Consider the following 230,686-nt stretch of genomic DNA (forward strand, 5'->3'; position numbering starts at 1 on the left):
ATTTTTTATGTATTGATTACAATATACTTATTTTGAGGCTTTCCGAATTCAATTATAAATCGGTTACATTGCATTAGGAATACTTTTATTCAAAATTTATTCGAAAAAGGTTGAATTTAATTTATTATAAAAATTCATATAATTCTAATATTATTCAATTTGTTTTTTTAGTAAAACATCTGGTGGTTAAAAATGGGTAAGAGGAGTAGTATGTGGATTTAAGTTTGAGGTGCAAATAAATGATGAAATACTGCAATAAACAGTGAACTGCAATTAAATCTTATTGAATCGCAAATAAAATAATAAATTACCCATACTGGTAATGGTATTTTGACTTAAAATCTGAGCAGTTAAATACCTTTCAAATGGAAAATAAGCAAATATGCTCTCATTGTTACTTAATCCAATTAGAAATTACTTTTTTTCTCTAAAAAAGAGCGATTTATAAACTAAAAGAGGGCACATATATGTCAATTAAAACGACATATATGCACCCCCCATAAAGTATAAATTATTTTTTCACAAATCCATTTAGGCTCTTATTTGTGTGCCAACGCCTTGTCTGACTTTCTTTTCAATCATTAAATAACGTGATAATCCAAATGTTACGATTAAAGAAACTATAACAGGAATTGAACCCATCCATGTAATAGAACGGATGGACAATTGACTGACTGCAAGCCCTCCAATTGCTGCACCAAATGCGAAGCCTAATTGCATCATTGACTGATTTAATCCTAATAAAACATCGGAAGATTTTGGAGAAATTGTTGCTAAGTTAAATTGTTGTGTCGCACCAGATGACCAACCAGAAAATGACCATAATGTAAGGATAATAATCACTGTATTAATTGAACTAGAGATGAGAGATAATAATAAGATCGATAAAATATTAAGTACTAATCCACGTTTTAAAGTAAGCGAAATTCCCCACTTGTCTGCACTGAATCCTCCGAATTTAGATCCAATTAGACTCGCTATTCCAAGTATTAATAAAGCAAAACTTAAAACGTGATCGCTCATCTTTGTAGTTTGAATAAGATACGGTGATAAATAAGTAAATATGATTCCATACCCGCTCATTAAGAAAAAAGTAATAGATAAAGCTAATGCAATTTTTGGTTGTTTAATTAATGCGATTTGCTGCAATAATGGAATCGGTTGATCACCATGGGTTTGTGGAATTGTTTTAACGATAATTGCTAAAGCGATTAACACCAATATGGCAACTCCAAGAAAAACGAATCTCCAATCATAGGCAGCTGCTATAAATCTTCCAATCGGGACCCCTATAATCAATGAAGCAGTAAATCCCATGACAACAGTGGCAATTGAACTTGCCTTTTTATCTGCTGGAGCAATCTTTGCAGCCAAGCTAAGTACCGTAACAACAGTAACGCCTGCACTTAACGCCATTATAATTCGTGCAACCATAAACAAACCGTAACCAGGTGCAATTACTGCTAATAAATTACCTAAAATAAATACGCTTAAAGAAAATAGAAGTAACTTTCGGCGTTCCATTTTAGCTAATACGGCCATTAAAATCGGTGTACCGATCGCATAGATCAATGAATACACCGTAATTAGTTGCCCTGCAGCTTCAATCGAAATCCCTAATTCATCGGCCATTTTGTCTAAGATTCCAGAAATAACATATTGTGAAGTACCAACTAAAAAACTAATCATTGCTAAAATATAAATTTTCCCTTTATTCGTCATAAATTAATTCCTCTCACATAATTTTATATTTCTACAAATACCGAAATATTAATCTTTAGAAAAGGAAGCTACTTTATTAGCTTCCTTTCACTATTTGTTCAAAATCAAGTCTTAGATTAGAACGTTTAAATGTTTTTTAACGTCATATTCTTCAATTGCTTCACCATTTTTCAAACGATGTATAAGATCTGGATTCGAAATTAGAGGACGCCCGAACGCAGCAACATCAATTGTTCCTTCAACGATCGCTTTTTCTGCCATTTCAGGATTTAACGTTCCTACCCCAACAATAATGCCATCCCAGTACTTTCTTACAAGCTGATGCATCGTTTTACCATCTGCAAGTATACGATCAAACTGCATAATTGAAGGGTGCAATAAAGTTGCGCCAACTTCTTTGAATGCTTCAATAAATGTACGAATTGCGTAATCTGGATCCTCCCACATATAGCCCGGAATATCAGCTTTATGAGCAGAAAATCGAATCATCGTTCTTTCAGTACCAATTGCTTCGATTACTGCTTTTATTACTTCCTTCATGAAAGTTAATCGTTGTGGAAGATCACCACCGTATTGATCTGTACGATGATTTGTAACATCTGAATTAAATTGATCAATTAAATAACCATGTGCAGCATGAATTTCAACTCCATCAAAACCAGCTTCAATCGCATTTTTAGCTGCTTGAGCATATTGATTGATTGCTTCTCTAATATCCTGAATAGTCATTTCTTCAGGCATATCATACGGCTTACGAAAACGAGAAACTAATCCTTCTGCAGGAATCGCTGAAGGTGCTTGAGGTGGCATATTCCCAGCAAGCTCGTGATGAGATAATCGTCCTACATGCCATATTTGAGAAATCATTGTGCCCCCCTCTTTATGTACGGCATCAGTTACTTTTTTCCAAGCTTTAATTTGATCCTCAGAATAAATACCTGGAATACCTGGGTAACCTTTTCCACGTGCACTAATGACTGTTCCTTCAGAAATAATCAAACCTACGCCATCTGCAGCTCGTTTACGATAATATTCCACTATATCTTCTCCAACTACACCTGTTTGATCATCTGCAAAACTTCTTGTTAATGGAGCCATTGCAGTACGACTACGTAAATTCCAAGCACCTATTTTTACTGGCTCAAAAAGTTTACTTTCTAAACCCTTTTCTAATTTTCCCCAACTAGTTTCTTCGTTGCTTACTAAACTCATATTCAATTCCCCCTTTTATTATTCGGTATTTATATAAATACTGAAATATAAAGTAAAAATTTACCGCTTTATTTTTAAAGTAAAGCGGGTGCATATTTTTCCAAAACTTCTCGTTGTAAACTATAGTATCTGAAGGTTCCTTCTTTGCGAACTGTTAGCAAGCCGCAATCAAGTAATGGTTTTAAATGATGTGTCAATGTAGAATTGGCCGATACCTTTATTTGATTTTTCATTTCTAAACAAGCTAATTCAGATTGCTTAGCAAGTACTTTAACAATTTGTAAACGGGTGGATTCTCCTAATGCCTTATAAACCTTTACTGCAATATCATCGTTCACCACTTTAACCTCCTCTCAAAGACCAGCGCTTATTTCAGTATTTCTAGAAATATTGTATTTTAACTAATTTATGTTGTCAAGAGACATGATTCATAAATTCAAGAAAAAAATTTGGCTAATTGCAGAGCAATGAATTGTTAATATTTTTGCAAAAAAAACAAAAACCCACAAGGAATTAATTACCTTGTAAGTTTTTGCACTAAAATACTTGATGAGATCAACCCGTTAGTCTAAATGAGTAGATTAAATAAAGTTGGGTTATTGTTTATTTCCATAAATTGAATTTCATGACAATTCATTCGTTCAATCAATGCATTATAATCGGATTTATTGGCCAATTCAATCCCCACTAGTGCTGGCCCATTGTCCTTATTGTTTTTCTTTGTGTATTCAAATCTCGTTATGTCATCATTTGGTCCTAATACTTTATCAAGAAATTCACGTAATGCGCCAGATCGTTGTGGGAAGTTGATGATGAAATAATGTTTTAGACCTTCATGAATTAAAGATCTTTCTTTTATTTCTTGAAGTCGGTCTATATCATTATTTCCACCAGATACGATACAAACGACATTCTTACCTTTTATTTCATCTTTAAATAATTCTAAAGCTGATACAGACATAGCTCCTGCGGGCTCTGCAATTATTGCATTTTTATTATAAAGCTCTAAAATAGTTGTACAAATCTCGCCTTCTGGAATAGCGACAACTTGGTCAAGCACATCTCTACAGATTTCATATGTTAAATAACCTACTTGGCCAACCGCTGCTCCATCAACAAATTTCTCAATAAAAGGTAAGGTTACAACTCTACCATTTGCAATCGATTCGGCCATTGAGGCAGCACCCATCGGCTCTACTCCGATCACCTTAGTTGTAGGACTAATTCCTTTTATGTATGTTCCAACTCCAGAGCTTAATCCACCCCCGCCGATTGCTACGAATAGATAATCTACTGGACGGTCAATTTCATTTAATATTTCAACTGCTACTGTGCCCTGCCCTGCAATTACATCAGGATCATCAAATGGATGAATAAACGTCATTTGATTTTCATTGCAATAAGCTTGCGCATTTTGATGAGCAATATCAAAGGTGTCACCAATTAAGATAACTTCAACAAATGGTCCACCAAAAAATTTCACCTGAGATACTTTTTGATTCGGTGTTGTTGATGGCATAAATATTTTCGCATACACCTGCAATTGATTACATGTATACGCTACGCCTTGAGCATGATTGCCTGCACTTGCACAAACAACCCCTTTTTGTCTATCTTCATAAGACAAGTTGCTAATTTTGTAATATGCTCCTCTAAGCTTAAATGAGCGGATTATTTGTAAATCCTCTCGCTTTAAAAATACGTTACAATCATATTTTTCACTAAGCATTGTACTAATCTGCAAAGGTGTTTTATTCGTAACTTCTTTTAACGTATTATAGGCAACTAAAATATCCTCAATCTTAACAGTACTTTTTACTTTCTCCATATAACTACCTACCCTTTGCATTTTTTTATATAAATTCCATTATAGTAAAAGTTAACTAATTAATAAACAGAAAATTCAATTTTCTAATGAAAGTTTTATGTCATTTTACTTGATTGAAATAAAATATGCCTAAAATTGTAACTTCCAATCTAATTGGCAGTAATACACTAGTTATCATTTTCAGTAGGATATGCTATCATTTTCATATTAAATAAATAGATATTAGGTGATTTATAAAATGGAAAATCAATCTTTATTATTAATCGATGGCTTTAACTTATTAAGTAGAGGTTATTTTGCAACTTCTTATGGTAGAAGTGATGAACAACTTTCAAAGACGAAAGATGGCGTATATATAAATGCATTAAGAGTATTTATTCCAAAGCTTTTTAACTTAATTAAAGAGCATGACATTACCCACCTCGCAATTACTTGGGATGTTAAACGTGAAGAAACTGATCGTCGAAATAAATATGATTTTTATAAAGCTACTCGTGGAGAACTACCAACGCCACTTATCGAACAATTTTTCACTTTAAAAACAGCATTAGAAGAAATCGGCATTGCTCAACTAGAAATGGCACCGTATGAAGCAGATGATTTAATGGGAACTTTATCAAATAATTGGTCTAATTCAGTTAAAAATAAATGCTATATTTATAGTAATGATCGAGACTTATTACAATTAATAAACGAGCATACATCTCAAATCATTGCTCAAAAAACTGGTGAAATTGTATACTCCCTAGAGCACTTCAGTAATGATTATGGGATCCATCCGAAACAATGGGTTGATGTAAAAGCTTTATTAGGTGATTCTAGTGATAATATACCTGGTTGCCCTGGAGTAGGGGAAAAATCGGCTATTCCATTAATTCAACTTTATAACTCAGTTGAAGAATTGTACGAAAATATGGAAAATCTTGATTCTAAATTTAATCGCTACAAAAAGAAATTAGAAGCTGGGAAGGACTCTACTTTTATTAGTAAAGAGCTCTCTGCAATAACAATTGATATACCCCATTTTGCTGAATATACATTTGAAGATTTAAAAATTAATATTGATGAAGATAAATTATCACTTAAGCTCGAGGAATTAGAAATTCGTGTGAAGAGATAAAAGTCAGTAAATATGCTGGTCGGGAAATCCTTGTTATCAAAGAATAAACATTAACTTCAAAAAATAAAATATGCCTTGAAAATTTTTAAATAAAAGAACACTACAGTTTTTGAATAACTAAGTAGTGTTCTTTTTTATTTGACTCTGTTAAATTTAAATGTTGAATTTTGAACTAAAAAAATGTTGTCTAATTAAATAACATTAGGAACTCTAATATGACAAGCTAATCCCTATAATTGCCCCTAATGCCGCTAACAATTTGGATAAAAAATAATCCATTTTGCCTTAAAATACTAAATATCTTGAATAACTCATAGTCATTTCTCCAGATATAGGCAATAATAATAGTTCAAATATTTACTAAGAATATCAATAGATAGCTATGTGACTTATTAGTGTAATTAGAAGTAAAGCCGTTTTAATACACCTTTCCTCAAAGATTTTCTAACAAAGTTGCTTAAATTGCACTTAAATATTTCTTTTTGGTTTATTCATTAAAAAAATTTAACAAATTCTGTATTGTAGAATAACGACATAAATGTTTAAATTATACTAGTCATTTTTATCTTAAATATTCTGAATCAAATTAAAGTCCATACAAAAATCTCAAAAGGAGCTCTTACTAAGCAAATGGAAGAAACGCGTAAAAAAATCAGAAAAACAAAAAGAAAGCCTCTTAAAATATTGCTTGTGATCGTTCTAATTCTTATAGCATTTATTGGATATAAGGGAATAAAAACATACTATAAATTACAGAATGCTACTCAGGGTGAAGCTATTCACTCAAGTATGCGTAAACAAGAAATAAAGAATACCCAACCGTTTTCCATTTTATTTCTTGGAATTGAAAACTACGCAACAAAGGGTGCAGGTGGTAGAACTGATACCATCATTTTAGCAACTGTTAATCCCAAAGATAAAACAATACAAAAAATGAGCATTCCTCGTGATACGTACGTGGAAATTCCAGATCAAAATAGAAAATCTAAAATTAATGGTGCATATAACAGTGGTCTTCAATCAACTGTAAATACAGTAGAAAACTTTTTACATGTCCCAATTGACTATTATGTTACTGTAGACTTTGGTGGTTTTAAAAATATTGTTGATGAGATTGGTGGAATTGATGTTGATGTTCCATTTGATTTTTGGCAATATACTGATACTAAACCACGTTATAAGGTTTACTTTAAAAAAGGAAAACAACATCTAAATGGTACAGAAGCTTTAGCCTATGCTCGAATGAGAAAGCGCGATCCACGTGGTGACTTTGGACGTGAAGAACGTCAACAACAAGCTATGCTAGCAATTATCGATAAATTAAAGTCTCCCGAAACATTATTTAAAATAGATAATTATGCAAGTGTATTTAGTAAAAATGTCAAAACAAATATGAGCTTATCTCAAGGATTATATTTATTTAATGATATGAAGGGTGCTAATCCTACTAAAAACATCACAACATTAAAATTGGACGGAAAAGATGATTATATAAACAAGATTTACTATTATATGCCTGATCAAACTAGCGTAAATAATATAACAAGTAGTTTGAGAAATCATCTTGAGCTTGATAAATTACCATCTAATTCAATTGAATCAAAATAAGTGCATGTATCATTAATTTTAAAAAAAGAGATAAATGAGTAAGCATACTCATTTATCTCTTTTCTTTTTTATATCCATTTAGATTTCAATACCTTTAACTTCTAGAGGCTTAACTATGTGAGTTTTTAGAATACCTAAATGTTTAGGTATTTTATTACTTTATTGTAATAACTGTCTATTGGATTTGCTGTTTCGACAATAAGATAATCATGTGTAGGTCTTCTTGAATTGTTAACCCATTCATGAAATGCTTCTTCATTTTTAACTTCATGTATTTGACTGATCATTCGCTCTCGCTTTTTCAATCTATCATTAATTTCATTAAAATTATTGAGATAACACTCAACATATTTGTATTTTGCATTATGTTTTTTTGTAAGTAAGGTCCCCTTTTCTACCATTTCTATATAGAAACAAGGGCTATCAAAAATAACATTTTGTCCTAAAGAAAGATAAAAATCGATTAACGACCATTCGATGTCATATGATATTTTACCGACTTCCTTTGGATCTACAGTAGGTCCCAATGATTCTAATAATGGGGATTTTACAATATCATGATCTATAACAATCGCACCTGTATTTTTTGCTATCATTCTAGATAATGTTGACTTACCTGAACCTGGGAAACCTGCCATTTGAAGAAAAAACATGAAATTCATTCCTTTCATACTACTATCATTTAATGAATCTCTCATTCATTCGACAAAAAAGAACAACTTCCTGCTTATTGAACGAATCTGCCATTTTGTTGAATAAAAATAGAGCCGATCACAGCTCCAAAATGTTATTGAACTCACGAATTGCGTTTGTTGTATAAGGTTATTGTATTAAATACCAAAAAGTTAAATATTAATTATCGTGGATTCTTTTTAATCCAGTCTTGAACTATTTCCATTTCCATCACTTCGGACTTCCTACCACCATATCTTATCGATTCATAAATTGTTACAATCTCATTCGAACAATTTATACGTTTAAACCACTCCTGAATAGTTTCGTTATTTTTTCTTCTTTGAATAGTAGTCAAATTTTGTTCACAGTTAATTAATTCAAGCCGTAGAGGATCACTTACCCTAGTTTTTTGGGCAAGTTTTGTTCATGTATGAAAATCGTTTCAATTTCTGTTGTATTTGAACTTGGTTCTATTAAGATATTGTTACTATTGATTTGCTTTTTTTGCCTTATTTTGGCAAACCTTTTATAGCCAAATACGATAACTAAAAAGAAAATAACCCCTAGTATTATAATCTCCATTGAACCTATACTGGACTTTTCATTATTTCAGCCTTTTGTCCTACCTCCTAAAAAAATTTTAAAAGAATGACTCTTTGTATATTTGGAATAATACATTTGTATTTGTATAGTTAGTCAAAAAGGAGGGAACCAAATGGATAATAAAAAATTAGCCGATCATGAATCATTGGATTTACATGAAGTTATTAATTTCAAAACCCTTTGCTTAGCGAAATCAAAACTAATGCAAGGATTGGTATTTGATGATGATTTGAGAGCATTAATGCAAAAAGATGTTGAACAATCCATACAAGCGTTAGGAGAATTACAGGCAATTTATCAACGTGCGCCTTTTGAAGCTCCTGTTCCTCAAAACCGCCCAACACCAATAATAAATTAAAAGGAGGCAAATTCATTGAATAATGACTATTTAGACCCAATAAACTCGCTACATGTACCTGAGCTAGCAGATACCACATTTGCGATGGATTTTCTTCTTCGTGCTAAAGAAGGTGTTCGCAATATTGCGGTCGCATTAACAGAGTCAGCATCACCTGATGTTAGAACGCTCTTACGAAGCCATTTAATGCAAGGGATTGCTATGCATCAAGAAATTACAGATCTAATGATTAGTAAAAAATGGTTCCATCCATACGAACTAAGTGAACAATATCAATTAGACCAACTCTCTGCCAACAATACATTAATGATTGGCAAAATGCATCTATTTCCTGCTGATAACAATAGAAAAGGCTTGTTTGACCGAACACCTGATGAACATTAACACTGGAGGACTGTAACCAATGAAGGCAGTAACTTATCAAGGTATTAAAAATGTAGAAGTGAAAGAAGTTCCAGATCCGAAGATTGAAAAACCAGATGACATGATTATAAAAGTAACAAGTACAGCTATTTGTGGGTCTGATCTTCACCTAATTCATGGCATGATTCCTAACCTACAGGAAAACTATATTATTGGCCATGAACCAATGGGAATCGTAGAAGAAGTAGGTCCAGGTGTGACTAAGCTAAAAAAGGGAGATCGAGTAATTATCCCCTTTAATATAGCATGCGGTGAATGCCATTACTGTAAAACAAATTTAGAAAGCCAATGTGATAATTCTAATGATAATGGTGATATGGGTGCCTATTTCGGATATTCTGGTACGACTGGTGGCTATCCAGGTGGGCAAGCCGAGTATTTAAGAGTGCCATTTGCAAACTTTACCCATTTCAAAATTCCGGAGACTTGTGAAGAACCAGATGAAAAGTTAGCAGTTATTGCCGATGCGATGACTACTGGTTTTTGGAGTGTTGACAATGCAGGCGTAAAGGGTGGAGATACAGTTATTGTTCTTGGCTGTGGTCCAGTTGGTCTTTTTGCTCAAAAATTTTGTTGGCTAAAAGGAGCAAAGCGTGTCATTGCCGTAGATTATGTAGACTATCGCTTGCAACACGCAAAACGTACCAACAAAGTTGAAATTGTAAATTTCGAACACTTTGAAAATGTGGGAATGCATTTGAAAGAAATAACAAAGGGCGGCGCTGATGTAGTCATTGATGCAGTTGGAATGGACGGTAAAATGACTGATTTAGAGTTCCTGGCAAGCGGATTGAAACTTCATGGTGGAGCATTCGGTGCGTTTATCACGGCTACACAAGCAGTTCGTAAAGGCGGGACAATTCAAGTTACTGGTGTTTACGGTGGGAAATATAATGGATTCCCATTTGGAGATATTATCAACCGAAACGTCAATATTCGATCCGGACAAGCACCTGTGATTCATTATATGCCATATATGTTTGAATTAGTGTCGACCGGGAAAATTGACCCAGGTGATGTCGTAAGTCATGTACTGCCACTTAGTGAAGCAAAGCGTGGCTATGAGATTTTTGACACAAAAATGGATAATTGTATAAAAGTCCTGTTGAAACCTTGAAGAAGGAGGTATAAAAAATGAACTACGCCTTACATGAAATTCTTGAGGTCCATGAGATAGCTGCATTTAAGACCACTTGTTTAACTAAATCCAAAACGATGAAAGCGTTAGTCACAGATCAGCTATTAAAAGATATTATGCAGCAAGACATTGACCTATCTACGAGACAATTACAAGAATATGCTACTATCCTTTCCAACGCTAAGCAGTAAATTAGGAGATGAATAAACATGAATCCAATCATTGAAACTTTAACTGGCATGGACGCAATAACGGATCAAGTGGTTGCAATGGATCTACTCATTTCAGCTAAAAGTGGTATTAGAAATTATGCCATGGCAGTTACAGAGGCAGGAACACCGGAAATTAAAGAAATTCTCACTCGCCATTTAGAAGAAGCTCTTAATATGCATGAACAAATATCCACGTATATGGCAGAAAAAGGATGGTACCATGCATGGGATACAAACGAACAGATCAGCTTGGATTTAAATAATATCAATACAGCATTGAACTTACCGACATTATAAAAAGTTTCCAGGAACAGTTTAACACTTACCAAATAAACTGTTCCTATTTTTCATTTTGTGTTTATTTGGCAGAAGTAAATACAGTTAATACCTCATGTTTACTCGTGCTTGTTTTACAAATTAATTCACTATTTTTATTATGAAAATGTCGGAGCAGGGAATTCATCAATTTTGATACGTAGTAAACTATATGGTTTTTGTCGTAAGTCTTCTCCATAATGAAATCTAGCCTGTCGATGTAACTGGTTTACAATGAAATACAAATATTGATCCGGACCTATTGAAAAAGTATCTGGCCACAAAATTCTCGGATCATGTGCGATAGTTTCCATTATTCCATTTGGAAATATCTTACGAATACAGTTGTTTTCATAATCTCCAGCATAAACAGTTCCCTTTGCATCTGTGATCATTCCATCAGATGCACCTTTTTCCCCCCAATACTTCACATGATAAGATACATCCATGTCCGGTATCGTTCTGTCTCTCAGGGTTTCTGTTGAAATCGAGAACAAGTGACGACTGGTTAGAGGTGCAAAAAATAATAAATTTCCATCGGGAGAAATGGCAAGACTATCAGACGCCAGTCTAAATGGAGAAGTTGAACCGTCTTTGTTTCGATTCATTAAAATTTGACCTTCTACTTTCGGTAAAAAATAAGGATCGGGCGATGTTGAATTTGCCCCATTTAATCGTCTAAACGCGTCTCCATTTGATAAATCTACGACGATAATAGCTCCTGGTCCTCTTGAAGATGAATCCGTTATATAGGCATAACCTGCTTTTCCAACACGAAAATCAAAGCGGACATCATTCAGATAAGTTGTAGGCAGTACAACCTCTTCTGTAAAGGTATATACTTTACTAATTGTATTAGTTTCTAAATCTACAGCGACTAATTTTGCCCCTCCTTTAATTGGTTCAGAAAAATTGGGCGCCGCTGTATCTAATATCCAAAGTGTTCCCCTTCCATCAGCAACTACACTTTGGACACTGATAAAAGTCATTGTGATATTCTCGGGGTTAACCAAATTGGTTTGTAAATTAGGATACGGCTGCAATCTATCCTCAACAATTTCCCCCACCGTAAATTTAACATCGTCTCCCCATTTTGGAAAGCAAATGAAAATACGACCGGTTTCTGAAACAGTAACACCTGTAGGCATAGCACCATAAAATGCATAAACTAGTTCTAAATTACCGAAATATTTTTCACTAGGTAACATAGGTTTCATAATATCCTCCTCAAGCATTCAAACGGGATATCTCCAATATATTATTTATATTTTTTCTAGTGCATGTTTCTTAATAAGCTTTTTTTCTCCACAGTCCCAAATTTTTACTTAAGGATAAGTTTTTTCTGGTAAAAAGAAAGAACGCTCTTCAATTGGTATTATTACACTCATATCACATTTTAAAAATCGACTATTCAGCCGATCGTGCTGTTCAAATAAAGCACTGCGTTAGTTAAATTAGATTACCCCCTTTACAAAATTCCTTTTGTCCAACCATACGTTGGAAGAACAGTGAAACGATCAATAAATGAAAACCGATCATAGTAATGAACTTATCTTCAAATTTCGTCGGGAGCATTACTATTACAGATATAGACCAAATATTAGACCAGATATAAATCCTAAGAAACTGCTATTCATTGGTAATAAATATCCTTTCTCTAACTAACACATCAATTGATATGATTCTTTTAAAAGAACTAAAAACTCTTGATTTAGCTCTTCTACATTATGGAATCTAAAATTATTGTGAAATCGATTTTTGGAAACTTGTTCAATTTTAGTAATCTTTTCGTGTTCAATTTGATGGTTTGTTACTAAATTAAAATCTAACCATTTCTTTTTTGGATGAACTCCCCCAAAGGAAGATTTATTCGAAAGATGAATAGAAGTCTTTTTAAACTCAATATCAAATGAACCTATTTCTTTCAATAAATCGAGGATCTTTGAATATATTTCATAAACATTAGATGCCTTATTTAAAAATAATTCCTCTTCTGACATATTGTCATCTCCTTATTTCTTCTTATAATAGACACAATAGAGGTATTGGACTAAAATTCAATACCTTTTTGAATGCCAATTATATTGCTATTTTCCTATCAAAAACAAATCTAAAACGCTTGATAATTAAAATGTTTTTTTACTTTTTCTACTTCAAAACTGAACTACTTAGATATTAGTCGATTATCATGTACTTTTGTTCAACTAAAGCATGCGTAGTTGAATAAGGAATGAATGTTTAAATTCCAACTTTCTATAAAAACATCTCAAAAATAAAGTAAGAATACTTCGATTAATATTACTAATATGTACACTAAAATAACTAAGAATATTTCTTTTTTAGCTATTTCTTTGGCTAGTTTATATCTCTTTAAAAAATATACACCTAAAAAAGTTGTTATCAATCCAATGCTAGAAGATTGATGTCAAAAGTAATATGAAAAAAAGCATGTTAGGATTATCCCACATACAATAAAGAACACACCTAAAATTTTCATAGTTTTAATGCTTTTCATCATTTGTTCCCTCTTATCCTTAAATCTTACAATGGGTCTATACAACAAAAGAATGCATTAGTTGAATAAGAAAATCAACAACCTTTTATAACTGAGTCTTTCTTTTAAATAGTTTTTAGATGAACTTGAACAAAGTTTTTAATCTCCTACTATTTACAACTAATATAAATAGAATTATCACAGGAATAAATTTTCCTAACCAATCCAAGTTTGGAAATAAAGTTTTTACACCCCAGTCCAATCCTTTTAAGCACAATTTATAGATAATACCGAAAATAACGAAATAAAATACATATTTAACTTTAGGCATAAAATACACCCATCGTACAGAAAAGTGCAAGAGCTAAACCTAAAAGAAATAACAGTATTCTTTTAATTAAAGTAGGTGGAAATTCAAAACTAATATCAAATATTAGTTCAACAAGGTTAGAAGAACCACCAAAAGAAAAATCGTCAATATTCTTTTTCTTACCAAAAACAGAAAACCACATTACCAAAATTCCGATAATTACAAAAATTCCAAAAAGTACTTTTAACCCCCATTTTGTATCCCCTAAAGTTGTTTTTACTTGATTTTAAATTATCTAGTAATGATTTAATAGTTCTATTTTTTACCAATTCAAAAAGGGAAGTTTTCTTATTCAACTAATCTGCTATTTATTTGAATAAGAAGCTCAACAATCTTGCCACAAACGTTCACAATCAAACTCGTTATTCTTAAACTTCAAAAGATAAATATCAGGATTGCTTAATTTTTTCCAATTCTCAAAACCAAATTCTTCGTTAAACTGTTTTAAAATTAATGACATCAAATTTCCATGGGTTACAACGATTGTAGATTTTTTTTCACTTTTGATGATTTCATCTATTACGCTTATTGCACGATTAGTAGCTTCTTGGCTTGATTCGCCACCATCGAATTTCAATTCCATATCTTCAAATGTAGCTTCTAATTTATCAAGCCAGTCCGGTAAATCAATCGAGCTTAACATACGTTCAGATAGTCGATCATCAAGAACAATGTCAATTTTCTTTTCATTACTTGTCGGTTCAATTGATTGAATTGCACGTAAAAAAGGGCTTGAAATAATTTGGTCAATTTTAATCTTTGAGTAAAAATCAGCCAGATGATTAGCCTGATGTAATCCACGCTTAGTTAGATTCGCCTCATATGGCTGTCCTACAGCTTCACAATGTCGAATTATATAAATCTCTTTTTCCATTTTTTCTGCTCCTATTTTCTATTATTCTATTAAATTAACAAATTTTCTCTCTATTTTCTTATATTATCATTAACCATCCTATTTTTGATAATTGAATATTCTGTTTTCCGACCATTTCTTTTAAACCTAAATGTATATTATTGATGACAATCTGAATTGAATGTATTATTTTAATGACAACAATCTTCCAGAGGATAATTATTATGGGAAATATCATTTTCATGGTAAATAGAGGAGTTTTTAAGAAATGAAAGAGTATTTTACAATTGGTGAAGTTTCAAAATTATTCCAAGTCAAAATTGCGACTCTAAGGTATTATGATCAGATTGGGCTCTTACGTCCAGAATTTATCGATGAAAAGACCAACTATAGATATTATTCAACACAGCAGTTTGAAAGATTAAATTCAATAAAATATTTGAGGGCTCTAGATTTACCAATAAACGAAATTATAGATTTTTTTAATTATCGGGAAATCGATGCTCTTGTTGACAAGTTAAAAAAACAAAAAGATGAAGTTGCCAAAAAAAAGAAAGAATTGGAGATTATTGAAACAAAAATATCACGCCGCCTATTGCAAATTGAAGATGCTGTTAGTGCACCTTTAGATCAGATTTCGGAAATAACTCTTCCCGAAATGCATGTAGCATATTTACGCCATGACTACGTTATAGGAGATGATATTGAATTACCTATTACTGAATTAAGGAACAGTTTTGGAATAAAGGAGGAAATTTTTTTAGGGAAAATTGGCATCTCGATCTCAGTTTCAAATTTGAATAATAATGTTTTTGATAAATATTCTAGTATTTTCATGATACTAGAAGATGGTGATCAGATACCTCCAACTTCCATTGTTATTCCATCAAGAGACTATCTGAAAGTTCGATTTAAAGGTACACATATTGATGCATTTGATTATTATAAACTATTGTTGACCTATATGAAAAAGCACAATTATGAACTGTTAGACGACTCCTTTGAAATTACACTTATTGATTATGGCCTCACCAACGATAAAGAAAAGTATGTCACAGAAATTTTATTACCTTACAAGTAAACATAATCATAAAAACTCACTTGACCCTCTAGTTACTAGAGGGTTTATTTTTTATTAATATACTATTAGTAAAAGGAGAAATGGAATTATGTTTGGCACGATTTTTAACACATTGATGATTATAGCCGGGAGTGTGATTGGAAGTATCTTTAAAAAAGGAATAAAAGAAGAATATCATGAAATCCTTATGCAGGCGATGGGATTAGTAGCTTTGGGCTTAGGGATCAACTCACTAGTACAACATTTACCTTCCAGCAAATATCCAGTGCTTTTTATTGTAAGTTTAGCCATAGGTGGATTAATTGGGCAAAAACTTAAGTTGGAAACAAGATTTAATAGTTTAGTTAATAAATATTCTAAAGGTAATTTGGCTGAAGGATTATCAACCGCTATTTTATTATTTTGTATTGGAACATTATCGATTTTAGGACCAGTAGAAGCAGCGTTAAAAGGAGACTATACATACCTCCTTGCAAATGGTACGTTAGATGGCATTACTTCGATTGTTTTAGCATCCACATTTGGGATTGGAATAATATTTGCTGGAGTTGCTTTATTTACATGGCAAGGTTCCATCTATTTAATTGCAATACTAATGAAAAATTCCTTAAGCAATGATCTTCTAAATGAAGTGACGATTGTAGGAGGTATATTAATTATAGCGTCAGGCCTAAGTATATTGGGGATTAAGAAATGTAATACTTTAAATCTTCTACCATCATTATTCATTCCTCCTGTTGTATTTTTATTTATGCACTTATTCCATTTATAATGTTTGAGAAATTAGTTATGTAGATTAGGGAACCTCACGAAAAGGAGGTTCCCCTAATTACATATTAAAGTAATCCTATACCCCCAAAAATTGGAGTTTAATTAAACTCCAATTACTCTTTATATATTAATCTGTTTATAATACTCAAAAACTGTAGTTAAAATTTTATTTATCCAGCTTTTTAATGATCCAACCACAAATGATAATAAATGCACACAGCCCTATAATCTTAAGTAAAATATTTAGATCAACTGAGATAATTTTTGTAACGGATAATTATCTGTTTATTCGAACTCTTTACCAAACTGACAAATTCTCTTTAATCAAGTAAGCTTTTATTTTATTCTTTTTGCAAGTGGATGATTGTCACTGAATTGTATTAAGTCCCATAAATTTCCGTATAAGTCCTTAAATACTGCAACTGTTCCATAATCTTGTTCTTTCGGTTCTCTTACAAACTCAATTCCTTTTGAAATCATTTCATCGTAATCTCTCCAGAAATTATCCGTTCCTAAAAATAGAAAAACTCTCCCACCAGCTTGATTACCAATAAATGGCTCTTGTTCTTGTTTCGATGCCTTTGCAAGTAGTATAGTCGTTCCAGATGAACCAGGAGGACTTACAACTACCCATCTCTTATCCTGTTCAGCTTGATATGTATCTTCAATTAAATTAAAGTGAAGTTTCTTCGTATAAAACTCTATAGCTTCATCATAATCCTTTACGACTAATGCTATATGAACGATTGACTGGATCATCTTCTTATCTCCTAACATGTTTTCTATTAAAAGTACTATTAATTGATCTATATTTCAATCTAATCATATTCCTTTTTCAATCAATCTGCTATTTTTAGCATAATAAAAAGACTGCCGAAACAGCCTTCGTATTACTCATTTAATTTAGAAGCAAAAATTGGAATGATGATGATTGTAATGAATATTAATGCCAAAACGATTAATGAATTTTTCCATCTAAAATCATTTTCCCCATCATTTTTATGTTGATTTAAAAATTGATCATATATTTTCGATGAAACAAATTTTCCTGGATCCAGTACTTCTCCTGTTTGTTCATCCAATAAATACGTATCATAATTCGCTGTTTTAAAGAAACGATCTCTTACTGTATCGTATTTTACAGCAATTGCGACTACATTTTCGTTTGCATTTTTTTCCTTATTAGTTAAACTAAATTCTTTTTGATCGACAATCTTCGTTGATTTCTTAACATAATAATGAACTTCCTTACGATTATTTTTATCTATTTGATCTAAATAGCGCGATGATGCATTTGAGGTTGATACGTTAGATAAAAACAACAAAAAGAAACAGACGATGCAAAATGCAATTCTTTTCATTTATATCCCCCACTTCTATTCAAATCTACTAAATTATATTCACTAGATTTTTAAATAGTCCTAGAGAGTATTTCTCATCTGCCTCATTAATCTGGAGTTGTTAATTTTTTTGCCGTAGAAACCTTTTTATTACACTTCTATTCTGAGATTATCTTCTATGAAATTTAAAAATCTACGATTCCACATTTTTTCATAAAAATCAATTGTCTCTTTTGCAGACATAAATGGATTATTTAATGTAGAGGTTGCTCCGTTTACCATAAAGTTTTCGTAACCTAATCCATGTGCAAATTTAATTGTAGCATCCATACAGTATTCAGTTTGAGCACCGCAAAATTCTATTCTATGTACTGCTAATTGATCTAAAAGATTTTTTAAGTTCGTTTTAAAAAAAGAATTTGCATGTATTTTATTAATTAAATGATCTTGTTCTCGAACATCTAGGTTAGCATGAATCGCCCAAAGTTCTTCTCCAACTACCAATTCTTCATCACAATGTTGAACAAAAATAATCGGTTTACTTAATTCTCTATATAATGAGATTCTTTTATTTACTTTACTAATTAAATTTTGCAGTTCGAATAAATGCTCACCACTGTAACATACACCATTTTGCAAATCGATAACGATTAATACATCCGCACAAGTATCAATTGTTTTCACCTCATTTATATAGTTTTAATAATTTTCGCAGGGTTACCGGCCACTACAGTATTAGAAGGAACGTCTTTCGTAACTACAGAACCTGCAGCGATAATTGAACGATCTCCAATCGAAATACCAGGTAAAATTGTACAACTTCCACCAATCCACACATCGTCCCCAATATGAATCGGAATCGCATATCCGCTCTTATTTCTATCCTTTGGTTCAATCGAATGACCAGCTGTATAGATCCCTACATTCGGACCAATCATACAGTTATTTCCTATTGTCACTTCTGCCATATCTAAGATTGTACAATTATAACCTGCATAGAAATGATCCCCTACATGTATGTTATAACCTAAATCACAATGAAAATTATGCTCAATACTTGGATTTACCCCTACTGACCCAAACAGCTCTTTCAATATTTCTTCTTTTCTTTCGAACGATTCCACGTCTATATTATTAAACTCTCGAACAAGTTTATGGGCTCGTATATTTTTCATTTTTAATCCTTCTGTGCCACGTTGATAATAAATTTTCTCTTTGGCTTCCATTTTTAGACTCCTAACTTATATGTAGTTTATATTATAAATCACTTCGATCTAAATTTTGCTAAACCTTCTTTCTTAACCATACTCTTTTGGTAAAATCTTATTTTGCTTTTAATTTCAAGATATCAGCCATCCTTAAATAATCTATTTTTATATCCAATCAAAATAAATCACGAACAATTTATGTACTTAAGTCAATATCATCCCAATCTACAGAGGGATTAATAACCCATTCTAAAACTTTCCTTCTCTCTATGACTAAACCCTCATTAAATGAATTTAATATTTTTCCTTTTAGTCGTGAATCAACTACGAACCAATGTGTTCTATAATATAAATCTGCCATATTATAAATTTCTGTTTCAGGTTTTAGCTTTAACGATTTCTCTAAATAAGTAAAATTTTGATTCTTTTTGATATCTGGAACCATATTTATTAAGTTATCACCAACAGATTCTAAGAACTTAAATTCATTGTTGATCCCTAAAACCCATACAAGCATCCAAAGACTTTCAACATACCAATTTAAATGAAGTTTCTCAACTTTAGTCAAGTATTCTTCATTTTTGTTTAAAATACTTTTTTCCCAATCTGATACGTATTCATAGAGACCTTGTTCTTTAATCCAATCTCCAATATCTTTCGTTGGAGCCTCGAATGCAATATAAATCATCCCTGACATGATTGTTGCTCTGTATATCATTTCACTACTATTTCTTATTCCGAAATATTCAAGGAGCGGTAAATCTTTGTAAATTTCACCTCCGAATTTTTTAATTTTAGCTTCCGAAATCTCTTTAATTTTTTTAAAGTCTAGACAAATTTGATCTGACATTTTACCTCCAATAAGTTTCCACCAGTAATCTTTTAATTAAATTATACATCCTCAAAAAAGTATCGTTAATTCTTTATTCTGCTAAAAGACAAAAAATTATCTATTCTAACAAAACAAACCTCTAATGCTATCCAATGCACTAGAGGTTTGTTAATTAAGTATTAAACAGTAACTAATTCTTTTTCTTTATTTCCGATTTTTTTAACGATATCACGCGCGATCCATACGCCACATGCGCTTGCTTGAGCTAAACCGCGAGTAACTCCTGCTCCATCTCCACCTAGATATAATCCAGAGATTTCGCTTTCAAAGTGTTCATTTAGCTTTGGTCGAGCTGAATAGAATTTTGCTTCTACACCATAGAAAAGTGTATGTTCTGCAGCGATACCTGGAGTCACATGGTTTAAAGCTTCTACCATTTCAATTAAACTTTTCATTGTATTGTATGGTAAAACTAATCCTAAGTCACCTGGTACTGCTTCTTTTAAAGTTGGTTCTAAAAAGCCTTCTTTAATGCGTTTTTCAGTTGAACGACGACCTCTTAAAAGATCTCCGTATTTTTGCACGATTACTCCACCGTGTGAAAGCATGTTTGCAAGGCGTGAAACCTCATGTGCATATTCATTTGGTTTGTCAAAAGGTTCTGCGAATTGATGCGATACTAATAAGGCAAAGTTTGTATTTGGACTTCCTAATTTAGGATCTTTATAAGCATGTCCATTAGCAGTCATAATTCCTGAATGATTTTCAACTACTACGTGCCCAGATGGATTACTACAGAATGTTCTGACTTTTGTACCCACGCTAGTATTAAATACGAATTTCCCTTCGTATAAATGCTTATTAATTTCTTCCATTACTACGTTTGAAGTCTCAACACGAACACCAATATCAACTTGATTCGTTGACATTTTTAAACGACGTTTTTTCATAACATCAGTTAACCATTTTGAGCCATCACGACCAGGTACAATTACAACTTTCTCAGCATGTAATTCTTCACCTTTTTTTAATTTAATTCCTTTTATAATATGAGTACCTTCAACCTTTTCAGTTATTAAGTCCTCTACTTCAGTTTTATACTTCATATCTATTTTTGTTTTTAAATACTCATAAATGCTTTTTAGAATTTCTAAATTTTGTTCCGTTCCTAAGTGACGAACTTGTGCACGTAATAATTTAAGTCCAGCTGCGTATCCACGACGTTCAATATCTCTAACTTCTTCTGTTAAAGGATCAGTAATTGATTCAGTTGCACCATGTTCTAAATTAATTTCATCAACGTATTTGATTAATTCAACTACTTGTGAATCTGATAAGTAATCTGTCATCCATCCACCAAATTCGCTTGTAATATTAAATTTCCCATCTGAATATGCTCCAGCACCACCAAAACCATTTGTAATTGAGCAAGCTGGTAAGCAACCTGAAAAATCTTTTTTACCTGCAGCAGGCGGACATTTTTCAATTTTCTTTTGTAAAATTGGGCAATGTCTTGCGAATATATCATGTCCTTTATCAACAAGTAGTACTTTAGCATTAGGCATTTTTAAAGTTAATTCATAACAAGTAAAGATTCCAGCAGGTCCTGCTCCAACAACGATAACATCATACATCTATATATACCTCCAAATAAGGTTTAAATTATTTCATTTGATCAACCTAAACTAGAATACCATCAATATGATTGCGTTTCAAGTAAAAACACGAACATTTTTTGTGCTTTTTTAAAAAAATATTCGTTTATTACCAAAGTGAAACCTTTACATTAGAAATAAACATCTGTCAATTAGATTTTTTATTCAATATCAGACAATTCAAACTTAGATATTAATTAAATTGACATTCATCCTAATTTAACGAAAAGTTAATTATTGAAACACCAAAATCCCCTATTAGATAGAAACACAATCACACCAACTTGAATAGTTATATAAATAACAGTTTTTCTATATTGGAGTTGGAAAAGATGCTAGAAGAAAATTTGAAGGAAAAGGAAGGTCAAGATCAAAATAAGAAAATTAATATAGAACATGACAGTTTATCAGCAAGTCTTGAAAGACAAATTGTTGCCGCATCGTGGGTTAAGGCAGTTGCACAATTATACGAAACGATTACATTATCAAAATTATATTCCATCGACAAAGATCCAATCTTTCAAGGGAAAAGAGATATCATATCGGGAATGTGGATTGGTACTGCCGGTCAATTATCCGTAGCTTTTTTCGTTTCTAAGCAATTGTTCACTTCAGAAAAAATAGATTTACTTGAGTTACAAAGAAGAATTGTTCTTTCTGATTCAGTTCAAATAGTTGGGAACGCATTGGCACTTATTGGTGCAGCTGAGGTAATTCAAGAGGAAATTGGTGATGGGGAAATATTCCTTTCTTAGTCTTCTACACTAAATAAAAAAGTAAGCAAAATCAAAAAATATAAAATAAATTAATCCCACAAGGAAATATGCTTCCATTGTGGGATTTATGCTTTTCTCGAATTGAACGGACATTCTACCGTTTGCATCTAATTATTGTTCGTTTTTCAATTCTATTCGGCCAAACCCAATTTTATTTATTCAATTTCCCTATTCCTTTCACTATACTCTTGCACCTGCTTTTAATGCTTTTTGGAAGCTTGCAATCAAGTCTTCTATATCTTCTAAACCAACGGATACCCTTATTAATGTATCTTTAACCCCTAATCGTTCACGAACATCGAGCGGTATTGCAGCATGGGACATCTTTACAGGATATGAAACAATCGTCTCAACTCCACCAAGTGAAACTGCAACTGCAACGTTTTCGACTGATTGAAGGAAACTTGTCGTTTGTTCAATCGTTTTTAGTGTAAATGAAAGGACTGCTCCTCCTCCAGTAGCCTGCTCAAAATGAACATCGTGACCAGGATGATCTTTTAGTCCTGGGTAATAAACATCCTCAACTTCTTCTTGTTCTAAAAGCCAGTTTGCTAATTTTGATGCAGTTTGTTCATATGCATCCATACGAACTTTTAGGGTCTTTAATCCTCTTAATGTTAGCCAACAGTCTTGTGGACCTAAAATAGCTCCGAATGAATTTTGGATTGTGTATAAATCACTTGCAAGTTCTTCTGAATTTACGACCGCTAATCCTCCAATTACATCGCTATGACCTGCAATAAACTTTGTTGCACTATGAACGACAATATCAGCTCCTAAGTCTAATGGTCTTTGTAAATATGGTGATAAAAAACTATTATCTACAATGACAAGGATGTCATTTTCTTTTGCTATTTTAATAGCACTACTTAAATCAGTAATTTTCAAAAGAGGATTAGACGGTGTTTCTAAATAAAGTCCTTTTGTATTTGGCTTTATTCCGGCTTTAATCTCTTCTAAATTAGATGCGTCGACGAAAGTAAAATCGATTCCGAAACGATTTAAAACTTTTGTTGCTATTCTAAATGTTCCCCCATAAACATCTTCACAAATGACAATATGATCTCCTGCTGAAAACAAAGATAATACAGATGAGATTGCGGCCATTCCTGATGAAAACGCAAAGCCACGTACACCATTTTCTAATTTTGCAATTGTATTTTCTAACGCTTCTCTTGTTGGATTTCCACTTCTCGCATAGTCGTACTTCCCAAAATTCTCTATATCAAATTGATGAAACGTTGATGTCTGATAAATTGGTATACTTAATGCACCTGTTGCCTGATCAATTTCATTTCCGTTATGAATTAGTTTCGTTCCAAATTGCATGCTCATCACCCCAATGCATTTTCTAAGTCATTTAATAAATCATCAATATGTTCAATTCCCACTGATAAACGTAATGTATGGTCATCTAGACCAAGCTTTCTTTTAAATTCCTCTGGCATCTCTGAATGAGTTTGTGTATGTGGATACGTAATTAACGATTCGACTCCACCTAAACTTTCTGCGAATGTAATGACTTTTACGCTTCCTAAAACCTGTTCTACTAAACTTAAATCCTTCACTTTAAATGAAATCATTGCACCAAATCCAGTTGCCTGTTCTTTAATAATTGAATACCCTTTATGCGTTGGTAATCCTACATAATATACTTCAGTAACATTTGGATGATTTTCTAAAAACTTCGCAAGTACAATCGCATTTTTTTGACTGTATTCCATGCGTAAATGCAATGTTTTAATTCCTCTTAAGATTAACCAAGAGTCAAATGGAGCTAATGTTGCACCTGTTGATTTTTGATAATAGCGAATTCGTTCATTTGTATATTCTGAATTCGTTACGACGAAGCCAGCTAGTGTATCATTATGGCCACCTAAATACTTTGTTCCACTATGAACAACTACATCTGCCCCTAATTCAATTGGTCTAAAGAAATAAGGAGTTAAAAATGTATTATCGACAATTACAATAATATCTCGTTTTTTTGCAATCTCTACTACTCTTTTTAAATCAGTTACTTTCATCATTGGATTTGAAGGTGTCTCAATAAAAATTCCTTTTGTGTTCGGTTTAAGTGCATCAAGAATATGTTCAATTTCAGTCGTATCAACAAAATTATGCTCAAGTCCATATGGCGAATAAATTTCTTCGAATAAGCGATATGTACCACCATATAAATCATCTGAAACAATTAGGTGATCACCCTTTTTAAATAAGCTTAATACTGCAGTAACTGCTGCATTTCCTGTTGCGAATGCAACGCCATAATTTGCACTTTCTAATTTTGCAACAGTATTTTCGACTTCTTCTCGTGTTGGATTTTGTAATCTTGCATAATCATATCCAGTTGACTGATGTAGACCTGCATGCTTAAATGTAGCTGATTGATAAATTGGATAACTAATTGCACCAGTTAATGGATCATACCCTTTGCTACCATGAACAGCTACCGTTTCAATCGATTTTTTATTCGTGTTTAAAGCCTCTTTTGTGTTAGTCATTATAAATCCCCCATTTTAGTCAAATAAAAAAACCACTTCCTAAAAAATAAGAAGTGGTTATGTCTGAAAATAAACATATCGCTCTTATCTTCCAGGTTTTTCACCTGCAGGATTTAGCACTTTCTAGTATTTACTAGAGTTGCCGGGTTTCGTCGGGCCAGTCCCTCCACCGCTCTTGATAAGATTATTAAATTATATTGTTAGTATATTAAAAACTCTGATAATTATCAATCGTTTTTTTTGAATTATTTAATAATTAACTCTTACTTCCATTCTTCAGGTAATAAACTTTGATAAAGTGAACTCTTATATCGATCATCAATTAGTAATAAAGTCCCTTCATCTGATTCAGAACGGATAACTCTTCCACCCGCTTGCATTACTTTATTCATACCTGGAAAGACATATGCATAATAATACCCATTTTTTCCAACCGAATTAAAATGCTCCTTTAAAATATTTCTTTCTAAACAAATCTGTGGCAATCCTACACCCACTACTACGACACCGTTTAAGCGATCCCCCTTTAAATCGATCCCTTCAGAGAATATTCCACCTAATACAGCAAACCCAACCAAAGTTTCCTCATTTAGACTATCAAACTGTAAAAGGAACTCCTCTCGTTCAATTTCAGACATACCATTTTCTTGAACGATTGTCTTTATGTTAGGGTTTTTCTCTTTAAATAAATCAACACTTTGAATTAAATATTGATATGACGGATAAAAAACTAAATAATTACCTTTTCTTTTCGTAATTTCTTTATAGACAGAATCAATTAATCTTTCTAAATTTCTTTCACGATCTTGGTATCGAGTTGAAAGAGGATCAATTGTTACTTCCAGTTGTTCTCTATGAAAAGGAGAATCGATTGAAATTGTATAATCTCGACTTTGATCACCAAGCATATCTTGAAAATATTGTATTGGCGTTAAAGTAGCCGAAAAATAAATTGTAGAGCGAAATCTTTTTATGACGTCATTCACTACTTTAGAAGGATCAAGGCAAAATAACTTTAAATGTACTTCACTTTTATATAGTTCATAGTAGCATACATAATTTTCATCAAAAAACTCCGCAATTTTGACGAAGTTAAGTGACTCAAAATATGTATCAAGTAGAATTTGTTTATTTTCGTCCTCTTCCATTTCCTGTAATTTTATTTCTACGATTTCATTGAATGTATGTAGAAGTTCTAGTAAATCACCATCTATTTCCTTTGAAACTGGGGTTACAACGTCCTTCCATTTTTTTCTTAATTCAATAAATCGCTTATTTATTTCATTTATTATGTCATAAAGTTCATCTTTTAAATTTTTATATCTATTTTTCAACTCTAAAAATTTAGATTTGAATAGACTCGCAGAATACATTTCTCTTGCACGATCAACAAGATTATGAGCTTCATCAATTAATAAAACCGAACTTCGTTTATGTTCATCAAATAATCGTTTTAACGAAACTCTAGGATCAAAAATATAATTTACATCGCAAATAATCGCATCGGAAGAATTTAATAAATCTAAAGAGTATTCAAATGGACATACTGTATGTTTGCGGGCATATTCTTCTATTTTCTCCCTAGTTAACGATTTTTCCGATGAAAGAATATCAAGAACAGCATCATTTATTCGGTCATAATAACCATTAGCAAATTCACAATAATCCTTTTGACACATCGTCTCTTCTTTAAAACAGATTTTATCTTTTGCTGTAATCGTCGTACACTTTATACAAAGTCCTTCATCTGTCATTAGCTTAAATGCTTCTTCAGCAACAGTCCTAGTAATCGTCTTAGAAGTTAAGTAAAACATTCGATTTATACTATTCTCACCAATACTTTTAACTGTCGGAAAAATAGTCGAAACCGTTTTGCCAATTCCGGTTGGGGCTACCGCAAATAAATTATTACCTTCTTGAATTGTTTGATATACCGCACCTGCTAACTTTCTTTGACCTTTTCTAAAAGAAGGAAAGGGAAAATTTAATTCTTTTATTGTCTGATTCCTTGTTTCAATATGATCGTATTTCCATTTTGCAAAAGGATAATAAATTTCCAGCATTTTGTATAAGTAATTTGTTAATTCATCTTTTGTAAATAAGAGGTCGAAGCTTATTTTTTGCTCGGTTAAAATATTAATATATGTAAGTCTAAGTGTAATTTTTTCAAGTTGTAATTCTTCACAAATAAAATATCCATAAACTTTTGCTTGAGCCCAATGAACAGGATATGAATTTTCATTTATTTCATTTAAATCCTTCATTGTTGATTTAATTTCTTCTATTATATATTGACCATCATTAAATAATAATCCATCACAACGGCCTTCTATCTGAAACACCAACTGATCCAATGTAATGTTGCCGGATATAGATCGTTCTTTTACATCCTGTTCACCATATTCTCTTTGGATTTTTTGGTGTGCCTTTGTTCCTTCAATTAATGAAACCGAACTTTTATATGTTACATTGATACTTCCCGCTGTATGAGCATACTCAACTAGCGTTCGAACTGATACCTTTATACAATTCTCCAAGTGAGTACCCTCCTTTTTTTACATTTTATCATAATTCTTCTTTCTTGATTAAGAATGAACGGTAACAATAAAAAAGTTCAAGTTAAACTAACTTGAACTTTTAGAGATCAGGATGCACTATTCAACTAGCAATATAAAACTTGAATATTATATTTTCTGTAAAATTGTAATAATCTCTCCACGTCATCCTTTATTGCTTCTAGTGGCACTACAATGGCTTGCATACTTGTAAAGTAAATATAAAAGTAATTCTTCGTGCCTTTTATTTCAACTATATCATCCCACTTTATTTCATGAACACTTGATTGTGTAATTTCTTTGATCCCATTCTCATCTACTTTTAGAGAATGTTCCCCGAAAATTGATTGATCGTTCTTTTCAGTTAAATGCTTAATCATTTTGTTTTTTGATGAACGGTAGAAATACTTTGGAAAATAAATGAACCAAGCAATGGCTGCTAACGAAAAGGCAAGTAAATAACCAAATAGTGGTTGTTTGAAAAGAAAGGAAATTAAAAATGGTATTACTAAATAGATTAAACTCACAGCAATTCGTTGATTTATTAACGACTTTTGAACAGTTTTTGAGTGTTTTAAATGATGTAAATTAAATTCAATATAATCATCCAAATTAATTTCATAACTAAGTTTCATACTTAACCTCCATTTTCACAAAAATATTAATTCACTATTATTTTAACATTAGAAAAAATTAGAAAATGAAGATATTTTATCTACTTATATTAAGTTGACTTTTCAAGATTCATAGAATTAATTCTTATATTAAGAATTCGTAATAATTCATTTCCAAAGTTCTAATTTAAAATTTTCGGCATAAAAATGGTTGTCCTAACTGTAAATCACAAAAATTGTGACAAATAAGCTCGGCTGCAAATAAGTCATAGAGAGTCGCAATTAAATGTAGAAATCTTGCAATTAAACAGTGGACTGCAAATAAAATCTGAGTATCGCAATTAAAATTGGCGAAACGGCAATTAAAACCCTAAGAATCGCAATTTAATTTAAAAAGTACCCATACCAGTTAAGGTATTATCCCCTAAAAAAACATACAAAAGCAGATCATTTCAAATGAAAAACTTGCAATATGGCTTGTATCTAATAAAAACTTGATAAGAGCCTGCAGAAATATTTAATAAAGTTCAATTAGATCAATTGCAAACGAAAAAAAGCCGTTTAGATACCCCCATCCTTAGCACAAGTACATTTTTCAATAAAAAAAGGACTGCTCATTCGTCAGTTAACCTAACTTTTGAGGCAGCCCCAATCTAAATAACACAGATCAATTATGCTCCATCATTAATGAAGCTATATTGCGCCATGTATAGCTTATAATAATGTCCTTTTAAAGCTAATAATTCTTCATGTGTACCGCTTTCCTCGACATTTCCGTTTCCAATTACCATAATTTTGTCGCAGTCACGAATTGTCGATAATCGGTGGGCAATAACAAATGAAGTACGACCTTCTAATAGCTTTTCAATACCATTTTGGACAAGCTTCTCAGTATGAGTATCGATATTCGAAGTAGCTTCATCTAAAATCAAAATTCTAGGATCAGCTAGTAGAGCTCGAGCAAACGAGATTAATTGTCTTTGACCTAATGAAAGTCTTGAGCCCCTCTCGTTTACATCTGTATTATACCCATCCTCCATTTTAATGATAAAGTCATGAGCATGAACTGCTTTAGCTGCGGCAATTACTTCTTCATCTGTAGCATTTAATTTACCGTATCGAATATTTTCCATAATCGATGTTGAGAATAGGAAAGTATCTTGTAGCATAATTCCCATTTGACTTCTAAAAGATTCTAAATCTACTTTTTTAATATCATTTCCATCAACTAAAATTTCACCTTTTAAAGGATCATAGAATCTGCTTAAAAGTGAAACAATCGTCGTTTTCCCTGCACCTGTTGCACCTACTAATGCAATTTTTTCACCTGGATTTATTGTGAAATTTATATTTTTTAATACTGTAGAGTTTTCATCATAACCAAAAGTTACATTTCTAAATTGAACTTCACCATTGATTCGTCCAATTGGTGGTGCATTTTCTTCACTAATAATTTCTGGATCAATATCCATAATGTCAAAAATACGATCAGCTGCCGAGAAGTTTGATATTAATGTATTATAGAAGTTTGATAAGTTCATAATTGGACGCCAGAACATCCCAATATACATTGAAAATGCGATTAATGTTCCAACTTCAATTTCTTGACTAGTTACAAGCTTATATCCAACATAAAATACAATTACAGTACCAACACCCCAAGAAAGCTCAACTAATGGCCAAAAGAAGTCATTCATTTTTACTGCTTTCATGAATGATCCCATTAATTCAGATACCTTTTCTTTGAAATCTTTTTCTTTATCTTTTTCTTTCGCAAAGGATTGAACTACTTTTATTCCTGAAAAATCTTCATGTATAAACGCGATTAAATTTGAACGTTTCTTTCGGTAATCATCCCATCTTTTACGTGCACGTGTTTCAATATAAAACATTGCAGCTGCTAAAAATGGAAGAATTGATACTGATGCGATTGCAAGTTTAACATTTAAGATAAACATTACAACTGTAACGCAAACTAAGCTTAGTAATTCCGGAATTAATGTTTGAATACTTTGGTTGAATAAATTTTGGAGAGCACTAATATCCCCCATTACACGAGCTAAAATTTTTCCTACTGGACGATTATCAAAAAACGTAAATGATAGTTTTTGAATATGTGTGTAAAGCTCATGACGAATATTTACTAAAATATTATTCGTAACGGAGCTAATCATCGTCCAACGTGTTTTTGAAGCAATCATTGCTAAGAAATTTAGTGCTAATAATACAGCTCCAATTATGATGAGCCCTTTTACATCGTGATTCTTAATATTTGTATCAATCGCTACCTTTAATAAATATGGGTTTAATATCCCAATTACCATTACAAATAACATTAAACAAATAACGGTAAATGTTTTTAATTTATAAGGTTTTAAATAAGTCCCGAGCCTAAGAATAAGCTCCGTTTTACTCCTATTTAGTTGGTCTTCATCACGATTAATCGTATTTTGTGCCATTAGACCACCCCGCTTTCTACTGTTTCAAAATCTTTGAATTGTTCTTCGTAGACTTCAAAGTACCTACCCTTTTTATCTAGTAATTGTTTATGATTTCCTTTTTCAACTATTTCTCCATTTTCAACAAATAGTATGACATCGGCATTTTTTACTGCTGAAATACGGTGTGCAATGATAAATGTTGTACTATGTGAGAAACGTTTATTTAAATTGTGTAATAATTCATACTCCGTTTCCATATCTAATGCAGAAGTTGCATCATCTAAAATTAAGATTGGAGCATTTCTTAATAATGCGCGGGCAATTGATATACGTTGTTTTTGGCCACCAGATAAACCAATTCCTCGTTCACCAATTTCCGTGTTGAATCCTTCTTCTAGCTCTTCAATAAAGTCTAGACAACATGCAATACGGCAAGCCTCACGGATTTCATCCATAGTAGCATCTGGGTTTCCTAGTTTTACATTATTTTCAATCGTATCTGAGAAAAGGAATGTATCCTGAGAAACTAGAGACATATTTTTACGTAAAGATGTTAAATTAAAATCTTTAACATTAACGCCATCTACTAGTACTTCTCCCTCAGCCACATCGTATGAGCGACCAATTAAATGAAGAATTGAGGATTTTCCGGCACCCGTCGTTCCCATAATGGCTACTTTACTACCGCTTGGAATATATAGATTAATATCTTTTAAGACAATTTCATCATTGTATTTAAAGCTTACATTTTTATATTCCACTGAACCGTCAACAAGATTAGGTGTATATGCTCCTTCTTTGTTTTCAATTTGAGTTTTACGATCTAAAATTTCAAAAATCTTCTTCGCAGAAGCTTGGTTTTTAGAAAGTACATCTGTTAACCAGCCTAACATTCTCATCGGCCAAATTAAGTTCCAAATATATCCACTAAATGCAACTAGTTCACCGAGTGTCATATTATTTTTTAAAACGAAATATCCACCGATAATAATCATTGCTACAAGCGCAATATTTGTTAAAAATTCAATATTAGGAAAATATTTACGCATTGTTTTAGCTTGAGCCATATTTAAATCATAATATCCACGATTCATTTTCAAAAATTTCAACGTCTCATGCTTTTCCCTAGCAAATGCTTTAACTAATCTTACACCCGCAATATTTTGTTGAGCTGTTGTATTGATTTCAGCTGTATGGTCACTTATTTTTCCGTAACCTTTATTAAGTAAGCGATTTAAACGCGTCCCCATATATCCAATTGGGATCATAATTGCTAAACAGATTAATGCCAACTTCCAATTAATTACAAATAAGATAACTGTACTAAGAGTAAAATAAATAATATTTTCAACAAATAATCTTAGTCCAAACGCAATTGTTTGCCAGATGTTTTCCACATCTTCGTTAATTCTCGAAAGTAATTCACCCGTGTTCATCGAGTCAAAATACTTAAACTCAAAACTTTGAATATGCTTGAACATATCATTTTTAATATCCTCATGTACCTTTGAACTTACTAAGTCATATAAATATTCTTTTACATATCCAAAAATTGATTTAATGATTGTGACACCTATAATACCGCAAATAACTGGAACTACGACTGATGCTTTTCCTTTCGTAATACCGTCATCGATTAAAATCATTTGTAAATAAGGAATTAAATGATCCACACCTATTACTAAAACCATTGAAATTGAACCAATAATAAATGAAAGCTTATGTCTAAAGACATATTTTAAAATTCGAGACAAAATTATACCTCCCTTGTATCAATTAACCTAACTCTACGCAACCCTCCACTTTTTTTGACAACAAAAAGACCATGGGAATATTTTCCATACCCCATGGCCATAAAGAAACGTTTCGCCCAAAAACAAACATAAAAGAATCGTTTATTTTTGGCACAAAAAAGCCATGGGTAATATAAACCCATGGCTAGATCGTCAATTGAAATCTAAGTTTCAACGTGGTCCGTCCTGCGTAGAGATAGGGTTCATAATCATTATGAAATTTTGTGATGCTTTTGAGTTTAATTTTCTTTCAATCATCATGTTAACCTACCTCCTTCTTATTTGATATTCTTATCATATACGAGTGTACAATAAAATGTCAAACTATTTTTAATAAATTAAATTATTTAACTTTATAAACAATTGCTTCATACGGTCTTAAGTTGCTATTCACACCTGTTAAACTTGAATCTTTATAATTACTTAAAAGTATACTTACTTCATCATAGTGCTCACTATGACTAAATTTTGATTCCTCATTTGTAAAGTTAGCTACAATTAATAATTTCTCATCATTATACTGTCTTATATAAGCAAATACTTTTTCATCCTTTTCAGCAAGCATTTCAAAAGAACCATAAACAATAGCAGGATTTTCTTTTCGCAATTGGATTAACTGGCGATAATGATGAAAAATTGAATCTGGATCGTTTATCGATTGTTCAACATTTATTTTAGTAAAATTTGGATTTACTGTTAACCAAGGGTTTCCTTTTGTAAAACCTCCATACTTTTCTGCATTCCATTGCATTGGAGTACGTGCATTGTCTCTACCTTTTGTATAAATCGACTCCATTATTTCTTCATGCTTATATCCTTTTGAAATACGGTCATTATACATATTTTTCGTTTCAATATCGTCATATTCATCAATGCTTTCAAATCGAATATTTGTCATCCCAATTTCTTCACCTTGATAAATATAAGGTGTACCTTGCATTAAATGAAGGATTGTAGCAAGCATTTTCGCACTTTCAATACGGTATTCCTGATCATTACCCCATCTAGAAACAATTCGTGGTAAATCATGATTGTTCCAGAACAAGCTATTCCAAGCCTTTCCATCGAGCTGAGTTTGCCACTTATTAAAAACTTCTTTTAGATCCAACAAATTTAATGGCTTTAAATCCCATTTTTCTTTACCTTCTTGTTGATCAAGACCGATATGCTCAAATTGAAAGATCATACTTAATTCATTTCGAGCAGGATCTGAATAAAGCTTTGCAATTTCTGGAGTTGCCCCCCAAGTTTCACCAACAGTTAGTACATCATGATTACCAAAAGTCATTTTATTCATCTCTTGTAAGTATTCATGTAGCTTTGGACCATTTGCTGTAATCTCTTGATCAGGAATCTTTCCAATTAAATCAATTACATCCATTCGGAACCCACCAATTCCTTTATCAAGCCAAAAGTTCATCATATTATATACTTCTTCGTGGACTTTTGGATTCTCCCAGTTTAAATCTGGCTGCCTTTTACTAAATAAATGCAAGAAGTATTGTCCAGTTTGTATATCATATTCCCAAGCACTGCCACTGAATACAGAAGGAATGTCATTTGGTTCACTTCCATTTACAGGATCTCTCCAAACATAATAGTCTCTAAATGGGTTATCTTTGCTCTTTCGAGATTCTATAAACCACGGATGCTCATCAGATGTATGGTTCACAACTAAATCCATTACAATTTTAATCCCTCGATTATTCGCTTCAGAAATTAATTTATCCATATCATTCATCGTACCAAACTCTTCCATGATGTCACAATAATCACTAATATCGTAACCATTATCATCATTAGGAGATTTATATACAGGACTTAACCAAATAACATCTATTCCTAAAAGCTTTAAATAATCAAGCTTTTCGATTATACCTTTTAAATCACCGATTCCATCAGCGTTACTATCCATAAAACTTCTAGGATATATTTGATAAACTACACTATTATGCCACCATTTTTTCTCCATTTGAATTGCCTCCTAGATTATGTATAAACCTTAAAAACTAAAAAATTTAATTGTGATTTCTTCTAAATAAAATAATATGGTATGTGAAATTTCAAACCATCCAAAGCCTTTTGCTAAAATCGTGCAATCGTGTGCATATTTTAGGCAGTAAAAGTGTCCTGGTTTTTTCTTCATATACCCTGTTTAACCGCTTACATTTTCTATTTTAACAAGATTGTTCATTAATGCAAACATTTACATTTTTCTATATTAATAATGTTTAAAAGTTAATCTAGCTTTAATCCAATATCAGACTTTGACTTAATTAAAATAAAACTATTTTTTCCTATTTTTATTAGATAGGACAAGCAATCCTTTCATAATATATAAAGCTATGTATTTTCTAAATATTGTTGGGGGGAGAAAGTTGTTAAAGCGCTGTTTTATTTTTTTCATAGTACTTCTATTATTTTTGAGCACTTCTTTTATTCAGTCTATCGCCGCAGAAACAAAACCTGTTTCACAATTTATCATTATTAATAAGTCGATTAATAGATTAGCTTTTTATGAGAATGGTAAATTGGTAAAAGTTTTTAAAGTTGCAACCGGTAAGAGCCAGGATTTAACTCCTGAAGGCAAGTTTAAAATCGTCGTTAAAATTGTTAATCGACCTTATTATAAAGAGAATATTCCTGGTGGTGATCCGAGGAATCCACTTGGTAATAGGTGGCTCGGTTTAAATGCTAGAGGGACATGGGGTACAACCTATGCAATCCACGGTAATAATAATCCAAGTTCTATTGGAACTTATGCTAGTCATGGTTGTGTACGAATGTATGATGAAGAAGTAGAATGGTTATTTGATCGTGTACAGAAAAATACGACTGTTTTAATCACTTCATCAAACATGTCATTTCAAGACATCGCAGTTTCAAATCATTTATTTGATGATGATTCAGGAACGGTTGTTGTAACAAAACCAACGGATATTCCTACTAGTTTACAACTTGGAAGTGTAGGATCAGAGGTTGAATGGCTGCAGGATACATTAACAAAATTAGGCTACTCTACAAATGGGGTCGATGGCTACTTTGCTGAAGCCACAGATCAAGCAGTAAGAGCATTTCAACAAGATAATGGATTAACTAGTGATGGAGTTGTTGGTGCTGGTACAAAAAAATTATTATTAGACAAACTCCAAGAAAATAAACGTGAGTCAGTCTCGGCTTATTTTTATACATTTACATTAAAGAAAAATGTAAAAACGAATGGTGAAGACCGATTTGATAGTCAATTAAATGGGGTTCAAAAATTAAATTATTAAACGATTAGAAGGTGTCCAGAAGTCTAACTTTTTAATGGAACCCTTGTTTTTTTATAATGGAAATATGATATGAAATAAATCTTAGCTACAAATAAGGAGTTCATTTATGCAAATAAAGGATGAAATATCGCAAATAAATATAAAAATCACCTATACCAGTTAAGGTATTATGACCTAATACTTGTACAATAGCAGATCCTTTCTAATGGAAAACTAGCAAATATGCTCGCTCTTAGAATAAAAATTTACTATTTTTATATGATAAAGAGCCATTTTATCAACTAAAAATAAAATCACCTTTGAAATACAACGTACAAAAAGGGGTGTCCCATGAGACAGCCCCTTTTACTTTTTACTTAGTTAAATATAAGTACAATAATTTCATCGTATTTTCCATTGCATTATAATGCGTTCTTTCCATACCATGAGATGCATGTACCCCTGGTCCAATTAGCGCTCCACGAATATCTTGTCCCCCGCGTAAAGCAGCAACTGTATCTGAACCGTACATCGGATAGATATCTACTGCATAGCTAAGCTCATTTTCTTTTGCTAAGTTGACTAAATCAGTTGTCATATTGTAATCATATGGTCCACCAGAGTCTTTTGCACATATTGAGACATCGTATTCAGTACAGCTTAAATCATCTCCAATACAACCCATGTCTACTGAAATTAATTCAGTAATATCAGATGGGATATAAGAAGAGCCATGTCCAACTTCTTCATACGTTGAAATAAATAATTTTGTTGTATATGTAGGTACAATTTTTTCCCTTTTAAATAATTCAAGTAAACCAATTAAACATGCCACACTTGCTTTATCATCAATAAATCTTGATTTTATAAATCCGCTTTCAGTAATTGTCGTTTTCGGGTCGAAGAATATAAAGTCTCCTGGGCTAATTCCAAGATTTAATACATCTTCTTTTGACTTAACGCATTCATCAATTCGAACTTCCATGTTTTCTGGGTCGCGTTTTTTTGTTTTACTGTCTTCGAAAACATGAATTGATGGACTTGTAGATAAAAATGTTCCTGTATAAATTTTTCCTTCACGCGTTCTAATTTGGCAATATTCACTATCAAGTGTTGGTACGATTGGTCCACCAATAATTGTAAATTTTAAAGTACCTTTGCTAGTAATTGATCGGACCATTGCCCCTAATGTATCAACATGTGCTGATAATCCGATGACTTGCTCATTGCTTTTACCAGGAATTGTGATCACGCCACAACCTTTATTAGTTGTTTCAAATTCATACCCTAAACTATTTGTCCAAGACTGAATTAATTCCATAATTTCAAAGCAAAAACCACTTGGGCTATTAAACTCTAGTAATTGTTTAGCGGTTTGTAGCACATATTCTTTGTCAATTTTAATATTCATAGATTTTCCCCTTCAATTTTGAAATTTTCATGCAATTCTCAACGTATTTATCATACAGTTATTTGTGTTTGTTATCAATAATACATAATCCTGCTTTAACATGTTTGGCGTATTGCACTTTGATTATTCTCATATAGATGATGTATATCGTATTTTAAATGAGGTGAAAATGTGTATTTTTTCAAACCGATTACTGAAGAGGTCCGATTGTTTCAACTAAAATTCACTAAACAAAATAAAACCAAGAAATTTATATTAGCCTCTATTTTTGCTTGTATTGCTGCACTTTTTCAAGCTGCAGGTGGCCTATTACCAGGTATTGGATTATTTATAAGTCCAATCGCCACTGCACCTATTCTATTATGTTCCATGTTTTCCATTACAGATGGAATTAAGGCCTATTTTCTAACTATCATGTTGTTATTCATCTTACAGCCAACTGAACTTATTGTCTTTCCTTTTACAACAGGATTATTGGGATTTGGTATAGGCTTGGCTTTTCACTTTTTTAAAAAGAGATTATCAATCATTGCAACTGGAGCGACACTTTTAATGTTAGGTATTATGAGTCTATTATTTCTTTTCCACTTTCCGGTCTTAGGTCCGGGATTTTCTGATTCTTTTTCAATCTATACCGTTCTAATTATTTTTTTATTTTCATTTCTTTATTGCTGGTTATGGGTTGAAATTACTTTAATTATTTTTAAAAGATTGGCTCCGTTGAATTAACAACTATCTAATTAGACAAATTGGCAAGTTGTTAAACTAAACTGGCATTTGGTTCAAACTAATTACATAAGAAAACGTTAAAAATCCCTTCAGCTAAAATTGAAGGGATTCATTTTATTTTTGATTCGGCTTAAGCTGCTGCCTGTAGGTCAAACACCACAAATGGCTCTACCCTTATTTTTTATCTTTCTAATCTATGTACTCGATATCATTATTTTGACACCATGCGATCGCTAAGTCTTTATAGCGTCTGTCGCGATAGCTATACCAATCCATTTCAATATTAAATTCTATAACTGCATCTTTAAATCTTCTAAATGCGCCTTTTCCTTCGATTGTTATAAGTAATATTTTTTGTATTTTCACATCTTTAACGTTTAAACAAAAGTCTTTAACCATTTTAAATTCATCAATTTCATATCTTGAAGGTAATTCCTTATAGTCCTCATAATTTTCCACAATTTCATTTGCGATTTCTAAATTTTCTATCTGCCAATCTTGTAAATCATCCATAGTTTTTTCATCTTCCGCATCTATAAGATCGTCTTCAGAAACCGAAAAAACTTCACCTGTTCTTATCTTAACAAATGAACGATAACCTTCAAATTGCATTTCCATTTCTTCAATGATATCTTTTATCTTTACTTTATTTGTCATGTAGAATCCCCTCTCTATTTTAGATTAGACAAATTAGTTGTATTACCCAAATAATTATACTTGTTAGTTCTATATATGAATGCCCTTTCCTTCTAAAAAACACTCTAAAATAAAAAATTGGAGCTTTAAAAAGCTCCATTCAGATTATCATAGGTTGATCAGTTTATTCAATTGTACATCTTTTAAATATGTTGTTATTTATATACTACATAAGTATTAGCTAATTTATCATGTAATGCTGTTTTCCTATTTGAAAAAGCAATCATTATATAGCCAATTAATAAAATGAAAGCGGATACAACTTGAGCTAACCAACGACTAATTGCATCAAATACGGATAACTTACTACCATCTTTATTGATTACTTTAATGCCAACTGTGACCTTTCCGATCGTACCTTGCAATTTTGTAGCTGGCAAAAGCATCAAGTAAATAATACCGATGAGATCAATGAGTAGGTTGTATGTAATATTTGTGTTTGCAAAGAAATTAAGAAGCAACGGACTTAAAATGAAACCTAATAAAATAATGATACAATAATCAATTATATATGCGCATAATCTAATCCAAAATCCTGCATATTTAAATTCCAACATTGACTCCCCCTAAAACGTTACTAGTTTACTATGAAATCTGTTTTTACTATTAAAATAATTATACCTGTCTAGACATATTCTGTAACTTGGGGTAATTTGCCTTTTTTTCAATGAAATTTTAACATTTCTATGCAACTTAACTGACTGTTTGTTGTAGTAAAAAAATGGAAACAGCACCTTTTAGTTAGGTAGTGCTGTTCCCATTTTTTCTTTCATTTATAAATTAAGAGCAATGTTACGAAAGTTCATAACTAAAAAACCTTTGAATATATTGTTGTTATGTCGTTTAAATTTATTTAGATTAGGAGTGATTAAGTAATTATGAAGCAGAATATGCGTGTCCTTATTTCGGGTGCAAGCATTGCAGGGCCAGCACTTGCTTACTGGCTTCATCGCTTTGGTTTCGAGGTGACTGTAGTCGAAAGAGCTCCAACGTTACGCAAAGGGGGATTTGCTGTCGATATCCGTGGCGCAGCAATTTCTGTTCTTGATCGAATGGGTATTCTTGATCAAGTTCGTGCACTAGATACTCATTTGACTGGAGTTTACTTCGTGAATGACAAAGGTAAAATTAAAGGTAAAATTAGTGAAGCAAGTATGGGTAATCAGCACGGGATGGATATCGAAATTATGCGTGAGAATCTTAGTAATATTTTGTTCGATCTGACCAAGGATAAAGTTACATATATTTGGGACGATTCAATTTCATCTATTCATGAATCTATATCAGGGGTAGAAGTTCAATATACTTACGGGAAACCAGATACATTCGATCTAGTAATAGGGGCTGATGGTATCCATTCCAACGTGCGTACGTTAAAATTTGGTGACGAAGATCAATTTAAACGTACTCTCGGTTGTTATATCTCAATTTTTGAATTTGAGAATTATCTTAATCTCAACCACTCTCAAATTCTTTATACGGTTCCAGGGAAAACCGTTGGAATGTATAGCGCAAATGACAACAAGGAAGCAAAGGGCATGTTATTGTTCCAATCCGAGCCACTGAATTACGACCGTTACAATACGGAAGAACAAAAAAATCTAATCAAAAATGCTTTCGAGGAACTAGAGGGTTGGGAAACACCAAACTTGCTTCAAAAATTGATTACATCTACAGACTTTTATTTTGATGAAATTTGTCAGATTCACATGCCGACATGGTCAAATGGTCGGATTACTTTAGTAGGTGATGCTGCTTATTGTCCATCCCCTCTTTCAGGTCAAGGTACTAGCCTGGCTCTTGTCGGCGCATATGTACTTGCAGGAGAACTAAAAGCTAATAATGGTGATTACAAAAAAGCCTTCATTTCCTATGAAAAAGAGATGAGAAATTTTGTTGAAAAAAATCAAAAAATAGGGCTTTTATCTGCTGGAGGTATGATCGAAAAATCAAACTTCAAAATTTTATTACGCAATGCCATGTTACGTATTCCCATCTTAATGAATGGAATGTTTAAAATGATTACGAGAATGATTGCAAAAGCTGCCAACGAAATAGAACTGAAAGATTATTAAACTATTTTATTAATATAAATCATGAGTTAGTAAGTTCAATAAAATAACAACGCTCAGAATATATTCTGAGCGTTGCTACGTTTAATTAATATCAAAACTGCCCTTATTTAATTAATTAAATTCTGCTTCTAATACATACTTTACTATTTCAGCTTGGAATTGAAATTCTTTTGATTCACCTAAAACAAGTTCTGTTCGTTTACTAATTTTTAATACGTTTGTTTAATCAAAAATATATTCTTCATTTTTCATTTTTAAAAACCATTTCCCATCAACACTAATATATTTATAGTGCCTTGGAATTTTTTGTAAATCTGATGAATTTTTCGTGACAACTTCAATGTCATAATATCTTTTTCGAATTAGTGTAAAGTTCCCATTATCGGCATCGTTATATCTGCTAACCATCTTAACTTTTTTTACTTTTCCTTTAACACCTGTTTCTTTTTCAAATAATTCAATAGACTTTTTTGACAACTGACTTGTCGTTTCTTTTGTAAAGTAGCTTCGAGTTTCATATGATTTATATGTATTTTGAATGACTATAAACACTAAAATTAGTGCGATTATTGTTGTAATTAAGGCAGTTACTGATACTACATAAGTCACTCTAAAATATTTCTGAAGCAAATAAAAATATCCATAATAAGGTAAAAATACAATTCCTATAGGTATTCCTACGTAGAAAATTGATAAAAATAAAGTTTGATAGAACAAATCAACAACCTTTAAAGGATCTGTAAGAAATATCAAGAGAACGCTTAATAAAAAAGGGATGCTATAAAGAACAAAAAACCTCTTTGTAAGATAATCTGGAATCGAAAATCTAGATGATATTTGCATTAATATTCCTCCGAAAAAGCATATGTAATCTAAAAAAACTGCTTAATTTTAATATAACGAAATATCTTCCTTAATTTTAAATTTAAGTATTCCCTCTTCATCAACAGATTTTATGGTAATTAAAAGATTACCTGAATAGCCACCTTCAAAATACCCAATAACTGATTTTGTATGTAATTTACCTTTATTGTCTTTATAATGAAGATTCATTGAGCTCTCTCCAACATTCTTAGATGGATTTACTTTTAATTTATAGTACTTATTTGAAGCAATTTTAGGTATCTTTATATCAGATTTTAGATTATTATAGGTCAAATATATTCCTGTTATATTTCTATTTGTTTGATTTTTTATTTTAATATCAAATCCACTATGAAAAAGAAAATAACCTTTTATCCCTACAATCCCAGTTATTAAAATCGCTATTACAATTAAGATTTTTTTCATGTTTCCCCCTAATGATTAAAATTAGAAATTTTCGCCATTTCTATTTCATTAAATTATAACATTCTTTATTCAACTCTCCTGCCTTTTATTGCATAAAAAGAACCCTTTAATCATGTTTCGATTAACCGGAAGCAAGCTTTCTTTCAATCTGGTGAACCTTTAAAAATCTATGACTATATTAATTCTTTTTCAATAAATCATAGAATAAATAATATTAAAGTTCTAAAAATAATTTTACAAAAGATTAATTAGATGAGGGGGGAAATTTTGAAAATAGTAAAAAGAACAACTTTAATAGTAGTTTGCATTTTAGGATCCATTATTTTACTTTTTGCCTCTTCTTTTGCATTTTTAAATCTTGTTAAAATCAACGTTAATAAACCGACTTCACCGCTGTCAGCTGGAATAAGGGGTGTGAATTGGGCGGATGAGCGCGACAATTTTGTTGATGGAGTCATTTATGTAAGTGGACTGACCAAAAATGATACATACGATTCTGCCAAAGTAGTAGGCCGGCAAATTATTGGGCAGATGTTCGATAAAACTGGTGCTAACACAGTCAGACTTCCTATTAATGAAGCTACTGTCGCAAATTATTGGGGTACTTATACCGGGGCCATTGATGCGGCGTTAGAGAGAGGTAAAGTGATTTTTTGCTATTGGCCACCGAAAAATGGAAAACCTGAAGATCTCAAAAAATTTTATAGCATGTGGAGTACTGTTATCAAAAAATACGGAAATAACCCAAACATTTATTTTGAACCGATTAATGAGCCCTACGGCTATAATACTAAAGATTTACGTAATCTCTATAATGATTGGCTAACAAGTTTCAATGTTCCGAAGAAAAATGTAATTCTTGATGGAATTGGTTTGGCCGCACTTTATATTAATCCATTAGGAGATGACAAACGACTTGACGGTACAATGCTTGCCGTACACTGCTATGCGTTTTATGCGGGATATGTACATATTAATTTCCTCACAGAAACTGGATGGTCAAATATTTTAACAATCGAAATTGGAAAATACTCCGATCGTGCCATCATTACCGAATGGGGAGCACCAATGAAAAGCGGCTTGGATTATTCGCTAAAAAAGAGCAAGAATGAAATTAACTACGTACGTGCAATGAGCAAAAAAACTAATACGATCGGTGCGGGAAGCGTTTATTGGCCAGGATTACGGGATGGGGATTCTTATAGTTTGATGGAGAAAAAAGTCACTAACAAACAAATCACTATTAAGATAACAAATCCATCCGGCCTTAAAAAATTGCAAGAATCTTGGGGTATGCCTGATAACTAATTTGAAGAAGACCTCTCATCGCTTGTTGAGAGGTCATTTTCAGTTGATCTCATTTTCAATTAAAATTTCTTTTAATGAAGATATATTATAATCGTCTGCTTAAATAATATAAAAATTCTTTGTAGTTTCTCATAGATGAAATTGATACCAGAAACATATTCAAAAGACTTCTATTTTTCGCTTTTCTAAAAACAAGAAAAAAATTTTTTAAGACAATTCCTACTTGAAAACCTTGCTATTTCAACGTTTTTTCAACTGGGACACTTCACGTCCACAGGGTGGGTAAAGTCCCTGGAGAAATGGTGAAAAGAACGTGGTATAGTGGGTTTAGGAGGTGTTTCTAATGCAAATTTTAATCTGTAAAGAATGCGAAGAAACTATTGAGTACGCGGAGTATAAAAAAGTTGTGAAAATCTATTCAACTTGCGAAAACTGCAAAAACGAAGCAGCAACTTCAACTGCAAAATAACATATAGCAAATACAACACGCCAATTTCATTATCAAGACCATACCTAAAAAATACTTAATTTTTAAAGGTTTAACAAAATATCAGTTAATATAAAATGATAAAAGGATCTTACAAGAAGATCCTTTTTTATCTTTATTCGGTCAAACTTTCACATACTATATTCTGATGGTCAATAGTTAGAATTCTTAAATGCATTTAAAATAGGAAGTTCGGGTGGATTAAGTTCTGATGGAAGGTCATCAAAACTAAAAAAGCATAGCTCTAGAACTTCGCTTTCTTCTTTCTCTAATTGACCTGTATATTCAGTACATATATAAGTCGTAATTACATTATATACCTCATCTCCATGAGGATATTTATAATAAAATTCTTTTCCAGAAAAAATGTTAAAAAACTCAAGGTTTAATGCTGTTAAACCAGTTTCTTCTTTCAATTCTCGTTTAGCCACTTCTTCTAGGTTCTCTCCCAACTCTAATGATCCACCAGGTAATCCCCAAGTCTTATTATCTTTTCTTAATTGTAATAATACTTTCTTTTGTGAATCTAGTAGGATAACATTTGCGCCAGCCATTAAAATAGGTCGGCTTCCTACAATTTTTCTTAAGTCCATAATATAGCCCATTGATTTTCTCCCCAATATACGATGATTATGTTTTATTCAACTGTATCAAACAATTCTATTTTATTCCACTTATCTGATAATTACTTAGAAGAAAATAGCTATATGCTAAGAATACTAACTTTGGCAAACAATCTTTTTTGTTTAAGCAAAGACTTTATTCCTTTGAAATAAAACAATAATTATCACCTAAAAAAACAACCACTGGAGTGTATACTTTCCTCCGTGGTTGTTAATAACCTCATAAAAGCAAACCGATTAAAAGTCACGGTACAATTTCAAAAATTGTTCCCATGTTTAAATCAGTCACTTTCATAGATCCATAAACTCCTAAATACATTTTTGTTTGATTTAAATTCGTACCCAAACCTACATAATAGGCAGATTGAGATCCAAAGTCATATTCTGTTTGAATCTCACTGAAATCACTTTGTTTACCATCCGGTCTTACTTTCGTATAAGCTAAAACTCCTTTAGGCTGTCCTTGTGATCCCTTTCTTAGCATATCTGTAAACAAAACGCTCCCAGTTAAACTAGGTATATCATTCCCCAAATATGCCTGGACACCTGTAAGTGCAGTCCCTGAAAATTTATCGGGTCGTGGATCTTTATGAAAATAGCTAGTTAAAGGTTGTAAACGGCTCGCTGAAAGTGTTACTGATTCATTGTAATAAGCTATTGTTTTCTCTTCTATGTCGGAATTTTCAGTGCAGGGTCTTATTGTCGAAGTAGGAAATGCACCTTCCCAACCTCGCCAGCCGAAGTTAATAAATCCTTCCAAGTCAAGTTCAGAATTATTGATCGAACTTTGGACTAACTGGGAAACTGGTAATGGTTTATAATAACCAAATGCAAAAAGCGATTCGACCAAGTCTTGCCCGACATTTCCAATATATTTAATATATTGATTATAAAATCTTTGATATGAAATACCCGCTATATTGCGAACCCCTTTAGCCATTACCGTGAGCGTTTCCTGAATCGATGTTGGAAGTTCATTAAAACGTGTGACAATAGGGGAATCGTTGATGAATGTATCTTTTCCTACATCAATTTCAATTATTTTACCCGCGATTTCCAAATTGTCTTGACTTAGGTTAAATGGATCATAGCCTGATCCACCATCTCCAGTAGTTAAAATAAGTTTTCCTGTTTCAGGTGAAAAGTTTAAAGTATTAAGACCATTATGATTCATGAATGGTCTTTTAATATTAAGTAAAGTCCGTCGTTTTTGAGGCTGACCATTTGATTGGAGAACCCATTCTTCAACTGTATTAATATGTTCGTATTGAGTTTCCCTATTAATCCATTTCAAGTTCAATGTTTTTGGATCACACGGGTTTGGATTAAATGGTTTAGAAAGCGCACCTGGACCCCCGGAACCAGCAACTGAATAATAAAGATAAAACAATCCATTATGATAAAAATTAGGATGAAATGCTAGCCCAAGCAATCCGCGTTCATCATAGCCACCAGGCTCACCTAATTTTAATACACGAGGGCGTATATCTAAAAATGTCCTGACCTCTCCATTTCCTATGTAAAAGATTTCTCCTACTTGTGTTGCAATAAATAGTCTTTCAACTGAATCACCGGGAAGAATAGTTGTTTTCATAACGGTTGGTAAATTAATCTTACTAACAACGGGACGTAAATTGACTTTTAACAACGATCAATACACCTCCTTCATATTATTTTCTTCTATAAAATTATGATGGGAATAGCTCTATTAGTACCGAAATTCTTTTCTAATAGTACGTTGAAAGACTAATAGAATGATAGTTTCTTTTAGTCTTTATTGTTAAAATAAAGGGCATATACTTGTACATATTTATCACCAATTCGTCTTTTTAATAGAAAGGAAGAAATAACTTGATCACTGCAATATTTATTTTTTTATTAGCCGGTTTAGCTGAAATTGGAGGAGGATACCTTATTTGGTTATGGCTAAGAGAAGGACACTCTGCTTATTTAGGATTAATCGGAGGCATTATTTTGGCAATTTATGGTGTCATTGCAACGTTCCAAATTTTCCCATCATTTGGTAGAGTTTATGCTGCCTATGGAGGTGTATTTATCGTTCTTTCAATTTTATGGGGCTGGGGTGTTGATAAAAAATCACCTGATTTATATGATTGGATTGGTGCAGCAATCTGTTTAATTGGTGTGTCTGTTATTTTATGGGCGCCTCGTAATTAATACCCTTTCGTAATGATATGAAACAGCAAATCGGCTATTTAGCCGATTTTTTATTTAACATTTTGAAGGATAGTACTATAAGGAATTGAACTCTTTAACTAGGAGAATTAATGCTTATTTTATTAAGGAGGGAAAAATTAGTTGTTACAAATGGGCGATATTATTACATTTGAACGAACTTTTACGGTAGAAGACGTTGAATTGTTTACGAAGGTTTCTGGTGATGCAAAGCGCACACCATATCACGCCTGATGAACAAGGAAGACTAGTCATTCAGGGATTATTGACTGCAACTTTACCTACTAAAATAGGTGGAGATCACAACGTACTAGCACGAACTGTAAATTTCCAATTTTTAAGACCAGTTTACTCAGGAGATGCATAAGACTTAGACCCCATGTCTCTTTAGCTAACTCCACAAGGGCCAAAGTCTCCGATTCCGAACATCCTACAGTTGACACGTTTGGCATAAATCAATATCACTCTATTAATTATGATATAAGGACTGTAATGCCAAATGTTCTAAATCTTTTTTTACATATATATCATATTGAGTATTCTCATTAAATCTCCTACCACTAAAATTCATCGGTACTTTCGTCTTATACTCAATTCCATTCTTCTTCAATTTACCAATAATCATAAAATAGTTTTGATAGCCATGCGTAGTATAGATTAACTTCCACTTTCGATTTAAATATAATTGAATGAAACTATACAGTATGATCAGGATAATGACATAGATTACTAGATATAACATATTTAGTCCCTCCAATTTATACTTTTTATTAAATATATTAAATTGCTACTAGTTTTTATGTATGGATTTAAGAAAATTATTATTTTAATGTATTCTTTCTTTGAAAATCAAAACACTCCAGTAAATCAATACTGGAGTGTAAAAGTTTTAAAAGAATCCTAGTTTGCTCGGAGAATAACTAACTAGCAGATTCTTTGTATTTTGATAGTGGTCCAACATCATTTTATGTGTTTCACGACCTACTCCTGAATTTTTATACCCACCAAAAGCTGCATGTGCAGGATATGCGTGATAGCAGTTTACCCAAACTCGACCTGCTTCGATGTTGCGTCCGAATCGATAAGCAGTATCCATATCACGAGTCCAAACACCCGCTCCTAATCCATATAATGTATCATTAGCGATTTCCAATGCCTCTTCTTTTGTTTTAAATGTAGTAACCGAAACAACAGGACCAAAAATTTCTTCCTGGAATACTCTCATTTTATTGTTCCCTTTGAAAATTGTAGGATTTACATAAAAACCATCTTTCAATTCTCCATCAAGAACATTACGACTACCACCAACTAAAACTTCGGCACCTTCATTCTTTCCAATTTCAAAATAAGATAAAATCTTATTCAATTGCTCGTGCGAAGCTTGAGAACCGATCATTGTTTGAGGATCCAATGGGTTCCCTTGTTTAATCGCTTTAACACGTTTTACCGCTCGATCCATAAATTCCTCATAGATTGATTCATGAATAAGTGCTCTTGAAGGACATGTACAAACTTCTCCCTGATTTAAAGCAAACATCGTAAAGCCTTCAAGTGCTTTATCGAAAAACTCTTCATTGTCTACTACATCTTCAAAGAATATATTAGGAGATTTACCACCTAATTCTAATGTTACAGGAATTAAATTCTTTGAAGCATATTCCATAATTAGTCGCCCAGTTGAAGTTTCACCAGTAAATGCAATTTTCGCAATTCGATCACTTGAAGCTAATGGTTTACCTGCTTCAAGTCCAAATCCGTTTACAACGTTAACAACCCCAGGTGGCAATAAATCTTGAATTAGTTCCATTAAAACTAATACAGAAGTTGGAGTTTGCTCAGCCGGTTTTAGAACAACACAATTCCCTGCAGCAAGGGCTGGAGCAAGCTTCCAAACAGCCATTAAAATTGGGAAGTTCCATGGAATAATTTGTCCGACAACACCTAATGGCTCTTTATAATGATAGGCAACTGTATCACCATCAAGTTCACCGAGTGATCCTTCTTGCGATCTGATACAGCCGGCAAAATAACGGAAATGGTCAATTGCTAAAGGAATATCTGCAGCTAAAGTTTCACGAACAGGTTTACCATTCTCCCAAGTTTCAGCGACAGCAAGATATTCTTTATTTGCTTCCATACGATCAGCAATCTTATGTAAAATATTTGCCCTCTCAGTTACTGACATTCTTCCCCATTTACCTTTTGCACCGTGTGCTGCATCAAGTGCTTTTTCGATGTCTTCTGAAGTCGATCTTGCCACCTCACAAAAGACTTGTCCAGTTACTGGCGATACATTTCCAAAATACTGTTCCCTTACTGGTCTTACCCATTCGCCACCAATAAAATTGTCATAACGATTTTTAAACGTAATTAATGAACCAGACTTTCCAGGTGTTGCAAATACCATAATGATTCCCCCTTAATAGCTTGTCTCATTATAAACTTATGAAAGCGCGTTAATAACTATGACAAATAATAGATATTTTGTTTAATAGAAATTTTTTGATTCAAAACTCATTATTAGGTAGAATGATAGAAGTGAAAAAAATCTGTTAGAAAATGAGGGGTAACTGTGCGTAAAAACTTCGTAGATATTTTATATCTCCTTGTTGGTTCAGCTATATTTGCAGTCGGTGTTAACTTCTTTGCAATACCGAATAAATTAGCTGAGGGTGGCTTTACCGGCATTACGATGATTACTTATTATCTATTTAACTGGTCACCTGATGTCGTATATTTTGTTTTAAATGCTTCATTGTTAATAATTGGATATAAATATTTAAAGAAACAACTAATAATATATACAGTTATTTCCATTGTAGCCATTTCTTTTTTCTTACGTATGACAGACGGTTATGGCGTACCAACAAGCGAAACTTTACTAGGTACTATTTTTGCTGGTGTTTTAATTGGACTAGGGTTAGGAATTGTCTTTCGTGCGGGTGGTACAACAGGAGGTTCCACGGTTCTAGCTCAAATGGTTCATCAATCCTTCGGGTGGAGTATTAGTAAATCTTTACTATTATTTGATCTAATTGTTGTTTTAGGTGGTTATTTTGTAATCGGCTTTGAGAAAACATTATATACTGTAATTTCTATTTATATCGGTATTAAAGTTTTGGATTTTATTATGGAAGGATTAAATCCTAAAAAAGCGATTACGATTATTTCCGATCAGGCGAATGAAATTGCACAAATCGTATCAAATGAAATGAATCGAGGAGTAACGATTTATCCTGCAAAAGGCCACTTCTCTGGCCTACGAAAAGAGTCCTTATACATTATTCTTAATAATAAAGAACTATTTGAACTTAAAAAAATAATTCACACAATTGATCCAAAAGCATTCGTCGTTATACATGATGTAAATGATGTACTAAAAGCAGGGTAAATAGTTTAGTACAACTCGGATCTATAATAAAAAACAAATCACCATAAGTAATCCAACTTAAGTGATTTGTTTTTTATTTTTAAGCGCTCAGCCTTTCTTTTCCCTTCTCTCAGTCAATAACCTCTCATTTATTCCATCAAGTTCTTTTTGTAGCTTGACGATTTTTGAAATTTGAGCTTTCTTTTCTTCATCCGTATCTTTTTCCTCTGCATTCATTGCAGCTATTTCTAGTTGTAATTTAATTCGTTCATTTAATAAAGTTTGCTGATCGTTTGAGATGTTCTGTCTTCCGTTCCATTCTGCAAAAGATCCTTTGAATTCATAAAGATTTCCATTTTCAATATGAATTACGCGATTTGAGACCTTTTTTAGTAAATAAGGATCATGTGACACTACAACGACTGCTCCAGGATATGCAGCTAATGCTTCCTCAATTCTTTCTCGCGTGTGAATATCTAAATAGTTTGTTGGCTCATCAAGCACTAGTAGGTTTGAATCAGAAAAGTATAATTTTACGAAAGCAACTCTACATTTCTCTCCCATGCTTAGTTGAGCAATATTTTTGTAAACATCCTCTCTTCTAAAAAGGAAACATGCTAAAATTGTTCTTGCTTCAGTTTCAGTCATATTTGGAAGAGATAAAATTTCATTTAAAATTGTTGAATCCTCATTTAACGCTTCAAGCTCTTGCATAAAATACCCTATTTTTAATTGAGGATTCTGTTTTACAGATCCACTATTAGGAATCATTAATCCTGTTAATAATTTTAAAAATGTAGATTTTCCAGAACCATTTTTTCCGATTACAGCTAATCGATCATCTCGATTTAAACTAAAATCAACTTGATTAAATAACGCTTTTTCATCATATGAAAAATCAACTTTTTCAAATGTAATCATTTGTTTTGCTGAAAATGAATCATTTTCAAAGCTCGCTGAAATTGTTTTAACTTCTTTTGGTTTATCTACTTTTCTTTTCTCTAATCGATCTAAATCCTTTTCTTTTGATTTAAATCTTAATGCGTTTTTTGCTGCTTGTTTCTTTGCAAAAGGATCACGTTCACTAGCTGCATTATGCGAGCTTGTAAACCATTGTTTATATTGATTAATTGTTTCAATGAGCTTTTTCTTTTCCGCTTCTTGTTTATTATATTGTGCTTGCTGCGTTTTTTGCTCATGTTCTTTTTGTATTTTATATGTTGAATAACCACCATTATACTTAAAAGTACCATCTTCCGTTAATTCAACAGTAACTGTCGCAACATCATCAATGAATTGTCGTTCATGAGAAATAAAAAGTACACTACCTTTAAAATTTTGTAACCATTCCGTTAACCATTGGATTGACTCAGTGTCTAAATGATTTGTTGGTTCATCTAAAATTAATAGCTTTGGTTGCTTCATCATTATCTTGGCTAATTTAACTTTTGTTTTTTGTCCACCACTTAAATGACTGAATGGGATATTCCATAACTCTTGCGGTAATTGAAATTTCTTCAAAACTTGATCTATTTTCGTTTCCCAATCATAACCATCTAATTCTAAATATTTACTTAAACTCTCGTTATATTTAGCTAGATTCTGTTCATTAGACAGATCAAGTACATACTTTTCTAAATTCTTTTTGATGAAATATCGCTCTTGATCAAATGACTCGATCACTTCCCTTGCTGAAAAGTTTTCTAGATTCTCTTCATCGGTTAAAAGCCATCCAATTTCATCTTTTGAATAGTGAATTTGCAGCATTCCTTTTTTCAATGGAATATTACCTAAAATGGCATTAATAAATGTGGATTTTCCAACTCCATTTTCACCAATTAACGCTACCCTTTCACGTTCTTTAATGTCCAAGTTTCCATTTTTAAAAATTGTTTTTCCATTTAACTCTATTTCTATATTCGATGTTTTTATAATAAACATATACTTCACTCCATCCGATTTTAAAATATCACTCTGCGTAAAAATACAATCTTTAACGAGAGAAAATAAAAAACACACAAGCAGTATCTGCCTGTGTGTAAATTGGATGTAATTTAATAAGCCATGTATATATATAAATATATACGTTAGATTATATTTCAAATGAAATATAATAATAAATAAACCATGTATTAAAAACAATGGATTAATTTAATATTAGTATAGGCTCATAAATAGACATAGTTATCCAATTTCTCTGATTTCAGGCAGAGTACTTTTTTGCTATAAAATTCGTTAGCTTAAAAAGTTATCGGATATTGTACATAGTGTCTAAATTTGATGCCTCCTTAAAAATATTAATTTAATCTTAGCTTACTTTTAGTATGTTTTCAATGCTTTCTTTTTATTCTTTCCAAATTAATGCAAATTCCTTACTTAATTTCTTTCTTAATTGGCGACTTTCTAAACGTTTAAATGCTAATTGCTGTAATTTAATTTCTTCATCAGTTTCTGGTATTGCCTCTACTACTTTATGTGGTTTACCATCTTTAAGTGCAACAAATGTAACAAAACATGTTGCAGCAACTCTTTTTTCACCTGAAAGTAGATCTTCGGCAGTAGCTCGAACAAATACTTCCATTGAGCTTGAGCCTGTTAAGATCACGAACGATTCATAATATATGCAGTCACTTTCTCGAACTGGACATAGGAACTCTACTGAATCCATCGATGCGGTTACACATTCCATTCTCGAATGCTTTGTAGCTGAAATGGAGGCAATTAAGTCCATTGCGGCAAGCATTTTTCCTCCGAATAATGTACCATGGTTATTTAAGTCAGTTGGAAATATTCTACTACTATCAAATACTCTAGATTCTTTTACGTATCTACCACTCATCGATTTCACCCTATCATTAAATAATTGAATAATATTTTTCTCGAACTTTTTTCGCAGATTTTACCATATTTGATAAGGCATCTATTACCTCAGCTTCATTTCGTGTCTTTAAACCACAGTCTGGATTAACCCAAAATCTATTTGCTTCACACACTTTTAAAGAACTTAAAATATTCTCTTCCATTTCCTCAACCGATGGAACCCTTGGACTATGAATATCATACACGCCTAAACCAATTCCAAATGGATAAGGAGATTCAGATAAATAAGTAGAAAATTCTTGATGACTTCTTGCATGTTCAATTGAAATAACATCTGCATCTAATTCAATAATTGTGTCCATAATATCGCTAAAATTGCTATAACACATATGTGTATGTATTTGCGTTTCATTTCGGACGCTTGAAGTAGCTAAACGAAATGCTCTCGTTACCCAATTTAAATATTGATCCCAATCCTTTTGCTTCAAAGGTAAACCTTCTCGAATTGCAGGTTCATCAACTTGAATAATTGAAATACCAGCAGCTTCTAGTGCTTTTACTTCTTTACGTAAAGCTAATGCAATTTCATTTGCTATTTCCTCTCTTGTACGATCCTCACGAACAAACGACCAATTTAATATTGTAACAGGACCTGTTAACATCCCTTTGACAGGTTTAGTTGTTATACTTTGTGCATACTCAGTTTCATTTACAGTAATTGGCTTTGTAAATTCGACTTTACTAAAAATAATTGGCGGTTTTACACAGCGCGATCCATAAGATTGAACCCATGCTTTTTTCGTGAAGGCAAATCCCTCTAGTTTCTCACCAAAATATTCAACCATATCCGTACGCTCATACTCGCCATGTACTAATACATCCATATCAATATTTTCTTGAATTTCAATCCATTCATTAATTTTCAATTTAATTTGATTCATATATTCCGATTCATCGATATTTCCTTTTCGCCATTGCTGTCTTACTTGTTTAATTTCCTTCGTTTGAGGAAAACTTCCAATAGTAGTCGTTGGTAAAATCGGTAAATTCATTACTTTATTTTGTAAAGGATATCTTAAATGAAATGGTACTGGTCTTCTAAAATCTTCTTCGTTAATGGATTCCAATTCATTACGAGTTGATTGATTTTTTTCACTAAGCTGTTTTAAATTTTCTAAACAATTACTTGCATATTTAACATCATTATCAAACATGCTCGCTTTGTTAATTAATAAACTTTTTAATATAACTAACTCTTCCAATTTTTCATCGGCAAACGCTAATGCATCAAATAATGTTTCATTTAATAAATTCTCTTCAGTTTTTGTAACTGGTACGTGAAGCAAACTACAAGACGGTTGAATCCACCAATCTTTTGGACTTATTTCTTCTTTGAGAGAATTCAAAAACTTAATGCAATCATTTAAATCATTTCTCCAAATATTACGCCCATTAACTATTCCTACACCTAGTACTTTGTCATTTGGAAATCCGTGCTCGAGTATTGACTGTAAATTTCCATCTTTACCGTGTACAAAATCAAGTCCAATGCCATCTACAGGGAATGAAATTAGTTCTTCATATTGTTCAACTGCTTCAAAGTAAGTTTGTAGCATTATTGATAATGAAGGGACAGCTTTTGCGATTTGAGCATAAACTTCTTTCATAAAACGAATATCTCCGCTTGATTCTTCTAACACAAAACATGGTTCATCAATTTGTACCCACTCAACACCTTCATTCTCAAGCTCTTTAAGCATTTGAATATATAGGCTTACTAGATTATTAATTATGTTTCGTTTTTCTTCTTCTTGGTAACCTTTTGCTAACTGTACAAATGTATAGATTCCTAGAATGACAGGTTTCGTTTTTATACCAAGCTCAAGTAATGCCTCTTTGTATGCTTCTAACGGCTTATTGTATAGTAATCTAGATTGCTTGTCCTTTTGATATTCAGGTACGATATAGTGATAGTTTGTATTAAACCACTTCGTCATTTCACAAGCTACAATGTTTTTACTACCCCTTGCTAATGCAAAATATGTCTCTAGACTAGGTTTTTCATTTATTTCACCAAATCGACTAGGAATCCAACCAAACATAGTAGCAATATCTAACACATGATCATAAAACGTAAAATCATTTACAGGGACTAGCTCCACACCTAAATCGTGCTGTTTCTTTATTGAGCTTATTCTCAATGATTTCATTTCTTTTTCAAATTCTTCTTCATTAATTTTCTTTTGCCAAAAGCTCTCTAACGTTTTTTTCCATTCACGATTTTCACCAATTCTCGGATATCCTAAATTACTTATTTGTACCATTTTTTCTCTCTCCTTTTATCTAAAATAAAAAAGCATTTTTATCTCATAAGAGACAAAAATGCCTTTAAGTTGGAAAACATAAATAATTAGAATACGTTAACTTAAGCTTTCTTTCCATAAGGCACCTCCCTATCTCTCGTAGGTCAAACAGCGTCGTTAGAATAGGCAGGTCTCCTGACTTAAGAATCTTTGTAAATAAAAGCCTTCCCTAAATTAATAAGTGGCATCTTCTTATTTACTCCTCTATTACAGTGGCGGGACCGTGTTGGAATTAAACCAAACTTCCCTTTTAAGTAAATGATTTCAAACTATGATCTTCATTTACACCTATTCCCTACTATTTAGTTTTCATCATTTTGTCATAAAATGCAAAAATAGTCAAAATATTTATTTTTTATTTTCCGTATAAATTTTAAAAAAATTTTTATTTTAGGTTAAATAGATACTGCTGATTCATTATACAGACAATAAATAAAAAAATGCACTCGCATGATAATCTCATCCAGCTTAATTACTGGTTGATTTTATAATACGAACGCATTGATTGTTAAAAAAATTTATTTTTTTATTGTATAACTATAGTACCTCTTATTATCAAACTAAGTGATTGATCAGTTAGCTACCTTTTCATCTGTTTGAGCATCTAATGGTACACGTTTTCCGATACCGAAAGCATAAAAACAGATGACAAGGATTGCCAAGAAAATAATTCCCACAATAAGTGATATACGCGTGTCATCATTAAACCACATACCGATTAGGACCAAAACTAAATAAGCTAATGTTAAGTAGTTAGTAAATGGTGCAAAAGGCATTTTAAAAGGATGATTCTTAATTTCATCTCCCTTTACTTTTCTGAAACGAATATGACTAATTAGAATGACAAACCACGGGATCATCCCAGGAAGTACGCTTGCACTGTATACATACACGAATAAGTTTTTTGGTGCAATAAAATTTAAAATAACGCCGATTACTAAACCAATTAGTACACCAATCGTACCGAATAAAGGCACTCCGTTATTTGAGACTTTTGTAAAATATTTTGGAGCTTGTCCATTTACACCTAATGTATAAAGCATGCGTCCTGCGCTATAAATACCACTGTTACAACCAGACATTGCAGCAGTGATTACTACAAAGTTAATAATTCCAGCAGCTGCTGTAATACCAACTTTTGCAAAAGTTACAACAAACGGGCTACCAATCGAATTTAGTTGGTCCCAAGGGAAAACTGTTACTATTACAAAAATAGCACCAATATAGAAGATTAAAATACGCCAAATAAGACTTTGAATCGCTTCTTTTAATGTCTTTTTCGGATTTTCTGCTTCTCCAGCTGTAATACCAATTAATTCAACGCCTTGATAAGCTCCAACAACTAGTGAAAGTGCAAAGAAGAAACCTGACCAACCACCTGTAAAGAAGCCGCCATTTTTCCAAAGGTTAGATATTCCAATCGCATTTCCTCCGTTTCCTAAACCGAAGAAAATTAGACCAAACCCTGCAACAATCATCAATAAAATTGTAACGACTTTAATCATTGCAAACCAAAATTCAAATTCACCAAATGATTTAACGGAAATTAAATTTGCTGCACCAAGAATCACAATTGCAATAATTCCTGGTATCCAAGCAGGTAGGTCTGGAAACCAATACTTCATATATGCCCCAACTGCAATAATTTCTGACATTCCAACAATAACCCACTGGAACCAGTTACTCCATGCAGTCATATACCCTGCTAAAGGGTGGATATATTTGTGGCCAAATGTCGCAAATGAACCTGTACTTGGCTCTAGGTAAAGCATTTCCCCCATTGCACGCATAATGAAGAAGATAAAAATCCCCGAAATTGCATAAGCAAGCATTACTGATGGGCCTGTCCAATGAATTGTACTCGTTGAACCCATAAATAATCCTACACCGATTGTACCGCCTAATGCAATCATCTGAATATGGCGCGCTTTCAATCCTTTTTTCAATTCCTTTTGTGCCATTCTATTTCCTCCCCTTCCTGATGAAACAAGTGTCACTTTTTGAATCAATCTTAAAAACTTCTCCCCTAAAACCATTACTAACTTATTAAGAATTTTTACAGTTAAAAAGCTTCTTTATTTTCCTATAATTAACTGATCTTTCGAATTGAACTTGGAATATTTTTCTTATTTTTCTTGCGTAAAATACTAATAAAATAACCAATAAAACCACCAACAATAGCTGGCACAATCCAACCTAAACCTAAACTATACAAAGGGAGGTACTTAGTGAAAAAATGATGAATTACTTCAATTTGTATTCCAGCTGAGTTTAACCCATCAAATAGACTCACAATAAAAGTTAAGATCAAACTGCCTTGATACACTTCTGACCTACCTTGGAATGTATAGTGTAAGAATGTTAAGAAAATTAAGGATATAGCGATAGGATATAGTGTCATTAATACAGGAATTGAAACTTTAATTAGCTGTGTTAAACCTATATTTGCTATAAGAGTACTAAACACAGTCAGAATGATCGCAATTTTTTTGTAAGAAATGACTGGAAACATTTCATGAAAAAAAGTAGAACAAGCAGTGATCAGTCCAACACTCGTAGTCAAACATGCCACTGTAATCATTAAACCTAATAATATTGCTCCATAGGAACCAAAATAATAGTCTGAAACTTTCGCTAAAACTTCAGCACCATTATCTAATCGACCAAGTTTCTCAACACTTGAAGCGCCCATATAAGTAAGAGCAGTATAGATTATTGCTAAAAGTGAAGCAGCTATTGCTGTTGACTTTCCACAAACGATCATAAGCTGTTTTTTAGTCGTAACTCCTTTTCCTTTAATTGCGTTTACAATAATAATTCCAAAAACAAAAGCTACAAGAGCATCCATTGTTAAATAGCCTTCTTGGAAACCTTTAAAAAACACGTTTGTTGTGTATCCTTTAAAAGGCTCTTGAAATTTTCCAATTGGATGAACAATAGCGATAACAACAAGCAATCCGATAAACGTTAATTTAATAGGAGTTAGAAATTTTCCTACTACATCAATAATCTTTGTAGGATTAAGTGATAACAAGCATGTAACTGTGAAAAATAAGATTGTAAATATGATTAATGCACCAGGATTTGCATCATTTGATAAAAAAGGTTTAACGCCAATTTCAAACGATACATTCCCTGATCTAGGGATAGCAAAAAAAGGACCAATTGCTAGATAGAGAACCGTAGTAAATACAATACCAAACAACGGATGTACCCGTCTAGCTAAAGATTGTAAATTTTTTTCACCTGAAAAAACAAAAGCTGTAACGCCTAACAATGGTAATCCAACTCCAGTAACTAAAAAACCTGCATTGGCTATCCATAAGTTTTTTCCGGCTAACTGTCCAAGTATGGGTGGAAAAATTAGATTTCCTGCTCCAAAAAACAGTGCAAATAACATAAAACCTAAAATGATTATAAAAGTATTAGGTACTCTTGGTGACATAAACAACAACTCCGATTATTAATTTGTATAAAGTTCCCAATTGGACTAATTTTCAGACCAAACAATCTTACCTCACATTTTCATCAAATTCAATAAAATTATATTATAATAAGATATTCTTTCTGCGTATGATTATATTTTGTCACAATTTTTTCAAATCTATAAACCTAATTCAATGGATTCTCTATAGATTTGTTGCTTATAGGACAGTTAAGTTTGGATTTCGTCACAAAAAAGCACCCCAGTCGATAAACTGGAGTGTTTTTTTATCCTGTTCTATTTCCTACATTTTTAAGTTATCAATGGTTATTTCAAGTTCCACTTTCACTGTGTCCTTGTAGGAAGAACTGTATTTTACTAGTTATTGAATATAATCATAAATATTCTTCACTAATAATAAACAGGTCACTGCTATAAATAGCGCACGTACATAACCACTTCCTTTTTTTATTGCAAATTTCGACCCACAAATCGCACCAGCAATTTGTGCAATTCCCATTATTATTCCATAGGTGTAGTTTACTTGACCTAAAAACATAAACATTAACAATCCAGCAATATTGCTACTAAAGTTTAAAAATTTTGCATTGCCTGCAGACTTTAAAAAATCAAACCCAATCATCAAAAAAGCAAAAATTAAAAATGATCCAGTTCCAGGTCCAATGAACCCATCATAGAAGCCAATTGCAAAGATCGTAACTAAAAAAATAATGAATTGATAAATGGATAATTTTTTTTGTGTTGAATTACTTCCCCATTCTTTCTTGAAAATAGTAAAAATTGCTACTGCTCCGAGCATAATTAACATCAATGGCTTAAGCATTTCAGGGTTTAGCAAATGTACAGTGTATGCACCCAATAATGAGCCAATAAATGAGAGTGGAAAAAATTTAAGAACTGATTTTAATTCGATTTTACCTGAACGATAAAACATTAATGTACTTGTTAGAGAGCCAATTGTCGCTGCTAATTTATTGGTAGCTACTGCAGCAGCAGGATTAAGCCCCGTGAATAATAATGCAGGTAGTGTAATCAACCCACCACCCCCAACAACAGAATCAATAAATGAAGCTAAAAATCCAAAACAAATTAAAATAATTAATAAAGATGAGTCTAGATGCATTTCTATCAACCTTCCTATGTAGTCACTACTGAAATAGTAACTAACAAATTGCTATCTGTAAATAGTTATTGTAAATTTATTACATAAACAAAAATAGGAGTGAAAAAAAATGGAAGATCTAGTGCAACAGTTCAAAAAATTAGGTTTTAACGAATATGAAGCTAAATCTTATGTATCACTCGTTAAACAAGGTCCTGTTACAGCCTACCAAGTTAGCAAGGACTCAGGTATACCAAGAGCACGTATTTATGATGTGCTAGGTAATCTAGTTGAAAAGGGAATTGTCTTGAAAGAGGAAATAAATGACGCGGCTCGGTATTCACCTCTGCCCGTTGATATCTTTTTACAGAAGGCCCAATCGGAGTGGCAATCAACTTATTCTGTAGTAAGTGACTCTTTAAAAGATTTAGAATCATTTGGTGAAAAAGTGGACAACCGGGTAATTACTTTAAAAGATTATAAAACGATTATTAACTATTGTGAGACGCTAATAAAAAAAGCAGAAAAACGGATTGTAATTTCAATGTGGGACGAAATGTATGAGGTTTTGAAAAAAGAACTGGTCCATGCGACTGAAAAAGCAACTATTCAAGGAATTACGCTACACGTCGAAAATCCTATTGGAAATCTAGAAAGTCATCGCATTACGCCATTTACAGAGACCAAGTCTACAGATCATTGGTTTATTTTGTCGATTGATTCTAAAGAGATGATTTATGGACCATCAATTGAGGAGCGTAGTGTTGCTTTTTATACAAATGATCCAGTTCATATTTACTTATTAGAAGATTATATATGGCACGATGTACTAGTGAATAGACTTGTTCGACGTAGCCAAGACAATTTAGAGAAATGGATTACAACTGAGCGAAAAGCTTTTTTCATGGAATGATAATACGCAAACACGGAGTACAAAAAACTTGTGTTTCAGACTGATTGCAAGCGCTTGTCTTTTGAGGCGCGAAGTCTGGTGAGGAGCGGAGTTACCCTAGACGGTAATGAGCACGCTCAACAGGCGAAGCAACGAAGAAAGCGAGCGTTTGACAACAGTCTGAAAGCATAAGTATTTTAATGTACTTATGCTTTCTTTCCAGTCTATGGGATGGTATTCACAATTTTAGTGATTTTAATGAGCTAGGCTGTTATCTGGCATTTTCTTAAGTTTTCTTAAGTAAGGAATCATTAAAATAGCCCCCATAACGAATGTAATCCCCTCAGTAAGTGTTAAAGACCAAATTATGCCATTTAATCCATAAAAATGATGTAAGATGATGACAACTGGAATGAAAAGCACACCTTGTGTAATTGACATGATCCCTGTAGCAAGCCCTTCACCAGACGCTTGGAAGATACTAGTGAATAAACCTGTGAATCCGTTAAAAACAGATGAAATAAGTTGAGCTGTTAAGATTAGTGCTCCTATACTAAGCACGGCTGAATCGCTTGTAAATAAACCGAGTACTTGAATTTTAAATATATATACAATTCCACCAAATACAATTGAGATTCCGCCAATCCATAGAGTTAACTCTTTTAATGTTTCAGTTAGACGCGGTTTATTTTTCCCACCAAAATTATAAGCAATTAAAGAAATGGCTCCTATAAATAAGCCCATCGTAATAAACTCTGGAAGTTGTGCAATCCTTACAGCGATCCCGAAGCTTGCTACAACATGCTCGCCGTATTCAATTGCATAATTATTTAATAGTAGAGTTGTAACAATCATAAATGACATTTTAAATAACTCTGGAACACCGACTTTATAGATTTCTAATTGATCGGTCATCGATACTTTCCAATGCTTTAAGAAACCTTTTAAAGTTTCACTTTTTCTCTCTAAAAACCAAATGTAATATATGCTTGCGGCGATATTTGCTAAAACCATTGAAAGGGCAGCCCCCATTACATGAAGGTTTAAAACTAAAATGAATAACACATCAAATATGATGCTAAAAATTACACTAATAAACATTCCATACATCGATTCTTTTGCAGCACCCTCAGAACGCACAATTTGTTCTAATGCAAAGTTCAAAATAAATGCAAAGCCACCAATAAAAAGGGTGATCGTATATTGCTTAGTATAAAGCAATGTTGAAGCATCTGCTCCTAACAAATGAACAATTGGATTAACAAATAATAAGGCAATTACTGCAATAATCACTCCACATATAATACTCATATAAAAAGCATAGCCTGCTACTGATTTCCCTTTATGAAGATTCCCTTCACCTAAGAGACGAGTAACAAAAGTTCCTGCACCAACCCCAAATACATTCCCAATCGCCATTAGCACTGTAAAGATTGGTAAACCTAATGTAATGGCGCTTAACATCGCAGTATCATGTACTAAACCGATAAAAAATACATTTATTAAGTTATAGATTGTACCAGCAGAAATCCCAATCATCATTGGAATACATAAACGAGCTAACGCTTTTCGTATCGGTGCTTCTTTTAAATAATAAATATTAGATTGATCTACTTCAAATCCTTCCATTATATTCCATCCTCCCGAATCTTATCTTTTTTATTTTGGTTTTTGATCATAATTTTTGTTTATATATAATTAGAATTCTAACTTTTAGGTTTCTAACCATTTACCGATACGACCTTAATGGCCGTAGTCACTCAAAGGTTTGATTCAATTTTTTTCAATAGGCGTAAAAATTCATTTTTTTCTTCTTCAGTTAATGACTCTGTTAAACGTGATTCCATTTCCAAAAACATATCATCAATCTGATTAACGATTTCTCTACCTTTTTCTAATACGAAAATTTGTTTCTGGCGTTCGTTATCAGCTTGGATTTTTCTTCCAATATATCCATTCTTTTCAAGCCCTTGAAGCATGCTTGTTATACTTGCACCTCTTCTATTAAATGCATCTGCTAAATCCTTTTGAATTATACCTCGATCCTGATGCTCAGCGATATAACTGATCATCCTACCTTGTTGTGGATTTACTTCAAGTTCTTTCGTACGATACGACAATTGATCCCGTACCTTATGCATAATGGTACTAAGAAGTCTCGTATAAGGTGTATCAATCAAATCGTTCACCTCCGAATAATTAGAATTCTAACTGTCTGAAACTAATATAACTCCGTGGGCGTTCTATGTCAATTAAAAAGATAGAATTCTAACAATTAGATTGTAAACTTTACAATCTTTTTTTAACCCCATTAAAAGATTTGATCATGTCATTTGTCAGATGTTTTAGCTAGTCCAAATTTATTAATAATAGAAAGAACTAATACAATTTGCAAGCTCTAAATTAAGGCTATTTAACCAAAACATCAATATGAACTAAGACTTAAACATATAATCTTGTAGAACTATAACTTTCTATTAGTAATAGGTTATTATTACCCAATAGATTACCTAGTTGAAATTGTCATGTTCTTCCAAGAAGGTCGGTTGGTTCTCGAAAACTGGCAAAACGATAATTAAATAAAGAGCAGTAATCCACTTCTATAATACATGAGGATTCTAAGTATTATAGTGAGGATACTGCCCTTTATGATTAATTAACCAACAGTGGGTGAAAAGTAAGACACCCCCGCTGGTTTTTTCCATTATACGAATAAACTTAGTAAAAGAATGAAGACCAATCCGCAAACGGAAATAATAGATTCTAATAATGTCCAAGTTAAGAAAGTTTCTTTCATACTTAACCCAAAATATTCTTTAAACATCCAGAAACCTGCGTCATTAACGTGTGATGCGATTAAACTACCAGCTCCAGTTGCTAGAACGACTAAAGCTAAGTTAGCGTCAGAATGACCTAACATTGGAATAACTAAACCAGAAGTGGTTAAAGCTGCAACAGTAGCAGAACCTAGGGAAATTCGTAGGATCGCTGCAATAATCCAAGCAAGTAATATCGGTGACATTGAAGTTCCTTTGAATAACTCAGCTACATAATCACCAACACCGCCATCAATTAACACTTGTTTGAAGGCACCGCCTCCTCCGATGATTAAGAGCATCATTCCAATATGTGTAATTGCAGTTGTACAAGAATTCATAACTTCTTTAATTGGTATTTTTCTAGCTAATCCCATTGTATAAATCGCAACTAATAATGAAATCACCATTGCAGTACCAGCATTACCAATAAAGCGGATCGCTACAAGTAGGCTATTATCAGCAAATCCAATTGTTTTTTGTAGTAAATTAACAATTGTTGCAAATGACATTAAAATAACAGGAAGTAAAGCTGTAAATACACTGATTCCAAAACCAGGAGTTTCTTCAAGGTTAAATGTTTTTTGTTCACCTAAAGATGCAATATTACCCGTTTTTGTGAAGGATTCAGGTACTAGTTTTTTAGCAAGCTTTGTAAATAAAGGACCTGCGATAAAAACAGTTGGTAAAGCAATAATAAATCCGTAAAGTAATACTTCTCCAATATTTGCATGGTATTCACCAGCGATTACAGTCGGACCTGGATGCGGTGGTAAGAAACCATGTGTAACAGATAAAGCAGCCGCCATTGGAATACCTAAATATAAAATAGAAACTTTTAATTGTTTTGATATAGCAAATACAATCGGGATCAATAATACTAATCCTACTTCGAAGAATAAAGCGACACCGATAATGAATGAAGCAGCAACTACTGCCCATTGAATGTTCTTTTCACCGAATTTGTTTACAAGAGTCATCGCAATACGTTGAGCGCCACCAGAATCTGCGATCAATTTACCAAGCATTGCACCAAGTCCGAAGATTAATGCTAAATGACCAAGTGTTCCGCCTAATCCAGCTTCAATGGTTGTGCCAATATTATCTGGTTTCATTCCAAGTGCTAAAGCAACTCCAAATGAAACAATAATTAATGAAAGGAAAGTATTTAATTTAAACTTCATGATTAAAACAAGTAATGCTACTATTCCGATTGCTACTATAACTAGTGGCATGGAAATCCCCCCCGAAATTCTATTTATTTTTGTTAATTAATCCTCTTTGATAATTAGCAATCCGTTTATAATCTTTTTCTAACACTCTCGATAAGCTAATAAAGATTGGCAATAATTCTCGATATTCTTTTACTGCATCTTCATTAGGAGTATGTTTGTGCGTATTACCGACCATTTCAGATACTACTTCAAAGGATTCTATTTTTCCTGTTGCATAAAGACCTAAAATACAAGCACCAAGACAAGAACTTTCATAGCTTTCTGGTACAACTACATCTAAATCAAAAATATCGGACATCATCTGACGCCATACATTTGATCTTGCAAACCCACCAGTTGCTTGGATTTTGGATACTGGTCCATCCATACATTCAATTAAAGCTAAAAATACTGTGTATAAGTTGTATATAACGCCTTCAAGTGCAGAGCGAATCATATGCTCCTTCTTATGTGCCATCGTTAAGCCGAAGAAGGATCCTCGAACATCAGGGTTCCATAATGGTGCACGTTCACCTGCTAAATAAGGATGGAATAACAAGCCATCTGCCCCAGGTTTTACCCCTTCGGCAATCTTTGTTAAAACTTCATATGGATCAATACCTAATCTTTTTGCAGTTTCAACCTCCGAAGCCGCAAATTCATCACGAATCCAGCGAAAAATCATACCGCCATTGTTCACTGGTCCACCGATGACCCAATGTTTTTCCGTTAATGCGTAACAAAATATTCGTCCTTTTTCATCAGTTTGTGGTTTGTCAATAATGGTTCTAATTGCACCACTTGTCCCGATTGTTACTGCAATTTCTCCTTTTCGAATGGCATTCACACCAAGATTGGAAAGTACTCCATCACTTGCACCAATTACAAAAGGAGTTTTTGGATCAATTCCCATTTGTCTAGCTAAATCAAGATTACAGTTTGTAAAAATCTCCGTAGTAGGTACTAGTCTAGATAGTTGATCAGTTGTAATCCCTGCAATTTGTAAAGCTTCCTCATCCCAATCTAATGCTTTAAGATTCATCATACCCATGGCTGAAGCAAGTGAATGATCGACAACATATTGGTCAAAGAATTTTTTAAATATATATTCTTTAATTCCAATATATTTTTTCGCTTTTTGAGCGATTTCTGGTCGTTCATTTACAATCCATGTAATCTTACTTAAAGGAGACATTGGATGAATAGGAGTTCCTGTTCGTTTATATATTTCGTGACCATTTAATTCATCTTTAATTTTATGAGTCCAAGCCTCACTTCGATTATCTGCCCATGTAATACAAGGCGTTAATGGTTGATCATTTTCATCCATGACAATTAAACTATGCATTGCACTACTAAAAGAAATAAATAATATCTCTTTTTGAGGATGTTGTTTCATTATTTTAGATATTGCTTGTACTAAAGCTGTAAAGATCTCTTCTGGGTCTTGTTCAGCTGTAGAAATATCAGGTGTATAGAGTGGGTATCCGATATTCTCTTGTTGGATGACTTCACCTGTTTCAGTAAATAAAACGGCTTTTGTGCTTGTGGTACCGATGTCTAACCCTAACATATAGTTTGTCATTATTCTTGTTCTACTCCTTTTGAAAACATTTGTTGAGATCTCCAAAGATCTTCTACTTTTCCTTGAACATCATCAAAGTTTTGATGTAAAGATTGAATCATAAGATCTCTATTCTTCGTACTAATTGCATCAATATATAATTGGTGATTTTCGACTATTCGTTCAAAGTCTTCGTAATTTTCCTTAAACCGTACTCTCATTGATAAAAGTATAAACGCTTCCATTACTGGTTTAGCATTATTCCAGATCATCAAAATGTATGAATGATCAATCGCTCGAATAATCGTTTCATGGAATAATACATCTTGAAATGAAAATTCATCGGCATCTTGATATTTAATTGCAATTTTCATCATTTCAAGAATTTTACTCAGTTCCAGAACCAATTCTTTCGTGTCCAATTTTACCAACCGTTCAAATACAAATGTTTCGATCAGTAATCGCACATCATATATTTCTTCTATTTCTTTATCAGTTAATCCAATAACAACAGCACCCATTCTTTCTAAACGAATCAGATTTTCAGATGCTAGTGTTTTTAATGCCTCTCTAATAGGAGAACGACTTACATTAAAATCGGTAGCCAATTTATTTTCTGATAACTTGGTACCGCTTTCAATTAGTCCAGAAATTATCTGCATCCTTAATTCATATGTTACACGATCACCAGCTGAAGCTTTTGAAAGCCATTTTTCCGGATAAAGATATTGCTTTAATTCTGACATTAGTTCACCTTCATTTCCATACGAGTATACTTGTATACAAGTATTATAAAAACATAATTAAAAAAATGCAAGCGCTTTTACTTCAAATCACTCTACTTTGTAATAGATTTTGAATAACATGAACAATTTATTACAACAAGTTTGTTTAATACTTCGCTCCCCTAATAAAAAATTTCTAGTAATTTTTTGGGACTAATCACAAGATAGGATTCCTATAACATCAAAATATTTATAACCCAAAAGCGTATCTAGTCCTTTTAAAGGTAAAAATAAAAAAGAACATGAAAATAGAAACCTCATGTTCTTTTTATAATATTTTTATTATTTTTCGTACCAGTAGGAACATTTGATTCATTTACTAGTAATAAGTTTATAAAAAACTGTAAAAGCAGTCGGTCGCTAAATTCTTACACCTCCATTGTGTTGATTCTATTTGAGATTATGTTCATGACGAAAACACATAGCAATACAAGTATTATTGTAAAAATTATGATTGGACGATCTGAAGATATAAAGCCTGCCACTATGTTACTAAGCAATGAGCAAAGCAAGACTGAGGATATAATCGTAGTTGTTATAGACTTCTTTATAAAGCCGATTGCCATGGAAATGATACCAACACTTACTGCAGAAATAGACATATAAAATGTGAGTTTAAGTCCCCTTTTTATTAGTTCAAAAGTTATGTTTCCTTCAACCAATTGATGAATAGATTCACTAATACTGAAAATTATGTATATACATATACTCGTTACGATCATTGCAGTTGCTACAAAAAGTGAAACGAATGTGATCTTCGCAAAAAAAACTTTGCTTCTACTATTTGGATATGAGAAGAGTAGTATTGTCCGTTTACCTGAATATTCTTCAATTACAATTTTTGAAAACATTGCAGATGATAACAAGCTAAAGGCAAACATACATACTGTACTAAATAATGGAATGATTCTTTCATATCCTGCAAACATTTTCATGTCCGGGTCTGTTGGTTCAATCTTTGGCGCAAAAGCGAATAGATAGATTATTCCTAACATACAGATTCCAATGATAAAGGCAGAATAAATATAGGAACGAATATTTACTTTTTTTAATTCAAGTTTCATTAAATTAAACATTTTGTTTCATCCCTCCTTTGACAATATTAACAAAATATTCTTCTAATCCATCAGCTATTTCATTTTTGTTAGTAGACAACTCTATTTCTTTAATAACACTTCCATCTGCGATAATTCCTACCACATCTGAGATCTGTTCAATTTCACTTAATATATGGCTAGAAACAATGATTGTTATACCATATTCTTTTACAAGATATAGAAAAAGCTCCCTAATTTCACGTATCCCAACCGGATCTAGCCCATTGATTGGTTCATCTAAAATTAAAAGTTTTGGGCGATGGATAATAGCTCTTGCTATCCCTAATCGCTGACGCATACCTAAAGAAAATTGAGAAACAGGTTGATTACCTATTTCATTTAACCCAACTATTTCTAATGTTTTTTTTATATCAATATCTTGAATCCCCATATAGGAAAGATGAATTTCTAAATTTTCTGTGGCGGATAAATGTTCATAGAAAATTGGAGTCTCTATAATGCTTCCTACGTTCCTTAATATGTATTTTTTATTCTCGTGAATATCCTTACCAAAAATTTTAATGTGTCCGGCAGTTGGGTGAAGTAACCCTATAAGCATTTTTAAAATTGTAGTTTTTCCAGCTCCATTTACACCCAATAGTCCGTAAACTCTTCCTTTTGGAACGGCCATATTACAATATCTAATAACCTCTTTTTTATTAAAGGTCTTTACTAGCCTCGAAATTTTTACAGCGTATTCATAATCCATATCTATATCTCCCCTTTTTACATACATATATATGTATGTATTTATATAAAAGTAAACTGCCAAATGGCAGTCACCTTAGATATTTATTAACGTTTTATGAACCATTACAAGGGTATCAATTATTTGGTCATCAATTACTGGAAGTCCAATACTATTAAATAAAGCTTGTAAGTGTTTTGCTTTTAATAGATATTCTTCAGTGTCTACTGAAAAGATAATAGGACTTAACCATATATTGGTCAACAACATAAAAGTTTCAGCTGTCTGCTTAGGATATTGGACAGAAATAGACCCATCTATCACCCCTTCTTCGATGAAGGCAAGAATATCAGGAGCCCCCGAATTGACACACTCAATTAATTGCTTGGCAATCATTTTAGGATTGTTTAGGATCTTTGGTATCGTTTTAATGGCTTCTAATTGACCAATATTTTCAAATGACAATAAAAATGCCATTCTCAACTTTTCCAGTCCATTTAAACCAGTAATATTTTTAGCTTCTATAAATGGGTCGTTTTCAGTTGCAAGACGATTGAGAACAGCTTCGATGATATCCTCTTTTGATTTAAAATGATGGTAAAATGCCCCTCGAGTTAAATCACCAATTTCATCTACAATATCCTGAATAGTAGTTTGTTCCCATCCCTTTTCTAAAAATAACTTAGTTGCTGTATCCAAAATTTTTTTTTCTGTTATTTCTGGATATTTATTTCTAGGCAAAATGATATTCTCCTTACATACATTTATATGTATGTATAATACATTTTTTGTATGTAATTGTAAAGTATTACCAAAATCAAATTTAATCGTCCAATTACTCCAATTGCATAGTAACAACGTCATACATAAAACATTATTCAGACATTAGCAAATCTAATTTTTCTTATGCAACCAAATATATGTATGATTTATTTGAAGTTAGTAGCTTATATTTTCATAGATTGATTTTCATTTAGTATTCTCTAGTTCGTTTTTTTTTTACAGAAAAAGGTTGAATTTAAAATCACTCTTAATTTCTCTCATTAACAAAAAAGACAGCCTCCAATATTTGGAGACTGTCGTTTTACTACTTTAAAACCCATTTATATCGCGAATTAAATTATACGCATCTGGTGTCCCAATACCTGAAGCCATATCATAGCCAGATGTAGCCGGATAGTACAAGTTTGTTCCAGACGTAACATCATGATAAGCTGCATATTTTTGAGTTGTATTAAAAACTTGGTAAAGAGTTGGATTTGCTTGACCAAGGTTTCCCTTACCATTTGCTGATGCAAATTGATTATTGAGTGCAGCGATTCCAGCCCATAATGGTGCGGCAGCTGATGTTCCACCGACTACATGCCATGCTCCTCCAGTATAGATTGAATATCCGGTGTTAGGGTCGGCAGCTGCTGATACATCAGGAACCTCCCTTTTACCATTCGAATAACTGTTTTGGACTCCAGGACCTGACTGGAATGACGGCATAGCATAAACTTTAGATAATCCTCCTCCGTCACCTGATTTGTTTGTTTTGTTACTCCAAACGGATTCTGAACTGTAAGAAGTACCGCTTAAATTCAGGTGAGTTCCACCAACACCAGTCACATACGGGTCATTTGCAGGACTATCGACTTCTAAAGTTCTACCTCCTGAATCGTAGGCACCATTGTCTCCAGAGGCAGCAAAAATACTTTGTCCTTGGGCTGCAAATTGTTGGAATATGGTATGTAAGCTATTCATAGTCGCACTTGCTTCATGCTGCTCACCGATCCCCCAGCTAACAGAAATTGATTTTGCCTTATTATCAGAGGCAATTTTTTGATAAGTATCAATTAAGCCTTGGGCGCTATTTGGCCCTTCGTATACAACCACCTGTGCTTTTGGCGCAATTGCATTGATTACCTCAATATCAAGTTCAACTTCGATTGCACCTTGACCGGCAGCACCACTATAACCATCAATATATACATTTGTTGGTGCAGGGCTTCCTAGGCCATAGTAATTGTTATAGGTACTAATGTTCGTTGCTTTATATCCGTCCAACTCCATGACTGCTACAGTTTGGCCAGTTCCAGTATATCCAGCAGTTGACAGTGGGTTGATATCGTAAGCACCTTTTAATTCAGCCGGTGTATAACCGCCAGCTGGACCACTCCCCACTTTCGGTGTCACTGCTTTATTCTGCCCTGAGACTTGCATAGATGAACTACTAATTTTCGAATGTGTATAATGTGCTTCATTATTCAGACCTTCAACATTCGTAATCACCCCAGAAAATTCAGCGGGAATGGAAGGAGCTTGATCATTGGCATAATAGGTTTGGCCATTTGAATCTTTATAGTTATTTATGGTTACACCAAAAGTATCCTCCATTTGACCAATGGTGCCACTGACGGTAATAAAGGCGTTATTGGAAGAAACATTTTCTACTTTAAAGCCTTGACTTGTCAAATAGCTTTTAACTTTAGCAACAGTTGTATCAGTTGGGCCATATTGATTTTTAAATTCGTCGGGAGTTAAGTATTTCTTGTAGTTGTTTGAGTCAGGGTTTTTTAAGCTGGCAATATAATTATCCAGTTGATCGTTGTTTCTTAGCTGAAGGGCAATAGTTATCGAAGCTTTGGAGTTGCGGTTTTTGTGACCAATGGAAGTGCCATGATTTGCAGCGGTTGGAGTTGCCTGAATAAGTTGTACATGTTTGGAAGCTGCGGCAAAAGTTGGGCCTCCTGGGAAATACAACGATAATGTTAACAATGAAGCAACAGTCGGTACTATTAATTTTCGGTTTCTTTTTTTCATCCTTACACCTCTCCTTAGTTCCTAAATAAGATTTTACCAACAATCTAGAAATCAAAAGACGCTCCTGAGGCTACCCGACTACCAAGATTTTAAATTTTCCAGTCATTTCTTTTGGCGATCGGCTTTGGGTTATGTATCACCTTCTTTCAATACTACAACTTTCCATTTAGCATATATTTTGCTATGTAAATGCTTATGATTTGAGTTTGACGTAAAAATTAGAATCTCCTGCATTATACATTTTTTTTAATTGAATTCTAAAGAATCTTAAAGAATCTTAAAGTAACTAAACTCCCAGATCGTTGAAGAACAAAGAAGAGTTATTTTAGCAACTCTTTTAAACTTTTCTTATCAATTTGTTTTTTATCTCCTCAGCCTCTATCCTAAATTCTCGGAGATACTTTCTTCAAAAAGCGTATTGTTGTTTCTCAAACTTTTGCATTTTTACATACTCATGAATTCTTCTAACCCAAATTTTCCACTTTATTTCTCACACATGAATTTCATTATGAGTAAGAAATATTTTTCGAATAATCCTAAATAGTTTTAAGTTACCATTCTTTAGAATAGAATTAATTTAAAGATAGCCTCATCTGTTTTTTCGTACTGTTCTCCCAATATGTTTCATTAGTTCGTTTTGAAGAAACTAAACGATAGAAGGTGATCTATTTTATGAGTCATTTCTTATTAAGTAGACTTGGCAACTGGAAAATACAAATTCATTGCCATCCTGGTATTAGAACAGTTGGGAATGAGCGGGAAGTGCTTTTACTCGATGAAGAACATGAAAAAATTGCACATTTTTCAATTGATACGAAAGGAGCCTTTTTAATACTCCAAATCCCATGGGGTGGTTATGTAAAAATTAAAGAAGGTTACCAAACAATCGTTGTACATATTCCGTTTGAAGAAGAAACAGAAGAATAGTTGAATGTAAGCTTTATAAATAATTGCATAAATCAATAAGAAAAAAGAGTGTGCCATTTAGCACACTCTTTTCCTATTATTTACGTAATGTTAAAAATTCTAATTGTCTTAATCTTACTGTGAAGAATGTGATCGGATCAAAGTAAATACTTGGATTTGATTTCATATCTTCTATTGTTTGATTATAGTTAGCAATTGCTACTCTTGTTTCATCAACTAGTTCATGGATTTGCTCAAATGGAGCATGTAAGAACATTGATAAATCTCTTGGTAAAGTTTTTTCAAACATTTCAAATTGTAGGAAAAACTTCGTTGATAATTCTGATGTTACATCATCATAGTTAACATTATCAACATACTTTTGATATTGAGCAACAAGCTTTGATTTATTTTGTGGCAGTAAACCTAATAAGATTCCTGAGCTCTTTAAGATGAATTGAGATGGTGAAGAATTTAATAAAATATTCATGTCATCTAACTGAGTCATACTAGTCATGCGATCAGCATCACGGCGCCAGTCATCTAATACTTTAAAATCACACTCGAGATTTAAATATTCATTTCCAATGTATTCATTTAAAGAATCACTCATTTCAGTTAAATAGCTTTGAGTACCTTCTAATAAAATACCTGATTCTTTAATCCAGTTTTGAAGAGCTTCATTTAGTTTTGGTAAAGTATTCTCTCTTACATACTCACCAATTCGAAGATTCATCTCTTCGTTTATCGTTTCAAGAATTGTACCAAAATCACTATCTTCTTTGATTAACTCTTTACATTCTTTTAGTAGACCAGGAATACTTAGCTTCAGGTCATATTTTAATTCGTCTTTTAATTCACGATACGAGCTTTTAATTGTATTTAAATGCTCCATTTCTTTATCTTTTAAAGAATGTAATAGACCATTTAATTTGTCATCAAGAACTTCATTCCATTCAACATTAGCACGTAGTTCGTTTTCTTTCTCAACTCGTTTTTCTAATAGGAAATTAATTAATTTGCGAATAGCTAATAATAATTTCTCTGTTTGTTTAGAATTAGCATCAGTTGATAGAACATTATTCTCTATAAATAATTCTAAATCTTTAAATTGATCTTGATTACTATAAATTGAAGAATATGGTAATACTTTAGCGCTAGGGAAATCTACACGAACTTTCGCTTGGATTTCAGCACGAACTCGATCAATTTCTTCTTTACTATAAATTGAATCCATCTTATTTAAAATAAAGTGAATCGGTAGAGTTGGTAATTCCTTTTGAATTTTAACTAGTAAAGAGCGTTCGTTTTCTGTATATGGTGCAGTAGCATTTAAAACATAAACAAGACGATCTGCAAGTTTTACAGATTGTAATAATGCTTTTGTATTAACCTGGTTTCCATCAATTCCAGGAGTATCAATGATTGATAAGCGGTGCTTTTCTAAAAATGAATTTGGTAATTTATAGTATACTAATTCATCACCTTTTAGCAGATTATTTTCAACTGTTGTTAAATCATAAAAATCTGCAAATTCAGGAAGCTTTGTATTTCCTTCCTTCGAAAATACGATAATATTTGATTCATTATCTTGTTCAAATAATACTGGCATTGAAGTAGAAGAACCCATCATTTTCTCACCTAAAAGTGAGTTAACAAATGAAGATTTACCGTTACCAGATGTACCTGCAACAAGCATTGTTGTATTTTCAAATTGAGTTATTTTACTTGTCCACCATTCAAAACGGTCACCAACTTCTATTTCATTTAAAACAGACCATTGTAAGATGTTTTCAAATAATTCTTTGCCAATTTCAAAGCAATCAGGCGTATTCATTAACTGTTCAAATGCTCTTTCTGCATCAGCAACAATTTGATAATCGATACGGCCTGGGAATAAACGATCCCATGCAAGTGTTGCAGTTGTTGCTAAAACTGCACCCCTAATATCCGTAATACGTAACCAATTTGTTAAGAAGCTTGGCATCATTTCTTCAAGCTGAGCTACAAAATAGTCACCTTCAACTAATTCTTCGTAAGTCATTGAATAGATCGATGGCAAACGATTCCACTTCACACCTGTCTCAACGTTAATTTGGAATAACATATCATTGAATGTTTGTAACCAATTTACATAAACTGATTGTTCTCTGTAACTATTCCAAAGTGCTTCAACCATTAATTCAAAGTGCTCAAGATCAACTTTAGCCAATGAAAGTAACGGTTGCACAAAATAACTTGGTGCCATTTCTTTTGTTACACCATTTATAATGTATTCTCTTAATACAACAAACCATTTTAAATCTTCTGTACGAATTGATTCATCTGAAGCTAGAGCTACAGCACTATTCCAATCGTGATGTTTTTCATAAAAATTACGTGCAATTCTTGTTACATTTGGATAATCAGGATTATATTTAACTGCTTCTTTAATAATACGGTCTGCTTCCTCGTATTTCGAAACATCGATATAAAGTGAGAATAAATTTAAGAATATTTCAGATGTTAAAGTACTACTATCTGTTTTAACTTCTTTATATAGCTTTTCTGCTGTTTCAAATGCACCAATTTCATAATGAGAATCAGCAATGTTTTTCTTTGCCCAATCACTTAACTGATTTCCGACTTTTTCCCATTTGAAAACTGCAGATTCAAAATCTTTATTCTCAAAATAAACTTCACCTTGTGCAAATCGGATAGATGAAAGATCCATATCATCATTTTGTTCGTTGTAAAGGTCAGCTAAAACTGCAATCGGATGGATATTGTTTTCATTTTCATTTAAATACGATTTATAAAATTGTTTTTTTATAAATTCTTGTTTCACTTTCTCTTTAACTGTCATGTAATCACCTACTATGTATAATAAAATCAAATTAAGTCCAAAAATATGCCAAAAGGAATATGTTAAATTTATACAGCATTATTATTTTACCAAATTAGAGTAACCGAAATTGTGACAATTCTATGTCATTTTCAAAAGATTTTTGTTATATTTGTTACGTTACATACAAAACATAGGTAAAAGAATATTTATTTGGAGGCATTATGCTAACTTACGAAGAAAAACTAACAATCATTGAATCATTTCCAGAATTAACTAAAAAGCCAGTCTCACTTGGGCGTACAAATTTTCAATATGAAGAAAGTTTAAAAGAAAAAATGAATGTTGTTTATCATTTACATCCTAATGGGAACGGCTTTGTATACGCTGAAGGTATTAAGGGATACAAAACAAACGAAAAAGGTATGGTAAATATAAGAGAATTTACTGAAGACGAACTTCGCACAATCCTAACTAAGTCAATCGAAAGCCTATCAATCGAGCCGATTTTTGAAGAAGAAGATGAAGAAGTAGAAGAAATCTGGGTTAATGCTAACGGACAAATTCTTAAACTTGTTTCAGAAATGGACATGTGGAATGTTTACGCAGGAGAAAATCTTGATGGTACATTCAATAGCTACGGTGAAGCTTGTGAATATTTAGATGAAGAAGGTTTTGATGTTCAAGACTGAGAATAATTAGAATAAATTAGAGCTTGGGGAAATCCAAGCTCTTTTTTATTTGGTTATATTAGTGTAATTCCGTTTGTGATTTACTGCCTTTTTTAGAGCGATAGACGTTCCCTTTTGTGTTGTCACCACTAGATGGTGCTTGTCCATGAAGTTCTGGTGCATTTTGGTTTTTGCTTCCTTTACTGCCATTTTTACTAGTCATACTTCTTCCTCCTCATAACATTAATCATGAATAGATTCCCATTTTAAATAAGAGATTATTCAAGGAATTTAAGCACATAATAATAAAAAAGGAGGGTTAAACATGGCAAAAGGACATACAAACAAAGGTCCACAGAAAAGTTCTGTAGATCAATTTGGACATTCAGAGGAATCTGCATATTCGAAGAGTAAAAAAATGGAAGAGTTTCATAAGAAAAATACAGAAAAAGAAAGTTAATAGAACTTTTAATTCTTTTAAATGTACTTGCTAATTTTCCTTCAACAAGTCATTATAAAAGTATGATAAAATTGGAGGAAATTAAATTTATGAGCGAAAATAACAATGAACCAAAAAAAGTTAGTCTTCAGGAACTTATGAAACAAAAGTTGGCTAGCAAAAAACAGCAAAATTCTAATCAAAATAATGGAGTAAATGCTGTTAAAGATATGACGAAAAAGAATCAAATTTCTAAAAAGCCGAACAATCAACGCAAACGTATGGGTGTGTAGTTAGAAAAAACGACTGAGGTAATCAGTCGTTTTTGATTTCGCATTTTTATATGTCTTCTAAAAGATTTTGATTGCTATTATTTTCACCAAAGGTTAAAACTTCCTCTACTGGCTGATAAGATTCACCGTAAAAATGTGTATCCTTATATGTATGGATCATATTATATGTTTTTTTCATCGCTTTAAAAATCATTTCTTCACCCTCATTATTTGGAGACCAGTACAAAATCTCCATAGGGTTTATTTCTTGAGTTGCTAGTGAGCGTCTGCTATATCCAATCGACTGAGCATGCTCAAAACCTTCTCTTTTATAAAATCGAAGCCGTTTTTCAGTGTCTGTATCTTCATAATTAACTGGTTCAACCTCTAAAATAATCGGTTTGCCTTTTTTCTTTAGCTTATCAAGTAGTTTATACCCTAACCCCTGCCCACGGGCATCTTTTGAAACGAACAAGTAATCGATAAATACAAAATCATCAAGTTCCGCATACATTAAAACATGATGCGGACCTTCATCTTTATGGTAAATATCTGGCCGCTCTTTCAATAATGTTTCCATATGTTCCCTTGATTTCATTTCTTCAACTGGAAAATACTGATTTAGTTTTTCATACCAATGCATTGATATTCTCCTTTTCTTACATGCAGTTTATAGCATCACGCTAGACAAGTCATTATCTTAATGACCGCCCACTAACTCTACTTTCTCTTCATTTAACAAAGTAGTTATTAATATTTTTACCAAATAATTAGTAAATCCTTTCAAATGAAGTATTTGAAGTATTAATACTTTTCATGCAAGAAAAAAAGTTCATTGAACTGAAATTAACATTATTTCTTTAAAGAAACCCCATCTTCGGCTAACATACCATAAACGATGTGATCTACATAATGATCATACAACCATTCAGCATTCCTGATCCGACCTTCTTGAAGGAATCCTAATTTCTCAGGTATAGCACGGCTTTTTGTGTTTTCAACAGCTGCACGAATCTCGACCCGATTTAGCAATAGAGCTGTTAATGCATGATTAACAAATGCATGACATGCTTTTGTCATTATGCCTGATCCTTCAAACCCTTTTCCTAACCAATAACCGATACTTGTCGACCTATTTGACCAATCAATTTTATGAAATCCGATTACGCCAACAAGTTTTTCATTTGACCAAATACCAGCTTGAAATCCATTGTTTTCAGCAAATTGTTTCATTGTCGATTTTATAAAATTCTCTGTATCCTCAAGTTTTTTATTATATGCTATTAATGGTAACCACTCTTTTAAATGTTCCATTGAATTGATTGTTAATTTGTATAACTCTTCTGCATCTTGTAGAGTTAATAGCTTTAATTGCAAGTTTTCTTCAATTTTATAACTAAACATAATCATTTCTCCTATTAAATATAGTTTTATTCAACTTAATTGCCGACTTCTTTTTCATGAAATAAATCTCGGTCAATATATGAATTAACCTTTTCATTCGGCAAATCATGCGGAACCCTTATAAAGCGGGAAAATAGTTCAGTACCTGTTTCAAGTTTTTTAACAGATAAATTAAAGCAATCGATCAATTTTATGAACTTCCATTCTACTGTTTGATCATATTGATTTAAGTAATCTACTTCATTTTTTATTGCTTCTTTTTTACCAATTACATAAGCTTCTTCCTGAGAAGGTGCTTTTATAAGAAAAATGCTTTCCTCAAATGTCTTATGACCGTCACTGTCGTAATCTTCATCGATTTTTTCTGGTGAAGGATTTCCAGATATTTCACATGCAAATAACACTTTTACTGAAAACCATTCCCATTCATTTGAACTTTTTTTTCGTAATCTTTTTTTCATTTTTCCGCTCCTAATTTATTTCTATTGAAATAACAAGATAATCGATTAAGTAACTCCGTGTGTTTTTAAACAAAAAAAGACAGCTTTGAGCTGCCTCAGGTAGATTATATCAACGATGTGATGGCCACGATCCTTGCATTTTTCTATTTTGAATAATTTGTCCGGTATGGTAAGCGTCATGTAGTAATAGATCCATTAGTTTAACTTCAAAAGAATCTCTCATCAGTTCCTCATCTGTCATATTACTCACTAGCTGTCTTAAACTAACAGAGGACTTTTCCAAGCGTTCAACTACTTTCTTCCATTCGTTTTCTTCATTCGATTGTTCAGTAAGAAAGAAGGTTTGGTCGCCGTCTAGATTTTGTGTCCACTCTCTACCTTCTAGATTTGCTACAAGCCTCTCTTTGTAATATAGAAGATGATTAACATTTTCCCAAATTGATTTAGTTGCTTCTCCCATTGGTCTCCAACCAGCTTGTTCAACTGTAATTCCTTCAATAGCATCTTTTAGTGGCGCAAACCAACTTTCCTGATCATATGTTTTGTCTAATACGTTCAAAAACATTTCTTTTCGATTCAAAAAATCCCCACCTTTTTTAACCCTAATAATTTTAGAAATTACCCTGTTAAGTTTCCTCACAACTATTAAATTGTTATTAAAAAAGCAGGACTAAATTTGAATTAAATTATAACGTTCGTTTCATATTGAGGTCACCACTGTTTATTTATTCAACAAATGTCCATTTTTACCTTTTCTTTTTTTATTTTCTTATAACATTTGGAACTTTGGAATTAAACTTGTAGAAGTTAGCTGAAAATATCTATTTAAAAACCAAAAAGAGCCACAAGTATGACTCTCTTAGTAGTATTTAATATGAAGTTACAAATTGAATGACAAATAAAACTAAAAACACACCAGAAAGTACACTAACTTTTTGAAACTTTGTTCTTTTTTCAAACCAGTCCCATCTTTGTTTCTTGTTATCAACAAGTCCAAAATGAAACATCAAATAATCGATAGTACTCATTAATAAAGCCCCTAATACCAACCAAATAATATTCGACATTCGAATTCTCCTTTTATATAAACTATATTCAAAAAAGATTTCATATTTTTCTTAATTATATATCAACGGTTGATATTTGTAATTTGGGGGAATTTCACTATATTGAGGATTAAATGAGTATGTAAAAACGGGAAAACATGAAATTTGATTACTCATAAAGAGCTCATGAGTTAGTTAAATGGCAAATTGATACAAATTACTTACTCTTAAAGGGCTCATGAGTTAGCAAAAAAGGGAAAATATGAAAATAACTTACTCATAGCAGTCTCATGAGTAAGTTATTTTACAAATTGGTGTATATTACTTACTCATAATGAGGTAATGAGTTAGTTAAATAGTAAACAGATGGTAAATTACTTACTCATATAAGGCCTGACAAATCAGTTTCCCCTTTTTAAATCTGTAATACCAATTAATCGTCAGCTAAATTTTTTACTATTTGAAAAATAAACATCATATCCTCTTCCAACATCTTTTACACTATGAGAATCTGATCCATACATTAACTCTATATTTAAGGACTTCGCAATTTCAACGACATGGTTTGGTGGATAGGTTTCACCACAATACTCTTTAAATAATCCTGCAGTATTATAGTCTAAGATATAATTTTTTTCTTTTACTAGCTTTAATAGTTCAATTTGTTTATTTAGTATTTTTTCCGTATCCTCGCATTTCAAAAATTGCTTAAATTTATTGCATAAAGTCATATGTCCTATTCGTTTTGGTTTAAATGGACCAAAATCATCAATGATTGATTGTTTTACTACATCGTAATAAGCAAGTTGAAACTCTTTTGCACTACCATAGTAATTTACTAAACCAGAAAGAGTATCTTCAGCTTTATAATCTATACAATGCCATCCATTTATTCCTTCCAAGTAATGAACTGACAAAAGTCCTGTGTCACAATATTTACCGTATTCTTTTAAGAAGTCTTTAAACCATACTGATTCACTCGGTAAATAATCGTATTCAAATCCAATTTTTATACGAATTCGATCCTTGTACTGATCTCTTACTTTATACATTTCTTTAATATATTCGTCTACCTCATTTTCAGACATCGCAAGTGATGCAACTGCTTCATTTGGCTTTAAGCAGTTTTGAAATGATGATGGTACTGGTGTGTGCTCAGTGATATGGTATTCATCAAACCCAAGTTCAATCGCTTTTTCGATCATTAATTGTACGTCATCGCCACTTCCATGCGGACAATATTGTGTATGAGTGTGCCCATCAATTTTCAAGATTTTACTTTCTCCTTCCTATTTATTAAGCAATTGTTTATTTCTTCAAGTTTTATTCCTTTTTCCACCATTAAGACAATTGTGTGATAGACAAGATCACTAATTTCATAAATTAATTCTTCAGTTCCTTCATTTTTAGCTCCAATAATTACTTCGCTTGTCTCTTCCCCTACTTTTTTCAATATCTTATCTATCCCCTGATTAAATAAATATGTAGTATAAGATCCTTCAATTGGATTCTTTTTTCGATCTTGTATCGTTTCATAGAGATTCGGTAAATAACTAAATGATTTATTCTGAACAATATTCTTTTCTTGTTTTAAAGTTAATTTTTCGGAAAAACAACTGTAGCTTCCTGTGTGGCAAGCTACACCTACTTGTTCAACCTGAAGTAAAACTGAATCTTGGTCACAATCATAAGAAATTGATTTGACATATTGAAGATTCCCTGATGTTTCCCCTTTTTTCCAGATTGACCTACGACTTCTACTAAAAAATGTTGCAAATCCAGTATCGATTGTGAGTTTAATTGATTCATTATTCATATATGCCAACATTAATACTTCTTTCGAATCAATATCTTGCACAATTGCTGGTACTAAACCTTGTTCATTAAAGCGAATTTTTTCAATATCAAAAAACATGTTTTCTCCTCCTATAGTCGAACTGGAATATTTTTTTCATTTAAATAGTCTTTTAATTCACTAATTTTGATCTCTCCAAAATGGAATACTGATGCAGCTAAAACCCCATCGACGTTTGCATATTCAATCGCATCATAAAAATGTTCTACTTTGCCAGCCCCACCAGATGCGATAACAGGTACATTAACTGCATTTGTAATTTTTTGCAGCAACCTGATATCAAATCCCCTTTTCATGCCATCTTCATCAATACTATTTAAGACAATTTCACCCGCTCCAAGTTCCACACCTTTTTTAGCCCATTCAATCGCATCCCATTCAGTCTCTTTCCGACCACCATTTATAAACACTTTATAATTGCCATCTTTATTTAACTTTGCATCAATTGAAAGCACAACACATTGCGATCCAAAACGTTCAGATGCTTCTTTAATTAAATTCGGATTTAAAATTGCGGCAGAATTGATCGATACTTTATCGGCACCATTTCTTAATAGTTTTGTAAAATCATCAATCGAACGCACTCCACCACCAACACTGAAAGGAATACGCAATTCCTTCGCTACTTCTGAAACAAATTTCAATGATATATCTCTTTCTTCATTTGAAGCCGTAATATCATAAAATACTAGCTCGTCAGCACCATTCTCACTATAATATTTTCCTAGTTTTATAGGTGAGTCAACATCTTGAATACTTGAAAACTGTTTTCCTTTCACGACTCGTCCATTACGAACATCTAAGCACGGTATAATTCTTCTTGCAAGCATTTAAGTGCCTCCTCAACTGTAAATTTTCCTTCATATAATGCTTTACCAGAAATCGCACCATAAATCTTTAACTTTCGAAGTGACATCAGGTCATTGATCGAGCTCACTCCACCTGAAGCGATAATATTTAAATTTGTTTCGTCGGCTAATCTTTTATATGCTTCTAGATTAGGTCCACTTAACATGCCGTCCTTAGAAATATCAGTGTATACAACTGTTTTCACTCCGAGTTGCTCTAGCTGTTTACAAAATTCAAAGCTATCTTGATTTGTCGACTCTTCCCATCCATTTATGGCTACAAGACTGTTTTTTGCATCTACTCCTACAATGACTCGATCACCGTATTTTAAAACAGCTTGTTCTAAAAGTTGTCTATTATTAATTGCCGCTGTACCTATAATAACTTTTTCAACACCTAATTCTAACCAGAATGAAATCGAATCAAGTGTTCTTATTCCTCCACCTAACTGAATGTTTAAATTCGTTTTTTGAATGATTTCTTTTATTATAGAAGCATTTTTCCGTTCTCCAGTTCTTGCTCCATCCAAATCAACAATATGTAATACTTTTGCACCTGCTTTTTCAAAATCTAACGCAACTTCAAGTGGTGAACTCTTATAAATTACTTTCTTATTAAAATCTCCTTGCTCAAGGCGAACACAATTACCGTCCTTTAAATCAATTGCTGGATATAGAATCATATAAACACATCTCCTTAAATGCTTTTAATAAATTTAGACCTGTTTCTGCACTTTTTTCAGGATGAAATTGCATTCCGTAAATATTATCGGATTTAATTATTGCTGGGATCTTAACTCCATATTCGGAATAAGCTAAAAGTTCATCATTTGTTGAACTAATATAAAATGAGTGTACAAAATAGACATACTCACCTTCATTTACATATTTTAATAATGATTCTTGTTTAGTAAAATTCAATTTGTTCCAGCCCATATGTGGCACTTTTACAATGTCAGGTATACGTTTTACCTTACCTTTAATTAACCCAAGCCCCTTTGCCCCAAAGTTTTCTTCACTAAATTCATATAGTAATTGCATTCCTAGGCAAATCCCTAAAATAGGTGTACCGCTTTTTGCCTTAGACTTTATACAATCTACTAAATTAAGTCGATTTAATTCGTTCATCGCTGCTTCATATGCCCCAACACCTGGTAGAATAATAGTAGAAGCTTGCTCAATCAATTCAATTTCATTCGTAATGACTACAGGAAAATCAATTTCTTCACATGCTCTTTTTAATGAATCTAAATTACCTACACCATAATCAATAATAATATTCACTTATAACATTCCTTTCGTGGAAGGTAATTTAGTCGAAGTTATTTCAACTGCTTGTTTTACTGCTCTACCAAATGCTTTAAATAAAGCTTCAATTTTGTGATGATCATTTTCTCCATATAAAACTTCCATATGACAATTCATTCTAGCTTCAGAGCTTAATGATTTAAAAAATTCTTTGAAATTTTGTGTATCAATATTCCCAATTCGTTCTCTTACCGTTCGATCAATATAAACAAGATATGGTCTCCCACTAAAATCGACGACAACTCTTGCTAACGTTTCATCCATTGGAATATAGAAAGAACCGTAACGATTAATGCCAATTTTTTCGTCTAACGCTATTAATAGCGCTTTTCCTAACGCGATACCAACATCTTCTGTAGTGTGATGATCATCTACTTCAAGATCACCTTCACAAAATACTTCTAAGTTTATTTCGCTATGGAATGAAAATAACGTTAACATATGATCTAAAAAACCAATGCCAGTTTGAATCGTACTTTCTCCATCGCCATCTAAATTTAATTTCAAACGAATATTTGTTTCATTTGTTTGTCTTGTTATCATTGCAGTTCTCACTTGGAATCCTCCTCAAATCGAATACTAATTGCTTTACCGTGACCAAATAGTCCTTCTTCTTCTGCGATTACTTCAATATGTTTTCTAGCTTCACTTAAGGCAGCCTTATTGTAATAAACAACAGATGTTTTCTTTTGAAAATCATTTACATTTAAGGGTGAGGTAAATCTTGCAGTTCCACTAGTCGGTAATGTATGATTTGTTCCGGCAAAGTAATCACCCACAGGCTCTGGAGTATAGTCTCCTAAAAAAATAGCACCAGCATTTTTAACTTTATGAACGATCGACTCTGGATTCTTTATCATTAACTCAAGATGTTCAGGTGCTAGCTTATTAACAAGCTCTATTCCTTCCTCGATCGTTTTAACGACGATAATGGCTCCATAATTTTCGAAAGAGCTTTTAATAATTTCTTTTCTTGGTTGTTCTTCTAATAAGTTTGGTATTTCTTGCTGTATTTTTTGTGCAAACTCTTCTGAATTCGTAATAACAATACTTGATGCCATTTCATCATGCTCTGCCTGTGCCATTAAGTCAGCAGTAATAAATCTTGGATTGGCTGTTTCATCTGCTAATATGACAACTTCAGTTGGACCTGCAACCATATCAATTCCAACTATTCCTGAAACACTTTTCTTAGCAAGCGCCACATAAATATTGCCAGGACCAACTATTTTATCTACTTTTTCAATTGATTCAGTACCATAAGCCAGTGCCCCAATTGCTTGCGCTCCACCAATTTTTAATACTTTTGTAACACCAGCTAATTTCGCAGCTACTAAAATTGATGCCTTAATTTTCCCTTCTTTATTTGGTGGCGTTACAATGACAATTTCATTCACTCCTGCTATTTTTGCAGGAATCACATTCATTAAAACTGTTGATGGGTATGCTGCTTTTCCACCTGGGATATACACACCAACTCTTTCAATCGGATTAATTAATTGTTGAACATATGAATTTTTATCATTTATTTTATAACCATCTTGCAGTTGCTTTTCATGATATGCCTCTATATTTTTCTTAGCTTCAATCAATGCATTTACTAAACTTTTATCAGTCTGTTCTAGAGCTTCATTAAACTCATCTTCACTTACTTCGAAGCTATTTAGCTTGACCTCATCATAAATTAAAGAGTACCTGCGAATTGCTTCATCTCCATTTTCTTTCACATTTAATAAAATTTTTTCTACGCTTTTTGTGATCTCAACAGTGGGTAAATTCGTTCGGTTTATAATACTTTCAAGTTTCTCGCTTTTATGATTAATCGATAAAATTTCCAGCATATATGTTCCTACCCTTCTTTATTTTTTCTATAAATTCAGTAATACGGAAATAGTTAAATCGATAACTAACCCGATTTGAAATCACTCTAGCACTGATTGCAATCATTTCTTCTAAGATGACTAATCCATTGGCTTTTAAAGTACTTCCTGTTTCTACTAAATCAACAATAATGTCTGACATTCCTACAATTGGTGCCAATTCAACAGAACCGTTTAAATAAATCAGTTCAATATTTTGCCTAAACTGGAAATACTTCGAAGTAATATTTGGATATTTTGTCGCAACTCTTAACGTTTCATCACCTCGATCAATTAACGTTCCTGGAAAACCCGCTGCTGCAAAAATGCATTTTCCAAGTTCTAAATCCATCAACTCATATACATCTTTCTCTTGTTCTAGCAGAATGTCTTTTCCTACAAAACCAAGATCGCAAACTCCTCGTTCAACATATGTAGCGACATCCACAGGTTTCACTACTAAATATTTAATTTTATGAACTTCATCTTCAAAAATTAGTTTTCTTGTTTTAGAATCAATTACTTTTCGGTAACCAGACTGACTTAATATTTTAATAACCTCTTCTTCAAGTCTTCCTTTTGCAACTGCAACTGTTAGCCAATTCACTTTACATCCCTCATTTGACATGTTATCCAAGCATTTGTATCAATCGAAAATCCGATTGCATCTATACTGTTTTCCGAATCTTCAGACACCAAAAGATAGCGTCCTCCACTTAAAACCTCTTTATTTAACTGATCATAATACCCTTTAAAAACGATTCCGTCATAATAATCAAATTCATTTACGATCGATAAATCGAGAAGAATATTAGGACTAATTTCTTGAAATTTGATTACCTTCTCAACAGCATTTTCCATTTCATTATTTAATACTAGGCTTCTAAGTAATGAATGAAGTTTTTCTCCTTTACCTTGTAAACTAAATAACTGTTCAAAAACATTTCTAGCTTGAAACGGTAAATTAATTGACTGAATAAATCGTTCTAATTCATCTATGTTTTTTAAATAAATTAGCTTTTTCAATTTATTTTTTTGCGATTCGGTTAAATTACATTCTTTAAATAATCCTTCGATAAACCCCGTATGCCCGATTTCTAAAATAAAAGGAACTTTGCTTAGCAAATCAATTGCCATAATAACTACTTCTATTTCAGATGCTTCAGTAATTTGCCCTAAATTTTCAATACCAAATTGATTTATTTCTTCAAGCTCTACTCCATTATTTCGATAGATTGTTGATTGATAAAATACTTTACATTTCTCTTCCTTAAGCGCGATCGGATAAATTTCTTTCATCAATGCACTTGTTAAATCGGGTCTTAACAATAAAATTTGCTGTAACCGTGTTAAAACAACAACTAAGTCTTCTCTAGCTAATCTTGGGTTTCGACTTGAAAATGAATCATACTCTTCGAATAGCTGAGGATGAAACGGGATATATCCTCGCTCTAATGCATAATCTTCCATTTTCCTTTTATATCGATAATTGACTAATGACTGCTTTAATTTTCCATCCATTGAACATTCCCCCTTCTAGAAAAAACAAAAAGGCCATACAGGTTAAATGCCTGTATGGCCTTCTGGCACGACACAAGCACCTTTTTCGTAACACGAAGAGGGCTTGCATCTACGGTCAATTTTTGTCCATAGATTCAAACCCTGGGTGGATGATGATGTTGTAGCCCATTATTCGTGCGTGCGAAAAACATGTTCATGTCTCCTTTTTCGTTTTATTTTTATTCATCTTAATGAATTTGATATAAGTTGTCAATCCCTTTTGAAAAATAAAAATTTTGAAAGGGTTTACATTAGGATTTTTTAATTTTTTGAAACTATTAAACTAAAATGAGATTTATTCTAATAACAAGCGTCTCTGATCTAGTAAACTATCGAGTTAAAACTTTACTTAGTAAAAAGATAATAAATAACATAAAACCAACTAAAAAAACCGTGAATTATTGCCCAGAGAACTGATTTATGAATACTCCAAGATATTGTAATGGCTAAAGCAGAACCGAAAGTAATAACACTTTTTGAACCAACTGGAACATTATGTCTTTTTTCTGACCTTTCTTTCATAGCTCAAACCCCATTTCACTGAACCATTATTTTCTTTTGTTAATATTTATTCTTCAGTGAAAAGTTTATTCTCTTCAGGTATTAATATTCTCTAATTGCTTAGCCATCCGTTCTTATTATCAGCGTATCTGCTTTTTCAGGTTGATTTTCGTAAATAGTTACTTTAAATATCAAAAGAAAAGATTTCGTTAAATCCTTTTTTTCCTTCAAAAGTTATTTTTATGGCTCTTGTTTTTGGCATACGTTGAATCCAATTTAATTCTAAAAATCTTTCAAGAAGCGCATTTCCCAATGCTCCACCAATGTGGTAACGTCTTTCACTCCAATCTAAACATTTATGTGTAAATGATCGACGCTTCTTCTTAATTTTTTCAAGATCAATTTGAAAATCAGTAAAGAATCTCTCACCTTTTTCCGTAACAATAAATCCTTGGCTTTCTTCATTTATAACGCCCAAGTTAATTAAAGAATCAGTTAATAGCACCCCAAACTTACCAGCAGGATGATCGTAACACGTTCTTGCAAAACGAATTGCTGTATTTTCTGAAGCTTGTTTTAAAGACCTAATTTCAATTGGAGGGGCTATTGATAATAATGTCTCCAATATATGAGCAACTTCCTGATTTCGAATACCGTAGTAACGATGTCTCCCTTGTTTTTCTACGCTAACTAATTTCGCATCGACTAATTTTGCTAAATGAAAACTAGCCGTTTGTGGCTTTATTCCAGCCATATATGCCAGTTCGCTAGCAGGATGAAATCTACCATCTAAAAGGACAGTTAATATTGCTGCACGTGAAGTTTCACTTACAAGTGTAGCAACCACTGCTACATTAGGATTTGCATTCATTTTTATTCTCCTCCCGTTATGTAATCCATATTTCGATGATAATTGAACTATTTATATTCTACAATAAATTTTGAAATACATAATTATTAGGAGGAAAAAAATGAATCATTTTACAAATACAAAGTTGATTAGACCCAAAATTCTATACTATGGAACACCTGTGATTTTGCTAAATACAATGAATGAGGATGGAACAGTCAATATTAGTCCTATGTCTTCTTCATGGGCTTTAGGAGATTGCATAATATTAGGAATTGGACTTGGAGGAAAAGCTATTGAAAATTTACAGCGACATCCTGAATGTGTAATCAATGTACCTAACCCTTTATTATGGGAGAATGTTGAATTTTTAGCCCCTTATACGGGAAAAAATCCCGTTCCTGACGCTAAGAAAGATATAGGATTTACATATGAAAAAGAAAAATACAATATCAGTAAATTAACTGCTACAGAGTCACAAACCGTAAAACCTACACGAATAACGGAATGCCCAATTCAAATCGAGGCAATTGTAAAACACATTCGTATCCCTGAACATTCACCTGAATTTGCAATTGTTGAGACACAAGTTTTACATGTACATGCTCATAATGAAATCATCATTGAAGAAAATCATATTGATCCAGATAAATGGAGTCCACTAATATATAATTTCCGTCATTATTTCGGTCTCGGAAATAAGTTAGGTAAAACTTTTCGTTCGGAAATATAGTAAAGAATTAAATAAAAAAGTCAGATTCCAAATTGTTAGGAATCTGACTTCATTCTTAATATTTTAAAAGGAAATAAAAAATTTTAATTCCTATTCTTTAACAAGTGCATGTTTTAGTTGAAAAAGAAATTTCATTTTTATGTAAACATCATTTTTTCTGAACTTTAATTAATCCATCTTTTTCTATGAAATCATTCCACTCTTCCCGTAATAACCCCATACGAATCGAGTCAAAATATGTTCCATCATAGAAACGACATTTTCTTAATCGTGCTTCCATCGTCATTCCTAATTTTTCTCCAACTTTAATCATACGATGATTTCCAGACCATGTTGTGTACCCTACACGCACAAGAGGCAATGTATTAAATAAATGATTAATCCAAAGTTTTAAAGCTCTAGTACCAAAACCCCCACTCCAATATTTTGGATCATAAATACCAATTCCCATCTCAAGCCAATTAGATGGTTTATGTTCCCAATAGTAACTAACTATTCCAATGACATTTCCATCTACCTCAATAATCCATTTATCCTCTTGGTTTACAATAGTATTCTTATTTTTTAAATAGTCTTCAAAAGTAACAGCTTTGTGTTCAAAATATGGTGCATCCCATTTCTTCCACTCTGGTGAACTTTCTTTATACGTTAATGTCCAAAGTGAAAATAAATCCTCTTCATTAATAGGTCTAATTCGTAGTGTCAAATCGTTATACAACCAAACTCCTCCACCTCTCATATTGATTTAAAAAAATATATTAGTAATCTTGAATTAACATATGTTTGGGTTGGTTAAGCATAAAGTTCAATTAACACAAAAGGATCTCTTATTTTAAACGTTCGTGTAATTTTTTTATTTCTTCGGTTTGTGCAATGACATTATTATTCAATTTTCTAACTGCATCAAATACTAAAAAAATACCAATAAAAATTACAAATCCAATCAGAGAACTCATCATAATATTTTATTCCTTCTTTCTATTAAATTATTTATCTATATCTTGAACCTTTAATTTCTTATAAAGCCAACTATCTTTAAATTATTATTATTCATTTCATTTCTTATATTTTTTTTAGTTGAATTAGTTAAAGAATACTGTAAGCTTACACTCTGTATACAATGCTGTCAGGTCTTGTACAACTTAAGCATGTATCAGTTCATTCTTATTCTAGTTTACTCTCTATCTCATTTAGTTTTTTATGGATTTTAACAAGTAAAATAAGTATATGTATAGGAATTCCAATCGCAAGGCCCACTAATGGTGCAAAAGGACCAACAAAAAAGATTGATACAAGTATTGCAGTTATATAAATAAATACAATTACTGTTGTCATATAAACACACCTTTTTCATTAATTACACCATAAATTTCCATTAATTTTTAACAGCTGCGTTTAGTTTTGCGTATTTGATTTCTTCATTTGACTCATGGTTTAGCTCGCTCGTAATGGTGATGTATCAGTTACTTATCCAGGCTTGTTTCTAGCAATTTTCTTTTAAATCTTACTTTTCTTATCAACAAAATGGCAGGATAGTAGAATTAGAATATGGGATTTTATGGTAAAATATTTATATTACTAGATATAAAGGGGAATACATATGAAGAAATTAGTATTAGTATTATCAATCACTGCAATTTTAGCTGGTGGTTGTTCAAATGAAGAAAAGAAAGATGTAGTTGTTAAGAAACCACAAGTTTCAAATAAACAGAACGATGTTAGCCCTACACAACTAAAACCTAGTGAAAATGGGGCTCCTATAAAAATGAAAGAAATTGGAGATGGTCATAACATCGTCTATGAAAAATTTGAAGTAAGTTCAACCAAAGATGGTTGGGTATATTTCAGAGCAATTAACCTCAAAAATTCTATGTTACGTCTTACAGATGAGCAAATTAAATCATTTGGAATCAAAAATTTCAAAGCTGGAGATACTTATCAAATTGGTTGGTGGGCAAAAGATTGGAATGCTCAATCTTTTAACAACATAAAAATGTTTAAACAAATTTAACACGCAATAAAACGAATTTGTATTAAGAACATACTTGATTTCTTATTCAACAATCGCATTGCATAAGTTAAACTACAAAAAGAGGAAGATCCTATGATTTTCCTCTTTTTGTATAAATTATTTTTGATGAAAAACAAATGTTTCTTTAAAATGTCTAGTTTGATTTCCTTTTATTGTTTTTTCCCAAGTAATGTCCACTTTAAATACTTTAGCTTTTACCGATATAGGAAAGTTTGCATGGTGATAGGAACTACCATCAATATCTCCTTCATTAGTAAATAACTCTTAATAAGTTTGGTAAATCATTTTTGTTATGTTATACCACAAGATTTTAAATTATATTTAGTTCGAATAGGAGATTATTTATTAAATCGGTAATTATATGAAGGATTATTATACTGTTTCCTATTTCAACTAACGCATTGCTTTAGTTGAAGAAGGACTTGCTGTAAAAATATGGAACTTATTTAGAGAGAATAAAAAGATTGGAGTAAATCATGCTTTCAAGTAAATATTATTTAACAAATTTTTTATTGAGTATTTCGTTTGTACTTGCTTTTTTAGTGACAGCGTTTATTTTGAATGATACTTTAAGAAGTTCTCATTTTGCTGGCGCTTTTGGAGGAGGAGTCGCACTTTTTCTTTATGGTATATTTAGAAAGAATACCTCTACTAAGAAATAGGTATTTACGTAAAAGTACCAACTTATTATGCAACTTGCGCAATAAATTAGTTTAACAAAAAAGTGCTGAGTGATCAGTACTTTTTTATATTTCGAAGGATCGTTCAATAAGGCTTTTCACAAATTTACCATTATATGGATTATAATAGTTATAAATAATATTAGGAGGCGGAATTATTGAAAAAACCTTTAGGTATTTCAGTGATTAGCTATTTTTATATTTTTGGTGCCATAGTTCTAATAATTAGTTCCGTTTTTTATAATACATCTACTGACTCGATTGGCATAGCTGAAAGGTTTGGAGTTTCAAATGTATCTGAACCATTATTTAGAGTGATAGTAGCTTTTATAACTTTGATGATGATATTTGGTTATATTAGGCTAAAAAAATGGGGATTTTGGTTTATGATTTCGTATTCTTTACTTTTCGGAAGTATAAGTTTGAATTTATCCATACAACATAATCAACAACCTTACATTGGAAAATGATTTTTACCTTTTTCATTTTGTTCTACACAATTTCTGTGAAAAAATCATTTTTTGCAAAAAAATATCACTAATATGAAAAATGGTTCGAACTTAGCAAGATGTAATATTAGGTAACTAACTGATGCGTTAGTTCAATATCATGTGTTATTTAGTAGTTCTTTTTCTTATGTATTTTACGAAATAAAAGGACCTTTCACTTGGTCCTTTTGTTAAGAAATAATGATTTTAATTATTTTTGTTTAAATACAAATGTTTGCTTATATTTTCTTGCTGGGTACTTTTCCCCCGTTGTCATTTTTTCATAAGGTTGTTCTCTCCATGTAATAACTACCTCGATATTTTTAGCATTGGAAGATACTGGCATGTTTTGATGATGTAAATCTTGTTTTAGGGGAGATACTCCACTAGTAAATAACCAATACATAGTGCTTGTATTTGGTTCATCCCTGTAAACTTCAATTTGTGGGTCATAAACTTTCTCTCCAATGTTTTTTATGTCTAAACTATAAACGTTGAATACGTCTTTTTTTTGCTTTACGTCATTAATATCTGGCTTATCAAAGGTAACCTTCCAGTGGTCAGAGTTTCTTGCTGTGGGAAGTTGATTTAACGATAAAGCACATGCGGAATTAGAACTAAAAATTGTTAGAGTTATTGTAGCGAAAATCATTAAAAAAGCGTTTTTCAATATAATTCCCTCCTATAATTAACATGTATAGTTAATATTTGATAAAAATACAGAAAAATACATTTGTTTAATTATGTAACTATCGCATTGCGATTCTTCAATAGAAGATCGCTTTTTCTTATTCAACAAAATGACAGGATAGTTCTATAAGGATTAATTTAATATCTTCGGTAGTGGCTAGTGAAGGAATTATCATTTATGTATCAAAATTAACATATTATGGGAAAAGACAAGTGAAAATGGAGGGGATTTAATATGACGAACCCAGCATTAAAAATGTACAACTACCACGTATGGGCAAATGGAGTTATAATTGATCGTTTAAAAGAACTTCCAAAGGAAATTTATCATAAGGAAATTCAGAGTGGTTTTTCTTCGGTATCAAAGGTGTTGTCTCACATTTATCTCACAGATTATGCATGGTTTGACATTCTCTCAGGTAAAAGTATGAATGAAGCAATGGCGTTCACGAATCAATTAAGAGAACAGGTGGAAACGAAAGGTATTGAGGAAATGCAAATAATATTTCTAGACTTATCAGAACGAAACAAAGCATTTTTGAACAGTCAAGAAGATAATGAAAAGTTGATCGTGGTGGATAACCCATATGCTGGGTTGCTTGAAACATCTACATCTGAATCGGTACTTCACGTTGTCACTCACGGATCATATCACCGTGGCAATATAGCTACCATGTTGCGGCAAATGGGGCACACCTCCGTTATGCAGGATTTTGGACTTTACCTATATTCAAAATAGAACAGAGTAACTCAAGCCAATCCACTTAAAAGGAACAGAACTTCAACTAACGCAGTGCATTAGTTGAAGATCAAGAGCAGCCAAAGACTGTTCTTTTTTATTAAAGTAAATGGCAGTTTTGTGCAATAAGATACTGTATAATTAAATTCATAATAGGTGGTGGAATTATGAATTTAAAAGAAAAATTGAGTTTATTACTTAAAGAAACTGTTTTTGATTTAGTAAATAAAGATTTTGTAAAAATTAGTTCCAAACTAATCAAAGAACTTGCAATCGAGGACATTAAAGAAGAACTAAATTATTGGGGGACACTTACAATTCCACCTGATTTAGCTTACAAGAATATTAACTATATAGAGTACAATTATGGCGAAGGTTATGCAATGGAATTTGATCTTTGGATAGATAATGAGGAAAGTGACTTAACATTGTCATGTGAAGCAATAATCGACCAATCAGATAACGTTTTATCATTTTCAATCACAAATTTACACGTTTTATAATTCAATAGTATAGCAATGAATATCCAATTTCTTCTTAAAAGCAGAGGAGAACATAATAATGAGAAAGATGACATTGAAACTAACAATTGAAAATAAAGAATATATTATTGAAGAAGATCAAAGGTATATTTTTGAATTCAAGTCAGGTTATGAACTAAATGATTCTGAAAATCCATATTGCAAATGTTTAGTAATTGATCTTTCACTTGCTCTTATAGATGATGATGGAAGTATTCGTTTCTATGTTTTAGATGAAGAATCAGGTGAAGATTATCTAATTGCACAAGAAGAACTTTTATCGATAATTAATATTTTAATTAGTTGTTGTTATGCAACTAACGCACACAATAGTTGAATAACCTTTAAGCTGCTTCGGTAGCTTTTTACTATTCAAGTAAATGGCAGGATAGTAGCATAAGAGAATATGACAAAATGAAAGAAATACTATTAAAAATTTAAGCTATATTGATTGGTTAGCAATCAGTCGTGCCTATTATGTTTGTAGAAATTGATGGATACTTTACACAAGCATTACTTTCAGGATTATTGAACTAATTAGCAGTTGGATTAAGAAATGTTATAATTTTATTAAAGGGTCAACTGACGAGGTAAAAAAACTGAAAAATTTAGTGGTATTAAGAAATTTATTGATTAATGCAAGTGACTACCAATGGAACGTCTCTCTATTTTTACCAAATGGAGAGAATTGGGGTTTGAATTCTTCTTGTTATTTAATTGATCTAGATGAATTGGATGACAATGAAGATATACCTAAATTTGCTGTTCAAAATAATTATTGTTATGTTTTAAATATGGCGGATATTCAGGATATTGTAGACAATGTAAAGCAGCAAAGAGCAGAATGTTCCGAATTAGATTTATTTGAGGCATTTCAATACTATTTTAAATATGATGCTTTTATCTCTTTTAATTAAATTTAAGAGTTGTTCAACAAACACATGCCTTATTTGAAGGGCTTATCATAGTGTTCCTTTGGATTAGCTATTTTGTTTTTAATAAAATATTCAGCCTCATCTTTAATAATTTCTATGTAATTATGCTTCTTAAATGGTTTTGTTTGTTTTAGAATTCTTCTAATCCCTCCTTTTACCACAATTCTCTCATTTTGAACATCTACAATAACAGTCATGTATATCTTTTCATTATATTTTACTTCTCCTGTAACTTGACCTTTTTCCAAGTTAACTGTATATTCAGGTACAATTTTCAATGGTGAAAATGATGTCCAACCTGCATTTTTAGGCTGAATTCCAAACAACCTATATAACATATCCCAATAAAATTCTTTAAGTTTATTCATAAATGCTCCAATACTGTTTTGGTGTATTTTAAAATCACATTCTGCCTAATAAGTGTATAAGCGAATTTTACGATAATATTTTCATTATACACTCTAAATCCCGCTAAGTGAGTATCCAAATGTTTTAAAAATTTCTGTTAGAGATTACTGGTTTATCCAAAATAACTACTGCTCTATTGAGTGGAGTATGAATATGTGATGACAAGTTTTTTGTCGCCGAATCTGAAATTTATGAGAATAATAAACTCATTTATCAATTTTAAAAAAACTTCAAATAAAAAAACATAGGGAGAATTTAGTCTTCCTATGTCTTCATTCACATTATTTATCTGTTTTTTTTTGCTTATTTTTCAAATACTCCGCACGCATTTTTTCAAGTTGCTGCTTTTTATCAAATTTGGCAGGCGTCTGTTTTTCATGAAACTTTGCAACAGCTTGCTGACCTTTCGTATCCAATTGATATTTTCCCACTTTGTTCACCTACTTTTGTTGTCTTTAAAGAGAATCTATTCAATAAATATAATATACCTTATTACTGAAGTAAACCTTAGTGTATAAATTCATCTCTATACTGATCAATCGATTGCTTTTTAAGGTCATCCCAAATTGGTGTTGAAATATTCGCTTCCTTTTGTAACTGATCGAATGTTCTATAAATGGCTTCAATCTCACTAAAGGATCCTTCAATCATATTATTCATTGGAAGTTTATGAAATATTTTCAATCCATGGTATGCAATATTTCGATATCTACGTACCAATTTCACTTGAAAAGCTGGATCAATTTTGTATCCCAATTTTTCTAACACCATAAAGCCCTCATCCATTGCAGAAATCATCTGTAGTAATGCATTCTTATCATTTGCTATTTTTTTAAAGTCAAAGTTATTTAGATAATGGATTGAGTTCATCGCAACAATTGGTATGAGGTGACTTTTAAGCCAGCCATCAATATGATCATGATATGTTAATTTATACTTTGCTTCTTTAAAAGCTTTCTCTAAAGTTGCTTTAAAAGGTATGTCACCTTCCAAACTACCGATTACCATTTGCCCCCCACCACGAATCGAAATGATACGCCCACTTTCTTCACGTTTCCCTCCACTAAGTTGAAAACCAAAGGCTATATTCTTTTTGACGTTGCTATTTTCATTTAGGAATCTTTGCATATTTGCCGAATCAGCATTATTCCCAACAAGCACGATGTTTTTACTTATATTTTGTGCTAATACCGGTAGGACAGAAGGAAATTGATTATATTTCATTACGACAAATATAAGATCGTAGTAGTCGTCTTGTTCAAGTTTATCAATAATGTTAACTGAATCAACGGTATTTTTTCGTTGGAAATAATGACGAATAACAAGTCCATCTTGTTTCAATTGTTCATATCTTTTACTTCTAGCTAAAACAGTTACATCATTCCCTCCTTTTACTAAAGAGTGAGCAAGATAACTTCCCAAAACACCAGCACCAAAAATTAATACTTTCATCATAGTACTCCTATTCTATCGAATCTTAATCGCTAAAGATTTACGGAAATAATACTGGACATTTGTTTTTTATTGAACAAACGTCTAATATCTAGAAGTTTAGCAACAGACGATCGCTGTATCAATGGTTAATCAAGCTGATTTTGTTTAATAATGAACAAATTAAATCTATTTGTTCAACAAAAGTTTAATAAAGTACATTTGTTTCTTTTTAGACAGTTGTTCATTATAATTAATCTACTAAAGCAATTCTTATATGAAATGATAAATGAAGGAGTATTTTATGGATAAGAGAATCAGAAAATCTAAAAAAGCGATTGAGGATGCACTAATTAGTTTAATGGCGGAGAATGATTTTGAAAGTATCACCATTAATTCAATTGCAGAAAAAGCGGACGTCAATAGAGGGACAATTTATTTGCATTACAAAGACAAATTCGATTTATTAGAGCAATGTATAGAAAGAGAGATAAAAGAATTATTAATATCTTGTTTGCCTGAAGGCTCCGGAAGTTTTCCATCTAAAACACCTTTACTAAGGACGTTTATCTATTTAGAGAAAAACTCTTTCTTTTACCATACTTTGTTAACGAATACTGGGGTTCCCACATTCAGAAATCAATTATTAAGTGTAATGAAAGATGGAATGAGAGATCAATTGAATTTAAATGAATTGAATCAAAATATGAACAAAGAGTTCCTTATTCAGTTTTGGTCTTCTGCAACAATTGGGGTGATTGAATGGTGGATCACTCAATCAATGCCAATTACCGCAGAAGAAATCACGGAACAATTATGGATTTTACTAGAACGAAATCAAATTTTACCAAATATTGAATAATGCCAGACTCTATTCTGATTTCGCTAAATACAATTCGTAATTTATTTGCTTTTATTCGTTATATGTAGGAAAAGAAATCACATTTTTAAAGTGTCTACATACTGTTTAGCTTCTAATAATGAAAGTCCTAAAACAGTTCGAACTTCTCTAATTGCTTGAATTTCTTTTCCTTCATTTATGAGTTTACGCAATTCATTATTAATTGGATGATGTTCGGGTACTTCTATTACCGTAGCAATCTGATCTAAAGTAATCTTTATATTTTTCATTCGATTCTCTAATTTATTAAGTTTATCAATAACCGTTGTAATCAGAACAAAAACAATGATTAACAATAATCCAAGAAACGTATATTCCACCTTATTCACCTACCAATTTATATTAGTTAGCATTATTGAATATCATTAAATATCTTTTCAAAGAGTTCTAATGGAATAGTGAACTTAGTTGTTTTTTCATTCCTCCAATAAGTAATAATTTCTACTAGATTCCCTTTCTTCTCAACTTCCAGTAAAGCATTCTCCCCTTTATCTCTTACAGAAACAAAACGATTACCATTTTTCTTTTCTTTTTGCTTATATTCGAAATTAACATTTAGTTGGTTCATATTTACCTCCGCTCCTTTTTAAATACATATTGAACAAATTAATATTACCATATATTGGAATTCGCGTGTTTCTTACTGAACAATATACAAAATTAAACTATTTGACATGGAGTAAACACCACCTATTAAAGTTACTATATCGAATAGGAGGTGATTTGTTTGAACCGATATCGAATTTCAGAAGTTGCAGAACTGACTAATTTATCGATGGATACTCTTCGCTATTATGAAAAAATAGGAATGGCACCTACTCCAATTAAAAATAACCGGGGTTATAAAGAATATACTGATTCTGAAGTACAATATATAAAATTTATAACTTATTTAAAACGAACTGAAATGCCTCTCTCAAATATTAAAGAATATATTGATTTTTATAATCAAAAAAACTTCGATGAATGCTATCAATTACTTAAAAATCATGCTTCGAATATAGAGGAACAAATAGAAGAAAGAAAAAAAATACTTGAAACTATAAGATATAAACTAAAAAATTTTAAGGATTTAGCTGGTGGTGGAAAATAGGTTTTAATATAAGTAATACATGGAGATGGAGGACAAAAAATGAATAGTAATAACGATAAATTATCAATACAAGAACCCATACAATCTGGATATGGTGCTAGAACAACTGCGTCTGAAGTAATTGGAGATCTAAATTTACAGGGGAAAATTGCAATTGTGACTGGCGGTTATTCTGGACTTGGTCTTGAAACGACACGTGTATTATCTGAAGCTGGTGTAACTGTAATTGTTCCAGCTCGAACACAAGAAAAAGCAATGAAATCTTTAAAAAAATGAAATGGGATCGAAATAGAAACATTAGACCTCTCTAATCACAAATCAATTGAAAAATTTGCAAAACGTTTTCTTGATTCTAATCGACCACTAGATCTATTAATTAATTGTACTGGAATTATGGCCGTACCGTTAGTAAGTAATGATTTAGGTTATGAATCACAGTTTGTTACTAATCATCTTGGACATTTTCATTTAGTTTCTCTCTTGTGGTCGGCACTAGTCAAAGCAAACGGTGCAAGAGTTGTTCCACTTTCTTCAAGAGGCCATCGAATAAGTGATATTGATTTTTCGGATATAAACTTTGCGAATCGTAAATATGACAAATAGCAAGATACGGCCAATCAAAGACTGCTAACGCACTTTTTTCTTTAGAATTAGATAATAGAGGAAAATCATATGGTATTAGATCCTTTTCAGTACATCCTGGGACAATTGTGACCGATTTATCTAGGAATTTAACTGATAAAGAAATGCAGTCAATGGGTGCTCTAGACACATCAGGTAAAAGAGTCTTTAATGAATATAATGATGAATGGAAAACCATTGAAGAAGGCGCAGCTACCATCGTTTGGTGTGCTACAAGTAAACAGTTAATCGGGTTAGGCGGTCTTTATTGCGAAAATGTTGATATAGCAAAAGCTGTCTCTGGAAAAGAAATAGGGCCCGGTATTCGTCCTTGGGCGAGAGATGTAGAAAATGCTAAGTATCTATGGGAAATCAGTGAAAAATTACTAGGTATAAAATTCCCTAGTTAATACTGTGTTTAAAAAAATGAATTGTTCCCAATAAAGTGAACACATAAAAAGAGAATTCTTTAAATGACTCTGGAACTCAACCGGAGTCATTTTTTAATGCCTATTGCGGACGATGACATATTTTGATTTTAATCTGTTCAATTCCATCAGGTCACAAATATTATTTTATAATCATGAACAATTACTACTAAGTTCTTATGTAACCAAAATGTGCCTATAGAACATACAAGTTACTATCGCACTTTAAAGTACGTTCTTTTTTTCTTTATAAATTTATTCCATAATAACAACTGTAGAGAATAGATTCCTTAGAGGTCATCTTTAATCATCTAATTTCTATTCTCTAACTAAAATTTAACTTAACTTCATATTTTACATGAAGATTAATATATATAGGAGGATTTATATGAAAGAGAATAACTTATTTCAAGGAAAATTAGGTTTTGGAACTGCCCCACTCGGAAATATGTTCCGTAACATCCCTGATGAGGAAGCATACGCAACTGTTGTAGCAGCTTGGGATAATGGCATTCGCTACTTTGATACAGCGCCACTATATGGTGCAGGTCTAGCTGAAATCCGCCTTGGAGAAGTATTATCAAGATACAATCGTGATGATTATGTTTTAAGTACAAAAGTGGGACGTTTAATTTTAGATGAACTAGAAGACGTTTCTGCACGAGACTTAGGTGAAAAAGGTGGAGTTTTTGAATTTGGACGTAAGAATAAGCTTGTGAACGATTATAGTGCTGACGCAACTTTACGTTCAATCGAACAAAGTTTAAATCGTTTGAAAACAGATCGTTTAGACATTGTCTATGTTCATGATATTGCACAAGACTTTTATGGTGACGATTGGATTGCACAGTTTGAAATTGCTCGCACTGGAGCTTTCCGCGTACTTTCTCAATTACGAGATGAAGGTGTTATTAAATCTTGGGGACTTGGTGTTAATAAAGTAGAACCAATCGAAATCGCATTAGAATTAGGTGAATACAAACCCGATGTTAGTTTATTAGCTGGTCGTTATACACTTTTGGATCACGATCGTGCGCTTCAACGATTAATGCCTGAAGCTGCTAAACAAAATGTTGATATTATCGTTGGTGGACCATATAGCTCAGGTATTCTAGCTGGTGGAACTCACTTCGAGTATCAAAAAGCATCACCTGAAATTATCTCGAAAGTTGAGAAAATCAAAGGAATTGCAAATCGACATGGTATCAGTGTGAAAGCTGCAGCTCTTCAATTCTCATTAGCAAATCCAGCAGTTGCAACAGTCATTCCAGGTGCAAGTAAACCAGAGCGAATTGCCGAAGACCAAGCAGCATTAAATGAAGTAATTCCAGCTACATTCTGGCATGAAATGAGAGAACAAAAACTAGTATCAGAAAATGCACCACTACCAATCGACATTAAATAATAACTATATGATAGGAGCGATATAAAATGGCTAACACAATCGTTACAATGGAAATTCCAGCAAATTCTGAAAAAGTATGGCAATTAATTGGCGGTTTCAATTCGCTACCAGATTGGTTACCATATATCCCAAGTAGTGAATTATTAGAAGGTGGACGTGTTCGTAGTTTGGCAAATCCGGATGGCGATGCAATTGTTGAACGCCTTGAAGCATTCAATGATAAAGAGCGTTTTTATACGTACTCAATAATGAAAGCACCATTCCCAGTTACAAACTATCAATCGACAATACGTGTTCAAGAGCATTCAGATCGAAATAAATCAATTGTTGAGTGGTCTGGTAGTTTTACTCCTGTGGATGTAACTGATGAGGAAGTAATCAATCTATTCCATGGGATTTATAAAGATGGATTGGAAGCATTAAGACAAGCATTTCAAGTTTTAACTGTATAATAACTAAATTATTAAATATAGGAATAGAGGATAAGTTAATATTTATCCTCTATTTCTTCGTTTAAGTAGCTGTTTATAAAATGGGAAAGGAGATTTTACTTTCTCACATCACCTATTTTATAAAAAAGAAAAATCCGCTCCATTTTTTGTAGCGGATTTTTCGTGTGATTATATTAGCTATATAGTAGGGTATTGGGCCCCATCTTTGACGATTTACTTATTCATTAGATTGTAGAAGTATTTTTCGTTAATGCTGGCTTCAAATGTAAGATTAATCCTTCATTTTCAGCAGCAGTTCCGATTGTAATTCTGATTCCATTAGGGAAAGAACGGATAATGTATCCTTTTGATTCTAAATCCTTAAAGATTTCCTGGCTGTTTTCAAGTGGCACAAATATAAAGTTTGCTTGAGATGGATAGTATTCGATACCATAACTGTTGAAAAACTCTTCGTATTGATCCATGCCTTTTTTATTTTGTTCAACACAGTTTTTAATAAAGACTTGGTCTTCAAGTGCTGCTATTGCTGCTACTTGAGATAGCATTGAAGTGTTGAATGGAAGTCTAGCAATATTTAATTCTTGAATTAATTTGCTATTTGCGATACCATAGCCGATTCGGAATGATGCTAGGCCGTATGCTTTTGAAAAAGTTCTTAAAACGATTAGATTTTCAAATTTATTTAGTAATGAGATTGTATCAGGGAAATCTGATGCTGATACATATTCAACATAAGCTTCGTCAACAACTACAAAAGTAGTGCTTGGTACTTTTTCTAAAAACTCGACTAATTTGCGGCTTCCAATATATGTACCTGTTGGGTTATTTGGATTACAAATCCAAACAATTTTAGTATTCGCATCTACTTGTGCAAGCATAGAATCTAAATCGTGTACACCTTTAACTAAAGGAACTGGTCTTACTTCAGCACCTTCTATAACTGCGTGATGAGCATATTGTGAAAAAGTTTGAGATGCTTGTACAATATTATGTTCTTTCGTTAGCAACGCTCGACTAATCATTTGAATAACTTCGTCAGCACCACTTCCGAATATTAATTGATCTGGCTGTATATTTAAGAAATTCGCTAGTTTCTTACTAATTTCTTCTGTCGCACCATCTGGATAAATCGCAAACTTACTTACTACATTACGTAGTTCTTCAAAAACTTTAGGAGAACATCCGAATGGGTTTTCATTTGATGCAAGTTTTACTACTTTGTCTAGACCATATTCACGCATGACTACTTCACTTGGCTTTCCTGGTGTGTATGCTTGAAGAGTCAAAATTTGTGGTTTCACGTACATGCTTATTTCTCCTTTTATTCAAAGTTTTGTATAATGTTGTCAGTTTATCATATTATTAAGCTGTTAATCTAGTCCTATTTTCAAGAATATTTCAAATTATCTAGTTCCATATTGCCTGCGTTATTTTGAAAATAGCTTGTTTCAAATTCAAATAAAAAGTAGAATCATAAGACTCTACTTTTCAAGCCAACTACCCATATAAGCCGGATCTTCATATTGATGTGCTTCTTTTACTACGTAAAGTGGTCTGAATGTATCAATCATAACTGCTAGTTCTAATGTTTCTTTCTTTCCAATACTACCTTCAGTTTTACCTGGATGTGGTCCATGTGGAATACCTGATGGATGTAATGTAATAGACTCTTGTTCGATTCCTTTTCTACTCATAAAGTTTCCTTCTACATAGTAAAGGACTTCATCACTGTTTACATTACTGTGAACATAAGGTGCCGGAATTGCTTCAGGATGATAATCATACATCCTTGGAACAAATGAACACACTACAAAATTATGTCCTTCGAATGTTTGATGTACTGGTGGTGGCTGATGAATTCTTCCTGTAATCGGTTCGAAATCTTCAATATTAAATGCCCATGGATATAAATACCCATCCCATCCTACTACATCAAATGGATGATGAGTTAAGACATGTTTATAAAGGTTTCCTCTTGCTCTAGTTAAAACAGTAAATTCACCTTTTTCATCATATGTCTCTAACGTTTCTGGTCCTCTAAAATCACGTTCGCAAAATGGGCTATGCTCAAGCATTTGGCCATATTCATTTCGATAACGTCTTGGAGTTGTTAATTGGCTATTAGACTCAACAATTAAAAACTTCGTATCATCATTTGGAACTACTTTGTAAATTGTTCCAATAGGGATCATGATATAATCGCCTTTACTGTACGTGATTGTTCCGAACATTGTTTGGATTTCACCTGAACCGTAATGGACAAAGAACATTTCATCTCCTTCACCATTTCGATAAAAATGTTTGCTTTCCTCTGTTACGTTTGCAACTGCAATTAATAGATCAGAGTTACCTAAAACGTATACTCTTCCTTCTAAAGCATCGCCTGTACGCTCTAAATTGTTTGTACGAATATGGCGGTGTTGTAATGATGTCTGTTCTTCAAATTCGATTTGAAGTGATTTATAAAATGATGTTTCACTAACTGAAGTAGGCATATGGTTATGATATAAAATAGATTGAGTGCCTGAAAATCCTTTTGTACCCATTACCTGCTCTCGGTATAATGACCCATCTTCTTTTCGAAATTGAATATGTCTTTTCTTTGGAATCTTACCTAGACTACGATAATACACACGCTTCCCCTCACTTTCTTACAGTATTTCGTAATGTACCTAAACCAGTAATGCTTAACTCAACAACATCTCCATCTTCTAACCAGCGATGTTTTTCTTCACCAAGTTCTAAGATACAACCTGTTCCAACCGTTCCGGAGCCAATTACATCACCTGGGAATAGCGTTACATTTTTTGATGCATGAGAAATTAATTCTGGAACGGAATAATAAATTGTAGAAAAATTGCCACTAGAAATGATTTTGCCATTAACTGCAGCTGTCATCTTCAAATCATAGCTTTTACCTGTTCTGAATTTCTCAATTTCATCTTTTGTTACAATACAAGGTCCTAGAGAAGTAGCAAAATCCTTACCTTTTGATGGACCTAAGCCAACTTTTACTTCATGTGCTTGAATATCTCTAGCACTCCAGTCATTCAAAATTGTATATCCAAGAATATAATCATCGGCTTCTTCAACAGGGATATCTTTACCTTCTTTACCGATAATACAAGCGATTTCTAATTCAAAATCCATCTTTTTGCAATTAGTTGGAATGCTTACATAATCTTCAGGTCCAATAACCGCTCGATGATTCGTAAAATAGAAAACTGGTACGTCATACCACTCAGGTATCATCTCTAGACCTCTTCTGCCGCGAGCAGTTTTTACATGCTCCTCAAAGGCATAAAAATCACGGATACTTTGTGGTCTTGGTAATGGTGCTCGCAATTGAACAGAAGAAAGTGGAATACCTTCTCCTGATATTTCTGCTATTTCATTTTTATATAAATCATAGTTTTCTAGAATCGTTAGTAAATCTGCTGGAATTCGGCCATTACTAGCTTTATTAAGGTCGATTACTTGATCTTCAACTAATAAACCTGCACGCTCATTACCATCATATTGAAAAGTTATAAATTTCATACCTTCACCTTTTTCTTTCAATTGCAAAAGTATCAGAAATAGCACGTGTGTAAGAATGTCCAGCAAGGCGGCCAACTGGATTTAGCTTTTCAGTATTGATTTTGCCATCTGCATATAATTCATCATTTATATGAACATTAACGACTTTACCAATTACTAAACTTCCAGCACCTTTGTTCTCACCAAAATGTAGTAGCTCATGAAGCTCACATTCTAGTCCTACTAAACTTTCTTTTACTCGAGGAACTTGTACAGTTGTCCCATCGACTTTTGTAAGGCCAACTTGTTCAAATTCATCTACTCCATACGGAAAATCTGCAGCAGCATTATTAACTTGTTCGCAAATTTCTTCACTTACAATATTAATAATGAATCGTTTCGTCAGTTCAATATTTTTTAATGTGTCTTTTTTCTCGCCGTCTGTACCTCTAATCATAGGTGCAAAGCACACTAACATCGGGTCAGCACAAATCGCTGTAAAGAAACTAAAAGGTGCAACATTCGCTACACCTTCTAAGTTTACAGTTGAAACAAATGCAATCGGACGAGGCAACACTGAACCAATTAACAGCTTATAAGCATCTTGCCATGGTAAAGTATCCGGTCTAATTTCCATTGTTACAACTCCTTATAGATTTCCTCGAAGTTCTTGCTCACGCTCGATTGATTCGAATAATGCTTTAAAGTTACCATCACCGAATCCTCTAGCACCTTTACGTTGAATAATTTCAATAAATAAAGTTGGTCGGTCAACGATTGGACGAGTAAAGATTTGTAATAAATACCCTTCATCATCACGGTCAACTAATATCTTTAATTCTCTTAATTTCTCAATATCTTCATCAATTTTTCCAACGCGCTCTGTTAACATATCATAATACGTATCTGGTGTTTTTAAGAATTCTACACCTAGAGCTCTAAGCTTAGTAACTGTATCAACGATATCTTCAGTTAATAAAGCAATATGTTGTACGCCTGGTCCATTGTTATAGTCTAAGTACTCTTGAATTTGTGATTTCTTTTTACCTTCAGCTGGTTCATTAATTGGAAATTTAATTCTGCTACCATTTGTCATAACTTTTGACATTAATGCAGAATACTCAGTGCTAATATCGTCATCGTCAAAATGGATCATTGATTGGAATCCCATTACGTTTTCATAATAAGAAACCCATTCTTCCATTCTTTCAACGTTACCAACTACATGGTCTAATGCGATTAAACCTGTTTCATTTACTGGAATTGTGAAAGCACGATCTTTATATCCTGGTAAGAAAGGACCATTGTAGTCGCCTTTTTCGATTAATGTGTGAATTGTATCTCCATAAGTTCCGATTACAGCTTTTTTAACTGTACCATATTCATCACTAACTTCAGTTGGAGGTAAAATTTTAATCGCTCCACGGCTTACTGCACCTTGATACGCTGCTTCGATATCATCAACTAATAAAGCGATATCTTTAACACCATCGCCATGTTTTTTAATAAACTCAGCAATTTTAGTATCTTCTTTTAAAGATCCAGTAATAACTAGACGAATTGTACCATTTTTTAATACGTAAGAAACTTTATCACGTACTTTTGTTTCTAAACCAGAGTATGCTACTGGTGTAAATCCAAAAGTGTTTGCGAAGAAATAAGCTGTTTGTTTCGCGTTCCCTACATATAGTTCTAAATGATGAACATCTGATACTGGAAAAACATCATAGTTAGTATTTGTTTGTTTTAATTCATCTTGTTTCATTTTAATTTCCCCCTATAAATTACGATTTTTGTAAAGAAAAGAAAAAACTATGTAAGAGCGTTAAGTAAACGCTTACAAAACAAATAACCGCATAAAAAAAATTCTTAACAAGGATGACAATTCGCCAAGAATACCATTTAGAAATATATGGGAAATTCCCTAACGAACACACAACCTTTACTACTATATAAATGTAATGATCGTTTTATGAGCCGATTTTACATTTATATAGTAGTCTTTAAAATAAATATTTCTACACTTCTTTTTAAATTCCTTCAAAAAATTTTCAATTAAATAAATTTTTTGTCGTTTCTTAATTTTTTAACTTTTAGGATTAATTCGTATTACTTTTCTTTATATGATTTCCGCCCCATGCACATAAAAGATCCAAAATTGGTTTCATTGATTTACCGTATTCATTTAATTCGTATTCCACTTTAGGCGGAATTTGATCATAAGCAATACGATTAATTAGTCCATCCGCTTCTAACTCTCTTAATTGCTGTGTTAACATTTTTTGAGTTATTTTAGGCATCAGTTTTCTAAGCTCATTCGTTCTTTTTTTACCTGTTTCTAAATGGCAAAGAATAATACACTTCCACTTACCACCTATTACCTCAATCGCTGCTTCAATCGGCATATTATATTCTTTCATATATCCTCCATCATTGCTAATTACTATTTAATTAAAATTAAGATAATTTTAGTCAATTTTTTTAGTACAAATGAAAACTACAAAATCACCATATTTTGTGCATATTATAACTATTGTCCTATCAATGATTTTGCAGTCAACAGTAAAGGTTCATAAAATATAGCATACAAATAAATTATAGTTCAAATATTTATCAGTTATAAAAAAACAAACTTAGTCCTATAGACTTAGATTTTCCAAATAGTTTTATAGGCACTTTTTAGTACGTACTTTATTTTAGGATCGTAATCATTCATAATTACAATCATAATTTATTCAAAAAGGAGTGGAAACAATATGTTTATCATTCATGGTAGTTCTAGGGAAAACGGAAATACAGAGCAGCTAACAAATCTCATTACAAAAGATGTTGCCAAAACGGAAGTGCAATTACGTCATAAAAATATTAAGGCGATTAACGACCAAAGACACGAGCCCAATGGCTTCCAACCAATTGATGATGATTACGAAGAAATTATTAAAGAAATGCTACAGCATGATACGATTATTTTTTCAACACCTTTATATTGGTATGGTATGAGTGGTTACATGAAAAACTTTATTGATCGTTGGTCTCAAAGTCTTCGTAATAAAGATCTCCAATTCGCTGAAAAAATGAAAAACAAAAAAATGTATGTCGTAATTGTTGGTGGCGATCAGCCAAAAATTAAAGCACTACCATTAATTTTACAATTTAAACATATATTCGAATTTGTTGGAGCAACACTTGAAGGATATATTATTGGAACAGGAAATTCACCTGGAGCAATAGTAGAAGATCAATTAGCCATTCAACAAGCTGAATTGCTAAATACAACACTAAAAAATAAGTAAGTACAACTAGAAGGAGCAAGACCTTGATTCCATTTTTACAACATAACCCAACTAAATTATGGTTTGGGAAAAATCAAATTGAACAATTATCAAATGAAGTACAAGATTATAACCGTATCCTGATTGTTTATGGTGGCGGCAGTATTAAAAAAAATGGCGTATATGATGACGTTATGAACCAATTAAGTAGTAAAACGATTTTTGAACTTTCTGGAGTTGAACCAAATCCGAGACTAACAACGGTGAATAAAGGTATTCAAATCTGTAGAGATGAAAAAATTGATTTTATTTTAGCTGTAGGCGGCGGTAGTGTAATCGACTGTGTTAAAGCTATTGCAATTGGCGTTCCATATGAAGGAGATGTGTGGGATGTTATTACTAGAAAATCTCAACCAACAAGTGCAACTCCTTTTGGTACTGTTTTAACTTTAGCTGCAACTGGTTCAGAAATGAACTGCACATCAGTTATATCAAATATGGATGTAAATGAAAAAAGAGGATGGAGTAATCCACTCGTTTTTCCTAAATTTTCAATATTAGATCCTTCTTATACATTCTCGGTTCCAATCGATCAAACAATCTATGGAATTGTCGACATTATGTCACATGCATTAGAGCAATATTTCCACCGTGTTAGCAATACACCTATGATTGATCGCTTTATCGAAAGTTTATTAATTACTGTAATCGAAGCTGGAGGAAAGCTTGTTAAGGATTTAGAAAACTATGATTTACGTGAAACAATTATGTACGCTGGAACGACAGCCTTTAATGATACATTATTAAATGGTACAGATGGCGGCGACTGGGCATCACATCAAATTGAACACGCAGTATCTGCCATTTACGATATTCCACACGGCGGTGGATTAGCAATCCTATTCCCTAACTGGTTAAGCCACTGCTTAGACTATGATCCAAGCAGAATTAAAATGCTAGCAACAAATGTTTTTGGAATTTCAGAAGAAGGAAAAACAACAAAGCAAGTTGCAGAAGAAGGAATCCAAGCACTAAGAAGTTTTTGGAACTCAATCGGTGCACCAAACCGATTAGCAGATTACCAAATTGACGACTCACGTTTAGACGAATTAGTAGAAAAATCCTTCGTAAAACCAGTAGTTGGTGGTTACAAAATTTTAGATAAGGAAAGTGCTAGAGATATTTTAGTACGCTCTCTTTAATGAGGAAAAGAACCTTGCATAAAGCGAGGTTCTTTTCTTATGTTGTTGATTTAATAATATTATCATTTTTTTTAAAAAATCAGCCTTTTTATATTATTTAAAGGTTGTTTGTGGCCTTATTTGCAGTTAGATCATTTTATTTGCGAATTCATCAATTTTATTTGCAGTTTCACTTATTATATTTGCTGATTTACTAATTTTAATTGCAGATTTAAATTTAACTGCTATTAACCTTAAAATACTAGCACCTTTTCTAATCAAAAACAAAAAAAGAACCCACTAAAAGGTTCTCAACTAAAATTGCATTTCTACCCAATTAAGTTCATTAATATGGTGATCTACAACGTTACAACACATATTCGGGTTAATCGTATCGACATGTGAGATTGTAATAGAAGACATTGAAACAGAATATTTAACGGTTTCGATAATGCTCATATTATTCATATAGCCATATCCGATCCCAGCAACTAAAGCATCTCCCGCTCCTGTTACATTCACAACAGAAACTCCATCTGCTTGGATAATTCCTTCTTCTACTCCATCATTATAATAAATTCCTTCTGCATCTAAACTAATGAAAACATTTGTTACGCCTAATTCTCTAAAATATCTGCCAGCTTTTCGTACATCTTCAACAGAAGTAATTTCAAATCCACATAATACTTCAGCTTCATGGCGATTTGGTTTAATCGTATGAAAATATTGAATATAATCTCTTATTTTTGAAGCTTTTGAAGCAGAAACTGGATCTAAAATAAATTTTGTATCCATATGGAAATTTGTTAATAAATAAGCCAAAATACTTGGATTATCCGCGTCAACTACCATATATTCAGCATTTCGAATAACTTCTGCTTTGGAGTCAATAAACTCCATTGTAAAATTGTTTGTGATATCTAAATCTACTACTGCAGAGACCATTTCTCCGCTTTCATTTAAAATAGCTAAATAGGTTGGGGTAGATTCACCTTTAATAATTAATGTATCTTCCATATCTATGTTCAAGTTTTTTGCGTGATTTAACATGTTGATTCCATTGATATCATCACCGATGACTGAAATAAACTTTGTGTTTATGTTAATCTTTGCCATATTTTCTGCAATATTACGGCAAACACCACCAAACGATACTTTTACACTGCCTGGATTTGAATCATATGGACGATAATTTTTTTTCGTAAATCCGATAATATCACATATAGAAACACCAAATACTAATATATATGGATTAGAAGGAATTGTCATTTTGTCAGTCCTTTCACTTTAAACTGAAAGAAAAATAAATTGTTTCGATTCACTAATTATACCAGTATAATATATTCTTAATAAAGTATTTTTTTTAACTTATTTTCATAATTAATTTCTTTTTTATTATTGACTAAAAATATTTTTAAGTATAATATTTATTCTTACGTTTAAAAAAATATTTTTTACGTGGTTCGAAAACCTCCCACGAAAAAAAACTAAGGAGAAACAAAATGAAGTTAAAGACAATTACTGTTAATGGAGTATTTGCTGCACTATATATTGCAGTAACGTACTTTATTCAACCGTTCGGGTTTACGAACGTACAGTTTCGTGTATCCGAAATATTTAATCACTTAGTCGTTTTTAATAAAAAGTACATATATGGAGTAGTTTTAGGAGTTATACTAGCTAATTTTTTCTTTTCTCCAATAATGGCATATGATTTAGTCTTTGGTGTTGGCCAATCGATTATTTCTTTATTAATTACAATTGCTACATCAAAATTTATAAAAGGTATTATTCCGAGAATGATTGTTAACACTGTTGTCTTTACGATTACTATGTTCTTAATCGCAATCGAATTAAAGCTAGCATTTCATTTACCTTTCCCAATGACTTATTTAACTACAGCCATTGGTGAATTTGTAGTGATGGTTGTTGGTATACCGATTATGTACTATTTAAATAAACGAGTTAAATTCGAACATCTTATTTAAGTAAAAAAGAGTTGTTTCCCTAATTGGATACAACTCTTTTTATTATGTATTATTTGTCTTCTCTTAATAAATAATCATTACCATCTTGATCGTAGAAATTAAACATTGAACCGTATGGCATTTTCATCAAATCATCAACTTTTACGCCGTTTTGTTTTATTTTTTCATAAGCTGCTTCAATATCCGTTGTACTAAAAAGTACAGATGGATGAGCTATTTTATCTGGTTTAAATTGTTCCATAGAAGATTTAGAGTAAAGAACTAAAGTAGTAAATTCGCTTTCGCTTGGACCTACTTCAATCCATTTCGCATCTGGTCCCATTGGCATTTCTATTTTTAAAACAAACCCCATTTTATTAATCCAAAAATCTTTTGCTTGCTCTTGATTTTCTACATAAACAGTAACTTTACCGATTTTATTAATCATGTAAAAATCTCCTCTACTGGTTAATTTTACTACCTATTTATTTTAGCAAACACAATTTTATAAAACAAACCGATTAAGTACTAGTTAATATAATTTTATTGTATATGACTTTTTTCCTGTAGAAGCATTTTTATGAAACAATCCCATATACTTTTTTTTAAACAGTACAATGTAAGGAGGAAGTAATCTTGCCTAATAACGTAATTTGGAACGATGTTGATGAATATTTCATAGAAAAACTAATTCCGAATGATTCTATTTTAGAAAATGTATTACTTGCAAATTATCATGCCGGTCTACCTAGTATAGATGTGTCTCCTACTCAAGGTAAATTACTTTATCTATTAGCAAAAATTAAAGGCGCTAAAAACATTTTAGAAATCGGTACTTTAGGTGGATATAGTAGTATTTGGTTAGCTCGTGCACTTCCCGAAGATGGAAAATTAACAACCTTAGAAATTAGCCATGAGCACGCAAAAGTAGCCGAAAAAAATATCATAGAAGCAAAATTGCAAAATAAAGTGGAAATAATAATCGGAAAAGCATTAGATACACTACCATTTCTAAAAGAATCAAATTCAATTTTTGATTTCATATTTATTGATGCCGATAAACCAAATAATCCCCACTATTTAAATTGGGCATTAAAATTAGCAACCTCTGGGGCATTAATAATTGTAGATAATGTTGTTAGAAACGGTGAAGTGATTTATCAAACAAATCAAGATGAAAGTGTCAAAGGTGTACGAAAATTAATGGATCTATTAGCTTCTGACCCACGTATTGACTCAACTGCAATTCAGACAGTTGGATTAAAAGGATTTGATGGTTTTGTGATTGGAGTTGTTAAGTAGCATTTTATAAGAGGGTGCTCAAAAGTTTACTTTTTTGTAGAGACAGTTGGGGCTATTTAGATCTAGTGTAGGGTGCTAAACAAGCAAAAAAAGAAGTATGAACAAATGTAGTAACCGTCCATACTTCTTTACTATTTAAACGGAATAATCTCAATATACGATTGTATTCTTCACCAGAGATTTTACCCATTTAATATTCCCCTTTAATTCATTATTTCTTTACAACAGGAATCCACATTTCTCCAAAGACTAAGCCGTTTCGATTTCCCATAATAACCGCTGCATTTGGCCCACCAACATATGCAAAATCCCTTACTTCTGGTAATACTTGACCAAAGGCGATGCCAGCAAGGTTATTACACAATTCATCAGCTGTATTCCCTTCTCCTTCTACAACTAGGTATACTCCTTTAGGGAATTGGATATCTCTAGATTCCTCAGGTACTGTTGCTTCTGTCATGACTCCAGCATAATGCATCATCTTGTTATTCACAGCTTCGTTTACAGAAAAAATATAGTCATTTGTAGCAATGGCTTTTAAAGCCTTCAATCTACCATCTTCTTTAATCGCACCCCAGAAGTTTTCCTTTTCTTTGTTGATCCCTGCATAATCTTTATAATCGCTTTTAAGTTCAATACCAATACCTAAAACTCTAAAACTGTCTTTTTCTTCTAATTTATAACTTGTCATATTCAAAACCTTCCTTTTTTTAAATTTATCAAGCGATTTATTTCATCAGCTGATAAGTTTATAATAAACTTAAATCATGTCAAAAAATGATACTGTTTAGGAGATACCGATGAAAAAAGTTGAACGTATTAATATCATCATGCGATATATAAACAATCGAGCAAAATTCACAATTTCAGAAATCATGCGAGAATTTAACATCTCCCGTTCAACTGCTCTAAGAGATGTCAAAGAAATTGAAGCGATGGGTATGCCTCTTGTCGCTGAAGTTGGAAGAGATGGGGGTTATTTTGTAATGAACAACTCTGTCCTTCCAACTGTTCGCTTTACAGATAATGAGATAAAAGCTCTATTTATTGCATTTATGGCCACAAGAAATAAACAACTCCCTTATCTAAAAAGTCGTCAATCTTTAACAGAAAAATTACTTGGTCTCATCACAGAAAACCAACAAGATGAACTTGTTCATTTAAATCAAATATTGCTTTTTGAAGGGACTAATCCAAAAAATCCCGACTTACTTGATCTATCAGATTTACCTCATCCAATGTTAGAAAAACTCATCCAAATCCTTCTATTGGATACTTGTTTATTGATTACCATCAAAGAAGAGTCTGAATTAATTTCTTATCCGATTTATCTTTTGCATCTATATCATGAAAAAGGCTTTTGGCTAATTGAAGGCTTTGACTTATTGGATGAAAAGAAAAAGATTTTCCCTGTCGACAATCTCATCGATGTCATACCACACCATACAAAAAAAAGATTAAGTAAAAAAAGAATTTTAGAAATACTAAGTAAGCAAGAAGAAGAAATTAATCTTATATTTGAACTTGGCCCGATGGCGATTGCTCAGTTTAAAAAGTACCATCCTTTAAAAGTCTCAATTTCTTATACAAATCCTTACCAATCCACAGCCATTCTAAGAACTTATATTAATGTTAAAAATTCTGGAGAATTAACCGAGTTTACAAATTGGCTACTTTATTTAGGTGAAGATATTAAGATAAGGAAAATTCCAGAAGAAGTCTTAGAAAGTTTACAAAAAAGAATAGACTTATTCCGCCCATAAGTAGTAGGCAACATTATTAAGAATACCCTTTTTTAAACTTTTGTATCAAATAATCAACTAAATACAATTAAAATCTGAAAATCACAAATAAATATAGCAAAACCCCAATTAAAATCTGATAACCGCAAATAAAATTAGTAAGACTGCAATTAAATCTCGAAGAATCGCATAAAGTAAAACATTACCCATACCAGTTAAGGTATTACGAACCGAAACTGGCTACTTACAATTGGAACATTTGCAAATAAGCTCTTCTTACTAAATCGAATAAAAAACAGATAAAAATCTGCTAAGTTTTATAAAAAGAATCGACTTCAAATAGATGGTGCAGCAAAAAATACCTCCCGCATATAAAAAAGTGCTGTTGTCCCATATTCAGTTAACCTGATTTATGGGACAACAGCACTTTAAAAATATAATATTACATAACGCGCTTAAACATTTTCTCAAGTTCATATGAACTAAAATGAATCACGATTGGACGTCCATGGGGGCATGTAAATGGATTGCTTGATTTTCTCAACGATTCTAATAGATTAAAAATTTCATCGTTTGTTATATATTGATTTGCTTTTATTGACGCTTTACAGCTCATCATGATGGCTTTTTCTTCACGCAGTTTTTTGATATTAATTGTTCCGCGTTTTAATAGTTCTTGAATCATTTCATCGATTAATGTATCCTCTTGCCCTTCTGGAAACCAATTTGGATGTTCACGAATGACATAACTATTCGATCCGAACTTCTCGATAAAAAGTCCAACTTCTTGGAGTTCATCATGGTATTGGTCTAATAAAATAGCTTGCTCTGGTGAAACATCAAATGTGATTGGAATTAATAAAGTTTGTAGTTCTGATGCAACTTCCCCTATTTTTTCCTTAAAATATTCATAGTAAACACGTTCCTGTGCGGCATGTTGATCAATTAAATATAAGCCTTTTTCATTTTGAGCAATTATATATGTTCCGTGCATTTGCCCGATTGGATATAAAGGAGGTAATTGGTCTATATTTTGCTCATCATATACATCTTCGTTAACAATAACTGTTTCTTCTTTATTTGATTGGTCGTCTTCATTTACAATATTTGAATACCTTACATCTTTATTCGATTCATGCTTTTCAAAATAAAGACTCTCATAATCGGTTGGGGTTGATGAATCAATTTGAGTAATTGAATCGAATTCAGTTGAATTTTCTACATTGACCGTTTCATTAGTTTCATCTGAATAATTCGAATTAGTATTATAACGGTCTTGAAGCGAGAACGGTAATTTCTTTTCTACGTCTTCTTTTATAGAAGAATGTTCAAACGAAAATGTAGATTGTTCACTAAATACTTTTTCCTTTGGTACTGTTGACTTTATCTCTGGAATAAGGGAACGGCCTCTAAAAACTTTTTTTATACTTTCAGTAATTAATGTAAATAATTGATCCTCTTTACTAAAACGAACTTCTTGTTTTGTTGGATGTACATTTACATCGACTAATTGAGGGTCCATTTTAATAAATAACGAAACGATTGGAAAACGGCCAATTGGTAGCAAAGTATGATAGCCTTCACTAATTGATTTATTTACGCCATAGTGTTTTACATATCTTCCATTTACATATAGTGATATATAGTTTCTAGTTGCTCGTGTATATTCTGGCATAGATAAATAGCCTTCAATTTGAAAATCTAATGACTCACCTTTAAAATGAACCATGTTTTTTGCAATTTGTAGACCGTATAATGAAGCAAGAATTTGTCTTGCGTCGCCATTTCCATTACTACGGAACATTAATTTATCATTATGTTTCAAATCAAAAGCGATTTGTGGATTTGCTAATGCTAATCGATAGACAACGTCCGTTACATTACTTAATTCTGTTTGAACCGTTCTCATATATTTTAATCTAGCTGGTGTATTAAAAAATAAATTTGAAACTTCAATACTTGTCCCTTTTGATTTAGCAATTTCTTTTTGAGATTGCAAAACGCCACCTTTTAAAATTGTTTCAATTCCAGGTCCGTCTTCGGTTGATGTTTTTACTGTAACATAACTAACAGATGCAATACTCGGTAATGCTTCACCTCGGAAGCCTAATGTACGTATTCGAAACAAGTCATTTTCATCTTTTATTTTACTAGTTGCATGTCGCTCGAATGCAAGGATACTATCTTCCTTTGTCATCCCTTCGCCATTATCACTTACAAAAATTCGTGAGAGTCCACCGTCGTTAATTTCAACTGTAATACGTGTACTAACTGCATCAATTGCATTCTCAAGTAATTCCTTAACTACTGATGCAGGACGTTCTACAACTTCACCTGCGGCTATCTGATTGGCTAAAATTTCATCTAACTTCTGTATCTTTGACATAAGTGAACCTCCTCTCTAGATAAATGAACCTTACATTAAAAAAAGGTATAGTACATTATGCAGTTATCATAATTTTAACTATTAACAAAAAGAAAGGCCAATTGGCCCTCTTTTATTTTTTAACTTGCTTTTGTAGTTCATATAATAAATTAAATGCTTCCATTGGATTTAGCTCTAATATATTGATACCTTTTAATTGATCAATCACTGGGTGGTTTTTAATCACTTCTTTAACCTTTGGTTGATTATCGTCAAATAAGCTTAATTGAGATCCAATATCTTCTTTGTCAGCTGTTTGATCAATTTCTTTTTTAGTTTCTTGTTTATTTATCATAACTTGTTCTTTGTTTATGATTTCTTCTTTAACAAAAGAATGATTATTTGATTCTAAATCATTTAATAGTTCCTTTGCTCGAGTGATCACATCTTTTGGTAGATTTGCTAATTCGGCAACGTGGATACCGTAGCTTTGATCCGCTGCACCTTCAAAGATTTTATGAAGGAATAATACTTTTCCATCTTGCTCTTTTGCTGCTACGTGAATATTTTTTAAAAACTTAAGTTGATTAGCTAATACCGTCAATTCATGATAGTGAGTAGAAAAAAGCGTTTTTGCTCCGATATGATCATGTATATATTCGATCATCGATTGTGCTAAAGCCATTCCATCATATGTTGATGTTCCTCTACCAATTTCATCAAATAAGATTAAACTTTTATCTGTTGCATTCGTGATTGCATAATTAGCTTCTAACATTTCGACCATAAATGTACTCTGTCCAGAAATTAAATCATCTGCAGCACCAATTCTAGTAAATATTTGATCAAAAATAGGTAATTTCGCATATTCAGCAGGTACATAGCATCCAATTTGAGCCAATATACTTATTAACGCAACTTGTTTCATATACGTACTTTTACCAGCCATATTAGGTCCTGTAATTAAAAATTGATGAGTATCAACATCAAAATTTGTATCATTCGGAATATATTCTGAACCTAGAAGTACCTTTTCAACTACTGGATGTCTTCCATTCTTCACGATATATTCTCTTTCGTCGGTGAATGCTGGTCTAATATATCCATTTTTTTCACTTACTACAGAAAAACTTTGTAAAACGTCAATTTGACTAATTACTTGTCCTAATGTTTGAAGTCTAGTTAAATATTGTTTTACTTGCTCTCGTATTGAAATAAATAACTCATATTCCAAACCAATCATTTTTTCTTCAGCTTCAAGAATCATCGTTTCTTTTTCTTTTAGCTCTTCAGTAATAAAGCGTTCTGCATTCGCTAGCGTTTGTTTACGTTCGTAACGACCTTCTGGTATTTGACTAATATTTGATCTAGTTACCTCGATATAGTAGCCGAAGATTCGATTGTATCCAATTTTTAAAGACTTAATCCCCGTAATTTCTCTTTCTCTTTGCTCTAATTCCATTAGCCAACTTTTACCGTTCTTACTAACGAATCGATATTCATCTAATGTTTTATGAAAGCCATCTTTAATAATGTTTCCTTCTTTAATTGATAAAGGTGCATCTTCAATAATTGCATTCTCTAAAAGCATTTGAAGCTCTTCACATGGATCGATCTGATTAATTAGCTCATCGATCGTTTCATGACTAATTGATTTTAAAGCATGAATAATTGAAGGTACTGTTTGAAGTGAACGTTTTAATTGTAATAAGTCTCTTGCATTTACATTACCAAATGAGACTTTACCAGCTAATCGCTCTAAATCATATACATCTTTTAATAATTCTTTCAGGTCTTCACGAATAAAATAGTTTTCCATTAGCAATTCCACAATCGTCAAACGATGCTCGATTTGTTTAGTACTTACTAGTGGACGTTGAATCCATTTTTTTAGTAATCTTCCACCCATCGCTGTTTTCGTTTCATCTAATAACCAATTCAAAGAACCTTGTTTGTTTTTTGAACGTTGTGTTTCAACTAATTCAAGATTTCTCATCGAATACATGTCCATGTTTAAAAAATCATGTTGATGAATGACTATTATTTCTTGAAGATGAGAAAGTGTTCGTTTTTGTGTTCTCGATAAATAATTTAATAATCTTGCAGCAGTAGCTTTTAAACTAGTTTGATCAATTGACTTTACAACATTTGTAAACTCCTCTGATAAACGATCGTTCTCTTCAAATGAAACGGTAATTGAAAAGCTTTTTTCAAGTGTTTGAATCGCTTTAGAAGAAAAATCTTCATTTACGACTACTTCTTTCGTACCAGTTGCTGCAATTTTTAAAACTGCTTCTTCAATTGATCCACTAAGTAATAAAGCATTGCCCTCACCAGTCGTCAAATCAATCCAAGCTAAAGCATATGAACTTGGTGTTACTTCTGATAATGTTGAGATATAATGATTTTGCTTTTCATCAATCGATCTACCTTCCATTTGCGTCCCTGGAGTAATCAACTGAACAACTTCTCTTCGAACTACTCCTTTTGCAACAGTTGGATCTTCGACTTGTTCACAAATAGCTACTTTATATCCTTTTTCAACTAATTGTTCTATATATCCAGCAGCAGAATGGAATGGTACTCCGCACATCGGAATTCGTTCTTCAGTTCCTCCTGCTCGTCCGGTTAAAGTAATTTCTAAAACTTGAGATGCCTTAATTGCATCTTCAAAAAACATTTCATAAAAATCACCAAGTCTAAAAAACAAAAATGCATCTTGGTAATTTTTCTTTATATTTAAATATTGCTCAATCATTGGCGTATATGTTGCCATACTATCCTCTCCATCAAAAAACATTCTTCGCATATTATATCACATTTTGCGAAAAGGCTTAGAAAGTTCGAAAGTTAAGAAAAAGAAAACTTTCGGTTGATTTCTGATTTGAAATGCAAAATCTTTATAAAATAAAAAAGCTAGGAAGTATCACCTTCCTAGCCTAGCTTACTCTTCTTCGCCCTCTAAAACAAAATCTGGATCTAAATCTTCAAACTCATCATCTACATCAAAGAAATCGTCATCGTCGTGTACACCATGTGGTGCAACAAGTACTACTATTTTCGTTTCACCTACAACTTCAACTAAAACTTCTTTCTCTACAGTTACAATAAATCGATTTCCATTTGGAGAAATAATTGCATCTAAACAATTTGGATGTTTTAATGATCTAGCAATCACTTCACAATCTTCGCCAGTAAAGTTTTCATCTCTGTGTCTCAACTTTACTACTTCAGTATACTTAACAGACTCTGGAACTACTTCTGTTTTCGTATTGTCACCATAGGAGTACCAAATATTAATATCATATTTACCAGATACTTCTACTCCATCTTTACATTTTTTTGCATCATATACATGGTTTATAACCCAGCAGCCTAAAATACTTGATGGAGTATGATTTGGTGTGATTGTATGTGTGACTTTGTTATATTTCTTGCCTCTTCCTACGACTGCCTTCGTTATAATCTCTCTATGTTCGCGTTCAGACATAGGTGTGACCCTCCTCGTTCCATTTTCATTTCATTCTATGCGTGACATATGCGGAATGTGTTAATGACATGAAAATTCTTTTATACAAGTTAAAAAAACATGTGATGATAAATTGTATGACGACAGCCTAATAAAGTTGACTCTAAATTGAAGAATTTAAAAAATAAACATGAAAAATATGATATTTAGGCTATTTAGTAATTACTTTATTAGCTATACATAAAAAAAAGACTCAGGCAGCAAAATTAATTGCTTCCTTGAGTCTTTTTTTATTAATGGCTGCAGCTATCTGTTTTGCAAGCATCAGGTCCATGTGCTACTTTTGAACCTGTCTCACCGCTTAATAAGTTACCACCTGTTGATTTAATGATTTCGTCTGTCACACCATTTGAGATCGTGTGAGCGATTAATTGAAGTAAATCATTAACTTCTACTTGAGAAGATTGGAATTCTTGTACAACTGGAATTGTTTCTAGTTTTACGTTTAATTCATCAAGCTCTTGTTCAACCTTTTTAAGTGCTTCTTTCTTACCCCAGTGCTCTAAATTAACAGCTTGTTTTTGTAATGACTTAATTTCTTCAATATAAGTTCTTACAGTTTCACTCTCATTAATTTGCGCTTCAGCACGTTTAAAAAAGTCTACTTCTTCTGTTTCAGAAATCATTACTGCTAATTCTTTTGCACGTTCAACGATATCAGTTTTTGTATATTTTCCCATTATAGCACCTCTACAGTTTCTTCTACTAATTCTCCATCTAATGACCATGTTTTAGCTTTTGTAACTTTAACTTTTACAATTTGACCAACGATTGATTTAGGACCTCTAAAGTTTACAAGTTTATTATAGGGAGTATACCCAGCAAGTACATCAGGGTTTTTCTTACTTTCTCCTTCTACTAATACATCAAGTATTTGACCTTCAAAACGTTTATTAAATTCAGCAGCTTTTTCATTTACAACATTGTTAAGACGTTGTAATCTTTCTTTTTTCACACTCTCTGATACATTATCTACCATTTTTGCAGCTGGTGTACCTTCACGTGGTGAATAAATGAATGTAAATGCTAAATCAAAACCAACTTCTTCATATAATGTCATCGTTTCTTCGAATTGCTCATCCGTTTCATTTGGGAAACCAACAATAATATCTGTAGTAAATGAAATTTGTGGCATTGCTGTTTTTAATTTTCTTACAAGTTCTAAGTATTGTTCACGATCATATTTACGTGACATTAGTTTTAGAACTTCAGAGCTACCAGATTGAACTGGTAAATGAATATGTGGCATTAAGTTGCCACCTTTTGCTAAAACTTCTATTAAATGATCATCAAAATCACGTGGATGACTTGTTGTAAAGCGAACACGTGGGATGCCAATTTTACGGATTTCATCCATTAAATGACCTAAACCATATTTACCATCATCTAAGTCTTTACCATAAGCATTAACATTTTGACCTAATAATGTAACTTCTTTATAGCCTAGTCTAGCTAATTCACGTACTTCATTGATGATATCCTCTGGTTGACGACTACGTTCTTTACCACGAGTGTAAGGAACAATACAGTACGTACAGAATTTATCACAGCCATACATAATATTAACCCAAGCTTTAATTTCGCCACGACGCACTTTTGGAAGGTTCTCGATTACATCCCCTTCTTTTGACCATACTTCAATAACCATTTCTTTACTAAACATCGCTTCTTGAATAATAAATGGTAATCTATGAATATTGTGTGTACCAAATACCATATCAATAAATGAATGTTTTTGTAAGATTCGATTAACAACTGCTTCTTCTTGAGACATACAACCACAAATACCGATTAATAGATCTGGTCTTTGAAGTTTTAACGGTTTTAAGTGACCAATTTCACCAAACACTTTATTTTCAGCATTTTCTCGAATTGCACATGTGTTTAATAGAATAATATCAGCATCTTCAACTGATGTAGCGATTTCATAACCCATCGTCGTTAAAATACCTGCCATAACTTCAGTGTCATGCTCATTCATTTGACAGCCATAAGTACGGATTAAGAATTTCTTACCTACACCTGAATTTCTCATTTCTTCAGGAATTTCGAAACCACGATCATACGTAACTTCTTCTTTACCTCGACGCTTCGCATCCGCTAAAGATGGAGCTTGGTAAACTTTTTCAAAATATTTACTGTAATCTTTATCATTTTTATCTTTTGTATTATTTATATTAGTGCCTTGAAGGCGTTGTTGTTCGTTCATGAAACAATCTCCTTTCTTCTCGAGCGTCTACACATTACTTAAGTATATAACGTTATTCTACAATATACAATGTGACTTACGCAAAAAAGAAAGCTGATAATACTAGTATATTTGAATAATTTTATTCATTATTTAAAAAACAATTCTTTAAATAATAAAGCGCTTTAATTATTAATAGAAGAATATTGATTTCCAATATAAGGTACTCACACTTGGAACGTGACCCGTGACCCGTGACCCTCGTGTTTTAATAGTACTTTTTTGCAACATAAAAAGAGAATCCATCAAAGGATTCTCTTAAATTAAAAATTCTCAGTATGATATGGGTCCTCAGCTTACATAAAAAAATAAAAATATAAATAACTTAAAAAACAACCTGTCCAGGAAACAATCGTAAAATTCATGACAATGATATTTTCTGACCAACCATATTTAATTCCATAGTGAAAATGTATAGGGGCCATAAGAAATAGCCTTTTTCTAGTTTTTTTAAAGTAAAAAACTTGAAAAATAACGGAAAACTGTTCAGCTAAATAAATAAAAAACAACATAGGAATCAAGATTTCTACTTTTTCTATTATCGCTAAAAAAGATAAAGAACCACCAATTGCCATTGAACCGGTATCGCCCATAAATGCTTTAGCTGGATATAAGTTATAAATTAAAAAACCAGCTAAACTAGCGATCATTATTAAACTAAAAATTTTCACTTCAATATGATCTGAAATCAGAAAAAAGAAAAAGAAGGTAGGGATTGATACCATACCAAGGAGTCCGTCCATCCCGTCAGTAAAATTAATAGCATTAGCTGACCCTACAATAAATAAAGTGATTAGAGCCAAATATACCCATAATGGTAAAAAAATACTTATAGAATCCGAAATACGAAAGGCTGTGTCTAATTTAAAATAATTAATTAATACTATAAGTAAAAAAATAGTAAAAGAAAATTGAAAAACTAGTTTTGTTCTAGCTGATATTCCCCCTGGATCCTGTTTTGATGCTTTCCAAAAGTCATCAAGAAAACCAACAACACTGAATAAAATAAAAGTTCCAACTAAAAAAAGCATTAGTGGACTAGAATAATTAAGGAAAGCTACTAAAATACCAATCAGAAATATACTTCCTAGCATTAAAGGAGTGCCCTTTTTATTATGGTGCTCAGCTGGTAATTCCGCTCTTATAGGCTGTGTCAACTTCAATCTTCTTAACGTAGCAATTAAAAAGGGTGAAAGAATACTTACCAATATAAAAGTTAATAAAGCAGGTACGAGTGAGAATAACAAGATTTTTCTCCCTTCAATTATTTTTAATTAAGAAATTCGATACTATCAAACGATTTCCTTTATTTCCCTACTTTTTAAATTTAAGAAATTATTTATGTTTTACTCTTTAATTAAAAAAGGAGTGTAACCCAAATAGGAACCCTACATTTTTTATTGTGGGAAATATTCTTAGAGAATCGTTAAGTATGTTGGCAAAACTGCAATTAAAAATCCAGAATCGCAATTAAAAATCGCAAAACTGCAAATAAATTTGATAGAACTGCAATTAAACTTAAAAATTACCTATACCCGTTAAGGTATAATGTCCTAATAATTTAAATCTTTTAAATTAAAAACAAATAAAATTGCTCTTATGTTTACTAAACCGAATAAAAATTTGTTACTTTTCTATTAAAAAGAACAATTAAATCAATACAAATGAAAACTTAAGTTGAAATACCTTTCACTTCTTATATCGCCATAGTTGAGAACGTTATAAAATGTGAAACCTCATTTTTTTCTCCTTAATTTTACTATTTTAATATATCACTGATTTTAATTTTCCAAATCATATGATCATATCCTTTTTCCCAATAATCATTTAATAAATAATCAGGTTCCCCAAATTTCTTTTTCCAGATTTTTTGGGCATTAGTATAGCCACTATCTAAACAAAACTCTTTTATCCCTTTATTCTTTAAAGTAACGTACATTTTATTTAATAATAAATTTCCTATTCCATTTTTTTGATAGTCTGGATGTACAAATACAGTGCCGATCTCAAGTAGCCCTTTTAATGCATGGTTTGTACAATTTAATATAAGATCACTAGCTGGACCGAATTCAATCGAACCAATAATCATTTCGTTATCTAGAGCAATCAAAAAAAATCGTTCCTCACCATTACTTTCAAGATCATTTTCTAAATATTTTCCTTTTGTTTCGATTTCATCATTCATACTTTCAACCTGATTGCTAATACCTTCTTTTGAAAAAGTGTCAGTAATTACTATTTTAAAAAATTGATTTAACTCTTTAATGTCCTCTTTTTTCGGTCTTCTTATTTTAATATTCATCATCAAAAACACTCCTAACTACAAATTACTTCAACATAAATTGGGAGTATCCTTCATAATAAATATATTTAAGATATAAAATAAAAAAACTCCTCAAAAATGAGGAGTTTTTTATTATTACATGAATTCAGCAACTAATTTGTCGAATTGTGCTTTTTCTAATTGTAGTTCTGATTCAACTAATGGTTCTTCACTGTATCCAGAGATTAATTGCTGGTATGATTTTTGATCTTTGTTTTGGTAAATAAGACCAGTTACTAAACCTTTATTTTGCATTAATGTTTGCATAGCCATTTCTTTGTTTGATGGATCATATCCTTCAACATCAGAAAGTTTAACAAGATTTTCTTTAAACCAGTCATATGTGTTTACTTTATTGTAAGTTACACATGGGCTGAATACGTTAATTAAAGAGAAACCTTTGTGGTTAATACCTTGCTCAATTAATGAAGTTAATTCTTTTAAATCACTTGAGAAACTTTGTGCTACGAATGTTCCACCAGCTGTTAATGCCATTTCCATTACTGAAAGTGCAGATTCAACAGAACCGTGTGGCGTACTCTTAGTTTTGAATCCTACATCACTACGCGGTGATGTTTGACCTTTTGTAAGACCATAGATTTGGTTATCCATTACGATATACGTAACGTCGATGTTACGACGAATTGCATGGATTGTATGACCTAAACCGATAGCGAATCCATCACCGTCACCACCAGAAGCGATAACAGTTAGATCACGGTTAGCCATTTTTACACCTTGTGCAATTGGAAGTGAACGACCATGGATACCATGTAAACCGTATGAGTTAATATATCCAGAAATACGACCAGAACATCCAATACCAGAAATTACTGCAAGGTTATCAGGTTCTAAACCAACATTTGCTGCTGCACGTTGAATAGATGCTTGTACAGAGAAGTCTCCACATCCTGGGCACCAGTTTGGTTTGATATTATTACGAAATTCTTTAAATGTTGCCATTTAGAACAACTCCTTCCTTGCAAGTATTGTAAATTTCTTTTGGTAAGAAAGGATTTCCATCATATTTTAGTAAGCTTGAAATCTTTTCTGCATGACCACAGTTCATTTTAATAATGCTTGCTAATTGACCAGTAGCATTATTTTCAACAACGATTACACGTTTAGCTTTTTTAAGCTCAGGCATTAATTCGTTTGTTGGGAATGGGTGAATTAGACGGATATGAGCATGGTTAACTTTGATACCATCTTGCTCTAAACGAACCATTGCTTCTTCAATCGCACCACGAGTTGAGTTGAAACCAACTAGTAATACATCAGCATCGTCGTGTTTAGAGTTCACTAACACTGGGTTAGGGAATTTTAGGTTATTTAACTTACGCATACGTTTATCCATTTGTTGATTACGGTTAATTGGTGATTCTGATGGTTTACCCATTTCATCATGCTCAACACCAGTTACGTGGTGAATTCCACCTTTCATACCTGGTACTACACGAGGAGAAACTCCATCTTCAGTCACTTCATAACGTTTGAAGTACTCTTTGTTTTCAGATACTGGTAATTCTTGTTTGTAATCAAACTTACCACGGCGAATTTGAACTTTATCGAATTGAAGTGGCTCAACAGTTTGTTTACCTAAAGAAAGTTGTAAGTCAGTAATTACGATAACAGGTACTTGGAATTCTTCAGCTACGTTAAACGCTTCCACCATATCGTAGAATCCTTCTTCTACTGTACTTGGAGCGATTACTACTTTCGGAATTTCACCATGAGTTCCGTAGATCATAGCCATTAAGTCTGACTGCTCTTGTTTAGTTGGAAGACCAGTACTTGGACCACCACGTTGAGTATCAACGATTACTAAAGGAACTTCAGTCATACCAGAAAGACCGATTGCTTCCATCATTAATGAAAGACCAGGACCTGCAGATGATGTTAATGTACGAACACCAGCATAGTTAGCACCGATTGCCATTGTACATGCAGCAATTTCGTCTTCAGTTTGAATAACTGCTCCACCATACTGAGGTAATTTTTTAATTAAATATTCCATAATTTCAGATGCTGGCGTAATTGGATACGCTGCCATAAAACGAGAACCACCAGCTAATGCACCCATTGCGATTGCATCGTTACCGATTAAGAACATACGTTTTTTACCATCAGCTTCTGATAATTGCATTTTATTTACATTCACGCCAAGCATTTCTCTCATTTCTTCTGCTCCACGTGCGATTGCTTCTATGTTTTTCTCAACAATTTGTTGACCTTTTTTACCAAAAATTTCATCTACAACTTCTCTGAAAACTTCAATAGATAGACCTAAAATTGCACTTGAAGCTCCAACTGCAACCATGTTTTTCATTAATGAAGTACCTAGTTCAGTAGCTAATTCTGTAAATGGAATTGAATAAAGTGTTACGTCAGTTGAATCTGGAATTGTCGGATTAAATTTAGCATCAGCGATTACAATACCGCCTTTGCGTAATTCATAAAAGTTTACATCGATTGTTTCTTGGTCAAATGCTACTAAAATATCTAAGTCATCTGAAATTGCACGAACTTCAGTTGTACTTACACGAATTTTATTATTAGTGTGACCACCTTTAATACGAGAAGAGAAATGACGATATCCGTATAAGTAGTAACCTAAACGGTTTAACGCAATTGCAAAAATCTCACCTGTACTTTCGATACCTTCACCCTGTTGTCCTCCAACTTTCCACGAAAGTTGTTCAATCATTTCCTACACCCCTTTGAATGCCCTCATTCAGTAATAAATTAAATTATAAATGGATAATTTTTTTGCATATCATTCATTTTATTATAAAAGAATGAAAGCGATTTAAAACATATCTTTTGATATGAGTTAATTCGCTTTCAACTATAGACCTATTAACCAAAAAAATCAATGATTTTGAAAGAAATTATTCCTTTAATTTTTATATTTTTATTATTCTGAACAAGTAACGTGTTATTTGTAATGGATATATGATGAATAATTCTCATACATAAAGCCTTTAACCTGCTGTTCTGTATAGTGTTTAAGCAATTCATTTATTAAATTTTGATAAAGTCCTACGTGATGTAAATTTGTTGGATGAGTATCTATTCCATCAAAATCTGATCCCATCGCGATAAAATTTTCTCCACCTAAAGAGCACATATAATCGATATGTCTAAGAATATCAGAAATCGTTGCAACACCTTCATCGACTAAAAAAGTAGGATAGAAATTAATCCCTACGATGGCTCCTCTATTAAACATTGCCTTTAGTTGTTCATCATTTAAATTTCTAGGATGTTTACAAATCGCTTTAGCATTTGAATGAGTCGCAGTTGGATATTTTGCTTGTTCAAATGCATCCCAAAACGCAGCTTCAGTACAATGAGAAAGATCACACCACATATTATGCTCATTTAAGTAATGAACTACACTTCTTCCAAAATTAGTTAAACCCCCATTTCTTTCTTCAAGAATTCCATCTGCAGCTTCATTTGCATAATTCCATACTAAACCGACACTACGTACGCCTAGACGATGTAATATCTTTAGACGATTAATATCACCTAAAAGTGCGTCACACCCCTCTAGCGTCAAAATAGCACCCATTTCGTGATTTTTCAATCCAACTTCATCTTCTTTTGTTCGAATAACTTTAATATTATTATTTTCTGTTGCTACTTTTTCATAAAAAAGAGTGACACATTGAAGTGCAGCATCAAATTTGATTAGTTTATGTACATTTTCTGGAATATAAATAGCATAACATTGTATTTTACTATTCCCTTGTTTTAATCGATTAACTGAAACTTGTAGTGAATCATCATTTTCAAAATTGATCGATGGCTTTTCTAGTAATTTCATCAATACATCACAATGAGCATCAAAAACTTTCATAAATTAACACCCTTCCATTTTTTCGATTATTGAAACTAGTGTATCATATTAATAAATTCAATAATAAAAGGAATATTTATACACAAAAAAACTCGTCGACTGACGAGCTTTAAGTCGGAGCTAAAGTGTTAGCTCCACTTTTTAATTACAAATTTGCGTAATCTTACTCGGTATTACTTAATCTTTCTTTAATTAAAAATAAAACAACCTGTCGCTTTTGGCTAACAGGTTGTTATTATTAACGAGGCTCTACGATTAATTTAATCGCTGTACGCTCTTCCCCATCGATTTGAATATCTGTAAATGCAGGGATACAAATAAGGTCTACACCACTTGGTGCAACGAATCCTCTTGCAATTGCAACTGCTTTTACAGCTTGGTTTAACGCGCCAGCACCAATTGCTTGAATTTCTGCTGAACCACGCTCTCTCAATACACCTGCAAGTGCTCCTGCTACAGAATTAGGGTTTGACTTTGCTGAAACTTTTAATATTTCCATTCCTGATCCTCCTTGTACTTACAAAGCTATTATTGTGTACAATAAAAACTATTCTCGATAACAAGAAGTTATTCCTGCAAATATTTAAAAGTTTTTTAAAAATTTTCACAATTCTTTTAATTAATCTTATAGCTCTTGATGATCATCATTTATTTGTATTCTTTTTATCGATTTTGCTAGACCACTTTGTTTGTCTAATTCGATGATTACACCACTTAGCTGACCTCTACCTTCATCTACTTCGAATCTCACTGGTAAGTTCGTTAAGAATTTTTTAATAACTGCTTCTTTTGTAACGCCTAGAATCCCATCATATGGACCAGTCATTCCAACATCCGTAATAAACGCTGTACCAGCAGGTAAAACTCGCTCATCAGCCGTTTGAACATGTGTATGTGTACCAACAACCGCTGTTGCTCTTCCATCCAAATACCAGCCCATAGCAATTTTTTCACTTGTTGCTTCAGCATGAAAATCAACAAAAATGATGTTTGTTCGTTTTTTAGCAATTTTTATTAGCTCATCAGCTTTTTTAAAAGGACAATCAAGTGGTGGTAAAAATGTTCTACCTTGTAAATTTATAACAGCTATTTCAACATCATTAAAATTTAAAAATACTAATCCATTACCAGGTGTACCTTCAGGGAAATTAGCTGGTCTAACTAAGTATTTTGCTTGATCAATAAATTCAAAAATATCCTTTTTATCCCATGCATGGTTACCAAGTGTTACTGCTTGAGCACCTAATTCTAAAAATTCTCGGTAAATTTTTTCCGTTATTCCTTTACCATGCGCTGCATTTTCACCATTTATGATTGTTACTGAAGGATTGTATTTCCTTTTTAAAGCTTGAATATTTGCCTTTACCATTGCCCTACCATTTGAACCAACTACATCACCTATAAACATTATTCTCATTTCGTTACATCCTTCCAACTTGCCACTGTAAATAAACAGTACTGATTTTACTTTTAGATTACCCAAAAATACGAAAAGCCCCATTACTAGCACAATCTGAATCTTTCATCTATGCCATTCAACTAAGATTCATTTCAGATTTGTATTAGTTGGAGCTATTTTTAAAAATACTTTATTTTGTTACAAAAAAGAAAATAAAGTGGCATATACCACTTTATTTTGCATACTCGACAGCTCGAGTTTCACGAATAACCGTAACTTTTATATGACCTGGATAATCCAGTTCATCTTCAATACGTTTTCTAATATCTCTCGCTAATCTATGAGCTTGTAAATCATCAATTGTATCTGGTTTTACCATAATGCGTACTTCACGACCTGCTTGAATAGCGAATGATTTTTCTACACCTTCGTATGATTCAGAAATCTCTTCAAGTTTTTCTAAACGACGGATATAGTTTTCTAATGTTTCGCTACGTGCTCCTGGTCTAGCAGCAGATAATGCATCTGCAGCAGCTACAAGAACCGCAATAATCGAAGTTGGCGCAGCATCTCCATGATGAGATGCAATACTATTGATAACTACTGGATGTTCTTTATATTTCGTTGCTAATTCGACACCGATTTCAACGTGACTACCTTCTACCTCATGGTCAATTGCTTTACCAATATCGTGAAGTAAACCTGCACGTTTTGCAAGTTTTGTATCCTCACCAAGTTCAGCAGCCATAAGTCCAGCTAGGTTCGCTACTTCCATCGAATGCTTTAACACATTTTGACCATAACTAGTTCTAAATTTCAGACGACCTAATATTTTAATTAAGTCAGGGTGAATTCCATGAACACCAACTTCAAAAGTAGTTTGTTCACCGACTTCTCGTATGTACTCATCTACTTCTCGTCTTGATTTTTCAACCATTTCTTCAATTCGTGCAGGATGGATTCGACCATCTTGTACTAATTTATCTAGTGCAATTCGTGCAGTTTCACGACGAATTGGATCAAAACCTGATAATATTACAGCTTCAGGCGTATCATCAATAATTAAATCTATACCAGTTAACGTTTCTAAAGTACGTATATTTCGTCCTTCACGGCCAATAATACGACCTTTCATTTCATCATTTGGAAGATTTACAACTGATACAGTTGTTTCAGCAACATGATCTGCAGCACATCGCTGGATTGCTAATGATAAAATATCTTTTGCTTTCTTATCTGCTTCTTCTTTTGCTCGAGCTTCTGTTTCTTTTACTAGTATTGCTGTTTCATGGGATAATTCATTTTCGACTTTAGTAAGTATTAATTGTCTTGCTTCTTCACGATTTAAGCTAGAAATTCTTTCTAACTCTTCTTGTTGAGCAGCAATTAATGCTTCTATCTTGCTTTCCATTTCTTCTATCTGCTGTTGTTTTAAAACAAGAGATTCCTCTTTTCTTTCAAGAACAGACTCACGTTTTGAAAGTCCATCATCTTTACGATCTAAGTTCTCTTCTTTTTGCATCAAACGATTTTCTGACTTTTGTAGTTCACTACGACGGTCTCGAATTTCGTTCTCTGCATCTGTACGAATATTGAAAATTTCGTCCTTTGCTTCCAATAAAGCTTCTTTTTTAATTGTTTCTGAATCACGTTTTGCATCTTCAATAATTTGATTTGCATGATTAGTTGCGCCATTTATTTTAGCTTCTGCAATGGACTTACGGACAAAAAATCCGACAGCATAACCGACTCCGAATGTGGCAAGCAATGCGAAGATGATCAAAATTATAGTATTTGCACCCATGATTTCACCTCCTCTTGCTATTTAGTTAGTTTCATTTTTGTCGGCTGTTATATTGTATAAATAATTGCATCAACATACAGCACACTTCAATTCAATTTTTTACAAAATAGTAATATTTTTTTAGAATATACACTTAAATATTAAATCTCTTACCAAATGATGTCAAGCCTTGTAAATCGCTTACTTACTTGATTTATCAATATTTATTACATTTTTACTAGATTTCATACATGAGAATCTAAATTTTATTCATTAAATTTTTTATTAAGTTCTAATTAGTAAGTGAATTGATAGAATTTTTCATATATAAAGTACTGCTTATAAATATAAAAGAAAATAAATATTGTCTGTTTTTTTATAAGGCCAGACCATAAAAATATGCCTAATTCCAATGCAGAACACCTTACTTACCATGTGTGAATTAATTTCCATCTTCATAGTCGCTCCTTATGGTCACACTACGCATTGACTATAGGACAGTTAATCCTTCCGTTTGAATAGCTATTTCATATTCGTGAAATTATTATCTATATTTCAATTAAAAACTTTTACTTCTCAATAAATACTGCTTTTTAGATAATCAAAGAAATTAATAATATAAAAAAATGCAGGCACTTTTAATAAGCGCCCGCATTTTGTGCTGTTTTAAACTAACTTATGATTACTCATTTATCATTTAATAAAGAGAATTGTTCTTCGTCATCTGTTTCAGTTATAGTAACAGGGTTATCTAAACCGTGGTGAAGACGGATCGATTCTTTAATCGTATCACGAATTTCTTTATTTTCTTTTAAGAATTGCTTAGCATTTTCACGTCCTTGTCCAAGACGCTCTTCATTGTAAGAATACCATGCTCCACTCTTAAGAACGATATCTAGATCAGATCCAATATCAAGAATTTCGCCTTCTTTAGAAATACCTTCTCCGTACATAATGTCAACTTCTGCTTGTCTAAATGGTGGTGCTACTTTATTTTTAACAACTTTAATCTTTGTTTTGTTACCTACAATATCATTACCTTGTTTTAATTGCTCAGCACGACGTACCTCTAAACGAATTGTAGAGTAGAATTTTAACGCACGTCCACCTGGAGTTGTTTCAGGATTACCGAACATAACCCCAACTTTTTCACGAATTTGGTTAATGAAGAATGCAATCGTTTTTGACTTGTTAATTGCACCTGAAAGTTTACGTAATGCTTGTGACATTAATCGAGCTTGTAGACCTACGTGAGCATCACCCATCTCACCTTCAATTTCCGCCTTTGGAACTAATGCAGCTACTGAGTCAATTACGATAATATCAATTGCACCACTACGTACTAATGCTTCAGCGATTTCAAGTGCTTGTTCACCTGTATCTGGTTGAGATAATAATAACTCATCAATATTTACACCTAATTTTTGAGCATAAACCGGATCTAATGCATGCTCAGCATCTATAAACGCCGCTTGTCCTCCATTTGCTTGAACTTCAGCGATTGCATGTAATGCTACAGTTGTTTTACCTGAACTTTCAGGACCGTATACTTCGATAATTCTTCCTCTCGGATATCCACCTACACCTAACGCTACATCTAGTGCTAACGATCCACTAGAAATAGTTGAAATTTGGCGGTCAGTTTGTTCCCCAAGTTTCATAATTGAACCTTTACCGAATTGTTTTTCGATTTGTTTTAAAGCCATATCTAATGCAGCTTGACGATCACTCATTTAAATTCCTCCTTCAGGACTCATTTATCTCTTAACTATATAATAACTGTTTTTTGTTCGTTTGCCAACAAAAAAATAGAACGTTTATTCGATATTTTTCGTATTTAAACTTATTTTTTTAAGAATAGAAACGCTTGTTTCGTATTTTTCGGTCTATAAAACTAGATTTTTATTAATATCGTAACTATAAAATTAAAAAACTCGGCTATATTAACCGAGCTTTTTTATTATAAAATATTCTATTTCATTTTATAAGTCTTGACTTTCAAAACTTGAATTAATTAATTTTATCAACATGTTCGCGCCATTTTTAACACTTGATAGCCTTATTTGTTCTCTAGTGCCACTAAATTGAAACTCTTTTACAATTGAATCAGAATCACCAATTTTAATACCGATAAATACTTTTCCTACCGGCACATCTTCTAATGTAGCCGGTCCTGCTTCACCAGTAAAACTAATTGAAATATTACTTCCTGTTAATCTTTGAATATTTTCAACTAGCGATTTTGCACACTCTGCACTGACTGCACCATTTTTATTAAGAATATCTGACGGCACATTTAAAAGGTTTTGTTTCATTTCATTAGAATAACAAACAACACTACCTTTAAAAATGGACGAGTTCCCAGGAATATCCGTCATTCTTTTACTGAATAGACCTCCAGTTAAACTTTCAGCAGCAGAAATGGTCAGTTTAAAATCTTTTAACTTTCTTGATAAAACTGTAAATAAGTTTTCATTATTTGTACCATATATAAACTGCCCAACACGCTCACGTATTTTTTCTTCAGCTTGTCCAATTAGTTTAACTGCCTCTTGCTCATTACTAGCACTTGCAGTAACTCGAAGCATTACTTCTCCCTCACTCGCTAAAGGAGCAATTGTTGGATTTGATTGATTTTCAAGTAAATCAAGAATTTCAGTTTCTAAAATTGATTCACCGATACCAAAAAACTTAAGCTCTTTCGAAATAATCGTACTTGCTTCCTTTCCTTTTAAAAAATAAGGAATAAGTTCTTTCTCAACCATCGGAATCATTTCTTTCGGTGGTCCTGGTAATAATACAAATTGTTTTTCTTTCGCTTCATAAACCATTCCAGGTGCCATACCGTTTTTATTCAATAAAACATGTGCATTATTAATGACTAATGCTTGTTTTTTATTATTCTCAGTCATTGGTCGATTTACTTTAATAAAATATTGTTCAATATATTCTAGTGATTGATCATGGTAAACAAGTGACTCTTGAACATATTCAGAGACAACTTCTTTCGTTAAATCATCTTTTGTTGGTCCAAGTCCACCAGTTAAGATGATTAAATCACTTCTTGATGAAGCAATTTCTAATGCACTTTTAAGTCGATCGGAATTGTCTCCTACAACTGTTTGGAAATGATGGTGATATCCTAATGCAGATAAATGTTTAGCTAAAAATTGAGCATTCGTATTTGCAATTTGGCCTAAAAGTAGCTCAGTACCTACTGCGATGATTTCAGCACGCTTCATATCATTTCCCCCTATATTATTAATTACATTGATTTAAGTAGAACATCTCTATTTTTATAAAAATAATCCCAACCAGAATATACTGTAAAGAATAATGCGACCCAAAGTGATACATCCGCAATCGAAAATGGTAAGAAATTCAATGGGAAGTCATGTAAGAAATATGCTGAAATCGCAACTATTTGAGCCCAAGTCTTAATTTTACCTAGCATTGCAGCAGCATGTACTTCTCCAGAACCAGCTAAAATCATTCGTAAACCGGTTACAGCAAACTCCCTACTTATAATGACAATCGTAATCCACGCAGGAACATAATGAAAATCAGTTAAGATAATTAACGCTGAAGAAACAAGTAATTTATCAGCAAGTGGATCTAGAAACTTACCAAAATTAGTAACTAAATTATATTTTCTTGCGTAATATCCATCAATAAAATCAGTAACAGAGGCAATAATAAAAATTGCAGCTCCTACTAAATGATTAACTGGTATCGAATCACCCATTAATGTAACATTTCCCCATCCAAAATCGATTAAAACGGCAATCATAAATAATGGAATTAGACAAACCCTTGACACTGTGATTTTATTTGGTAAATTCATGGTAAAACCCTCCAAAACTTTCTAAAAATGAAGCATTTATAATAAATGAATAAAAGCCATCTTAAAGATGACTATTGATTCATTTTTAAATTTTTAATCGTAATCTTTTGGTGAACAGCATTTGTTGGACTAACTGGATATTTAAATACCTCATCGTTAATTCGTAGCTCAACATTATTAGAAGCACCAATATTTACTGTTACTTCATTTTCTTGTGTTAAGTCGTAGTTCTGAGTTTGTCCTTGTTTTAAAATTCCGCTATAGAACATTTTTCCATCAGCATTTTTTAAATCCACATAACTTTCACCATTTGCAACTACTTCTAATTTAAATACATCAGTACCAGATAAAGAAATAGTAGTTCGTTTACCTGCTGCAGAGTCAACAGTAATTTTTTGTGCTGGCGGTTGCTCAGTCACATCATTTTTCGGTTTCTCTGTTTTTTTCGTATTATTAGTTTTAGCCTGATCTAACGCATTATTTTTTGGTTTTTCAATTTCAGAATTAGAGTTAGTTTGAGATTGATTCGTATCCGCAGATTTTCCATCATTTTTTGATGGGAACATCATATAAATAGCAATGCAGATTCCAAGGATCAGAATCGCTACTAGTATCCTTGGTAAATAATCCATTATTCTTGATGACTTAACATTGTTTAATGGTTCTTTAAGCTTCGATGCTCTACTAGGGATTTCTTCATGCTTTACTTCTTCTACTGTATTTACCACAGTTGATTCCTCTACCGCTGGCTTTTCAGTTAGAAATCCAGATACGTCAACACCAATTGTTTCTGCATATTGTCTAATAAAAGCACGAACATAAAATTGCCCTGGCAATATTTCATAATTACCTTCTTCAATTGCTTCAAGATAACGTTTCTGAATCTTCGTTAACTCTTGTACATCGTCAATTGATAAGCCTTTCGCTTCTCTTGCTTCTCTTAAATATTTTCCTAATTCTGTCACAAGTTACACCCCAACTTACTTTAAAAATCAAACATTGAGAACGAGTTGTGTCCATTTTTATCCATTTGGTCTACAAGTTCATATTTAATTTCTTCATTTTCATCATTTCTTAATTCAATTATGTAATCAAAATCTTCTAAAGAGTATTCAGTTTGCTGTACAAATACATCAGGATGCTCCACTACTTTCACAGAAGACATTGCCATAATTTCGCGAACCAATTGCCAATGCTGCTCATTTGCTCTTCTATGAGAAAGAATGCCATCAATAATAAATACATTATCTGAATTATATTCGTCTTCTATTAATTGACTTCTTAATGTTTGTTTAATTAATGTTGATGAAACAAATAACCAGCGTTTATTTGCACATACACTTGCTGCTACAACTGATTCAGTTTTACCAACACGAGGCATCCCTCTAATTCCGATTAGCTTATGGCCTGGCATTTTAAATAACTCTGCCATAAAATCAACAAGCATACCTAAATCATCGCGGACAAAACGAAAAGTCTTTTTATCATCTACATCACGTTGAATATAGGTACCATGTCTTACAGCTAAACGATCTCTTAGAGTTGGCTTTCTAAGTTTAATTATTGTTATATTGTCCATAGTATTTAAAATTGATTCAAATCTAGTAATTTGATCATCATTATCGCAACCAAGTAACATGCCGCGTCTCATTGTGTCGACACCATTGATTGTTAAAATATTAATCCCTAGCATACCGATTAGTGATGCAATATCTCCAAGTAGTCCAGGGCGATTCTTATGTATTTCATACTCAAAATACCATTCGATTAACTCCATACCTATACCCCCTATTTGTTAACTACTTAACTCTACATTTAATAATAAACGATTTCGCCATAATATAAAAGGTAAAATATGTGAAATAAATAACTTTCGACGTGAAATTTTACTATGAAGTATGCCAACCGCCGTTTACTCCAAGAATTTGGCCAGTTATATAAGAAGATTGTTCGGAAATTAGGTAATTTACAGTATTCGCAATTTCATTTGGAAGAGCTAAACGATTCATTGGAATTTCATTTGCAATTTCTTTTAAATCTTCTTCACTAAAGGAATTTAACATATTCGTTTTTACGGCACCTGGAGCAACAGCATTAACTTTTATTCCACTTGGCCCTAACTCTTTAGCTAATGCCATTACATAGGCATTTTGAGCACCTTTTGTAGTTGAATATAATACCTCACATGATGCACCAATTTGTCCCCATATAGACGAAATAACGACGATACTGCCAGATTTTTTAGCCACCATGTTAGGAAGAAAATGATTGACTACTTTGATCAAACTTTTAATATGTAATTGAGTCATTCGATCAATCTCTTCATCACTTACATCGTTAATCAAACCAAAGATAGAAAAACCAGATGCATATACAATTGAATCTATTTTATCAATTATTTGTGATGTTAAAATTTCAACTCCATTTTCAACTGATAAGTCCGCTTGTACGAATTGGCAATTTACCTCAATCTCATTAGCCAATTCGATCAGTTCATTAAGTGGCTCTTTCTTACTATTATAGTGAACAACTAAATCATATTTTTCATTGATTAATTTTTTCGAAATTGCTAAGCCAATGTCACCACTAGCTCCAATTACTAGAATTCTTTTTCTCATTTATTATATTCTCCATTTATTCGTGGTTTTAATGCAGGTTTAAAGAGTATTAAGAAATATAAAGGTAAAAAGATGCGAGGAAAACTCTTAAAAATTCAATATTACACTTAGTTTCTGTATGAACCCTTAAATATTTTCTTTAAATTTCAAAAAGCATCCTAAAAAGGATGCTTTTAATTTATTCAATGAGGAAGAACAAAAAATTCACTCATATAGTCTTCATTTATTAGATGACTAGCACTTTCTTTTAGATCCTCTACAGAAATAGATTGTAACACAGATACGATGTCAAATAAATGCATATCTAAGAACGCGTATCGTGTAAATTGATTAGCAATATATTCTGGTGAATTTAATGAGCGTAAAAATCCGCCGATTTTCTTTTTAACTACGCGATCGACAATTTCTTTTTCCCACTGATGATTTTTTGAGTCTAATAGTACTTCTTTTATTTTTTCAGAAAGTTTTTCAGGTGAAGTAGAATCTCCTCCGATGATTGCAAAAGCAAAACCATTTTCTGCAGAGTAATCATATGAGAATGTATCATCGATTAAACCATCTTCATACATTTGTTGATACGTATTTGAGGCTTTGCCAAATAAATAATCAAGTAATACGGATATTGATAATTCATGCTTTAGTAATTCGCTACCACCTTTAGGTGCAGAGAAATCCTTTACCCCAACGAGTACTTTCGATGATTGGACATTCATATGTAACACTTTTTTCTTTTCTGCAGATTCAGGCGTTTCTTCAGGGAAAAATCTCTTTATTTCATTTGCATCTTTAAAAGTTTTTTTACTTTGGTTATCTCTAATTAAATTCATTGTTTGATCAGGGTCTACTGGACCTACAACAAAAAACAACATATTACTTGGGTGATAAAAAGTTTCATAACAAGTATAAAGTAATTCTTTTGTAATTTTTGAAATTGATTCAACCGTACCAGCAATATCTGTTCTAACAGGATGTTTACCATATAAATTTGCAATCATCCCAAAATATTGTCTCCAATCAGGGTTATCTTCGTACATTTTAATTTCTTGACCAATGATCCCTTTTTCTTTTTCAACACTTTGATCAGAAAAATATGGATCCTGAACAAAGTCAATTAGAGTCATTAAATTTTGTTCTACATTATTCGTTGCTGAAAATAAATAAGCAGTTCGTGTAAAACTTGTAAACGCATTAGAAGAAGCTCCTTGTTTACTAAAAACCTGGAATACATCTCCATCTTTCTTTTCAAATAATTTGTGCTCTAAAAAATGAGCAATCCCATCTGGTACAACTAATTTTTCATCTTTTCCTAAAGGAATAAATTCAGAATCAATCGAACCGTATTTAGTTGTAAAGGTCGCATATGTTTTGTTGTAGCCTTGTTTAGGAAGAATATATACTTTTAATCCGTTTTCAAGCTCCTCGAAATAAAGCGTTTCATTCAATTGTTCAAAATACTTTTTTTCCATTATGCTCCCTCCTGACCTTTTAAGAAATAAGTTGTGTGAAGTTTTATTTTATTAGCTACAGATACAATTTCATCTTTTGTAACTTTTTCGATTTCAGGAAACCAATCCTCGATTGGACGTTCATTTCCCGCAGCTTGGTCATTGAATAATGTTTCAATGATTCCATAAGCTGTGTCCATACTTTCTAATAGACTGTTTTTGATCACTAATTTTGTTTGATCAATTTCCTCTTCAGTGAAATTTCCCTTTTTCATCTCTTCAAGTTGTTCAGCAATGATTGTTGTTGCTTTTTCATAATTTTCACTTGCTATACCAGACATGACCATTAAAATTGATTTATGACTTTCAAAACGAGAAGCAGCATAGTATGCTAAGCTATTTTTTTCTCGAACATTGATAAATAATTTTGAATGTGAAAATCCACCATAAAGTCCATTAAACACTTGAAGGGCAAAATAATCTGGGTCTTTAATCGAAATATCAGTAGTATAACCGATGTGTAACTTAGCCTGATTTAATTTTTGCTCTTCAATAACTTCATTTGGAGTATCAGTCGGCGTTGCTTTTGCCGTCTCAACTCTAAGTTTTTCACTAGTTGTATTTCTAAAGTTTTCTTCCACTAATTGTTTACATTGGTCAAAAGCGACATCACCAACTATATAAAGATCAATTAAATCCTCCTGCAGGGCTTTTTCATAATATTTATATAATGATTCAGCCGTGATTGAGTTAACATCTTCTGTTCTCCCATTTGCAAGTAATGCATAAGGTTCACCCTTAAACATTTCTTCCACTAGTCGTTGATTTGCATATTTCAATTTATCATCATTAATGGACTGAATTCGTTGTACTTGAGTTCTTTTTTGAGTTTCAACATGCTTAGCTGAAAATACCCCATTTTCTAAAAATGGATTTTGCCAAATAGAAGCAATAAGCGAAAGCGCTTTATTTAATAATGAACCTTGATTTGAAAGGTATTTTTCATTTGCAATGTCAATTGTAAATGACATAACATGATAATCACCTTTTTTTGATACGTCTACAAAGAAGGTCGCCCCATATAAATCTTCTAATTTTCTTCTAATTTCACCATTAGTAGGAAGATCTTTTGTTCCACTTTGCAATACATAAGGTAAAATTCCTCGATAAGATACTGTATCTTCTTCAAGTTTTCCACGTACTTTTAATGTAATCGAATTTGTTTTAAATTTTTCAGTTGTTACCACATGTAGTTTAATACCGTTAATATCACTATTTTTGTACTGTAACAAATTCAAATTGAACCCTCCTTAGACAAATACTATTTACTCATATTTATTTCCAATATCTTCATTGTATCTCTAATTTTACCAAAAATAAAACCTACTGCTTAGTTTACCCAAAATAATTATTTCAAATAAAAAGAACTTCGGATTTTATAAAGGAAGCTTCATCCTACTGCTGCAAAAGGAACAGTCATTTAAATATCAAGATTTTTCTTAATAAAGTAAGCTGTGCGAGGTTGATTTCCGTAATCTGTTCTTCTAAAATAAGTACTTCGTTGATTTCCACTCCAGGATGCTCCCTTTCCGTGGGGAGAGAGGTGAGCCTCCTCGGCGCGCCTGCGAGGTCTCACCCTTCCCTCTTTTCCCACAGGAGTCTCGCACCTTACGTTCCAATCATTTACAAAAAATAAATGTAAAATCTTTAAAAAATAATCTTTAATATCTTTTTTTTATTGATTTAAATAATAACGATTAATAGACCGATTTATCATTTATTCTAAAAAGTATCCAATTTATCAGAATCTTATATGGATGTGTTGTATATATATTTATCAATTTTGAAAAAAACGAATTATAATTTAACTTTCTTAAAAACAATATTATTCGTAATTAATTGACAACACATTTTTAAAAGAATAAAAAAAAAGCCTCCTAATTAAATAGGAAGCTTCAAAAACAATTATTTATCGTTTACCTTTTTCATATGCAACACCAACTGATTTTGGTGCTTGAGATGTTTTTGAGAATATAACTAATGCAATTAAAGTTACTACGTATGGGAATAACTTTAGTGCTAATGGTGGTATATGAGCTAAACTTGGAATAACTTGCGATACGTTGGCAATTGTTGTAGCTACACCAAAGAATAATGTCGCAGCTAAAATTCCAAGTGGTTTCCACTGTCCAAAAATTAATGCTGCAATTGCTAAGAAACCAAGACCTGCAACACTTCCTGTAAATTCGCCTGAGTAAGTTACTAAAATAATTGCTCCACCTAATCCAGAAAATGCCCCAGAAATAATAACGCCAAGATAACGAATACGGTATACATTAATACCTGCTGCATCAGCTGCTTGTGGGTATTCACCACATGCACGTAGACGTAAGCCTAAACGAGTTTTATAAAGTACAAATGTACTAACGAGTAAAATGGCAATTACTAACCATGTTGTAGTATACGTGTTTTTAAAGAATAAATCCCCAAGTATCGGAATGTTCTTTAAGACTGGGATATCAGTACGTGTAATACCGTTAATACTGATGTTTCCTGATCCAGTAATATTTCTTGCTAAGAAGATTGTTAAAGCACCTGCAATCATATTAATTGCGATACCACTTATTACTTGATCTGCGTGTAAATTTATACTTGCAAACGCATGTAGTAAAGAAAATAAAGCACCTGCAAGAACTGCAACAAGAATTCCTACCCAGATTACCCAAACTTCACCTTGATGATTTACTTGAAGTTTTGAAATAGTTAAGGCACTAGCGAAACCACCGACAACCATTAAACCTTCTAAACCAATATTTACGACACCGCTTCGCTCAGAAAATAAACCACCTAATGCTACGATTAATAATGGAATCGTATAGGCAATTGCATATGGGAAAATTTGTATAATTAAATCCATGCCTTATTTCACCTTCTCTCCTACATTGCTGTTTTTGTATTTGCGTGATTTGGATACTCGATCGATAACTTTTTTAATTAAAATACTAGTTGCAGAGAAATAGATAATGATTGCAATGATAACATCAGCAATATCTGGTGGAATTGAAGTCATTGCACTCATAAAGCCTTTACCAGAATATAATAGTCCAAAGAAAATAGCTGAGAAAAATACGCCAATTGGTGTATTCATTCCTAAAAGTGCCACGGCAATTCCGTCGAATCCTTCAGTAGGTAAAACCCCAATTTGAATTAGTGATGCATTACCAGCGAATTGAACAACACCCGCTAGTCCAGCAAGTCCACCTGAAATCATCATTGATAAAATAACATTTCTATTTACTGAAATACCCGCGTATTCAGCAGCACTACGGTTGTAACCTACAGCCTTTAATTCATAACCTAATACTGTACGATTAATAATGAATGAAACAACGATTACCATAATAACTGCGATAAATAAACCGAAGTTAATATATGAACCACCAAATAAATTTGATAAAAATGGCATTTTTAATGTTGCAGCATCTGCAAGCATTTTTGACTCTGTTTCAGTGCTACCTTTAAAATATTGTGGTACTAAATAATAAACTGTCCAGTATGCAATCCAGTTCATCATGATCGTAGAAACTACTTCGTGAACATTAAACCTAGCTTTTAGTAGACCTGGAATAAATGCCCAAGCTGCTCCTGCAATAAAAGCAACAATTACCATAAACGGAACTAAGATCAACGTTGGTAAATCTACTGTTAAACCAACTGCTGAAGCACAAAACCCTGCAAAAAGCATTTGGCCAGCTGCACCGATATTAAATAAACCTGTTCTGAATGCAAACGCAACAGAAAGTCCTGTTAAAATTAACGGAGTAGCAGTAGCAAGTGTATTACCAATACGCTCCGGATCTTTTAATCCACCTTGGAATAAATAATTAAACCCTTCAATCGGATCATTACCTGTTACAAAAATTAATAATGCTCCAGCTAGTAAACCTAATACTACGGCAATTAAAGAAATAATTCCTCCCTTTTTCATGCCCCTTCACCTCTCCTTATACCAGCCATCATTAATCCTAATTCATCTTCATTTGTGTCTTTGGCATTAACGATATCAATGATTTCACCTGCATTTACGATTGCAATGCGGTCAGATAAATTAAGAACTTCGTCTAGTTCTAACGAGATTAGTAGAACAGCTTTTCCACTATCTCTTTGCTCTATTAATCTCTTATGAATATACTCAATCGAACCAACGTCTAATCCACGTGTTGGCTGACATGCAATTAATAACTCAGGCTTAAGTTCGATTTCGCGACCGATGATTGCTTTTTGCTGGTTTCCTCCAGACATTGATTCAACGACTGTTTTCGCGCCTTCACCAGAGCGAACATCGAATTCTTCAATGATTTTCTTTGCATGTTTGGCAATCGCAGCTTTATCTAAAACACCATATTTGGAGAAAGGTTCTTGATTATAAATTTCTAGAACAACGTTTTCTTCAATTGTATATTCAAGTACAAGTCCTCTTTTTTGACGATCCTCTGGAATATGAGCAATACCGCTTTTAATTCGCTCACGGATACTGTGTTTTGTAATATCTTGATTTTTTAATAAAATAGAACCTTCTTCAATCGGTCTTAAACCTGTAATTGCTTCAACAAGTTCAGATTGTCCATTCCCTTCAACTCCGGCAATCCCAACGATTTCACCTGCTCGAACTTGAAGAGTAGCATTTTTTAAACCTAAAACTTTTTTATTATTTTTGACACTTAAATTATTTACATCTAGTACAACTTCGCCAGGTTTTGATTCTACTTTATCTACCTTGAAAGACACCTGACGTCCGACCATCATAGATGCCATTTCAGATTCAGAAGTTTGTTTTACATCAACAGTACCGATGTATTTTCCGTGACGAATGACTGTACATTGATCTGCAACAGCTTTAATTTCTTTTAACTTATGTGTAATGATAATGATTGACTTGCCTTCATTAATCAAGTTTTTAATAATCTTCATTAAATCTTGTATCTCTTGTGGAGTAAGTACTGCTGTTGGCTCATCTAGGATTAGTACTTCAGCATTACGATATAAAGTTTTTAAAATTTCGACTCTTTGTTGCATCCCTACTGTAATATCTTCAATCTTTGCATAAGGATCTACGTTTAAACCGTAAGTTTTAGAAAGCTCTTCAATACGTTTTGCTGCAGTCTTGATATCTACTACTAGACCTTTTTTAGGTTCAAGACCTAGAATAATATTTTCTGTGACTGTAAAATTTGAAACTAATTTAAAATGTTGGTGAACCATTCCGATTCCTAATTCATTTGCAACATTGGGATTTGAAATTTTAACTTCTTTACCTTTTACTTTTATAATTCCTTTTTCAGGTGTGTACATTCCAAAAAGGACGGACATTAAAGTTGATTTCCCTGCTCCGTTTTCACCTAATAAAGCATGAACTTCCCCTTTTTTTAATCGTAGTGTAATATTGTCATTCGCTATAATGCCAGGAAACTCTTTTGTTATATTTAGCATCTCCACTACATATTCCATAATTTTCCTCCTTGTATATTACGAAGTCATTTATTTTTAAAGTTTTACTTGATTTCGAAATATTTTTCTATATTTTTTATTTAGGGAGGGGTTTACTCTCTCACCCGATAGTCATGCCCTAATCAATTGGAAGCATTACCAATATAAGTGCTTACAATTGATTAAAGCATGAAAAGTCAAAATTATTTATAGGGTAGAAGAAGCATATAAAAGGGTCTCCTTTCCTATGCTTCTTCTATCATTTATTCATTAGAAATTTAATTACTTAATTAAATTTCCTCTTTCACTTGCTACTACAATTTCACCAGACTTAATTTTGTTAAATACATCTTGAACTTTTGTTAAAGTTTCAGAACTTAAGTTTGGATTTTCTTTTGGTAAACCAATACCATCATTTTTTGCATCGTAAGTTAAAGTTTGTCCACCAGGGAATTTTTTATCTTTTTCAGCTTTTACCATATCAGATGCTGCTTTAGCTACACCTTTCATAGCTGAAGTTAAGATTACTGATTTGTTATCTTTATAAACACCATCAGAGTACTGATCTACGTCAACACCAACAACCCATGCTACTTTACCACTAGCTACTCTGTTTTTAGCTTCAGTAATAGCACCTTGTCCTACTCCACCTGCTGCAGAGAAAATTGCTTTAACTCCACGGTCATACATTTGAGCTGCAATTTGCTGACCTGCTGCTTTGTCTGTAAAGCTTCCAGAATATACTACGTTATTAGCTTTTAAAGAAATGCTTGTTCCAAGGTTTTCGTTTGCATACTTAATACCTTGTTGGAATCCCCAGTTGTATTTTTGAACTGCTGGAATTTCCATACCACCGATAAATCCAACATCACCAGTTTTTAATTGAACTGCTGTAGCAATACCAGCTAGGTAACCAGCTTCATGTTCAGAGAAGAAAATTGAAACAGTGTTTTTCTTTACATCTGGCGTATAATCTTTAGCAGAGTGTGGTGTACCATCGATAATTACAAATTTGTCATCTTTATATTTATCTTGCGCTTTATAAATTGCTGTTTCAAATTTAAAACCTGGAGTAACGATAAATTTAAAGTCCGCATCATTTAAGTTACCAATTTCTTTTAAATAATCAGCTTCAGTTTCGCCAGCAGGTTTTAAGTATTTTGTATCATTCTTAAGATTGAAACCTAATTCTTTAGCTCCTGCTTGGATCCCTTCCCAAGTACCTTGGTTAAATGACTTATCATCAATTGTACCTGAGTCAGTTACCATACCTACTTTAAATGCACCTTTTGCGTCATTTGTATCTCCACCTTTACCACAAGCACCTAACATTGTACCTGCTGCTAAGGCCATTGAAAGAACAAGACCAGCTTTTTTCATCTTCATAAAAATTTTGCCCCCTTAAATTTTTATTTACTTTTGTACTAGCTTGGTATATAATCGTTAACTTAACGATCCACCTCCCTAATAATTTAATGAAATTTCAGTAAACAATATTTGAAAAACCAGCCAAAACTTATTTTTCGTAAATATTAATTTGGCTATACAATTTTAATTTCTTTTTCTTAAAACATTAAAACTGAACTGATCCGCTCTGAAGTAATTATAAGAATGTAATACTGCTCGGTTTAAATCGTCAAAATGTAACTGTTCGATTAATAATAATGAAACATCTGGTTCACACTGTAATAAAGGAGAAACTTTATCGTGGTAACCTATTGGTTCAATTCTTGCACTTGAATATTCGATATTACGTCCAGTTTCTTTTTTGATGAAAGTAAAGAACGAATGATCTTCATATGATGGAACCTGTTTAAAATAATTAGTTGGTAATTTATCAATGCAATAAACTACAGGTTCACCATTTGCTGTTCGAATTCTTTCAACAACGTGCATACGATCATCTTCTGTGATTGTAAAGCTTTTTAAATCTTCTTTCGTAGGAACTAATAGTTTAGAAGATAGGAAGATTGTACCAGGTTCTTTACCTGCATCAATAATCATTTCTGAGACACTACTTAATTGTTCAATGCCTGTCCTAAAAATTGGTTTCGGTTTTACAAATGTGCCGACCCCGTGTCTTCTAACTAAGATATTTTCTTCTTCTAAAACTCTTAATGCTTCTCTTAATGTTGCTCTTGATACTCCAAATATTTTAGATAACTCATACTCTGATGGTAACTTATGATGTGGCAGGTAAATACCGTTCTCAATATCTTGTTTGATTCGATCCATCACTTGGAGATAAAGTAATCTGGTGTCTGTTTTAATCTTCATTTCCCATCCCCCAAACTTCGGATTTCAGACATCAGTTGTTAGACATCTGTCGTATAATCCTTCTTTACTATACTGTTATTTTTTACTCATTTCAACACTTTTTTGAAAACGCTTTATTTTTTATTACGTTAATGAATCATTTGTTCATATTTAACATAAAAAAACTCTTATAATCTACAGTTCCACTTAGTGAAAAAGCTAGATTATAAGAGTTTTTGATTTCGTAAATATAAACCATTTCTCCATAATAATGCTTTTTCCCCATAGTATTGCAAATATTGGTTGCAATGTAGAAACTTCCGACCCATCATGTCGATATTATATGAGGACTATCAATTTATCTGAAGAAATAATATCATTCTATGTCTAAAAATGTCAATAATGTTTCGACAATTTTTTCTTTTTTGTTAAGACAAGGCTTGCTCATCTTCCACTGGTTTACTAATTAATACTTCCCTAGGTTTACTACCTTCATACGGACCAACTATACCATTATCTTCCATAGCATCAATTAATCTTGCAGCTCTTGTATAACCAATTCTAAATCTTCTTTGTAGTAGTGATACCGAGGCTGATTGCATATTTGATACTAACTCAACAGCTTCATTATAAAGATCATCATTCACTTCAGATTTCCCATCTTTTTCCTCTTTTACCATCATTTCTTCTTGGTATTGAGCCTTTTGTTGAGAGATTGAAAACTCGACTACTCGTTCAACTTCATCATCAGATAAAAATGCTCCTTGTACTCGAATTGGTTTAGATGCACCAATTGGTTGATATAACATATCTCCTCTTCCTAATAGTTTTTCTGCTCCACCAGTATCAAGTATTGTACGAGAATCTGTTTGAGAAGATACACTAAAAGCAATTCGAGAAGGTATATTTGCTTTAATGACACCCGTGATAACGTCAACAGACGGTCTTTGTGTAGCAATAATTAAATGGATACCCGCTGCACGTGCCATTTGAGCTAATCTAGTGATTGAATCTTCCACATCACTCGAAGCTACCATCATTAAGTCTGCTAACTCATCAACAATCACGACGATAAATGGTAATAAAGGTTGTTTTGAATCAGTCATCGTATTATTTTGTTTAGTTAATTCGTTATAACCTTCGATATTTCTAGTACCTGAATGAGAAAAAAGCTCATATCTTCTTTCCATTTCACTAACAACTTTTCGTAACGCTTGTGAAGCCTTTTTAGGATTTGTTACAACAGGAGTTAGCAAATGTGGAATACCATTATAAACATTCAATTCAACCATCTTCGGATCGATTAACATTAACTTTACTTCAGATGGTTTTGCATTCATTAGGATACTAACAATGATTCCATTTATACATACACTTTTCCCACTACCTGTAGCCCCAGCTACTAGTAAATGCGGCATTTTATTAAGCTCTGCAAATACAGCATCACCGGCAATATCTTTTCCTAACGATACAGCTAATGGATTTTGTAATTTCGGATTTTTTGCTTCGAGAACTTCTCTAAGTAATACAGTCGTTATATTCGTATTAGGTACTTCAATACCAACCGCAGATTTACCTGGAATTGGAGCTTCAATTCGAATGTCTTTGGCTGCAAGTGCAAGTGCTAAATCATCACTAAGATTTACAATACGACTAACTTTTACCCCTGCTTCAGGGTAAACTTCATATTTTGTTACCGCAGGTCCATGATGTACTTTTGTTACTGTAGCCTTTACACCGAAACTTTGAAATGTTCTTTCAAGCTTGTCCGCATTTTCCTTAAGCTTAGACTCATTTTCACGTTTTTTAGCACCCTTTGGATAGGCTAATAAATCCATTGATGGCAATACGTAATCTACCTTATCATCAATTCCTACTTCTGCAACTGGCAATTCGATTGACTGATCGTCTTCCTCTGCAAAATGAGCCTGGATTTGATTTGAATTATTTGCAATTATCAATTCTGGTTCCTTAGGTGCCTGATATGTAGGAGAATATTCGATTTGAATTTCTTTTTTCGGCTCGATGTTCTCATTTTCATATGAATTTTTAACTTGATAATTTAAGCTATTACCATTTGACACTTCTTCATCATGATCATTGTCTTCATATGAATCTTTCCTTGCTTTTCTCTTTTGTTTAGCCTCAGCTCGTCTACTAGTAGTTTTTTGTTCACGACCACGTTTCCAGAAATTTGTAAAATCCTTCCATGTATCTGAAATTAAATTTCTTACTTTTGGCATTATATATTGATACAAATAACCGCCAAGTGGCTTACCAGTAATAAATAAAACTCCCGCGACTATTGCAATGATTCCGAATAGAATTGCACCGGTTCGATCAAATAAGAAATATAAAACTGCAAAAAGTATCGCTCCAATCATACCTCCACCAAGATCCACCGTACTAATTTTACCCTTGGCTTCAATTAAGAATAAATCTAGCGTACTTTTTATGACAGATTGATCAGGAAATTGATTATTTTTTGCTAATAAATCAAATAGAGTAACATGACTAAACATCAATATACTAAAGAAGATTAACAATCCACCAATCGTAATACTCGAAACAAATGGAGGTCTTTTTCGATAAATTATGCTATATGCAGATAAACCGATTATAAAAAGAAAGCTAAGCATGTACCATTCCCCAAAGAAGAATCTCAAGAATAATACAAAAGCTTTACCTACAATACCAAGTTTTAAAATTGTTACGATTGATAGGGCTAAAAATATTAATCCACTAATTTCATACCATATTGAACCATTGCCACTTACTGATTTTCGAGCTTTTGATTTTTGCTGCTTCTGCTTTGCCATGTAATTCACCCCCATCAAAATTTGCAGATTCGCCAAAGAAAGCAGCCTTTTGGCTGCTTCCTTAAATTGAATTTATTATAACATATCAGAACATATGTTTACCATGTATTGTTAATAATTACCTCAAGTTGGAAGAACTAAAATTCTTTGACCAGGTGAATATTGCATAAAATGCTGCGGATCGGTACTGACAATTCTTTTAATTTCAAAAGCTGTACCCCCAACACTATCAACCAACATTGGAACACCATTGTATTCCATAAACTGCTGTGATGTGTATTCTTGTTGATCAACAGGAAAAATCGATTCAATTGGCATAATTGTATAAAGAATCAAAATTCATTCTCCCCTTTATTTGACTTTTCTTTCCGTTCGTCAATTAATTCCTGCAATTTACTTAATGCTTGCCCAATGCCACCTACATCATCAATTAGTCCATATTTTACTGCATCTCCACCAACTACATTTGAGCCAATATCTCTTGTTAAATTACCTTTTGTAAACATTAATTCCTTGAAACGTTCTTCTGTAATATTTGAATGCTTTGTAACAAAACGAGTTACTCTTTCTTGCATTTTATCAAGATATTCAAACGTTTGAGGTACACCAATTACTAAACCAGTTAGACGAATTGGATGGATCGTCATTGTTGCCGTTTCAGCAATAAATGAAAAGTCAGTACTTACTGCTATCGGTACTCCGATACTATGTCCACCGCCTAAAACGATTGATACAGTAGGTTTCGTTAATGTTGCAATCATTTCTGAGATCGCAAGACCAGCTTCCACATCTCCACCGACAGTATTTAGAACAATTAATAATCCTTCAATCTTAGGATTTTGTTCAATTGCAACTAATTGCGGGATTAAATGTTCATATTTAGTTGTCTTATTTTGAGGTGGTAATGCTACATGCCCTTCAATTTGCCCAATTATCGTTAGACAATGAATTTTTGAATCATTGCTTGCTGGAACATTTGTTTGTCCTAGCTGTTGAATTTTTTCAACAATGCTCATATCCTTTTGATCATTTGGCTTTGGAGGTGCTTCTTCGTTTGGAATAGGTGTTTCATTATTTGAATTTGTCAAAATGGTTCCCCCTATCATTTTTCATACAAGTTAGTATGTGAAAATAATAAGGAAATCATACCCATCTCAGAATAAGAAGTAACTCACAATTTAAAACTATACTTCCATTAGTATTGGAAGAATCATTGGTCTTCTTTTTGTTTCTTCATATAAGTAAGCGCTTAATCCATCTCTAATTGAATTTTTTAATAGTGTCCATTCAATTTGATCGTTCTGCAACATTTTTTCTGTTATGTCTTTTACAATTTCAGTTGATCTAGTTATTAATTTTTCAGATTCACGAACATACACAAAGCCACGAGTTATAATTTCTGGGCCGGATATGATTGCTTTCTTTTGCTTGTTAAATGTTACCACAACAATTAGTATTCCATCTTGAGACAGTAGCTTACGATCACGTAATACGATATTTCCAACATCACCTACACCAATTCCGTCAATTAAAACGTTGCCAACATCGACTTTTTCAGTACGAGAAGCTTGACCATCTTTAAACGAAACGATGTCCCCTTTTTCAACAATAAAAATATCTTCTTTTGCCATTCCGACTTCTTCCGCAATATGTGAATGTGCTTTTTGCATTCGATATTCACCATGAACTGGTATGAAATATTTTGGCTTCATTAATTCAAGCATTAATTTTAATTCTTCTTCATAGCCATGACCAGATACGTGTACCTTTTTATAGCCATAAATAACATTTGCGCCAGCTCTAAATAATAGATTAACAGAAGATGCAACTAACATTTCATTTCCTGGAATAGCTGTTGCTGACATTAGTACAGTATCACCTTTTCGGATTGAAACTTGTTTATGCGTACCTTTAGCAATTTTTGAAAGGGCTGCCATCGGTTCTCCTTGTGTACCTGTAGTTAGGATGACAATATCTCTTTCTTTATAATTATCTGTATCCACAACTGAAATCATTAAATCATCGGGAATCGATAAATAATCTAATTCCTTCGCTATTTCAATCGATTTCATCATACTGCTTCCGACTACTGCTAATTTTCTACCAGCCGCTACACTTGCATTAATAACCTGTTGGATGCGATATATATTTGAAGAAAAGCAAGTTACTAAAACTCTTCCTTTTGCATTCATAATTTCTTTTTTAATTTCTTCCGATACTTTCTTCTCAGATCCCGAAAACCCTTGTCTTTCTGCGTTTGTGCTATCAGAAAGCAAACATAAAACACCTTTATCACCAATTAGTGCTAGTTTACCTAAATCAGCACCTGGATAAGGACTTTTCGATTGATCAAATTTGAAGTCTCCAGTAAAAACGACCGCACCTTGTGGTGTATTTACACAAAATCCAAATGAATCTGGAATACTATGGGTAGTCCTAAAAAAACTAATTGAACTATTTTCAAATGTTAATAAAGTGGTTTCGTCATATAGTTCAAATTGCTCAAGGTTTTTAATGCCCTTTTCACTTAATTTTTCTCTAATAAATAAATAAGCTAATTTATTCGTGTAAAACTTTACTTGTGGAAGTTTATTCATAATATATGGAATCGCACCAATATGATCTTCATGTCCATGTGTTATAAAAACACCTACTACTTTATGTGCGTTTTTCTCTAAATAACTTACATCAGGTATGACATGATCTATTCCGTACATTTCTTGGTCAGGAAATTTTAAACCTGCATCTAACACGTAAATCAATTCACCAACTTCGACTATATACATGTTTTTTCCGATTTCACCTACCCCACCAAGGGCAAAAACTTTTACTTGTTCTTTCATTTCCTTCACCACAACCTGTTCCTCCTAGTTAATTCTTTAAATTTACAGACCGTTCAAAATCTTACAAACATTATATCCTAGTCGGAACAGGTAAAACAAGATACATTCTTCCTTAAATAGGAAAATCGGATTACTTTGGGTATGTATTTTTAATCATTTTTAACGCTCATACGACTATAGCTAACGATGAAGATAAAAATGATTGTTTCCACCTCAGCATTCCTTGTTATGTATAGGAGCAAGGAAATATGAATTAAGCGATAAAAATATAGGGCACCTTTTGACAGCTCTTTATGATAAGAAAATTGCAATGTCAGTTCCTTTTAGACGAGTTTTTCAAAAAGTGTCTCATTTTAACAGTTAAATTCTTTTTTTGTAGTGATTGATTGGTCAATTATTTCTTATTACAGGAATATGAATATTTTAGAAAAGGAGGATCTAGATGAATTTTAATGACAGAGAGCCTTCAAAAATGAATCTTTCTAAATTTGTAGACGAACTACCCATTCCACCAATTTTAAAACCACGTTGGAAAGATCATTTCTATACTTATTATGAAGTAACGATGACGGAGTTTAAGCAATCGCTCCATAGTGAGTTAAATGACTCGACTGTTTGGGGGTATGAAGGAAGTTATCCTGGACCTACAATTAAAGTAGAAAAAGGTGAAACCGTGTTTATTAAATGGATCAATGATCTCCCTGATAAACACTTATTTCCGATCGACTATACTGTTCATGGTGCAAATAAAGATGTCCCTCAAGTCAGAACGGTAGTGCATGTACATGGTGCTTGTGTTGAGCCTGAAAGCGATGGCTATCCTGAAGCTTGGTTTACAAAAGATTATAAACAAGTTGGACGTTATTTTAGTAAGCAAGTATATCGATATGATAATTGTGATTGCGCTTCTACTCTTTGGTACCATGATCATGCACTTGGCATTACAAGGCTTAATATTTATGCTGGTTTAGCAGGATTCTATCTCATTAGTGATCAAAAGGAAAGTTCATTAAATTTACCGAATGGGCAATATGATATCCCGCTATTGATACAAGATAAAAGTTTTAATCATGATGGTTCACTTTATTATCCAAAACAACCAGATCAGCCAATCAAAGAACTACAAACGTCTATAATCCCTGAATTTGTTGGTGATACAGTCATTGTGAATGGTAAAGTACATCCTTATTTACAAGTGGAACCAAGAAAATATCGATTTAGGTTATTAAACGGTTCTAACACACGCTTTTTTCGAATTACGCTTGATTCTGGTCAACTTATGTATCAAATCGCAACAGAGCGTGGATTCATGCAATATCCGATTGGAATAAATGAGATTATGTTATCACCTGCAGAACGAGCAGAAGTAATTATCGATTTTACTAATCTTGAAGGTAAGAAGATTACTATGAAGAATGATGCTCCCACCCCATTTCCCTCTGGTATTCCTGTTGATGAAAATACGGGAACTGTGATGCAATTTAAAGTTAATTTGCCATTATCCAACGTGGATACGAGTATGATACCAGCTTATATGGTGCCCGTTCCAAAAATAAATGAACTGTCTGCTTCAATGAAGCGATACTTAACCTTAGATCATAAGATTGATCAATTTGGACGAGAAATTATGTTATTAGATAACAAACATTGGGATGCTCCCATTTCAGAAAATCCGAAATTAGGAACGATCGAAATATGGTATTTAATTAACTTAACGCCAGATTCTCATCCTATACATCTTCACTTAATTGATTTCCAAATCTTAGATCGAAGAAACTTTGATGTAGAAAAGTATAAAAAAGAAAGGATCATTCATTACACAGATCCACCGACTCCACCTGAACCACAAGAAAATGGATGGAAGGACACTGTTCAAGCTAATCCAAACCAAGTAACTAGAATAATCATGAGGTTTGGGCCATTCACCGGATTATATGTTTGGCACTGTCATATGTTGGAACACGAGGACTATGAAATGATGAGACCATTTTTAGTGATTCAATAGTAGCATTCGGATTTTTTGTGGTTGATTCCATCCATTAATAAAAAACCACTTACGCCATCCAAAATTGGACTGTACGTAAGTGGTTTTGTTATTAATTATTTTGTAATGCTTCGTCTAATTTATTTATTAAAATACTTAAAGTTGTACGTTCAGCTTCTGAAAGTGGTACAAGCGGTAAACGAACTCCACCAACATCTAAACCTTTCATTTGTAAAGCTGTTTTAATTGGACTTGGACTTGGCGCCATGAAGAATCCGTCAAATAATGGTAATAGTTTACGGTGTAAGAATTGCGCTTTCGCCATATCTCCTGTGAAGAAGCTTTCAGCTAATTGCTGCATTTCATTTCCTAACACGTGTGAAGCAACTGAAACCGTTCCCTTTGAACCAATTGCAAATGCAGGAAGCGTTAGGCCGTCGTCACCACAATATAATTCAAAATCTTCAGGAGTACGGTCAATAATTTCTGTCATTATGCCTAAGTTACCAGTTGCATCTTTAATTGCAACAACATTTTGAATTCCTGCTAATCTTACAACTGTATCTACAGTAAGGCTGGCAATTGTTCTGCCTGGTACATTATATAACATAACAGGTAGTTCAGTACTTTCAGCCGCTGCTTTAAAGTGTTGATATAGTCCTTCTTGGTTTGGTTTATTGTAATAAGGTACAACAACCATAATTGCATCTACTCCTAAAGCAGATACCTTTTTCGTTAATTCAACTGTTTCACGAGTATTATTACTTCCAGTACCCGCGATTACAGGTACTCTTCCTTCTGCAGCTGTAACAACATGACTAATTAATGCTAATTTTTCTTCAGAAGTTAATGTTGGAGATTCTCCAGTTGTTCCACAAACTACGATTGAATCCGTTCCATTCTCAATTAAGTAGTTCACAAGTTTTGTTGTTTTTGCAAAATCAATATTTCCTTTTGAGTCAAAAGGTGTTACCATCGCTGTTGAAATTTTACCAAATCTACTCATTGTTCCACTCCGATCAAATATTAATCCATTTTAACTGAACTAAGTTCAAATGCATCATGAAGTGCAGTAACCGCTTCGACCATATCTTCATTTTTGACAAGCACCCAAATAGTTGTGTGACTGTCAGCTGATTGTAAAATTTGAATACCTTTTTCAGCTAGTGCAGTTACAATTTTTGAAGTTACGCCAGGTACTCCGGCAATTGCAGCACCAACTATTGATACTTTTGCACATCCAGTTGTGTATGAAGGCTCATAGCCAATTCCTTTTAATACCTCAATCGCTTTTGAAGCAACTTCATCACTTACAGTGTATACTACACCATTAGGTGAGATATTAATAAAGTCTACGCTTATTCCTTTATTTGCCATTGCTTTAAATACTTGAGAATGTAAATCAAAAGTATGTTCCTTAGATGTTACTCTAATTTGTGTAACATTCGGTACATGTGCGATCCCTGTAATTAAACGATCATGAATATTGTCACCAATAATTCGTTGTGTAGGATTAGATGTTACTAGTGTACCTAAACTATTTGAATAAGTTGAACGAATTCGAATAGGTACTTTTCCTTGCATCGCGATTTCTACAGCCCTAGGATGAATTACTTTCGCTCCTTGATATGCCATATTACAAATTTCTGCATAAGTAACTACTGATAAAGGTCTTGCTTCTTTTACGATCCTTGGATCTGCTGTCATTACGCCTTCAACGTCAGTGAAGATTTCGATTGTTTCTGCGCTAACAGCAACCCCAAGTGCAGAAGCTGAAGTATCACTTCCACCTCTACCTAATGTCGTGATATCACCATTAGATGTTGATCCTTGGAATCCTGCGACAACTACAACATCATAGTTTTCTAGCTCTTTAATTAGTCGGCTACATTTCATATCAAGAATTTTTGCATTTCCAAATTCATCATTTGTTCGGAAACCTGCTGATGCACCTGTCATTGCCATTGCATGAATACCGTTTTCATTCAATAAATTTGAAAAAACAATTGAAGAAATTGTTTCACCACATGACATTAATAAATCAAGTTCTCTTTGTGTAACCTTACTTTTTTTTGCGCCAACTAAATTTAAAAGTGTATCTGTTGCATATGGTTCACCTTTTCGTCCCATAGCAGATACTACTACTACTAATTTATAGCCTTTTTCTAATGCTTCTTTTATATGCTTAAGTGCGTGCTTTCTACCATTTTCGTCACGTACTGAAGTCCCTCCAAATTTTTGGACTAATATTTTCATTCTTGCACCTCTCTAGCAGTTTTCACTAAATGATGCTTAACTCAATTAATCTTTCAGCAATTTGCACTGAATTCCAAGCAGCACCTTTTAATAGATTATCTGAAACGATCCATAAATGGAATCCAAAAGGATTATCTAGGTCTTTACGGATACGTCCTACAAATACTTCATTACGTCCAATACTGTAAAATGGCATTGGATATAGTTGTTGGTCTGGATCATCTTGTAAAACGATTCCAGGTGCATCACTTAAAAGTGATTTAAGTTCAGCTACCGATACTTCTTTATCAACTTCAATATAAACTGATTCTGAGTGACCAGAAATTACAGGAAGTCTTACACAAGTTGCACTAATTTGTAATTCAGGTAAATGCATGATTTTTTTAGTTTCATTGATCATTTTCATTTCTTCATAAGTATATCCATTCTCAGTAAATACATCGATTTGTGGAATTGCGTTAAAAGCAATTTGATAATGTTTCTCACCACTTTTTACCGGTAATACTGATGGAGTTGCTTCTTCACCATTTAAGAATGCTTGCGCTTGTTCCTTTAAGGCTTCAATTGCTGTTACTCCAGCACCAGAAACGGCTTGGTAAGTTGAAACTACAACTTTATTTAAACCAATTGATTGACGAATTGGTTCTAGGGCAACAACCATTTGGATTGTTGAACAGTTAGGATTTGCAATAATACCTTTATGATTAAATAAATCTTTGTCATTTACTTCAGGTACAACTAAAGGTACATCTTCAGCCATTCTAAATGCACTAGTGTTATCTACTACTACTGCCCCTCTTTTAACTGCTTCAGGAGCAAGTTCTTTTGATACTGAGCCACCAGCACTAAATAAAGCAATATCTACACCTTCAAAAGCTTCAGGAGTAGCTTCTTGAACGATTACTTCTTCACCTTTATATGTTAATTTTGTTCCTGCAGAACGTTTTGAAGATAAATATTTAATTTCTTTTATTGGAAAATTTCTTTTCTCTAATGTTGCAATCATTTGTTGTCCAACTGCTCCAGTTGCACCTACTACAGCTACTACATAACTTTGTTTATTCCCCACTTTTTTTGCACCATCCCTGTTTTCACTTTTATTAAATAGTTTACGTCAAATGAAGTTTATATTCAAAGGTTTTCGCTTGAATAATTCTTTTCATAGTAACGAGTATGTATCCTAATGACACATACTCAATTTTCTTCATTCTAACATAGAAAAAATAATTCAGTCCTATTTTTTCTAAAATATTTATTGTAGATCGCGATATTTTTCAACTAAAACAGGTTGAAGTTGTTTGCCTTCAATAGAAGATTTCACCGTATCTAGTAATGAATCCATTCTTGCCACTAATGAATTCGGTTTTTTTATTGGATCATCTTGACCAAAGGGAATAAAATAGATATGTTTTGTACTCATTAAACGCATTAAATTATGACTTAGAGGATAATACCGATCTAAATGGAATATCTTTGATTTGGGACACATAATTATTGACTTTAAAAGGAGTCGATTAAAGGATTTAATAGGGGATTGAAACAAAAAATTAAGCTTTGGAAAATAATTTGTAATATCTCACCCTAATGATTGTAATGAACGCTATATTTAGCGTAAGCAGTATCAAGTTGTTTTTTAATGCAAGTATGATAAAAGGTTTGTTTATAATCAGTAAATAACACCTTTAAAAACCGATCTCTAATTGATTTAATCGTCAAATTATGAAAACGCAAATAGGTTTCTGTCCAAAACACCATATTCTTTGAAAAAGTTTCATCGTCGATTTCAAAAAATTTCCGTACAGCTCGAATGCCAATATTTCCCATCAAAACAGTTACATCCTCCACGTCAACATTTGCATCTAGTTCAAAAATAATAATCTCATATTCGTTTCTAGTTCTATTATTTTTATCTTTAAGTGAATAGCCTATTAATTCACCATTTGTAAGATTAAAAGCAACTACACCTTTAGCATAATCTAAAGCCCAGTTATTATAAGCTAGTTCTAAGACATCTTTTATTCTTACATTTAATATTAATTGATCAGCTAGTTTACGTTCGATCAATTTTTCCATTGTAAAAAATTGTTTTTTTAAATGATATTCGATAATAACCAACATCCCTCTCCATGATGAATATTTAGAATCACTATCACTATAATTACGAGCGTTATGCAAAAAAAATGACAGATTTATGAATAATCTGTCTCAGAATTTTTCTGAAATACATGATTCAACTTGATTATGGTCCTTATTATATCTGCAGATAAATTAATTGCATATTTAGTTTTTTACCGTTATAAAAGTACAAAAAATTGTTAACCTAAGCAATTTAGACACTTGGTATAATAGCTAATTCTTCATTGATCAAGATAATAAATAAAAAAGCACCCTTTTTTTAGGTGCTTTCTAAATTCATCTTACTGATCATTTTTCTTATACAATTCTTCTTTAACAATCTTCCAGCCAATCGTATGAATTTCTTCAATAATTTTCTTTCTAGTTTCTTCTGTAACATCATTTGGCGCAATTATATTTACTTTTGTTTTTCCAAATTGATAGGTAGCAGTAAATTCTGTTTGTTTACTCAGTATCACCACCCCCATAATTCATTGTATGTTTAGTTTTATTACGGACTAACCAACCTTTTGTTGTTTATTGATTCAAAAATTAATTAATTCCTTAATTAGACATATATATAGTCTATGAGGTGATTAAATGGAACGAGTTGCATTGTACTTACGTAAAAGTCGAGCAGATTTAGATGCAGAGGCTAGAGGTGAAGGTGAGACCTTATCAAAGCATAAAGAGCAGCTTTTAAAATTCGCTAAGGAAAATGATTTAAAGATCATTTGTATCCGACAGGAAATTGCATCTGGTGAATCACTTGTTTACCGGCCAGAAATGTTAAAGCTTTTACAAGAAGTTGAAGAATTTAAATATGATGGTGTGTTAGTAATGGATATGGATCGTCTTGGACGCGGTAATATGAAGGAACAGGGTATTATTTTAGAGACGTTTAAATCATCTAGAACAAAAATTATTACACCAAGAAAGACCTATGACCTTCATGATGAGTTTGATGAGGAATACAGTGAATTTGAGGCATTTATGGCGCGAAAAGAATTAAAAATAATTACTCGTAGGCTTCAACGGGGCCGGATTTTATCAGTCCAAAGAGGAAATTATTTAGGAACCTTTGCACCTTATGGATATGAGATTTATGAAACGAAGGAATTCCGTTCATTACGTATTAATAGCAATCAAGCAAAGGTAGTAAAAAGTATTTTTGAATGGTATACGAAGGATTTGATTGGTGCAAATGAAATAGCTAACCGTTTAAATCAAATGAATATCCCTTCCTATACTGGAAAAAAGTGGAGTTACCATACCATTTTGGAGATGATAAAAAATCCTATTTATATTGGAAAGGTCACTTGGAATAAAAAATCAAGTAAGGGTATTAGAAAACCAAAATCTGACTGGTTAATTGTTGATGGAAAACATGAAGCAATCATTGATCTTGAAATATACAATGTGGCACAAGATATTTTAAGTAGTCGGTACCATGCTCCTTATAATAGTAAATTAAGTAATCAGCTAGCTGGAATAATTTTTTGCAGTAAATGCGGATCAAAATTACAGCAGCGTTATCCAAAAGGCAAACCTAGACAAATTGTGTGTACAAATAACCGCTGTAATACCCGCTCTTCCTATACCCATTTAATTGAAGAGAAACTCTTACAAGGGTTAGAAATTTGGTTAAAAGAGTACAAAATAAGTTTTACCAATCAAACCGTCGAGGAAGATTTTGAAGTAATTAATTTAAAAAAGCAAGCACTTAAACAAATCGAAAATGATTTAAGTGAATTAGCAAAACAAAAAAATAATTTATTTAATTTACTAGAACGTGGTGTTTATGATGAATCGATTTACAATGAACGTTCTGAAATCCTCTCTAATCAACTAAAAGAACTTTCAAATAGTAAGACATTAATTTTGGATGAACTGGCTAAATACCACAATAGAGAGTTGCTAAACGAACAATTTATTCCAACCTTTGAAAAAGTTTTGGATTTATATTACAAAACAACTGATATAGAACTCAAAAATCGACTGCTTAAATCGGTTTTATTTAAAGTTGAGTATCAAAAAGAACCACATCAAAAACTAGATGATTTTACACTTATACTTTACCCGAAGCTCCCCAGGTGAACTTGTTAACTGATTTGGTATTACCATCTAAGTCACATTAAATTAGTTCCATTTAAACCTAAAGCATCGTTTGTAGAAATACCTAAAACAACAGGTTTTCCATTTCTCAAAGTAGCCTTAGCTGCCATTAAAACAGGGCTATCAGTTTGAGCATTAGCAAACTTACTCATTGAATTTCCTGTTAACGGTGCAATTACCATACAATCTAATTGTACTTTTGGACCAAATGGTTCTGCTCCTACAATTGAATCAACTGTTTTACGCCCTGTAATTTCTTCTATTTTTTCGATCCAGTCTTCTCCTACACCAAATCGTGTTGTTGTGCTTTTCACAGTAAAAGTAACAACAGGGTATACGTCAGCTCCATCATCCACTAACTTTTGAATTTGAGGTACTACCTCTTCATAAGTACAATGTGATCCTGTAATACCAAATCCAATTTTCTTACCTTTCAACGTCATTTTGGTTGCTCCTTCCTTTTGTCTAATTCTACTTTTAATAGCTGTGTTAGTACGTTTCCAATTATTTGACCTGCTGTTTTAGGAGCAACGATTCCTGGTAAACCTGGTGCTAATAATGCCTTAATACCTCTTTTTTCAGCATAACGGAAATCTGTTCCACCAGGTTTAGATGCTAAATCAATGATTAGTGCATGTGGTTGTAATCTTGAAATGACACTTGCTGTAACGATTTGAACAGGAACAGTATTAATAACAACATCGACATCTTTTAATGCCTCTTCAATGTTCTTAAATTCAAAAGCTTCTAAGCCCATTTCAACAATTCTAGCAATATGTTCGGATTTACGAGCCCCTACTTTTACTTTTGCACCCAAACTATGAAAAGTCCTCGCAACACTCATTCCTGTACGACCTAAACCTAATACGGCTACTTTCGAATTATGAATTGTGTATTCCGTATGTTGAATGACCATCATGATCGTACCTTCAACTGTCGGAATACTATTATAAATAGCTACATCGTCTCGTTCAAATAATTTTACTAACTTTCGATTTGAAGCTGTAACAATACTATCTAAGTAAGAGTTACTTATTCCAGAATAAATCGTACAATGCGAAGGAGTACTGTCTAAAATTTCTTTTGTCAGCACGACTTTCTCATTTGAAAAAATTGTATCGACAACTCCTTCATTATTCGTACCTGGTACAGGTAAAAGGATTGCATCTAGATCTTTAAAATCAGCATCCGCAATTAATTCTTTTGATGCACTGGTAAAGCCACTATCTAATTGTTCAAAGCCTATTAATGTTACCTTTGCGTCTAACTCTGTTAACTTCCGAATAACTTCCAGCTGTCTGGCGTCCCCACCAATAACAGCAATATGCAAGCCAGTTAACATGCAGCATTCACCTTCTTTACTTCACTATGGTAAATGGAAATTAATCTCTGTAAGCAGGACTACCGCCTAACATCTTTCTCCTAAATATCTTATGAATCTTCCATTGCATTGGTGAAGATTCTTTCTAAAATTAAGGTGCAGTAATGAAAAACTATTAAAATCTTAGTAATAAAAATTTTTCTTCTTAATACTAAAGATACCATTTCTATTCTCGATCACTTGAAAAATAAAAAAGAGCATCCAATACAGGATCCTCTAATTTTTCAACTTAATGTTTAATATTTGTTGGAATTACTCCGTCAGGACTTACTAATGAAATTGCATAATCATCTGTAAATACAAACCTCGCAATATCATTTACTTTATCAATTGTTACACCATCAATTAGTTGAATTACTTCATCTAAAGTACGGTGGTTACCTAGCATTAATTCATTTTTACCATTACGGCTCATTCTGCTATTTGTGCTTTCTAAGCCTAACATTAAATTACCTTTTAATTGCTCTTTACAATTATTTAATTCTTTTTCTGTTATTCCATCTGCATTTAATACTTTTAATGTTTCTTGGATTGTTTCAAACAATTGATTTAATTGGCTTTTTCCAGTTCCTGCATAAATTGCAACTGTACCGCTATCTTGATATGCAGAGTGATAAGAGAAAACTGAATATGCAAGACCTCTTTGTTCACGAACATCTTGGAATAATCGACTACTCATACTGCCACCAAGTATATTATTTAAAGCAATTAATGGATATAAATCGCTATGTCCAAGTTCAAGACCTCTATAGCCAACACAAAGATGTGCTTGCTCTGTTTCTTTTTTGCGAGCAATTTCACCATAATGTAATGTAGGGATTCCAAAGTTTATATCTTTCTTTTTACCCTCATAGTTTCCAAATAAATCTTCAACACGTTTAATAAAAGATTCATCTATATTACCCGCAATTGAAATAACTACTTGATCAGGAGTGTAAAAATCCTTCATGTACTGACGTAAAGTATCGCCGTTAAAAGATTTTAATGTTTCTTCTGTACCTAAAATCGGATAACCTAATGGATGATTTTCATACATAACTTTACCTAATAAATCATGCACTAAATCATCTGGTGTATCGTCATACATTTTGATTTCTTCAAGTACTACATTTTTTTCTTTTTCTAATTCACCTTCATCAAAAGTAGAATTAAAAAACATATCTCCTAATACTTCTAACGCGTAATCAGCATGAGTATCTAACACTTTAGCGTAATAACAAGTATATTCTTTTGATGTAAATGCATTTACTTGTCCACCAATTGAATCGAAACTTTCAGCGATTTCTTTCGCATTGCGTGTTTTAGTGCCTTTAAAGAACATATGCTCAAGAAAATGTGAAACACCATTCAGTTCTGCCGTTTCATTGCATGAACCTGTTTTAATCCAGACTCCAAGTGCAACTGAACGAACAGTTGAAATATGTTCAATTACTACTCTGACTCCATTTTTGCAAGTATGTCGTACAATCATGTAATGCCTCCTATGTATACACCATCTATTTACACTTTTGTAATAAGATTGAAAAATTTAACTATATTTTACAATCATCTTAACAAAGCTGAAAGTAATTGTCATTTGTTTTCAACTTTTTTAATTGTATCGTACCGTTTTTCATCTAATAAAGTTGAAATATTTACAACTTTTCTACCTGATGCCTCTATTTTTGTGATAAGTTCATCAAGTGCCTCAGCTGTCGGTTTCGTTGGATGCATAAGAACGATTGTACCATTGTCTACTTTTTTCATTACACGATTAATAATGACTTCTCTTGGGGGTTTCTGCCAATCAATCGTATCTGCTGTCCACATAATTGTTTTCATACCTAAACTTGAAGCGATTTTAACTACTTCATCACGATAACTACCGCTTGGAGGGGCAAACCATACAACTTTTTGATCAGTTGTAGCTAGTATAACTGAATTTGTTTCGGTTATTTCATTTCTTATTTGCTGACTACCTAATCTTGCCATATCGGGATGTGTATAAGAATGATTCCCAACTTCTTGGTCTGCAGCAGTGATTAGTTGAGCGACAGTTGGATTATTTTTTACCCATCTACCCTCAAGAAAGAATGTTGCTTTTGCATTATGCTTCTTTAAAACTTCTAACATTTTTGGAATAAATTCATTCCCCCATGCAACATTTATTGTAAATGCTACCATTGGTTTTTCAGGATTCCCTTTATACACTGGTGATGGTGGTAAATCACTTAAATGAACTTTTGGAGAAACTTCTTTAAATACTAGTTTATTCTGATCAAACTTACCTTTTGTCTTCATTTTCTTATATGACGCATTAATATCAACTGCTAAACCGTTATAGCCGGGTATTGCTTTCCAAACCGAGTCGACATAAGCATCTTTTGGAGGTATCTCGAAAGTTGGCGCTTTTGTTTTGATTTCTTCATATAATCCATTTGTTTTTGTTGTTACAAATGACGATTTTGAAGATAAGTTCCTCACGTATTGATTCGTATATTGATTTCTAACGACTAAAATTGCTAGAAACAATGCTATAACGATTGCTAAGACTTTAAACCGACTTTTACTCATTTCCTGACACCCTCCTACTAGAAGGAATATGATATTTTTTAATAATATAGAACAAGCTTCTACAACTTATGTACGAAAAAATTAGCAATAACTAATTGATCTGGTCATTTCTAGTTCTACTTTCCTTATTGTAACCAAAAATTTTTTACACACACATTAAATTCTGGAAAATTAAAAGAGTGGGATTTAGAAGAGGAGTGGAAGTAAAATAAATAAAAAAACAGGTTCATTTTTATATGAACCTGTTTTTTTATTTATTAAGGAAGAGCGAACGCCTTCCGCTTTTCGTGATGTCTAGTTCCGCAAGCTAGCTCTTCGGTAATATTCCATTCAGAGCTGGACGAGCTTGCTCCACATTTATTGTTGCTCAGCTTTTTCTTTTTGTTCTTTTAATACAGCTTTGCGAGATAGGTTTACTCGTCCTTGCTTGTCGATTTCAGTTACTTTTACTAGGATTTCGTCTCCAAGTGAAACCACGTCTTCAACTTTTGCGATGCGTTCTTCTGCAAGTTCAGAAATATGGACTAATCCATCTTTACCTGCAAAGATTTCAACGAATGCGCCGAATTTTTCTATTCGTTTTACTTTACCCATGTATAATTGACCTACTTCTACTTCACGAACAAGGTCTTCGATAATTTGTTTTGCACGTTCATTCATAGGTTGATCTACAGATGAAATAAATACTGTTCCATCTTGTTCGATGTCAATTTTTACGCCAGTTTCTTCAATAATTTTATTGATTTGTTTTCCACCTGGTCCAATAACATCTTTAATTTTATCTGGGTTAATTGTCATCATTAAGATTTTTGGAGCAAACTCAGATAATGCTGTTCTTGGTTCGCTAATTGTAGCTAGCATTGAATCAAGAATTTGCATACGACCGATTTTTGCTTGTTCTAATGCTTCTTTTAAGATTTGTTCTGATAAACCATCAATTTTAATGTCCATTTGAAGTGCAGTTACACCTTTAGCTGTTCCCGCAACTTTAAAGTCCATATCACCTAAGTGATCTTCCATACCTTGAATGTCTGTAAGAACTGAATAATGTTCACCAGATTTAATTAATCCCATTGCAATACCTGCAACTGGTGCTTTAATTGGTACACCAGCATCCATCATTGCTAGAGTACTTGCACAAATACTTGCTTGTGAAGTAGAACCATTTGATTCAAGTACTTCTGATACAAGGCGGATTGTGTATGGGAAATCTTTTTGATCTGGAATACTTGGCTCAAGTGCTCTTTCACCTAATGCTCCATGTCCAATTTCACGGCGACCTGGTCCACGAATTGGTCCTGTTTCACCAACACTAAATTGTGGGAAATTATAATGGTGCATAAAACGTTTTGATTCTTCTATGCCTAATCCATCAAGAATTTGCACGTCACCTAGTGCACCTAGTGTACAAATGCTTAGTGCTTGAGTTTGTCCACGTGTGAATAATCCAGAACCATGAGTACGTGGTAATAAACCAACTTGTGATGATAATGGACGGATTTCATCTAATTTTCTTCCATCAGGACGAACTTTTTCAACTGTGATTAAACGACGCACTTCTTCTTTTACTAGCATTGAAAGGATTTCTTTAACTTGTCCAATAATCTCTTCGTCTGCTTCATTTTCTTCAAACTGAAGTACAACACGTTCTTTTACTTCATTGATCGCAGCTTCACGAGCATGTTTTTCATGAACTTGAATAGCTGCATTTAATTCTGTTTCACAAATATCGCGAATTTGTTTTTCTAATTCAGCATCAAGTTCATGAAGCTTAATTTCCATTTTTTCTTTCCCAATTTGTGCTACTATTTCTTCTTGGAACGCGATTAATTTTTTAATTTCTTCATGTCCAAACATAATTGCTTCAAGCATTACTTCTTCTGGCACTTCATTAGCTCCAGCTTCAACCATGTTAATTGCATCTTTCGTTCCAGCAACTGTTAAATGAATGTCACTGTTTTCAGCTTGCTCAACAGTTGGATTTATAACAAATTCGCCATTAATACGACCAACTACAACTCCAGCAATTGGGCCGTTAAAAGGAATGTCAGATACACATAGAGCTAGAGAACTACCAAACATAGCAGCCATTTCTGATGAACAATCTTGATCAACGCTCATTACCATGCTGATTACCTGTACTTCATTACGGAATCCATCTGCAAATAATGGTCGAATTGGGCGGTCAATTAGTCGACTCGCTAATATTGCTTTTTCACTTGGTCTACCTTCACGTTTAATAAATCCACCAGGAATTTTACCTACTGCATATAAACGCTCTTCGTAGTTTACTGTTAATGGGAAAAAGCTAACTTTTTTAGGTTCCTTTGATGCAGTTGCTGTTGCTAATACGACAGTATCTTCGTATCTTACTAAAACTGCTCCATTTGCTTGCTTTGCTAATTGTCCTACTTCAACAGTAAGAGTTTTACCAGCAAGCTCCGTGGAAAAAACGTGCTTTTGTTGTTCCATATGGTATAAATACCCCTCTCTAATTTACAATTCAAAGTCTAAACTAATTATGTAAAAAAATCGTATATTCTCTATTATCTCCTATGTTTAGTAAAGAAATCAACTAACGAGAAAAAGAGAATAAATATTTATAAATTTAAAATACAATTCATCAGTAATTTTAAATCGATATGTATAAGAAAAAGCGGGAAGAATCCCGCTTTTTCTTAAAGTATCAAATTAATACTCGAAATTAACGACGTAAACCTAATTTGTTAATTAATTCACGGTAACGAGTAATGTCTTTGTTACGTAAGTAGTTAAGTAAGTTACGACGCTTACCAACCATTTTTAATAAACCACGACGAGAGTGGTGATCTTTTTTGTGAGTACGTAAGTGCCCATTTAAAGAGTTAATGTTTTCAGTTAAAACTGCGATTTGAACTTCTGGAGAACCAGTATCGTTCGCATGAGTTTTGTAAGTGCTGATAATTTCGTTTTTACGTTCTTGAGTTAATGCCATGTTTTTTCACCTCATAATAATATTATTGAACACCTATCACCTAGCAGTCGTCGGTGAATCGATTTGCCAAGCAACGGTTTTTCAAGTACTTTACTAATATTACATTGTTTTATTTATAAAAGCAAGTATTCTAAATTAGTTATTCTCTGAAATAATTTTTTACAGTTTCACGATCTTTTTGTAATTGATCGATTAGTTCATTTATACCATTAAACTTCTTTTCATCACGTATTCTAGCATACCAAAAAATTTCAACTTCTTTTCCGTAAATATCTTCATTAAAATCAAAAATATTTACTTCAATTGTTTGTTTTTGGAACTCATGATAAAAAGTTGGTTTGTATCCAATATTACACATACCTTCATATAATTCACCATTAACAATACATTTTACAGCATAAACACCTACTGAAGGTAATGCATACGGAATGGAAACAGAAATATTAGCTGTTGGGAATCCAATTGTTCGACCACGTTTGTCACCATCTACAACGATCCCTTTAATTTGATACTGTCTGCCAAGTAAGTGGGTTGCTTCTTCCATTTCACCAGCTTTTATCGCTTCTCTAATTCGTGTTGAACTTACTTTCTCATTGTCTAAAACGAATTTTGAAATGGTTGATTGTGTAAATTCACCTCTAGAATGGAATGGTAATGATTCCATATTCCCTTTACCATATTTTCCAAATGAAAAATCAAATCCAGCTACAACATGTTTTGCATTTAAAGAAATAATGTATTGATCGACAAATTCTTGTGGTAGTAGGGAAGCAAATTCCTCTGAAAATTCAACAACAAATAATTGGTCTACACAAAGTTTCTCCATCCACTTCACTTTTAGCTCCAAAGGTGTTAAATAGGAAATCGCATCATCACGATTTCCAAGAATTGCAGATGGATGTGGATCGAATGTCATCACTGATAATAATAATCCTTTTTCATCCGCAATTTCTTTGGCAGCTTTTATGACTTGTTGATGACCTTTATGTACTCCATCAAAAAAGCCAAGTGCTAAGACCGTTTCTTTACAATCTTCTTTTTTTATTGAATGAGGATGGGTGATTTTTATTATTTTTGTCATATATATCACCTTTTCTATAATCAAGTCTCTTTTCCCATTATAGAACAATGAATAAAATTTATATAGTTTTTTCTATTGGTTATGAAATACTCTTGTCGGTTTAATTACATTATTATTTTTAGGGTTTGGAGTGTACATTGCAATAATTCTATTATTTTCGTTGTAAACTGCAATATATTCCCCTTCTTTACAGTTCATCGTATTAGGAAAAAATCCACCATTAAATACTCTTACTTCTTCTTCAGTAGTCACAGTTAGACGTGGATACTCATTAAGAGCTTGCTCCATCGATAACATTACACGATCTAAAGTAAAATCATTAGCATTTTCTTCTAATTCAGCAAAAGTAACGCAATCATCAATCGTAAATGCTCCTGCTTTTGTTCTAGTTAAATAAGACATGTGAGCAGGGAATCCTAAAATTTCACCTATTTGAACAGCTAAAGTTCTTATATATGTACCTTTACTACAGAAAACTTCAAATTTAAAAGAAATTGTATCTCCTTCAAATACTTCTCGATCATCAAGTAAAATAATTTCAAATATTGTAACGGTTCTAGTTGGACGTTCAACTTCAATTCCAGCTCTAGCGTATTCATATAGCTTTTTGCCATTTACTTTTACAGCAGAGTACATAGGAGGAGTTTGACTTATATCTCCTGTTAATTGATTTAATACATTTAAAATTTCTTCACGAGTAATAACTCGATCAACCTTCTTTTGATCAATAATTTCACCATGAGCATCCTCAGTTGTTGTAGAAAACCCTAAAGTAATTTCACCAATATATTTTTTCCGATCATCGGTTAAATATGGTATTAGCTTTGTAGCTTCACCTACACATATTGGCAAGACGCCCGTTACTTCTGGATCAAGGGTTCCTGTATGACCGACTTTTTTTGTCTTTAAAATCTTTCTTATTTTAAAGACACAATCATGAGAGGTAAGACCCGCTGGTTTATTCAGTGCAATTACACCATTCATCTTATCACCTATTGTTTATTTTTTAGCATGATGAAAAATGGATAGACGAATCACTCGCCTATCCATTCATTATCAGTTATTCTCTTTATTAATTTGAGTTAGCAATGTCTCAATTCGATTACCATAATCGACTGATTCATCAAATTCAAAAATTAATTCTGGCGTCTTACGTAAACGAATACGTTGACCAATTTCAGAACGAATAAATCCTTTTGCTTTCGCTAATCCAATTAATGTATTTTGACGTTGTTCATCGTCACCTAATACTGAAATATAGACTTTAGCTTGTTGAAGGTCACCTGTTACTTGAACATCAGTAACTGTTACGAAGCCGATTCTTGGATCTTTAATTTTTCTACCGATAATCTCACCAAGTTCTTTCTTCATTTGTTCCCCAACACGATGTGCTCTTACTTTCATACTTTCACCTCAATCTTACAAAGCAAAACAATTCGTGCTTTCATACGATTAGTTTAACTAATTGTATAAATAATTATTTATTATGCTGAACTTATTCAATTGTGATAAGTCCATTATTTATTTCCAATTATAATATCATCTTTTAAAAGAAAATATTGTAATGTCTAGTTCCAGCGACTTGCCCCTCGAGGTCATAAGCCCAATAGCAGTAAAGGTTAAAAACCAACCTTATCTGGTCCTTGGCTTACGCTTGTCGGGGCTGAGCAAACGCCTTCCACTTTTCGTTGTGTCTAGTTCCAAAAGCTAGCTCTTCGGTAATATTCCAACTACCTTCGAAGTGGACAAACCACCACTTCTTCAAGTTGTCGGAGATATTCCCTTCAGAGCTGGGCAAGCTTTTTCCACTTTTCGTTGTGTCTAGTTCCAAAAGCTAGCTCTTCGGTAATATTCCAACTACTTTCGAAGTGGACAAACCACCACTTCTTCAAGTTGTCGGAGATATTCCCTTCAGAGCTGGGCAAGCTTTTTCCACTTTTCGTTACTACTTACGTTTAATTTCTTCCATTACGTAAGCTTCGATTACGTCGCCTTCTTTAATATCATTGTATTTCTCGATCGTGATACCACATTCGTAGTTTGTCGCTACTTCTTTAACGTCATCTTTGAAACGTTTTAGTGTGTCTAATTGACCTTCGAATACAACGATACCATCACGAATTAAACGTACACCGCTGTCACGAGTGATTTTCCCATCAGTTACATAACATCCAGCAATTGTACCAACTTTTGATACTTTGAATACTTGACGAACTTCTGCTTGACCGATTACTTTTTCTTCAAACTCTGGGTCTAACATACCTTTCATCGCAGATTCAATTTCCTCAATTGCTTTGTAAATAATGCGGTGTAATCGAATATCTACATTTTCTAAGTCTGCAGTACGTTTTGCATTTACATCAGGACGTACGTTGAAACCAATAATAATCGCATTAGATGCAGAAGCTAAAATTACATCAGATTCAGTAATTGCACCAGCGCCTGTGTGGATGATTTTAACTTTTACGCCTTCTACTTCAATTTTTTGTAATGAAGCAGCCATCGCCTCAACAGAACCTTGAACGTCAGCTTTAACAATTAGATTGATTTCTTTTACATTACCTTCTTGAATTTGAGCAAATAAATCTTCAAGAGATAATTTAGAGCTTTCACTACGTTGTTGAAGAACTGCTTGTGAAGCACGTGCTTCACCAACTTGACGCGCACGTTTCTCGTCAGCAAATACCATAAAACGGTCACCTGCTTGAGGAACTTCATTTAAACCAGTAATTTCAACTGGCATTGATGGACCAGCCTCTTTAATTCGACGACCTAAGTCATTTACCATCGCACGTACACGACCAAATGAAGTACCAACTACAATTGGGTCTCCAACTTTTAATGTACCATTTTGAACTAATAAAGTTGCAACTGCACCTTTACCTTTGTCTAATTCAGCTTCAATTACAGTACCTAGTGCTTTGCGAGTAGGATTTGCTTTATATTCTTCTACTTCACTAACTAAAAGAATCATTTCAAGTAACTGATCAACACCGTTACCGTTTAATGCTGAAATAGGAACAAAGATTGTGTCTCCACCCCATGCTTCAGAAACAATACCGTGTTCAGTTAATTCCTGCATTACGCGATCTGGGTTTGCAGATTCTTTATCCATTTTATTCACAGCAATAATAATAGGTACTTCTGCTGCTTTTGCGTGATTGATCGCTTCAACTGTTTGTGGCATAACACCGTCATCAGCTGCTACAACGATAATCGTAATATCAGTAACTTGTGCTCCACGTGCACGCATTGTTGTAAATGCTGCGTGACCAGGCGTATCTAAGAACGTAATTTTCTTTCCTTCGATTTCTACTTGGTAAGCACCAATATGCTGAGTGATTCCACCTGCTTCTCCAGCAGTTACCTTTGATTTACGAATATAGTCAAGTAAAGTTGTTTTACCATGGTCAACGTGACCCATAATCGTTACAACTGGTGGACGTTCTTGTAGAGTAGCTTCATCATCAGCTTCATCAATAAAGTTTTCGAAGTCATTTTCATCAACAATAACTTCCTCTTCAACTTCAACTCCGTAATCACTAGCTAGTAATTCGATCGTATCTTTATCAAGGTCTTGGTTAATTGTCGCCATAATGCCTAGCATAAATAATTTTTTAATTAATTCTGATGGTTCTTTACCTAATTTTTTTGCAAGCTCAGATACTTTTAAAGAACCTGAGAAGATAATTTTATTTGAGGTGTTCTCGGTTGAGTTATTTTTATGATTCATATTTTGATTGCCTTTCTTTATCCCTGTCGTTTGTCGATCTTCATTTTGACTGCTTTGCTTTTGGCTATCAGTCTTTTTCTTTTTATTACTGTTCTTTTTTGATTTTTCTTTCGTATCTTCTAATTGATAGTCTACTTCAAAATCAAGCTCTTCACTAGCTTCTACATTAAATGCAGGAATTACCTTAAAAGAAGATTTGGACACAGCTTTTTGGGGTTGTTTTATCTCTACAGACTTTGGTTGAAAACTTTTATTTAATTTTTCAACAATATCCTCTGCAATTGTGGCCATATGATTCTTTACTTCGATTTTTAAATCCTTGAGTCTTTCAATAATTTCCTTACTTGAAACATTTTGCTTTTTAGCATACTCATAAATTCTAATTTTCGTCATACGTTCACCCCCAGATTAGTCCATTAATTTAATAATGTCTGAAGTTTTGTTGCAAATCCTTGATCAGTAATTGCAACGACCACTCGAGCGTCTTTCCCAATAGCGTGCCCTAATTCAAAGCGATTTTCAACATAACAAAGTGGAGTATTGTAAAAAGTTGTCTTGTCTTTTATTTTCTTCGCAGTTAAATCGGAAGCATCCTTTGACAAAATAACTAGTTTTGCTCTTTTTTGTTGGACTTCTTTTACAACTAACTCTTCGCCTGAAACCACTTTACGAGCTCTAGCTGCAAGTCCTAATAAAGACAATCCTTTGTTTGTCATGCTTTTTCCTTTTCAATATACGCTAAAAGTTCTTCATATAAACTAGCATCAATTTTAGCGTTTAATTGCTGTTCTAAAGTATTTTTTTGCTGCGCTTGTTTTACAACTTCAACAGATTTTGTTAAGTAAGCTCCACGACCTGATTTTTTTCCACTTGGATCAATGGATACTTCTCCTTCTTTAGAACGAACAATTCTGATTAATTCTTTTTTTGGTTTCATTTCTTGTGTTACAACACACTTACGTAAAGGAATTTTTCGATTCATGAGTTTACTCACTCCTCATTAAAGTCGTCAGCGTAAGCATCGAAATCATCATTAGATACAGTTACTTCTTGCGCTGGTGATGTATAGTCAATACCAATTTTATCTGCATCTGACTGTGATTTAATATCAATTTTCCAACCAGTTAAACGCGCAGCTAATCTAGCATTTTGACCTCTTTTTCCAATTGCAAGAGATAATTGGTGATCTGGTACTACAACTGTAGTTGCTTTTTCTTCTTCATTTACTAAAACTCTAATAACTTGAGATGGACTTAATGCATTTGCAACAAATTCAACTGGATCTGATGACCAACGTACAATATCAATTTTTTCACCTTTTAATTCATTAACAATTGATTGCACACGTTGACCTTTTTGACCTACACAAGCACCTACTGGATCTAAATCAGGGTTGCTTGTATATACTGAAATCTTAGAACGGTCACCCGCTTCACGCGCTACTGAACGAATTTCTACAACACCATCATAAATTTCAGGTACTTCTGTTTCAAATAAACGCTTTAATAATCCAGGGTGAGTACGTGATACAAAAATTTGTGGACCTTTTGAAGTTTTTTCAACTTTTGTAACAAATACTTTAATGCGATCATGGATTCTGTATTTCTCAGTTGGAATTTGTTCAGTTACAGGAAGTACTGCTTCAATTTTACCTAAGTTAACATAAATTGCGCGTGAATCGATACGTTGAACTGTACCTGTCATCATATCTTCTTGGCGGTCAATATATTCTGAGTAAATTACACCGCGTTCTGCTTCACGTACTCTTTGTGTTACTACTTGCTTAGCAGTAGTTGCAGCAACTCGTCCAAAATCTTTAGGAGTTACTTCTAATTCAATGATATCTCCTACCATAAAATTTGGATTATGTTGTTGTGCTTCTTCAACTGTAATTTCTAAACGTGTATCAAACACATTGCTAACTATTTCTTTTCTTGCAAAAACACGAATTGAACCATTATGTAGGTTAAAATCAACTCGAACATTTTGTGCTTGATTAAAATTACGTTTATATGCTGAAATTAAAGCTGCTTCAATCGCTTCAATTACGACATCTTTACTAATTCCTTTTTCTCTTTCAATTATTTCTAATGCTGTTAATAACTCCGAACTCATTAAAAGTACCCCCTACTTAGAAAAACGTAACAGCAAGTCTAGCACTTGCGATTTTTGGTGTTGGAATTGTAATCATTTTTTTTCTTGTTTTAATTGTTAACTCTAACTGAACTTCCTCTGACGTGTAGGAAATTAATTTCCCTTCAAATTTCTTTTCGTCAAGGATTGGTTCGTAAGTTTTAATGAAAACTTGTTTTCCAATTGCTTTTATAAAATCTTGTTCTTTCTTTAAAGGACGCTCAGCACCTGGTGATGAAACATCTAAAAAATATAGGTTTTCAATTGGATCTTTTTCATCTAAGACTTCACTTAGTTTTTCACTTACTGCAGCACATTGCTCCAAATCAATTCCAGACTCACTATCTATAAATACTCGAAGGAACCAGTCTTTTCCTTCTTTTACGTATTCTACATCAACTAACTCTAATCCTAGTTGTTCAATTATTGGTTGTGCTAATTCTGATACAACCTCTGTGACCTTCTTACTCAAGAAGTATCCTCCTTCCAAACATTACAAGATGAAAATTCCCTGCTATTTAGCAGGGAAATTATCTTTAGTATTTCCAATTTACGCAATTATTGTAACTTAAAATTCAAGTTTCAAACTACGCAAGAGATGAATTGGGTCATAAGGGTAATAAGAAAGAGCAGGTTGCCCCTGCTCTTCAAGAAAAATCCCGTGCTAAATTACATCTGTCTCTACTATACCATAATTCCCAAGTTTTGCAAACTGTTAAAAGCCATCGAAAAGTGATAATTGGTTTTGATCAGGTAAGTTTTGTAAACAGCCTTGTTTATCTAAATACTCTAATACTGTTTTTGAAATTTTACTTCTTTGTTGTAGGTCTTCTTTCGAAAGGAATTCTCCGTCTTCTCTAGATGCAACAATATTTTTAGCCGCATTCGTTCCTAATCCAGGAATCGAATTAAATGGTGGGATTAATTTGTTACCATTTACTAAAAATTCATCTGCACTTGATCGATATAAATCCATTTTTTCAAATGAAAAACCTCTTTCACACATTTCCAATGCTAACTCTAGGACAGTCATTAAACTTCGCTCTTTTACTGATGCATCTAATCCTTTTATCGCAATTTCTTCAATTTTAGCTTTAATCGTACTCGGACCAGCAATCATAGCTTCAATATCGAAATCTTCAGCTCTTACTGTAAAATATGCAGCATAATAAAGAATTGGATGGTGAACTTTGAAATATGCAATTCGTACTGCCATCAAAACATATGCAGCAGCGTGGGCTTTTGGGAACATGTACTTAATTTTTTTACATGAATCAATATACCAAGCAGGTACTTTATTATTTCTCATTTCTTCTTCCCACTCTGCTGGTACGCCCTTACCTTTACGAACAGATTCCATTATTTTAAATGCTAATGAAGGCTCTAATCCTTGATATATTAAATAAACCATGATGTCATCACGACAACCAATTACTTCAGGAAGTGTACAAGTTCCACTGTTAATTAATTCAGAAGCATTTCCTAGCCATACATCTGTACCATGTGATAAACCAGAAATTTGAACTAGTTCTGAAAATGTAGATGGCTTCGTATCTTCTAACATTTGACGAACGAATTTTGTTCCGAATTCAGGAATTCCATAAGTACCTGTCTTACAACCTATTTGTTCCTCAGATACACCTAAAGGTTCTGGTCCGGCAAATATTTTCATAACTTCAGGGTCATCAGTTGGAATCGTTTTTGGATCGATTCCACTTAAGTCTTGAAGCATACGGATAACGGTAGGATCATCGTGTCCAAGTATATCTAGTTTTAATAAATTATCATGGATTGAATGGAAATCAAAATGTGTCGTTTTCCATTCAGACTTAACATCATCAGCCGGGAATTGAATTGGTGAAAAATCATAAATGTCCATATAATCTGGAACTACTATAATTCCACCTGGATGTTGTCCAGTTGTTCTTTTAACACCCGTACATCCCATAGCTAATCGATCATATTCAGCACCACGTAAATTTAGATTATGATCATTTGCATACCCTCTTACGTAACCGTATGCTGTCTTATCAGCTACAGTACCAATTGTACCAGCACGATAGACATAGTCCTCACCAAAAAGTACTTTTGTATAATTGTGAGCAGTTGGTTGATATTCACCGCTGAAATTCAAATCGATATCGGGAACCTTATCACCTTTAAATCCAAGGAAGGTTTCAAAAGGAATATCATGACCATCTTTTTTAAATGCAGTACCACATTCTGGACAATCTTTGTTCGGTAAATCGAATCCAGAACCTACAGATCCATCATTGAAAAACTCTGAGTGTTTACAATTAGGACAGACGTAATGTGGTGGAAGTGGATTTACTTCCGTTATTTCCGTCATGGTCGCTACTAATGATGAACCTACAGATCCCCTTGAACCTACTAGATATCCATCATCTAATGATTTTTTAACCAGTTTATGCGAAATCAAGTAAATTACGGCAAAACCATGCCCAATAATACTTTTTAACTCTTTTTCAAGACGGGCTTCTACAATTTCAGGTAATTGTTCTCCGTAAATAGATCTAGCCATTTCATAGCTCATGTCACGAACTTCATCTTCAGCGCCTTCAATTTTTGGAGTATATAGGTCATCCTTAATTGGTTTAATATCTTCAATTAAACTAGCAATTTTTTGAGTATTTGTAACGACTATTTCTTTTGCTTTTTCTTCTCCTAAAAATGCGAATGAAGATAGCATCTCATTTGTTGTTCTAAAATGAACATCTGGTAATCGATGACGATTTAATGGATTTGCTCCACCTTGAGAACCAACTAATATTTTTCGATAAATTTGATCTTCTTTTTGTAAGTGATGAACGTTACCAGTTCCAACTACAATTTTTTCTACCTTTTCAGCCATTTTTACAAGCTTTGAAATGACTTCTCTTAAATGTTGTTCATTTCGAACAATTTCTAATTCCACTAAATGTAAAAGTGTCTCTGGCGGCAATACTTCGATATAATCGTAAAACTCCATTAGCTTTTCTGCTTCTTCAGGAGATTTTTGAACACTTGCTTCAAAAACTTCACCTTTATCACATGCAGATCCAACTAATATTCCTTCGCGATGTTTCACTAATAATGATCTAGGAACCCTTGCAACTCGATGATGATAATGGATATGAGAATAAGAAACAATTTTAAATAAGTTTTTTAATCCCGTTTCATTCGTAGCTAATAGTGTTGCATGTGATGGTCTTGCTCGTTTATAAGCATCACCTTTCCCCATGTTATTATTTAGCTCATCATGATAATACATATCCTGCTCTGCAGCATCTTTTAGCATTTTTAGGAGTAAGAAGCCAGTGGCCTCAGCATCGTAAATCGCTCTATGATGTTGTGTTAAGTTAATATCGAATTTTTTACAAAGTGTATTTAATCGAAAGTTTTTAAAATCTGGATACAAAGTTCTAGCTAACTCAAGCGTATCAATTACACCGTTATTTGTAATACCAATTTCATATTTTTTAAAGCCCATTTGAATAAAGCCCATATCAAAAGAGGCATTATGAGCTACTAGTATATCGTCACCCATCCACTCTTTAAACTCACGAAGTACCACATCAATATTTGGGGCATCTCTTACCATTTCGTCAGTAATTCCCGTCAATTCAATCGTAGTTGCAGATAGTGGATGATGTGGATTTGCAAATCGTTCAAATCGGTCAATGATTTCACCGTTATGGATCTTTACAGCTGCTAACTCGATGATTGTGTCATAAACTGCAGAAAGACCTGTTGTCTCTACGTCAAATACAACATAAGTTGCTTCTTCTAAAGAGACATGAGATGGATTATATGCTGTTGGTACACCATCGTTTACTAGATTTATTTCAACACCGTATAGTATTTTAACACCATGTTTTTTCCCTGCTCCAAATGCCTCTGGGAAGGATTGAACAACTGCATGATCCGTTATTGCAATTGCTTCATGTCCAAACTTACCTGCTTGTTTAACTAAATCACCTGCTGAAACGACTGAATCCATTTGGCTCATATGTGTATGAGCATGTAACTCAATTCTACGCTCTCCTTCTGGAGCTTCGTCCTTGCGTTCATCTGGAGTAATTTCATTTATATCATTTGCAATCATGACTAAATCACGTACAAATGTATCGTTTTGTACTGATCCTCTAACTTTTACCCACATACCCTTTTTAATTCTATTTAACATAGGGATATCTTCTTTATCTCTAGAGAACATTTTGACAAGTATAGAGCTCGTGTAATCAGTTATTTTAAAGGTAATTAAGACACGGCCGCTCTTAAGTTCACGAATTTCAGAATCGAATACAAATCCTTGAAGAACGACTCGTTTTTCTTCTTCAATGATAGACGAGATCGTATTAATTTCAGTTTCCTTAATATAATATCCAACAACAAGAGGCCCCTGAGGCTCATCACCTTCAGCTTCTTCAGCAGCCTCTTTCTTTTCTAATTCAACAAGTACTTCCATCGCTCGCTTGCGATCTTCTTCAGCTTTTTTCTCAAGAAACTCAGTTTTTTCTTCAACATTATCTTTAATCGTATTCTCAAAAAACAACTTAGGAAAACCTACTTTTTGATATAAATCTTGCAGCTGAGGAACATATCGATTTGTAAAGGCATTTTCTTCAATTAGACTATTTAAATTGATCATTACTTTATTATTTTCAACTGAAGGTAGTGCAGATTCAACATGTTGTAATATAGGTGATTTCGATTCAACAGATTGAATCATAAATGACCAATAATCAATTACTTTTTGTTCATCTATTTTTGGATTTTCTGTATTAATAACGACTGAAACATCTGCTATATGTTTAAAAGTTCTTAATAAACTTGTTACAAATACTTGAAACGTTGCAAAAGGTAAAACATTTTCTATTTTAAAAGTAAACTGCCACTTTTTTTCGCTTTTACTTACTTCAAGATTTACGATTTCCCCGTTTTTAAAATACAGGTCTCGCATATCTTCGGGAAATTGAAGCTGATCTAATAATAGCTGAAACCGCTCCTGACGAGTTTGTCCCATTTTTTCACCAACCTTTTTATGTGTAAAAAAATCGAAAGTACCTCTAAAAAAATAAGAGGTACTTTTTATTTGTGTGCGATTCCCTTAAGGTGTCGCTTCCACTTTTATTTTATTTTAACATATTTATTTCATTCACAAGGTTAGAAATTTCTACTTCTTTACTAACTTGTCCATCTCTTGTTTTAAGTTCTACAATTCCTTCTGCAGCTTTTTTACCAACAACTACACGAACAGGAATTCCGAAAAGATCAGCGTCTGCAAATTTTACACCTACACGTTCATTTCGGTCATCTAATAATACATCTTGTCCAATCTCTTTTAACGTTTTGTAAATATCGTCTGCTAAAGTTACTTGCTCTTCATTCTTTGTATTTACAGTAATAACATGTACATCAAAAGGAGCTAGATTTTTTGGCCATACAATACCTTTTTCATCATTATATTGCTCTACAATTGCAGCTAATGTACGAGATACACCGATTCCATAGCATCCCATAATGATTGGATTTGATTTACCATTTTCATCAAGGAATGTTGCATTCATAGACTCAGAATATTTTGTACCTAATTTGAAAACATGACCTACTTCAATACCTTTTGCAAAAGAAATAGTTCCTTTACCGTCTGGAGATATGTCACCTTCTTGAATAAATCGTAAGTCTAGGAAATCTTTAACATTATAGTCTCTATTTACAGTTACGTTAATGTAGTGATAGCCTTCTTCATTTGCTCCACAGCAACCATTTACAATACCTTTAATTGCATTATCAGCTAATACTAATAAATCAGATTTTACTCCAATTGGACCTAATGATCCGATTTCACAGTTCATTAGTTCTTTTACTTCTTCTTTAGAAGCAAGCTCTACTGAATGTGCACCTAAATAATTCTTTAATTTAATATCGTTAATTTCATGGTCACCACGAGCAAGCACTAATACGAAACTTTCATCTGCTTTGAAAATAATTGATTTAATGCTTTTTTCAATCGGTAAGTTTAAGAATTCAATTACTTCATCGATTGTTTTTTGATTTGGCGTTTCTACTTTTTGAACCTCTTCTAATTTCTCATCAGATGGTTCGTAATTCGTTACAACTGGGGCCATTTCAATATTTGCTGCATAGCTAGATTCATTTGAAAATGCGATTGTATCTTCACCAATGTCAGATAACACCATGAATTCATGCGTATCTTTTCCACCCATCGCTCCTGAATCAGCAACAACCGCTCTGAAATTTAACCCACAACGAGTAAATACGTTGCTATAGGCCGTAAATAAACGATCATATACTTCATCCAAGCTTTCTTGTGATGCATGGAAAGAATATGCATCTTTCATTAAAAATTCACGCCCGCGAAGTAGTCCAAATCGAGGACGTTTTTCATCACGGAATTTTGATTGTACTTGATAAAGTGTAATCGGTAATTTTTTATATGATTTTAATTCATCGCGAATAATAGAAGTTACAACTTCTTCATGTGTTGCTCCTAATGCAAATCCTCTACCATGTCGATCTCGTAAACGCATTAGTTCTGGACCAAAATTATCCCAACGACCTGATTCTTCCCATAATTCTTGCGCTTGCATTGATGGCATTAACATTTCCATCGCACCGGCATTATTCATTTCTTCTCGAACGATATTTGCTACTTTTTGAAGAACTTTATTTCCTAAAGGTAAGAAACTATATATACCAGATGCATTTTGTCTAATAAAACCTGCTCTTAATAATAATTGATGGCTTTTTATATCTGCATCTGATGGTACTTCACGAAGAGTTGGACTATATACGATACTTTGTTTCAAAAGGGTTCACCTCATATTTTTCTTTTATTCTTATATTCTTTTTAATAATATTTTGTAAAGTAGTTTTCGTAGTTGACTTAAAAGTCACATGTAACAATACACGATTCTAAAAAAAGAGCTTTGTAAGATAAGAATCCGCTCCCACTTAAAACGGGCTAATTGACAAATAATATGTCACTAAGCCCGTTTTATAAGCAAGTAAGTCGCGGATTCTTAAACAAAATTCATGAAATTACACGATTAAATTAAACAGAGCTTCTTATAAGAAAAATCTTTTAATATCGTTCCAAGTTACGATTATCATTAATAACATTAAAAGCGCAAAACCAATAAAGTGAACGACACCTTCTTTTTGGCGATCAATAGGTCGACCTCTTAATGCTTCTATTGCAAAAAATGTTAGTCTTCCTCCATCAAGAGCTGGTAATGGTAATAAATTCATAATACCAAGGTTGATACTTAAAAATGCTGCCCATTTCATTAAGTAGAAAATACCTGATTGTGCAGCCTGATCAGTTACTTGATAAATACCAACTGGACCAGAAAGATTATTGATTGAGAATTGACCAGATACTAAATGACCAACTGCTAATACAATTTCTTTTGTCCATCCAATTGTTTCAGTTATGCCATATTTAACTGAAGAAAAAACATTTTTTTCAACAGGGGCATAAACACCAATTAATCCATTAACTTTATGATCGATTGTTTCTGATTTTGGAGTGATTGGAATCGAAATAACTTTGCTATCTCTTTTCACTTTAAATAATAATTCTTTACTTGGGCTTTCTCTAACAATTTTAACTACTTCTGCCCATTTTGAAACATCTTTATTATCAATTGATAAAACAATGTCACCTTCTTTTAGACCAGCAGTTTGTGCTGGACCTTTTGGAAGTAATTCACCAATTTTAGCATCATTTACTGGAGTTCCTTGAAGTAATCCCAATAAGATAAAAATCACTAAAGCTAGAATAAAATTCATCATTGGGCCTGCAAAAATAGCAATCGCTCTTTTTCCTACGGATTTACTATTAAATTGTCGGTTATACGGAGCAATCTGGTGTCCTTGTCCTTCACTATAAATGAACGCTTTTTCATTCACATTGAATTTTGAAACGCCTTCAGTTCCTTCTTCGGTACCAATGATTTCTAACTTATGCTCTAAATCTATTGAATCAACTTCAACAAAACGAAGATCTTGGAAACGGTCAAACTGATCAACTGCAATTTTCGTAACTTCTCCGATTGCATTAAATTGTAAACCGATATGTGATCCAGGCTTTACTTGTACCATTTCTGGATCTTCTCCGGCATAACGAACATAACCACCAAGCGGCAATAATCTTATTGTGTATGTAGTTTCATTTCGAAAAAATGAGAAAACCTTTGGTCCAAATCCAATCGCAAATTCTCTACATAATATACCAGCACGTTTTGCAAAATATAGATGTCCTAGTTCATGAAAAAATACAAGTGCGCCAAAAATGACAACAAACGCTATAACTGTATTCATGTAATTACCACCCTTACTTTATTAGTGATGAAACGAATTGTCTTGTTTGTTCATCAATGTTACGAATTTCTTCTAATGAAGGTTTACTTAATACATTGTGTTTTTCAAGAGCGTTTTCTATTAAATTCTCAATTTGTAAGAATGATATTTTATTCTGTAAAAAAGCAGCTACCGCTTCCTCATTTGCTGCATTTAATACAGTTGGTAAACTACCGCCAACTTTTCCTGCTTGATAAGCATAATCCAAACATTTAAACCTGTTAAAATCCATCTCTTGGAAATGAAGTGTCCCAAATTTAATTAAATCTAATGGCTTATGATTATTAATTGGTTTTCTTGAAGGATAGTTTAGTGCATAGGCGATTGGTACTCTCATATCAGGTGTTCCTAATTGTGCCATTACACTTCCGTCATCGAATTCAATCATAGAGTGAATAACACTTTCTCTATGAAGTACTACATCAATTTTTTCATATGGCATATTAAAAAGCCAATGTGCTTCAATCACTTCTAATCCTTTATTCATCATTGTAGCAGAATCAATTGTAATCTTTGCACCCATTGACCAATTTGGATGGTTTAGGGCATCTTCAATTGTAACATCTTTTAATTGATCCCTTGTTTTATCTCTGAAACTACCACCTGAAGCTGTGATGACTAATTTATGTATTTCACTAGGATTTTCACCATTTAAACATTGATAGATTGCTGAATGCTCACTATCTACTGGTAAAATTGAGACACCATATTTTTCTGCTTCAGCCATTACAATATGACCTGCTGTTACTAATGTCTCTTTATTCGCCAATGCGATTGTTTTACCATTTTGGATTGCTTTCATAGTTGGAACTAAACCTACACTTCCAACAACAGCGTTTACAAGTATTGTACTGTCTTCATGGACTGCAACTTCGATAAGACCTTCTTCACCATATAAAACTTTGGTTTTCGAAGGGATCCCTAAGCTCTTCAGTTTTTCAGCTTCTTCTTTACCTGCAACTGAAACTAGTTTTGGTTTAAATTCTAAAATAATCTTATATAATTCATCAATATTTCTTCCAGCTGAACACGCGACTAATTCAAAATCATTTGATTGATTTCTAATAATATCGAGTGTTTGTATACCGATTGAACCAGTTGCCCCGAGTAAGCTGATTTTCTTCATTTTCATATGTCTCCTTAAATACAAAAACTAATACTATAACGCAAATAGTAAATAGACTATTGGCAATGTGAAAATGATACTATCAAATCTGTCTAAAATCCCACCATGACCAGGTAATAAATTTCCTGAGTCTTTAACGCCGTAGTACCTTTTATATGCAGATTGTACGAGATCACCTAATTGACCAAAAATCGAAACAAGAACAGCTACTAGTACTAAATATAGTATTGAATGATTTAAAGTTAACATAATCGATAAAATTACTGCAACTACTACACCACAAATAATTCCACCGATCGAACCTTCAATCGTTTTATTGGGACTAATATCAGGCCAAAGTTTTGTTTTACCTGTGGCTTTCCCGATAAAATATGCACCCGAATCAGTTGCCCATATTACGAATAATGGGAAGAAGAAGTATGAAATGCCCATATTTCTCATCTCGTACATATAATGAAATCCGTAACCTACATATAAACTACTTAGCACTACAAAAGAAGCATCTTCAAAAGTAAATGTATTCTTTGTAATTACCGTATATGATAAAAGTAATAGGATTAGTACAATTGAAATTTCAGTTTTACCGATTTCTATAGGAAAAAGGTTATTTGATAAAGCAGTTGGTGTAATTGCTACCCATGTTAAGATTAATCCAAGTACAGTTTGTGCACTAAATAAATTAAACTTTTTCATTCTAATCAATTCAAAATAACCGATTGTGCCAAGTGCAAATACAAGTAACCCGAATGGCCATTTACCAAATATTACTAATCCTAAAAATAATGCTCCAGCTATAACTCCTGTTATAATACGCTGTTTCAAGTTCGTTCACCGCTTTCTTAAATACCACCATATCTTCTTGCTCGATTTTGATATTCTTTTATAGCATCAATTAAACTTTCTTCGGTAAAATCGGGCCATAATACATCTGTAAAATATAGTTCTGAATAAGCAATTTGCCAAAGCATAAAATTACTAATCCTTAATTCACCACTTGTTCTAATTAACAAATCTGGATCTTTAAAATCACTAGTCATTAAATAACGATTGAACAAGTCTTCATTAATTTCTTCTTTATTTATTTTATTATCCAATACATCCGAAGAAATCTTTTTAACAGCAGAAATAATTTCGTCTCTAGATCCATAATTTAGAGCAAAATTTAATACCATACCCGTATTATTTTTTGTTTCCTCTACTGCTCTTAATACTGCTTCTGTTGTATAGCTTGGTAATTGCTCTTTATTTCCAGTTAACCTTACCTGCACATTTTCTTCGATTAATTCAGGTAAAAATGTCCCTAGAAATTCTTGTGGTAACTTCATTAAGAATTCTACTTCAGTTTTAGGTCTTTTCCAATTCTCAGTTGAAAAAGCATATAACGTTAAAGTCTTTACACCTAATTTACTAGCAGTTCTTGCTATTTTTCGAACTACTTTCATTCCCTCATAGTGTCCTTTAACCCTTGGTAGATTCCTCTTTTGTGCCCATCTACCATTACCATCCATTATTATTGCAACATGCTCAGGAATTACTCCGTCGACCCCATTTAATTGCGAACTTGGAGGTACATTTTTCTCTTCTTTTTTTCTTTTAAAAAAAGAAATTAATTTAAACATCTTTAATCCTCCGTTTAAGTATATCTAATTAAAGCATTGAGTAAAAAAACCCCCTTAAACAGAGGGTCTTTTTACTCAAAGCGCTTAGTTTATTTAATTATAATGCAATAATGAAATTATGTAATAGCATAATGTGAAAAATTCATTATTTTTCTAAGCGCTAGTAAGATATACCTTGCAATGCAGTATTAAACTTCCATTATCTCTTTTTCTTTTTCTTTTGTGATTCCATCGATTTTTTCGATATGTGAATCAGTTTGTTTTTGAATGTCTTCTACAAGACCACGTAATTCATCTTCAGTAATTTCGCCATTTTTTTCTGATTTTTTAAGATCATCATTTGCATCACGGCGGATGTTACGTACTGCTACTTTAGCATCTTCAGCAGATTTTTTAACTACTTTTACTAAATCGCGACGACGCTCTTCTGTTAATGGTGGGAAACTAATTCTGATTACAGTTCCATCATTTGAAGGATTTAAGCCTAAGTCAGCTTTTTGAATCGCTTTATCCATATCATTAATTACTGTTTTATCGTAAGGTGTAATTAATAATAATCTTGCTTCTGGTACTGAAATATTTGCCATTTGGTTGATTGGCGTTGGAGCACCATAATATTCAACTAAAACTCTATCTAAGATAGCTGGGTTCGCACGACCAGCACGTACTGTTGCTAATTCCCTAGAGAAAGCAGAAACAGCTTTTGTCATTTTTTCTTTTGCTAAAGAAATGATTTGATTAGACATTTTTATTTCCCCCTTACTATTGTTCCAATATTTTCGCCTAGTACGGCACGTTTAATATTTCCTTCTTCCATAATTGAGAATACAATTAATGGAATATCATTGTCCATACATAAAGAAGATGCCGTTGAATCCATTACACCTAAACCTTCTTTTAATACGTCTAAATATGTAAGAGTTTCGTATTTTACAGCAGTTTTATCTATAGATGGGTCAGCTGAATATACTCCGTCTACATTATTTTTTGCCATTAAAATAACATCTGCTTCAATTTCAGCAGCACGTAATGCAGCAGTAGTATCAGTTGAGAAATAAGGATTTCCTGTACCAGCAGCAAAAATTACAACACGTTTTTTCTCTAAATGACGAATTGCTTTACGACGGATATATGGTTCTGCAACTTGACGCATTTCAATTGATGATTGTACACGAGATTGTACACCAAGTGTTTCAAGACTATCTTGAAGTGCTAATGAGTTCATTACAGTACCTAACATGCCCATGTAGTCTGCTGTAGCTCGGTCCATACCCATTTCGCTACCTGTTTTACCACGCCAAATGTTACCAGCACCTACTACTACTGCTACTTCAACATCAAGTTCTGCAATTTCTTTAACTTGCTCTGCAATTGATTTAATAACTGAAGGATTAATTCCAAATCCTTGTCCGCCAGCTAGTGCTTCACCACTAAGTTTTAATACTACGCGATTATATTTTGCTTTACTCATAATACCCTCCATTTACGTACATCTATGTATTTACGTTTCTTTAAAAAATAGGGAACACATAGTGTCCCCTATTTTCATTCAAAGTAACTAAATTAGTTACCTTTTACTTGATTCATTACTTCTTCAGCAAAGTTATCTTCACGTTTTTCTAAGCCTTCTCCAACTTCATAACGAACGAATGATTTAACAGTTCCGTTAGCAGCTTTTACGAATTGACCTACTTTAACGTCTGGGTTTTTAACGAAAGATTGATCTAATAAGCAGATTTCTTCGAAGTATTTACCAATACGTCCTTCTACCATTTTAGCAACGATGTTTTCAGGTTTACCTTCATTTAATGCTTGTTGAGTTAAAATTCCACGCTCATGCTCAACTTCTTCTTGAGAAACAGCATCACGAGAGATATATTTAGGGTTGATTGCAGCGATATGCATAGATACGTCTTTAGCAACATCTTCTTTAGTTGTTCCTTCTACAACTGAAAGAACACCGATACGACCGCCACTGTGTAAGTAAGCACCAAATGCGTCAGCATCTGTTTTAGAAACTAATTCAAAACGACGTAATGAGATTTTTTCTCCGATTTTAGCAATTGCATGGTTGATGTAAGTTTCAACAGTTTCACCAGTTTCCATTGTTTGTGCTAAAGCTTCTTCAACAGTTGCAGGTTTGTTAGCAACGATGTGTTTTGCAAGAACAGATCCTAATTCTTTGAAACCTTCGTTTTTAGCAACGAAATCAGTTTCAGAGTTTACTTCGATTAGTACTGCATCGTTTCCAGCTACTTCAACGAAAGTTAAACCTTCAGCAGCGATACGGTCACCTTTTTTAGCAGCTTTAGCGATACCTTTTTCACGAAGGTAGTCGATTGCTTTGTCCATGTTACCTTCAGTTTCAGTTAACGCTTTTTTGCAATCCATCATACCAGCGCCAGTTTTTTCACGTAATTCTTTTACCATTTGTGCAGTAATTGCCATAATAATTCATCTCCTATATGTAAGCTTATTTTATTCAATCGTTTTATAAGGTAAACAATTTTCGATTATTTTAACCTTTAAAAAAGGTGATAAAAGGCTAAAACCTCTTATCACCTTTCAATTTCTCATTAAGCAGTTGTTTCTTCGCCTTGTTTCGCTTCAAGAATCGCATCTGCCATTTTTGATGTAAGAAGTTTTACAGCTCTAATAGCATCGTCGTTTGCTGGGATAACGTGATCGATTTCATCTGGATCACAGTTAGTGTCAACAATACCGATGATAGGAATGTTTAACTTACGAGCTTCAGCAACAGCGATACGCTCTTTACGAGGATCAACAACGAATAATGCATCAGGAAGTTGCTTCATGTCTTTGATTCCGCCTAAGAATTTTTCAAGACGTTCTAATTCTTTTTTAAGTTGAATAACTTCTTTCTTAGGTAACACTTCGAATGTGCCATCTTCTTGCATTCTTTCGATATCTTTTAAACGTTTAACACGTTTTTGGATTGTTTGGAAGTTTGTTAACGTTCCACCTAACCAACGTTGGTTAATGAAGTACATACCAGAACGGATTGCTTCATCTTTAATAGCTTCTTGAGCTTGTTTTTTAGTACCAACGAAAAGGATGTTTCCACCTTCAGCAGCGATACCTTTCATTACGTTGTAACATTCTTCAACCTTTTTAACTGTTTTTTGTAGGTCGATGATGTAGATACCGTTACGCTCAGTGAAGATGTAACGTTTCATTTTTGGGTTCCAACGGCGTGTTTGGTGACCGAAGTGAACACCAGCTTCTAATAATTGCTTCATAGAAATTACTGACATTTTATTTCCTCCTAATGGTTCTTTTTCCTCCGCTCACGTCTTCTTCTCCTATCACTCCCAAACTGGGTAGCACCAATAAGAAAATCGGCAAGCGTGTGTATTAACACCATGGACTACTATAGCATATACATCATTATTTTACAAGAGAAAACGAGAAATTATTGTCGAAGTTTCAACAATGATTGCTTTTCCTTTACTCTAAATAATTCTATCTTCCATTTTCATCCTACTAAATGATTAACAAATGAATGCAATAAATTTAGTGATTTGTGAATTGAGAATTCACCTGACCCAATTACTGAATCATTATCAGTATTGGGAATTTTTGTTAATTTATTCAACTTAATCGTATTCTTCTTCATATTTTATTAAATTGTAAAAAAAGAAATTGTCAATAAAGTAAGTAATGTGAGGCTGATTTCCTTTATCTAAATAAAAACATAAAATCATTAATACTGATCATTTCTAATAGAATTGCCTGTTAAAATTTCTAAATTTACAATGTAGAAATTACAAGGCTCCTATTATTTTTTACTTAAAAGGTCCCTTAATTTAAAAATAGACTTAGCATGAATCTGAGAAACCCTAGAAGTCGATAAATTAATAATTGCTCCAATTTCAGTCAATGTTAACTCTTCATGATAATACAAGCTTATTACTAGCTGTTCTTTCTCATTTAATTCAGTAACAATCGTCTTTGCAAGTAGCCTTATTTGTTCATCTTTCAGTAGCATTTCTTCTGGTGTTAATGTTTCATGATCTTTTATTGTATGAATAAAATTAACTTGTCCATCTCCTGCATCTTTGATTTGTTCATCTATAGACAACAGATTAGAGAAAAACACATCATTTATGACATTAACAACTTCCATCGAAGTATATCCAGTATACTCTGCTATTTCTTCAGGTGTAGCTTTTCTTTGAAGATCCGGTTCTAACTTTTCAATTGCAAAATCAATTTTTTTTGCCTTATCTCTAATTGATCTAGGTAACCAGTCTTCTTTACGAAGACCATCCAATATATTACCACTTATTCTAATTGAAGCATATGTTTCAAACTTTAAATCTCTTTTCGGATCAAATTTTTCTAATGCGTCATATAACCCCAACATTGCTAAACTGTGCAAATCATCTCTGCTGACATTTGAGGGTAATCTTTGAGCTATACGATTTACTTGGAAATGAACTATTGGCATATAAATCCGCATTAACGCATCTCCTGCATCTAAATCACGATCTTCAATCCACCTTTTCCAATAACTTTGTGAAACATTTTTTTGAACTTGCAACACGTCTTTCACCTCAGCGAATTACCATATTATGTTTTATACTTGATTGACAATTTGATTTAAAATAGTGAGTTTTGGTGAAAATATAATTTTTGGTCCTTCTTTTATTACTATTTAGCCTTTCAATTCCCCTAGCATTAAACGGTTAAATAGTAATAAATATGAATCTATTAATTTTATTCAATATTCGTTACGAATCAATCCAATTCGCATTCAAAAGCATCACGTTTATAATTTTATATACTAAGCCTCAAAATGCTTTTACAATGTATGTTTCGACAAAAACTCAATTGATCACTTTTCTATCCTTTTAAAAATTATATTATTAAAATTCTTTAATTTACCCACTCATTTTTTAAAATAATGTGAAATTTTATTTAGCACAATAAGAAACATTAATTTTTTTCATTTTTTCAAAATAATTGTACCTATATTCCAGAATTCTATTTTTAATATAATAGATAATTTTTTAGGATGACCTGAATTTAGTAATACTTAATAAAGAACAAATTTAAAGATTACAAAAATCATGATTTATACTATTAAAAAAGCAGCCTTTTTTGATTAATTGTTGTTTAGTAATTAACTGTTTATGACAAAAATTTATTAAAGCTAACGAGGTAGACATAAAAATAGGCTTAAGACTAAAGAAAGTAGGATAAATCTAGAAACTTTCTCTATTTGTTTGATATTGTACTTCTTTACCTTCGTCTTAAGGAGAGTATGTATCTGGAGTGGAAATAAACTGACATATACTAAAAAACAACAATATAGTTGAAAACAGTATAAAAGTAAAAACACCAGCACAATTCTATTATCTAAATCCCTCACAAAAATAATGTTTAAATTTTATCACTATAATCAAGTAAATATTTTTTAATCATACCATAATTTCCAATTCGTCTATATATCTCATTTAGACAAAAAAGGAAAATAGTCTCTATTTAGCTAATCATTTTATTCTAATATAAAAATCTGTACAATTCTAACCCTTTTTTAATTTAATAAAGACAAAAAAACCTTTTCCCAATTTTTATTGAGAAAAGGTTTAAACTTAAGTTTATCTTATAGTCTTCATTAAGAAGTGACTATACTAATTAGTTAGATTTTAATTTCTCTAACTCTAATAAGAATTTATCATTTAGTACTTTAATATAAGTACCTTTCATACCTAATGATCTAGACTCGATAACACCAGCACTTTCTAATTTACGAAGTGCATTTACGATCACTGATCTTGTAATTCCTACACGGTCAGCAATTTTACTTGCTACTAATAAACCTTCATAGCCATTTAATTCTTCAAAAATATGTTCGATTGCTTCTAATTCGCTATAAGAAAGAGATGAAATAGCCATTTGTACAACAGCTTTACTTCTAGCTTCTTCTTCAATTTCTTCAGCTTTTTCACGTAGAATTTCCATACCTACTACTGTAGCGCCATATTCAGCTAAGATTAAATCATCATTTTCAAAATCATGATTAATTCGAGCTAGAACAAGAGTACCTAAGCGCTCACCACCACCGATAATCGGTACAATAGTTGTTAAACCGCCAGAAAATAAATCTTTATTTTCAACTGGGAATGCAGTGTGCTCACTATTGATGTCTATATTTGATGATGTTTCATTAATATTAAATAGGTTTTGTGTATATTCTTCAGGGAATTGGCGATCGCTGAACATTTTTTGCATACGTTCATTTTCGATTTTTTGGTGAAGACCGTAACCTAATAATTTCCCTTTACGACTTAAAATAAATACGTTTGATTCAATAACTTCTTCTAATGTATCTGCCATTTCTTTAAAGTTAACTGGCTTCCCTGCAGATTGTTGTAATAACTTATTAATCTTTCTTGTTTTTTCTAATAATTGCATCTTTCTAAATGCCTCCTATTTAATTGTACGTTTCCTTTGAACCTCTTAGTAATCTCATGGTTGAATTCAAAAGTGTTCTTAGCTAAATCATAAAATGAATTGACTTATATCTTTATCTTTTGCAATATTTGCGAGCTTTTCATTTACATATTGTGGTGTAATCATAATTGTTCCCATTTGAATTTCAGAAGCTTCAAACGATAGGTCTTCAAGAAGTTTTTCCATAATAGTATGCAATCTTCTTGCGCCTATGTTGTCTGTTGTCTGATTAACTTCAAATGCTATTTCTGCTATTCTACGTATAGCATCGTCAGAAAATTCGATTTGTATACCTTCTGTAGACAATAAAGCTTTATATTGTTTAATAATTGAAAAATCAGGCTCAACTAAAATACCAACAAAATCTTCAACAGATAATTTCCCTAATTCTACACGAATTGGGAAGCGACCTTGTAATTCTGGTATTAAATCTGATGGTTTGGAAATATGGAATGCACCAGCTGCAATAAATAGAACATGATCCGTTTTAACCGGTCCATATTTTGTCACAACCGTACTTCCCTCAACGATTGGTAAGATATCTCTTTGTACGCCCTCTCTCGAAACATCTTGAGTAGAGTTTTGCTTACTTGCAATCTTATCAATTTCATCAATGAAAATAATCCCTAGTTGTTCAGCTCTATAAACTGCTTCTTGTGTTACTTCATCCATATCGATTAATTTCTGAGCTTCTTCATTCGTTAAAATCTTACGAGCTTCTTTAACAGGAAGCTTTCTTTTTTTAGTTTTCTTTGGAAATAGACTACCTAATGACTCTTGGAAGTTCATTCCCATTTGTTCCATTCCAGTTCCTTGCATAAAATCTAGCATCGGAGCTTGTTGTTGCTCTACTTCAATAGACACAAGATCTTCTTCTAGTTTTCCAGATAATAGTTGAAATTCTATATTTCTTCTTTTAGATGTTAATTCTGTATCATTCTCTTCTTGCTCAGCATTCGAGTTTTGTGAATCTTGATTAAAAAGCATCTCAAGTGGGTTTTTGAATGAAGCTTGTTTTTTCGTACTTGGTGCTAGAAGTTTTACTAATCTTTGATTCGCATTTTTTTCAGCTTGATCTTTCACCTTATTCATACGCTCTTCTTTTACAATTCGAATAGAAGTTTGGACTAAATCGCGAACCATTGATTCGACATCTCTTCCAACGTAACCAACTTCTGTAAATTTAGTAGCTTCAACTTTAATGAATGGCGCACCAACTAGTTTTGCCATCCTTCTAGCAATTTCAGTTTTACCAACACCTGTTGGTCCAATCATTAAAATATTTTTTGGTGAAATTTCATCACGGAATGACTCTTCAAGTAAACTTCTACGATATCGATTTCTGAGTGCAATTGCTACTGCTTTTTTCGCTTGTTGCTGTCCAACAATATATTGATCAAGTTTTTCAACAATTTGACGAGGCGTGAAAGAAGTACTCATAATACACTCTCCTATTCTAATTCTTCTAAAATTATATTTCCGTTCGTATACACACAAATATCACTTGCAGTTTTTAAACTAGCATATGCAATTTGTTTTGCTGAAAGATTTTCCCCTGCGTTTTCCTTTAATGCACGACCTGCTGCTAGAGCGTAATTCCCTCCAGAACCGATTGCAAGAATTCCATCGTCAGGCTCAATAACTTCACCAGTACCAGAAATTAATAATAATGAATTATGATCCATTACGATTAGCAATGCTTCAAGTTTATGTAATACTCGATCTGTTCTCCATTTTTTTGCTAATTCAACAGCAGCTCGTTGAATATTACCATTATATTCAACTAACTTGCCCTCAAAAAGTTCGAATAAAGTAAATGCATCCGCAACTGATCCTGCAAAACCAGCTAAAACTTTTCCATTAAAAAGCTTTCTAACTTTTCTTGCAGTGTGCTTCATTACTACTGCATTCCCAAAAGTTACTTGGCCATCACCAGCCATGGCACTTTTACCATCGTGTCTGATTGCGAAAATCGTTGTAGCATGAAAATTGGACATGTGAATCCTCCTTAGAAACGTTGATTAATTTCTAAAATTGAGCGTGTTTATGCTCTAGGATGATGTAAATTGTATACTTTTTGTAATCTTTCCTTCGTTACATGTGTATAGATTTGAGTAGATGATAAATTCTCATGTCCAAGTAATTCTTGAACACTACGAATATCAGCACCGTTATCAAGCATATGCGTAGCAAAGGTGTGCCTTAACATATGTGGATAGATTTTATTAGTCAACGAAGTATCTTTGATCATTTTTTCTAAAATACCACGGACACCTCTTGCCGTTAGTTTTGTACCACGGTGATTCAAAAAAAGATCGTCATTCATTTGCTTGTTAGCTATTATCAGTCTATTTCGGCCATCTTCTATATATGTATGAAGAGCTTTTTCTGCATAACTGCCAAAGGGAATATACCGCTGTTTATTCCCTTTGCCTGTTACTAAAATAGTCCCAATTTGAAAATCTATGTCTTTTAATTTCAAATTACAGCATTCGCTTACTCGGATTCCGGTAGCATATAGCAATTCTAAAAGAGCTTGATTTCTTTGTCCAAGTTCCGTATCTAGATTGCTAATCTTAAATAGTTTTTCAAGTTCTTCCTTGTACAAAAATCTTGGTATCATAGTTTCTTTTTTAGGAAGTGACGCTAATACAAAAGGATTCTCTTTTGCTTCATTTTCTCTCATAAGAAAACGATAGAAACTTCTTAAACAAGAAATATGCTTTGAGACTGTACGTCTTGATAGCTGTTTGTCATGCAAAGTTGTTAAATAGAGACGAACATCAGAATAAGTAACTGAAGAAAATGAAATAATGGATTGTTGCTCCATAAAAACTAGAAATTGTTCAACAATTTTTTTATAACTATTTAATGTGTATTGTGAAGAGTTTTTCTCTAATTGTAAATACTGAATGAATAATTGACACAATATTTTAATATTCAAGGTAATTTCTCCTCACAAGCCACTACATACTAACATATTAAGTAGCTATTTGCAATTTATTTTCTTAACATTCTACAAAATTCATAATTGATTCTAATGCACGGTTTGCATAAGCTTCATATCGTTCTTGTTTTCTTTTAATTTTTACATCAAGTCTTGGGAATAGACCGAAGTTAGCATTCATAGGTTGGAAGTGTTTTGCACTTGTTGTCGTAATATAATTAGCCATACTTCCAATTGCAGTTTCTGCTGGGAATACGACTAATTCTTTCTCCATTACGTATCTAGCTGCATTTATTCCCGCTACTAAACCAGATGCTGCAGATTCTACATAACCTTCCACTCCAGTCATTTGACCTGCAAAGAATAAATCTTGACGTCCTTTAAAACGATAGGTTGCCTCTAGTAGATTCGGCGAATTTATAAACGTATTTCGATGCATTACACCATATCGTACAATTTCAGCATTCTCAAGCCCAGGTATTAATTGCAATACTTCTTTTTGAGGGCCCCATTTTAAATGCGTTTGGAATCCTACTATATTATATAAAGTTCCAGCACTGTCATCCTGACGTAGTTGTACAACTGCATGTGGCGTCTTACCAGTCTTTGGATCCTCTAAGCCTACTGGTTTCATTGGACCAAATAATAACGTTTGCTTTCCACGTTTAGCCATTACTTCAACTGGCATACATCCTTCAAAGAAAATCTCTTTTTCAAATTCTTTTAAAGGAACTGTTTCTGCTGTAGTTAATGCTTCATAAAAACGATCAAATTCTTCTTCTGTCATTGGGCAATTTAAGTAAGCTGCTTCACCTTTATCATATCTTGATTTTAAATATACTTTATTTAAATCAATACTTTCTTTTTCTACGATTGGAGCCGCTGCATCATAAAAATAGAAATAATCTTCACCCGTTAATTCTTTTAATTGCTGAGATAGCTCAGGTGATGTTAAAGGACCTGTTGCGATTACTGTTGGTCCTTCAGGAATTTTAGTCATTTCTTCGTTATGCACAGTTACATTTGGATGATTTTTTACATACTCAGTTACTCGGCTAGCAAACTCATGTCGGTCTACAGCTAATGCACCACCTGCTGGTACAGCACACTCATCAGCAGATCGAATAATAACTGAATCTAATCTTCTCATTTCCTCTTTTAATACACCTACAGCGTTCGTTAATGTATTCGCTCTTAGTGAATTACTACAAACCAATTCAGCAAACTTGTCAGTATGATGAGCAGGTGTTTGTCTAACTGGTCTCATCTCGTATAAATGAACTTTAATTCCTCTTTTTGCGATTTGATAAGCGGCCTCGCTTCCTGCTAAACCTGCTCCAATTACATTAATAAATTGTTCTTTCATTGTTAACTCCTTCTACGCTGATTCAATCTAAATTACGTAATAATATTTTATAATTTTTTCTTAAAGATTTCTAAATTAAAAGTTGATATGAAAAGTAAAAGTGAGCAAATTAATTGCTCACACTTTTATTTGGACAAAGTCTCAGTAAATATGAATTTTAAGTCTGATTGAAAACGTTTGACTTTCGAGTCGCGAATCCTAACGAGGAACTAAAGTTAACCTAAACAGTAATAAGCACCTCGGCAGGCGACGAGTCAACGAGGATAGCAAGCGTTTTTGCTGGCAGTCTAAGTGCGAGAAAATTAATTGCTTACACTTGTTGATCCTCTTTGTAGTCACATGATACACATTGAACTTGAATACCTTTTTTCATTTTCTTTTCAACTAATAAGTTTTCACATTTCGGACATGGTCTCGCAATTGGCTTATCCCATGATAAGAATTCACATGCAGGATAATTCGTGCATCCATAGAATATTCGATTCTTTTTCGATTTACGTTCGATTATATTCCCATCTTTACATGTAGGACATTTGACACCAATATCTTTTACGATTGCTTTTGTATTTCTGCAATCTGGAAAGTTTGAGCATGCCATGAACTTACCGTATCTGCCCATTTTAAATACCATCGGGCTTCCACATAATTCACAGTCTTCACCAGCAGGTTCATCTCTAATTTCAACTTTTTGCATTTCTTTTTCAGCTATTTCTAAGTGCTTCTCAAAACCTCTATAAAATTGATCGATGATTTGAATCCAGTTCACATTGCCGTCTTCAATTTTATCAAGGTCACCTTCCATTTGAACCGTAAACTCAATATTAATTACTTCTGGGAAAAACTCAACGACTAAATCAAATACTATTTGACCTAGTTCAGTAGGGACAAATCTTTTATTATCTAATGAAACATATCCACGTTTTTGTATCGTTTCTAAAGTTGGTACATAAGTTGATGGACGACCAATCCCTAACTCTTCAAGAGTTTTTACTAATCTAGCTTCCGTGTAACGTGGTGGTGGCTGAGTAAAATGTTGTTCAGGTAATAGATCTTCTAATTTAACTTTCTCACCTTCAGCTAACGGTGGAAGGATACGATCTTTTTCTTCTGTGCCATCATCATTACTTTCTATATACACCTTCATAAAACCAGGGAATTTAACTACTGACCCATTGGCTCTAAATATTACATCGTTATTAATTAAGTCAACTTTTACCGTATCTAGTATTGCAGATGCCATCTGACTAGCAACAAATCGTTCCCATATTAATTTATAAAGTCGATATTGATCGCGGCTAACATGAGCTTTGATTGTATCAGGCGAACGTAAAGTTGATGTTGGTCTAATTGCTTCGTGTGCATCTTGTACTTTATCTGATTTTTTTTCGCTTTTTTTATTTGTAGCAACAAAATCTGCACCATAAGTATCAATTATATAAGATTTTGCTTCCTCAGCCGCAACATCGGATATTCTAGTTGAATCAGTTCTCATATATGTGATTAACCCGACCTGGCCTCCACTACCTAGGGAAATTCCTTCATATAATTGCTGTGCAATCATCATCGTTTTCTTTGCACGCATATTTAATTTTCTAGCTGCTTCCTGCTGTAGTAAGGAAGTAGTAAAAGCAGTTGCTGGATTACGTTTACGTTCTTTTCTAGTAACACTTAGAACTTCAAAGTGATCACCTTTAATTTGTGATAAAACATTTTTTACATCAGTTTCAGAATTCAATTCCACTTTTTTACCATTAACTCCGTAAAAAGAAGTATCAAATGTTTCTTTCTTTGTTAAAGCCTTACTTTTAATTGTCCAATATTCTTCAGGTTGGAAAATTCCAATCTCTTTTTCTCGTTCGATGATTAGTCTAAGAGCGACAGATTGAACTCGACCTGCACTTAAGCCCTTTTTCACTTTCTTCCATAGTAATGGGCTTATGTTATACCCTACTAATCGATCTAGCACACGTCTTGCTTGCTGAGCGTCTACTAAATTCATATTAATTGGTCTAGGTTTTTTAAAAGACTCTTTAATAGCATCTTTAGTAATTTCATTAAACACTACACGACAATCCGATGATGTATCGATATTAAGTGTATTCGCAATATGCCATGCTATTGCTTCACCTTCGCGATCTGGATCGGCTGCTAGATAGATTTTTTTTGCTTTTTTCGCAGCAGATCTTAAATCCTTTAAAACTGGACCTTTTCCACGGATTGTTATGTATTTTGGGTTGTAATCGTTTTCTATTTCAATCCCCATCTGGCTTTTAGGTAGATCTCGAACATGTCCCATTGATGCGATTACTTTGAATTTCTTACCTAAGTACTTTTCTATTGTTTTAGCCTTTGAAGGGGACTCCACTATAACTAAATTTTCTGCCATCTTTTAAGCCTCCCGAGAGTTTCCTATTCATTACTCTCTGTATTCCTTATTTCTTTCTTTTATTCTTATGTATTCTCAAATAGATTCATAATAAGAAGAGTTCAATTTATATTTTTGATTTTCCTTCATACAATTTCAAATTGTATAGTTTATTCTATACATTAGTCAAATTTTATTTAGATATAAAATAACACAAGTCGCCTTAGTATTGTCAATATTTTGTAATATAAACATATTTTTTTATTTTTTAGTATATTCCTAAAATTCCTCTAAAATATCATTTGTACATGTAATTAATTTCGCTCCATCCTGAATTAATCGATGATTTCCTTTATATTCTTCCATTATAATCGGACCTGGCACTGCAAATACCTCTCTATTATATTGAATTGCAAAATTTGCAGTAATCATCGTCCCGCTCTTCTCCTTAGCCTCTAAAACGATTAAACCTTTTGTTAACCCAGCAATAATTCTATTTCTTCTAGGAAAATATCTTTTTTCTGGTCCAATATAATATGGATATTCGCTAATAACTAAATGATTTAATGATATTTCATTAAATAAGTTACGGTTTTCTTTCGGATAAATATAGTCTAACCCACAACCGACAACTGCAATCGTTGTTCCGTTGTGGAAAATAGCAGAATTATGTGCAATTGAATCGCATCCAGATGCCATTCCACTTACAATAACACAATTTTCTTTTATTAGGCCTAAAATTATCGAATCACAAATAATTTTCGCAAATAAAGTTGGTTTTCTAGCTCCAATTATACTCAACATAAATTGTTCATTAAGGATATTTTGATTTCCTTTTAAATATAAAACAAACGGAGGGTCACATATTTCTCTTAACAAATCCGGATATAAATCATCATAAATTGTAATAATTTTAATATTTTTTTTATAGCTTTCTTTTAAAATATCAAAAATGGAAGTTGAATGAAGTTGACTATATAATTTTTCAGCGGCGTTTGAAGTCATTTGAAATGTAGTTTTAAATGTAGAAGATGAGTATTGATAGAGGTTTTCTAAATGTGGATCATAGAGAAGGATCTTTTTGATTGCTTGATAGTTTTCAAATAAAAAATGATGCAAATGAATAAGTCGAATTTTCTTTTCCATGTATTCTCCTTTCTTATAAGAAAGTAGCCCCCTATCGGAGGCTACTCAGACTGATAATCATATTTTTCGAACTTTTGTCTAATAATTAAGTAGCCTCCTATCGGAGGCTACTTAATTTATCATTCTTATACTAAAGCTTCATGTGTCTTACATTGTTCATATAAGCCACGCTCTTTTAATGCACCAATTAAAGTTTCGCCCATTACTGCAGGAGTAAGTGCAACTTTAATGCCACAGCTTTCCATTGTAGCCATTTTCTCTTTAGCAGTACCTTTACCGCCTGCGATGATAGCACCAGCATGTCCCATACGTTTACCTTCTGGAGCTGTTTGACCGCCAATAAATCCTACTACTGGTTTCGCCATATTAGCTTGTACCCACTCAGCAGCTTCTTCTTCTGCAGTTCCACCGATTTCACCGATCATAATAACTGCATAAGTTTCTGGATCTTCATTGAATGCTTTTAATACATCGATGAAGTTTGTTCCATTTACAGGGTCTCCACCAATACCTACAGCTGTAGATTGACCAATACCAGCTTGAGTTAATTGATGTACAGCTTCATAAGTTAATGTACCAGAACGTGATACGATTCCTACATGACCTTTTTTGTGAATGTAACCAGGCATGATACCAATTTTACACTCATCTGGAGTGATAACACCAGGACAGTTAGGACCAACTAATCTAGTCTTTTTGCCTTCCATGTACTTTTTAACTTTTACCATATCAAGTACTGGAATACCTTCTGTAATACAAATAGCGATATCTAATTCTGCATCAACTGCTTCCATGATTGCATCAGCAGCAAATGCTGGTGGTACGTAGATTACAGATGCATTAGCACCAGTAGCTTCAACTGCATCTTTAACTGTATTGAATACAGGTACGCCAGCAATGTCAGTTCCACCTTTACCAGGAGTTACACCACCAACGATTTTTGTACCATACTCTAACATTTGAGTTGTATGGAATAAGCCTTGTGAACCAGTAATACCTTGTACAATGACTTTTGTATCTTTATTAATGAATACGCTCATTTTTATCCTCCCTTTCTTAGCCTACAAGTGCAACGATTTTTTCAGCGCCATCAGCCATTGAATCTGCTGCAACAATGTTTAAGCCAGACTCATTAAGAATCTTCTTACCTAATTCAACATTCGTTCCTTCTAAACGAACAACTAATGGTAAGTGTAAACCAACTTGTTTAGTTGCTTCGATTACACCTTCAGCAATAACATCACACTTCATGATGCCACCGAAGATATTAACGAAAATACCTTTAACATTTTGGTCAGAAAGGATGATTTTAAATGCTTCTGTAACTTTCTCAGCTGTAGCACCGCCCCCAACATCAAGGAAGTTAGCCGGGTCTCCACCGTAGTGTTTAATGATATCCATTGTAGCCATTGCTAGACCAGCACCATTAACCATACATCCGATATTTCCGTATAAAGAAATATAGTTTAAGTCATACTTAGAAGCTTCGATTTCTTTTGGATCTTCTTCTTCTAAGTCACGGTAAGCTAAAATGTCTGCATGACGATATAAAGCATTTGAGTCAAAGTTTAACTTTGCATCTAATGCCATTACTTCACCATCACCAGTAACTACTAATGGGTTAATTTCAGCGATTGAGCAATCTTTTTCGATAAACGCACTATATAAGCCCATCATGAACTTAACAGCTTTGTTTACTAAGTTGCTTGGAATGTTGATATTGAACGCAATACGACGAGCTTGGAAGCCTTGTAGACCTACTGCTGGATCAATATACTCTTTAAAGATTTTTTCAGGTGTTTTTTCTGCTACTTCTTCAATTTCAGTTCCACCTTCTTCAGAAGCCATTAATACAACTTGAGAAGTAGCGCGGTCTAAAACTAAACCAACATAATATTCTTTTTTAATATCGCAGCCTTCTTCGATAAGTAAGCGCTTAACTTCCTTACCTTCTGGTCCAGTTTGATGAGTAACTAATACTTTACCTAGTATTTCACTAGCATATGTATTTACTTCATCTAAATTTTTCGCTACTTTTACGCCACCCGCTTTACCGCGGCCACCAGCGTGAATTTGAGCTTTTACTACGCATACAGCTGTACCTAATTCTTTAGCTGCTTCTACTGCTTCTTCAACTGTGAATGCAACTTTACCGTTTGGTACTTTTACGCCATAGCTTCGTAGGATTTCTTTCCCTTGATACTCATGGATATTCATGATCCATCCTCCCCTTTTAGAACAAGACAAATTAAAACACATCCCTATTGTATCTCTTACAGAATATACTGTAAATACTTTAGTAGAAAAGAATTAAATATTCTATGTTTTTTATAGAAAACCTTTTCATATACAATAGTCAATGTAGTTTATCATATTACAATATTATTTTTCCAATAATATATCCTTACCCTATAAAAAATAGATTAACGACAGTTTGAATCATTTTTGATTTTAGGTTTACATCATTTCGATTCATTGATCTACTTAATATAAACTTAGAATATTATGTAATCTTAACTGTCATTAATCTAATATATTTTAGTCCACTTCAGTAATTTGATGTATGTTAACTACCAATTATTTTTACATTCAAACTTTATCTTTTATTGGTGCAAAGGATCTTCTATGTTCATTAATAATTCCATGCTCATCAATCGCTTTTAGATGTTCCTTTGTTCCATATCCCATATGCTTTTCAAATCCGTAGTTTGGATGCTTTAAACTTAGTTCGCACATTAAAGAATCCCTTGTTTCTTTTGCAAGTACAGATGCAGCTGCTATACTGATACTTGTTGCATCGCCCTTAATGATTGATGTTTGAGAAATATCTAGCGGGAGTTTCATTGCATCAATTAATAAATGTTCAGGCGAATGAGTAAGTTGTTCAATTGCACGTCTCATCGCTAATTTAGTTGCTTCATAAATATTGATTTCATCAATTTCAGTTGAACTGGCCATTCCAACTCCATAAGAAATTGCTTCTTCCTTGATCCGCTTTACGAAGTACTGTCGTTTCTCTTTCGATAATTTTTTTGAATCATCTAATCCAATTAGCTCAGTATTTTCCGCTAAAATTACAGCTGCTGCTACAACAGGACCAGCTAATGGACCTCTACCAACTTCATCTACTCCTGCAATTAACTTTATATTTTGACTATAAAGATTCTGTTCATATTCCATCATTTTAAGAAATTTCTTTCTAGCTAAATCTTTTTTTTCTTGTTCTCTATACCATTTAGCAATTAGCTTTTGCACACCAATTCTTTGATCACTTTCTAATTCTTTTAAGAGTTCATTTGTTGGGTCAGTTAATTCACTTAGTTTATTTTTTATTTCATCTATTTTCAGAGACATAATCTAGAACTCCTTAATTTTCATTAAAAAAGAAGAAAGTACGCTTATTCTTGCGCACTTTCTTCTAATATTTCATCAGTCACTTCAAGCATTGATGGATTTTCGAAAGTTAATCTTCCTAATTTTCCCGCTCTTAGCTCACGTAAAAATAAATCAGATGTTTTATCATAATCTATAATTCCGCCTGACATAAGTAATCCACGTTTCTTTCCAATATGATCAAAAATATCAACGACTTCTTCAGAAAATAAAACTTCCTCATTCATGTCATATCTTTCTTTTAATACATTTGGATAAAACTCTCTTAAATATTTAATCGCATAAATCATTACCTCTTGAAGGTTAATGATACTATCTTTAATTGCTCCTGTAGTTGCTAAACGAAGACCTACAAGTTGGTCTTCAAATTTAGGCCACAATATACCTGGTGTATCAAGCAGTTCAATTTCTTTCCCTACTTTTATCCACTGCTGTGCTTGCGTTACGCCTGGACGGTCACCAGTTTTAGCAATATTCTTTCGTGCAAGCTTATTGATTAAAGTCGACTTACCAACATTCGGGATCCCTACAATTAACGCTCGAATTGCGCGAGGTTTAATCCCTTTAGATCTCATTTTATCAAACTTCTCTTTTACAAGTATTTCACAAGAAGAAATAATTGCTTTTAACCCTTGTCCAGATGCCGCATCGATAGCAATTGCCATTACGCCTTGTTTTTCATAATGCGCTAACCATTGCTGAGTAATTCTTGGATCCGCTAAATCCGCTTTATTTAACAAAAGTAATCTTGGTTTATTTGAAATTATTTCATCGATCATTGGATTTCTAGAAGCTGCGGGTACCCTTGCATCCGCTAATTCAATTACTACATCAATTAGTGAAAGTTTTTCTGTAACTTGTCTTCTAGCTTTTGCCATATGGCCTGGAAACCATTGAATCGTCATGTTGCCACCTTCTTATACATTGAATAATCAAGATTAATTCGGCTTTTATTTAGCCATTTCAACCTCAGATAACGGCCAAAAAACAAAACTTGCTCGGCCTAAAATTTCTTTTTGACTAACTGTTCCGATAATACGACTATCTTTACTTAATCGACGATTATCACCTAAAACGAATACTTGTCCTTTAGGTACAGTTTTTCTACCAGTAATCTCTTCTAACTTAAAGTCTTCAGTTAGAGGACCATCTGTTGTTTCTTTTTTATATTCGTTTAAATATGGTTCTTTAAACGGTTTACCGTTAACATATAGGACATCGTTTCTATATTCTACTGTGTCACCTGGTAAGCCAATAACTCGTTTAATATAATCTTTTTCCTTTGTAGCATGGAAGACCACTATATCAAAACGTCTAGGTTCATGTAGTTTGTATACGATTTTATTTACAATCATTCTACTTTGATCCTGTAGTGTTGGCATCATTGAGATACCATCAACTAAAACCGGTGTAAAAAGGAATGTTCGAATACCAAGTGCAAGTACAAGCGCAATAAAAATTGTTTTAACTAATTCCCAAATTCCACCACTATTGCTTTCTTTCAACCTAATCCCTCCATTTAATAACCATACGTTTTGCAGTTTTAAACCAGTAAAGTTAATAACTTTATTTATGTATTCTATTTTACTTTTTATTATATCCATAATCTACAAATATTGGAAAAAAAGGAGCTTGTTTTATACAAGCTCCTTTCAAAAGACTATCGAAGTTCTTTAATTCTTGCTTTTTTACCAGTAAGTGCACGTAGGTAGTAAAGTTTAGCACGACGTACTTTACCGCGACGAACAACGTCTAATTTAGCAATTTTTGGAGTGTGAATTGGGAACGTACGTTCAACACCAACTCCGTAAGAAATTTTACGAACTGTGAAAGTTTCGCTAATTCCGCCACCACGACGTTTAATAACTACACCTTCGAATAATTGGATACGCTCACGAGTACCCTCAACAACTTTAACGTGAACTCGTACAGTATCACCAGGACGGAATGCTGGTAAGTCAGTTCTTAGTTGTTCTTTTGTAATTTCGTTGATTAAATTTTGCATAATTTATGCTCTCCTTTTCCAACCGATGCTCTTACAAGATTTAGTGACTCGCAGCGGAACACCGAGAATAAAGGCTTAAGTAATTACTCAAGCCACAAGTTATATTAACATATTCTATTAGTGCGCGCAACTAGTTTTCTTGTTTTAATTCTTCTTTTACTTGATCCATCCATTGCGACTCTTTTTTAGATAGATCGTAGTTTTCAAGTAAATCTGGACGACGCGTTATCGTTCGCTTAAAAGATTGTTTTGTTCGCCATTCTTCGATTAGAGCATGATTTCCAGATAATAAAACATCTGGTACTTTATGGCCTCTAAAATCGGCAGGTCTTGTGTAATGAGGATGCTCTAATAAACCTGTACTAAATGAATCTTCAATTTTTGAAGTTGTATTACCAAGTACACCAGGTAATAACCGAACAACACTATCAGCAATTACCATAGCACCTAGTTCTCCACCTGTTAATACATAATCTCCAATTGAGATTTCATCTGTCACTACATGTTCACGAATTCGTTCATCATAACCTTCATAATGTCCACAAATAAAGATTAAATGCTCCTCTTTTGCAAGCTCTTCAGCTTTACGTTGACTAAATCGCTCTCCTTGAGGGCATAGAAGGACTACTCTCGGCTTATTTTCACTTTTTGATACTAATTCATCAACAGCATCAAAAATAGGCTGTGGGGCTAGTACCATACCAGCGCCCCCACCATATGGGTAGTCATCAACATTTGAATGTTTATTCGTAGAGAAATCTCTAAAATTTACACAACGAAACTTAACAGCCTCTTTTTCCTGTGCTTTTTTTAGAATAGAAGAATTTAAAACTCCTTCAAACATTTCTGGAAAAAGAGTTAGAAAATCTAATTTCATCATAATAGACCTTCCATTAATTCGATTTTAACTTTTTTATTCTCCACATCTATTTCTTTCACAATTTGCTCGATATAAGGAATAAGAGCATCTTTTTGACCTTTTCTTTGTATAACCCAAACATCATTTGCACCTGGAGATAAAATTTCTTTTATTTTTCCGATTTCTTCTCCATCAACTGTCTCAACAACACAACCAATGATTTCATGGTAATAGTACTCATTTTTATCTAGCTCGTGTAATTGATCTTCAGTAATCTTTAAAATCCCATTTTTAAGTGGTTCTACAGAGTTTAAAGACTCATACCCTTCAAATGTAAGTAAATCAAAATTTTTATGTACACGGTGACTTGTTACGATTAATTCAATTGGTGTTGTTTCATTTTCTTTAAAGAAATATAGTGTATTACCTTTTACGTAACGTTTTTCTGGAAAATCAGTTCTTGAAATAACACGAACCTCTCCGCGAACTCCATGTGTATTTACAATTTTTCCGACATTTAAATAATTTTTCATTCTTTTACCTCTATATTAAAATTTCTTCTATTTATTATTAGTTTGACCATTTAAATTGTATATATGTCTACCTGAGACTTCAACGGTTAAAACAGATTGCCTAATGCCAAGTATAGCATATCTTAAAGTCATTAAAGCATCAAAAGCTACCTCTTGAATAAACGACTCGTTCAATTCATAAAAAGTGGCTATCACTATATTTTGGGCTTTCTAAGTAAAACTCTGTAATGTTGAAAACGGCCCTTAGCTATAGCCAAGGACCGTTTTACATTACTGAATATCTAAGTGAATACGTTTTGCGTGTTCATTACTCGCTGCATATACAACCGTACGAATCGCTTTAGCAATTTTACCATGTTTGCCAATCACTCTACCAGCATCTTCAGGGTTTACCTGTAAATGAAAGAATAGATTGTTCTCATCTTCTTTAACTTGAAGTGAAATATCCTCTGGATGATCTACAAGACTTGAAACAATTGCATTTATGAGTGTATTCATCTTTTTTTCCATAATTACTTGCCGTTGCGAGCGTTGTGGAATTTCTCTAAGATACCAGCTTTAGAGAATAAGTTACGAACTGTATCAGATGGTTTAGCACCTGTTCCTAACCATTTTAATGCTGCTTCTTCGTTAATTTTGATTTCAGCTGGTTGAGCAACTGGATTGTAAGTTCCAATTTCCTCGATGAAACGTCCATCACGAGGAGAACGAGCGTCTGCTACTACTACACGGTAAAAAGGAGATTTTTTAGCTCCCATACGTTTTAAACGAATTTTAACTGCCATTTTTAAAGCACCTCCGAAAATATTTACAACGATTTATATATTATCAAAAACCAATACTGTTTGTAAAGTAAAATTTCTTAACAGCATAATTTTTTATTAAATGATGTTTAAATGCTGGAAAATTATACAATTAGATTAGAATAAGCCCGGAAATTTAAAACCTTTCTTCTTCCCTTTTTGCATACCGCCCATCATTTTCATCATTTTTTTCATTTCTTCAAACTGTTTTAATAAACGGTTTATTTCTTGTACAGGGCGACCAGAACCCTTAGCTATTCGCTTTCTGCGACTAGAGTTAATAATATCTGGTGTAAGCTTTTCCTGCTTTGTCATTGATTGAATAATTGCCTCTACATGAGCGATTTGTTTATCGTCAATTTGCACATCATTCAATCCTTTAATTTTGTTTGCACCTGGCATCATTTTTAAAATATCACCAAGTGGTCCCATTTTTTTAACTTGAGAAAGTTGGTCTAAGAAATCATCTAAAGTAAAAGATGCATTTCTTAATTTTTGTTCCATTTCTTTTGCTTTTTCTTGGTCAACGTTTTCTTGTGCCTTTTCAATTAAAGTAAGCACATCACCCATTCCTAGAATACGTGATGCCATTCGTTCTGGATGGAACGGCTCAATTGCATCTAGTTTTTCACCAAGTCCAACAAATTTAATTGGAGTATTCGTCACTGCACGAATTGATAATGCGGCACCACCACGAGTATCGCCATCAAGCTTCGTCAAAACGACTCCAGTTAAACCTAATTGATCATTAAAGCTTTGTGCCACATTGACTGCGTCTTGTCCTGTCATTGCATCAACAACAAGGAAGATTTCTTCAGGTTTTGAAAGTTCTTTAATTTGTGCAAGTTCTTCCATTAAACCTTCGTCAATATGTAAACGACCTGCAGTATCAATTAGGACATAGTCATGATGCTCATCCTTAGCGTGTTGAATCGCTTGTTTCGCAATTTCAACCGGACTTACTTGATCACCTAATGCAAATACAGGCAAATCTAATTGTTTACCTAATGTTTGAAGCTGTTTAATCGCGGCAGGACGATAAATATCCGCTGCAACTAAAAGTGGCTTACGATTGTACTTTTTTCGAAGTAAATTCGCTAATTTACCTGTCGTTGTTGTTTTACCAGCACCTTGTAAACCAACCATCATAATAACAGTCGGCGGGCGATTTGCAACAGCAATTTTGCTTTGTTCTCCACCCATTAAAGCGGTTAGTTCTTCTTGAACTACTTTTACAACATGTTGACCAGGCGTTAAGCTTTGTAATACTTCTTGTCCTACAGCACGTTCAGAAACACGTTTCACAAAATCTTTAACAACTTTAAAGTTAACATCCGCCTCAAGTAAAGCAAGACGTACTTCTCTCATCATTTCCTTGACATCAGATTCAGATACTTTACCTTTGCCTCGAACCTTTTGTAATGTCTTTTGAAGTCGGTCGGCTAATCCTTCAAATGCCATAAAACCGTCCTCCTTATTATTCTAATTTCTCTAACGCATCGATTACTCGAAGAAACTCGTCATCTACAACTTTACCTGTTTTGGTATAAGTTTTCAAATTATTTAAAAGTTCATTTCGTTGTTGAAATTTTTTTAGAAGTAATAATTTCTCTTCATATTCTTCTAACATAGCTTCAGTACGTTTTATATTATCATAAACCGCCTGTCTACTTATGCTAAACTCTTCCGCAATCTCACCTAAAGAATAGTCATCCAAATAATATAATGACATATAGCTTTGTTGTTTAGGAGTTAAAAGAGAATGATAAAAATCATATAGATAATTGATTCTCATCGTCTTATCTAACATTGTATGATCAGCCAAAACTATCACTCCTTTGTTAAGTGAATTGCCTTTACATATGCTAGTTTACCTAATACACAAATATCTGTCAAGTTTTTTACTTGACGATAAAATAAAAATTAAACCGTTGTTTCTTCGCACAATTTAAAAAAAGTGGATATGTCATTCAATTTAAACATATCCACGTCATTTCATAATTTTTGAATTATGCTTCTTTATTCATTAAATCTCCAAATAGACCATATATAAATTGTTCTGCTTGGAATGGTTGTAGGTCGTCCATTTTTTCTCCAAGGCCGACGAATTTTACTGGTACTTTTAGTTCATTTCGGATTGCTAAAACAATACCACCTTTAGCCGTTCCGTCTAGTTTCGTTAAGACGATACCAGAGACATTTGTTGCTTCGGAGAAGGTTTTTGCTTGAACAAGACCATTTTGGCCAGTTGTTGCATCAATTACTAGCAGTACTTCGTGTGGTGCACCAGGCACTTCTCTAGCAATGACATTGCGTACTTTTTCAAGTTCTTTCATTAAGTTTACTTTATTTTGTAGACGGCCAGCTGTGTCACAAAGTAAAACATCTACTTTACGAGCTTTTGCAGCTTGAACCGCATCAAACATTACTGCAGCTGGGTCTGAACCTTCACCTTGTTTAATTGTATCAACACCAACACGTTCTCCCCAAACTTCTAATTGATCAATAGCTCCCGCTCTAAATGTGTCTCCAGCAGCAAGTAGTACTTTTTTACCTTCAGTTTTTAGTTTATGCGCGATTTTACCAATTGAAGTTGTTTTTCCTACACCGTTAACTCCAACGAATAAAACAACTGTTAAGCCATCAGGATTTAAATTTAACTCAAATGAATCATCAGTTAAATCATCACCTTTATACAAATCAACTAGTTTTTCAGAAATAACTTCTTGTACACCTTTTGGATCTTGAATATTTTTTCGTTTAACTTCAGTTTTCAAGTCCTCTACTAGTTCCATTACTGTGTTTACACCAACATCAGCCATAATTAGAATTTCTTCAAGTTCTTCAAAAAAATCTTCATCTACTTTACGGTATCTAGCAAATAAATCGTTTAACCCTTCTGTAAGGTTATTTCTAGATTTCTCTAATCCAGATTTGAATTTTTGAGTCACTGACTCCGTTTGTTTTGAGATTGTTTCTTTTAATTTCTTAAAAAAGCTCATAATTTCAATCCTTTCTAATTACCATTCGATAATAATGCTTCGCCTTCATCCAAACGAACTGATACTAGGGTAGAAACTCCATATTCTTGCATTGTTACACCGTATAATACATCACATTCTTCCATTGTACCTTTACGGTGTGTAATAACAATAAATTGAGTTTGTTCACTAAAATATTTTAAGAATTTTGCAAATCGAGCTACATTGGCCTCATCTAGTGCAGCTTCAACCTCATCAAGTACACAGAACGGTACTGGACGTACTTGTAAAATAGCAAAAAGTAGTGCGATTGCCGTAAGCGCACGTTCCCCTCCTGATAATAAGCCTAAATTTTGAAGCTTTTTACCTGGTGGCTGTGCAACAATATCGACACCTGTTAACAATAAATTTTCCTCATCCGTTAGAACTAAATCAGCTCTTCCTCCACCAAACAACTGAGTAAAGACGACTTGGAATTTTTCACGAATTGCACTAAAACTCGTTTCGAAACGTTTTGTCATTTCTTCATCCATCTCACTAATTACATTGTAAAGTGTGATTTTTGCTTCATTTAAATCAGTTCTTTGTTCTTGAAGAAAATCATGACGTTCAGATACTCGTTCATACTCATCAATTGCACCAATATTTACAGTTCCTAATTCCTCAATTGAAAGCTTTAATAGTTTAACTCGTTTCCTTGCATCATCAACGGTCATTTCTAGAGTATATTTCATTTTTGCTGCTTCGTAAGTAGTCATATACTTCACATTCAGTTGTTCTAGACGATTTTCAAGCTCTACATCAAGTCGATTACTATTTACTTCTTGTTGTTTTAGTAAATCAGATAGCGACTTGTATTGACGTTGCTTTTCGCGTAATGATTGGGCATAATCTTCGAGCTCCGTTTGATAAGCAATTCGTTGCTCTCGACGTTTAGAAATAATTTCCGTCGTTTTTGAAAATTCAATTCGAGTATCCGAAATTATTTTCTCGAGCTCTTCCTTACCATTTTCATTCGTCATAAGTTCACTTGATAAGAAAATTATTTTTTCCTTCGTTTCTTCAAGAATTTGCTTTTGTTTTATAGAATTCTCTACAAACTGGCGAATTCGTTCGTTACTATAACTTAACTTTTGCTCTTCTTGTGCTAGAGAAATTTTCAGACTAGTTAACTTCGATTGTAATTCATCTTTAATTTCTTTTTGATTTAGTTTCCGTTCAGTTAATTCATTGATCTTCTGTTCTTTTGAAATTATCTCATTTTTCACTTTAGCATTTAACGACGATAATTCCTCTAGACGATCTTTAACATTTAGTAAATCACTTGCTGAACTTCCCATTTCTAAATCATAAATTGCTAAAGCATCGTTAATATTTTTTTCTTCAAATTCGATACTTTTTAGTTGTTCCATAATTGAAACAATTATTTGCTTAACCTTTTGAATTTCCTCATTTATTGTTTGAGCTTTAGAAGAACTTTCTAGATTTGTCGCTTTAAGAGTATCAACCTCACTCTCAAGCAAGTTAGTCTTTTCTTGCATATCTTTTAGCTTTACAGTGATTTCCTCTAACTCTCGCTGTCTTCCAATAAGTGAAGAATTCGTAGTTCGAACAGCCCCACCAGTCATCGCTCCACCAGGATTAACTACATCACCTTCAAGCGTGACAAAGCGATAGCGATGTCCAACGAGTTTAGCCAGTTCATTAGCACCTTTTAAATCTTGTGCGATTAAAACAGTTCCAAGTATGTTTTGAATCACTTGTTCATACTCGCTTGAATAACTAACAAGGGATGATGCAACTCCAATAAATGAAGGATTTCTTTTTAATCCTTCAATAACATTAGCTGGTACAAAACGAGCTTTAACAATATTCATTGGTAAAAATGTAGCTCGGCCTAGTCGTTGCTGCTTTAAAAATTGAATTGCTCTTCTAGCATGCTCGTCATTTTCAACAACAATTTGTTGTGTAGCTGCACCTAGTGCAATTTCAATCGCAATTTCGTATTGTTTGTTTGTTGTAATTAGTTCAGCAATTGCACCTTTAATACCTTCTAGTCTTGTGCCTCTTGCTTTCAATATTTCTTTAACACCTTGATTAAAACCAGCAAAATCTTCTTGAAGTTCTTCAAGTGTTTCTTTTCTTGATTTTGTTTGTTGAATAAACTGATAAGCTTTATTTAGTAATTCTTCTTTTTCCTTTAAAACTGTTGAAGTTTCATCAAGCTGCTTATTCAGCGTTTCAAATTTAACATTTAACTCATTAAATGTTAAATCAAATTGTTCTTTCTCATTAAGCAATTCAGTTTTTCTATTCTGTAATTGCTCTCTTTGACGAATGTATTTTTCATTTTCTAAATCTAATCGACTCGATTTAACTGAGTATTGTTGACTTTGCTTTTCAAGCATCGTTTTTTCATTTTTAATCGATGCTTGATTATTTAATAGCTCAATATAATCAGATTTTATTAATTCGATTTGTTCTTCAATATCACCCTCATAAGATATAATCTCATTTTGGATCTCAACAATATTAGTTTTCGTTTTGTTTACATTTTGACGAGAACATTTTTCTTGTTCTTTTTCTGCTTCGATTAATTGATTCGTCTCGTTTATTTGTTCAGTAACTTCATCAACTTGTTTTCTTAATTGTTCAGATTGAGTTGAAGTATTTCTTTTTCGCTCCTTCATTAGCTCTTTCTGACCTTCATATTTTTCCAAGTTCTTCGTAACGGTTAATAAAACTTGCTGCAATTGATCAATTGATTCATCTAATGCATTTAATTTCTCTTGTAATTCGTGTTGTTTTGATTCTTCAGTCGAAATCTCTGTCGATAACGAAATTTCTAAATCAGAGTTTTGGGCAACTTCTTGTTTAAGCTCCTCCCATTTCTGGTGAAGCGATTCAATTTCGTATACTAATAGAGCTGCCTCAACCTTTTCTAGCTCATCTCTATGTTCTATGTATTCCTTTGCAATTGAAGCTTGCATTCTTAATGGTTCAATTTGCGAGCTTAGTTCAAATAAAATATCATCAACTCGGTTTAAGTTTTCTTGTGTTTCGAATAATTTTGCTTCAGCCTTTTTCTTTCGGTTTTTATACTTTAATACTCCAGCTGCTTCTTCAAAAATTCCTCTTCGTTCTTCTGGCTTACTGCTTAATATTTCTTCAACCTTCCCTTGAGAAATAATAGAGAATGCCTCTCTTCCAAGTCCAGAATCCATAAATAAATCAACTATATCTTTTAACCGACAAGATTGTTTATTAATATAAAAATCACTATCTCCAGAACGGTAAACACGTCTAGTTACACTTACTTCATTATACTCAAGTGGTAATTGTTGATCTTCATTATCTAATGTCAGTGTAACTTCTGCATAATTTAAAGGTTTTCTTCCTTCACTACCAGCAAAAATAATATCCTCCATCTTCGCTCCTCGTAGTGATTTGACTGACTGTTCTCCTAGTACCCATCTAATGGCATCAGTAATATTACTTTTACCGCTTCCATTTGGTCCTACAACTGCTGTAACACCTTTTACAAAATCTATATTAACTCGCTGAGCGAATGATTTAAATCCAATTATATCTAGTCGTTTGAGGAACAACTGAATTCCCCCTTTTTTTGATTTAATTATATACACAAAAACTCCCCCATAAAAGGGGGATCAGACTGTTGACAAACGCTCGCTTTCTTCGTTGCTTCGCCTGTCTGCGGTGCTCATTACCCTCAAAGGTAACTCCGCTCCTCACCAGGCTTCGCGCCTCGAAAGTCAAGCGCTTGCAATCAGTCTGAAATTCAAGTTTTATCGTTTGTTTGACAAGTTTCTACTAGATTTTTTAATTAATCTATTTACTTGACTCTTTTAATTTTAATAATGCTTCTTTAGCTGCTTGTTGCTCTGCTTCTTTCTTAGATCTACCACTACCGATTCCTAATGTTTCACCATTTAATAATACTTTTGAAACAAATTCTCGGTTATGAGCTGGTCCTTTTTCTTGAAGTATTTTATACTCAATTGAACCTGTGGAGTCTCTTTGTACAAACTCTTGTAACTGACTTTTAAAATCCATCACATGCGAAAAAGCACCATCGTTTATTTTTGGGAATATATGAAGAGATAAGAAGTTAATAACTGTTTGTAATCCTTGGTCCAAATATAATGATCCAATGAATGCTTCAAAAACATCCGCAAGTAGTGCTGGACGTGTTCGACCACCTGTCATTTCTTCCCCGCGACCAAGTAATATATATCGACCAAAATCTAACTCATGCGCAAATTTCACAAGTGATGGTTCACAAACGATTGCGGCACGTAATTTTGTTAACTCGCCTTCACTCATTGTGATATATTTTTGAAATAAATATTGTGAAACGGTAAGCTCTAAAACAGCATCCCCTAAATATTCTAATCTCTCATTATCTTCATATGGTTTTTTACGATGCTCATTCACATAGGATGAATGTGTAAACGCTTGAATTAGCAAGCCCTCATTATTAAACATAATATTTATTTGTTTTTGTAATTTTACAAAATTCTCTTTTTCAACATCAGAAAGTTTAAATTCTCTTACTCTTCTTGAATGCGGCATATTTACCTCCAACTAAAAAGCAGTTTGATATGCTGCTAAACCTACTAGTCAAGAAAATGATGAGAAGTCCCGTATAAAATACGGGACTTTTCTCATTACATGTTGCTCTCTATGTAGTTCACAACATCACCAACTGTGACGATTTTTTCAGCATCTTCGTCAGAAATTTCTAATTCAAACTCATCTTCTAATTGCATTACTAATTCAACTACGTCTAATGAGTCTGCATCTAAATCTTCTTTGAAACGGCTTGTAATTTGGATCTCAGATTCTTCTACACCTAAACGGTCAACAATAATCTTTGATACGCGCTCTAATACATCTTGCATTATTATTCACCTCCCCCCAAAGATTGTCTACTTATGCATTATACATAAAAATTTGGCAAACGCCAAACTAATTCATTACAAGTCCACCATCAACATTGATTGTTTGTCCAGTAATGTATCTACTTGCATCCATTGCTAAGAATACTACTGCGTTTGCAATATCTTCTGGTTGACCAAAAGATTGCAATGGAATATTAGATAACATTTGCGTTCTAATTTGCTCATTTAATTCATTTGTCATATCAGTTTCAATAAAACCAGGCGCAATTGCATTAACTGTAATATTTCTAGTAGCTAATTCCTTTGCTGCTGTTTTTGTTAAACCTAATACGCCAGCTTTTGCAGCTACATAGTTCATTTGTCCTGGATTACCAATTTGTCCAACAACTGAACTAATATTAATGATGCGGCCATTACGTTGACGAGTCATAAACTTCGCTGCTGCTTTGATACAATTGAATACGCCTTTTAAGTTTGTATCAATTACATCATCCCAATCAGCATCTTTCATGCGTAATAAAAGACCATCTCTTGTAATACCTGCGTTGTTTACTAGTATATCAATACTACCAAATTCATCAACAGTATTTTTTACTAAAGCTGCAACTTCTTCACCATTTGATACATTTGCTTTATAGCAAATCGCTTTAACTCCAAGAGCTGTAATTTCTTCTACAACTTTAAGAGCAGCCGCTTCATTCCCAGAATAATTAACAACTACATTCGCACCATTTTTAGCTAAAGTTAATGCGATTGCTCGTCCAATACCGCGAGATCCACCTGTAACTAATGCAACTTTACCATTTAGCATGATTTTATTTCCTCCCACTCATTTAAAAATTGGTTTAATGTTTCAACATCATAAACATTTACTAATTTTGATGATGGAGAGATTGCTTTTACTAATCCAGTTAAAACTTTTCCAGGACCAATTTCAACGAATGTATCAACACCAAGGTCAACTAATTCTTGAATAGATTGGTTCCATTTTACCGGAGAATATAATTGATTAACTAATAATTCTTTAATTTCATTTGCATCTGTAACAACTTTAGCAGTAACATTTGAAATTAATGGTGTTACACAATCATTTACATTAATTTTACCAAGCTCATTTTGGAATTCTTCGCTTGCAGGTTTCATTAAAGATGAGTGGAATGGACCACTTACTTTTAAAGGTAATACACGTTTAGCTCCAGCTTCTTTTAGTAAGCCAGAAGCAATTTGTACACCTTCTGCATCTCCAGTAATAACCACTTGTGTAGGAGAATTATAGTTCGCAATACCTACAGAATGACCATTTTTATTTACTTCAGAAATAACTTCTTCAATTTTTTCTGGAGCTAAAAATAATACAGCTGCCATAGCACCTTGTCCTACTGGTACAGCTTTCTCCATTAATTGGCCACGTTTATGTACTAATTTAACACCGTCTTCAAATGAAATGCTGTTTGCTGCTACAAGCGCTGTAAACTCACCTAAACTATGACCAGCAACAAAGTCTGGTTTAATTCCAGCTGCTTTAATCTTCTCAAGCATAGCAATTGAAGTTGTTAAGATTGCTGGCTGTGCATGATATGTAGCAGTTAACTCTTCATCAGTTCCATTGAAAATAATTTCAGAAAGACTAAAACCAATTTGTTCGTTAGCAGTTTCAAAAATAGATCCACATTCATTATAGCTCTCAGCTACATCTTTACCCATTCCAACTTTTTGTGATCCTTGTCCAGGAAAAATAAACGCCACTTTACCCATTGGAGTGACCCCCTTATGCATTTGATTCGATTTTCTCCATGTGATCACTTACTAGTTTTACAACATTATGTTCAACCATCGTTTGAGTTTGCTTAATTGCACTAAAAATCCCCATCGCATCAGAACTTCCATGAGCCTTAATGACAGGTGATTTCAAGCCAAATAACGCTGCTCCACCATACTCAGAGTAATCCATTTTCTTTTTTACACCTTTTAAGTTTGGTTTTAATACAGCTGCTGCAAGCTTTGATGTGAAATTAGTAAGCATCGCATCTTTAATTAATGAAAACATTGCAAGTGCAGTACCTTCAATAGCTTTTAAAGCTACATTTCCAGTATACCCGTCTGTAACTACTACATCTGCTACTGAGTTCATTAAGTCTCTAGCTTCAACATTTCCTATAAAATTCAAATTACTTTCTTTTAGTAATTGGAATGTTTGTTTAGCAAGTTCATTACCTTTTTTATCTTCCGTACCGACATTTAGTAATCCAACAGTCGGATTATGTATACCTCTAACCTTTTCGGCATATACAGATCCCATTATTGCATATTGAAGTAAATGGTTTGCTTTTGCATCAACATTAGCACCTACATCAAGAAATACAAAGCCTTTGCCATCTAAAGTAGGCATCGTAGGTGAAAGTGCAGGTCGTTCTACACCTTCCATTCGACCAACGACTAATAAGCCCGCTGTCATCAATGCTCCAGTGTTTCCCGCAGAAATACATGCATCAGCATTGCCTTCTTTTACTTGGTTTGCCATTAAGACCATAGAAGCATTCTTTTTTCTTCTAACCGCTCTAACTGGTTCTTCAGTTCCTTCAATTACTTCATCTGTATGGATAATCGTTATATTTTTATCATTCGTTAAGAATGGTTTAATTTTTGATTCATCACCAATTAAAGTAATATGTATATCATTTAATTTTTCAACTGCAAGCATCGCACCTTCAACGATAGCTTTTGGGGCATGATCTCCACCCATTGCATCGATCGCTAATTTCATCTTGTTCACTTCCTATTCTTCAATACTTCGGTGGTACATTTCGAACAAGCCATGGAATACATGTTCTTTTTCAACATAGCCATTGATATCAACTGTAGTACGCCTCGGATCTCCTTTTTGCGGTAAAACCTTTGCCTTCGCAATTACTCGGTCATTTGTTCTTACAGGTTTAATAAAAACAAAATTGGATTTAGCTGTAAGAGCTAAATCATCATGAATAACTGCAACTGCTAAAGAATTAGCCTGGGCAAATAAGTGATGACCTCGGGCAATTCCATTTCTACTAAAAGTATGCTCTTCCTTAACGTCAAATATAGAAATGGCACTTTCGTTTAAATGAATATCAATAACTTCACCGATTATTTCATCTACTGGTAGTGATTTTACATCTTCTAATTGCTGAGTGGCAACATTTTTGATGCGCTCTCTTAACTCAGGAATTGATAATTCAAGACGATCAAGACGAATAGTTTGTATGCTCACAGATAATTGATTAGCTAAATCTTCATCTGTAATAAACGGATTTTCTTTTATAATTTTTTTTAACAATTCATGACGATCTTTTTTATTTCTTCTCATATTACATACCTCAACTACTAATTTGTGACCAGGTATTAAATACAGTTTATATTAAAAATACACGTATTACAATAGTTTTTTGACAAACTTTTAATACCTAGTACTAATCTAATTTTTCTGAATTAAATATTCCCGTTCTGTCTAAGTACATTCTTAATTCTTGATATTCATTAGCTTTCCAAAATACATCTGAATTAACAAGTAATGTTGCATCATTTCGAGCAACTTCTAATGCACGATAGTCATGTACCATATCAGCCATTTTAAATTCGGGTACACCACTTTGCTGTTTTCCAAAGAAATCTCCTGGTCCTCTAAGTTCTAAATCTTTTTCACTTAACTCAAAACCATCGTTTGTTTCTGTCATGATTGTTAGTCTTTCTTTTCCTACTTCACTTTTTGGATCGCCAACTAAAATACAATATGATTGTTCTGAACCTCGTCCAACTCGTCCTCTTAGTTGATGTAATTGTGAAAGTCCAAATCGGTCTGCATCATAAATAACCATCACAGTTGCATTCGGTACATTTACACCCACTTCTACAACTGTCGTTGATACTAATATTTGAACATCATTAGCTGCAAATGCCTTCATCACGTCATCTTTCTCTGTTGATGAAAGCTTTCCATGCATCAATCCAACCTTCGCTATATTTTGATAATGAAAAGATAGAACACTATGTAAATCCAATGCATTCTGAAGGTCTAGTTTCTCTGACTCCTCGATTAGAGGACAGATTAAATACGCTTGTCGTCCATTTTTAATTTCTTTACCGATAAAATCTAAAACACGATCAAACATTTCTTGTTTAACCCAATACGTTTCTATTTTTTTACGACCAGCCGGATATTCATCAATAATCGAGACATCCATTTCACCAAATGCCGTTATTGCCAAAGTTCTTGGGATTGGAGTTGCTGTCATAAATAAAACATCAGGGAAATAACCTTTTTCTCTTAAAACTCTTCGCTGACCAACACCAAATCGATGTTGTTCATCTGTTATTACAATGCCTAATTTATTAAATTGAACCTCATCTTGAATTAAAGCATGAGTTCCGACTAAAATATGTACCTCACCGTTTTTTAATCGTTCTAGGATTTCACGACGTTTTTTACCTTTTACAGAACTTGTAAGAAGTTCAACATTTACTTCAGTATGTTGTAGCATTTTTGCTAAAGATTCAAAATGTTGCTCAGCTAATATTTCTGTAGGCACCATTAATGCCCCTTGGTAACCATTAAGTGTACATGCATACAATGCAATGGTAGCGACAACTGTTTTTCCCGAACCAACATCACCTTGTAATAAGCGATTCATTCGATAAGGACTTTCTAAATCTGTGAATATTTCTTGTACAACTCTATTTTGAGCTGATGTCAGAGGAAATGGTAAGGATTGGATTAGTTGTTGAATTTTTTCAATGTTTAATGTTTTTGGGATACCTTTTGATTGATTACGCTGAATTTTTCGAAGTGCTTGCATTTTTAGTTGGAAAAGAAAAAACTCTTCATAAACAAAGCTTCTTCTAGCTTGTTTTAAACTATTCGCATCAATTGGATGGTGAAGTAATCTCATAGTTTCTGAACGATTTAAAAGTTTATATTTTTGAATAAGTTCTTTTGGCACTAAGTCATTTATTAAATGTCCAAATTTTTTAAAGGACTGCTCAACAAATTTACGCATTGTTTTTACAGACATTTTGCCCTTAATTGAATAGACAGGCTCAATTTCATGAATATTCGTACGAGAACCAAATACAAGGTCTGATAATGAAATGGTTTGTTTATGTTGATCCCACTTACCAGAAACAGTTACATGCTCATTTAAGTTTAACTTTGTTTTAAAATACGGTCGATTAAAACAAATAACAGTAATTAAGTATCGATCAACTAAAAGTCGAAATGTTAATCGTGATTTATTTTTGCCAAAATATTGAAGAAGAGGAGCGCTATGAACAATCCCCTCGACTGTCACGCGCTCTTCATGCTTCACTTCTGATAAATCCTTATTTCGAAAATCCTCATATCGATACGGTAAATATTCGATTAAGTCATTTATAGTAAAAATACCCATATCATTTAATTGTGTTTCAGTTTCATCGCCAACACCACTTAATACAGATACTTTTTGTTCAAGTTCAATACTCACTATTTTTTTAGCGAAACACCAAATATTTTTGCTTCTAATTCACGTCCTGTTGGCGTTGCCGCTAGTCCTCCTTCTGCAGTTTCTCTTAGCGCAGATGGCATTGTTTGTCCAATTCGATACATAGCATCAATTACTTCGTCACATGGGATACGACTTGTAATACCTGCTAATGCCATATCTGCTGCTACCATTGCGTTAGCAGCACCCATTGCATTTCGCTTAACACATGGGACTTCTACTAAACCTGCAACCGGGTCACATACTAAACCAAGCATATTTTTTAATGTAATAGCAAATGCTTCAGCACTTTGACTTGGAGTACCACCAGCCATTTCAACGATCGCTGCTGCTGCCATACCACTTGCAGATCCTACTTCCGCTTGACAGCCACCTGCAGCTCCTGAAATTGACGCATTATTGGCTACAACAAAACCGAAAGCACCTGATGCAAATAAGAATTCAATCATTTGCATTCGAGTTGGATTTAATTTCTCTTTTACAGCAAAAAGGGTTCCAGGTACTACCCCAGCAGAACCAGCTGTAGGAGTTGCACAAATCGTACCCATTGCAGCATTTACTTCATTTGTCGCAACCGCTTTACTAACAGCATCTAAAAGTAAATGGCCTGAAAGGAAATTACCTTTTGCAATATAATTTTGAAGTAATACAGCGTCTCCCCCTGTTAAACCTGTTGGCGAGTGAACACCTGCAAGTCCTCTTTCAACCGCCTTTTCCATAACAACAAGATTTTGCTCCATTTTACCGATAATCTCTTCACGGCTTCTTCCTGTAAATAACATCTCTTGTTGAATCATTATTTCCGAAATTTTAACATTTTTTGATTCAGCTAATTCAACTAATTCAGCAACATTTTTAAACATATAAGTTCCCCCTCTCCTTAATCAACCATTTTCGTAACACGAATGATATGTGGTAAAGATTCAATTTCATTAATAACTTTATTATCTAGATCTTGGTCGACCTCAATTGCCATCAAGGCAATTTGTCCGACCTCTTTACGTGAAACTTCCATATGGCCAATATTTACAGCATATTTCATAAGGACATTTGTTACACCAGCAATCGAACCAAAACGGTCATTATGAACAACAAGGATTGCAGGGTAATTACCCGAAAGTTTAAGTTCAAATCCATTCAACTCAATAATTTCAATTTTTCCACCACCGATTGAAATTCCAACTAATTCAAATGGTTGGTCATCATCGAGAATAGAAATTTTCACTGTATTTGGATGCTCTGTTACTGCATCTTCCTCAATGAAATCTACTGACATCCCTTTTTCTTGTGCAATATTTAATGATTCTGGAATACGCTCATCAAATGTATCAAAATCTAATAATCCACCAATAAGCGCAACATCTGTACCATGTCCACGATATGTCTTAGCAAATGAACCATACAATGAAATCAAAATCTTCTTTGGTTCTTTTCCATAAAGATTTCTTGCTACACGACCAATTTTTGCCGCTCCCGCTGTATGTGAACTAGAAGGACCAATCATAATTGGACCAATTATGTCAAAAACACTTTTATATTTCATCACGTTTCCCCCAATACGTTATTGTAAAAGCGTATTTTATTTAGTTTTTGTTTTGTTAGAACAAATATTTATATAAAAACTTGGTATTACGGACAAAGCATGTCCATCTTATAGTGTAATACGAAATTCTACAGAGTTCTATGTTATTTTACATTAGTCTTTAAATAAATTACAAAAAAAAAGAAGAAGTGATCCCACTTCCTCTTTTATCTTGCTATATTATATCTTATTCAATCGAAAAAATATATGAATATAAAGGCTGTTTACCGTTATGAACTTCAATTTCTAAGTGATCAAAGCTCTCTTCGGCAAATTCGACTAATTTTGAAAGTTCTTCATCCGATACATCTTGACCATATAAGATTGTTAATATTTCAGAATCTTCATCAATCATATCTTGTAGTAATTTTTTTGCAGCCTCTAATTGATTGGCATCTGTAGTAACAATTTTACTTTCAAGGATTCCCATGAAATGATCTTTTGTTATTTCTACACCATCAATTTCAGTATCTCGAACCGCATAAGTTATTTGACCTGTTTTTACTGTCTTTAAAGCATCTTGCATTCCTAATTTATTTTCATCTAATGAACCTGTAGGATTAAATGCTAATAATGCTGACATTCCTTGAGGTACTGTTTTAGACGTTACAACTGCTACATTACATTCTGCAACAGATGCAGCTTGCTCGGCAGCCATTACAATATTTCCGTTGTTAGGAAGTACAATAACATTTTCTGCGTTGCATTGTTCAATCGCTTTTACAATGTCTTCTGTACTAGGATTCATTGTTTGACCGCCTTCAATTACAACAGTTGCCCCAATACTTTCAAATAATGCTTTAATCCCTGATCCCATAGCTACCGTAACGATACCAAATTCTTGTTTTTCAGCAGATTGTATAGACTCATTTTTAGAAGGAGATTCATTTGAAACCTCTTCATGTAGTAAGTTAGTATGTTGTTCGCGCATATTTTCAGCTTTTAGTTTTAAAAAGCTTCCAAATCGTTGACCTAAATTAAATACTTCCCCAGGGTATTCAGCGTGAATATGAACTTTTACAATTTCATCATCAGCAACTACTAATAAAGAATCACCCCATGAACTTAACTCTTTACGGAAAGTATCTATGTCAAAAGGATGTTTTTTTATTTTATCTTTTTCAAATCGCACCATAAATTCAGTACAGTATCCGTAAACAATGTCTTCAGTATTTAACATACTTTGTACATTACGATGTTCTGCTTCAACTAGTTCCTCAAGTGAAAGAGCCGCCTCAGCACCTTCTAGTGAAATTTCTTCACCTTTTAATGATGCTAAGAATCCTTCATAGACAAGTACTAAACCTTGACCTCCGCTATCGACTACACCAACTTGTTTTAACACAGGTAGTAAGTCTGGCGTACGGTTTAATGATGCATTTGCTTCAATAATTGTTTCCTCAAGAAAAGGAATAAATTCTTCATGTGTTTTTGCTATGACAACTGCTTTTTTTGCAGTTTCTCTTGCAACTGTTAAGATTGTTCCTTCAATAGGCTTCATAACAGCTTTATAAGCAGTTTCTACCCCTGCTTCTAAAGCTAGAGCAAAATCAGTTGTTGAAATTGTTTCCTTTGTTTCAATTGATTTAGAAAAACCTCTAAATAATTGAGAAAGAATTACACCAGAATTACCACGCGCACCCATCAGTAAGCCTTTTGCAAAGCTTTGACCAACTTTCCCTACATGACTATTTGGTTTTTCTTTTACTTCCTTTGATCCAGAAGTAATAGAAAGATTCATATTTGTTCCAGTATCACCATCTGGTACCGGGAATACATTTAATGAATCTACAAATTTTACATTTTTCGTTAAGTTATTTGCACCTTGAATCACCATATCTGCAAATAATTTACCGTCAATACGTTTTATCGACACAAATTCTCCTCCTTAATGCGTCTTTACAGGTTTGCTACTTTCACACCTTGAACAAAAATATTAACAGAGTCAACTGACAAGCCTAATGTTTGATCAAGAGTATACTTCACTTTATTTTGTACGTTATTAGCAACTTCAGAAATCTTCGTACCATAGCTTACAATTATGTACATATCGATATTAACGTCTTCGCCTACTTGGCGAACAATAACACCTTTTGTAAAGTTATCTTTTTTTAGGATTTCTGTAAGACCATCCTTAATTTGTTTCTTAGAAGCCATTCCAACAATACCGTAACAATCAACGGCAGCTCCACCAGCAATTGTAGCGATCACATCTGTACCAATCTCGATTGTTCCATATTGAGTTTTCATTTCTAATGACATAATTTGGTCCCCCTTATTGGATAATCCAAGTATAGTTAGTTATACTACTTACTTATTATTGTATACCTTTTTCCAAAATAATTCTATTGACTCACTACTATTATTAGCATTTCAATAATATTCATGGTTAATTATAGAAAATACAATTATTAATGAATTTCTTAGGAGGTCCCTCTTTAATATTTAGTATATCATACATTTCGATGTCAAGGTTTTTTTCTTGAACAACTTACCAATAACTGTTGCATTCAGCGAAGCGGTATGATAAATTATAGTAGTGTTTGAATGAAAATAATCATTGAAATGTTATTCCGTTTTTTGTTAGGAGGGAAATAGATGGCTCGTGTTTGTGTAATCACAGGAAGAAAGTCTCGTTCTGGTAACAGTCGCTCTCACGCTATGAATGCTTCAAAACGTACTTGGGGTGCTAACCTTCAAAAAGTTCGTATTTTAGTAAACGGTAAACCAAAGCGTGTTTACGTTTCAGCGAGAGCATTAAAATCAGGTAAAATTGAGCGCGTTTAATTTATTAACGTACTAAAAAGCATAGCAATCCGCTATGCTTTTTTACTTTTTTTATGACTCCTATTGCCTTTTAACCAAAAATCCTACTCCAACTAAGTTAAGCGTCTTTTTTAAATGTACTCAGCATGGCGCGAACAAGTCCGCCAAGAAATTTAGGTAATTTAATCGTATAAAATCTCATGCTTTCCCTCCTACAAGCTTTCTAGCATTTTTAAGGAAAAGATTAATCCTATTACATTCTACTTGCGTTGAGCGAAAACTATGACATGAAATTGTTAATCTTTGCTCCTTACTACTAATGCTATGCCTTCGCTAAATGAAATAGACCCTTCACTCTCCAGCAGTTCATTGCTTACACATAGGGATGATCCAATCTCTAATAAATGATTCGTTAGTGGATATTTAAACCCCTTTAAAGTTAAATTCTCTACTTTAGCACCTAATGAAAAAAAGGATACGTATTTAAATTGTTGTAGCTTACTAATATAATGGGTCCCTTCCTTAATAACATATATTTCGTTATATTCATCAACGATTTTTATTGGAATACCTGAATTCATAAATTTTATTAATAATGTAATACTGCCAAATTCATGATCTAAACGTTTTCCAGTAACACAGTGGACGAATATCTTTTCTGGTTTTTTTGTAATTGCCCATTGAATAGCAAGTTCTAAATCAGTTTCATCTTTCTCAGGAGGGTAAATAAAAACATTTGGGACAAGTCTTTTTATCTTTTCTAAATTTTCATCGCTTAATGAATCAAAATCACCGAATATTGCCTCTGGAATTAATCCTTCTTCTATTAAGTAATGAGATCCATTATCTACACCAATCAGCACTTGGTTTTCGTCTTTTTGGGTAATTTCAGTTATTGTATTCGATTTCGGTCCTGCACCTACAATATGTATAATCAACTTTTTTCCACCTTTAAAAAAAATGCAATCGAATGTCGATTGCATTTTTTGTTTCATAATTAGATTTTCCATGCAATTTTAGATGATTACATTATCCTCTAATTTTCGCGATTGCTTCTTTTCTGTCTTCCTTATTATAAACTGCTGAACCGGCTACTAATACGGTAGCACCCGCTTCTATACAAAGTTTAGCCGTATGCTCGTCAACGCCACCGTCTATTTCGATTTCAACTGTTAAATTGCGTTCTTTAATTAAATTATCAACTTGTTTAATTTTCGGAACAACTGAATGAATAAATTTCTGTCCTCCAAAGCCTGGATTTACTGTCATTAAAAGGACCATGTCAACATCATCTATAATCTGTTCAATTGATGAAACTGGAGTCGCTGGATTAAGAACAACTCCTGCTTTAATACCAAAAGATTTAATCGTTTGAATCGTGCGGTGCAAATGCGTACACGCTTCAACATGAACAGTAATAATGTCCGCTCCAGCTTTTACAAATTGTTCTATGTATTGATCAGGTTTTTCAATCATTAAATGTACATCAAGTGGGAGCTTCGTCACTGGTCTAATTGCTTCTACAATTAGTGGGCCAATTGTAATATTTGGAACAAAATGACCATCCATTACATCAACGTGAATATAATCTGCTCCTCCACGTTCTACATCTAAAATTTCTTCTCCAAGTTTAGCGAAATTCGCTGAAAGGATTGATGGTGCAATTTTAACCATGATTAATACCTCGGCTTTCTATCTCTTATTTCTTCTATGAATGATACATAATGATCATATCGTTTAGGAGAAATTTCCCCACTTTCAACCGCAGCTTTTACAGCGCATTTTGGTTCTTTTAAGTGGGTACAACCTCTAAATTTACAATCTTGACTTTTTTCACGCATTTCCACAAAACAATACGATAAATCTTCGGATTCGATTCCCATAAAGTCCAATGAACTAAAACCAGGAGTATCCGCAACTAGCCCCTGTCCAATTTTTATTAATTCAACATGTCTAGTTGTATGTTTTCCTCGTCCTAAATGAGAGGAAATAATACCTGTTTTTAAATCTAGCTCCGGATTAATCGCATTTAGTAAAGTTGACTTACCAACGCCAGATTGTCCTGCAAATACAGATATTTTATTTGACAAATGTGGAAGTACTTTTTCTAATCCTTCCTCAGTTTTTGAAGAAGTTAAACATACTTCATATCCAATTTGGCGATAATAAGAAACGTATTCATACACTAATTTTAATTGTGTTTCAGAACATAAATCGATCTTTGTAATAACAATTAACGGTTTAATTTCATTAAACTCAATTAATACAAGGAATCGATCTAATAATATTGGAGAAAAATCGGGCTCTACGGCTGAAAAAACTAATATTGCTTGATCAACATTTGCAACAGGAGGTCGAACAAGTTCATTCTTTCGCTCTTTAATTTCAAGTAGATAACCTTCTCCACTTTTTTCGATATGATATTCTACTTCGTCTCCAACTAAAGGAGTTATTTTCTTATTACGAAAATTCCCTCTACCACGACAAGAAACAACTGTCTCATCTGTTTCGACATAATAGAATCCACTCAATGCTTTTATGATTTTGCCTTCTGGCATATACTCACTCCTACAGCTCTTTAATTCGATGGATAAGGTACATCTCTTTCTGCAATAACTTGACCATCTTTAACAATTTTATAGGAAGCAGTTTGTCCAGGATCAATTGTCACTTCTACTGGTATAGTAGTTGTTTCGGTGATCGATTTTGAAATTGCAGGTTTTTCACCATTATTATTTTTATCCCTAATAAATACCTCAATTAACTGAGGTGCACTAGGATTGGTTGGGGTATATGGTACTTGGATATTGATTGTTACTTTTTTCGTCTTTTCTTTTTGTTTTCCTGAAGAAATAACGACATTTAATGTATCCCCTTCTTTTACTGCAACGTTAGCAGATGGAGATTGAGAAATAACATGATTTTCAGCAACTGTTCCAGAATCTTCTTTCGTTACATTAAGCTTTAAGTTATTGTCACCTGCATAGGTTTCAACATCTTTTCTAGACCATCCTTTTAAGTCACGAAGAGTGATCGTAGATGCCCCTTTACTAATCCATACATTTAAATCTGTTTCTGATGGAACGACTTCAGCTCCGACATTTGGAGATTGGTCGATTATTTCACCTTCTGATTCATCACTTTCGATAAAATGCGTTGTAACAGAGCGATAATCGTCTTGTAATCTAGATTTTATTGTGTTGTATTGGAATCCTTTTAAGTCTTCCATCTCGTTACTTTTTTTACCTTTTGATTTATAAATCGTTATCGATGAATTTTCTTTAACAGTTTCCCCAATATTAGGAGAAGTTTTTACTACTTTACCTTCATCAACTTCATCATCAAAAATTTCTTTAGGATCGCTTATCTTTAAGCCTTTTGATGCAAGCAACGTAACCGCACTTTCGTATGTCATATCTTTAACATCTGGAATTTCTACGTCTTCAGGCAAAAATAACGCAGGAATCAAAGTTATCGCTAATAAACCACCAATTAAAAGTGCTATAAAAGTACCTATAATAAACTTTGCAAAAGAATTTTTCTTCTTCCGTTTTAGATTATCAGGTTCTTTTTTGACAGGTTCTTTTTTGACAGGTTCTTTTTTGATCGGTTCTTTTTCTTTAGTTGATTTTTTCTTTGTTGGTACGACAACGGTATCATCATTAGTTGATACAGGTATATCCTTTATGATCGGAATTACCTTCGTTTCATCATCATTTGTAGGAATCACAAAACGTTTTTCATTCAAACGATCACTATCTAAAGCAGTTTGTAAATCTAGCTTCATCTCATCTGCAGTATCATATCGATAAAAAATATCTTTGGCAGTAGCTTTTAAAACGATATTTTCAACGCTTTGTGGTATTTC

The 230,686-nt window shown here is 32.9% G+C and carries 223 protein-coding genes, 4 pseudogenes and 4 riboswitches (1 of these 231 cut by a window edge); of the genes and pseudogenes, 45 read left to right on the top strand and 182 right to left on the bottom strand.

From position 1 onward, the window contains the following. Positions 1-531: 531 nt before the first annotated feature. From ACFWM3_RS04145 to ilvA, 4 genes are all read right to left on the bottom strand, one after another. Positions 532-1,722 carry an MFS transporter gene (locus ACFWM3_RS04145; RefSeq protein ID WP_056470386.1) on the bottom strand — a complete coding sequence of 397 codons (1,191 nt, stop codon included), beginning with the start codon at positions 1,720-1,722 and terminating at the stop codon, positions 532-534. A 111-nt stretch (positions 1,723-1,833) separates the two neighbouring features. After that, positions 1,834-2,934: an alkene reductase gene (locus ACFWM3_RS04150; RefSeq protein ID WP_390310392.1), complete on the bottom strand. Its 1,101-nt coding sequence runs from the start codon at positions 2,932-2,934 to the stop codon at positions 1,834-1,836. A 74-nt stretch (positions 2,935-3,008) separates the two neighbouring features. Continuing rightward, a complete protein-coding gene (locus tag ACFWM3_RS04155) occupies positions 3,009-3,272 on the bottom strand; it encodes an ArsR/SmtB family transcription factor (protein WP_098121922.1) in 264 nt (87 codons plus the stop codon). A 230-nt stretch (positions 3,273-3,502) separates the two neighbouring features. Then, the gene (gene ilvA / locus ACFWM3_RS04160) at positions 3,503-4,762 is read right to left on the bottom strand and encodes a threonine ammonia-lyase IlvA (RefSeq protein ID WP_335410279.1); all 1,260 of its coding nucleotides are present in this window, start codon (positions 4,760-4,762) and stop codon (positions 3,503-3,505) included. Positions 4,763-5,000: 238 nt separating this feature from the next. On the opposite strand from ilvA, the gene ACFWM3_RS04165 reads away from it, so the two are divergent. Both ACFWM3_RS04165 and ACFWM3_RS04170 read left to right on the top strand, forming a co-directional pair. After that, positions 5,001-5,882, top strand: a complete 882-nt coding sequence (locus ACFWM3_RS04165; protein ID WP_056470398.1) for a 5'-3' exonuclease — start codon at positions 5,001-5,003, stop codon at positions 5,880-5,882. Positions 5,883-6,512: 630 nt separating this feature from the next. Then, positions 6,513-7,490 (top strand): LCP family protein, encoded by a 978-nt coding sequence (locus ACFWM3_RS04170; RefSeq protein WP_082459466.1) that lies wholly within the window; start codon positions 6,513-6,515, stop codon positions 7,488-7,490. 134 nt (positions 7,491-7,624) lie between these two features. On the opposite strand, the gene ACFWM3_RS04175 is transcribed toward ACFWM3_RS04170, so the two are convergent. After that, a complete protein-coding gene (locus ACFWM3_RS04175; RefSeq protein ID WP_390310394.1) occupies positions 7,625-8,143 on the bottom strand; it encodes a P-loop nucleotide/nucleoside kinase family protein in 519 nt (172 codons plus the stop codon). Positions 8,144-8,880: 737 nt separating this feature from the next. Between ACFWM3_RS04175 and ACFWM3_RS04180 the strand changes: the two genes are divergently transcribed. From ACFWM3_RS04180 to ACFWM3_RS04200, 5 genes are read left to right on the top strand one after another with little or no spacing between them, the layout of a single operon-like run. Continuing rightward, on the top strand, positions 8,881-9,126 hold the full coding sequence (locus ACFWM3_RS04180; RefSeq protein WP_056470405.1) for a hypothetical protein: 246 nt from the start codon (positions 8,881-8,883) through the stop codon (positions 9,124-9,126). 15 nt (positions 9,127-9,141) lie between these two features. Further along, a complete protein-coding gene (locus ACFWM3_RS04185; RefSeq protein WP_056470407.1) occupies positions 9,142-9,510 on the top strand; it encodes a spore coat protein in 369 nt (122 codons plus the stop codon). 19 nt (positions 9,511-9,529) lie between these two features. After that, positions 9,530-10,666, top strand: coding sequence for a zinc-dependent alcohol dehydrogenase (locus ACFWM3_RS04190; protein ID WP_390310396.1), 1,137 nt, complete (start codon positions 9,530-9,532; stop codon positions 10,664-10,666). 17 nt (positions 10,667-10,683) lie between these two features. Next, a complete protein-coding gene (locus tag ACFWM3_RS04195) occupies positions 10,684-10,878 on the top strand; it encodes a hypothetical protein (protein WP_390310398.1) in 195 nt (64 codons plus the stop codon). Positions 10,879-10,896: 18 nt separating this feature from the next. Next, entirely contained in the window at positions 10,897-11,196 is a 300-nt protein-coding gene (locus tag ACFWM3_RS04200) for a spore coat protein (protein WP_069032686.1), read from the top strand. Between the two features lie 137 nt (positions 11,197-11,333). Here ACFWM3_RS04200 and ACFWM3_RS04205 read toward each other — a convergent pair whose 3' ends face one another. From ACFWM3_RS04205 to ACFWM3_RS04220, 4 genes are all read right to left on the bottom strand, one after another. Continuing rightward, entirely contained in the window at positions 11,334-12,431 is a 1,098-nt protein-coding gene (locus tag ACFWM3_RS04205) for an L-dopachrome tautomerase-related protein (protein ID WP_390310400.1), read from the bottom strand. Positions 12,432-12,875: 444 nt separating this feature from the next. After that, the gene (locus ACFWM3_RS04210; RefSeq protein WP_056470423.1) at positions 12,876-13,214 is read right to left on the bottom strand and encodes a DUF5655 domain-containing protein; all 339 of its coding nucleotides are present in this window, start codon (positions 13,212-13,214) and stop codon (positions 12,876-12,878) included. A gap of 817 nt (positions 13,215-14,031) precedes the next feature. Further along, positions 14,032-14,220, bottom strand: a complete 189-nt coding sequence (locus ACFWM3_RS04215; RefSeq protein WP_390310402.1) for a hypothetical protein — start codon at positions 14,218-14,220, stop codon at positions 14,032-14,034. A 183-nt stretch (positions 14,221-14,403) separates the two neighbouring features. After that, entirely contained in the window at positions 14,404-14,952 is a 549-nt protein-coding gene (locus ACFWM3_RS04220) for a histidine phosphatase family protein (RefSeq protein WP_390310403.1), read from the bottom strand. Positions 14,953-15,199: 247 nt separating this feature from the next. Between ACFWM3_RS04220 and ACFWM3_RS04225 the strand changes: the two genes are divergently transcribed. Together ACFWM3_RS04225 and ACFWM3_RS04230 are read left to right on the top strand one after the other, a co-directional pair. Further along, positions 15,200-16,012, top strand: coding sequence for a MerR family transcriptional regulator (locus tag ACFWM3_RS04225; RefSeq protein ID WP_390310405.1), 813 nt, complete (start codon positions 15,200-15,202; stop codon positions 16,010-16,012). 88 nt (positions 16,013-16,100) lie between these two features. Next, positions 16,101-16,784 carry a DUF554 domain-containing protein gene (locus ACFWM3_RS04230; protein WP_390310406.1) on the top strand — a complete coding sequence of 228 codons (684 nt, stop codon included), beginning with the start codon at positions 16,101-16,103 and terminating at the stop codon, positions 16,782-16,784. Between the two features lie 335 nt (positions 16,785-17,119). On the opposite strand, the gene ACFWM3_RS04235 is transcribed toward ACFWM3_RS04230, so the two are convergent. The 6 genes from ACFWM3_RS04235 to ACFWM3_RS04260 all read right to left on the bottom strand — a co-directional run bounded on the left by ACFWM3_RS04235 (position 17,120) and on the right by ACFWM3_RS04260 (position 21,797). After that, positions 17,120-17,542 (bottom strand): VOC family protein, encoded by a 423-nt coding sequence (locus ACFWM3_RS04235; protein ID WP_390310408.1) that lies wholly within the window; start codon positions 17,540-17,542, stop codon positions 17,120-17,122. A gap of 131 nt (positions 17,543-17,673) precedes the next feature. Continuing rightward, complete coding sequence (locus ACFWM3_RS04240; RefSeq protein WP_390310410.1) at positions 17,674-18,144, bottom strand: hypothetical protein; 471 nt, start codon at positions 18,142-18,144, stop codon at positions 17,674-17,676. 129 nt (positions 18,145-18,273) lie between these two features. Beyond that, positions 18,274-18,798 (bottom strand): cysteine hydrolase family protein, encoded by a 525-nt coding sequence (locus ACFWM3_RS04245; RefSeq protein WP_390310656.1) that lies wholly within the window; start codon positions 18,796-18,798, stop codon positions 18,274-18,276. A gap of 14 nt (positions 18,799-18,812) precedes the next feature. Beyond that, positions 18,813-19,349 carry a sugar O-acetyltransferase gene (locus ACFWM3_RS04250; protein WP_390310411.1) on the bottom strand — a complete coding sequence of 179 codons (537 nt, stop codon included), beginning with the start codon at positions 19,347-19,349 and terminating at the stop codon, positions 18,813-18,815. A 178-nt stretch (positions 19,350-19,527) separates the two neighbouring features. Further along, entirely contained in the window at positions 19,528-20,181 is a 654-nt protein-coding gene (locus ACFWM3_RS04255) for a DUF4272 domain-containing protein (RefSeq protein WP_056470457.1), read from the bottom strand. A 161-nt stretch (positions 20,182-20,342) separates the two neighbouring features. Further along, positions 20,343-21,797, bottom strand: a complete 1,455-nt coding sequence (locus ACFWM3_RS04260; protein ID WP_390310414.1) for an NAD(P)/FAD-dependent oxidoreductase — start codon at positions 21,795-21,797, stop codon at positions 20,343-20,345. 353 nt (positions 21,798-22,150) lie between these two features. Between ACFWM3_RS04260 and ACFWM3_RS04265 the strand changes: the two genes are divergently transcribed. Next, the gene (locus tag ACFWM3_RS04265; RefSeq protein ID WP_056470463.1) at positions 22,151-22,573 is read left to right on the top strand and encodes a hypothetical protein; all 423 of its coding nucleotides are present in this window, start codon (positions 22,151-22,153) and stop codon (positions 22,571-22,573) included. A 201-nt stretch (positions 22,574-22,774) separates the two neighbouring features. On the opposite strand, the gene ACFWM3_RS04270 is transcribed toward ACFWM3_RS04265, so the two are convergent. The 7 genes from ACFWM3_RS04270 to ACFWM3_RS04300 all read right to left on the bottom strand — a co-directional run bounded on the left by ACFWM3_RS04270 (position 22,775) and on the right by ACFWM3_RS04300 (position 34,473). After that, positions 22,775-23,923 carry a trans-sulfuration enzyme family protein gene (locus tag ACFWM3_RS04270; protein ID WP_056470465.1) on the bottom strand — a complete coding sequence of 383 codons (1,149 nt, stop codon included), beginning with the start codon at positions 23,921-23,923 and terminating at the stop codon, positions 22,775-22,777. Between the two features lie 5 nt (positions 23,924-23,928). After that, the gene (locus ACFWM3_RS04275; protein WP_390310415.1) at positions 23,929-25,098 is read right to left on the bottom strand and encodes a trans-sulfuration enzyme family protein; all 1,170 of its coding nucleotides are present in this window, start codon (positions 25,096-25,098) and stop codon (positions 23,929-23,931) included. Positions 25,099-25,179: 81 nt separating this feature from the next. Then, a riboswitch (SAM riboswitch) is annotated at positions 25,180-25,283 on the bottom strand. 78 nt (positions 25,284-25,361) lie between these two features. After that, positions 25,362-27,635 (bottom strand): ATP-dependent DNA helicase, encoded by a 2,274-nt coding sequence (locus ACFWM3_RS04280; RefSeq protein ID WP_390310416.1) that lies wholly within the window; start codon positions 27,633-27,635, stop codon positions 25,362-25,364. A 125-nt stretch (positions 27,636-27,760) separates the two neighbouring features. Continuing rightward, on the bottom strand, positions 27,761-28,288 hold the full coding sequence (locus ACFWM3_RS04285) for a YcxB family protein (RefSeq protein ID WP_390310417.1): 528 nt from the start codon (positions 28,286-28,288) through the stop codon (positions 27,761-27,763). A 650-nt stretch (positions 28,289-28,938) separates the two neighbouring features. Beyond that, positions 28,939-30,726 (bottom strand): ABC transporter ATP-binding protein, encoded by a 1,788-nt coding sequence (locus tag ACFWM3_RS04290; protein ID WP_390310419.1) that lies wholly within the window; start codon positions 30,724-30,726, stop codon positions 28,939-28,941. Further along, positions 30,726-32,462 (bottom strand): ABC transporter ATP-binding protein, encoded by a 1,737-nt coding sequence (locus tag ACFWM3_RS04295; protein WP_056470479.1) that lies wholly within the window; start codon positions 32,460-32,462, stop codon positions 30,726-30,728. Before ACFWM3_RS04295 ends, ACFWM3_RS04290 begins: the two co-directional genes overlap by 1 nt. Positions 32,463-32,844: 382 nt before the next feature. Further along, the gene (locus ACFWM3_RS04300) at positions 32,845-34,473 is read right to left on the bottom strand and encodes a glycoside hydrolase family 13 protein (protein WP_390310421.1); all 1,629 of its coding nucleotides are present in this window, start codon (positions 34,471-34,473) and stop codon (positions 32,845-32,847) included. 406 nt (positions 34,474-34,879) lie between these two features. Between ACFWM3_RS04300 and ACFWM3_RS04305 the strand changes: the two genes are divergently transcribed. Then, positions 34,880-35,776 carry a L,D-transpeptidase family protein gene (locus tag ACFWM3_RS04305; RefSeq protein ID WP_390310423.1) on the top strand — a complete coding sequence of 299 codons (897 nt, stop codon included), beginning with the start codon at positions 34,880-34,882 and terminating at the stop codon, positions 35,774-35,776. A 352-nt stretch (positions 35,777-36,128) separates the two neighbouring features. On the opposite strand, the gene ACFWM3_RS04310 is transcribed toward ACFWM3_RS04305, so the two are convergent. After that, positions 36,129-37,166, bottom strand: a complete 1,038-nt coding sequence (locus tag ACFWM3_RS04310) for a M42 family metallopeptidase (protein WP_056470485.1) — start codon at positions 37,164-37,166, stop codon at positions 36,129-36,131. A gap of 207 nt (positions 37,167-37,373) precedes the next feature. Between ACFWM3_RS04310 and ACFWM3_RS04315 the strand changes: the two genes are divergently transcribed. Further along, positions 37,374-37,895, top strand: a complete 522-nt coding sequence (locus tag ACFWM3_RS04315) for a hypothetical protein (RefSeq protein WP_390310424.1) — start codon at positions 37,374-37,376, stop codon at positions 37,893-37,895. A 189-nt stretch (positions 37,896-38,084) separates the two neighbouring features. Here the strand turns inward: ACFWM3_RS04315 and ACFWM3_RS04320 are convergent, their stop codons facing one another. Both ACFWM3_RS04320 and ACFWM3_RS04325 read right to left on the bottom strand, forming a co-directional pair. Next, entirely contained in the window at positions 38,085-38,552 is a 468-nt protein-coding gene (locus tag ACFWM3_RS04320; RefSeq protein WP_390310425.1) for a UPF0158 family protein, read from the bottom strand. 194 nt (positions 38,553-38,746) lie between these two features. Then, a complete protein-coding gene (locus ACFWM3_RS04325; protein ID WP_390310426.1) occupies positions 38,747-39,148 on the bottom strand; it encodes an RDD family protein in 402 nt (133 codons plus the stop codon). Between the two features lie 321 nt (positions 39,149-39,469). Between ACFWM3_RS04325 and ACFWM3_RS04330 the strand changes: the two genes are divergently transcribed. Then, on the top strand, positions 39,470-40,666 hold the full coding sequence (locus ACFWM3_RS04330) for an FAD-dependent monooxygenase (protein ID WP_390310428.1): 1,197 nt from the start codon (positions 39,470-39,472) through the stop codon (positions 40,664-40,666). Positions 40,667-40,888: 222 nt separating this feature from the next. Here the strand turns inward: ACFWM3_RS04330 and ACFWM3_RS04335 are convergent, their stop codons facing one another. Both ACFWM3_RS04335 and ACFWM3_RS04340 read right to left on the bottom strand, forming a co-directional pair. Beyond that, positions 40,889-41,509, bottom strand: coding sequence for a hypothetical protein (locus ACFWM3_RS04335; RefSeq protein ID WP_390310430.1), 621 nt, complete (start codon positions 41,507-41,509; stop codon positions 40,889-40,891). A 48-nt stretch (positions 41,510-41,557) separates the two neighbouring features. Further along, positions 41,558-41,956: a hypothetical protein gene (locus tag ACFWM3_RS04340; RefSeq protein ID WP_390310431.1), complete on the bottom strand. Its 399-nt coding sequence runs from the start codon at positions 41,954-41,956 to the stop codon at positions 41,558-41,560. A 267-nt stretch (positions 41,957-42,223) separates the two neighbouring features. Between ACFWM3_RS04340 and ACFWM3_RS04345 the strand changes: the two genes are divergently transcribed. Both ACFWM3_RS04345 and ACFWM3_RS04350 read left to right on the top strand, forming a co-directional pair. Then, the gene (locus ACFWM3_RS04345) at positions 42,224-43,264 is read left to right on the top strand and encodes a glycoside hydrolase family 5 protein (protein WP_390310433.1); all 1,041 of its coding nucleotides are present in this window, start codon (positions 42,224-42,226) and stop codon (positions 43,262-43,264) included. A 343-nt stretch (positions 43,265-43,607) separates the two neighbouring features. After that, positions 43,608-43,733, top strand: a complete 126-nt coding sequence (locus ACFWM3_RS04350) for a GapA-binding peptide SR1P (protein ID WP_098428711.1) — start codon at positions 43,608-43,610, stop codon at positions 43,731-43,733. Between the two features lie 170 nt (positions 43,734-43,903). Here the strand turns inward: ACFWM3_RS04350 and ACFWM3_RS04355 are convergent, their stop codons facing one another. After that, on the bottom strand, positions 43,904-44,356 hold the full coding sequence (locus tag ACFWM3_RS04355; protein WP_390310435.1) for an NUDIX hydrolase: 453 nt from the start codon (positions 44,354-44,356) through the stop codon (positions 43,904-43,906). 262 nt (positions 44,357-44,618) lie between these two features. Further along, positions 44,619-45,968, bottom strand: coding sequence for a PQQ-dependent sugar dehydrogenase (locus ACFWM3_RS04360; RefSeq protein ID WP_390310658.1), 1,350 nt, complete (start codon positions 45,966-45,968; stop codon positions 44,619-44,621). Between the two features lie 257 nt (positions 45,969-46,225). On the opposite strand from ACFWM3_RS04360, the gene ACFWM3_RS04365 reads away from it, so the two are divergent. Both ACFWM3_RS04365 and ACFWM3_RS04370 read left to right on the top strand, forming a co-directional pair. Beyond that, complete coding sequence (locus ACFWM3_RS04365; protein WP_056470509.1) at positions 46,226-46,552, top strand: YnfA family protein; 327 nt, start codon at positions 46,226-46,228, stop codon at positions 46,550-46,552. 150 nt (positions 46,553-46,702) lie between these two features. Beyond that, positions 46,703-46,931, top strand: a pseudogene (locus ACFWM3_RS04370) (hotdog family protein); the annotation flags it as partial. 108 nt (positions 46,932-47,039) lie between these two features. Here the strand turns inward: ACFWM3_RS04370 and ACFWM3_RS04375 are convergent. Together ACFWM3_RS04375 and exaC are read right to left on the bottom strand one after the other, a co-directional pair. Next, positions 47,040-47,312, bottom strand: a complete 273-nt coding sequence (locus ACFWM3_RS04375; protein ID WP_390310437.1) for a hypothetical protein — start codon at positions 47,310-47,312, stop codon at positions 47,040-47,042. 147 nt (positions 47,313-47,459) lie between these two features. Further along, positions 47,460-48,977, bottom strand: coding sequence for an acetaldehyde dehydrogenase ExaC (gene exaC, locus ACFWM3_RS04380; RefSeq protein ID WP_056470514.1), 1,518 nt, complete (start codon positions 48,975-48,977; stop codon positions 47,460-47,462). 165 nt (positions 48,978-49,142) lie between these two features. Here exaC and ACFWM3_RS04385 point away from each other — a divergent pair, with 165 nt between their 5' ends. Beyond that, positions 49,143-49,961, top strand: a complete 819-nt coding sequence (locus ACFWM3_RS04385) for a YitT family protein (RefSeq protein WP_056470517.1) — start codon at positions 49,143-49,145, stop codon at positions 49,959-49,961. A gap of 87 nt (positions 49,962-50,048) precedes the next feature. Here ACFWM3_RS04385 and abc-f read toward each other — a convergent pair whose 3' ends face one another. The 6 genes from abc-f to ACFWM3_RS04415 all read right to left on the bottom strand — a co-directional run bounded on the left by abc-f (position 50,049) and on the right by ACFWM3_RS04415 (position 59,691). Then, positions 50,049-51,881, bottom strand: a complete 1,833-nt coding sequence (gene abc-f / locus ACFWM3_RS04390) for a ribosomal protection-like ABC-F family protein (RefSeq protein WP_390310438.1) — start codon at positions 51,879-51,881, stop codon at positions 50,049-50,051. 403 nt (positions 51,882-52,284) lie between these two features. Beyond that, a complete protein-coding gene (locus tag ACFWM3_RS04395) occupies positions 52,285-52,779 on the bottom strand; it encodes an acyl-CoA thioesterase (RefSeq protein WP_390310440.1) in 495 nt (164 codons plus the stop codon). Between the two features lie 16 nt (positions 52,780-52,795). Continuing rightward, entirely contained in the window at positions 52,796-55,084 is a 2,289-nt protein-coding gene (metE, locus tag ACFWM3_RS04400) for a 5-methyltetrahydropteroyltriglutamate--homocysteine S-methyltransferase (protein WP_390310441.1), read from the bottom strand. A gap of 147 nt (positions 55,085-55,231) precedes the next feature. Further along, positions 55,232-55,430, bottom strand: a riboswitch (cobalamin riboswitch). 265 nt (positions 55,431-55,695) lie between these two features. Continuing rightward, complete coding sequence (locus tag ACFWM3_RS04405) at positions 55,696-57,084, bottom strand: amino acid permease (RefSeq protein WP_056470529.1); 1,389 nt, start codon at positions 57,082-57,084, stop codon at positions 55,696-55,698. Positions 57,085-57,212: 128 nt separating this feature from the next. Beyond that, complete coding sequence (gene brnQ / locus ACFWM3_RS04410; RefSeq protein ID WP_390310443.1) at positions 57,213-58,568, bottom strand: branched-chain amino acid transport system II carrier protein; 1,356 nt, start codon at positions 58,566-58,568, stop codon at positions 57,213-57,215. Between the two features lie 361 nt (positions 58,569-58,929). Then, entirely contained in the window at positions 58,930-59,691 is a 762-nt protein-coding gene (locus ACFWM3_RS04415; RefSeq protein ID WP_390310445.1) for a TSUP family transporter, read from the bottom strand. A 109-nt stretch (positions 59,692-59,800) separates the two neighbouring features. Between ACFWM3_RS04415 and ACFWM3_RS04420 the strand changes: the two genes are divergently transcribed. After that, a complete protein-coding gene (locus tag ACFWM3_RS04420; RefSeq protein WP_390310446.1) occupies positions 59,801-60,583 on the top strand; it encodes a TrmB family transcriptional regulator in 783 nt (260 codons plus the stop codon). 234 nt (positions 60,584-60,817) lie between these two features. On the opposite strand, the gene ACFWM3_RS04425 is transcribed toward ACFWM3_RS04420, so the two are convergent. The 9 genes from ACFWM3_RS04425 to ACFWM3_RS04465 form a co-directional block, all read right to left on the bottom strand. Next, positions 60,818-62,191: an MATE family efflux transporter gene (locus tag ACFWM3_RS04425; protein WP_390310448.1), complete on the bottom strand. Its 1,374-nt coding sequence runs from the start codon at positions 62,189-62,191 to the stop codon at positions 60,818-60,820. Between the two features lie 131 nt (positions 62,192-62,322). Then, positions 62,323-62,742 carry a MarR family winged helix-turn-helix transcriptional regulator gene (locus tag ACFWM3_RS04430; RefSeq protein WP_390310449.1) on the bottom strand — a complete coding sequence of 140 codons (420 nt, stop codon included), beginning with the start codon at positions 62,740-62,742 and terminating at the stop codon, positions 62,323-62,325. A 524-nt stretch (positions 62,743-63,266) separates the two neighbouring features. Then, complete coding sequence (locus ACFWM3_RS04435) at positions 63,267-64,613, bottom strand: GntP family permease (protein ID WP_056470543.1); 1,347 nt, start codon at positions 64,611-64,613, stop codon at positions 63,267-63,269. Positions 64,614-64,632: 19 nt separating this feature from the next. Further along, complete coding sequence (gene gntK, locus ACFWM3_RS04440) at positions 64,633-66,177, bottom strand: gluconokinase (protein ID WP_390310450.1); 1,545 nt, start codon at positions 66,175-66,177, stop codon at positions 64,633-64,635. Then, a complete protein-coding gene (locus tag ACFWM3_RS04445) occupies positions 66,177-66,902 on the bottom strand; it encodes a GntR family transcriptional regulator (protein WP_390310452.1) in 726 nt (241 codons plus the stop codon). The genes gntK and ACFWM3_RS04445 overlap by 1 nt, the downstream gene beginning before the upstream one ends. A gap of 407 nt (positions 66,903-67,309) precedes the next feature. Further along, complete coding sequence (locus ACFWM3_RS04450) at positions 67,310-68,017, bottom strand: ABC transporter permease (RefSeq protein WP_390310454.1); 708 nt, start codon at positions 68,015-68,017, stop codon at positions 67,310-67,312. Beyond that, the gene (locus ACFWM3_RS04455) at positions 68,010-68,747 is read right to left on the bottom strand and encodes an ABC transporter ATP-binding protein (protein ID WP_390310455.1); all 738 of its coding nucleotides are present in this window, start codon (positions 68,745-68,747) and stop codon (positions 68,010-68,012) included. Before ACFWM3_RS04455 ends, ACFWM3_RS04450 begins: the two co-directional genes overlap by 8 nt. Before the next feature lie 75 nt (positions 68,748-68,822). Beyond that, the gene (locus ACFWM3_RS04460) at positions 68,823-69,467 is read right to left on the bottom strand and encodes a TetR/AcrR family transcriptional regulator (RefSeq protein WP_390310457.1); all 645 of its coding nucleotides are present in this window, start codon (positions 69,465-69,467) and stop codon (positions 68,823-68,825) included. 351 nt (positions 69,468-69,818) lie between these two features. Then, on the bottom strand, positions 69,819-71,531 hold the full coding sequence (locus ACFWM3_RS04465; RefSeq protein ID WP_390310458.1) for a S53 family peptidase: 1,713 nt from the start codon (positions 71,529-71,531) through the stop codon (positions 69,819-69,821). A 672-nt stretch (positions 71,532-72,203) separates the two neighbouring features. Here ACFWM3_RS04465 and ACFWM3_RS04470 point away from each other — a divergent pair. Further along, positions 72,204-72,458, top strand: coding sequence for a hypothetical protein (locus ACFWM3_RS04470; protein WP_056470561.1), 255 nt, complete (start codon positions 72,204-72,206; stop codon positions 72,456-72,458). Positions 72,459-72,534: 76 nt separating this feature from the next. Here the strand turns inward: ACFWM3_RS04470 and ACFWM3_RS04475 are convergent, their stop codons facing one another. Continuing rightward, complete coding sequence (locus ACFWM3_RS04475; RefSeq protein ID WP_390310460.1) at positions 72,535-75,282, bottom strand: dynamin family protein; 2,748 nt, start codon at positions 75,280-75,282, stop codon at positions 72,535-72,537. Between the two features lie 203 nt (positions 75,283-75,485). On the opposite strand from ACFWM3_RS04475, the gene ACFWM3_RS04480 reads away from it, so the two are divergent. Next, positions 75,486-75,953, top strand: coding sequence for a hypothetical protein (locus ACFWM3_RS04480; RefSeq protein ID WP_056470567.1), 468 nt, complete (start codon positions 75,486-75,488; stop codon positions 75,951-75,953). 58 nt (positions 75,954-76,011) lie between these two features. Here ACFWM3_RS04480 and ACFWM3_RS04485 read toward each other — a convergent pair whose 3' ends face one another. After that, a complete protein-coding gene (locus ACFWM3_RS04485; RefSeq protein ID WP_156339662.1) occupies positions 76,012-76,155 on the bottom strand; it encodes an imidazoleglycerol-phosphate dehydratase in 144 nt (47 codons plus the stop codon). 102 nt (positions 76,156-76,257) lie between these two features. Here ACFWM3_RS04485 and ACFWM3_RS04490 point away from each other — a divergent pair, with 102 nt between their 5' ends. Together ACFWM3_RS04490 and ACFWM3_RS04495 are read left to right on the top strand one after the other, a co-directional pair. Then, positions 76,258-76,392, top strand: coding sequence for a hypothetical protein (locus ACFWM3_RS04490; RefSeq protein WP_255294764.1), 135 nt, complete (start codon positions 76,258-76,260; stop codon positions 76,390-76,392). 89 nt (positions 76,393-76,481) lie between these two features. Next, the gene (locus tag ACFWM3_RS04495; RefSeq protein WP_056470570.1) at positions 76,482-76,664 is read left to right on the top strand and encodes a hypothetical protein; all 183 of its coding nucleotides are present in this window, start codon (positions 76,482-76,484) and stop codon (positions 76,662-76,664) included. Positions 76,665-76,710: 46 nt separating this feature from the next. Here ACFWM3_RS04495 and ACFWM3_RS04500 read toward each other — a convergent pair whose 3' ends face one another. From ACFWM3_RS04500 to ACFWM3_RS04575, 16 genes are all read right to left on the bottom strand, one after another. After that, the gene (locus tag ACFWM3_RS04500; protein WP_056470573.1) at positions 76,711-77,286 is read right to left on the bottom strand and encodes a GNAT family N-acetyltransferase; all 576 of its coding nucleotides are present in this window, start codon (positions 77,284-77,286) and stop codon (positions 76,711-76,713) included. A gap of 209 nt (positions 77,287-77,495) precedes the next feature. Next, a complete protein-coding gene (locus ACFWM3_RS04505; protein WP_390310461.1) occupies positions 77,496-78,047 on the bottom strand; it encodes a GNAT family N-acetyltransferase in 552 nt (183 codons plus the stop codon). Positions 78,048-78,082: 35 nt separating this feature from the next. Then, positions 78,083-78,508, bottom strand: coding sequence for a DUF4288 domain-containing protein (locus ACFWM3_RS04510; RefSeq protein WP_390310462.1), 426 nt, complete (start codon positions 78,506-78,508; stop codon positions 78,083-78,085). A gap of 109 nt (positions 78,509-78,617) precedes the next feature. Beyond that, positions 78,618-79,073: a DinB family protein gene (locus ACFWM3_RS04515; RefSeq protein WP_390310660.1), complete on the bottom strand. Its 456-nt coding sequence runs from the start codon at positions 79,071-79,073 to the stop codon at positions 78,618-78,620. Positions 79,074-79,377: 304 nt separating this feature from the next. Beyond that, positions 79,378-79,575, bottom strand: coding sequence for a hypothetical protein (locus ACFWM3_RS04520; RefSeq protein ID WP_056470580.1), 198 nt, complete (start codon positions 79,573-79,575; stop codon positions 79,378-79,380). Positions 79,576-79,994: 419 nt separating this feature from the next. Then, a complete protein-coding gene (gene hisJ / locus ACFWM3_RS04525) occupies positions 79,995-80,825 on the bottom strand; it encodes a histidinol-phosphatase HisJ (RefSeq protein WP_390310463.1) in 831 nt (276 codons plus the stop codon). Beyond that, positions 80,822-81,469 carry a bifunctional phosphoribosyl-AMP cyclohydrolase/phosphoribosyl-ATP diphosphatase HisIE gene (hisIE, locus tag ACFWM3_RS04530; protein ID WP_390310464.1) on the bottom strand — a complete coding sequence of 216 codons (648 nt, stop codon included), beginning with the start codon at positions 81,467-81,469 and terminating at the stop codon, positions 80,822-80,824. Before hisIE ends, hisJ begins: the two co-directional genes overlap by 4 nt. A gap of 11 nt (positions 81,470-81,480) precedes the next feature. Further along, the gene (hisF, locus tag ACFWM3_RS04535) at positions 81,481-82,239 is read right to left on the bottom strand and encodes an imidazole glycerol phosphate synthase subunit HisF (RefSeq protein ID WP_390310466.1); all 759 of its coding nucleotides are present in this window, start codon (positions 82,237-82,239) and stop codon (positions 81,481-81,483) included. Next, positions 82,209-82,940, bottom strand: coding sequence for a 1-(5-phosphoribosyl)-5-[(5-phosphoribosylamino)methylideneamino]imidazole-4-carboxamide isomerase (gene hisA, locus ACFWM3_RS04540; RefSeq protein ID WP_390310467.1), 732 nt, complete (start codon positions 82,938-82,940; stop codon positions 82,209-82,211). The genes hisF and hisA overlap by 31 nt, the downstream gene beginning before the upstream one ends. Continuing rightward, entirely contained in the window at positions 82,918-83,541 is a 624-nt protein-coding gene (hisH, locus tag ACFWM3_RS04545) for an imidazole glycerol phosphate synthase subunit HisH (protein ID WP_390310469.1), read from the bottom strand. The genes hisA and hisH overlap by 23 nt, the downstream gene beginning before the upstream one ends. Continuing rightward, positions 83,542-84,120 carry an imidazoleglycerol-phosphate dehydratase HisB gene (gene hisB / locus ACFWM3_RS04550; protein ID WP_390310470.1) on the bottom strand — a complete coding sequence of 193 codons (579 nt, stop codon included), beginning with the start codon at positions 84,118-84,120 and terminating at the stop codon, positions 83,542-83,544. Next, entirely contained in the window at positions 84,117-85,403 is a 1,287-nt protein-coding gene (gene hisD, locus ACFWM3_RS04555) for a histidinol dehydrogenase (RefSeq protein ID WP_390310662.1), read from the bottom strand. The genes hisB and hisD overlap by 4 nt, the downstream gene beginning before the upstream one ends. Continuing rightward, a complete protein-coding gene (gene hisG, locus ACFWM3_RS04560) occupies positions 85,384-86,031 on the bottom strand; it encodes an ATP phosphoribosyltransferase (RefSeq protein ID WP_390310472.1) in 648 nt (215 codons plus the stop codon). Before hisG ends, hisD begins: the two co-directional genes overlap by 20 nt. Then, positions 86,028-86,945 carry an ATP phosphoribosyltransferase regulatory subunit gene (locus tag ACFWM3_RS04565; protein ID WP_390310473.1) on the bottom strand — a complete coding sequence of 306 codons (918 nt, stop codon included), beginning with the start codon at positions 86,943-86,945 and terminating at the stop codon, positions 86,028-86,030. Before ACFWM3_RS04565 ends, hisG begins: the two co-directional genes overlap by 4 nt. Positions 86,946-87,329: 384 nt before the next feature. Next, positions 87,330-87,506 carry a hypothetical protein gene (locus ACFWM3_RS04570; protein ID WP_175403510.1) on the bottom strand — a complete coding sequence of 59 codons (177 nt, stop codon included), beginning with the start codon at positions 87,504-87,506 and terminating at the stop codon, positions 87,330-87,332. Between the two features lie 163 nt (positions 87,507-87,669). Next, positions 87,670-88,356, bottom strand: a complete 687-nt coding sequence (locus ACFWM3_RS04575) for an ArsR/SmtB family transcription factor (RefSeq protein WP_390310475.1) — start codon at positions 88,354-88,356, stop codon at positions 87,670-87,672. Positions 88,357-88,456: 100 nt separating this feature from the next. On the opposite strand from ACFWM3_RS04575, the gene ACFWM3_RS04580 reads away from it, so the two are divergent. Continuing rightward, positions 88,457-89,068, top strand: a complete 612-nt coding sequence (locus tag ACFWM3_RS04580; RefSeq protein WP_390310477.1) for a flavin reductase family protein — start codon at positions 88,457-88,459, stop codon at positions 89,066-89,068. A gap of 148 nt (positions 89,069-89,216) precedes the next feature. Here the strand turns inward: ACFWM3_RS04580 and ACFWM3_RS04585 are convergent, their stop codons facing one another. The 3 genes from ACFWM3_RS04585 to ACFWM3_RS04595 all read right to left on the bottom strand — a co-directional run bounded on the left by ACFWM3_RS04585 (position 89,217) and on the right by ACFWM3_RS04595 (position 90,403). Continuing rightward, positions 89,217-89,786, bottom strand: coding sequence for a GNAT family N-acetyltransferase (locus ACFWM3_RS04585; protein WP_390310479.1), 570 nt, complete (start codon positions 89,784-89,786; stop codon positions 89,217-89,219). 109 nt (positions 89,787-89,895) lie between these two features. Beyond that, positions 89,896-90,027 carry a hypothetical protein gene (locus ACFWM3_RS04590; RefSeq protein ID WP_390310480.1) on the bottom strand — a complete coding sequence of 44 codons (132 nt, stop codon included), beginning with the start codon at positions 90,025-90,027 and terminating at the stop codon, positions 89,896-89,898. Between the two features lie 205 nt (positions 90,028-90,232). Then, on the bottom strand, positions 90,233-90,403 hold the full coding sequence (locus ACFWM3_RS04595; RefSeq protein WP_156339664.1) for a hypothetical protein: 171 nt from the start codon (positions 90,401-90,403) through the stop codon (positions 90,233-90,235). Positions 90,404-90,668: 265 nt separating this feature from the next. On the opposite strand from ACFWM3_RS04595, the gene ACFWM3_RS04600 reads away from it, so the two are divergent. From ACFWM3_RS04600 to ACFWM3_RS04610, 3 genes are all read left to right on the top strand, one after another. After that, positions 90,669-91,079, top strand: coding sequence for a hypothetical protein (locus ACFWM3_RS04600; protein ID WP_056470627.1), 411 nt, complete (start codon positions 90,669-90,671; stop codon positions 91,077-91,079). Positions 91,080-91,576: 497 nt separating this feature from the next. Further along, positions 91,577-91,762: a hypothetical protein gene (locus ACFWM3_RS04605; protein ID WP_056470630.1), complete on the top strand. Its 186-nt coding sequence runs from the start codon at positions 91,577-91,579 to the stop codon at positions 91,760-91,762. Between the two features lie 176 nt (positions 91,763-91,938). Then, positions 91,939-92,250: a hypothetical protein gene (locus ACFWM3_RS04610; RefSeq protein ID WP_390310482.1), complete on the top strand. Its 312-nt coding sequence runs from the start codon at positions 91,939-91,941 to the stop codon at positions 92,248-92,250. Positions 92,251-92,479: 229 nt separating this feature from the next. Here the strand turns inward: ACFWM3_RS04610 and ACFWM3_RS04615 are convergent, their stop codons facing one another. Next, a complete protein-coding gene (locus ACFWM3_RS04615) occupies positions 92,480-92,938 on the bottom strand; it encodes a hypothetical protein (protein ID WP_335475012.1) in 459 nt (152 codons plus the stop codon). A gap of 255 nt (positions 92,939-93,193) precedes the next feature. On the opposite strand from ACFWM3_RS04615, the gene ACFWM3_RS04620 reads away from it, so the two are divergent. The 4 genes from ACFWM3_RS04620 to ACFWM3_RS04635 all read left to right on the top strand — a co-directional run bounded on the left by ACFWM3_RS04620 (position 93,194) and on the right by ACFWM3_RS04635 (position 95,135). Beyond that, positions 93,194-93,697, top strand: a complete 504-nt coding sequence (locus tag ACFWM3_RS04620) for a DinB family protein (RefSeq protein ID WP_390310484.1) — start codon at positions 93,194-93,196, stop codon at positions 93,695-93,697. 167 nt (positions 93,698-93,864) lie between these two features. Then, positions 93,865-94,200, top strand: a complete 336-nt coding sequence (locus ACFWM3_RS04625; protein ID WP_390310485.1) for a DUF7668 domain-containing protein — start codon at positions 93,865-93,867, stop codon at positions 94,198-94,200. 58 nt (positions 94,201-94,258) lie between these two features. Then, on the top strand, positions 94,259-94,555 hold the full coding sequence (locus tag ACFWM3_RS04630) for a hypothetical protein (RefSeq protein ID WP_390310487.1): 297 nt from the start codon (positions 94,259-94,261) through the stop codon (positions 94,553-94,555). A 274-nt stretch (positions 94,556-94,829) separates the two neighbouring features. Beyond that, positions 94,830-95,135, top strand: a complete 306-nt coding sequence (locus ACFWM3_RS04635; protein WP_483867257.1) for a DUF7716 domain-containing protein — start codon at positions 94,830-94,832, stop codon at positions 95,133-95,135. Between the two features lie 29 nt (positions 95,136-95,164). Here ACFWM3_RS04635 and ACFWM3_RS04640 read toward each other — a convergent pair whose 3' ends face one another. The 3 genes from ACFWM3_RS04640 to ACFWM3_RS04650 all read right to left on the bottom strand — a co-directional run bounded on the left by ACFWM3_RS04640 (position 95,165) and on the right by ACFWM3_RS04650 (position 97,013). Further along, positions 95,165-95,521 carry a hypothetical protein gene (locus ACFWM3_RS04640; RefSeq protein ID WP_390310491.1) on the bottom strand — a complete coding sequence of 119 codons (357 nt, stop codon included), beginning with the start codon at positions 95,519-95,521 and terminating at the stop codon, positions 95,165-95,167. A 321-nt stretch (positions 95,522-95,842) separates the two neighbouring features. Further along, positions 95,843-95,992 (bottom strand): hypothetical protein, encoded by a 150-nt coding sequence (locus ACFWM3_RS04645; RefSeq protein ID WP_056470655.1) that lies wholly within the window; start codon positions 95,990-95,992, stop codon positions 95,843-95,845. A 76-nt stretch (positions 95,993-96,068) separates the two neighbouring features. Then, positions 96,069-97,013, bottom strand: coding sequence for a ketopantoate reductase family protein (locus ACFWM3_RS04650; protein ID WP_390310493.1), 945 nt, complete (start codon positions 97,011-97,013; stop codon positions 96,069-96,071). Positions 97,014-97,296: 283 nt separating this feature from the next. On the opposite strand from ACFWM3_RS04650, the gene ACFWM3_RS04655 reads away from it, so the two are divergent. Then, the gene (locus ACFWM3_RS04655; protein ID WP_390310494.1) at positions 97,297-97,854 is read left to right on the top strand and encodes a TetR/AcrR family transcriptional regulator; all 558 of its coding nucleotides are present in this window, start codon (positions 97,297-97,299) and stop codon (positions 97,852-97,854) included. A gap of 77 nt (positions 97,855-97,931) precedes the next feature. Here ACFWM3_RS04655 and ACFWM3_RS04660 read toward each other — a convergent pair whose 3' ends face one another. Together ACFWM3_RS04660 and ACFWM3_RS04665 are read right to left on the bottom strand one after the other, a co-directional pair. Further along, complete coding sequence (locus tag ACFWM3_RS04660; protein ID WP_390310496.1) at positions 97,932-98,213, bottom strand: hypothetical protein; 282 nt, start codon at positions 98,211-98,213, stop codon at positions 97,932-97,934. A 32-nt stretch (positions 98,214-98,245) separates the two neighbouring features. Continuing rightward, entirely contained in the window at positions 98,246-98,461 is a 216-nt protein-coding gene (locus ACFWM3_RS04665) for a hypothetical protein (protein WP_390310498.1), read from the bottom strand. A 159-nt stretch (positions 98,462-98,620) separates the two neighbouring features. Between ACFWM3_RS04665 and ACFWM3_RS04670 the strand changes: the two genes are divergently transcribed. The 5 genes and pseudogenes from ACFWM3_RS04670 (at position 98,621) to ACFWM3_RS04690 (ending at position 101,892) form a co-directional block, all read left to right on the top strand. Then, positions 98,621-98,986, top strand: a complete 366-nt coding sequence (locus tag ACFWM3_RS04670; protein WP_390310499.1) for a MerR family transcriptional regulator — start codon at positions 98,621-98,623, stop codon at positions 98,984-98,986. A gap of 39 nt (positions 98,987-99,025) precedes the next feature. Continuing rightward, a pseudogene (locus tag ACFWM3_RS04675) lies at positions 99,026-99,589 on the top strand (SDR family NAD(P)-dependent oxidoreductase). Between the two features lie 107 nt (positions 99,590-99,696). After that, positions 99,697-100,017 carry an SDR family NAD(P)-dependent oxidoreductase gene (locus ACFWM3_RS04680; RefSeq protein WP_390310501.1) on the top strand — a complete coding sequence of 107 codons (321 nt, stop codon included), beginning with the start codon at positions 99,697-99,699 and terminating at the stop codon, positions 100,015-100,017. A gap of 406 nt (positions 100,018-100,423) precedes the next feature. Continuing rightward, positions 100,424-101,440, top strand: a complete 1,017-nt coding sequence (locus ACFWM3_RS04685) for an aldo/keto reductase (RefSeq protein WP_056470667.1) — start codon at positions 100,424-100,426, stop codon at positions 101,438-101,440. Positions 101,441-101,466: 26 nt separating this feature from the next. Continuing rightward, the gene (locus ACFWM3_RS04690) at positions 101,467-101,892 is read left to right on the top strand and encodes an SRPBCC family protein (RefSeq protein WP_390310503.1); all 426 of its coding nucleotides are present in this window, start codon (positions 101,467-101,469) and stop codon (positions 101,890-101,892) included. 224 nt (positions 101,893-102,116) lie between these two features. Here ACFWM3_RS04690 and hisC read toward each other — a convergent pair whose 3' ends face one another. From hisC to ACFWM3_RS04720, 6 genes are all read right to left on the bottom strand, one after another. Next, the gene (gene hisC / locus ACFWM3_RS04695) at positions 102,117-103,199 is read right to left on the bottom strand and encodes a histidinol-phosphate transaminase (protein ID WP_056470673.1); all 1,083 of its coding nucleotides are present in this window, start codon (positions 103,197-103,199) and stop codon (positions 102,117-102,119) included. Between the two features lie 174 nt (positions 103,200-103,373). Continuing rightward, entirely contained in the window at positions 103,374-104,525 is a 1,152-nt protein-coding gene (locus tag ACFWM3_RS04700; RefSeq protein ID WP_390310505.1) for a homogentisate 1,2-dioxygenase, read from the bottom strand. A gap of 10 nt (positions 104,526-104,535) precedes the next feature. Continuing rightward, positions 104,536-105,432 carry a fumarylacetoacetate hydrolase family protein gene (locus ACFWM3_RS04705; RefSeq protein ID WP_390310507.1) on the bottom strand — a complete coding sequence of 299 codons (897 nt, stop codon included), beginning with the start codon at positions 105,430-105,432 and terminating at the stop codon, positions 104,536-104,538. 4 nt (positions 105,433-105,436) lie between these two features. Then, entirely contained in the window at positions 105,437-106,048 is a 612-nt protein-coding gene (locus tag ACFWM3_RS04710; protein ID WP_056470678.1) for a flavin reductase family protein, read from the bottom strand. Positions 106,049-106,060: 12 nt separating this feature from the next. Next, positions 106,061-107,176 (bottom strand): 4-hydroxyphenylpyruvate dioxygenase, encoded by a 1,116-nt coding sequence (hppD, locus tag ACFWM3_RS04715; protein WP_056470680.1) that lies wholly within the window; start codon positions 107,174-107,176, stop codon positions 106,061-106,063. 334 nt (positions 107,177-107,510) lie between these two features. Then, on the bottom strand, positions 107,511-107,831 hold the full coding sequence (locus ACFWM3_RS04720) for a winged helix-turn-helix transcriptional regulator (RefSeq protein ID WP_390310509.1): 321 nt from the start codon (positions 107,829-107,831) through the stop codon (positions 107,511-107,513). Between the two features lie 336 nt (positions 107,832-108,167). Between ACFWM3_RS04720 and ACFWM3_RS04725 the strand changes: the two genes are divergently transcribed. Next, positions 108,168-108,704: a flavodoxin family protein gene (locus ACFWM3_RS04725; RefSeq protein ID WP_056470685.1), complete on the top strand. Its 537-nt coding sequence runs from the start codon at positions 108,168-108,170 to the stop codon at positions 108,702-108,704. Between the two features lie 23 nt (positions 108,705-108,727). Further along, positions 108,728-109,885, top strand: a complete 1,158-nt coding sequence (locus ACFWM3_RS04730; RefSeq protein ID WP_390310510.1) for an iron-containing alcohol dehydrogenase — start codon at positions 108,728-108,730, stop codon at positions 109,883-109,885. Between the two features lie 126 nt (positions 109,886-110,011). Here ACFWM3_RS04730 and ACFWM3_RS04735 read toward each other — a convergent pair whose 3' ends face one another. Then, entirely contained in the window at positions 110,012-110,152 is a 141-nt protein-coding gene (locus ACFWM3_RS04735) for a hypothetical protein (RefSeq protein WP_156339665.1), read from the bottom strand. 27 nt (positions 110,153-110,179) lie between these two features. Further along, positions 110,180-111,133, bottom strand: a complete 954-nt coding sequence (locus ACFWM3_RS04740; protein ID WP_390310512.1) for a carbohydrate kinase family protein — start codon at positions 111,131-111,133, stop codon at positions 110,180-110,182. 183 nt (positions 111,134-111,316) lie between these two features. Further along, a riboswitch (PreQ1 riboswitch) is annotated at positions 111,317-111,361 on the top strand. A gap of 5 nt (positions 111,362-111,366) precedes the next feature. On the opposite strand from ACFWM3_RS04740, the gene ACFWM3_RS04745 reads away from it, so the two are divergent. Continuing rightward, positions 111,367-111,852: a QueT transporter family protein gene (locus ACFWM3_RS04745; RefSeq protein ID WP_056470694.1), complete on the top strand. Its 486-nt coding sequence runs from the start codon at positions 111,367-111,369 to the stop codon at positions 111,850-111,852. 49 nt (positions 111,853-111,901) lie between these two features. Here the strand turns inward: ACFWM3_RS04745 and ACFWM3_RS04750 are convergent, their stop codons facing one another. Continuing rightward, on the bottom strand, positions 111,902-112,279 hold the full coding sequence (locus ACFWM3_RS04750) for a VOC family protein (protein WP_390310514.1): 378 nt from the start codon (positions 112,277-112,279) through the stop codon (positions 111,902-111,904). 188 nt (positions 112,280-112,467) lie between these two features. Here ACFWM3_RS04750 and ACFWM3_RS04755 point away from each other — a divergent pair, with 188 nt between their 5' ends. After that, positions 112,468-113,133 carry an O-methyltransferase gene (locus ACFWM3_RS04755; RefSeq protein ID WP_390310515.1) on the top strand — a complete coding sequence of 222 codons (666 nt, stop codon included), beginning with the start codon at positions 112,468-112,470 and terminating at the stop codon, positions 113,131-113,133. Between the two features lie 52 nt (positions 113,134-113,185). Here ACFWM3_RS04755 and ACFWM3_RS04760 read toward each other — a convergent pair whose 3' ends face one another. Next, the gene (locus ACFWM3_RS04760; RefSeq protein WP_390310517.1) at positions 113,186-113,323 is read right to left on the bottom strand and encodes a hypothetical protein; all 138 of its coding nucleotides are present in this window, start codon (positions 113,321-113,323) and stop codon (positions 113,186-113,188) included. Between the two features lie 21 nt (positions 113,324-113,344). Next, positions 113,345-113,824 carry a GyrI-like domain-containing protein gene (locus tag ACFWM3_RS04765; RefSeq protein WP_390310519.1) on the bottom strand — a complete coding sequence of 160 codons (480 nt, stop codon included), beginning with the start codon at positions 113,822-113,824 and terminating at the stop codon, positions 113,345-113,347. 109 nt (positions 113,825-113,933) lie between these two features. Here ACFWM3_RS04765 and ACFWM3_RS04770 point away from each other — a divergent pair, with 109 nt between their 5' ends. Next, positions 113,934-114,896, top strand: coding sequence for a helix-turn-helix transcriptional regulator (locus tag ACFWM3_RS04770; protein WP_056470705.1), 963 nt, complete (start codon positions 113,934-113,936; stop codon positions 114,894-114,896). A gap of 421 nt (positions 114,897-115,317) precedes the next feature. Here ACFWM3_RS04770 and mutL read toward each other — a convergent pair whose 3' ends face one another. The 30 genes from mutL to ACFWM3_RS04930 all read right to left on the bottom strand — a co-directional run bounded on the left by mutL (position 115,318) and on the right by ACFWM3_RS04930 (position 153,711). Further along, positions 115,318-117,261, bottom strand: coding sequence for a DNA mismatch repair endonuclease MutL (gene mutL / locus ACFWM3_RS04775; RefSeq protein WP_390310520.1), 1,944 nt, complete (start codon positions 117,259-117,261; stop codon positions 115,318-115,320). A 112-nt stretch (positions 117,262-117,373) separates the two neighbouring features. After that, positions 117,374-120,016, bottom strand: coding sequence for a DNA mismatch repair protein MutS (gene mutS, locus ACFWM3_RS04780; RefSeq protein ID WP_390310521.1), 2,643 nt, complete (start codon positions 120,014-120,016; stop codon positions 117,374-117,376). A gap of 168 nt (positions 120,017-120,184) precedes the next feature. After that, positions 120,185-120,730, bottom strand: a complete 546-nt coding sequence (gene cotE / locus ACFWM3_RS04785) for an outer spore coat protein CotE (protein WP_056470714.1) — start codon at positions 120,728-120,730, stop codon at positions 120,185-120,187. Positions 120,731-121,002: 272 nt separating this feature from the next. Beyond that, positions 121,003-121,449: a YlbF/YmcA family competence regulator gene (locus ACFWM3_RS04790; protein ID WP_056470717.1), complete on the bottom strand. Its 447-nt coding sequence runs from the start codon at positions 121,447-121,449 to the stop codon at positions 121,003-121,005. Beyond that, complete coding sequence (gene miaB / locus ACFWM3_RS04795; protein ID WP_390310522.1) at positions 121,449-122,978, bottom strand: tRNA (N6-isopentenyl adenosine(37)-C2)-methylthiotransferase MiaB; 1,530 nt, start codon at positions 122,976-122,978, stop codon at positions 121,449-121,451. The genes ACFWM3_RS04790 and miaB overlap by 1 nt, the downstream gene beginning before the upstream one ends. 335 nt (positions 122,979-123,313) lie before the next feature. Next, positions 123,314-124,264, bottom strand: a complete 951-nt coding sequence (mraY, locus tag ACFWM3_RS04800) for a phospho-N-acetylmuramoyl-pentapeptide-transferase (protein WP_156339666.1) — start codon at positions 124,262-124,264, stop codon at positions 123,314-123,316. Positions 124,265-124,776: 512 nt separating this feature from the next. Next, entirely contained in the window at positions 124,777-125,322 is a 546-nt protein-coding gene (locus ACFWM3_RS04805; protein WP_056470723.1) for a GNAT family N-acetyltransferase, read from the bottom strand. A 114-nt stretch (positions 125,323-125,436) separates the two neighbouring features. After that, complete coding sequence (locus tag ACFWM3_RS04810) at positions 125,437-126,303, bottom strand: 2-oxoacid:ferredoxin oxidoreductase subunit beta (RefSeq protein ID WP_056470726.1); 867 nt, start codon at positions 126,301-126,303, stop codon at positions 125,437-125,439. Continuing rightward, positions 126,290-128,047 carry a 2-oxoacid:acceptor oxidoreductase subunit alpha gene (locus ACFWM3_RS04815; protein WP_056470728.1) on the bottom strand — a complete coding sequence of 586 codons (1,758 nt, stop codon included), beginning with the start codon at positions 128,045-128,047 and terminating at the stop codon, positions 126,290-126,292. The genes ACFWM3_RS04810 and ACFWM3_RS04815 overlap by 14 nt, the downstream gene beginning before the upstream one ends. A 231-nt stretch (positions 128,048-128,278) precedes the next feature. Then, a complete protein-coding gene (locus ACFWM3_RS04820) occupies positions 128,279-129,205 on the bottom strand; it encodes a dipeptidase (RefSeq protein WP_390310524.1) in 927 nt (308 codons plus the stop codon). A gap of 238 nt (positions 129,206-129,443) precedes the next feature. Then, positions 129,444-129,704 (bottom strand): stage V sporulation protein SpoVS, encoded by a 261-nt coding sequence (spoVS, locus tag ACFWM3_RS04825; RefSeq protein ID WP_044893696.1) that lies wholly within the window; start codon positions 129,702-129,704, stop codon positions 129,444-129,446. A 126-nt stretch (positions 129,705-129,830) separates the two neighbouring features. Then, on the bottom strand, positions 129,831-130,622 hold the full coding sequence (locus ACFWM3_RS04830; protein WP_056470734.1) for a TIGR00282 family metallophosphoesterase: 792 nt from the start codon (positions 130,620-130,622) through the stop codon (positions 129,831-129,833). 214 nt (positions 130,623-130,836) lie between these two features. Further along, complete coding sequence (rny, locus tag ACFWM3_RS04835; RefSeq protein WP_098861745.1) at positions 130,837-132,408, bottom strand: ribonuclease Y; 1,572 nt, start codon at positions 132,406-132,408, stop codon at positions 130,837-130,839. A 665-nt stretch (positions 132,409-133,073) separates the two neighbouring features. Next, complete coding sequence (recA, locus tag ACFWM3_RS04840; protein ID WP_056470739.1) at positions 133,074-134,120, bottom strand: recombinase RecA; 1,047 nt, start codon at positions 134,118-134,120, stop codon at positions 133,074-133,076. A 249-nt stretch (positions 134,121-134,369) separates the two neighbouring features. Further along, positions 134,370-135,629 (bottom strand): competence/damage-inducible protein A, encoded by a 1,260-nt coding sequence (locus ACFWM3_RS04845; protein WP_390310526.1) that lies wholly within the window; start codon positions 135,627-135,629, stop codon positions 134,370-134,372. Positions 135,630-135,652: 23 nt separating this feature from the next. Beyond that, complete coding sequence (gene pgsA / locus ACFWM3_RS04850; protein WP_056470746.1) at positions 135,653-136,231, bottom strand: CDP-diacylglycerol--glycerol-3-phosphate 3-phosphatidyltransferase; 579 nt, start codon at positions 136,229-136,231, stop codon at positions 135,653-135,655. Between the two features lie 71 nt (positions 136,232-136,302). Beyond that, complete coding sequence (locus ACFWM3_RS04855) at positions 136,303-137,196, bottom strand: helix-turn-helix domain-containing protein (RefSeq protein ID WP_390310528.1); 894 nt, start codon at positions 137,194-137,196, stop codon at positions 136,303-136,305. A gap of 20 nt (positions 137,197-137,216) precedes the next feature. Continuing rightward, positions 137,217-138,008: a DUF3388 domain-containing protein gene (locus ACFWM3_RS04860; RefSeq protein ID WP_025568772.1), complete on the bottom strand. Its 792-nt coding sequence runs from the start codon at positions 138,006-138,008 to the stop codon at positions 137,217-137,219. A 112-nt stretch (positions 138,009-138,120) separates the two neighbouring features. After that, positions 138,121-138,849: an elongation factor P 5-aminopentanone reductase gene (ymfI, locus tag ACFWM3_RS04865; RefSeq protein ID WP_390310531.1), complete on the bottom strand. Its 729-nt coding sequence runs from the start codon at positions 138,847-138,849 to the stop codon at positions 138,121-138,123. A 182-nt stretch (positions 138,850-139,031) separates the two neighbouring features. Further along, positions 139,032-140,315: an EF-P 5-aminopentanol modification-associated protein YfmH gene (gene yfmH, locus ACFWM3_RS04870; protein WP_390310533.1), complete on the bottom strand. Its 1,284-nt coding sequence runs from the start codon at positions 140,313-140,315 to the stop codon at positions 139,032-139,034. Continuing rightward, positions 140,315-141,586 carry an EF-P 5-aminopentanol modification-associated protein YfmF gene (gene yfmF, locus ACFWM3_RS04875; RefSeq protein WP_390310663.1) on the bottom strand — a complete coding sequence of 424 codons (1,272 nt, stop codon included), beginning with the start codon at positions 141,584-141,586 and terminating at the stop codon, positions 140,315-140,317. Before yfmF ends, yfmH begins: the two co-directional genes overlap by 1 nt. A gap of 677 nt (positions 141,587-142,263) precedes the next feature. Beyond that, positions 142,264-143,211 carry an ABC transporter permease gene (locus ACFWM3_RS04880; RefSeq protein WP_056470758.1) on the bottom strand — a complete coding sequence of 316 codons (948 nt, stop codon included), beginning with the start codon at positions 143,209-143,211 and terminating at the stop codon, positions 142,264-142,266. Positions 143,212-143,214: 3 nt separating this feature from the next. After that, positions 143,215-144,282 carry an ABC transporter permease gene (locus ACFWM3_RS04885; protein ID WP_056470760.1) on the bottom strand — a complete coding sequence of 356 codons (1,068 nt, stop codon included), beginning with the start codon at positions 144,280-144,282 and terminating at the stop codon, positions 143,215-143,217. Then, on the bottom strand, positions 144,279-145,802 hold the full coding sequence (locus ACFWM3_RS24980) for an ABC transporter ATP-binding protein (RefSeq protein ID WP_056470763.1): 1,524 nt from the start codon (positions 145,800-145,802) through the stop codon (positions 144,279-144,281). Before ACFWM3_RS24980 ends, ACFWM3_RS04885 begins: the two co-directional genes overlap by 4 nt. A 261-nt stretch (positions 145,803-146,063) precedes the next feature. Continuing rightward, positions 146,064-147,161 (bottom strand): BMP family lipoprotein, encoded by a 1,098-nt coding sequence (locus ACFWM3_RS04905; protein ID WP_216600075.1) that lies wholly within the window; start codon positions 147,159-147,161, stop codon positions 146,064-146,066. A gap of 171 nt (positions 147,162-147,332) precedes the next feature. Continuing rightward, the gene (locus ACFWM3_RS04910; RefSeq protein ID WP_056470769.1) at positions 147,333-148,058 is read right to left on the bottom strand and encodes a GntR family transcriptional regulator; all 726 of its coding nucleotides are present in this window, start codon (positions 148,056-148,058) and stop codon (positions 147,333-147,335) included. Between the two features lie 244 nt (positions 148,059-148,302). Continuing rightward, positions 148,303-148,404: riboswitch (purine riboswitch) on the bottom strand. Between the two features lie 61 nt (positions 148,405-148,465). Next, on the bottom strand, positions 148,466-150,856 hold the full coding sequence (locus ACFWM3_RS04915; RefSeq protein ID WP_056470772.1) for a DNA translocase FtsK: 2,391 nt from the start codon (positions 150,854-150,856) through the stop codon (positions 148,466-148,468). A 123-nt stretch (positions 150,857-150,979) separates the two neighbouring features. Further along, complete coding sequence (locus ACFWM3_RS04920) at positions 150,980-151,192, bottom strand: YlzJ-like family protein (RefSeq protein WP_056470775.1); 213 nt, start codon at positions 151,190-151,192, stop codon at positions 150,980-150,982. Next, positions 151,189-151,872: a ClpP family protease gene (locus ACFWM3_RS04925; protein ID WP_390310666.1), complete on the bottom strand. Its 684-nt coding sequence runs from the start codon at positions 151,870-151,872 to the stop codon at positions 151,189-151,191. The genes ACFWM3_RS04920 and ACFWM3_RS04925 overlap by 4 nt, the downstream gene beginning before the upstream one ends. Before the next feature lie 168 nt (positions 151,873-152,040). Then, on the bottom strand, positions 152,041-153,711 hold the full coding sequence (locus ACFWM3_RS04930) for a ribonuclease J (RefSeq protein WP_056470780.1): 1,671 nt from the start codon (positions 153,709-153,711) through the stop codon (positions 152,041-152,043). A 460-nt stretch (positions 153,712-154,171) separates the two neighbouring features. On the opposite strand from ACFWM3_RS04930, the gene ACFWM3_RS04935 reads away from it, so the two are divergent. Continuing rightward, complete coding sequence (locus ACFWM3_RS04935) at positions 154,172-155,704, top strand: multicopper oxidase family protein (RefSeq protein WP_390310668.1); 1,533 nt, start codon at positions 154,172-154,174, stop codon at positions 155,702-155,704. Between the two features lie 91 nt (positions 155,705-155,795). On the opposite strand, the gene dapA is transcribed toward ACFWM3_RS04935, so the two are convergent. The 6 genes and pseudogenes from dapA to ACFWM3_RS04965 all read right to left on the bottom strand — a co-directional run bounded on the left by dapA (position 155,796) and on the right by ACFWM3_RS04965 (position 160,533). Next, entirely contained in the window at positions 155,796-156,689 is an 894-nt protein-coding gene (dapA, locus tag ACFWM3_RS04940) for a 4-hydroxy-tetrahydrodipicolinate synthase (protein ID WP_390310537.1), read from the bottom strand. Positions 156,690-156,709: 20 nt separating this feature from the next. Beyond that, positions 156,710-157,939 carry an aspartate kinase gene (gene dapG / locus ACFWM3_RS04945; RefSeq protein WP_390310539.1) on the bottom strand — a complete coding sequence of 410 codons (1,230 nt, stop codon included), beginning with the start codon at positions 157,937-157,939 and terminating at the stop codon, positions 156,710-156,712. Between the two features lie 25 nt (positions 157,940-157,964). Then, positions 157,965-159,008 (bottom strand): aspartate-semialdehyde dehydrogenase, encoded by a 1,044-nt coding sequence (gene asd / locus ACFWM3_RS04950; RefSeq protein WP_056470790.1) that lies wholly within the window; start codon positions 159,006-159,008, stop codon positions 157,965-157,967. Between the two features lie 183 nt (positions 159,009-159,191). Beyond that, positions 159,192-159,374 (bottom strand): annotated as a pseudogene (gene spoVFB, locus ACFWM3_RS04955) (dipicolinate synthase subunit B); the annotation flags it as partial. A 146-nt stretch (positions 159,375-159,520) separates the two neighbouring features. Then, entirely contained in the window at positions 159,521-160,054 is a 534-nt protein-coding gene (locus ACFWM3_RS04960; protein WP_390310541.1) for a hypothetical protein, read from the bottom strand. A gap of 302 nt (positions 160,055-160,356) precedes the next feature. Continuing rightward, positions 160,357-160,533 carry a cell division protein FtsZ gene (locus tag ACFWM3_RS04965; protein WP_156339668.1) on the bottom strand — a complete coding sequence of 59 codons (177 nt, stop codon included), beginning with the start codon at positions 160,531-160,533 and terminating at the stop codon, positions 160,357-160,359. Between the two features lie 121 nt (positions 160,534-160,654). Between ACFWM3_RS04965 and ACFWM3_RS04970 the strand changes: the two genes are divergently transcribed. Then, positions 160,655-162,151 (top strand): recombinase family protein, encoded by a 1,497-nt coding sequence (locus ACFWM3_RS04970; protein ID WP_390310543.1) that lies wholly within the window; start codon positions 160,655-160,657, stop codon positions 162,149-162,151. 35 nt (positions 162,152-162,186) lie between these two features. Here the strand turns inward: ACFWM3_RS04970 and dpaB are convergent. The 57 genes and pseudogenes from dpaB to ACFWM3_RS05255 form a co-directional block, all read right to left on the bottom strand. Further along, positions 162,187-162,612, bottom strand: a pseudogene (dpaB, locus tag ACFWM3_RS04975) (dipicolinate synthase subunit B); the annotation flags it as partial. After that, positions 162,609-163,511: a dipicolinic acid synthetase subunit A gene (gene dpaA, locus ACFWM3_RS04980; protein WP_056470800.1), complete on the bottom strand. Its 903-nt coding sequence runs from the start codon at positions 163,509-163,511 to the stop codon at positions 162,609-162,611. The gene dpaA and the pseudogene dpaB, both read right to left, overlap by 4 nt. Positions 163,512-163,779: 268 nt before the next feature. Continuing rightward, positions 163,780-165,021 (bottom strand): M16 family metallopeptidase, encoded by a 1,242-nt coding sequence (locus tag ACFWM3_RS04985; RefSeq protein WP_390310545.1) that lies wholly within the window; start codon positions 165,019-165,021, stop codon positions 163,780-163,782. A gap of 101 nt (positions 165,022-165,122) precedes the next feature. Further along, positions 165,123-166,103, bottom strand: coding sequence for a polysaccharide deacetylase family protein (locus ACFWM3_RS04990; protein ID WP_390310547.1), 981 nt, complete (start codon positions 166,101-166,103; stop codon positions 165,123-165,125). Between the two features lie 357 nt (positions 166,104-166,460). Beyond that, positions 166,461-168,575 carry a polyribonucleotide nucleotidyltransferase gene (gene pnp / locus ACFWM3_RS04995; protein ID WP_390310549.1) on the bottom strand — a complete coding sequence of 705 codons (2,115 nt, stop codon included), beginning with the start codon at positions 168,573-168,575 and terminating at the stop codon, positions 166,461-166,463. Between the two features lie 232 nt (positions 168,576-168,807). Then, positions 168,808-169,077, bottom strand: a complete 270-nt coding sequence (rpsO, locus tag ACFWM3_RS05000) for a 30S ribosomal protein S15 (protein WP_025568545.1) — start codon at positions 169,075-169,077, stop codon at positions 168,808-168,810. A 139-nt stretch (positions 169,078-169,216) separates the two neighbouring features. After that, entirely contained in the window at positions 169,217-170,158 is a 942-nt protein-coding gene (gene ribF, locus ACFWM3_RS05005) for a bifunctional riboflavin kinase/FAD synthetase (protein ID WP_056470812.1), read from the bottom strand. A gap of 72 nt (positions 170,159-170,230) precedes the next feature. Further along, positions 170,231-171,142, bottom strand: coding sequence for a tRNA pseudouridine(55) synthase TruB (gene truB / locus ACFWM3_RS05010; RefSeq protein WP_390310552.1), 912 nt, complete (start codon positions 171,140-171,142; stop codon positions 170,231-170,233). 72 nt (positions 171,143-171,214) lie between these two features. Continuing rightward, positions 171,215-171,562, bottom strand: a complete 348-nt coding sequence (gene rbfA / locus ACFWM3_RS05015) for a 30S ribosome-binding factor RbfA (protein WP_025568543.1) — start codon at positions 171,560-171,562, stop codon at positions 171,215-171,217. A gap of 541 nt (positions 171,563-172,103) precedes the next feature. Beyond that, a complete protein-coding gene (gene infB / locus ACFWM3_RS05020; RefSeq protein WP_390310554.1) occupies positions 172,104-174,284 on the bottom strand; it encodes a translation initiation factor IF-2 in 2,181 nt (726 codons plus the stop codon). A gap of 23 nt (positions 174,285-174,307) precedes the next feature. Beyond that, positions 174,308-174,607 carry a YlxQ family RNA-binding protein gene (locus ACFWM3_RS05025; protein ID WP_056470822.1) on the bottom strand — a complete coding sequence of 100 codons (300 nt, stop codon included), beginning with the start codon at positions 174,605-174,607 and terminating at the stop codon, positions 174,308-174,310. Beyond that, positions 174,604-174,873, bottom strand: coding sequence for an RNase P modulator RnpM (gene rnpM / locus ACFWM3_RS05030; protein WP_056470825.1), 270 nt, complete (start codon positions 174,871-174,873; stop codon positions 174,604-174,606). Before rnpM ends, ACFWM3_RS05025 begins: the two co-directional genes overlap by 4 nt. An 8-nt stretch (positions 174,874-174,881) precedes the next feature. After that, positions 174,882-176,006, bottom strand: coding sequence for a transcription termination factor NusA (gene nusA / locus ACFWM3_RS05035; RefSeq protein WP_056470828.1), 1,125 nt, complete (start codon positions 176,004-176,006; stop codon positions 174,882-174,884). 16 nt (positions 176,007-176,022) lie between these two features. Beyond that, the gene (gene rimP, locus ACFWM3_RS05040; protein WP_056470832.1) at positions 176,023-176,496 is read right to left on the bottom strand and encodes a ribosome maturation factor RimP; all 474 of its coding nucleotides are present in this window, start codon (positions 176,494-176,496) and stop codon (positions 176,023-176,025) included. Between the two features lie 243 nt (positions 176,497-176,739). Next, positions 176,740-181,050 (bottom strand): PolC-type DNA polymerase III, encoded by a 4,311-nt coding sequence (locus ACFWM3_RS05045; RefSeq protein WP_390310556.1) that lies wholly within the window; start codon positions 181,048-181,050, stop codon positions 176,740-176,742. 109 nt (positions 181,051-181,159) lie between these two features. Beyond that, positions 181,160-182,857: a proline--tRNA ligase gene (locus ACFWM3_RS05050; protein ID WP_390310557.1), complete on the bottom strand. Its 1,698-nt coding sequence runs from the start codon at positions 182,855-182,857 to the stop codon at positions 181,160-181,162. Between the two features lie 259 nt (positions 182,858-183,116). Next, positions 183,117-184,373 (bottom strand): RIP metalloprotease RseP, encoded by a 1,257-nt coding sequence (gene rseP, locus ACFWM3_RS05055; protein WP_056470840.1) that lies wholly within the window; start codon positions 184,371-184,373, stop codon positions 183,117-183,119. A 13-nt stretch (positions 184,374-184,386) separates the two neighbouring features. Then, complete coding sequence (dxr, locus tag ACFWM3_RS05060) at positions 184,387-185,538, bottom strand: 1-deoxy-D-xylulose-5-phosphate reductoisomerase (protein WP_390310559.1); 1,152 nt, start codon at positions 185,536-185,538, stop codon at positions 184,387-184,389. Positions 185,539-185,571: 33 nt separating this feature from the next. After that, positions 185,572-186,360 (bottom strand): phosphatidate cytidylyltransferase, encoded by a 789-nt coding sequence (locus ACFWM3_RS05065; protein WP_390310561.1) that lies wholly within the window; start codon positions 186,358-186,360, stop codon positions 185,572-185,574. Between the two features lie 17 nt (positions 186,361-186,377). Continuing rightward, a complete protein-coding gene (locus ACFWM3_RS05070; protein ID WP_390310563.1) occupies positions 186,378-187,157 on the bottom strand; it encodes an undecaprenyl pyrophosphate synthase in 780 nt (259 codons plus the stop codon). 188 nt (positions 187,158-187,345) lie between these two features. Further along, the gene (gene frr / locus ACFWM3_RS05075; protein WP_056470851.1) at positions 187,346-187,903 is read right to left on the bottom strand and encodes a ribosome recycling factor; all 558 of its coding nucleotides are present in this window, start codon (positions 187,901-187,903) and stop codon (positions 187,346-187,348) included. Positions 187,904-187,905: 2 nt separating this feature from the next. After that, a complete protein-coding gene (pyrH, locus tag ACFWM3_RS05080) occupies positions 187,906-188,628 on the bottom strand; it encodes a UMP kinase (protein WP_056470854.1) in 723 nt (240 codons plus the stop codon). A gap of 92 nt (positions 188,629-188,720) precedes the next feature. Further along, positions 188,721-189,605 (bottom strand): translation elongation factor Ts, encoded by an 885-nt coding sequence (gene tsf / locus ACFWM3_RS05085; protein ID WP_056470857.1) that lies wholly within the window; start codon positions 189,603-189,605, stop codon positions 188,721-188,723. 128 nt (positions 189,606-189,733) lie between these two features. Continuing rightward, a complete protein-coding gene (gene rpsB, locus ACFWM3_RS05090; protein ID WP_056470859.1) occupies positions 189,734-190,432 on the bottom strand; it encodes a 30S ribosomal protein S2 in 699 nt (232 codons plus the stop codon). 524 nt (positions 190,433-190,956) lie between these two features. Further along, positions 190,957-191,721, bottom strand: coding sequence for a FliA/WhiG family RNA polymerase sigma factor (locus tag ACFWM3_RS05095; RefSeq protein WP_390310566.1), 765 nt, complete (start codon positions 191,719-191,721; stop codon positions 190,957-190,959). 1,097 nt (positions 191,722-192,818) lie between these two features. Continuing rightward, positions 192,819-193,598 carry a GTP-sensing pleiotropic transcriptional regulator CodY gene (gene codY, locus ACFWM3_RS05100; protein ID WP_056470865.1) on the bottom strand — a complete coding sequence of 260 codons (780 nt, stop codon included), beginning with the start codon at positions 193,596-193,598 and terminating at the stop codon, positions 192,819-192,821. Positions 193,599-193,685: 87 nt separating this feature from the next. Beyond that, a complete protein-coding gene (hslU, locus tag ACFWM3_RS05105; RefSeq protein ID WP_390310568.1) occupies positions 193,686-195,077 on the bottom strand; it encodes an ATP-dependent protease ATPase subunit HslU in 1,392 nt (463 codons plus the stop codon). Between the two features lie 11 nt (positions 195,078-195,088). After that, positions 195,089-195,634 (bottom strand): ATP-dependent protease subunit HslV, encoded by a 546-nt coding sequence (gene hslV, locus ACFWM3_RS05110; RefSeq protein ID WP_056470870.1) that lies wholly within the window; start codon positions 195,632-195,634, stop codon positions 195,089-195,091. A 47-nt stretch (positions 195,635-195,681) separates the two neighbouring features. Next, positions 195,682-196,581: a tyrosine recombinase XerC gene (xerC, locus tag ACFWM3_RS05115; RefSeq protein ID WP_056470873.1), complete on the bottom strand. Its 900-nt coding sequence runs from the start codon at positions 196,579-196,581 to the stop codon at positions 195,682-195,684. 64 nt (positions 196,582-196,645) lie between these two features. After that, positions 196,646-197,950, bottom strand: a complete 1,305-nt coding sequence (gene trmFO / locus ACFWM3_RS05120; RefSeq protein ID WP_056470875.1) for an FADH(2)-oxidizing methylenetetrahydrofolate--tRNA-(uracil(54)-C(5))-methyltransferase TrmFO — start codon at positions 197,948-197,950, stop codon at positions 196,646-196,648. Positions 197,951-198,260: 310 nt separating this feature from the next. After that, complete coding sequence (gene topA / locus ACFWM3_RS05125; RefSeq protein WP_390310571.1) at positions 198,261-200,336, bottom strand: type I DNA topoisomerase; 2,076 nt, start codon at positions 200,334-200,336, stop codon at positions 198,261-198,263. Positions 200,337-200,594: 258 nt separating this feature from the next. Beyond that, entirely contained in the window at positions 200,595-201,461 is an 867-nt protein-coding gene (gene dprA / locus ACFWM3_RS05130; RefSeq protein ID WP_390310573.1) for a DNA-processing protein DprA, read from the bottom strand. Between the two features lie 125 nt (positions 201,462-201,586). Continuing rightward, complete coding sequence (gene sucD / locus ACFWM3_RS05135) at positions 201,587-202,501, bottom strand: succinate--CoA ligase subunit alpha (protein WP_056470883.1); 915 nt, start codon at positions 202,499-202,501, stop codon at positions 201,587-201,589. A 16-nt stretch (positions 202,502-202,517) separates the two neighbouring features. Beyond that, the gene (gene sucC / locus ACFWM3_RS05140; RefSeq protein WP_056470885.1) at positions 202,518-203,678 is read right to left on the bottom strand and encodes an ADP-forming succinate--CoA ligase subunit beta; all 1,161 of its coding nucleotides are present in this window, start codon (positions 203,676-203,678) and stop codon (positions 202,518-202,520) included. A gap of 372 nt (positions 203,679-204,050) precedes the next feature. Next, the gene (locus ACFWM3_RS05145) at positions 204,051-204,818 is read right to left on the bottom strand and encodes a ribonuclease HII (protein WP_286131701.1); all 768 of its coding nucleotides are present in this window, start codon (positions 204,816-204,818) and stop codon (positions 204,051-204,053) included. Positions 204,819-204,859: 41 nt separating this feature from the next. Beyond that, positions 204,860-205,759: a ribosome biogenesis GTPase YlqF gene (ylqF, locus tag ACFWM3_RS05150; RefSeq protein ID WP_097975497.1), complete on the bottom strand. Its 900-nt coding sequence runs from the start codon at positions 205,757-205,759 to the stop codon at positions 204,860-204,862. Between the two features lie 45 nt (positions 205,760-205,804). Continuing rightward, a complete protein-coding gene (gene lepB, locus ACFWM3_RS05155) occupies positions 205,805-206,359 on the bottom strand; it encodes a signal peptidase I (RefSeq protein WP_390310574.1) in 555 nt (184 codons plus the stop codon). 155 nt (positions 206,360-206,514) lie between these two features. Further along, positions 206,515-206,859 carry a 50S ribosomal protein L19 gene (gene rplS / locus ACFWM3_RS05160; RefSeq protein ID WP_025569026.1) on the bottom strand — a complete coding sequence of 115 codons (345 nt, stop codon included), beginning with the start codon at positions 206,857-206,859 and terminating at the stop codon, positions 206,515-206,517. 130 nt (positions 206,860-206,989) lie between these two features. Beyond that, complete coding sequence (gene trmD, locus ACFWM3_RS05165) at positions 206,990-207,736, bottom strand: tRNA (guanosine(37)-N1)-methyltransferase TrmD (protein ID WP_056471176.1); 747 nt, start codon at positions 207,734-207,736, stop codon at positions 206,990-206,992. Further along, positions 207,736-208,251: a ribosome maturation factor RimM gene (gene rimM / locus ACFWM3_RS05170; RefSeq protein ID WP_390310577.1), complete on the bottom strand. Its 516-nt coding sequence runs from the start codon at positions 208,249-208,251 to the stop codon at positions 207,736-207,738. The genes trmD and rimM overlap by 1 nt, the downstream gene beginning before the upstream one ends. A gap of 270 nt (positions 208,252-208,521) precedes the next feature. Continuing rightward, positions 208,522-208,749, bottom strand: coding sequence for a KH domain-containing protein (locus ACFWM3_RS05175; RefSeq protein ID WP_025569023.1), 228 nt, complete (start codon positions 208,747-208,749; stop codon positions 208,522-208,524). Between the two features lie 14 nt (positions 208,750-208,763). Next, positions 208,764-209,036 carry a 30S ribosomal protein S16 gene (gene rpsP / locus ACFWM3_RS05180; RefSeq protein ID WP_025569022.1) on the bottom strand — a complete coding sequence of 91 codons (273 nt, stop codon included), beginning with the start codon at positions 209,034-209,036 and terminating at the stop codon, positions 208,764-208,766. 135 nt (positions 209,037-209,171) lie between these two features. Further along, on the bottom strand, positions 209,172-210,515 hold the full coding sequence (gene ffh, locus ACFWM3_RS05185; protein WP_056470900.1) for a signal recognition particle protein: 1,344 nt from the start codon (positions 210,513-210,515) through the stop codon (positions 209,172-209,174). A gap of 16 nt (positions 210,516-210,531) precedes the next feature. Beyond that, on the bottom strand, positions 210,532-210,864 hold the full coding sequence (locus ACFWM3_RS05190; protein WP_056471180.1) for a putative DNA-binding protein: 333 nt from the start codon (positions 210,862-210,864) through the stop codon (positions 210,532-210,534). A 199-nt stretch (positions 210,865-211,063) separates the two neighbouring features. Then, positions 211,064-212,056: a signal recognition particle-docking protein FtsY gene (ftsY, locus tag ACFWM3_RS05195; RefSeq protein ID WP_390310580.1), complete on the bottom strand. Its 993-nt coding sequence runs from the start codon at positions 212,054-212,056 to the stop codon at positions 211,064-211,066. A gap of 14 nt (positions 212,057-212,070) precedes the next feature. Then, positions 212,071-215,643 carry a chromosome segregation protein SMC gene (gene smc, locus ACFWM3_RS05200; RefSeq protein WP_390310670.1) on the bottom strand — a complete coding sequence of 1,191 codons (3,573 nt, stop codon included), beginning with the start codon at positions 215,641-215,643 and terminating at the stop codon, positions 212,071-212,073. A gap of 241 nt (positions 215,644-215,884) precedes the next feature. Beyond that, entirely contained in the window at positions 215,885-216,628 is a 744-nt protein-coding gene (rnc, locus tag ACFWM3_RS05205) for a ribonuclease III (RefSeq protein ID WP_056470910.1), read from the bottom strand. 95 nt (positions 216,629-216,723) lie between these two features. Beyond that, positions 216,724-216,957 carry an acyl carrier protein gene (acpP, locus tag ACFWM3_RS05210; RefSeq protein WP_025568936.1) on the bottom strand — a complete coding sequence of 78 codons (234 nt, stop codon included), beginning with the start codon at positions 216,955-216,957 and terminating at the stop codon, positions 216,724-216,726. 67 nt (positions 216,958-217,024) lie between these two features. Next, positions 217,025-217,768 carry a 3-oxoacyl-[acyl-carrier-protein] reductase gene (gene fabG / locus ACFWM3_RS05215; protein WP_056470912.1) on the bottom strand — a complete coding sequence of 248 codons (744 nt, stop codon included), beginning with the start codon at positions 217,766-217,768 and terminating at the stop codon, positions 217,025-217,027. After that, positions 217,762-218,712, bottom strand: coding sequence for an ACP S-malonyltransferase (fabD, locus tag ACFWM3_RS05220; protein ID WP_390310582.1), 951 nt, complete (start codon positions 218,710-218,712; stop codon positions 217,762-217,764). The genes fabG and fabD overlap by 7 nt, the downstream gene beginning before the upstream one ends. Positions 218,713-218,725: 13 nt before the next feature. Beyond that, positions 218,726-219,721: a phosphate acyltransferase PlsX gene (gene plsX, locus ACFWM3_RS05225; protein ID WP_025568939.1), complete on the bottom strand. Its 996-nt coding sequence runs from the start codon at positions 219,719-219,721 to the stop codon at positions 218,726-218,728. A gap of 12 nt (positions 219,722-219,733) precedes the next feature. Continuing rightward, positions 219,734-220,300 (bottom strand): transcription factor FapR, encoded by a 567-nt coding sequence (gene fapR, locus ACFWM3_RS05230; RefSeq protein ID WP_025568940.1) that lies wholly within the window; start codon positions 220,298-220,300, stop codon positions 219,734-219,736. Between the two features lie 103 nt (positions 220,301-220,403). Further along, on the bottom strand, positions 220,404-222,452 hold the full coding sequence (gene recG, locus ACFWM3_RS05235) for an ATP-dependent DNA helicase RecG (RefSeq protein ID WP_390310585.1): 2,049 nt from the start codon (positions 222,450-222,452) through the stop codon (positions 220,404-220,406). Then, positions 222,452-223,333 (bottom strand): L-serine ammonia-lyase, iron-sulfur-dependent, subunit alpha, encoded by an 882-nt coding sequence (gene sdaAA / locus ACFWM3_RS05240; RefSeq protein WP_025568942.1) that lies wholly within the window; start codon positions 223,331-223,333, stop codon positions 222,452-222,454. Before sdaAA ends, recG begins: the two co-directional genes overlap by 1 nt. 17 nt (positions 223,334-223,350) lie before the next feature. Then, positions 223,351-224,013, bottom strand: a complete 663-nt coding sequence (sdaAB, locus tag ACFWM3_RS05245) for an L-serine ammonia-lyase, iron-sulfur-dependent subunit beta (RefSeq protein WP_056470924.1) — start codon at positions 224,011-224,013, stop codon at positions 223,351-223,353. A 226-nt stretch (positions 224,014-224,239) separates the two neighbouring features. After that, positions 224,240-225,928, bottom strand: a complete 1,689-nt coding sequence (locus ACFWM3_RS05250) for a DAK2 domain-containing protein (RefSeq protein WP_390310587.1) — start codon at positions 225,926-225,928, stop codon at positions 224,240-224,242. A 23-nt stretch (positions 225,929-225,951) separates the two neighbouring features. After that, positions 225,952-226,314 carry an Asp23/Gls24 family envelope stress response protein gene (locus ACFWM3_RS05255; protein WP_025568946.1) on the bottom strand — a complete coding sequence of 121 codons (363 nt, stop codon included), beginning with the start codon at positions 226,312-226,314 and terminating at the stop codon, positions 225,952-225,954. Between the two features lie 336 nt (positions 226,315-226,650). Between ACFWM3_RS05255 and rpmB the strand changes: the two genes are divergently transcribed. After that, positions 226,651-226,839: a 50S ribosomal protein L28 gene (gene rpmB, locus ACFWM3_RS05260; RefSeq protein ID WP_025568947.1), complete on the top strand. Its 189-nt coding sequence runs from the start codon at positions 226,651-226,653 to the stop codon at positions 226,837-226,839. Between the two features lie 97 nt (positions 226,840-226,936). Here the strand turns inward: rpmB and spoVM are convergent, their stop codons facing one another. The 5 genes from spoVM to pknB form a co-directional block, all read right to left on the bottom strand. After that, positions 226,937-227,020, bottom strand: coding sequence for a stage V sporulation protein SpoVM (gene spoVM / locus ACFWM3_RS05265; RefSeq protein WP_056470930.1), 84 nt, complete (start codon positions 227,018-227,020; stop codon positions 226,937-226,939). Positions 227,021-227,114: 94 nt separating this feature from the next. Next, positions 227,115-227,756: a thiamine diphosphokinase gene (locus tag ACFWM3_RS05270; protein WP_390310588.1), complete on the bottom strand. Its 642-nt coding sequence runs from the start codon at positions 227,754-227,756 to the stop codon at positions 227,115-227,117. Between the two features lie 91 nt (positions 227,757-227,847). Then, a complete protein-coding gene (gene rpe / locus ACFWM3_RS05275) occupies positions 227,848-228,492 on the bottom strand; it encodes a ribulose-phosphate 3-epimerase (protein ID WP_056470931.1) in 645 nt (214 codons plus the stop codon). Between the two features lie 2 nt (positions 228,493-228,494). Continuing rightward, entirely contained in the window at positions 228,495-229,376 is an 882-nt protein-coding gene (rsgA, locus tag ACFWM3_RS05280) for a ribosome small subunit-dependent GTPase A (RefSeq protein WP_390310590.1), read from the bottom strand. A 20-nt stretch (positions 229,377-229,396) separates the two neighbouring features. Next, a protein-coding gene (gene pknB, locus ACFWM3_RS05285) for a Stk1 family PASTA domain-containing Ser/Thr kinase (protein WP_390310591.1) crosses the window boundary here: on the bottom strand, positions 229,397-230,686 show its 3' portion. The gene runs 705 nt beyond the window's last position; the window shows 1,290 of its 1,995 coding nt (coding positions 706-1,995); its start codon lies off the right edge, out of view; the stop codon is at positions 229,397-229,399.

Source organism: Gottfriedia sp. NPDC058432 (genome assembly GCF_042721555.1).
Taxonomy (GTDB): domain Bacteria; phylum Bacillota; class Bacilli; order Bacillales; family Bacillaceae_G; genus Gottfriedia.

What these genes read in the sequence shown, in the direction of transcription:
- ACFWM3_RS04145 (WP_056470386.1), bottom strand. Translation starts at nt 1,722, where the DNA reads ATGACGAATAAAGGGAAAATTTATATTTTAGCAATGATTAGTTTTTTA.
- ACFWM3_RS04150 (WP_390310392.1), bottom strand. Translation starts at nt 2,934, where the DNA reads ATGAGTTTAGTAAGCAACGAAGAAACTAGTTGGGGAAAATTAGAAAAG.
- ilvA (WP_335410279.1), bottom strand. Translation starts at nt 4,762, where the DNA reads ATGGAGAAAGTAAAAAGTACTGTTAAGATTGAGGATATTTTAGTTGCC.
- ACFWM3_RS04165 (WP_056470398.1), top strand. Translation starts at nt 5,001, where the DNA reads ATGGAAAATCAATCTTTATTATTAATCGATGGCTTTAACTTATTAAGT.
- ACFWM3_RS04170 (WP_082459466.1), top strand. Translation starts at nt 6,513, where the DNA reads ATGGAAGAAACGCGTAAAAAAATCAGAAAAACAAAAAGAAAGCCTCTT.
- ACFWM3_RS04175 (WP_390310394.1), bottom strand. Translation starts at nt 8,143, where the DNA reads ATGTTTTTTCTTCAAATGGCAGGTTTCCCAGGTTCAGGTAAGTCAACA.
- ACFWM3_RS04180 (WP_056470405.1), top strand. Translation starts at nt 8,881, where the DNA reads ATGGATAATAAAAAATTAGCCGATCATGAATCATTGGATTTACATGAA.
- ACFWM3_RS04190 (WP_390310396.1), top strand. Translation starts at nt 9,530, where the DNA reads ATGAAGGCAGTAACTTATCAAGGTATTAAAAATGTAGAAGTGAAAGAA.
- ACFWM3_RS04195 (WP_390310398.1), top strand. Translation starts at nt 10,684, where the DNA reads ATGAACTACGCCTTACATGAAATTCTTGAGGTCCATGAGATAGCTGCA.
- ACFWM3_RS04200 (WP_069032686.1), top strand. Translation starts at nt 10,897, where the DNA reads ATGAATCCAATCATTGAAACTTTAACTGGCATGGACGCAATAACGGAT.
- ACFWM3_RS04205 (WP_390310400.1), bottom strand. Translation starts at nt 12,431, where the DNA reads ATGAAACCTATGTTACCTAGTGAAAAATATTTCGGTAATTTAGAACTA.
- ACFWM3_RS04210 (WP_056470423.1), bottom strand. Translation starts at nt 13,214, where the DNA reads ATGTCAGAAGAGGAATTATTTTTAAATAAGGCATCTAATGTTTATGAA.
- ACFWM3_RS04215 (WP_390310402.1), bottom strand. Translation starts at nt 14,220, where the DNA reads ATGTGGTTTTCTGTTTTTGGTAAGAAAAAGAATATTGACGATTTTTCT.
- ACFWM3_RS04220 (WP_390310403.1), bottom strand. Translation starts at nt 14,952, where the DNA reads ATGGAAAAAGAGATTTATATAATTCGACATTGTGAAGCTGTAGGACAG.
- ACFWM3_RS04225 (WP_390310405.1), top strand. Translation starts at nt 15,200, where the DNA reads ATGAAAGAGTATTTTACAATTGGTGAAGTTTCAAAATTATTCCAAGTC.
- ACFWM3_RS04230 (WP_390310406.1), top strand. Translation starts at nt 16,101, where the DNA reads ATGTTTGGCACGATTTTTAACACATTGATGATTATAGCCGGGAGTGTG.
- ACFWM3_RS04235 (WP_390310408.1), bottom strand. Translation starts at nt 17,542, where the DNA reads ATGATCCAGTCAATCGTTCATATAGCATTAGTCGTAAAGGATTATGAT.
- ACFWM3_RS04240 (WP_390310410.1), bottom strand. Translation starts at nt 18,144, where the DNA reads ATGAAAAGAATTGCATTTTGCATCGTCTGTTTCTTTTTGTTGTTTTTA.
- ACFWM3_RS04250 (WP_390310411.1), bottom strand. Translation starts at nt 19,349, where the DNA reads ATGGAAGCCAAAGAGAAAATTTATTATCAACGTGGCACAGAAGGATTA.
- ACFWM3_RS04255 (WP_056470457.1), bottom strand. Translation starts at nt 20,181, where the DNA reads ATGTCAGATCAAATTTGTCTAGACTTTAAAAAAATTAAAGAGATTTCG.
- ACFWM3_RS04260 (WP_390310414.1), bottom strand. Translation starts at nt 21,797, where the DNA reads ATGTATGATGTTATCGTTGTTGGAGCAGGACCTGCTGGAATCTTTACT.
- ACFWM3_RS04265 (WP_056470463.1), top strand. Translation starts at nt 22,151, where the DNA reads ATGCTAGAAGAAAATTTGAAGGAAAAGGAAGGTCAAGATCAAAATAAG.
- ACFWM3_RS04270 (WP_056470465.1), bottom strand. Translation starts at nt 23,923, where the DNA reads ATGCAATTTGGAACGAAACTAATTCATAACGGAAATGAAATTGATCAG.
- ACFWM3_RS04275 (WP_390310415.1), bottom strand. Translation starts at nt 25,098, where the DNA reads ATGACTAACACAAAAGAGGCTTTAAACACGAATAAAAAATCGATTGAA.
- ACFWM3_RS04285 (WP_390310417.1), bottom strand. Translation starts at nt 28,288, where the DNA reads ATGAAACTTAGTTATGAAATTAATTTGGATGATTATATTGAATTTAAT.
- ACFWM3_RS04290 (WP_390310419.1), bottom strand. Translation starts at nt 30,726, where the DNA reads ATGGCACAAAATACGATTAATCGTGATGAAGACCAACTAAATAGGAGT.
- ACFWM3_RS04300 (WP_390310421.1), bottom strand. Translation starts at nt 34,473, where the DNA reads ATGGAGAAAAAATGGTGGCATAATAGTGTAGTTTATCAAATATATCCT.
- ACFWM3_RS04310 (WP_056470485.1), bottom strand. Translation starts at nt 37,166, where the DNA reads ATGAATATTAAAATTGACAAAGAATATGTGCTACAAACCGCTAAACAA.
- ACFWM3_RS04320 (WP_390310425.1), bottom strand. Translation starts at nt 38,552, where the DNA reads ATGACAAATAAAGTAAAGATAAAAGATATCATTGAAGAAATGGAAATG.
- ACFWM3_RS04325 (WP_390310426.1), bottom strand. Translation starts at nt 39,148, where the DNA reads ATGTTGGAATTTAAATATGCAGGATTTTGGATTAGATTATGCGCATAT.
- ACFWM3_RS04330 (WP_390310428.1), top strand. Translation starts at nt 39,470, where the DNA reads ATGAAGCAGAATATGCGTGTCCTTATTTCGGGTGCAAGCATTGCAGGG.
- ACFWM3_RS04335 (WP_390310430.1), bottom strand. Translation starts at nt 41,509, where the DNA reads ATGCAAATATCATCTAGATTTTCGATTCCAGATTATCTTACAAAGAGG.
- ACFWM3_RS04340 (WP_390310431.1), bottom strand. Translation starts at nt 41,956, where the DNA reads ATGAAAAAAATCTTAATTGTAATAGCGATTTTAATAACTGGGATTGTA.
- ACFWM3_RS04350 (WP_098428711.1), top strand. Translation starts at nt 43,608, where the DNA reads ATGCAAATTTTAATCTGTAAAGAATGCGAAGAAACTATTGAGTACGCG.
- ACFWM3_RS04355 (WP_390310435.1), bottom strand. Translation starts at nt 44,356, where the DNA reads ATGGGCTATATTATGGACTTAAGAAAAATTGTAGGAAGCCGACCTATT.
- ACFWM3_RS04360 (WP_390310658.1), bottom strand. Translation starts at nt 45,968, where the DNA reads ATGAAAACAACTATTCTTCCCGGTGATTCAGTTGAAAGACTATTTATT.
- ACFWM3_RS04375 (WP_390310437.1), bottom strand. Translation starts at nt 47,312, where the DNA reads ATGTTATATCTAGTAATCTATGTCATTATCCTGATCATACTGTATAGT.
- exaC (WP_056470514.1), bottom strand. Translation starts at nt 48,977, where the DNA reads ATGGTATTTGCAACACCTGGAAAGTCTGGTTCATTAATTACGTTTAAA.
- abc-f (WP_390310438.1), bottom strand. Translation starts at nt 51,881, where the DNA reads ATGTTTATTATAAAAACATCGAATATAGAAATAGAGTTAAATGGAAAA.
- ACFWM3_RS04395 (WP_390310440.1), bottom strand. Translation starts at nt 52,779, where the DNA reads ATGAGTGGTAGATACGTAAAAGAATCTAGAGTATTTGATAGTAGTAGA.
- metE (WP_390310441.1), bottom strand. Translation starts at nt 55,084, where the DNA reads ATGGTACAAATAAGTAATTTAGGATATCCGAGAATTGGTGAAAATCGT.
- ACFWM3_RS04405 (WP_056470529.1), bottom strand. Translation starts at nt 57,084, where the DNA reads ATGGCACAAAAGGAATTGAAAAAAGGATTGAAAGCGCGCCATATTCAG.
- brnQ (WP_390310443.1), bottom strand. Translation starts at nt 58,568, where the DNA reads ATGTCACCAAGAGTACCTAATACTTTTATAATCATTTTAGGTTTTATG.
- ACFWM3_RS04415 (WP_390310445.1), bottom strand. Translation starts at nt 59,691, where the DNA reads ATGCATCTAGACTCATCTTTATTAATTATTTTAATTTGTTTTGGATTT.
- ACFWM3_RS04420 (WP_390310446.1), top strand. Translation starts at nt 59,801, where the DNA reads ATGGAAGATCTAGTGCAACAGTTCAAAAAATTAGGTTTTAACGAATAT.
- ACFWM3_RS04425 (WP_390310448.1), bottom strand. Translation starts at nt 62,191, where the DNA reads ATGGAAGGATTTGAAGTAGATCAATCTAATATTTATTATTTAAAAGAA.
- ACFWM3_RS04435 (WP_056470543.1), bottom strand. Translation starts at nt 64,613, where the DNA reads ATGCCACTAGTTATAGTAGCAATCGGAATAGTAGCATTACTTGTTTTA.
- gntK (WP_390310450.1), bottom strand. Translation starts at nt 66,177, where the DNA reads ATGACAAACTATATGTTAGGGTTAGACATCGGTACCACAAGCACAAAA.
- ACFWM3_RS04445 (WP_390310452.1), bottom strand. Translation starts at nt 66,902, where the DNA reads ATGTCAGAATTAAAGCAATATCTTTATCCGGAAAAATGGCTTTCAAAA.
- ACFWM3_RS04450 (WP_390310454.1), bottom strand. Translation starts at nt 68,017, where the DNA reads ATGTTTAATTTAATGAAACTTGAATTAAAAAAAGTAAATATTCGTTCC.
- ACFWM3_RS04455 (WP_390310455.1), bottom strand. Translation starts at nt 68,747, where the DNA reads ATGGATTATGAATACGCTGTAAAAATTTCGAGGCTAGTAAAGACCTTT.
- ACFWM3_RS04465 (WP_390310458.1), bottom strand. Translation starts at nt 71,531, where the DNA reads ATGAAAAAAAGAAACCGAAAATTAATAGTACCGACTGTTGCTTCATTG.
- ACFWM3_RS04470 (WP_056470561.1), top strand. Translation starts at nt 72,204, where the DNA reads ATGAGTCATTTCTTATTAAGTAGACTTGGCAACTGGAAAATACAAATT.
- ACFWM3_RS04475 (WP_390310460.1), bottom strand. Translation starts at nt 75,282, where the DNA reads ATGACAGTTAAAGAGAAAGTGAAACAAGAATTTATAAAAAAACAATTT.
- ACFWM3_RS04480 (WP_056470567.1), top strand. Translation starts at nt 75,486, where the DNA reads ATGCTAACTTACGAAGAAAAACTAACAATCATTGAATCATTTCCAGAA.
- ACFWM3_RS04485 (WP_156339662.1), bottom strand. Translation starts at nt 76,155, where the DNA reads ATGACTAGTAAAAATGGCAGTAAAGGAAGCAAAAACCAAAATGCACCA.
- ACFWM3_RS04490 (WP_255294764.1), top strand. Translation starts at nt 76,258, where the DNA reads ATGGCAAAAGGACATACAAACAAAGGTCCACAGAAAAGTTCTGTAGAT.
- ACFWM3_RS04495 (WP_056470570.1), top strand. Translation starts at nt 76,482, where the DNA reads ATGAGCGAAAATAACAATGAACCAAAAAAAGTTAGTCTTCAGGAACTT.
- ACFWM3_RS04500 (WP_056470573.1), bottom strand. Translation starts at nt 77,286, where the DNA reads ATGCATTGGTATGAAAAACTAAATCAGTATTTTCCAGTTGAAGAAATG.
- ACFWM3_RS04505 (WP_390310461.1), bottom strand. Translation starts at nt 78,047, where the DNA reads ATGTTTAGTTATAAAATTGAAGAAAACTTGCAATTAAAGCTATTAACT.
- ACFWM3_RS04510 (WP_390310462.1), bottom strand. Translation starts at nt 78,508, where the DNA reads ATGAAAAAAAGATTACGAAAAAAAAGTTCAAATGAATGGGAATGGTTT.
- ACFWM3_RS04515 (WP_390310660.1), bottom strand. Translation starts at nt 79,073, where the DNA reads ATGTTTTTGAACGTATTAGACAAAACATATGATCAGGAAAGTTGGTTT.
- ACFWM3_RS04520 (WP_056470580.1), bottom strand. Translation starts at nt 79,575, where the DNA reads ATGTCGAATATTATTTGGTTGGTATTAGGGGCTTTATTAATGAGTACT.
- hisIE (WP_390310464.1), bottom strand. Translation starts at nt 81,469, where the DNA reads ATGTTTTTTGATATTGAAAAAATTCGCTTTAATGAACAAGGTTTAGTA.
- hisF (WP_390310466.1), bottom strand. Translation starts at nt 82,239, where the DNA reads ATGCTTGCAAGAAGAATTATACCGTGCTTAGATGTTCGTAATGGACGA.
- hisA (WP_390310467.1), bottom strand. Translation starts at nt 82,940, where the DNA reads ATGATTCTATATCCAGCAATTGATTTAAAGGACGGTAATTGTGTTCGC.
- ACFWM3_RS04565 (WP_390310473.1), bottom strand. Translation starts at nt 86,945, where the DNA reads ATGGATGGAAAATTAAAGCAGTCATTAGTCAATTATCGATATAAAAGG.
- ACFWM3_RS04570 (WP_175403510.1), bottom strand. Translation starts at nt 87,506, where the DNA reads ATGAAAGAAAGGTCAGAAAAAAGACATAATGTTCCAGTTGGTTCAAAA.
- ACFWM3_RS04575 (WP_390310475.1), bottom strand. Translation starts at nt 88,356, where the DNA reads ATGAATGCAAATCCTAATGTAGCAGTGGTTGCTACACTTGTAAGTGAA.
- ACFWM3_RS04580 (WP_390310477.1), top strand. Translation starts at nt 88,457, where the DNA reads ATGAATCATTTTACAAATACAAAGTTGATTAGACCCAAAATTCTATAC.
- ACFWM3_RS04590 (WP_390310480.1), bottom strand. Translation starts at nt 90,027, where the DNA reads ATGATGAGTTCTCTGATTGGATTTGTAATTTTTATTGGTATTTTTTTA.
- ACFWM3_RS04595 (WP_156339664.1), bottom strand. Translation starts at nt 90,403, where the DNA reads ATGACAACAGTAATTGTATTTATTTATATAACTGCAATACTTGTATCA.
- ACFWM3_RS04600 (WP_056470627.1), top strand. Translation starts at nt 90,669, where the DNA reads ATGAAGAAATTAGTATTAGTATTATCAATCACTGCAATTTTAGCTGGT.
- ACFWM3_RS04605 (WP_056470630.1), top strand. Translation starts at nt 91,577, where the DNA reads ATGCTTTCAAGTAAATATTATTTAACAAATTTTTTATTGAGTATTTCG.
- ACFWM3_RS04620 (WP_390310484.1), top strand. Translation starts at nt 93,194, where the DNA reads ATGACGAACCCAGCATTAAAAATGTACAACTACCACGTATGGGCAAAT.
- ACFWM3_RS04625 (WP_390310485.1), top strand. Translation starts at nt 93,865, where the DNA reads ATGAATTTAAAAGAAAAATTGAGTTTATTACTTAAAGAAACTGTTTTT.
- ACFWM3_RS04630 (WP_390310487.1), top strand. Translation starts at nt 94,259, where the DNA reads ATGAGAAAGATGACATTGAAACTAACAATTGAAAATAAAGAATATATT.
- ACFWM3_RS04640 (WP_390310491.1), bottom strand. Translation starts at nt 95,521, where the DNA reads ATGAATAAACTTAAAGAATTTTATTGGGATATGTTATATAGGTTGTTT.
- ACFWM3_RS04650 (WP_390310493.1), bottom strand. Translation starts at nt 97,013, where the DNA reads ATGAAAGTATTAATTTTTGGTGCTGGTGTTTTGGGAAGTTATCTTGCT.
- ACFWM3_RS04655 (WP_390310494.1), top strand. Translation starts at nt 97,297, where the DNA reads ATGGATAAGAGAATCAGAAAATCTAAAAAAGCGATTGAGGATGCACTA.
- ACFWM3_RS04665 (WP_390310498.1), bottom strand. Translation starts at nt 98,461, where the DNA reads ATGAACCAACTAAATGTTAATTTCGAATATAAGCAAAAAGAAAAGAAA.
- ACFWM3_RS04685 (WP_056470667.1), top strand. Translation starts at nt 100,424, where the DNA reads ATGAAAGAGAATAACTTATTTCAAGGAAAATTAGGTTTTGGAACTGCC.
- ACFWM3_RS04690 (WP_390310503.1), top strand. Translation starts at nt 101,467, where the DNA reads ATGGCTAACACAATCGTTACAATGGAAATTCCAGCAAATTCTGAAAAA.
- hisC (WP_056470673.1), bottom strand. Translation starts at nt 103,199, where the DNA reads ATGTACGTGAAACCACAAATTTTGACTCTTCAAGCATACACACCAGGA.
- ACFWM3_RS04705 (WP_390310507.1), bottom strand. Translation starts at nt 105,432, where the DNA reads ATGAAATTTATAACTTTTCAATATGATGGTAATGAGCGTGCAGGTTTA.
- ACFWM3_RS04710 (WP_056470678.1), bottom strand. Translation starts at nt 106,048, where the DNA reads ATGGAAATTAGACCGGATACTTTACCATGGCAAGATGCTTATAAGCTG.
- hppD (WP_056470680.1), bottom strand. Translation starts at nt 107,176, where the DNA reads ATGAAACAAGATGAATTAAAACAAACAAATACTAACTATGATGTTTTT.
- ACFWM3_RS04720 (WP_390310509.1), bottom strand. Translation starts at nt 107,831, where the DNA reads ATGAAAGAATATAATATGCCGATTGAAGCAGCGATTGAGGTAATAGGT.
- ACFWM3_RS04725 (WP_056470685.1), top strand. Translation starts at nt 108,168, where the DNA reads ATGTTTATCATTCATGGTAGTTCTAGGGAAAACGGAAATACAGAGCAG.
- ACFWM3_RS04740 (WP_390310512.1), bottom strand. Translation starts at nt 111,133, where the DNA reads ATGACAATTCCTTCTAATCCATATATATTAGTATTTGGTGTTTCTATA.
- ACFWM3_RS04745 (WP_056470694.1), top strand. Translation starts at nt 111,367, where the DNA reads ATGAAGTTAAAGACAATTACTGTTAATGGAGTATTTGCTGCACTATAT.
- ACFWM3_RS04750 (WP_390310514.1), bottom strand. Translation starts at nt 112,279, where the DNA reads ATGATTAATAAAATCGGTAAAGTTACTGTTTATGTAGAAAATCAAGAG.
- ACFWM3_RS04760 (WP_390310517.1), bottom strand. Translation starts at nt 113,323, where the DNA reads ATGGGTAAAATCTCTGGTGAAGAATACAATCGTATATTGAGATTATTC.
- ACFWM3_RS04765 (WP_390310519.1), bottom strand. Translation starts at nt 113,824, where the DNA reads ATGACAAGTTATAAATTAGAAGAAAAAGACAGTTTTAGAGTTTTAGGT.
- ACFWM3_RS04770 (WP_056470705.1), top strand. Translation starts at nt 113,934, where the DNA reads ATGAAAAAAGTTGAACGTATTAATATCATCATGCGATATATAAACAAT.
- mutL (WP_390310520.1), bottom strand. Translation starts at nt 117,261, where the DNA reads ATGTCAAAGATACAGAAGTTAGATGAAATTTTAGCCAATCAGATAGCC.
- mutS (WP_390310521.1), bottom strand. Translation starts at nt 120,016, where the DNA reads ATGGCAACATATACGCCAATGATTGAGCAATATTTAAATATAAAGAAA.
- cotE (WP_056470714.1), bottom strand. Translation starts at nt 120,730, where the DNA reads ATGTCTGAACGCGAACATAGAGAGATTATAACGAAGGCAGTCGTAGGA.
- ACFWM3_RS04790 (WP_056470717.1), bottom strand. Translation starts at nt 121,449, where the DNA reads ATGGGAAAATATACAAAAACTGATATCGTTGAACGTGCAAAAGAATTA.
- miaB (WP_390310522.1), bottom strand. Translation starts at nt 122,978, where the DNA reads ATGAACGAACAACAACGCCTTCAAGGCACTAATATAAATAATACAAAA.
- ACFWM3_RS04805 (WP_056470723.1), bottom strand. Translation starts at nt 125,322, where the DNA reads ATGATGAATATTAAAATAAGAAGACCGAAAAAAGAGGACATTAAAGAG.
- ACFWM3_RS04810 (WP_056470726.1), bottom strand. Translation starts at nt 126,303, where the DNA reads ATGGCAACATTTAAAGAATTTCGTAATAATATCAAACCAAACTGGTGC.
- ACFWM3_RS04815 (WP_056470728.1), bottom strand. Translation starts at nt 128,047, where the DNA reads ATGATTGAACAACTTTCGTGGAAAGTTGGAGGACAACAGGGTGAAGGT.
- ACFWM3_RS04820 (WP_390310524.1), bottom strand. Translation starts at nt 129,205, where the DNA reads ATGAAAGTTTTTGATGCTCATTGTGATGTATTGATGAAATTACTAGAA.
- spoVS (WP_044893696.1), bottom strand. Translation starts at nt 129,704, where the DNA reads ATGGAAATATTAAAAGTTTCAGCAAAGTCAAACCCTAATTCTGTAGCA.
- ACFWM3_RS04830 (WP_056470734.1), bottom strand. Translation starts at nt 130,622, where the DNA reads ATGAGAATAATGTTTATAGGTGATGTAGTTGGTTCAAATGGTAGGGCA.
- rny (WP_098861745.1), bottom strand. Translation starts at nt 132,408, where the DNA reads ATGGGTGCAAATACTATAATTTTGATCATCTTCGCATTGCTTGCCACA.
- recA (WP_056470739.1), bottom strand. Translation starts at nt 134,120, where the DNA reads ATGAGTGATCGTCAAGCTGCATTAGATATGGCTTTAAAACAAATCGAA.
- ACFWM3_RS04845 (WP_390310526.1), bottom strand. Translation starts at nt 135,629, where the DNA reads ATGAAGCGTGCTGAAATCATCGCAGTAGGTACTGAGCTACTTTTAGGC.
- pgsA (WP_056470746.1), bottom strand. Translation starts at nt 136,231, where the DNA reads ATGAATTTACCAAATAAAATCACAGTGTCAAGGGTTTGTCTAATTCCA.
- ACFWM3_RS04860 (WP_025568772.1), bottom strand. Translation starts at nt 138,008, where the DNA reads ATGGAGTTAATCGAATGGTATTTTGAGTATGAAATACATAAGAATCGC.
- ymfI (WP_390310531.1), bottom strand. Translation starts at nt 138,849, where the DNA reads ATGAGAAAAAGAATTCTAGTAATTGGAGCTAGTGGTGACATTGGCTTA.
- yfmH (WP_390310533.1), bottom strand. Translation starts at nt 140,315, where the DNA reads ATGGAAAAAAAGTATTTTGAACAATTGAATGAAACGCTTTATTTCGAG.
- ACFWM3_RS04880 (WP_056470758.1), bottom strand. Translation starts at nt 143,211, where the DNA reads ATGGATTTAATTATACAAATTTTCCCATATGCAATTGCCTATACGATT.
- ACFWM3_RS04885 (WP_056470760.1), bottom strand. Translation starts at nt 144,282, where the DNA reads ATGAAAAAGGGAGGAATTATTTCTTTAATTGCCGTAGTATTAGGTTTA.
- ACFWM3_RS24980 (WP_056470763.1), bottom strand. Translation starts at nt 145,802, where the DNA reads ATGGAATATGTAGTGGAGATGCTAAATATAACAAAAGAGTTTCCTGGC.
- ACFWM3_RS04905 (WP_216600075.1), bottom strand. Translation starts at nt 147,161, where the DNA reads ATGAAAAAAGCTGGTCTTGTTCTTTCAATGGCCTTAGCAGCAGGTACA.
- ACFWM3_RS04910 (WP_056470769.1), bottom strand. Translation starts at nt 148,058, where the DNA reads ATGAAGATTAAAACAGACACCAGATTACTTTATCTCCAAGTGATGGAT.
- ACFWM3_RS04915 (WP_056470772.1), bottom strand. Translation starts at nt 150,856, where the DNA reads ATGGCAAAGCAGAAGCAGCAAAAATCAAAAGCTCGAAAATCAGTAAGT.
- ACFWM3_RS04925 (WP_390310666.1), bottom strand. Translation starts at nt 151,872, where the DNA reads ATGAGCATTGTTGAAAAAATTCAACAGCTAGGACAAACAAATGTTCCA.
- ACFWM3_RS04935 (WP_390310668.1), top strand. Translation starts at nt 154,172, where the DNA reads ATGAATCTTTCTAAATTTGTAGACGAACTACCCATTCCACCAATTTTA.
- dapA (WP_390310537.1), bottom strand. Translation starts at nt 156,689, where the DNA reads ATGAGTAGATTTGGTAAAATTTCAACAGCGATGGTAACACCTTTTGAC.
- dapG (WP_390310539.1), bottom strand. Translation starts at nt 157,939, where the DNA reads ATGAAAATATTAGTCCAAAAATTTGGAGGGACTTCAGTACGTGACGAA.
- ACFWM3_RS04970 (WP_390310543.1), top strand. Translation starts at nt 160,655, where the DNA reads ATGGAACGAGTTGCATTGTACTTACGTAAAAGTCGAGCAGATTTAGAT.
- dpaA (WP_056470800.1), bottom strand. Translation starts at nt 163,511, where the DNA reads ATGTTAACTGGCTTGCATATTGCTGTTATTGGTGGGGACGCCAGACAG.
- ACFWM3_RS04985 (WP_390310545.1), bottom strand. Translation starts at nt 165,021, where the DNA reads ATGATTGTACGACATACTTGCAAAAATGGAGTCAGAGTAGTAATTGAA.
- ACFWM3_RS04990 (WP_390310547.1), bottom strand. Translation starts at nt 166,103, where the DNA reads ATGAGTAAAAGTCGGTTTAAAGTCTTAGCAATCGTTATAGCATTGTTT.
- pnp (WP_390310549.1), bottom strand. Translation starts at nt 168,575, where the DNA reads ATGGAACAACAAAAGCACGTTTTTTCCACGGAGCTTGCTGGTAAAACT.
- rpsO (WP_025568545.1), bottom strand. Translation starts at nt 169,077, where the DNA reads ATGGCATTAACTCAAGAACGTAAAAACGAAATTATCAGCACTTACAAA.
- ribF (WP_056470812.1), bottom strand. Translation starts at nt 170,158, where the DNA reads ATGACAAAAATAATAAAAATCACCCATCCTCATTCAATAAAAAAAGAA.
- truB (WP_390310552.1), bottom strand. Translation starts at nt 171,142, where the DNA reads ATGAATGGTGTAATTGCACTGAATAAACCAGCGGGTCTTACCTCTCAT.
- rbfA (WP_025568543.1), bottom strand. Translation starts at nt 171,562, where the DNA reads ATGAAAGTAAGAGCACATCGTGTTGGGGAACAAATGAAGAAAGAACTT.
- infB (WP_390310554.1), bottom strand. Translation starts at nt 174,284, where the DNA reads ATGACGAAAATTAGAATTTATGAGTATGCTAAAAAGCAAAATGTTTCA.
- ACFWM3_RS05025 (WP_056470822.1), bottom strand. Translation starts at nt 174,607, where the DNA reads ATGACAAACAAAGGATTGTCTTTATTAGGACTTGCAGCTAGAGCTCGT.
- rnpM (WP_056470825.1), bottom strand. Translation starts at nt 174,873, where the DNA reads ATGAATCGAAAAATTCCTTTACGTAAGTGTGTTGTAACACAAGAAATG.
- nusA (WP_056470828.1), bottom strand. Translation starts at nt 176,006, where the DNA reads ATGAGTTCGGAGTTATTAACAGCATTAGAAATAATTGAAAGAGAAAAA.
- ACFWM3_RS05045 (WP_390310556.1), bottom strand. Translation starts at nt 181,050, where the DNA reads ATGGGACAAACTCGTCAGGAGCGGTTTCAGCTATTATTAGATCAGCTT.
- rseP (WP_056470840.1), bottom strand. Translation starts at nt 184,373, where the DNA reads ATGAATACAGTTATAGCGTTTGTTGTCATTTTTGGCGCACTTGTATTT.
- dxr (WP_390310559.1), bottom strand. Translation starts at nt 185,538, where the DNA reads ATGAAGAAAATCAGCTTACTCGGGGCAACTGGTTCAATCGGTATACAA.
- ACFWM3_RS05070 (WP_390310563.1), bottom strand. Translation starts at nt 187,157, where the DNA reads ATGTTTAAATTAATTTCTTTTTTTAAAAGAAAAAAAGAAGAGAAAAAT.
- frr (WP_056470851.1), bottom strand. Translation starts at nt 187,903, where the DNA reads ATGTCTAATCAAATCATTTCTTTAGCAAAAGAAAAAATGACAAAAGCT.
- pyrH (WP_056470854.1), bottom strand. Translation starts at nt 188,628, where the DNA reads ATGAGTAAAGCAAAATATAATCGCGTAGTATTAAAACTTAGTGGTGAA.
- tsf (WP_056470857.1), bottom strand. Translation starts at nt 189,605, where the DNA reads ATGGCAATTACTGCACAAATGGTAAAAGAATTACGTGAAAAAACTGGC.
- rpsB (WP_056470859.1), bottom strand. Translation starts at nt 190,432, where the DNA reads ATGTCAGTAATTTCTATGAAGCAATTATTAGAAGCTGGTGTTCACTTC.
- codY (WP_056470865.1), bottom strand. Translation starts at nt 193,598, where the DNA reads ATGCAATTATTAGAAAAAACAAGAAAGATTAATAAGTTATTACAACAA.
- hslU (WP_390310568.1), bottom strand. Translation starts at nt 195,077, where the DNA reads ATGAGTACTTCTTTCACGCCTCGTCAAATTGTTGAAAAACTTGATCAA.
- hslV (WP_056470870.1), bottom strand. Translation starts at nt 195,634, where the DNA reads ATGTCCAATTTTCATGCTACAACGATTTTCGCAATCAGACACGATGGT.
- trmFO (WP_056470875.1), bottom strand. Translation starts at nt 197,950, where the DNA reads ATGAAAGAACAATTTATTAATGTAATTGGAGCAGGTTTAGCAGGAAGC.
- topA (WP_390310571.1), bottom strand. Translation starts at nt 200,336, where the DNA reads ATGGCAGAAAATTTAGTTATAGTGGAGTCCCCTTCAAAGGCTAAAACA.
- dprA (WP_390310573.1), bottom strand. Translation starts at nt 201,461, where the DNA reads ATGGAAAAGAAAATTCGACTTATTCATTTGCATCATTTTTTATTTGAA.
- sucD (WP_056470883.1), bottom strand. Translation starts at nt 202,501, where the DNA reads ATGAGCGTATTCATTAATAAAGATACAAAAGTCATTGTACAAGGTATT.
- sucC (WP_056470885.1), bottom strand. Translation starts at nt 203,678, where the DNA reads ATGAATATCCATGAGTATCAAGGGAAAGAAATCCTACGAAGCTATGGC.
- ylqF (WP_097975497.1), bottom strand. Translation starts at nt 205,759, where the DNA reads ATGACGATTCAATGGTTTCCAGGCCATATGGCAAAAGCTAGAAGACAA.
- rplS (WP_025569026.1), bottom strand. Translation starts at nt 206,859, where the DNA reads ATGCAAAATTTAATCAACGAAATTACAAAAGAACAACTAAGAACTGAC.
- trmD (WP_056471176.1), bottom strand. Translation starts at nt 207,736, where the DNA reads ATGAAATTAGATTTTCTAACTCTTTTTCCAGAAATGTTTGAAGGAGTT.
- rimM (WP_390310577.1), bottom strand. Translation starts at nt 208,251, where the DNA reads ATGAAAAATTATTTAAATGTCGGAAAAATTGTAAATACACATGGAGTT.
- ACFWM3_RS05175 (WP_025569023.1), bottom strand. Translation starts at nt 208,749, where the DNA reads ATGAATACACTCATAAATGCAATTGTTTCAAGTCTTGTAGATCATCCA.
- rpsP (WP_025569022.1), bottom strand. Translation starts at nt 209,036, where the DNA reads ATGGCAGTTAAAATTCGTTTAAAACGTATGGGAGCTAAAAAATCTCCT.
- ffh (WP_056470900.1), bottom strand. Translation starts at nt 210,515, where the DNA reads ATGGCATTTGAAGGATTAGCCGACCGACTTCAAAAGACATTACAAAAG.
- ACFWM3_RS05190 (WP_056471180.1), bottom strand. Translation starts at nt 210,864, where the DNA reads ATGTTAGATAAGACGATGAGAATCAATTATCTATATGATTTTTATCAT.
- ftsY (WP_390310580.1), bottom strand. Translation starts at nt 212,056, where the DNA reads ATGAGCTTTTTTAAGAAATTAAAAGAAACAATCTCAAAACAAACGGAG.
- rnc (WP_056470910.1), bottom strand. Translation starts at nt 216,628, where the DNA reads ATGCCGCATTCAAGAAGAGTAAGAGAATTTAAACTTTCTGATGTTGAA.
- acpP (WP_025568936.1), bottom strand. Translation starts at nt 216,957, where the DNA reads ATGCAAGATGTATTAGAGCGCGTATCAAAGATTATTGTTGACCGTTTA.
- fabG (WP_056470912.1), bottom strand. Translation starts at nt 217,768, where the DNA reads ATGCTAAATGGTAAAGTTGCATTAGTTACAGGTGGATCTCGCGGTATT.
- fabD (WP_390310582.1), bottom strand. Translation starts at nt 218,712, where the DNA reads ATGGGTAAAGTGGCGTTTATTTTTCCTGGACAAGGATCACAAAAAGTT.
- plsX (WP_025568939.1), bottom strand. Translation starts at nt 219,721, where the DNA reads ATGAAATTAGCGATCGATGCAATGGGTGGAGATCATGCCCCAAAAGCT.
- fapR (WP_025568940.1), bottom strand. Translation starts at nt 220,300, where the DNA reads ATGAGAAGAAATAAAAAAGATCGTCATGAATTGTTAAAAAAAATTATA.
- sdaAA (WP_025568942.1), bottom strand. Translation starts at nt 223,333, where the DNA reads ATGTTTAAAAATGTTGCTGAATTAGTTGAATTAGCTGAATCAAAAAAT.
- sdaAB (WP_056470924.1), bottom strand. Translation starts at nt 224,013, where the DNA reads ATGAAATATAAAAGTGTTTTTGACATAATTGGTCCAATTATGATTGGT.
- ACFWM3_RS05255 (WP_025568946.1), bottom strand. Translation starts at nt 226,314, where the DNA reads ATGTCATTAGAAATGAAAACTCAATATGGAACAATCGAGATTGGTACA.
- rpmB (WP_025568947.1), top strand. Translation starts at nt 226,651, where the DNA reads ATGGCTCGTGTTTGTGTAATCACAGGAAGAAAGTCTCGTTCTGGTAAC.
- spoVM (WP_056470930.1), bottom strand. Translation starts at nt 227,020, where the DNA reads ATGAGATTTTATACGATTAAATTACCTAAATTTCTTGGCGGACTTGTT.
- rpe (WP_056470931.1), bottom strand. Translation starts at nt 228,492, where the DNA reads ATGGTTAAAATTGCACCATCAATCCTTTCAGCGAATTTCGCTAAACTT.
- rsgA (WP_390310590.1), bottom strand. Translation starts at nt 229,376, where the DNA reads ATGCCAGAAGGCAAAATCATAAAAGCATTGAGTGGATTCTATTATGTC.